Source organism: Streptococcus sp. OMI750 (assembly GCF_047463895.1).
GTDB lineage: Bacteria > Bacillota > Bacilli > Lactobacillales > Streptococcaceae > Streptococcus.
This window is the reverse complement of the sequence record NZ_JASHCZ010000001.1, coordinates 286,097-516,782: the sequence shown is the minus strand read 5'-3', so window position 1 is coordinate 516,782 and position 230,686 is coordinate 286,097. Positions and strand designations below refer to the sequence as shown.

Genomic DNA, 230,686 nt, shown 5'->3' with positions numbered 1-230,686 from the left:
TTAACGGTTAAAAGACCAGCTATTGCACCATTTTTCTCTGTAATATTGGCTGTCTTGATTCCTTTACCGCCACGGCCTTTAGTTGGGTATTCGCTCGCTATGGTGCGTTTTCCATAACCTTTTTCGGTAATAATCAATACTTCATCCTGATCGGTGACGACACTTGCGCCAACAACTTTGTCTCCTTCCCGGAGATTAACCCCACGTACCCCTGTGGCAGAACGTCCCATATTACGTACAACGGACTCGTTAAAGCGGACAGAATAACCATACTTGGTACCAATAATAACATCTGTATTTCCGTCTGTAAGGAAGACGTTGATCAATTCATCCTCGTCTCGTAGGTTTAAGGCTTTCAAGCCATTTTGACGGATATTAGAAAATTCTGCTACATTGGTCCGTTTCACCAAACCTTGTCGCGTCGTAAAGAAGAGATAGGCTTCATCACTTCGGTCTTGCTCGACATTGATAATGGTTTGTATGGACTCTCCATCGTCCAATTTCAACAGGTTAACAATCGGTAGACCCTTGGCTGTTCGACCATATTCGGGAATCTCATAGCCTTTTAGACGATAGACACGCCCTTTATTAGTAAAGAAGAGCAAGTGATCATGGGTGCTTGTAGAAACTAATTCACGAACAAAGTCATCATCCTTGACTCCTGTACCTTGAACCCCACGACCACCACGTTTTTGAGCAGTAAATTCAGCTTGATCCAAGCGTTTAATGTACCCTTTGTTGGACAGGGTAATCAAGACATCTGTTTCTTCAATCAAGTCCTCATCTTCAAGAGAAAGAACTTCTCCAACCATCAACTCTGTGCGACGAGCATCACCAAACTTGCGTTTGACTTCTTCCAATTCTTCCTTGATGATTGCAGCCACACGCTCTGGTTTTGCTAAAATATCCGTCAAATCAGCAATCAAGGCAACCAAATCATCGTATTCGCTTTGGATCTTGTCGCGTTCCAAACCAGTCAAACGACGAAGACGCATATCCAAAATAGCTTGGCTTTGGCGTTCAGAGAGCTTGAATTTAGACATCAATTCAGCTTGGGCTTCCGCGTCAGTCTGACTATTGCGGATAATCCGGATAACTTCATCGATGTGATCAAGAGCTATTAAGAGACCTTCCAAGATATGCGCACGAGCTTCCGCCTTCTCTTTATCAAAGATGGTCCTACGAGTCACTACTTCTTTTTGGTGCTCAATATAAGAACTCAAAATCTGGCGAAGAGAAAGAATTTTTGGAACACCATTTTGGATGGCCAACATATTGAAACCAAAGTTGGTCTGCATTTGCGTCATCTTGAAAAGATTGTTCAAAATAACGTTGGCAGAGGCATCCCGACGTACCTCAATGACAAAACGAACCCCTTCACGGTTGGATTCATCTCGTACAGCAGTAATCCCTTCAATCCGTTTTTCTTGCACCAAGCGCACGATATGTTCATGGACCTTGGTCTTATTGACCATATATGGAAATTCCGTTACGACAATGCGTTCACGGCCACTCTTCGTTTCCTCGATTTCCGTACGAGAGCGAAGAACAATTGAGCCTTTCCCTGTTTCATAGGCCTTATGAATACCTGATCTTCCCATGACCAAGGCTCCAGTTGGAAAATCTGGACCAGGCAGCACTTCCATGAGTTCACGAGTGGTCACTTCAGGATTATCCATCATCAATTTGACGGCATCTATCGTTTCACCGAGATTATGAGGAGGAATATTAGTAGCCATCCCTACAGCAATTCCTGTAGCGCCATTTACAAGAAGGTTAGGGAAGCGTGCTGGTAGCACTAAGGGCTCCCGCTCACTGGCATCATAGTTATCTGCAAAATCAACTGTATTCTTATTGATATCCCGCAACATCTCAAGTGCGATCTTGCTCATACGGGCTTCTGTATACCGTTGTGCAGCGGCCCCATCTCCGTCCATAGAACCAAAGTTCCCATGGCCGTCCACTAGCATATAGCGATAGCTCCACCATTGCGCCATCCGAACCATGGCTTCATAAATAGAGGAATCACCGTGTGGGTGGTATTTACCCATAACATCCCCTGTAATACGGGCTGATTTTTTATGTGGTTTGTCAGGAGTGACACCCAATTCATTCATTCCGTATAAAATACGACGGTGAACGGGTTTCAGGCCATCACAAACATCAGGGAGCGCACGAGCCACGATTACGCTCATGGCATAATCAATAAAACTCGTCTTCATTTCTGATGTTAAATTCACATCAATTAGATTATTATCCTGCATTCAAAAAATGCCTCTCTTTACTTAATTCACCTTACTATTATAACACATTTTAGCCTTTTTTTCTTCTAACGAACACAAGAGTAAAAACGTTTACATAAAGGATTGCCACTATATCAGATGACAAAGACTTGCAAAAGTGGTAAAATGAAAGCGTATGAGAATCTATCTCAAAAAAATAAGAAGGAGACGTTTAGACTCATGACTTTGACTAAACAACACAAAAAAGTTATCCTTGTCGGTGACGGTGCTGTAGGTTCATCTTACGCATTTGCACTTGTCAACCAAGGAATTGCACAAGAGCTTGGAATTATTGAAATTCCTCAATTGCACGAAAAAGCTGTTGGAGATGCGCTTGACCTTAGCCACGCCCTTGCCTTTACTTCACCTAAGAAGATCTATGCAGCTGAGTACGCTGACTGTGCAGACGCTGATCTTGTTGTAATTACTGCAGGTGCTCCTCAAAAACCAGGTGAAACTCGTCTTGATCTTGTTGGTAAAAACCTTGCCATTAACAAATCAATCGTAACACAAGTTGTTGAATCAGGATTTAACGGTATCTTCCTTGTCGCTGCTAACCCAGTTGACGTTTTGACATACTCTACATGGAAATTCTCTGGATTCCCTAAAGAACGCGTTATTGGTTCAGGTACTTCACTTGACTCAGCTCGTTTCCGTCAAGCTCTTGCTGAAAAATTGGATGTCGATGCTCGTTCAGTGCACGCCTACATCATGGGTGAACACGGAGACTCAGAATTCGCCGTATGGTCACACGCTAACATCGCCGGTGTAAACCTTGAAGAATTCCTTAAAGACACTCAAAACGTTAAAGAAACTGAATTGATCGAATTGTTCGAAGGTGTTCGTGATGCTGCTTACACTATCATCAACAAAAAAGGTGCTACATACTACGGTATCGCAGTTGCCCTTGCTCGTATCACTAAAGCAATCCTTGATGATGAAAATGCAGTGCTTCCACTTTCAGTATTCCAAGAAGGCCAATATGGTATCAGCGATGTCTTTATCGGTCAACCAGCTGTTGTGGGTGGACACGGTATCGTACGTCCAGTAAATATCCCATTGAATGATGCTGAACTTCAAAAAATGCACGCTTCTGCAAAAGAATTACAAGCCATCATTGATGAAGCATGGAAAAACCCTGAATTCCAAGAAGCATCTAAAAACTAATCAATTAGTGATAAGACTCTCTAATGATAGAGAGTCTTTTTTTACTCTGGAAAAACAAAAAAGGTTGAGAAACTCAACCTTTTTTTCTTTCCACCCTGAGGGAATCGAACCCCCATCTCAAGAACCGGAATCTTACGTGATATCCATTACACTAAGGGTGGCAACTGTTATAGTATATCAAATTTTTAAGTATATTACAAGTAAAAAAAGCTTACCAAAAGGTAAGCTTTAAAAATATTATAATTCGATATCACCAAACAAGTCAGCCATTGAGAATCCAGTTTGAGTTTCTGGAAGATCAAAATCACGTTTTTCTTGTTTTGGACGACGTGGACGTTGTTGACGTTTTTCTTGTTTTTCGCCTTCTTCTTGAGCTGGACGTTCTTCAAGAGCTTTGATAGAAAGTGATACACGTTCATCAGCAGCATTTACTTCAAGAACTTTAACAGTTACTTCTTGTCCAACTTTAAGAACATCTTTTGGATTTTCAACACGTTTGTGTGAAATTTGTGAGATGTGAACAAGTCCATCAATACCTGGCAATACTTCAACGAATGCACCGAAGTCAGTCAAACGTTTAACAGTACCTTCGATGACATCACCAGCAGCTAATTTTTGTTCTACACCATCCCATGGTCCAGGTGTTGTAGCTTTCAATGAAAGTGATACACGACCTTCTTCTTCGTTCAAGTCAAGAACTTTCACTTCGATTTCTTCACCTACAGTAACAACTGATTTAGGTGAAACGTTGCGTTCATGTGACAATTCAGTCAAGTGAACCAATCCATCAACACCACCAAGGTCGATGAAAGCACCGAAGCTAGTGATACGGGCAACTTTACCAGTTACAACATCACCAACATTCAATTTACCGAATACTTCTGCGCGAGCAGCAGCTGATGCAGCTTCAACAACTTCACGACGAGAAAGGATAAAGCGGTTTTCTTTTGGATCTACTTCTTTGATTTTTGCATCAAATTCTTGACCTACGAAACGTTCAGTGTTACGTACAAAACGAGTATCAAGCATTGAAGCTGGAATAAATCCACGAAGTCCTTCAAATTCAACTGAAAGGCCACCTTTAACAGCGCGAGTTCCTTTAACAGTCACAACTTCTTCTTCACGTCCGACCAATTTGTCCCATGCTTTGCGAGCTTCTAAACGTTTTTTAGATACAAGGTAAGTTACTGTATCAGTATCTTTACCAACTACTTGACGAAGAACAAGCAATTCAAGTGTTTCACCTGGTTTTACCAAGTCGTTGATGTCAGCATCACGATCGTTTGTCAATTCGCGAAGAGTCAAAACACCTTCGACACCAGTTCCAGAGATTGCAACGTTAGCTTGGTTAGCGTCAACTGTCAATACTTCAGCAGTAACAACGTCACCTGGTTCAACTTGGCTAACACTGTTTAGCAAATCTTCAAATTCATTCATCTAAAAAATCCTCCAACAATCAAGTTTTCTAAACTTGACATACTTATAATTATTTTTCCTAAGCAAGCACTCGCAACGTAATCAAAATGATCTACAACGACATCTTCATATAAAGAAATAAAATACCTGAGTAGATATTTTACCACCTTATCTGATATTACCTAGAACTGGGGTAGCTGGATTCGAACCAACGCATGAGGGAGTCAAAGTCCCTTGCCTTACCGCTTGGCTATACCCCAAGAATGAAATGGAGAGAGAGGGATTCGAACCCCCGAACCCGAAGGAGCGGATTTACAGTCCGCCGCGTTTAGCCTCTTCGCTATCTCTCCATATAAATCAACAGGATCTATTATACCATTGATTTATTATGATTGCAAGCCCTTATTTGTTCAAATTATAATTTTCTATTAAAATTTCAACGGCTTTTTCAAGTTTTTTGTAAAGGGAATCAACATTTCCATTCTTGATAATGGCAAACTGCTCTCCCATATCTGCAATTTCACCAACCGTTTTCTTTCCAATAGACAAGGTAAATCCATCGAAGGTATCTTTACCAACTGTCACTTTGCTATCCACGATTTGAATCTCAATTTTTTTATCTTTTTTACTCATTTCAAACCTCTTTTCACTTTTTCTATTTTACAAAAATTCTTATAATGACGCAAGAAAAAAGGGAATGGGTTAGAAAGGAATTCCTTCGTAATCCCACTCCCACAAGGGTATTTTGAACCCTTATGAGCTTGAATGAGAACCTTAGTAGCAGATTCCTAAATGTTAATCCACTTTGATAATCCATCCTTCAGGCGCTTCAACATCTCCGAATTGGATCCCTGTCAATTCATCATAAAGTTTCCGTGTGACAGGTCCTACTTCTGTTTCTGAATAGAAGACATGGAAATCATCTCCATGTTGGACACCACCGATTGGGGAGATGACAGCTGCGGTACCACAAGCTCCTGCCTCAACGAAGCGATCTAATTCATTGATATAAACATCCCCTTCTATCGGTGTCATACCAAGACGGTGCTCTGCTAGATAGAGCAAGGAATATTTGGTAATCGATGGTAGGATAGAAGGACTCAATGGGGTCACAAATTCATGGTTGGCTGTGATTCCAAAGAAATTGGCCGATCCGACTTCTTCAATCTTGGTGTGGGTTGCTGGATCCAAATAAATTACGTCTGAAAAATTCCGAGATTTAGCTAATTTACCAGGTAGAAGGCTAGCTGCATAGTTCCCTCCAACCTTGGCTGCACCTGTACCATGAGGAGCAGCACGGTCATATTCATCTTGAATCAAAAAATTAGTCGGCACCAAACCACCTTTAAAGTAGTTTCCAACTGGCATAGCAAAGATGGTAAAGATATACTCATCAGCAGGCTTGACTCCAATGATATCTCCAACCCCAATTAATAGCGGACGGAGGTAAAGAGTTCCTCCAGTACCATACGGTGGAACGTAATCTTCGTTGGCTTTCACAACTGCCTTACAAGCATCGACAAACATGTCCGTTGGAACTTGTGGCATCAGCAAACGATCGGATGTCCGTTGCAAACGTTTGGCATTTTCATCTGGACGGAACAATTGGATGCTTCCATCTTTTGTACGGTAGGCTTTCAACCCTTCAAAGGCTTGCTGACCGTAATGCAAGCTAGGAGACGACTCTGACAAATGCAAAGTCGCATCTTCAGTTAATCCGCCTTTTTCCCATGCTCCATTGCGGTAATGAGCTAAATAGCGAAAGGGTAATTTCATATATGAAAAGCCAAGGTTTTCCCAATCAAGTGATACTGTCATGATCGTACTCCTTAAATTCTTTCTATTCGACCTGGTTCAGGTCCATTTAATTTCTCAATCTATGTAGACTATTGTACACCATTTCATGAGAATTTCAAGTGATATTTTCAATTTTCAGAAAATTTATTTTTAAAGAAAGTCAGTCTTGTAACAGACCGACACTTTCTTTTATTTGATGGTGGCAGAAAAAACTTCATGATCCGAAATGGTGTCATTTATGAAGGATCCATTACTTGTTCTTTCTGAAAGACTTAATTGAGTCAGATCAACCTCTGTCACCTGACCTGTTGTGGAGGTAATCTGAAGGATTTGATCCTGCTCTCCCACTTCTTCCTGGCTCGTAAAGAGATCAAAATCTCCCTGATCTGTATAGACTGGTCCTGCCATGAAGACACGATGTGGCTTAGACTTCAGTTCACGTAAGACTTGAAGACCACGTTTTGCACGGCTGGTCACTGGAATATCATCTTGGGACATCCGTTTGAGACTGCCTCGCTGGGTCAGAATGTACATGCTTGGTGTTGTTGACTTAAAGACAGCTGCAACTTTATCCCCGTCTTTCAGGTTAATAGCTTTAACACCTGCTGCTTTGGCACCAACTACTGGCACCTCTTCAATATTGAAGCGCAACCCATAACCATTCTTAGTAATGATCATGATGTCCTCGAGGACAACTGGCGCTACTGCTACGATACGGTCGTCTTGGTCTTTTAGCTTAGCATACTTAGTCGATTTAGAACGATAAGTCCGCCATGGGCTCAATTCCTTGCGTTCAAAGCGTTTGATTTGACCTTGTTGGGTAGCTGCAAAGTAGGTCACGCCCTCAAACTGATCCACAATCTCCGCAAAGAGAATTTCTTCTTCCTGCTCGAAATTGGTCAAGGTCTGACTGAGGTGTTCTCCGATGTCCTTCCACTTGGTATCTGCCAATTCATGAATTGGTCGATAGATGGCATTCCCCAAGTTGGTAAAGAGTAAGAGATGCTGAGTGGTCTTAGCAGGCTCTACGAAAATCAACTCATCGTCGTCCCGCTTACCGACTTCTTCCAGTGTTGAGGCATTGAAAGAACGAGGCGAGGTCCGTTTGATATATCCAGCACGGGTTACGCTGACGAAGGTTTCCTCTTCGACAATGAGGCTGGCTGTGTCAATCTCAATTGTTTTAGCAGTGTCTTGCAACTCACTACGACGCGGATTGCCAAAGAGCTTCTTGACTTCACGTAATTCCTTCTTCATGAGATTGAACATGGTCCGTTCATCCCCAATGATAGCGGCCAAGGTCGCGATTTGCTCCTTGAGGTTAGCATGCTCTTCTTCCAAGGTGACAATATCTGTATTGGTCAAACGGTACAGTTGCAAGGTGACAATGGCTTCTGCTTGTTCTTCGGTGAAATCGTAACTGATCTTAAGGTTTTCCTTAGCATCTGCCTTGTTATCAGAAGCACGGATCAGAGCGATGACTTCATCAAGGATAGAAATGACGCGAATCAATCCCTCTACAATGTGGAGGCGTCGTTCGGCCTTTTCCTTGTCAAAGCGAGAGCGAGCGACAATGATATCTCGACGGTGAGCAATGTAGCTAGACAGAATCGGTAAAATCCCCACTTGACGTGGTGTGTAGTTATCAATCGCCACCATATTGAAGTTGTAGTTGACCTGCAAATCTGTATACTTGAACAAGTAGTTCAAGATCAAATCTGCATTGGCATCTTTCTTCAACTCAATGGCAATACGAAGACCATCCCGATCAGACTCATCTCGAACTTCTGCAATACCGGCCACCTTGTTATTGACACGAACATCGTCGATCTTCTTGACCAAGACGGCCTTGTTGATCTCATAAGGAATCTCAGTGACGACGATTTGCTGCTTGCCGCCTTTGAGTTGCTCGATCTCTGTTTTAGAACGGACAACCACCCGTCCCTTACCAGTTTCATAGGCTTTCTTGATCTCATCGCGACCTTGGATAATGGCACCGGTCGGGAAATCAGGTCCAGGAAGAAACTCCATGAGTTTGTCTACCTTAGCAGAAGGATGGTCGATCATGTAGACCACCGCATCAATGACTTCAGCAAGGTTATGGGGCGGAATATCTGTCGCATAACCAGCTGAAATCCCTGTAGCCCCATTGACCAAGAGGTTTGGAAAGGCTGCAGGCAAAACAGTTGGCTCTTTTTCTGTATCGTCAAAGTTCCAGGCAAATGGCACTGTGTTCTTTTCGATATCTTGAAGGAGATAACCAGCAATTTCAGATAGACGGGCTTCCGTATAACGCATGGCAGCAGGTGGATCACCGTCCATGGAACCATTGTTACCATGCATCTCAACAAGAATCTCACGATTCTTCCAGTCTTGAGACATGCGGACCATGGCATCATAGATCGAACTATCCCCGTGAGGATGGAAATTCCCCATGATATTTCCGACAGACTTGGCAGACTTGCGGTAGCCCTTGTCATGGGTATTGCCGTCCTTATTCATAGAATAAAGAATCCGCCGTTGAACAGGTTTCAAGCCATCCCGAATATCAGGAAGGGCCCGTTCTTGAATAATGTATTTGGAGTAGCGACCAAAGCGCTCTCCCATGATGTCCTCTAAGGACATATTTTGGATATTACTCATATAGGATACAAAGCCCGTAAAATACAAAGTGAAAATAGGAAATTCTTTCAGTGAGCCTTGCTCACAAGAGAATTTATCTTTTTCACACAGTATTTAGGGCGTGTTCAACTCCTTTCAAAGAATGTTGAGTAGATTTTTTAGAAAAAGGAATTCAGTTACTACAAGTAACCAAAGACTTCTTTCTGTAGTTTAAGATGTTTAAAATAGTTGATTGGATTAATGATTCGACAGTTTTTCCTCGGCATAAACCATCATCTTCTTAGCCACTTCCTTATCATAGTCAAAGCCCATCTTCTTGGCTAAATCTTGCGCTTCTCTATGAAAGAGACTCATAGTAGCTAATAAAGACTGAGTGATTTTCTCTATACTTGAAAAATCAAGGAGAGCAGAGAATTCCTTCTCCTTCTCAGCAGGCAAGTAGTTAAAAAGATACTTGTAGTTCTTTTCGATATCAACTGCTCCCCTATCACTTGTCACCTGCCAAGCCAAGATCTTCAAGAGTTCTTGCTGGCAAATGCCATAGAGGTGATCAGTCGCATAGATGAGCTGATTTCTTCGTATCCCTTTGACGACATAAGCCGATACCCACCAAAATTCATTGCAGGATGCTGCAAATTCCTCTTCGGAGGGCGGAGCGGTCCAGTAGCGCTTGGCATTAGGCTGATAGGCTTCAAACAAACCTTTTTCGTCTTTTAGCACTCTGAAACCTGCCTCGCTGTCCACCCACTCTTGGATGTGTTCCTTGGGACAGAGGGTCAAATCGATGCGATTGCCATCTTCAAAGAGCATGAGGTAAAGATGACGATGTCCTAGAATAACATTTTGCTCAATGATGCGTTTTCCAAACTGGTCCAGCCATGATAAATCAGAAATCAGGCCTTCTAGATTATCAACAATATAAACCACATCATAATCTTGAAACTCATCTTTTGGGGACTGAGGATTCGTTCGGGATCCGGATAAAGCCACTGCTTCCGCTTGCAAGTTCTCAGCTATCTGCAAGATCAGATCCATTATTTTATCATCGCAGTTACGATACACTCCATTTAGTTCTTTTTTTATCATATTATTGTTTTATAATTTCAATTATATTAATAACTAGCATCAAAATAATTCAACTTTACTTAATATTTTAAAAGCTTTATTACGTTTTTCACTGTCATCTATCCCCTTAACTTGTGTTAATAAATGGTTGGCATCTATAAGACTATCATACTGACTATATCTAAAGATTTTATTTTCAGAATCATAAACACTTTTTCTCTTTAATTTATCAATTAAATCAGGAGAAACAATTATATTTTCAGAACTATCAAAAATATAATACTTAATTATATTTTCAAATAAACTGTCATTTTCTCCGTTATTATAATTAACATATTCATCTTTAAGCAATTTTAACAATTTGTCATTTAAATAGTCATTTTCTTCATTTGGTACTACACAATAAAAATATGCTGAAAAAACTTTATTATTTGGAATTAAACCAAAACTACATCCCAAATGTTTCGTGACCAAAGAATCGTTATAAGAAATCTCTGTACAACCTGCACCACACCATTTTATTGGTTTATTTTTTAATTTAAATGCATATACTTTAAAATGTCTATCAATTTCAGTATCAGTTAATGGAATTTTCTTAATTACTTTATCAAATTTGGTTTTTAATACTTCTAAATTTGATATATTAGTTTTGGTGTTTGCTATTTTTATTGCATTATCATAAATAATATTCCTTTTTTGGGTTATAACTGAAGAAAGTGATTTCCCGACTCCTTTTTCTGAATCAAGTGTATCTTCATATGCTGCTTTCAGAGCGTAGTTTTCTTTTAAATAATGATATAAAAAGAAACGATAAGAATACAAAAACAAATACTGTTTGACAGAAGGAATCGGTTTTAAAATTTCTATTGGTGAAAAAATATGACTATCATGTTCTTTACAAAATAGTGGCATAGTACCTGCGTCATTTATATTGATTTCATAAAATAATTCATTATGCAAATCAGGATTTTGTAAATTACTAATAATACTTTTAATATCGGTAGAAAAAACAGAATATCCGTTATTAGTTCTTCCTGCAATCTGTTTTTCTAATAAATTCCTAGGAAAAGTATGAGATTTAATAGGTTTCCTATCGCAATTAGGAAATTGACATTTTTTTCCTTTAGATTCAAAAAAACGCTTCATATTATCTCGGTCGAAAGCTTGAAGTTTTTTTCTATCAGTTATAGAAATAGCATGAAGATTATTTCGTTCCATTTGCTTCTTTAGCTTCTCAATTACCAAATGACAATGTTTGTATTTTTTTCCTGAATTACATGGACATTTATCATTTCTTTTGATACACATACTTCAACTTCCTTTTTTTAAAGCATCTTTTATATTTTATTTTGGCTCCTTACTTAAAAAACAACTTCCCCACTCTCCTCAAGCGTAAACTTAACGTTATCTTCAATCCATTGGCGGCGTGGAGCTGCCTTATCGCCCATGAGGACTGAGACACGGCGTTCTGCACGCGCTAGATCATCAATGGTAACACGGATCAAGGTTCGAGTTTCTGGATTCATGGTGGTTTCCCAAAGCTGATCGGCATTCATTTCCCCCAACCCTTTGTAACGTTGGAGGGTTGCTCCACGGCCAAAGGTCCGACGTAGGTCTTCCAATTCGCTATCTGTCCAAGCATAAGCCACTTCTTCTTTCTTCCCTTTGCCTTTAGACATCTTGTAAAGAGGAGGCATGGCGATATAGACCCGTCCTGCTTCAACCAAGGGGCGCATATACCGGTAGAAGAATGTTAGAAGCAAGGTCTGAATGTGTGCTCCATCCGTATCCGCATCGGTCATAATGATAATCTTGTCATAGTTGGCATCTTCGATCGTAAAGTCAGCCCCAACTCCAGCACCGATGGTATAGATCATAGTGTTGATTTCCTCGTTTTTGAGGATATCGCTCATGTTGGCCTTTTCAGTATTGAGAACCTTCCCTCGAAGTGGAAGGATGGCCTGGAACTTGCGGTCCCGACCTTGCTTAGCCGATCCACCAGCTGAGTCTCCTTCGACTAGATAGAGTTCGTTCTTAGCAGCATTCTTGGACTGGGCCGGGGTCAATTTACCAGATAAAAGTCCCTTATCCTTCTTATTCTTCTTCCCATTACGACTCTCATCACGCGCCTTCCGAGCTGCTTCACGCGCATCCCGAGCCTTGATAGCCTTGCGAATCAGATTGGAAGCTAGTTCCCCATTTTCCATGAGGAAGAAGGTCAACTTGTCAGCGACAATGCCATCAACAACTGGACGAGCCAGTGGACTTCCTAGTTTGTCCTTGGTTTGTCCTTCAAACTGCAAATGGGCTTCTGGAACCAAGATCGAAAGAACAGCTGAAAGACCTTCCCGGTAGTCTGAGCCTTCTAAGTTCTTGTCTTTTTCTTTGAGAAGTCCTGTTTTTCTTGCGTAGTCGTTCATGGCCTTGGTAATGGCTGTCTTGAGTCCTGTCTCGTGGGTTCCCCCATCTTTGGTACGGACATTATTGACAAAGGACAAGATATTGTCAGAGTATCCATCATTGTATTGGAGAGCAACTTCTACTTGGAAGCCTTCTGATTCCCCATTAAAGTAGAGAACCGGCGTCAAGGTTTCCTTATCTTCGTTCAAGTACTCAACGAAATCCTGTACCCCATTCTCGTAATGGAAGGCTACATGGTTGTCTTCTTCCTTACGAAGATCGGTCAACGTCAGTGTTACATCCTTGAGCAAGAAAGCCGACTCCTTGATCCGTTCTGCAATAGTATTAAACTTGAAATCCGTCGTTGAGAAGATGGTGGCATCCGGCATGAAGGTAACCTTAGTTCCCGTCTTAGACTTAGGAGCCGTTCCTATCTTCTCAAGTGTGGTAACTGGTTTCCCACCATCCTCAAAGCGTTGTTTATAGACCGCTCCATCACGGGTAATCTCTACCTCAAGCCAGCTGGAGAGGGCGTTCACGACCGAAGATCCCACCCCGTGGAGACCACCAGAGGTCTTATAGCCCCCTTGACCAAACTTCCCTCCAGCGTGGAGGATCGTAAAGATGACCTCAACGGTTGGTTTACCCATGGCATGCATCCCGGTCGGCATCCCCCGACCTTGGTCCGCTACAGATAGGGAACCGTCTTTGTTAATCGTAACGTCAATTTGAGAACCAAAACCAGATAGGGCTTCATCGACCGCATTGTCGACAATTTCCCAGACCAAATGGTGGAGACCATTTCCATCTGTCGATCCGATATACATCCCTGGACGTTTGCGGACCGCATCCAACCCTTCTAGTACCTGAATGGCATCGTCATTATAATTATTAATGTTGATTTCCTTTTTAGACACAAGGAACCTCCTGTTTGTTCATCTTTTCTATATTACAGCTTTTTAGGAATTTTTGCAAAATTTTTCTTTCTTCTCTTCTCGCAAGTAGACGGTTTTATTGCTATTTATCAAAAAAGCTGTCCGGTGAGACATTTGGCTACAACATTTTCTTTTTCATTTAGAGCAATTTTGATATAATGAAACTATGATAAAAACAATTCTTTTACTCGTATTAGCATACCTATTAGGCTCCATTCCTTCTGGTTTGTGGATTGGGAAAGCCTTCTTTAACATCAATCTACGCGAACACGGTTCTGGAAATACAGGGACCACCAATACCTTCCGTATCTTAGGAACGAAGGCAGGTCTGGTCGTCTTTGCAGTTGATTTCCTTAAAGGAACCTTGGCTGTTTTATTGCCGACTATTTTTGGGGTTACAGGAATTTCGCCAATGGTCTTTGGCCTTCTAGCAGTCATCGGTCATACCTTCCCAATTTTTGCAGGCTTTAAAGGTGGCAAGGCAGTAGCGACCAGTGCTGGTGTCCTCATCGGCTTCTCACCTCTCTTTCTATTTATCTTAGCTATTTATTTCTTTAGCAGCCTCTATTTGACAAGTATGATTTCCTTTTCCAGTGTGACAGTCGCAATCTTGGCTAGTATCGGCGTCCTCATCCTTCCACTGACTGGATGGATCCTCCCAAGCTACGATATCATCTTTACCATTATCGTCCTCGCACTGGCGACCTTGATTATCATCCGCCACAAGGACAACATCAAACGAATCCTCAACAAGAAAGAAAATATCGTCACCTGGGGTAAAAACATCACCCATCAAAAACAAAAAAACTAGGGCTTTTGCTCTAGTTTTTTTATGTTCATCAATGGAAGGTCTCTGAAAGAAAGCAAATAGAAGTCTCCCCTCCACTTCCTCTATAAGGTCACTTTCAAGAGTCTCTCTATTTCTTGATAAAGAATCTCTGTTGGTTGATAAGCCTTGCTTTGTTGAGCGAGGACCTTTAGATGAGTCCAATCTTCCCTAGAAACCAATTCATTAAATAAGCGCAAGACTTCGGATTCCGTTTTTTTACGAGAGACCAAACCTATTTGGAATAACTCAGCCCGAACTGCATTGTCAAACTGGTCATAGTCCTGGGGCAAAATCAAACTTGGAATCCCAAGATCAATACAACCCATCATGATCCCTGCACCTGCATGATGAATGGCAAAGTCCATTTGATCTAAAACATCTGAATAAGGGAGGTAATCAAAGATCAGAAGATTTTCCGACAACATGCTAGGTGGATTCTCAATACCACTAGGGTCTCCTAGGGTTACGTAAAAGACATAGTCAGGATATTCTTGGCTCAAAAGCTTTGCATACTCCACCATCCGCTCTTTTTCCCATTTTAAATGAGTCCCGGAAGTGACGAAGACCCGCTTATTAGAGCTAGTGAAATACTGCTTCTGCTCTTGAGGAAGTCGGTCAAAAGATAGACAGCGATAACCAACCCATTTAAGCTGGGATGGAAAATCGTCTCGAAACTCCAACTCTTTCATGCCCAGAGCCAAGATTGAATAGGGAGAATAGATAGCTTCTGTCCCGTCTTCGCGATACAATTTGAAACCCTCTAGGGTATCGAGATTCTTCTTAACCAGAGCAAATCCAACCTTCTTTGCCAAACGAATGACTTGCCTGCCTAGTGCATCTCTCCACTTATAGAAGATGCCCTGATGCGGTTTCCAGCCTCCCAGATATGCAGGGGTTGTCGTGCGACTTTCAATCGCTACTGGACTTGGAATGGTCGTAATCCAGGGAATTTCCAAACGATCAGCTAACATACCTGCAGGAGCTGCTACAAAATCTGCAATAACCAAGTCTGGTCTTCCTTCAGCCTCCCAAATTCGATTTATTTCGTCGAAAACCTCAGGGACCAGCCTGCTATTGGCCATTAATTGTTGGTACATGATCAATAGATTTGCTTGCTTGGCTGTATTGGCTATATCTTCCATCACTGTCGGTCGGTCAGGAAACAAGGCAAGGCAGTCAAAACCAATCTGCTCAACCAATGCCTTTTTCTGAAAACCTGTAATGACACGGATCTGAAAACGAGGATCCTCCAGCAAGGGCTTCACTAGGGTCAAGGTGGGAAATAAATGGCCACTAAAGGGGACGCTAATTACATCGATTTTTATCACTTTTGCTAATCCAGTCATAGATGATTCCTTTCACATCTTCTCTGTATTTATAGCTATAATAATCCGTATCCACCTGAAAATCCGCTGAGTGGCGATCCAGAATACGTGAATAAGGATCTTTCTTTCCTTTGATGACCAGTAGCTCTAGTTCCTTTTGACGTAAGAGAAGCTGGGAAACCAGGCCAAGCGCTATCACGCGCAATCTTGGAAGGGTGACCTGATTCCCTAAACTTCTGAGCCACTGGGTCAGCATATTGACCCCTGAACTCTTACAAACAAGCACTACTTCCTGCGCTTCCAACAAGGGAGACAAGTGCTCCTGTAACAACTTTTGGAAACGAAAGTTCAAAATCGTATGCCAATAGTAGATAACATTGGATGTAGCAGCCAACAAGAGGGATACTTGCGGAGAATTTATATGTTCAAAATCTTGATTGAAGGGAAAATTGCTGGCTACTACTGAGTAACCGGAAGGACAAATAGCATGGAGGAGATCTAACTGCCCAGCTGTCAACCCGGCACAAGTAATATCACTGCTCCCACTAAGAAAGAGAACCAAGCGATCAGAGTCTAGCATGGTCTGATCAGGAGACAAAGCAGACAAACGGTCTAGATAGGACTTCATCTTACTCATAACGAATCTTTCCATCCGTCACTCGAATCTTCCGCCCCCGCCAATGAATCACAGGAGGAGTCATTAGAACACAGATAAACAGCCAAGGAAGCAGAAAATCATTCATCACTTCGTAGATGACTTCATCCAAGTGTAGGCGATTGGATAGAATGCTTTGTCGATAGAGGAGCATCCATACTGCCTTGAATCCCAGTAAGACAAAGACTAGAAGAAGATAAGGCCAACCTAAAAAAAGACTTAGGATTAACCCTGGAAGAGGCAGAAAACTCGGTAAACCTATGAGGAAAAAGACCTTCCAGTCCATGTGTTCTTTGAGATAGATAGAGCTAAAGAGAAGCCAACGCTTCATCTGGAGCAGATATTGCTTGGCATCCTTGATAGTGGTTCGAACATTACAGGTGACCCGTGTTTGGATAATGGATACTCCTTTACTCCTTAAAAAATCGGCCACGGCTAAATCATCACATAGATAATCCTTAATCGCTGTGAAAAGCCCCTGTTCTTTTGCAAGTTCTACCGGTAGGATATAAAACATCCCGTTGATGGAGTGATTTGCCTCAACTTCTGCCATAGTAAAATAGGTAATAAAAGAATTGCCATTAACGAATGCTGCGACCAGCTTGGACCAGAAATTGCTTCTCTCCTGGTTATAAGGAATACCTGTCAGAATGACCTCTTGACCCAAATAGGCAGTTAGCTCACCCATTTTAGAAAAATCAATCACACTATCATCGTCCAAAACAATCAGATAAGGCCGAGTTAGCTCCTCTACAACCTGCTCAATCTTGTAACTCTTGGGATTAATACCTTGAGGGACGTCTTCAATGAGAAAGATTCGAATGCGTTGGGCAAAGGAAGCCTCTTGGCAAATCTGATCTGCTACTCGTTGGGCTTCTATATCAGACTGGTCAATCAACCAGTAGAATTCCACTGCTTCTGTTTGCTGAAGATTAGCCCGCAAATCACTCTCTAAACGAGGATCACCAGAGAGAATTGGTTGGACCACTGTAAAAAGCTCTTCTGGGAAATCAGCAGAATGAGCCTGACCTTTTTTATAATAAGTAAAGGACAGCAACCAACGGACGAGAAATAAGAGAAGATAAGAAACGCCTAAAAATATAAATACAAATTTCATCTATTTAATCCCTTTCGTAAATACCTTGCAAGGAGGCGAATAATCCATCTTTGGGGAAGCAGACGACCTAGCAAAACGAGCAAGCGATAGCGAAGGCCGATAATCGCATAGGAAGTATCCCTTTCTATAAATCGGATCAACTGCTGAGCGACTTTCTTGGGCTTCATCTGTAAGCGACTGCCACCCAATGCTTCTACAAGTTTGGGAGGAAAAATAGCTGTTTGGACTGGTCCAAGAATATAGAGACCTAGCTGGACCGGGGAATCTGATTGCCTCAGTTCCTCCTGGAGAGCAAGAGTGTAGGTCTGCAAGGCAGCCTTACTGGCACTGTAGGCTGCTAGATAGGGATGAGGAAAAAGAGCAGCCAGAGATGACAGCTGCACCAAGTGGATCTTCTGATTCTTTTGCACTAACTGCTTAATTAGTTGGACCGGAGCGTGGTAATTGACTTGCCAGAGGTCTTGCTCATTGGCTGAATCAAGGTCACTTCCACGGGAAAAATAGGCTAATCCCGCACAATTGACAAGAAGATCTGCATCTAGGTTCTCTACAAAAGCTTCTAGTGCCATTTGATCTAGCATATCTAATGTTAGGATTGACAGTTTCGCCTTGCTCCCAGTTAGTTCTTTTTTGACTTGGGAGAGTTTATCAGCATCTCGACCCACTAAGACCAGATAATCCAGACTTCTTGCCAGTTCTTTCGCTAGCTGCCGGCCAATCCCTCCTGTAGCCCCTAAAATGATCGCTTTATTAATTGTATCTTCCATCTTCATAGCTCTAGTGTACCAAATTTCAACCAGTTAGAAAACTCCTACTACCATATTCTAACTTTACGGTTCAACCCCTACTTATAAAAAAAAGTCTCTATCGCAAAAATAGAGTCCTTTTACCTTTTGTCTATTTCCAAACCGTACTTCGATAACTACTAGCTGGTAGGCAATCAAATAGGAGAGGTCGGTTTGCGTCTAATAAAAGATGGAGAAGAAATGTTTAGCCCCTCTATCCTAGTCCTTGTTATAGAGACTCAAAGAAGGATGGAGAAGACCATCATCCACTGAAAATTGGAAGGATTGGTGTAAAAAATATGAAGATCCCTCTAAGAATGGTAACAAGTAAAACAAATCCCTCCTTGAAAGATTTATGACGAGTCACTAACGTTAAGGTTTGAACAAAGAGAAAGGCAGCTTTTTTTATGCTGCCTGGTTATCTAAGCTTTAGCCTCAGTAAAAATACTTTTTTTTATTCTTAAATCAATATCCACTATAAAGCATCGACTAAGTCCATCAGTATTTCCATAGGAGTTTTTTTCCTACGACCATTAACAGTTTCGATTATGTGATAAACTTTTAAACGATTGTCATTACTAAAGACAAACTCAAAGCGGAATTCGCGTCCATTCGGTGCCACTGTATCAAATTTTGTTTTATATTTATCATGAACAGGACTAACTGGAAATTTATTGAAGAGCAAGCGTCGTTTCTCTCCTGCTTCTTTCAGACAGTTTTCTAGTTCCTGACAATAGTTGTAAAACAGCTGATAGAGGTCTTCTTCTGAAATTCTTCTTCTCCGAACCAATGATTTAAAATCCGAAAAATTTCTGCGCGGGATTTCAATGCTAAATGAAAATCCCTCCCGATTCATTCTTTCTAAAAATTCATCTCTTGAAATCATAGAACCACTCTTTCTTTTATCAATCTGTAGTGAACCCTTATTGTTTCTATAAATCGTCAATCCATTATGTAATCAAGCAAATCCATCAAGGTTAGTTTCTTCCGACCATTGACTGTCTCAAATAGATTAAAAACTCTTAGTTGTTGATTCTTTTTGAATACAAACTCAAAGCGAAACTCGCGACCATTGCATGCAGCGACATAAAATCCAGTCTGATACTTCCTCTTATCCGCTACCGCTTGCATTCTCCGGTCTTCTATCTCCCTACAAAGTGAAAGAAATAGCTGATAGAGTTGCTCCTCAGAGAGCCTTTTTTTCCAAACCAATAACTTGAAGTCTTTATACCACCACCATGGGATTTGAATGTTGAATGAAAAACCTTCCTGATTTACTTTATCGATAAATGCTTTTCTGGAGATCATACCAATTCTCTTTCTATTGGAACATCGTTTGTCTCTATTATACCATCTTTTATCCTTTCACAAAAAGAGCATCCCAAAGTGGAATGCATTTTTCTGTTTCTTAATAGTATTCCCCTTGGCGGAAGTTCCAAGAGTTGAAATGATCGGATAAGTGCATCATGATCTTATCGATATCCAATCCTTTACGGATCACGACTGGACAAGTATTGACAGAACGGCTACCTGCTCCTTGTTCTGGGATGAGGTTTCCTTCTGCATCCACCATAGAGACCATCACACCTTGTTCATAGCGCGTTTCAATTGTTTTATCTGGTTGGATAGAAGCAACATAATCGTCGGCTTCGATAACCAAGTCCACAGCACCTTCGATGCGCTCACCGATTCCTTCGACTTTCCCGCGGTTTCCTTTACCTGAAGGGTTTGCGGATGAAGCATAAACCATCTTGCCTTCTTTTTCCCACATTTCTTTAGCGATTTGCTCCCCAGCTTTACCAAATTTGATGACAAAACAGCTAGTTCCACGAACGTCTGTCATGAGTTCTTCACGTCCATCTCCGAAAGCTTGCAATTTTGCATAAGCATCTTCGCGCCATGGAAGGATACAACCAAGCAAAATATCTTCATCCCAATGTTTTTGGTAGAATGCTTCGATTTCAGGATTCAATTGCGCAAGGGCACGAAGTTCTTCCATACTTCCACAAAGGACCACACCAGGTTTGTTACGGTTGCGTTCTTTGGCTTCGAACTTCCGTTCCAATCCAGCCTTGTCGCTGGTCATGATGATGTAGCCAACTTTTGTAGGGCAGACGATACAGCCACCCTCTCCTTTCAAAATATCAAATCCTTCTTGTGAAAGTTGTCCGTCCCATTGAATGTGTTTTGTCATAAGTCTCTTTCCTTTTCTATTCTTTTTAGTATTGTATCAAAAACTAGTCTCAATTTCAATATATTTTCAGAAAATTCGTAATTAAGTATACAATTTTTATCATTGCCAGTAAGCTGGCCGATTCTTCTCATATGCTGTGATCAAGTCTTCGTACTGAAGCGTAATCCCGATATCATCCAACCCGTTGAGCAATTTATGCTTCCAATCTTGATCGATCTCAAAGCAAAACTCTCCAACAGGTGAGATGATTTTCTGCTTTTCCAAATCCACCGTCACTGGATCTGTCGGCTTCAAGCTTACTAATTTTTGACGAACTTCTAGCGGTTGCACAATCGGAAGCATGCCATTATTGAGCTCATTATTGTAATGAATATCTCCGAAGGATCCAGCGATAACGACCTTAAAGCCATAATCTGCCAAAGCCCAGGCAGCGTGCTCCCGAGAGGAGCCAGCCCCAAAATTATCACCAGTGATCAAAATAGTTGCCTGGCGGTATTCTGCCATGTTAAAGATGAAATCTGGATCCTCGGTATACTGATCATCCAAGTAGCGCCAAGCATACATGAGGTATTTACCAAAACCCTTTTTATCAATCAACTTTAAGAATTGCTTGGGGAGGATTTGGTCGGTATCGATATTATCGTTCATCAAGGGAACCGTTGTCCCTGTATAAATGGTAAATTTCTCCATGATTCCTCCTTTTACTCGACTTCTGGCAATTGGCGCACATCGACAAAGCGACCAGCAATTGCTGCTGCAGCGGCCATAGCAGGGCTACAGAGATGGGTCTTGGCCCCAAACCCTTGGCGATCTTCAAAGTTTCGATTGCTAGTAGAGGCACAGTGGACTCCATCCGGCACCTTGTCTGGGTTCATCCCGAGACACATGGAGCACCCTGGATCACGCCATTCAAAGCCTGCATCCATAAAAATTTGATCCAAACCCAACTTTTCAGCAGCTTGCTTGACTGGACGAGAGCCAGGTACGACAATGGCTGTTAAGTTGGGCGCGATTTTTTTGCCTTTCACAAACTTGGCCGCTAACTCTAAATCACTGAGACGCGCATTGGTACAGGAACCGATAAAGATATAGCCCAATTCAATGTCTGCTGGTTTTTGACCAGGTTCTAAATCCATATAATGATAAGCCCGTTCATCATTCATGTCCCGAATCTCTGGGAACGGTGTCTCAAAGTCCACTCCCATAGAAGGATTGGTCCCCCAAGTCACCATCGGAGCTAATTCGGATACATCCATACGGATGACCTTGTCATAAACGGCATCGTCATCACTGACCAGAGTCTTCCAGTCAGCTACTGCGGCCTCAAAATCACTCGGCACACATTCGCGTCCCCGAAGATAGTCAAAGGTCGTCTCATCTGGATTCATGATCCCCATTTTGGATCCAAACTCGATCGACATATTGCAGATGGTCATCCGTTCTTCCATGGTCAAGCGATCAATCGCTTCTCCCCGATACTCTACGACATAACCAACTCCACACGCAACACCATAACGCGCTATCAAAGCTAAGATGTAATCTTTTGAATAGATCCCTTTTTGTGGGGTTCCGGTGAATTCGACCAACATCTTCTTTGGTTTGACTTGCCAGAGGGTTTGGGTGGCAAAGACATGTTCTACTTCACTGGTTCCAATCCCAAAGGCAATAGCACCGAAGGCTCCGTGGGTTGCGGTGTGACTGTCTCCACAGACAATAAATTTTCCTGGCTGGGTCCGACCAGTTTCAGGGCCTATCATATGCACGATTCCTTGCTTAGCAGAACCGTGACCTGCATGATCAATCCCAAATTCCACTACATTTTCAGCTAATTTATCAATTTGGGCCTTTGAAATGACATCCCGGATATCAAAAATATTGACCGTTGGAACATTGTGATCAAAGGTTCCAAAGGTTAAATCAGATCGTCGAACCTTGCGTCCTGCATCCCGTAATCCTTGAAAGGCTTGGGGACTCGTCACTTCGTGGATATAGTGTTGGTCCACATACATGAGTTGGGGTTGCCCTTCTACTCCTGTAATCACGTGGCGGTCCCAAAGTTTATCAAAGATAGATTTTCCACTCATCGTCTTTCTCCATTTATCTTCTTGTTAGGAAATCCATTGAAGGATTAGAAAGAGGACACCTGCTAAGAGAAGGCTACTCATCCACCAGGTGACTTGGAAATACCATTTTCGTACCTTGTGGTGAAAGAGATGCCCACCTATAAGAGCTCCAAATCCACCAAGTAGCCAGCTCTCGAGTAAGAGGACCTTTTCAGGAATCCGCCATCTGTTTTGAATGGCTTTTCGCTTATCTAAGCCATAGGTCAGAAAGACCATACCATTCCAAAGAGCAATGACCATTAAACAGCGATCTCTCCAAGTCATCTTAGAGATTCCCAATAATGGCTGCAGTCATCTCTGCAGTCGAAGCCTGACCACCGAGATCTCGGGTCAAAATCCCCTGATTCAAGGTTTGATTGACTGCTTCTTCAATCATTTCTGCACCTGCTGTTTCTCCAAAACTGTCTCGGAGCATCATGGCAACGGACAGGATCATAGAAATCGGATTAGCAATCCCTTGTCCAGCAATATCCGGAGCTGAACCATGAATCGGCTCGTACATGCTTGGCCCTTGGTCAGAATGACTGGCAGACGGCATCACGCCTAGTGTTCCCGGAAGGACGCTCGATTCATCAGATAAGATATCTCCGAAGAGGTTTTCCGTCACGATGACATCAAAGCGAGAAGGATTGGTAATCATCAGCATAGCTGCACTATCTACCAACTGATGCTCCAAGGTCACATCTGGAAATTCCTTAGCCACTTCTTCAGCCACTTGGCGCCACAATTTAGAAGTCGCAAGGACATTTTGCTTATCGATACTGGTGACTTTCTTGCCACGACCTTGCGCAATCTTGAAGGCTTGGCGCACGATCCGACGGATTTCTTCTCTACTGTAATCATTGATATCCCGTGCTTGATCTTCTTCTAAGATATGCTCTCCAAAGTAAATCCCACCCGTTAATTCACGCACAACCACAAAGTCAACACCTTCGATACGCTCTGGTTTCAAAGGAGACAGGTGTTTCAAGGCGTCAAAAATTCGTACAGGACGAATATTTGCAAAGAGGTTTAATTCTTTGCGAATAGCGAGCAGACCTTGTTCAGGCCGAACAGGAGCATTGTCATACTCAGGACTCCCAATTGCTGCAAGAAGAATGGCATCAGATTCCTTTGTAGCTTCTAGAGTAGAAGCTGGTAGAGGATGACCAGCCGCATCAATCCCTGCTCCACCAAATGGATGAGCTTGGACCGAATAGTCAAAATTTGTTTTTTCTGCCACTGCTTTCAGCACGGACAGACCAGCCTCCATGATCTCTGGTCCAATCCCGTCCCCAGCTAGGGCGACAATCTTCTTCGTCATAGTGTTCTCCTTTAGGCATCTGGTAGATCACGATAGGATACAATGTGACCGATCTCTCCAGCATTCTCTTTTTGCACCAAGGTATTGGCATTGATATAGGCAATCGCTGACGCCTTCAATACGTCAAAGTCTAAACCAGAAGCATTAAAGATGGTGTCCGTCGCTTCATTCTCAACAGTAACCAGCACACGCGCTTGGGCATCAATTCCATCCGTCACCGCATCAATAGTGTAGGAAGTCAGACGTACTTCTTGGTGGAAGAATTGATCAATAGCGTTAAAGATTGCTTCAACTGAACCCTGACCTTTTGCAAGGTATTCCAGAATTTCACCATCTTCATTTTTCAGACTGACTGCTGCAGTGATGCTTTCATCTTCATTGGTTGTGAGGCGAAGATCATCAAAGTGGAAGCCTTCTGGATTTTCCACTGCTGTACCGGCAACTAGGGCGCGGATATCGGCATCAGTGATCTCGTGTTTCTTGTCTGCCAGAGATTTGAACTTAGCAAACAACGGCTGGATGTCTTCTTCTGTGAATTCCAGTCCCAACTCATACAGTTTTTCAACAAAGGCATGGCGACCAGACAATTTTCCAAGAGGGAGGCTATTGCTCTTAACCCCCACCAACTCAGGCGTGATGATCTCATAGGTAAGGGGATTTTTAAGAACTCCATCTTGGTGAATCCCTGACTCATGTGAGAAGGCATTGCCACCAATAACCGCCTTGTTTTTAGGAATTGGAATACCAGAGTAACGAGAGACCAACTCAGAGGTATTGATGGTTTCATTAAGGACAATCGGACTCTCCACTTGGAAATAGTCTTCACGAATATTAAGAGCGACCGCTACTTCTTCAAGTGCCGCATTGCCTGCCCGTTCCCCGATGCCATTGATGGTTCCTTCGACACGACCAGCTCCATTCTTGACAGCGGCGAGGCTATTCGCCACTGCCATTCCCAGATCATCATGGCAATGAGGGGAATAGATAATCTCGCGGTCTGTCTTGACATGGTCGATCAAGTATTTGAAAATAGCTCCGTACTCTGCTGGTGTCGTGAAACCGACCGTATCAGGAATATTGATGTAGCTAGCACCTGCATCGACCGCAGTCTGGACGACTTGCAAGAGGAAATCCAACTCCGTCCGTGTCGCATCTTCGGGCGAGAATTCAACAACTTCAAACTTAGAACGCGCATAAGAAACATGCTCTTTGATAGCTTCAAGAATTTCTTCCTTGCTTTTGTTGAGTTTAAACTCCCGGTGAATGGGACTGGTTGCGATAAAGACGTGAACTTGCGGATACTTGGCATCCTTCAAGGCTTCGTAGCAGGCATCAATATCGGATTTAACGGAGCGAGCCAAACCTGTCACAGCAGTCTTGGTCAAGACCTTCGCAATCTCCTGCACAGCTGTGAAGGAATCCGGACTGGCTGCAGGAAAACCTGCTTCAATAGCAGAAATGCCCCATTTTTCCAATTGCTTGGCAATGGCAATCTTTTCTTTAATGGAGAAATTGACTCCTGGAGTCTGTTCACCGTCCCGAAGGCTGGTATCTAAAAATTCAACTTTACGCATAGGGTCTCCTCATTTCTATGTAGTGGATATAAAGAAAAACATCTCACTCGGTTAACCAAGCGAGATGTTGTTGCCCGCTTGGTAAGCCAAACAGGACTAATGCTTCTGCACTAGCCCTTATACCTCAACAACAAAGCAAATTGAATAAACTTAGCTGTTTTCATGTTTGACTTTCTCCTTTGTTCAATGTCTTGTTTAGTATTTTAGCATAGGAAAAAAGCAATGTCAAGAATTTTCTACAATATTCTGAATTTTTTGAATAGAAACAAAATAGAGCTTTCGCTCTACTTCTTCTGATACAAATCAAAAACGATCTTGTCATTATAGAGATCAATGGTATTGGCCTTGGCATAGAGTCCAAAGTCATTGTCAATTTCGGGTAGGACAATGGTGATGGTAGACTCCTTTGGCGAAATCTGGATAAAATCTGGGATATTTTTATTTTTGCTTAAAAGTCGCAAAACCATTTTTTGAGGAATTTGAAAGCTTCCTACCGAAAAATCCTTCACAGTTAAGAGAATATTCCCGTTTTCCAATTTGGATGGTTGGAAGTAAATGTACAAGGGGTAGGACTTGCCCAGAAGACTCAGCTGCCCTTCTAGCAAGATTTGTTGGTTGTCCGCATAGACCTTGTAATCGGATAAATGGTATTTTTTTAGCAGATGTTTAATGGTGTCATTGAACTGATCTCTGGTTGTGGTCATAGTTCCGACTTGGACGTCGCTAGTCTTTGCTGTCTGTTGGAGCTGACGAACAGTTTCTCTTGGGGCCGCCATGAGGCTTTGTACCACAAGACCCAGTGCTACAAGGAGACTCACCAAACCTAAAAAAAGCCATTTCCAAATATTTATTTTTTTAAACTGAGCTAGTTGGTCTTTCTTTGAAATACTGTTAGTTCCAAGTTTTCTTAGTTTCATTGATTTTCTCCAATATTGCTTGCTTCATCTTTTCATAGCCCGTATTATTAGGGTGAAAACGATCCTCTTCATACAAGGCATCGTTGGTAATCGTGGTCTTGCCATCACTGACTTCTGACACCCCCATTTTCCCGTCAATCCCTTTATACAGGGCATCATTGATAGGGACGAAATAGACCTGATCGAATGGCGCGATGGTTTCTTCAGTGGTCTGATTCCACTGATCAACAGCCTTCTGGATGGTGATCAATTCAGGAAAATTCAGGTAGAGAGGATTGTAGATTCCCACTACATAAATGGGTAGCTGAGGATTGTCCTTTCTAGCCCTTGTGATAATTTCTTTGAGGTTAGCTGTATAATTCTTGAGCGGTTTTTGGATATCTGAAAGAGAAAAATCACTCAGATGATCGACAACGATTTTTCGAAGATCATTTCCTCCAACCGTTAAGGTCATGACACGCGCCTTTTTGAGATCCTTTTGAAGGCCTCTTTCCTTTTTGAGCCGATCTAAAATCTGCGCACTCGTATTTCCAGCTACACCATAGTTGACAGCATGGTAGTGGCCGTCATTTTCATTGGACAAACTTTGAGCGAGGAGGGGCACAAAGCCCCCTTGATTGGTGCTATCTCCGATGCCTTTGGTCAAGGAATCTCCTAGAGCTACATAAGTATAGGTGATATCGTTCGCAGCCGTTTTGGACTTGGTCATGCGTGGCGATGCAGTTGGTAGCAAAGCACGAAATAAATAAACTAAGACAAGAAGGCTGGTTAAAAAGAAAACCAAGCCTTGCATCATTTTTTTAAAATTCATATGAATACGATCGCTTATCCTTGAAAAATCACTTGTCCATCACAGATAGTATAAGCAACTTTCCCTTTTAATGTTTCACCCACAAATGGGGAATTTCCAGCTTTTGACGCGAAATGATCCGATACCAGGCGATCTGCTTCCGGATCAAAGAGGGTCAAATCTGCTGGTCCATCCACAGCAATATAGCCGGCATCAAAATCATAGAGACGTGCTGGATTATAGGACATCTTTTCTAGCAATTGCATGAGGCTCAAATGTCCTGCATGGACCAAGTAGGTCAAACCAAGAGAAAGTGAGGTTTCAAGACCGGTCATTCCAGATGGTGCTTTGGTAATATCAGGAACATTCTTCTCATCCGCATGGTGAGGCGCGTGATCCGTCGCAATCACGGAGATGACGCCTGACTTCAAGCCTTCAATCACTGCTAGACGATCTGATTCCAAGCGAAGAGGTGGGTTCATCTTGGCATTGCTTCCCTTAGACAACAAGAGGTCTTCCGTCTTAGAAAAATGCTGAGGAGCTACTTCTGCCGTCACATGAGCTCCTAATCCTTGGGCAAATTCCACAACCTTGACACTTTCTTCCTTAGAAAGGTGTTGGATATGGAGGTGGGCACCTGTCGCATGGGCAATCATGGCATCCCGCGCTGCCATTGAGTATTCAGCTACACCTGTCGCTCCACAGACATGGAAGTGTTCCTTGGCAATGTTTTCATTCAACCCAAGAATACCATTCAACTCAGGGTCTTCTTCATGCAAACTAATAAAGGTTCCTAGACGCTTAGCTTCTTCCAAGGCTTGGCGGACAACCTTGGTGCTTTGAAGGGGAATTCCATCATCTGAAAAACCAGCCGCACCAGCCTTGAGCAGGCCTTCAAAATCTGTCAGGTGTTGACCGTCAAAATTCTTGGTCACTGTCGCAACCGTATGAATGTGGAGATTTTCCTTGGCTGCAGAAGCTAAGACTTCCTCTAAGGTAGCAATATCTGAAATGGTCGGATTGGTATTGGCCATCATAACCACTCGGGTAAAACCACCCGCAGCTGCTGCTAAGGCACCTGTATGGATATCTTCTTTATGGGTTTGGCCGGGTTCACGAAAATGTACGTGCACATCGATCAAACCAGGAGCTACCACTAGACCTGAGGCATCAAGCACCTCTTGTCCATCCGTTGGCAGGTTCTCAGCGATCTCTACAATTTTCTTTCCTTCGATGCGAAGGTCACAGACTTGATCCAAACCGGTCTTTGGATCCATGACACGACCATTTTTAATGACAACCATTGCATTCTCCTTTATTCATAAAAATCAACATGGGTCTCTAGCAAGCGATCCCCATCATAACGAAACATTGCTGAAAAGAAGGGTTTATCCTCTAACAACCACTCGACAAAGGTGTGGTCCCCTTCCCAGGTTGGTTTTGAGAGGACTTGATCGTAAGGTACCCATTCCAAGGTCCCTTCGTTACACTCGATGAGATCCCCTTCAAACTCAGTCACCTTGAAGACATATGTGTACCAGTCTAGATCTGGAGTAAACTCAGGAAAGGTAATGATCCCTTTCAAGACTGGCTTGGCTCTAAGGCCTGTCTCCTCAAAAATTTCACGGGCAGCACACTCCTGAGGGGTTTCTCCGCGTTCTAATTTTCCACCCACCCCGATCCATTTACCTTCATGGACATCATTGGGCTTTTTATTGCGATGCAACATGAGAAATTCTTTCCCATTGTCGATATAACAAATTGTTGCTAATTGTGGCATTTCTTTCTCCTATCTTAACCAATCAATTGGCTCGCGTCCTGCTTCTTTCAAAAATTGATTGGTTTTTGAAAAGGGATGGGTACCAAAGAATCCTCGGTAGGCTGATAAGGGACTTGGGTGAGCTGATTCAAGGACCAAATGTCGATCGTGGGTAATCAGAGGCTTTTTCTTACGGGCATAAGATCCCCAGAGGATAAAGACAACTGGCTCCTCCAACTCATTGACCACCTTGATCACAGCATCTGTGAACGGCTCCCAAATTTGTCCCGCATGGCCATTGGCCTGACCAGCAGGAACCGTCAAGCAGGCATTGAGCAAGAGCACCCCTTGCTCTGCCCAAGAGGTCAGATCATGCGACCGCTTCTCTCCAATATCTGAGCGCAATTCTTTGAGAATATTTTGCAAAGAAGGGGGGGCTGGGACATGATCCGGCACAGAAAAACTTAAGCCTTGCGCTTGGTCCGGTCCGTGGTAGGGATCTTGGCCTAAAATCAAGACCTTGACCTGATCCATCTCAGTCGTCTGCAAGGCCTTAAAGACCTTGTCACGCGGTGGATAGACCACTCCTTTGCTATAGACCTCATTCATAAAGTCATTGATCTGGTGAAAATACCCTTCTGGAAGATGGGATTTGATGGCTTCATGCCAAGGGGAATGTTGCATGGAAACTCTCCGCTATCCAATAAATTCTTACCTTTCATTATACCACATTTGACACAGATCCACTGGATAAAAAAGAGGCTGGACTATTTTATCCAACCTCTGGTTCTGCCTGTTAAACAAGCGAGAGTTTTTGTGTATTTTCTTTCTTGGTAAATCCTGCTAGACCGATCGAAGCCACTAGCAAAATTTGCGGCAAGAATTGGATGAGGTAACGGGTCTTCCCACCTTCAAAGATGGTTAAGAAGAGCAAGCCGCCAAAGACCGCTAAGGAAAGGAAGTTAAAGGCATCTGTATCTCGACGTTTGAGATAAGCCCCAACCAAGCCAGCTGATAGGACGATCCAGATCAACTGTTTCACAAATTCATAATACTTGTACTGTGGGCGATCCGTGCTAAGGAAATAGGTTCGCACCCATTTGGCCAGACCATTGTTTTTAGTCAGTGGCGCAAAGAGAGGATTAATATAAGGTGTCTTCTCATACTCTACATCTCGGTACAGCCAACCAAGGGTCCCTTCTGCTACCGTCAAAGACTGCTTGTAATAGATATGCCCCAGCAAACCCCAAGTACCATACTCCTTGAGACGGCGCTTGATTTCTTTGATAACATTTTCTTTCTTAAAGAGACCATTGTTATAGTCTGAGCGCTTGTCCTTATCAATATAAGCTAGCAAGCCTTCTTTCATATCTTCTTGGTTATGCCCCATATCTGTCAAGCCCAGATTGATAAACAAGAGTGGTCCTTTAGCCAAACCTTCTTGTTTCAAGATTGGTACAACTGTTTGATGATTGACCGCTGTATTCAATCCTGCAAAGACAAAGCCCGTCATCATCACGGTCACCGTAGCAATCTTGCCAAAGGCCTTCCAGTTTCCTCTAAAGAAGAGGACAGCCCAAAAGGCAATCATGATAATAATCGTCGTTGGACGGATCAACATGGTCACGCCAGATAAAATTCCTAAAGCAAACATCTTCTTCCAGGAGATCCCTGCTTGGTCTTCCTTCAAGAGATCCAAGGCCCACCACAATTGAAGAGCGATCAAAGGAAGCGGAGGAATATCCGTATACATGGAATAGAAATAAGGTGAGTAACAGATCAAGCTGACATAAAAGAGATAAACTAGATCAGCCGTTTTCTGATTGAAATGCTTCTGGGACAGTTTGTACAAGAGGACGGCACCCAGATTGACATAGAGTATATTGAGAGCCTGCATAACCCACAAGCCGCTAGAACCGAAGAAAACATAGAAAAACTTTTCATAGAGAAAGAGCGGAATGTTATTAGGATTGCGACTGAGGTAGTTGGTGATGGAAGATTGTTTAAGAAGATCAAATGCCCCTTTGAAAACAACTGCAGCATCCCGACGGATCAAAAGCTCCGCACAAATCATAAAGATTAACTGACAGATGATCGCGCCAAGCAAGAAGCCTGTTTTATGACGGGTCAACCAAGCAATGGCTCTTTTTACCCCACCGCGTTTCAACCAGGCTAGCAGAAATAGCAATCCAGCACCTAAAATGGCTAACCATGAAATCTCTCTCAGATAGGTCACACTGATCAAGAACCAGTGGACCATCACTAGCAACATGACAACATGAAGCATCCCAAATAGAATACGTTTACTTTTCGATAACATAGGTCCATTATATCAAAAAAACAGCATTTCTGCTGTTTTGGACTGATACGAAATCTTTTAGGTTGAGGAATTATCTTTGTTATTTACGATCTTCCTTGAAATCAAACTCTATTTCCCGAGACTCTGTGAATTCGAGTCCTCTAAAAAATAAGATCACAATTAAACATAAAATCAAGGCCAAAAACAAGCGCATTTGAACAAAATACGCTAAAAATAGGACGAGAGTACTTAAACAAATAAGGGCAAACAATTGACGTTTTCGCATTTTTCGCATTCACCACACCTCGGTTCCATTTGACGTTTTTTGAAGATACTCTACTGGTTTTATCTGACCAACTAATGCGAGTTCTGCTCCATTTTTTTCAACAAACCGTTTCAACTGTATATCTCTGGCAACAGAGACCAACCATAAAGTGACGATGACAGCAAGAAGAAATAGAAGAACGTTCACCACTCCTTCTCTAACATTCAAATCAAGATTCGGTTTTCCGAATAAAAGGTCCATGGGAAGGATCTTTCTTAATGTTCTTGCTAATAACAAACCTAGCGGGACACCAATGACGGTCGAAAGATTGTTTGGAGCTTTCTTTGTAAAGACTTTATCTTTAAATGAATAGGTAGTCTGATACACTTTTCGGTATCTGTCAAAAGGGATCTTACTATTTCGTTTGATGATGAATTCTTCCCCTTGATCTGTTACCAACAAAAAGAATCCCCATAGAGGCCTTTTCCCATTCAAACTGATAGTAAAACATGTTCCTTTTTTGAGCATTGAAAAACCTACTTATTTTCCGATTTATTTTTTGCGCGTGATCTTTCTCAATAATAAAAATTGTTTCAATAATCGACAGTGAATAATAGCCAAATAGAATCCACCAAAAGTAATCAATCCAATCCCATAGGAAGAATAATTTCCTGTATTCAAATAGTTTGTCAGCACAGTAACAGTAACAGGAACCATTGACAATCCTAAAAGAAGTTTCACACCAATATTTGTTTTTAGATGACCAATAAATAACTCTTTGAAAACTAATGTATTGATATCAAATTCTTTAAAGTCTTCCGTCTTTTTTTGATTTAACAACATTTCAAAAAGAAGAATCATCAAAATTAAGGCTAAAAGAATATAAATGATTCGACTTAAGCTACTACTATTTGGATGTAGATACGAGTTTAAATTTAATAAAAAGAGGCTCGCCATGGGAACAAAACTAGTAAAGTCAACTGCTTTTGAAGGAATAGCAGTTTGAACATATATATCGTTCGACCTCGTATCTAGATAGTAATCCCTTGCATCCAAAGAAACTAAATATACTAATGAATTTAACTTTATCAATTAAAATCTCCTATAAATCTGTCAAGTAAGTAAAGAAGAGGAATCCTTACTCTCCTCTTTTCAACCAATTCTGTTGCTGTGCCTTTTCAGCAAGGTCTTTTGCTTTGTTGATATCTAATGAGTTTGAATCTGATGGGGCATTGGATTCGATCTCTTCCTTCAATTCTTGTAAGGTTTGAACATCCTGTGGTGTTAAATTAGAGACCGTGCTAGACTCTTTATCTGTTGGACTTTCCGGAACAGACTGAATCTCTCGATAGGTTTTGATCATATCAGTTCCTGCATCTACTTTCGGAAGAGGACGATAGAACATGAAAAAACCAATAATGACAATCAGAAGAGCTGTAAAGGATACCAAAAACCCTTTCTGCAGATCTTCCACAGGTATTTTAGAATCTTTAGTGGATAATACCTTCCACTCTGGATGCTGCTCCTCAACTTCTTTTTTTGCATTAAAAGCAGGTACAATCAAGACTCGGTTCATGATTCCCACTGCCCCCAATGTCATAAGTAAAAATGGAATATGACGTGATTTACTAATGATTACTAAAATCCCTCCTGCAATCGCAATCAATCCAATGATGATATTGACAGTAAACCAGATGCGAACCTGCTTCTTCAATTGCAAATAATGTTCTTTTGTCATTTTTTCTCCCTTAAATTAGTTTTTATCTTCCTTTAATAAAAACAATTACTACTATCATACCGGATTTTACTTTGGGTTTCAAGTTAACCACCAACTAGTGAAAAGAGTATAAAAAAGAAGCGTTAGAAACGCTTCAGTTATATTATTTGTCTTGCCAAGTTTCTTGGTTTTCCTTAAAACGACGTAACAGATCCAAGCCTTCAGAGGTGATATAACCTTGTTCTTCAGCCAAATGAATCAATTCTGTGTAGTTTGACAAGGTTTCGAGTTGAACACCAGCTTCCGCAAATTTCTTATCAGCTTTTTCTAATTGGTAAGTAAAGATCGCTACTACACCAAGGACGTCTGCTCCTTCACGTTTCGCAGCTGCGACAGCATCCAAGACAGATCCACCAGTAGAAATCAAATCTTCAACCACCACCATCTTTTGACCTTGCGGTACACGGCCTTCGATTTGGTTTCCAGCACCATGATCTTTTGGTTTGCTACGGATGTAGGCAAAAGGAAGGTTCATCTTGTCCGCAATAATCGCTCCATGAGGAATCCCCGCAGTTGCTGTCCCTGCAATCACTTCTACTTCAGGGAAAGCTTCCTTGATTTTATCCACGAATCCATTCTCAATCAAGGTACGAGTTTCTGGATAAGCAAGGGTCACGCGGTTATCCGTATAAATAGGGGACTTGATCCCAGAAGCCCAAGTAAAAGGTTCTTCTGGTTTCAAATAAACGGCTTCAATTTTTAGAAGATGACTGGCAATATCTTTAGCTAATGACATGATAACTCCTTTTTACGATTTTAATCATATACGAATTAAATCTAAAACAGATTTAAAGAACAACTTTACAGGTTAGTGAGTAAGTTAGAGAAGGAACCATAGAACCTCCCGTAAAACTACAAAAAATCCACTTTTAGTAGCGACACGTATTCCGACACTTAGTTGAAAGAAACGATATTTTTCTTTCAACTAAGTTAGTGAATAGTTTAGGGAAGGCCTTATCGGGCTTCCCGTAGAACGTCTTGAAGCACAGCTTCTTAGACGTTCTTAACTATTCCACTGTCTCTTAATTTCATGGTAAGCGTCCCATGGATTTTCTGCTTGAATAATGGGGCGTCCAACAACAATATAGTCCGATCCAATTTTATGGGCTTCTTGTGGCGTCATAACCCGTTTTTGGTCGCCGATTTCAGCTCCAGCAGGACGAATCCCTGGTGTGACACAGACAAAGTCTGATGAAGTGGCATCTTTGATCAAGGCTACTTCATGGGCTGAACAGACCACGCCGTCCAAGCCAGCTTCTTGGGCCTTGCGAGCATAATTAACTACTGATTCTTGGACCGTTGTTTGAATGTTTTGGCAATCACGCATGTCTTCTTCACTGGTAGAAGTCAACTGGGTTACGGCTACCAACTTAGCTCCTTCACCAAGAGCTGCTTTGGCTTCGCGCATCATCTCTACACCGCCAGCTGCGTGAACCGTCACCATATCCACTCCGAAAGTGCCCAATACAGACATAGCTGATTTGACTGTATTTGGGATATCGTGCAATTTTAAATCAAGGAAGATACTGTGTCCAAGCCCTTTTAGGTAGTGTACAATTTCAGGACCAACTGCATAGAAAAATTCCATTCCGATTTTTACAAATAGTTTTTCATCTTCTGGAAAATGCTCTAAAAAGTGTTTGACATCCTCGAAAGCTGGGAAGTCAAGGGCAATAATAGGACGTTCTTCACGCATGGTTTTCTCCTTTTAATGGGTGACATTTTTTCCACAAAAAAACCTTGCCCGAGGCAAGGTTACACGAAAATTAGGTAGTATCTACCCTGATTCACCGTCTAGACCTTAGGAGCCTCTCTGGACTGCTTTAAAGGTTTTTATTTATTGTAGTACGATATTTGGGAAAAGTCAAGGATTTACAGTAGATTTTCCCGTACATGTTTCCGAAAATTCTCAAGCGTGTCAATGCCATTTCGATCCATGACCTGTGGCAGGTCTTCGATAATAGTTGGACAAGCATAAGGATCGGTAAAATTGGCCGTCCCGACCCCAATCGCTGAAGCACCAGCAATCATCATTTCAATCGCTGCTTCTGCTGAATTGACACCGCCCATTCCAATGATTGGCAGGTTAGTGGATTGGGCTACTTGGCGGATGAGTTTCAAGGCTACTGGGAAGATAGCTGGTCCTGACATCCCTCCCGTACCATTTGCAATGATCGGTTTGCCAGTCTTGAGGTCAAAGCGCATCCCGACCAAGGTATTGATCATGGTTAAGCCGGCGGCCCCTGCATCTTCTGCTGCTTTTGCGACCTGGGTGATGTCTGCCACACTTGGCGTTAACTTGACATAGACAGGGACGGAGGAAGCTTCTACCGCAGCTTTTACTGCATCATAGGCCAACTCGGGAACCTGACCGATTAAGAGACCATTATTGCCATGGTCCACATTGGGACAGGAGATGTTAAGTTCAATGGCTGTGACATTTGGTGCTTGCGAGATCTTCCGAGATACTGTCGCATATTCTTCGTTGGAAAACCCGGCAACATTGGCAATAATCGGTAAGTCCGGGTAATTCTCGGCCAACCAAGGGAGTTTCTCTGCTAAGACCGCGTCTACGCCTGGATTTTGGAGTCCAATGGCGTTGAGCATGCCTGCAGGGGTCTCAGCAACACGTGGTGTCGGATTTCCAAAGCGAGCCTCAGCTGTCGTCGCCTTGATCATGATGGATCCTAATAAGTCTAAGTCATAGTATTTGGCGTATTCTTGGCCAAACCCAAAACAGCCAGAAGCTGGAATAATGGGATTTTTCAAGTCTAATCCTGGTAAGGATACAGCTAATTGATTGCTTGTCATACTTTCCTCCCTACATCACAATTGTACCAGTTTCAAAGACCGGTCCGTCTTCACACACGCGCTTATTGGCAGCTTGGCTTGCATTTTCCAGATGCACCACGCAGGCATAACAAGCTCCCATCCCACAAGCCATGCGGGATTCCATGGAAATGTAGGCGCGGGGATGATCATGGAATTTTGCATTGACGTATTTGAGCATGCCAGGAGCCCCACAAGAATAAACTGCATCGATATCCTCATTGAGTGTCTCCACTACAGTTGACACATTCCCTTGGATTCCATAGGAGCCATCGTCAGTTGTAATAGTGACTTGCCCATACTGCTTCAATTCTTCCTCAAGGATAACTGCTTCTTTATTGGCAAATCCCAGGACAGAATGGACTTCTACTCCTTGCTCATGTAGTTGTTTAGCCACTTGAACCAAGGGAGGAACTCCAATCCCGCCACCGATGATCAAAGCACGCTCCCCTTGACCAAGCTCTTTTAGGTCAAAGCCATTTCCTTGAGGGCCCATGACACTGAGGAAGCTACTGACAGGCAAGTGAGAAAAGATGGCCGTTCCGCCTCCTTCGACCCGATAGATGAGGCGACAGGTCTGGCTGTCTAGATCAATTTCTGAGATAGAAATGGGACGACGGAGAAGCTTGGAGTCATCCGGTACGCGGATATGAAGAAACTGCCCCGGCAACATCTGTTCCACCATTTCCCCCTTCAAGACCATTGAAAATATCCGGGGCGCAATCTCTTCTTGAGCGATTAACTCCATGTCTTCCATCATGATTTTTCCAAACCGTTTCTTACAGCTGTCACTGACCATTGGTTTCCTCTTCTTTCTTTCAGCAAAAAAGACCTCGCAAAAGCAAGGTCCCACAAATGATCAGCTAGACTCCGTCTGCTGAACTTTTTTCTGTCTTTCCTTGCAGGCCTCTCTGGACCTCTTAAAGGTTAATTTTTCTCATTATATCGCGCTACTAGATGCTTGTCAAGTAGAAATCAGTGACTTAAGAAGCTTTCTTGGGATCAAAATCTTCTGGAATCGGTTTGATGTATTGCATGGCGATTCGGTTTTCAGGCTTGCGATCGACTAGATAGAGAACCAGTAAAAAGAGCCATTCCAAAGGTTTCATCAGGTAATAAATCAGGTCCATAGCCCATTTCTTCTTGATATGTTTGGCAAAGGGATAGCCATAGCGGTCATAATTGCGACGCAAGAAGCGATGGAATCGCGGCGTCTTTTCTTCTAGTAGCTGTTCAAAGGCATTGGCAATACAGAGCTGGCGATTGACAACGACTGGATGACCGTGACGGACCCCCATCCGCTGGGGCTTGACCACCTTTTCATGACCACCAGCCGCAACCGTACAGAGATAGTGCTCATCAATGATGAGATTCTGAGGAGGGATCTTTTGCGAGAAGGCCCAGTCTGCTGTATTGGTCCAGGCCTTGATCATGGAATCTGGTTGTTGCCCAAAGAGCATGAGAATGAGGACGACTAGAGCAAGGGTTGGTAAAGCGACAAGGGCTGCTAGCCATGGCCAGTTACGTGATTTATTTAAGAGCTTATGGAAGAATTGAAGCAAGCGATTCTCATAGGTGACTTCTGTTCGATCTTCTTGCCACTCCTTAATACGAACCCACAAGAGATTTATGGAATAGATCAGTAAGAAAAAGGTGTGAAAACTTGCTGCCTGCAGCTGATTATCAAAAACTAAGAGGAGAACCACTCCTCCCAGAATGCCACTAATACAGAAGATATTAGCCAATGGAGAGAGGGAATTCGCATCTCGGTAAGAATAGATAATCAAGGCAAGTAAAGTAAGAGCTGCCAGTGTGAAGAAGGTTGGATAAGCGCCCGACCAGATCAGGGCGTGCTTCTGCGAATTAATCAGGGGTTCACTCCAATCGTAAAAGGTCATATCTTTCACGATGAAAATGAAAATCGCTTCTAGAAAGCAACCAAAGAGCCCAAACCAAAGAACGATTGTTGGCTGTTTCTTTTTCTTTTTGACAGGCCCAGGACTCGGTGATTCAGTTGTGAATGTGTCTTCTTCTATCAGCTCTTCTCCCTTCTCTGGTCCTCTCTCTTCAAACAGATCCGGATCTTTGAGAGTTTCCTCCTCTGCTTCCTTAAACTGGATGCTGGACCACCGCCCGATCCCATAAATGATGACAAAAATATTGGGGACAAAGAGTGCCAGAGTTAAACCGTAAGGAAAGATCTCCATCGTGAAGGCAATGATATCCCAAACACTAAATCGAATGAATGGATCCGATATTGCATAGAGCGACTCACGAATGACAAAATAGATGTAAAAGGCCAATAGAATCAGGGCATTGGTCACAAAATTGATCTGTAAGAGTCCAGCTGTAAAATGCGTCTCTAATTCTTTATCCTTTTTCTTATACCAGGAAACGAGTTTTTTCATAAGATCTCCTCAATGAATTTTTTACCATTTTATCAATCAGCTCACCCCTTAAGCAAGGCAAAACTGTATTTTTCCATCAAAATCAGTCCCCAGATGGAGATTTTGTTCCTAATTTTCCATTTTTTTCATATTTGATCTAGCCTACTTCCTAGTACCTATCTTAGCCTGTCTTATTCTCTGATACAGTCCTTGAAAAACCATATTTTACGGGAAAAACGTGCTTTTTTATGTTAAAATAAAAGCATGAGAATACAACAATTACAATACATTATCAAAATCGTCGAAACCGGCTCTATGAATGAGGCCGCAAAACAACTCTTCATCACGCAACCTAGCCTTTCCAATGCCGTTAAGGACTTGGAAAATGAGATGGGGATTGAAATCTTTATCCGGAATCCTAAAGGGATCACTTTGACTCGCGATGGGATGGAGTTTCTCTCTTATGCCCGCCAGGTGGTGGAGCAGATTGACCTCTTGTCCGAGCGCTATAAAAATCCTGTAGGTTCTCGTGAGCTTTTCAGCGTCTCTTCACAGCACTACGCCTTCGTCGTTGAGGCCTTCGTTTCTCTCCTCAAGAAAAGTGATATGGAAAAATACGAGCTTTTCTTACGGGAGACGCGGACTTGGGAGATCATAGATGACGTCAAGAATTTCCGAAGCGAGGTTGGTGTGCTCTTTTTGAATAGCTACAACCGGGATGTCCTCTCTAAGATGCTGGATGATAATCACCTGATTGCCACCCACCTCTTTACAGCGCAGCCTCATATCTTTGTCAGCAAGACCAATCCCCTGGCCAAGAAGGAGATCGTCCACCTGTCAGATCTGGAAGATTTCCCATACCTTAGCTATGACCAAGGGACTCACAACTCCTTCTACTTCTCAGAAGAGATCCTCTCTCAAGAGCATCATAAAAAATCCATCGTCGTCAGTGACCGAGCAACTCTATTTAATCTCTTGATTGGTTTGGATGGCTACACCATTGCGACCGGGATCCTCAACAGCAATCTCAACGGCGATAACATCGTCTCTATTCCTCTTGATATCGAAGACCCGATCGAGCTGGTCTACATCAAACATGAGAAAACAGCTCTCTCAAAAATGGGAGAAAAATTCATCGAGTACTTGCTTGAGGAAGTGAAGTTTGATAAGTAAAAAAATATCTGAGTGATCCATGTTCACTCAGATATTTTTTATTGTCTTAATTGTGAAAATACTTCCCCAATCTTTCCTTCGATAACCAGGTCTGCTTGCTTGTCTTGTGGGATACTGGTCTTATTGATGACAACCAGCTTCTTTCCTTGGAAATACTGGATCAGGCTGGCTGCTGGGTAGACCACAAGGGAGGTCCCGCCGATAATGAGAAGATCAGCCGCCTGGATGGCTTGGGCTGCTTGGCTAAAGACCTCCATATCGAGAGGCTCCTCGTAAAGAGTCACATCTGGTTTGACCACCTTACCACAGTCCAAACAGTGTGGAACCGGGCCTTCTAAAGCTAGAAAGGCCTCTAAATCATAGAAACGACGGCAACCGGTACAGTAATTACGGTCAGCACTACCATGGAGTTTCAAGACTTTCTTAGACCCCGCCATTTCATGGAGACTATCGATATTTTGTGTCACCACTGCCTTTAGCTTACCAGCTTCTTCAAGACGAGCCAGATACCGATGGGCTGCATTGGGCTTGGCATCGGGATAGAGCAGGTATTTCTTATAGAAGTCGAAAAAGTCCTCTGGATAGCGCTCAAACATGGTATGTGAGACCAATTGCTCGGCTGTCAAATGCCGTCCTACCTGAACACTATAGACACCATCTGAGCTTCGAAAATCCGGAATATTTGACTCCGTGGAAACTCCTGCCCCACCGAAAAAAACGATCCGTTGACTCTGATCAATCATCTCCTGTAGTTGAGCAATCTTATCCATCTACTTCTCCTTTAGTAGCTCTTCCATGACAGCATTGGCCTGATCAAAATAAAAGTTAACTTGATCATAATGAATGCCTGTGTAGCTCGCAAGGTCAATCAAATTCTTCATAAAATCCTGAGAAGAGAAACCCGTCGTCCGATGGAGCTCTTCCTCATCAAAGGGCTTGATCAAGTGGGCCAAGGGATTGCGAACGGATTTTTCTAACTCCCGCAATTGTTGGGCTGCAACTTTGACACCATCTGGCAAGTCCAACTGCACAATCAACTCCGTTAAACTGGATGAATTGACCACACTTTCGCTGTGGAATTGCTGCAGGATAGGGTTGTCTGACGCGTGCAGACTCTCAAATTTCCAACGGTCATAACTGGATTCTTTGGAGTTATGGATATAGTTGGTAATATCAGAAATTTTCAACTGAATCAATCGCATAAAAATCCGATAGATGGCTGGGCTAACGGCACGAACAAAGTCAATAATCTGTTCATTTCGCAACTTCGCTTCGAGATCATAAAGGTAGTTGGCCAACTGTTCATCTTCTGGATCTTCATGCCAAAAAAGCTGAAAACCAGTCGCTTCTAGCAACTCGGTTCTCAACTTTTGATTCATGACGGGTTGGATATTGAGCTCTCGACGCTCCGCCATTAACTGCAGTAAGTTCACCAACAAATCCGGTACTTCTTCCTGCTGCTTGATAGAGCGCAGAGCCCGGCTGTAGTGATAAGTTTGGAGATCGTAGAGCCACTCATCATGAAGGTATTCTGTCATTAGTCTGCAATCAAGGTCTCAAGACCAACTTTCATCATGTCTGTGAACGTATTTTGACGTTCTTCAGCGGTTGTATCCTCATCTGGATTAACCAAACTGTCTGAAATCGTCATGATAGCTAGCGCATCGACATGGTGTTGGGCAGCAAGATAGTAAAGAGCCGCTGCTTCCATTTCTACAGCTTTCACACCCCATTTACCAAGCTCGATGTTCTTTTCACCATAGTTTGAATAGAAAACGTCTGATGACAAGACATTTCCGACGTGGGTTGTCATACCGAGGTCTTTGGCAATGTGGTAAGCCTTGTCCAAAAGATCAAAGCTAGCGATTTGAGGGAAATCAAATTGAGGCCAGTCATTACGAATGATGTTGGAGTTGGTTGCAGCAGCTTGTGCCAAGACCAATTCACGGACGTGAACATCCTCATTCAAAGATCCAGCCGTTCCCACACGGATCAATTTCTTCACGCCGTAGTCGACAATCAACTCACGCGCATAAATAGAGATCGATGGCATCCCCATCCCAGTTCCCATAACAGATACACGATGACCTTTGTAAGTCCCTGTGTAACCAAACATGTTACGCACTTCGTTAAAACAAACAGCGTCTTCAAGGAAATTCTCAGCAATAAATTTCGCACGAAGAGGATCCCCAGGAAGAAGAATTTTATCAGCAATTTCGCCATGCTTAGCAGCAATATGGATAGACATAATTTATGATACAAAGAGCGACCAGAAAGCGACTGAAAATTAGGAATCTGACGAGAAATCCTGATTTCTCAGTCAGATTATCTATTTTCCGAGCTTTCCGCTCGTGTTCAAATCTGAACACATGCTCTACCTTTCTTTCTTAATTTTGATGATTTAGAGGAGAGTAACCCGTATTCAGTTCAGCGAATACGGTAAACCCATCCTTTCTTTTTTTATTGAGTAATTAGAAAAGCTTTCCGCTCGTGTTCAAATCAGAACACACGCTCTACCTTTCTATAAGATACCAAGCCCATAAAAAGCAAAGTGACAATAGGGGATTGTCGCAGCAAGTACTGGACTTGCAAGCCAATCGATCTTTTTCACACAGCTTTTAGGGCGGTTTCAATTAAATATTGTTTTGAAAGTCATGGCTTGCCCAGGTTCAATTTAAACCCGGACTCCCCTTCCTTTCATTTTTTATTTTGTTAATGAATCCAAAAATGCATAGAGTTTGGCATTCATTTCTCGATAATCGTAAGCACGAATGGCTTCAGTTTTTTGAACAAAGGTCAGTTTTTGACTTTGTTCTTCCAAAACATCTTCACCGTCTGCAGCAATCAAGAGATCGACTGCTTCTGGATCAAATTCCAAGTGGGCTTGGAAGGCATAGTGTTTAGAACTGAAGCGAATAATCTGACGTGGACAACCTTGACTGGTCGCAAGAACGACAGCATCCTCTGTCAATCCTGGCATATCGCCATGCCAATGACCGGTTTCAAGAGTTTCTCCCAACAAGCGGACATGCGGATCTGTTAGACCATCTGGTGTCAAGGTCACAGGATAAACGCCGATCTCGCGCTCAGGACTGTGTTCATACTCTGCGCCATAAGCAACAGACAGGAGCTGCGCCCCCAGACAGACCCCAACAATGTACCGATCTGCCTTCATGGCTTTTTGAATCAACTCGATCTCTGCCTGAGGATCGTAGTATGGAAAAGCTTCCCGATCTTCATCTGGCGATTGAGGTCCTCCCATGACGATCAAAAAGTCGATCTCATCTACAGTCTCAGGTAGGGCTTCATTCTCATAGACTTTGGTCGTAGTCACCTGATGACCACGCTCCTGCGCCCATTTTAGATAAGCGCCCGGCACTTCAAATGTTTCATGCAGTACAAAATGTACCTTCATCATCTCTTCTCCCATCTCATTCGAATCACGTAAGACACACCTGTTGCAAGTACAAGCGGGATTGTTAAACTTAAAGACTGCCCTGTAAATCCTAGGCTCAGGGCAATAGCTGTCAAAGGAGCTTGTAGGGTCGTCCCTAAAAAGACGGTCGCACCAAGTAGCATCCCGAGAGCAGGATCTAAATGAATTCCAACGACTGTCATCAATAAAGTCACTAAGTAGCCATTTCCAATCCCCAAGGCAAATGATGGCGTCAAGGTTCCTCCATAGGCACCATTACGCAAGAGGAGATAGACTAAAAGCCCCTTCACTGCAAGAGTCAATGGAAGATAGTGAATCGACTGACTAGACAACAAGGCCTGGGCTAGTACCTGACCATTTCCCATAAAGATGGGGTAAAAGGCTACTAGGCTCCCCAGCACAAGAAAGGCTAGAGGAAGAACCCAAAGAATTGTTCCATCCTTCCGTCGTTTGCGACCTGCGCGTTTAGCTAAAGATCGAAAGCCTAGCGCAAATGGAGTAACCAATAAAGCAATCAGAATCGCCTGCAAGAAACTGCTGGTCGACCAATGGACTAGCGACATATGATAAATAGAACCGTGCCCAACGATTGGCTGGGCCACCCAAGTCGCCAGATAAGTACTGGACAAAACCAGCAGAAGGTTCTGCCAACTGTAGGCAAGTCCTAAGGTCTCAAAGACGAACAAGCTACTAGCAAAGGGAACCTGATAGACTGCAGCCAACCCAGCTCCCGCACCACAGGCGATTAAAACTTTTCGCTCTTTGATTGCCAAGGAGAAGGCTTTGCCCAATCGACCAGCTAGAAGAGCCCCGACCTCTCGTGGGGCTCCTTCTTTTCCGACCGATGCACCTGCTCCAACAATCGCAACCTGCATCCCTGCATGAAGAAGGTGGGCTAAGAACGCTGGCTCACTATCTCCAGCTAGGTCAATTTGCCTACGAATGGAGAGAATTTTATAGCGCCGTTGCAGAATATACCAGAAACCTGCTGCCAAGACCCCTGTCACACCTAGGACAAGGAATCTACGGAAACCTCCAGCGTGATTAAATTGCTGAAGCAAGTCCCCCTTATCTTGGTCAAAGGCCAGTCCTTGCACACCTTCTAGTAGATAATGACAGGCAATTCCGACCAGACCCGTCCCTATTCCTAATGATAGAGTGGATAGAAGCAACCTCAGTCCGTAAGGCAGGCTTTGGAGTCTTGCTTTCATAGGATTAGAGTTCAGCAAGAATCGATTTAAGCAAGCCTTTGAAGTCGTCTTTGACGCGCTCCGTCACTTCCACTACTTCTTCGTGGTTAAGCTCTTCTTGGAAACCAGCCGCAAAGTTGGTAATACATGAAATACCAAGAACTTTCAAACCAGAGTGAGCCGCAATGATGACTTCAGGAACAGTTGACATACCGACAGCATCTGCACCAAGAGTCTTATAGGCACGGATTTCAGCTGGAGTTTCATAAGTTGGACCTGTCACACCGATATAAACCCCATCATCCAATTTAATGCCCAATTTGTCTGCTACTTGATGAGCAGTCTCACGGTATTCTGGAGTGTAAGCTTTCGACATATCAGGGAAACGTGGACCAAAGTCATCCAAGTTTTCACCGATCAATGGGTTTTGACCAGTCATATTGATGTGGTCAGTAATAGCCATCAAGGTACCAGGTCCAAAGCCGATACCTCCAGCAGCGTTGGTAACAAGCACTCCTTCACATCCCAACACTTTCATGATACGAACTGGGAAAGTCACCACTTCCAATGGGTTTCCTTCGTAGAAGTGGAAACGACCTTGAAGAGCCAAGACTTTACGTCCAGCAAGATCACCATAAACCAATTTACCAGCGTGTCCGACTACTGTGGATTGAACCCAGTTTGGAATGTCAGCGTAGTCTACTACGACTGCATTTTCGATTTCTTCAGCCAATTCTCCAAGACCTGATCCAAGGATCAAACCGAACTCAGGAGCTTCGATTCCTTTGCCCTTCAAAAATGCTGCTGTTTCATTGATTTTTGCTACTAATGTCATTGTGTTCTCCTTTTATTTCTTAAGTAATGTACCAATTTTGTCAAAGGTGTTAGCGTTGCGAATAGTGATCTGACGATAGAAAGGCATCTTCATCAGATGTTTGTGGTAGGCAGTTTTAGAGTAGCTTTCTTCTAAGAATTTGCCCCAGAAAACCGCTGTTTTGCCAAAGTGAAGCACTTCATCTCCTAGCTTCAAAGTAAGCAACTTCTCTTCTACAGATTCCCTATCCAAGCCCTCCGTATAAAAGAGTACATCCTTGCGAGCCATCTCGTCTGTCCACCAATCCGGTAGGTTTGCACAGTCCGCTTCGTAGTCTTCTCGACTCAAAAGAGAAAAGCGCTCAATAAAGGGATAGTGCTTCTCAAAGAAAGTCGACAGGCAGTCCACTAACTGAGAGCGAGAAAGATCCGTCGTAAAGAAGATGTTGCCACTGTTGATGTAGGTTTCCACTTGGCCCAGCCCTAAATCGGTCAATTCCTGACGGAGTTGAGCCATGACCACCTTGTTCTTGCCGCCAACATTGATTCCTCTTACGAGGAGAGCAAAGCGCATCATCTTAAACCAATTTATCTAAGAAGCTTTCACCAATCATAGCTTTCTCAACACCGAAGTTCTCTGCAATGGTTGCAGAGATATCAGAGAAATGGCCAACTGGGATCAAGCCGCTACCTTTGAAGGATGGGCTGTATGCCAAGAATGGGATGTATTCACGCGTATGATCAGTACCAGCGTATGTTGGGTCATTACCATGGTCTGCAGTGATCATCAAAAGATCGTCTACTTTCATTGCAGCGATGATTTCTGGCAAGCGCTCATCGAACTCATGCAAGCAATCACGGTAACCGTGTGGATTACGACGGTGGCCGTAAAGAGCATCGAAGTCAACCAAGTTGGTGAATGAGAAGCCTTTTTCAAACTCAGGAAGTCCCATCGTTTTAATCAAGGTATCCATACCGTGGCTGTTTGATTTGTTATGACCCATATCGTGGTTAATACCAGCTCCGTTGAAAATATCGTTAATCTTACCAACTGCATAGGTATCGATACCTGCCTCGTTCAATTTGTCCAAAACAGTTGGAGCAAATGGTGAAACAGCCAAGTCGCGACGGTTGGCCGTACGAGTGAAGTTTCCAGGCTCACCAACATAAGGACGCGCAATGATCCGACCAAGAAGAGCAGGACGTTCCAAAGTGATGGAACGAGCGTATTCACAGATACGGTAGAGTTCATCCAAAGGAATGATGTCTTCGTGAGCCGCGATTTGAAGAACTGGGTCAGCAGATGTATAGATGATCAACTCACCAGTTTCCATTTGGCGTGGTCCGAAGTCATCGATAACAGCTGTACCAGAATATGGTTTGTTAGCTTCGCGAATGACCTTACGACCTGAGAATTCTTCGATTTTTGTCAAGATTTCTTCTGGGAATCCATTCCAGAAAGTATCAAACGGTTCTGTAATATTAAGACCCATGATTTCCCAGTGACCTGTCATGGTATCTTTTCCAAGAGAGACTTCTTCTAACTTGGTTGCGTAACCAGTTGGATTGCTCTCAGCAGGAACAGTCTTCAACGGTTGTTCACGAGGAATATTCCCGAGACCAAGTTTTGCCATGTTTGGCACATTCAAACCAACTGATTTTGAGATGTGACCAAGTGTGTCTGATGCGCCATCAGGTACACCAGCATTGACAAAGTTATTGGCATCTGGTGCAGCACCGATCCCAACTGAATCCAGCACAACTAAATGCATGCGTTTAAATTTTGACATATCCTGCCTCTTTCCTTTATTAAACTAGCTATATTATACCATATCCCTATAAGAAGAGAGCCGTTGTTTGATCCGGCTCCTCTTTAGAGGAACCTATTTTTCGATGATGACAGGACCATCTGGTGTCCCAACGATTACTTTTGAAATCATGTTCAAGAACAAACCGTGCTCTACAACTCCTACAGTGTGATCCAGTTCATTGGCCAGAGCTTCCGCATCCTCAATCACTTTGAGATCCAAATCAATGATAAAGTTGCCTTGGTCGGTTACAAAGCGCTGATCCTCCACAAGACGGAAAGCAGGATGGTAGCCCTTTTGCTCAAAATGACGGAAGAGATTTTCAGCCCCGTATTGCACTACTTCCACTGGAAGTTTAAAAGCCCCAAGGGTTGCGACTTGTTTGGATTCGTCCACGATCCAAATGCAGTCTTTAGAATTGGTTGCGACGATCTTTTCCATGAGGAGAGCCCCGCCGCCACCTTTGATCCCGTTTAATTGAGGATCCACTTCATCTGCGCCATCTACTGTGACATCGACCACTTCGACATCGTCGATGGCCTTGAGCGGGATGCCTAAACTTTCAGCCTGATCATAGGTCACACTTGACGTCGTGACAGCTGTGATCTTCAAGCCTTCTTCTTTGATGCGACGACCCAATTCAGCCACAAAATAATAAGCAGTTGAACCTGTACCGAGACCGACAATCATGCCGTCTGTGACAAACTCAGCCGCTTTAATTCCTACCTGTTCTTTTAGGTTTACCATCATAGACCTCCTTTTATATTCTATTACAGTATAGCATATTCTGAAAGAGATTTCACTAATTATGTGAAAACCTTTCCATCTTTTAGTTCTAAAAGCAAAACCTTGCCCGTCTGCTGACTTTACGATAGAATAGAGATGAATCTACAGGAAAAGAGAATTGACATGATTACTAAAGAATTTGATACCATCGCTGCCATCTCGACTCCTCTCGGTGAGGGGGCGATCGGGATCGTCCGCTTAAGCGGGACAGACAGCTTTGCCATTGCGCAAAAGATCTTCAAAGGAAAAGATTTAAGCAAAGTGGCTAGCCATACCCTCAATTACGGTCACATCGTGGATCCGGATAAGAATGAGATTCTCGATGAAGTTATGGTCGGAGCCATGCGCTCTCCTAAGACTTTCACGCGAGAAGACATCATAGAAATCAACACGCACGGTGGGATTGCAGTGACCAATGAAATCCTGCAATTGGTCATCCGTGAGGGAGCTCGTTTGGCCGAACCTGGTGAATTTACCAAGCGGGCCTTTCTCAACGGTCGGGTCGATTTGACCCAGGCTGAGGCGGTCATGGATATTATCCGCGCCAAGACCGATAAGGCTATGAATATCGCCGTCAAACAGTTGGACGGCTCCCTATCTGATCTGATTAACAACACCCGCCAAGAGCTCCTCAATACTCTGGCTCAAGTCGAAGTCAATATCGACTACCCTGAGTACGATGATGTCGAGGAAGCTACCACCGAGATCATTCGTGAAAAGACCACCGAGTTTGAAGCCCTCTTAACCAATCTCCTCAAGACAGCTCGCCGTGGAAAGATCTTGCGTGAAGGGATCTCTACTGCTATCATCGGTCGACCAAACGTCGGCAAGTCTAGTCTTCTGAACAACCTTCTGCGCGAAGAAAAAGCCATCGTGACCGATATCGAAGGAACCACCCGTGACGTCATAGAAGAATACGTCAACATCAACGGGGTTCCCCTCAAACTGGTCGATACGGCTGGGATCCGGGAAACCGAAGACATCGTCGAGCAAATTGGTGTCGAACGTTCGAAAAAAGCCCTCAAGGAAGCGGATCTAGTCCTCCTCGTCCTCAATGCTAGCGAGCCTTTAACGGATCAAGATCGCCAGCTCCTTGAGATCTCTCAAGATAGTAACCGCATCATCCTCCTCAACAAGGTCGATCTCCCGCAACAAATCGAGTTGGACGAGATCCCTGCAGATCACATCAAGATTTCTGTCCTTAAAAATCAAAACATTGACCAAATCGAAGACCGCATCAACGCCCTCTTCTTTGAAAATGCTGGCTTAGTCGAGCAAGACGCGACCTATCTCTCAAATGCCCGTCACATCTCTCTGATCGAGAAAGCTGTTGAAGCCCTGCAAGCTGTCAACGAAGGCTTGGCTCTAGGTATGCCGGTTGATTTGCTTCAAGTCGACCTCACCCGCACCTGGGAAATCCTCGGAGAAATCACAGGAGACGCCGCTCCAGATGAACTTATTACCCAACTCTTCAGCCAGTTCTGTCTTGGTAAATAAATCTATTTTAAGATCATATCCTCTTAGAGACTTTCCTTAGTTGAGTACGGACGTCAGCGAACTTCGAAGAAGTTCCATAACTTAGTTTTGAATCTAACGTTTCAAAACTCCCGAGTGCTTGAAACAAAAATGTTTCAAGCACTTTTCTCACGGCAGAAAGTCTCAAATATTTCTTTCAAAGTAGAATTTAGTTTACAGCTATCGTATCACCCAGTTTATACAAAAGTAGAAAAACAATGTGTCTAAAATAAGAAAAATGCGTATGTGTGCAAACATACGCATCTTTTTTTGGTTTATTTTCCTTGTTCTAATCGCTCGATAGTTTGATAAGCTTGGTAGATCAAGAAGAGACCAGTAGCATTCAAGACTGGAATCGCAATCGGCAACTCGGTCACGATTTGTGAGAAGGGTGAATTTCCAACAAAATGGAGTCCAAACCCAGCTACTAAATAGCCCCAGCCTGCTAGAGCTAGATCCTTGCGTCCTCTGCTAGCTTGGACAATCAAGTAGAAACCAAGCATGACAAGGCCTGTGTAGACCCAGTGAGACATGGGCGCATTGGCTACACGACCGAGAATCCCTGACACCGTGTAAGAGAATCCTTCCGGCAGATCCTGACGGATATAGGCAAAGTCCTCTACGATCTGGAAGCCAAGCCCAGACGCAATAGCTAAAAGGAAGATCGACTTGATCCGACGGACATTAAACAGATAGAGAACAAAGAAGATGGGAATCAACTTAAAGGGTTCCTCAAAGAGGGGCGCAGCGATGGCACTCTCGTACTGGTTCCAAAATTCGCTATTTGGAGCGATGACTTGAATCAGGTCATGGAAATAGGTATTGGCAAAGCTAGATAACCAACCAGCAACAAAGCCCCCACCTAGTAGAGAAAAGAGCACAGGTACCCAAGACAACTTCCACTTCTTGGCGAAATGAAAGAGGGCCCAGACAGCAGGAATCGCATAGACCAGGAGGATCAGGGTAGAAAGTCCCACAATCCCGTACTGGCTACCAGACATCCAGCCTTCCGTCAGTGACTGGGTCTCATAGGCCAGCCCAATCGCTAGCAAGAGTAAATAGAGAAACAAAATCGATTTGCGTTTCATAAAAGACCTTTCTATGGTGAAATGAAAAAGGCTGGAAGACCAGTCTTTTCCGTGTAGTATCATTGTAACAGGATCAGCTTAAAAAAACAATAAACTCATCCAGCAATTTACTTCAGTACCGCAAGAATTTGACGAATCAAATCAGGATCCCCGTCTGGCAAGGTCACCGTCTCCGCATGATCCAATATGCCTTGGGTAAATTGCGTCATAAACTCCTCACTCTTGAGCTCGTCTGGAGACTGATGCCAGTGACTCGGCACAGGATAGATGGTCACCGTCCCATCTCCGTTAGATGCGTAAGTGATATTTCCTTCTGCTGAGTAAGAACCAAAAAGGTGATGGACCGTCTTCGGATAGGTCACCCCCATCCCTTCTTGATAAATATAGGTACCAGCAGCACTTTCGTTGATATTCAATTCCTTAGGAACAGATTGAATCACATAAGCCCAGACACGAGCAGCTTCAACCTGAGCAGCGGTGTAGCCTGGATAATCATTCTGGTCTGCCTTCTTCGAAGACTTGACCTCACCATCCGAGCGAGTATTCCACTTCTTGGCCTTACTCGTCTTAGACGTACTACTGCTATCGTCTGTATCAGCTTGCTCCCGAACTTTCGGTTGCTCTTTCTTGCGATAGTAGAAATTGTCATCATCGCCATAAGCCGGTGACTGACCAGCCCAGATCCGATCCTTAGACTTATCTGAAGCATCGTCTTTGCCAGCTTTCTGACCTTTTGGAAGGAGCAAAAGACCGTAGCCTCCAACACCCGACTTGGCACTAACCGTCATCTCAGCGATCTGGTCCTTCTGCTTAAAGCTCGATGCATCAAGCTCAACATCTTCGCTGACCAAGCCCTTGTCATCAAAGACCAGCTCATTGCCACGACCATCGACCCAAGTTCCCTTAATACTCGAGTAGTCCTTAGCCTTGATGGCTTTTAAGTCCATACCAGACTGTTTCTTTTCTGACGTGCTGGTCTGCATGGTCTCCGAATTCTTAGGCGACACCGTCCTCTGAGGACGTCCACACGAAGCCAAGACCAAAGCAGAAAGCACAATCACAAAACCTTTTTTCATATCAATCTCCCTTCACACACCTACTATTTTAGAAAAATAAGAAAGGAGAGTCAAAGAAAAAGCGGAGTGGGAAAATAAATTAATGACATAAAAGTCTGTAAAATTATTATTTGAATTTCTAAAGAAAAAGAAGCTCTATGTATCGAGCTCCTAGCCATCATTTTTTGTTTTTCTTGTTTTGGGACCATTCGAAACAACACGGCTCTAAAACAAGGTAACATTGATACTATCAACTCCACACATCCTACATAGACAGTTTCCCTTATTTTTTTAATATGCTTCAAAACTATATCTTGTACAAATTATTTAATCTTTCTAACTCTAATACATTCATACATACTTCTACTCCAGTAACTACCCCCTTACTATAAATAATTCCACAAGAAAACACAATCCTCTTCTGACTCAAAATATTTGACAATATTACAAATGATTCCAAAACATAATCCTCTATAGTAATAAAACAATTATTTTCATCTTTGAAAAACTCTATAAATCCAATATCCTTACACCTATCACGTAAATGAAACTTAAGTGATTTTAAAAAATAATCAAAAAACACATCATTTTCCATAGAAAACCCTTTCATTTTTTAAAAACATTCTGATATAATCATACAAAAAATAAAGGAGGACTACAATGAAAAAAAATAATTATTTTTATCTTGTTAATCCTCTTAATCTTTTCTGTTGTTTCAATTTTTATATACAACATGTTATAAAAAATAAATGACCAGCCTCCTGTAGAGTACAGAAAACTGGTCGCATAAGAGGGTTTTCTCTTGTTCCATTATTGGGGTTCAGTTCCTAAACATGCTAAGTTTTTTGTGTGAAGATATATCAAAACTTTTTAAACCAATTCTTGATATACTCTAAGCATATATCCAGTAAGAATTTGATAAATAATAATACAATTCCAATCTTCACAAACATGTAATATTTAAATGTGTCATCAAATGAATGCACACGGATCGGAAAGGTGAAGATATTAGACGGATTGATAAGAAAATAAAGTGAGATACAAATAGATAAAACCAACGCCACTATAAAAATTTTTTTATGTAATTGCATTTTTTACCTTACCCTTTCTTGTTTTACAACATTAAATACCAATCACCAATTTTATATAGCCTGATTAATTCTTTCATTCCCCTTTCTAATAGGCTATTTTATAGTTCTTACACCTTAATCATATACAAATTTCAAAATAATACAAGTCTGTTTTTCTAATTATTTTTATGATATAATAATAAAGTTTGAATGTTAAATAAAAAACTCAGTAACTATCCCAACAAACTCTCTAAATTAGATACGATAAAAAAATTCTATTCTGGTTTTTTTAACTATTCGGTAAAATTCTAGAAATTTTACCGAATAGTTATTTTTTGCATAAAATGTTAAAAAATCATGCTGAGATACCCATTCTGAGCTGATTTCAGTTTAGAGGGCGGACAATCTATCGCTAAAATTCCTTACAGCCCCAACGGTTTATGCTGTTTTTTAGTTCATTCAACATCTTTTCGGGAAAAGATAAATTTTTCGGAAAAATAAAAATTTTTCAATTGTACATTCATATAAAAACACGGCTATGAATCATAGCCGTGTTATATTTTACTTAAGCTAGTTCTCTTAGTTAATATTTATTTATCTTTTATTTGCTTTAAGTCATTTATCTCTTTTAGAATACTAAAAATATAGACACTAAATAGAACTACACCAAAAAAAGATAAAACAAAGAAACCTAACGTAAGTATTTCGCCTCTAACAGCTAGTACTCCAAGGGAAAAAATACCGATAGCCATTATGGAAATTATGAGGATAAACCACAAGTAAATCATGTAAAACTTATAAAGATAGCAAAAGGACTTATTTTTTTGTTTAGGCTTATCCTTCCAATTTAAATAAAAGAAATAAGGTATAGAAATAATTAAAATAAATAAAAATTTCATCTCTAGCACAACCTCTCATCTTATCACCCTTAATCAAATACATGATTTATAGCATATTAAAACTTTTTATTTAGGCAAATTAATAGCAAAATCTAAATGTCAAATCATTCATTAATCAATTCCTCAATTTCCTTTACCCCTTCAAACTCTCCAACACTTTCGAAAAATTCTATAGCTCGTTTGAAATGTCTATTGGATAATTCCGTATCTTCCAAGGCTAAATAGATTTCACCTAACCCTCTATAGCTACAAGCTTGAGAAATCACATCATCAGTCTCTAAAGATTGTTCCAATGACAGATTCATGAATGTAAGTGCTTCATCAAGATTGTTTAATTTCAATCTCACATAGCCTTGTTCGTAGTTATTCACAGCTTTCTTTAGATTATCGTTTGGAAAATACTCTTCAACTATCTTCTCTTCATCTTCAATGAGTTTTAAAGCCTTATGAAAATCACCCTGATCTCTGTAGATCATCGCTAATTGATGTAAGCCAATATGTTCATGTTCTTTATCTTCATTTTGTTGAGCTAATAAAATGTATTTCTCAAAGATATGGGTACACGAGGCATAGTCTTTTTCTGCTAACAATAAATATCCCATCAGATTTAAAAGACTAAAATCTGTACAGGTATCAATGGAAAAATCTTGTTCAACCAACTTTTTAGCTTCTGATGTTTTTCCCTCCAGAAACAAGTCCCATGCTGTATCAAGTTTAGATACCATCTATTTTCCCCTTTCAACTATAAACAACCTTCATAAAATAAAATCACTCAACAAGAAGATGCTCAACACTACCTTTATAAATTTAATCTACTAGGCTAAAGTATAGCAAAAGCCCAAATAACTACTATTTGGGCAAAATGTTACTTAGTTTCTTTTTAAATGAGCAATGAGTAACTTAATAAGATAAGCTAGAACTACAAGTGATAATAGAAAGAAAATAGAATAAATAAAATAGATTTGCATATCTGACACCTCCTAAATAAAAGAGATTAACCAACTTGTCCTCAATATTATTGTACTCTCGTTTGAAAACGGTGTCAAATGTTATGATAAATAGTATCAACAACTGGAATAAATGTAAAGCCTATAAAAAGCAAAATAAATCAATCTGTTTCATTTTGAAATACTTTAACGATTATAAAATATATCCTATATTAGAAGAGGTACGTATGAAGTTATCAATTTAGATAATGTCAAAGCAAGAGAGAAATATAATTAGTAAACATAAATATAATATTTTTTACATTATTTATTATACTTTTGTTAGAATAATTGATAAAATCTTAATTAACAAAAATTATGGTCTATCTAATATTCCGAATACCTTACAATACATGGAATAGGATTAGATAACCGAATCAATGTTGAAACGAATGGAGGGGTTAATATTAAAAATTTAATAAGTGATCAAATGTCTAATAGACAAATCGTTAAAGACTTTATCAGTAGTTTTATTAGCTCCTTAAGTGGAAAAGCTTTTAATTTTGCTTTAGGATTAATGTTACTGGACCAAACAAAATCGGCAATGAGTTTTGGAATCAATATGATCATCTATCCTTTAGTCAGTTTGATTTTCTTGCTTCCAATCGGTAATTTAGTAGACCGATACCGTCATAAAAAGATCTTAATTTATAATTTCATCTTTAGGCTTATAATTTTTCTTCTGTTTTATGCTTTTTATTTTTTAACGAATTCATCTACTATCTTATATCTAGTAATCCCGTTTGTCATACTCCACTCTATTACAGTTAACATAAATGATACTTGTTACTCAGCTTCTATCCACGAGTTAGTAAATGATACAAAAATTCAACGTCTAAGCTCTGTTACACAAACCGCCATCGCTATCGCAACCATGCTTTCCCCAGCTATTGGAGTTGTTTTTTACAATTGGTTAGGCTTCTCAGACTTTATTCTCATAGAAATCATTGCAAACCTCCTTTCTTTAGGTGTCTTACTTACCATGAAATTCTTCTATGAACACGAAGAGCAAGAAGTCAAGATTAAACAGAATGAAAAGCATCAACACGTGGTCAAAGAAATTATCCAATTCTTAAAAGAAAATCAGATTGTCAAATATATTATTCTTGTTAGTGTTGTACTGAATTTTTTCTATACTTCCATTAGCATTGGAGTACCATTTGTAGTCAAAAAGCAACTCTTATTAGATAATGCAACAGTAGGTATCCTAGAAACTATGTCTGCGGTTGGAATGCTATTGGCCAGTGTGTCTATGTCACTATTGCCAGACAAAAAAGAAAATAATACACCTCTCTCTAATAGAATTCGCATTCCACTTTTTCTTCTAACCATCGCTATCGTTGGTTTGGGTATTACATTTGCAACTAGTAACACCCAAGTGATTATTTCTTCCATTGGCGGTTTATTTATGGGAATTATCGCATTCACTCTTGTTATTCTAAATATTGTCGTCATGACCTATCTTCAAAGTAGTATTGAAACAAATTATTTAGGAAGAGTAATGAGTACTTTGTTCACACTAAATACGTCTATCATGCCGATAGGTACCATTGTATTTACTTATCTATTTCAAAAGGACATAAACGGAGGTCTGATATTCATATTTGGAGGTGTTTCTCTCCTGATCTATACCATGATAATGTTACCTAGAATATATAGAATACTCCAAAAAGAACACATTTATTGACATTGAAACCTAAATAATACTAAAACGAAAAGACAAGGATAAAAAACCTTGTCTTTTTTTTAATACTAACAACTTAGACTAACAATGGGACTTTTTTCATAATTTAGCACCTTTTTAGTAACCTGTTCAAGATACGGATGTATAGTCCAGATAAAGACAATTCAAATTAGATTACGTCTATCTATTTACTTACCTTTTATTTGCTTTAATTCCTTTATCTCTTTTAGAATACTAAAAATATAGAAACTAAATAGAACTACACCTAAAACAGATAAAACAAAGAAACCAAACGGAAGTTTTCTTCCCATACCAGCTACTACTCCAAGGGATAAAATACCGCTAGCCATTATGGAAATTATAAGGATAAACCACAAGTAAATCATGTAAAACTTATAAAGATAACAAAAGGACTTATTTTTTTGTTTAGGCTTATCCTTCCATTTTAAATAAAAGAAATAAGGTGTATTAATAATTAAAATAAATAAAAATCTCATCTCTAGCACAACTTTTTACTTTCTATTTTGGATTTCCCACAAGATCTCCCAACTTCCAAATACCAAGCCAAAAAGAAATTGTTAGAATAATAAAGAATGTAAGGAACATATTATCGACTAGATTTTTACTCATCAAGCATAGTTCTCTAGCTATATAAGGAGACACAGGAAACAAAATGCACTGTATTATAGTAATTATTTTTTTCATGATTCATTAATAATACTGTCACATATGATACAGTATACTCCTTTCTAGGAAGATTTCTTTTTATCCCTATCTTTATTATAGGCCTAGAGCAATTTAGATTCAATTTTATATATGTGAAAGTAGTTTCAGAATTTGAACTTTAAATTTTTTATTATACATTGATTATCATTGAAAATAATGTACAAATTAATTTCTCAGATTAGAGGATATTATGTACTAGAAAACATACAAAATACCACTCCAGAATAATGTACAAAACAAAAATAAAGTACACTCCTTAAAGAATGTACTTTATGCTTCTAATTCAGTTGTATCAATTGTTTAGCTCATGTTAAGTCAATTGTACATAAACTTTTAGTTTTAGTTCGCTGACGTCCGTCCTCACCTAAGGAAAGTCTAGAAAGAGGAATTTTTTCTACTCAATTAGAAAATTGTTCTTCGTCATAAATTCATGTCCCCTGCCGGAATCGAACCAGCAACTACTCCTTAGGAGGGAGTTGTTATATCCATTGAACTAAGGGGACAGATAAAAAAAGAAGCGAGATCACTCCCGCCTCCTTGTTCGTCTTAACGACGGATTTCTTTAATACGAGCTGCTTTACCTTGCAATGCACGAAGGTAGTACAATTTCGCACGACGTACTTTACCGTAACGTACAACTTCAATCTTGTCTACACGTGGAGTGTGTACTGGGAATGTACGTTCAACACCGACACCGTTAGAGATTTTACGAACAGTATACATTTCAGTGTGTCCTTGACCTTTACGAGCGATAACAACGCCTTCAAAGATCTGGATACGTTCACGAGATCCTTCGACAACTTTCGCGTGTACACGAACAGTGTCACCAGGACGGAATGCAGGGATATCAGTACGAAGTTGACCTTCAGTCAAGCTTTGGATTAATGGATTCATTTTATTCTCCTATCTTCGTCAATCTTGAGGGACTTCCCTCAGCGGATAAACTGTATTTTTGTGCTTCCATTACGCACAAAAACTATCATATCAGATATTCTAAGGTTTGTAAAGCTCTTTTCTCTACTTTTTTGCAACTTTTTGACCGGAATAAATGCTCCACTCTTTTGGTAGGCAATAGGCGATGGCGCAGGCGATCACAAAGAAAGGAAGGTTGGCATAGCCAAAGACTTCTCCTCCAATCAAGATCGGTGCGAGCAAGGTCGTTGTCGCACTGCCAAAGACACTGGCATAACCGATAGCGGCCACAACTAAGACGGGTAAGCCCAGCAGAGGAGCGAGAAAGACGCCAAGTGTAGCTCCGATCGCAAAGAGCGGTGTCACTTCTCCTCCTTGGTATCCAGCCGAAATGGTCACCACGGTAAAGAGGAGCTTGAGGATCCAGTCATAACTCTGTGCACTTCCTTGATGAAATGCCATATCAATCAGATTGGTTCCGAGTCCGCTATAAGAGCCGACCTTGGTCAGCTGGAGGGTCAAGAGGACCAAGCTGAGTCCAGCCCCAATGACCGCGATTCGAATATACGGATTAGGCAGTACTTTCGCGACTGTTTTTTTCAACCAAGAAAGGCTAACTGCAAAGAGCTTCCCAGCGAGGCCAAACGCCAAGCCAAGAAGGGCGGCTTTGATCAAGGTCTCTGGTGTCCAGCTCAGCGTTTCCTTAAGTGGCACAGCAAATTTCTCCAAGCCAAGAGCATGAGAGGTAAAGCTCGCCACGATCGAGGCGATGAGGGCTGGATAGAGGGCAATCAACTGCAACTCCCCAACTGTCAAGACTTCAAGGGCAAAGAAGGTTGCTGCCAGTGGCGTCTGAAAGAGCCCCGCAAAACCAGCGGCCATTCCCGTCATGAGAAAGATACGCGAAGCATCCGGAAACTGGAAATAACGGGCAAAACGATGCGAAAGGGTTGCTCCGATCTGGACCGCTACGCCTTCCCGACCAACCGAACCACCGAAGAGGTGGCTCATCCAGGTCGTCAGCATGATCAAAGGCACCAAGACCAAGGGGATTTCCTCCTCACGCGCATGCCCGACATCAAAGATCAATCCCATCCCTTTTGAAGCCTTCCCACCAAAACGTTTATAAAGATAAACGATGACAAGACCCGCTATGGCTAGAAAAAGAATCAAAGGCCAGTGCTGGCTTCGGAAATCTCCGATCAGGAGCAATCCTTGACCAAAAATCATATCAATAGCACCTACCAAGAGACCAATGAAAAGCGCCATCCCTGTTAGGACCACATACTGCTGTGCTTTTTGCTTGATGGACAGACTAGTCACGCGCCCTCACCTCCTCTTGGTAGTTTCTAGAACGCGCCATTAAATCTTGAAACTGGCTTTGAATAGTTGTGCGATACTGCTCATCCATCACAAGAGAGCCGACTTTCTCTAGCACCTCTCTTTCCCTTCCTTGATCGAGCACAGGTAGGCCCTGCTGCTCCTTGTATTCTATAATCTGACCGACACAAACCATCCGTTTTTCCAACAAGGCTACAAGCTCTTGATCAATCTGGTCAATGTCCTTACGAATCTGATCTAAATCCATGTGTCTCCTCTTTATTTTGGATATAAATCGAGGCTGTAATCCATCGATCCAGCCTCTTTGTCATTAATTTGCTTTTGCTACGAGTTCTTCTGCAAAGGCCTCTAATTTTTCGATGTCTTCGTCTTCTGCAGACAAATCAACTTTAACACAGTCAGAGCCTTTTTCAGCACCAGTCGCAGCGAAGCAACGGTCGAAATCATCAACTGCTTTACAGAATTCATCGTAGAAGGTATCACCTGATCCTACAACACCGTAAAGTTTGCCTTTAAGATCAAGGCCAGCCAAATCTTCGTAGAAATCTTGGATCTCATCTGGAAGCTCTCCATCGCCGTAGGTATAAGTCGCTACCACCGCGATATCTGCTTCAAGGAAGTCCTCCGCATCCACAGTTGTACACTCATCCACATCTACTTCGACACCAAGATCACGGAATTTATCCGCTACGATATCGGCGATTTCTTCAGTATTTCCAGTCATACTAGCAAAAACAATTTTCGCTACAGTCATAATTTCCTCCCAAAATCTATTTTCCGTATTATACCACTTTTTCAAGCATTTTGCACGAAACCTTTCCCGAGAAGATGAAAGTCATGGCTTGTTCATAGAAAAAGGTCCGATGGAACCTAATCACCCTCGTTTTCTTCTATTGATAGGTTTCTTCTATCCATCCCTTCCTTCCGCTTCGTGTTCCTCTTCAATATCTTTGATCAGCTGGATTTGCTCGTCTAATTTCTTGTCAAATTCGGTTTTGTTTTTGAATGGATATGAATAAGTACGCCATGTGTACCATTTGAGGCCTTCTTTATCCTTATAATACCACTCAATTTTAGTGGGCAAGAATTCTTTGTTGTATGTGATTCGGATTTTGGAGAATTGACTTTCCTTTTGATATTTGTATAAAAGCTCAAATTCTGGTGGATATTCTTCTTTGAGCAATTTTTTATCGATCAAAGATTCTGGTGAGCGCGTGATTTTGTAGTTGGAATCCCGAATTTCCTTTCTTGAGAATTTCCCCTTTAAGAGTGCCGATGAAAGTTGATTTTTAACCACATCTTCATAGATTCTCGAGGCACTATCATCGCTATAGCTTCCATATTTTTCACTTCCCCTAACAGCTGTATTAAAAGGAATATATAGATTCTTTGCTTCTAGATCGATACCTGTACCAAAATCATCTCCCCTTATTTTCGTCCATTCCGGGTTTTGCACAAATATAAATCGTTGTTCCTGCAAAATAGCATAAGCATCCTTTGATAGTTTTTGAACATGGTTGACTATTTGGATACTAAAAACAGCAGCTATTATTATACCTACCACGATTAAGAGAAGATGGTTCTTCGATAGAGATTTTAACTTTAATAAATTTTTTAATACTTTCATATCACTCTATATCCTAATCTCCTTCTTTCTCACTTTCAATTTCTTTAATCAACTGGATTTGCTCGTCTAATTTCTTATCGAAGTCAGATTTGTTTTTAAATGGGTAAGAGTAAGTGCGAATCGTATTCCAACTCATTTCACCATTTTTTTCATAATATCCTTCCAGTTTTATGGGGAGAAACTCTTTGTTATAGGTAACACGAACTTTACTCATCTTATCGTGCACATAATAATTTTCTATATACCCTTTCTTTAAATCAGAAAGATAATTTTGATTGATAAATTTACTTGCTTTAAATTCCAACGTATACTGATGATTCAAAATATCCCTTTTTGCAATTGGAATATTCATAATACCATATGTTACCATGTCCTCCAATTTACTTTTATACAGAACAGTTGGCGTGTATACGCTATTCACATAAATCTTTCCATTTTTTATAGCATTAGTAGAACAATAAAACTCATGAGTTTTCAAGTTAAAACTAACCTCATCTTCGGGATATCTACTATCCTGAACTGTAACAAATTGACGGGCTTGCATTCTTTCATAGCTCGTTTGTTTTCTATCCATATCCACGTTTGAAATCACGAAAAACCCTACGATACACATGAAAAGTATGCTAATCGATAAAATACTTACAACTCTTATTTTTTCCCACATTTACTATTTAACCTTTTTTGATCCTTAACCATCCTCTTCTTCCACCTCGTGTTCCTTTTCAATGTCTTTGATCCTCTGGATTTCTTCATCAAGTTTTTTATTAAATTCAGATTCAGTATTATAGGGATAAGAAAAACGACTCCAGGTATACCACTTAAGCCCCTCATCACCTTTAAAATACCATTCAAGCTTGACTGGCAAGTAATCCTGATTATAAGTAATCCGCACTTTGGAAAATTGGTCAGTTTTATCTAAAACTCTAGCCTCAAATTCAGGTGTCTTTTCCTCTTTCACTCGTGATTTAGTAATTAGAGATTTCGGATCTCGCTCAATGATATAGTTTGATTTCTCGATCTCATCTTTTGAAACCTTTAAATTCAGAATTGCGGAGGTAACTTCCTCATAAAGAATACCGTTATAACTATCAGACGAAGAAACGGACGCATATTCTCCAAATTTTTTCCCATTTTTAACTGCTGCTTGAGTAGAATTATAATAATTCTTATTTTTCAGATCAATTCCAATTTCAAAGTTATGATTATATTGATCTTTGTCAATGGAATCAGCAACTACAATAAACCTTTGTTGTTCTAATATTGACTTTGAATCTTTAGTGGTCTTTAGCATATTGTTTACTATGGATATACTTAGAATAACCGTTATTATTAGACTTAGCACTATCAGCAAAATTCTTAAATTTATTATACTCTTCCACTTTTTCTTCTTCTGACATATCTTTTGTATTTCGTTGCCATGCTTCATAATCCTCATGTCCTTCTCCTTTTACAATATCCGAAAATTGACCAACATGTCCAGTATTTTCATCCTTTTTGCCCAAATCTTTTTCATAACGGAATAACTCTTTAGCTTTAACTCGGGTAGCTGGCTCTGGTGCATTCATATCCAGCATATCGTGTTTACCTACATAAATCCCTTCAACATCTGTATTTTGACCTATTGAGGGACCATAATTAAAGGATTCCGTATTGGCAATTTCTCTTAATTCATCTTCAGAATATTCGCTTGGATCGGAGTTATAGCGACCATTTGGAAGTTTGTGCTTGTCATAAGCATCCCATTGGGTATCAAACTCGCCGGTATCCAAATTTACAATAAACTCCACCATCCGCGCGTTGTTCAAATCTTTTCCTTTAGCTGAATTGCCCTGAGGGACTTGAACCTTCATATTATATGGACGTTGGAAACCATCTTTTGGATTAAAGCGGTTATGGAAGTTAGAGCCAGTTGTGTAATCAAATTCAATATTGTTTTCTTTGCCATATGCTAACAGTTTTTCGTAATCATTTGCTCCTTCGTAATGACTGCGAATATAGTAAATCGCTTGACGATCCAGATAATAGCGGAAGAAATGGACTTGTTGCCGCAGTTTAAGTTCTTTTTTACTAAATTTCGCACGTTCTTCAGGAGTAAGGTTATCATCACTCAATGGATCAAGATGGTAATCTCCGAATGCCTTTACCACATCCCGCCTAAAATACATGTTGAAATCACCGTGTGGTGGTAGGTTATCTGAAATCTTATGCGTTTTGCTTGTCAAATGCATAAACTGATTTTCATCCGTTTCTGCCCCCAATTGCTTAAGGACAAGTTCTACTTTCGCTTTTGAATCTAGTTTGCTATCCGCATACATAATTGTATAAACATCAGAGCCAATTTCTTTCGTCTGTGCAAACAATTCATCTCTTTTAGCAATTAACCCACTACCTGTATGGATATCAGAAGACCCTTCTTTAACTTGATGGACATAGCTATCCACCGCAGCTTGATCCCATCCATCTACTTCTTTTAGTTGATTGTTTTGGTCGCGTAGGCCAGTGATGTACTCATTATATTCTTTCCAGGTTATATTCTGAGGTCTTTCAATCTCATATTTCTTAGCAAAAGCTCTATTCTCAACGTTCTCTTTTACATCAGTAATCCAAGATAGATCTGTTGGAACAGTATAAGTACTAGTATTTGGATCCCAGGCTAGATTAATTTGACTGATGCCTGTTTGAATAGCATTGCTTAAAACATCTATATCACCAAATATTTCAGGAGAACTTGTATTAAATGCTCTTAGTTTATTTAATTTTTCTTGTAGTTCATTTCTAGCAGATTGAAAAATACTATCTAATATATTTAATCTTTGAATCCTCTGTAATCTCTGTATTCGTTGGAAATCACCAGCACTCGTAGATTGACTATCCCCTATTTCATTAAGCTCTCTTTGAATTTCAGACATCATTTGATCATAACGTTCAATATCAGCAACCAACTTATCTTCCTTTAAGTCCTCATCAGCCACCTCTGTGCGATAGGATGTTGGAAGTTTCTTGACACTCTCTTGTGTAGCTTCTGCTAAAGCTATTCCTGCCTCTTTCAATGGCTGGACAACACTCGTAATAAAAGTACGGAAAGAATCGTATGCTGTCCCAGATAAAAGAGAGGCAGAGTTTTCTATCTGTGATAGTGATTTTCCAAGAGCCTCATAGGCTTTCAATTGCTGCTCAACCATCGTCCCTGTGCTAGTAGCTTGACTATACAAACTACCTCGATAAACTTCGATTCCCATTGTCACTCTCCTGTTCTAAATATATTTTTTTTCGTTCATGATAAATATCATTTAAATCATCTTCAATTTTTCTTTTTTGACGGTCTAATTCTTCTAATTCTTCCAAATAACTATTTGACATTTTGCGGGATTCATGAAGAACTTCCTCTTGTAGTTGATCAAAGAGATTTCTAGAGGAAGGATAGGATTCAAATGAATTCCATAATAATCGGTGCGCTTCAAAACTATAGCCCTCAAAGCGATTCATCTCATCTTCCAAGCTTCTTTTTTCTTTTAGAATAGCCCTTTCTTTTTGATAAAGAAAGTCTTCTTTTCTTATTAATTCTGATAGTTGTTGATCGTGATTCATTATCCTGCTCTCTCAACTTAGTAAATACGAGCAGAATTTGCTTCATCAACAATTGTAAATCCAGTTGCAACACTTTGAAGATTGGTCCCAATCGCCTCAATCGCTGCTGCAATTTCTCCTGCTTTGGTGCTAGCAGTATCAATGGCTTGAAGGGCTGCATCATTTCCAGCAAGAATCGTTTTCTCATCTTTTGTAGCTGCTGCAACTCCCGAAAGTGTATCCCCACTTGCTGTTAATGTAGCCGCTAACTCTTGTGCTGTCTCAGCATTACTTTTAATTTCAATCATCCTAGTCCCTCCCATACTAAATCTATTCATCCATTCTACCAAAATAATGAAGTTCTGTAAAACCGCTTCCACTGCCCCTACATAGTGATAAACGCTTGCTGGATGGGCCTTTCTTATGTTAAAATTGACTAAGAAAACGAGGTATTGTATGAACGTAATGAAAGACATTCTTGAAAAGATTCAAGCTTATGACACGATTATTATCCACCGTCACCAGAATCCGGATCCGGATGCGATTGGTAGCCAAGTGGGCTTGCGGGATCTCCTGCGTGCGCACTTCCCTCAAAAGCGGGTATTGGCAACTGGCTATGATGAGCCGACCTTGACTTGGCTTGCTGAAATGGATGAGGTCAAGGACGAGGATTTTGAGGGAGCTTTGGTGATTGTCTGTGATACGGCCAATACTCCCCGCATCGATGACAAGCGCTATACGACCGGGGATTTCCTGATCAAGATCGACCACCATCCAAATGACGATGCATATGGTGATCTGCTCTGGGTTGAAACAGACTCAAGCTCTACCAGTGAGCTGATTGCACTTTTTGCTAAGGAATTAGATCTCGAACTTCCCGTTAGTGCTGCGCGTCTCCTCTATGCTGGGATTGTCGGCGATACGGGTCGCTTCCTTTATCCTGCTACTTCGACTCGGACCTTTGAGATCGCTGCCTACCTTCGAAGCATTCCTTTTGATTTTACAGCCCTTGCTCGTCAAATGGATACGATCAATCTTAAAACCGCTAAACTGCAAGGCTATGTCTATGACCACCTTGAGATCGATGAGCATGGCGCTGCGCGTGTGACCCTGACACAAGAGCTCTTGAAGAAATTTGATCTACGTGATTCTGAGACTGCTGCAATTGTCGGAGCTCCTGGACGCATCGATACCGTATCTGTTTGGGCTATCTTTGTTGAGCAACCCGACGGTCACTTCCGTGTCCGGATGCGCAGCAAACGAAAAGTGATTAACGAAATTGCTAAACGCCATAACGGTGGTGGCCATCCACTAGCGAGTGGGGCGAACTCTTACTCTCTTGAAGAGAATGACCAAATCTACCAAGAACTACAAGAAGTGGCTCGTACGAACGAAGGCTGAGAACGATTTCTCAGCCTTTTTATCGCTTTTGTGGGGTTTTCAATTCAAGAACCTTATGGTAAAATAAATCTATTAAAATTTTTAAGGAGTCTTTTTATGGAAAAAAATCGTTTGTTTATCGTTATCTCTTCTGCAGCGGCGATTCTTGGATCATTCTTACCTTGGGGTACCTATTCGATGGGAATAATTGGATCAGGTAGTTTTAGTGGTCTTGAAGTACATTCTTGGATTGTTATCATTCTTGCAATTGGCTCCATCATTCTTGCTTGCTTGAACAACGTAAACACACCAATGTCTAAAGATTTCGCAATGGGTGTTATTGTAGCGGGAGCTTTCTCAACTATCTTTACACTATATCGCACTATTAATTTTGGTAATGTTACTATAAGAATTGGTGATTATGGCTTTTCAATCGGATTTGGTTTGATCCTCACTTTAATCGCAAGCATCGCTATTGTTGTGACTGGTCTCTTGGCGATGTCAGGTGGTAAAATCACTAAAGGAACATTCGAAGAACTTGCTGAATCAGGTAAAGGATTTGCTCAATCAGTAGGACGCGTCACATCTTCTACTGTAAAAACTGCTGTAAATGAGATTAAAAAAGAGTCTCACGAACATACAGAAGGACAAGCTGAGCAAGCAGCTCAAGCACCAAAAGATCCTAATCAATCCGAACAATAAGAAGATCGTCATCACCTTGGCTTAGCCAGGGTGATTTTTTAATGATTAATTTAAATAAAATTAGTGAAAATACTTGTCAAGATCCTAGAAATTTGGTACACTAGCTAGGTAACAATCTATGGCTCGGAAAGAGACCATGGCAGAAAGGAAATATTGCAAAATGAAAAAAGATATCCATCCAGAATATCGCCCTGTTGTCTTCATGGACACTACTACTGGTTACAAGTTCCTTAGTGGTTCAACTAAGTACTCTAGCGAGACTGTTGAATTCGAAGGTGAAACTTACCCATTGATCCGTGTTGAAATTTCATCAGACTCACACCCATTCTACACTGGACGTCAAAAGTTCACTCAAGCAGATGGACGTGTGGATCGTTTCAACAAAAAATACGGTCTCAAATAAGAACCAACACAGAACCACTTCCCTTTTGGGAGTGGTTTTTTTGAGTTCTTCCTTTCTTATGTTACAATAGAAAAATGCATTATATCACAGAAACATTGGGGACTTATCTTTCCTTAAAACCCTACCACCATTATTCTTCTATTCCGTTGGTTCGTTTTGAGAAGGAAACAGCGGATACTTTCATTCTCCTCTTTAAAAGAGAGATGCAACTGTTTGTGATTGATCTAGAACAAGATTCTGGGCAGAGCCTTTTATTTGCCCATGCCAGTCTCATCGACCGTCAGGAGCTCTTAGAGGGCATCGCTGCTGTCCCTCTTGAAGCTCTGCATACTCTCTACGTTTTGGCTTTTCCTCGAGAACTGTACGAATTTTCTGAGGAAGCGAGGTTAAAAAACATCGTTGCTCTCTATCAGGCTCACGAGGACGTCCTCCATTTTTTAAAAACAACGCGAAATATTGGAGACCAAGTCACAGCTTATGAACTCGAATGGAAAAGAACAGCAAAAGGCCTGGCAGACTTTGATCCTTTTCGTTATACGAGCCGTTCTGAGGTGGGAACTCCTGATGCTCTATCGGTTGTCTCCAGTAAAGACTATGACTTCATTCCCGATTTTCATCCCTTCTTATATAGTAAACGTGGGGGCAAGGTCTTCAGCATCCCAGCTGACTATCTGGATCCTAAAACTAGACAAAGGGCCAACCTTGAGATCATGGGTTGGTACTTGCGAGATCAGCAGCTAAAACTTCGATGGAAACCCAAACACACGCGCAAGAGACGCTGGCGTTCTTCGCAACTCTCTATCGACATTGTCAGCAAGCACTACTTCTTTCAAGGAGAAATCTATAAAGGGACCAGTGCTCCTGTCTTTCTGGATCAGTTGGAATTTAAGGTCCCACAAGGATACCAAGCTGACCTAGAAAAAGCCTACCAAGAGTTTCTAAGCATGGTAGAGGAACGAAAACGCAAAGCCCTTCTTCGAAAGGTGGCGCTTGGAAAGTAAAAAGGCTAAGGGGTCCCCTAGCCTTTTTCTGCTATTCTTCATTTTCTCTGATTTTCTTGATGATGCTTCCCATTGGAACACCACCATCTTTATAGTTTCTATAATATCGGCCAGCTCCATCTCCAATATAGCTGATCGGTGAGAAAGTATCGCTCTTGAAGGTTCCGTCTTCATCGATCAAGTCTTCTTCTACTTCACGACGGGTTACACGAGCGATAATATTGGTCAATGCTCCACATTCTACAAATTCAACAACTTGGCATTCAATGGAAACTGGACAAGCCGTTACCATTGGAGCGTCTACTGTTTCCCCAATTGTATAGTCTAGACCTGTAAGAGCAAACTTGTCCTTGCGGCTATTGAAACCAGCTATTTCAACCTCTGTTAAGAGCTCCTCTGTAGGGATATTCACGGTGAACGATCCGTGTTTTTTAATTTCTGTGACGGCATTTCCTTTGGTTCTCATAGCGACCACCATCATACTACCGAGAGTATAGGCTGAACTAGAGGTCGAAATATTATATCCATGCGCATCATCCTTGTATCCTAAGAAAAATACAGGAAATCCAAAATATAATTTACGTGTTTCAAATGTTTGTTTCACACTTTTCTCCTTTTTATTGCTTCTTGTTCCCTTGGAAGTTCAGGTCGCTTCCGCTAGATCCTGAATTTCACGGGTAAATTGGCCATTTTCTAAGATCAGGATGCGATCACAAATGGCCCGGCACAATTGCTCATCGTGAGCGATGAAGATAAAGGTATTCTGATACTTACCATGAATCTTATAAAGCAATTGTAAAATCTGTACCTGGGTTTTGGGATCCAAACCACTGAGAGATTCATCAAAAATAATGACATCTGGGTTTAGGAGCAAGGTTCTGGCAATGCAAACTCTTTGCAACTGGCCACCACTTAATTCTCTTGCTCTTTTTTCTAGTACTTCTGATGGTAAACCTACCTCTTTTAAAACAGTGTCGACCTGGTCCATCGGAAAATCTTTGGAAAGAGCTTCTAGCAAGATTTCTTTCACAGTAAATCGTGGATTGACTGCGTGAAAGGAATCTTGGAAAACGACTAAGATGCGAACGCCATCCTCTTTGATGGAATAGGTTTTGCCATCTAAGAGAACCTGTCCTTGAGTTGGCTTTTCAATTCCTAAGATGACTCTTGCCAGCGTGGACTTGCCACTCCCACTTTCTCCCATAATTCCGACAATTTCACCTTTTTTGATGGATAGATTGCAATGGTCTAATACAGTTTTACCTTGATAGTTGACCGTAATATCTTTACATTCCAGCATTATTTCTGATCACCTGCTTCAAATCTTGTTCTAAGAATAATTCCTTGGTATAGCTTTCTTTTGGAGCTGTCAAAAGATCCTCGGTTTTTCCAAATTCAACGACTTTTCCCTTCTCCAAGACCAACATATTGCCCCCGAGTTCCCTCGCCAAATAATAGTCATGGGTAACGGTAATAACCGTCTTATGCTGAACCAGTAGGTCTTTGATCAAGCTTAGGATCATCTCACGGTTCACACGATCGACCGCTGAGGTTGGTTCGTCCAGTATAATCGTTTCTGGATCTAGACATAAGATAATGCCTAACATAATCCGTTGGAGCATGCCTCCACTTAGTTCAAAGGAGTATTGCTGGAGAACCGATTCTGGATTTGCGATTCGAACCTTTTCTAGAACGTCAAGAGCTTTCTTGCGGCATTCACTTTTGGAGAGAGTTGAATGACTTTTTATAGTCTCATAGAAATGCGTCCAAATCGTTTGAAAGGGATTAAACATGGACATGGGATTTTGAACCAAGTAGGCGATCTTCTGCCCTCTAAAGGCGTTCCAGTCTTTGTCTGAAAAAGAATCTAGATGGAGATCCCCATAATGAATCGATCCGGTCTGTTTCATGTTCCGAGGAATAATCCCTATTAAAGCCTTCGTTAAGAGCGTTTTTCCAGATCCACTTTCTCCCACCACTAGCAGGGATTGGCCTAAGGGATGGGTGAAGGAAACCCGATCCAGACGAGACTCCTCCTGATCGACAAGAGAAAGATCTTTAATGATGAATGATTCCATTCTTCTCTCCTTTCTCTTCAATATATTCACCAAATAGGTTAAAGGAAATAACGGTTAAAAAGATAGCTAAGCCTGGTGCAATCATCATCCAAGGCGCCACTCGGAAGTAAGCCCGCGCATCATGCAACATTAAGCCCCACTCCGAAACATTGGGTTGGACTCCAATTCCTAAGAAAGAAAAACCAGAAATCATCAGAATGATATTCCCGATGTTCATGAGAAGAATCACCAGTACTGGTTTGTAGATAAAAGGCAAAATATGGTTTTTGAGGATATGAAAGGACCCCATTCCCATGATCTGGGAACTGATCACATAGGGCTCTTGTTTGGTAGAAATGACCAGATTTGTCACAATTCTTGCATAGTAGATCCATTCGATAATGACTATGGCAATGATCATATTGCTCATCCCTTGTCCCAAGATGCCAACAGTAGCTAGGGAGAGAAGAAAACTTGGAAAAGCCATCAAGACATTGGTAAACCAAAGAAAGGCTCCTTCCATTTTCCCCTGATACCAACCTACAACCAAGCCTACGATAAACCCGGTCACGACTTCCAAAATACTAATCGCGACGGCTAAGAATAAGGAATAGCGTGCCCCGTATAAGAGTCTCGAGAAAACATCCCTTCCCAATTGATCTGTTCCTAAAAGATGTTGGGAACTCGGACTTAGGAGTTTATTGGAAACATCCACATACTGGGGATCATAAGGCGCTATAAAGGATGCAAACAAAGCAAGGAAAACCAAGAGACCTAATATGAAAATGGAAAACATCACACTTTTTTTCATGATTCATTTCCTCTCTTCCTTACTCGTGGATCAATCCAGTGGTTGACAGCTTGTGTCATGCCATTGTTCAATAAAAATAGCAAGCCAAATAACATCATACATCCCTGAATTAAGGGAGTATCGATCGATCGAATCGCCTCTACAAACAAACTGCCTAATCCATTCCAGGAGAAGACTTCTTCAACAATCAAGGAACCCGTCATCAAATAGACAAAGGTTAGGCTTAAACCAGTCGCAATAGATGGCAAAGCATTCCGAAGAACATGATTGGGTAAAAGATAGCGTAGTTTAACCCCTCTCATGCGCGCATTTTCAACATGTGGACTCTCCAACTGGGTCGATACAGCCTTTCTCACCAAGGCAATATATTGGCCAATCAGCGAAAAGCTTAAGGTGATGCTTGGTAAGACGATACTGAGAGTTTCATTTTTACCAGATACAGGCAATAAGCCTAATTTCACAGAAAAAATAAAAATCAACATGTAACCCAACCAGAAGGCAGGCATGGATACCGAGCTAAAGCCAAGGAAGCGCACGCATTTGTCAAAGAAGGAATTGGTCTTCAAGCCACTGATAACCCCAATTGGAATAGAGACAACAATAATGAGGATAAAAGAAGTGACTCCTAAATAAAAAGTAGACAGGAAACGGCTAGCAATTAAACTGACAACTGATTCCTTCAGTAAATAAGACGTTCCAAAGTCCAAGTGAAGAACCTTTATCAACCAAGAAAGATACTGTTCAATCCAGGATTTATCCAAGCCCAAATAGGTTCTAGCATTTTCAAGAGCCGCTGGAGTTATCGGCAAATGCCGGATTCGAAGATAGTTCTCTGCTGGATCCTGCGACGTAAATTTGGTCAGGATAAAGGTGATAATGGAGATAACAAGTAAACCACTTATAAAACTCAGAATTTTTTTAAAAATAGCTTTCATATCATATAATAGTTAGATCCTAAAAACAATGTGAGCCGGTTTAAAAGATCCTCAGAGATCCTTTAAACCGGGAATCCTCTAACAAAATGAAAGGATGTTCACTTTGAGCGAGGCCACATTGTTTCCTTCATCAAGATCTTGTCCTTATTTGTTCACTTTTTCAATGTAGCGAACTGGAAGGGCATTTTCTTCTGGAGCGAAACGAACATTTTTCAACTCACCTGTACGATAAACAGAGATAACTGATTGATAAGTCAATGGGATATAAACCGCTTCATCATGGAGCAAGGTCAAGGCCTTCTTATAGCCTGCATCTACTTTTTCTTCGTCAGCTTCTGTCAAGGTTTGTTTAATGGTTTCATCCAATTCCTTCTTGATTGGAAGAGCTTCAAGGGAAACATTTTCTGGGTGACCATGAGCAGACTCAGCTGTCAAAGCTGTCATCCATGCGTGAGGATCCCATGGTGCTCCCCAAGAGAAGGTGAGCATCATATCAAAGTTTCCTGTTTTTGCATTTTCCCAATAATCGTCTTCTTCCATAGCAGTCAATTTGACTTCGACACCAATTTTTTTCAATTCGCCTTGGAAATATTCAGCTAGGTCTTTATCCGTTGCTTTTGTAGAAATGTAAGGGAAATTCAATTCCATCTTCTTGCCATCTTTGGCACGAATTCCATCAGAACCTTTCTTCCAACCAGCAGCATCCAACATTTGTTCTGCTTCTTTGTTATCAAATTTATATGGTGTTATGCCAGCATCTGAGTGAGGAGTTGATTTAGAGAAGATGGTGTCGGCAGGAGTTTCTGCCCCCATGAACAATTTCTCTGCGATTTCTTTTTTATTAACCGCGTGGTTGATCGCCTTGCGAACATTCTTATCTTGGAAGACTTCTTGTTTGGCATTTAAGAGCAACAAGCGAGAGGACATCGGCTGAGAAACATCCGTTGTATATTTCTTATCCTTTTTGTATTGAGCAAAGGTATCTAAGCCAATCACACCATTTCCATAAAGCAAATCTACTTTACCAGATTCGAATTCTAGGGCACGCGTTTGAGCATCAGGAATAATCTTGATGGTAACTTCTTTTAGTTTTGGTTTTTCACCCCAGTAGTTTTCGTTCCGTGCAAAAGTGATGTATTCGTTGGATTTCTTTTCTTTGACCACCCATTGACCGGTACCGATAGAAGATTTAATTTTATTTTTAGTTGTATCGTCACCATCTGGGAAGCTGGCATCTGCTAAGAAACGAATTGGACGAATCATAGATAGATCATAAAGTGTGGCACTGTATGGTTCTTTAAGGGTAATTTCAAAGGTATGATCATCAACAACTTTGTAACTATCCAAAACATTGGTAAAGTTAAACCATTCATGATTTCCTCTGTTTTCTTTTGAGAAGATCGTATCGAAATTCCGCTTCACATTGGCTGCGTTGAAATCAGAGCCATCTGAGAATTTCGCTTTTCTCAAATTGAAGGTATAGGTTTTCCCATCTTCACTTACTTTCCAGCTCTCAGCTAAGGCTGGCTCAATTTTTCCATTGTCTCCGTAACGAACAAGACCTTCATAAACCAAATCTTGAATAACAAATTGATCTGGATTATATACGTGAGGATTGACATCTCCGAAGTCTTCTCCCCAAGCAAGCGTGATTTTATCTTTTTCACCACTACTGTCTGCAGACTTGCCATTCTGCTGGCAGGCAGCTAAACACAAAACTGCTAAACTAGTAACAGCTAATTTCCAAAATTTCTTCATTATAAAAACCTCATGATTGATTATTTTTATTAACACTAGTATGTAAGGCATCTCCAAATTTTGTAATCAATAAAATGACCCCGATTAAGAAGATGCAAGGAAAAGCGACGATCCAGGGAGCCTCCTGGATATAGGTGCGACCATCATTCATCATGGCTCCCCATTCTGGAGACGGTGCTTGCGCGCCTAGTCCAACAAAACTGAGGCCGGCAATCTCCATGATGATCGTTGAAACATTAAAGATCATGGTGGTGACAATTTGTGGAAATAGACTAGGAACATAGTAATGTTTGATGGTCTTCCAAAAACTATTTCCATACATTTTTGCTGACTGAATATAGAATTCATTTTTTAAACGCAAGGTCAGCGACCGCGTGATATAGGCATACTTGGTCCAAGCCGTTAAGCCAATGGCTATGACCGTTTGTTGCAAGCCCACTCCTAACAGGCTCACAATAGCAATCACTAAGACGATGGATGGCAAGGACTGAAAAGCCGTAATGAACAAGAAAATAGCACGATCCAACTTCCCGCCTATCAAGGCACTGGTCACCCCAATCAAGGAACCAACAAGGGTAACCAAGAGGAGGATCCCGACTGCAGGTACAATGGTTTGTACTCCACCACTCAGAGTTCGAGCAAATACAGAGCGGCCCACGGCATCTGTACCAAACCATTCTTGACTATTGGGTGCTTGGAGGGCATTTTCTAAATGGACCTTAGTGATGCTGTCTCCTAAAAAGAAGGGAGACAGACAAGAAACCACTAGAACCAAGAGAAGGCAGCCAGCCAAGAGATAGAGGTTGCGGTGACTAACTTTTTTCATCACTTAGCCCCTCCATTTCCTTTAGGAATGACCTCTTTTTTAAAAAGAAAGAAGGGGGTTGGTTGCGATAGACGGGCCTTCGGATTTAGCCATGTGATCAAGGCTTGGGTGGTAAAATTGACAAGCAATACCCCAAGTGTAATCACCAGAACAGCACCTTGGACCAGAGGATAATCCCGATTGACCACAACTGCAATCAGCATTTTTCCAATTCCTGGCCAAGAGAATAAATACTCTATGATAGCAACACCTCCTAACAGAGAACCCAGTGACAAACTCACCAATGTCAACAAAAAGGGAAGGGTATTATACAAGACATCCTTATATAGAATGCGACCTTCCGGTATGCCACGTCCTCTGGCACCTTCTACTGCTGGTGACTGCAGCTCATCTATGATAGCCGTTCTTAATTGAGGAATATAGCGCGTAGACATGGTCAGGGCCATGGTAGAAATCGGTAAAATTAAGCCCCATTCATTTGCGGTTGACTGAATAGGAAACCAGCCAAGCTTGACCGAAAAGACAAGCATTAAGAGAATTCCAATGACAAAACTAGGAATGGCATTTAAAAATGCGCAAACCGTCATTATACATCGATCCAGTCGACTACCGATATGATAGGCTGCATATATCGCGAGAGGAAGGGAAATGGCAAGCGTTGCTAACAAGATATAGATCCCTAGATAGATCGTATTTGGAAAGTAAAAGACCAATTGATCCCAAACTGGGGCTCCTGTACGATAGCTGATCCCGAAATTCCCTTGGAGGATGTTTCCTAACCATCTCAGATATTGCAAAATAAAACTATCATTTAAGCCCATCTCAGCCCTTTTTATCTCTAGTAGTTCTTTGGTATAAGGAATTCCTTGCGCATTTAGGATACTTTCTGCAGGATCCCCTTTTGCCAAATAAACGAGTAAAAATGAAAGAAAGCTGACACAGAGCAGAATCAAAACCATTTGAAACAGTAATTTGATGAAATATCTTATCATGGCTCCCTTCCTTCTTCCTGATATGGTTTCATCAACATTTTGGTGTAGTCCGATTGAGGATTTCGCAAAACGTCTGACATCACCCCTTTCTCTTGAATTTTTCCATCTTTTAGTACCATGATTTCATCACAAAATTGGCTGACTAGAGCAATATCGTGTGAAATAAAGAGAAAAGATGTTTGGGAGCTATTCTGAATCTCTTGTAGAAGGTCCATCACTCCCTCTTGGACAGTCACGTCTAAGGCACTGGTGATCTCATCACAAATCAATAAGTCAGGCTGGACCAAGAGAGCTCTGGCTATAGCCATCCGTTGACATTCTCCGCCACTTAATTGGTGGGGAAACTGCTGCGCCAGATCCGGATGCAAGCCAACCCTTTCCAAGAGTTGGTGAATCTGCTCTTCCATCTCCTTCTTAGTCTTACAAATCTTAAAATTCTGACAAACTTCTTCTAAACTTGCTTGTAAGGTCCTTTTGGGATGAAAGGCTTCTTGGGGCTGTTGAGAAATGTATTGCACTCTTTTGTAAAACTCAAAGTCTGTATAAGTCGTCAGCGATTGTCCCAAGAACTGAATATTTCCCTCTTGCACATTCAGGAGTCGACTCAGAATTTTGGCAATGGTGCTTTTACCCGAACCGGATTCTCCAACCAAACCAAGCCGATGTCCTTTTTCTAGCGTAAAGGAGACATCAAAAACACCAGCCTGATGATGAAGCAGATCATTATAATGATGAGTGAGATCTTTACATTCGAGTAAATTGGTCATTTGGTAACTCCTGCTACAATTTTAATTTTGGAATAGCCCTTAGTAACTTCTGGGTGTAGGGATGTTGCGGATTTTGGAAAATATGGTCGCGACTTCCTTCTTCCACAATCTTCCCCTCCTTCATAACCAAGATCCTATCTGCCAACTTTTTGGCGACACTCATATCATGAGTGACAAATAAGAGGCTAGATTCTTCGGTCCTTAGCAATTCAATCAAGGTTTGAATAAACGATTCCTTGGAGAGAACATCAAGGGCACTGGTCGGCTCATCTGCCAAGAGCAATTTAGGATGACTGGCTAAGGCCAAAGCAATGGCCACTCGTTGCATCATACCTCCACTAAGTTCAAAAGGGTACTTTGATGGAACCTGTGCTGGATCTAAGCCAACCATCTGGAGGCATTCCTCTAACGTTCTCATCTTTTCTACTTGAGAGCCATGACTCTTGACGAGATCCTCGTAATGGTGCTTGATTTTACGGTTGTTGTTAAAACCGAGACTGGACTGTTGGGTAATCCAGGCCAGTTCTGTCCCCACAAAGGGGTAAGAAACCCGCTTCTTTTGTGGGCTGATGGCCTGATCCCTATAAGAAATCCTGCCTTGGGTAAAGACTAAGTCATTCAAGGGAAGACCCAAAAGCAGCTTTAAAACCGTTGTTTTGCCACTTCCGCTTTCTCCGACGATTCCGACTGCTTCACCTGCCGAAACGGTTAGAGAAAGTTGATCTAAAATAACCTTTGACGGGGAAGAAACCGTGACATTCGTCAGTTGCAACATAGCTTTACTCCTTCGAGAGTTTGTTGGTTACATGATAATAATCTGTTGGATGGGATTCCAAATGAGAAATAGATTTGTCCATGACGATGGCAACTTTATAAAATCCAATGATCGTATACCCATGATCCTTATCCATAAGGGCTTGAATGTCCTTGCTCAATTGGATCCGTTTTTTCTGATCGGTCTCAGTTGCTAGGGCTTCGATCTTCTGATCAGCTTCTGCATTGCTATAATGACCGATATTTCCTACTCCCCCAGTTTTGACAGCTGAGTTAAAGTAAGCATATGGATCGCCAATCGGAGCAGCTACGACGGCATAAGGCGTGAAGGCGTAATCTATCTCCTTTGCGACAGCACTCACTTCCACCTTACGAATCTTCGCTTCAATTCCAACCTCTTTTAATTGTTGTTGAGAGGCTTCAACGGCTAAGGGCATTTCTGGTAAACGAGTAAAGGAGAGCAATTCAATCGTGACTTTCTTTCCATCTTTTTCACGGTAGCCATCTCCATCGGTATCCTTATAGCCGGCCTCATCCAACAATTTCTTAGCTTTTTCTACATTAAACTCATGAACACTTTTATCTAAGGCAAAATCGGAGCTAGAAGGGAGCGGTCCAGTAGCTGGAACAGCCGCACCTTTAAAGAGGGATTCTGTGAAAGTTTTCTTGTCGACCAAGGTATCCAAAGCTTGACGGAACTGATCATCAGCTACATAGGGATTTTCAAAGTTGTAGACATAGCTTAAGTAACGGCCACCTTCTTTTTCAGAAATTTTATACTGGCTGTCCTTCTTATAGCTTGCTAAATTAGCATATGGGAGCCCATAAACAGCATCGACTTCTTTGGATTGAAGGGCAGCAGAAATAGCTGTCGGATCAGAGAAATATTTAATCTGAACCTGTGCCACCTTCGCTTTACCACCCCAATAGTTTTCATAGGCCTCTAAAGTAGCTCCTGTTTCTGGAGTATAGGTCTTGATAAGAAACGGACCTGTCCCTACTGGAGATTTGTCAGAGGCAGCCTTCCCATCTACGTCTACAATAACAGAATAAGGCTCTGCTAATAGATTCTTCATGATCGGCTGTTCTATTTTTGTTTTAATGGTGACGGTTTGACCATCTGAATGAATGCTCTCAATTCCAAGGTCATCCGCTGCACGTTTACTCTTTTCAATGAGTCGTTTTAGAGAGGCCTCTACCTTCGCACCTGTCATTTTTTCCCCATTTTGGAAAGTGACATCATTGCGAAGGGTAATTTTCCACTCCAATTGAGAGGGTTGTTCGATTTTTTCAGCTAGCCAAGGTTGTGGTTCTAACTGATCATCCATTTTAAATAAAGTTTCACCAACTCCGTAACGAACAGTAAACCAGCCATTGTACTCATCTGCCGGATCAATATTGGTAGGAAACTGGGTGTACCCAATGGTGACTGTTTGAGCTTTTTTTGCTTCCTCAGGTGAGGAAGGTTGATTCGTTTTTGCACAACCAAGAAGAGCGACGCTCACTAAAGCTGTTCCTAAAAATAATTTCCATTTTTTCATTTGTATCTTCATCCTGTTAATATAGTTTAATTGGCAAGAAAATAAAACGAAGAGATGACCTATCCCAATAACCACCGTCTTACTTTCTATATCATTTTGTGTTTTGATCACTTGTCCTGTGAATGCTTCAAGTCATCTTCTTGGTTGATGAGCCTTTCTTCCCAAGGATCATTGTCCTCTAATAGCAAGACCGTTCCTTGTGGGATATCGATCGACCAGAAATCAGCTTCCATATTAACTAAAAACTGGTAAATCAGGCGTAAGACTCCTAAATGTCCTACAATCACGATTTCGGGATCTTCTGTTTCGCGAATCTCCTTGACAATCGACCAGACCCGTTCTTTAAATTTTTCAAAGGGTTCAGCCTTAGACGGCGTCACCTCAAAGGGGCTTTCCAGCCATTCTTCCCAAACCAAGGGAAAGGCCGCTTGAATTTCGTTGGCTGTCCTTCCCTCCCATAAGCCGAAATCTCTTTCGTTCAAGGCTTTATAAGCTGTGGGATTCTGATCTGGGAAAATGATGGTAGCTGTTTCTTGCGTTCTTTTGAGCTGACTAGTATAAACTCGAGAAATGCTTCTTCCTTTCATCAATTGATGAAGGAGGGCAGCTTGTTCTTTTCCCGTCTCATTAATTGAGACATCCGCTTTTCCATAGAAAAACCGTTTTTTATTAAAGTCTGTTTCTCCATGGCGAATCAGGTACCACTTTTTTACTGTCATATGATCATTCCTATCAAAAATAATATCTGGGCTACTTCTACTGATGCTCCTAAGGTATCCCCTGTCTCCCCGTCAATCTTTTGATAAACGAACCAGCGAAAGGCTAGAGTTCCAAGAATGACCAAACTATAAGCAAGGAGCCCTTTGAGCCAAAAGCCAGCCATAAGAACAGCCAGTGGGACAATCTGAGCTAAGAGGATGGAACTGGTCTTGGTTCCGGAAAAGAAGTTTCCAGAGCCACCAGATTCTCTAGCATAGCGCATCTTGTAGAGCTGAATGGTCAAACCAACCTTTCCAATCATTGATAAAGAAGCGACAATCAGCCACTTGGGCTGGGGAAGATAAGGTCCCATGGCGATCATGAGGCCGTAATAGAAAATTAAGGCCAAGACACCGTTACTACCGATACGGCTGTCTTTCATGATTTCCAACATCCGTTCCTTGGAACGAGAAGAGAATAAGCCATCAGCTGTATCAGCAAGGCCGTCTAAATGGAAGCCTCCCGTTAAAAGAACATCAAAGAACAAGGTCAAAATCCAGGCAATGGTGTCAGGAAGTACCAAAGATGTCAAAACAAAAAATAAGGAGGAAATGAGCCCTAATAAGAGACCAAAGAGCGTTAAAATGGGAACTCCTTTTCGAACATAGGAGAGATCAACCGCTTTTGGAATCACAATCCGACTAAAAAATTGTGTATAGATAATCAGTGCTGAAATCATTTTAACTGCTGTGCCAGTCCACAAATAACTAAGTAGACTTCACTTGCCTCCTTTGCAATCATTTGATTGACCCGACCTTGAAGATCTCTAAAGTAACGTCCTAGACGCGTGTCTGGAACAATACCCAGACCCACTTCATTGGTGACAATCCAAAAAGTAGCTTGGCGCTCTTTCATGGCAGAAAGTATCTGAGACCACTCGGCTTCCATGGCTTCCAAAATTCGGGCTTGTTCGGCTTTACTTAAAAACTGCTCGTCTGATAAGTAGCCTTTCTCGGGATACCACTCATTGACCAAATCAAAAAGTCGATTGGTGGTTAACATGGTCGCACAATCTACTAAGTAATCACCATGATCATCTTGTTCAATCCAAGTCGCTAAGTCCCGGTATTGCTCGAGCGTATCCCAGCTTTGTGGTCGTCTTTCTTGATGCAGCTTGACCCGCTCCTGCCATTCTGGATCCTCTTTCATCACGAGACCAGTTGCTATGTAACAAACCCCTTCCTTCTGCAAAAGTTTGGATTCAGCGAAGGAGGATTTGCCACTACGAGCACCACCCGTGACTAAAACAATCTTCCCCATAATCTTCCTTTCATGACAAGTGGCTAAAGACTTTGTCAAAAGCAGCTAAAGTACGGTCCAGATCTTCAAAGGAATGAGCACTTGATAAGAAGTTGCTTTCATACTGAGATGGTGCAATATAAACACCTTCTTCTAAAAGCAAGCCATGGACCTTGGCAAAAAGCTGATGATCTGCTTCTTTGGAATCTTCAAAATTCAAAACTGGTTTTTCTGAGAAGAAAAATCCAAACATGGTTCCAACAGAGACTACTTGAAGGGCTACGCCATGCTTTTCTGCCAACTGGCGAAGCCCCTGACAGAGATAGTCTGTCTTTTCAACTGTTTGATCAAAGACTTCCTTGGTTAATAGGCGCAAGTTTTCATAGCCCGCTGCCATGGCAATTGGATTCCCTGATAGAGTTCCTGCTTGATAAATATCTCCTAAAGGAGCAATTTGATTCATGTATTGAGCTTTCCCACCAAAAGCAGCAACTGGGAAACCACCACCGATGACTTTTCCTAGACAGATCAAATCTGGATCGACTTGATACAAGCCCACTGCCCCTTGGTAATGAGCCCGAAAACCAGTCATGACTTCATCCATGATGAAGAGTGAACCTGCTTCTGTCGTGAGGCGGCGAATCTCCTCAATAAATTCTTTGTGGCCTGGAATCAAGCCCATGTTGCCGGCAACAGCTTCTACGATGACACAGGCAATTTCTGCCCCGTGTTCTTCAAAGCAGGTCCGTAAAGCTTCTAGATCGTTATAAGGAAGAGCAATGGTCTCACGCGCTACCTCAGGAATTACACCTGCTGAATCTGCAATCCCAAAGCTTGCTACACCAGAGCCAGCTTGTACCAAGAAAGAATCACTATGTCCATGGTAGCAACCAATAAATTTCACTACTTTTGGTCGTTTGGTAATCCCACGCGCTAAACGAATGGCACTCATAGTTGCCTCTGTTCCTGAATTGACCATACGGATTCTCTCAACGAAAGGCAAGCGTTCTTTAATCAGTTTGCCTAATTTGATCTCACGTGGACTTGGAGCACCGTAACTGGTTCCTTCCCATAGAGCCTCTTGCACTTCCTCAAGCACTTCTTTTCGAGCATGTCCTAAAATCATAGGTCCCCAAGAGAGCACATAATCCACAAATTGATTACCATCCACATCATAGAGGTAAGCTCCTTGAGAATGGTCAATGAAAAGAGGATTGCCACCTACTGCCTTAAAAGCTCGTACAGGGCTATTGACACCTCCTGGGAAAATAGATTCTGCTTCCTTGAAGTAATCATTTGATTGTGTTCGTTTCATCTTTCATCCTAGCCTTTCAAATATCCTGCTACATCCTTGGCAAAATAAGATATGATTAAATCCGCTCCTGCTCGCTTCATTCCGATAAGACTTTCCATGACAACGGCACGCTCATCAATCCAACCTTGGGCAGCAGCAGCCTTGACCATACTGTATTCCCCACTGACATTATAAGCGACTAGAGGAAGATCACTTTGCCTTCTTAGATCTCTCAAGACATCTAAGAAGGCAAGAGCGGGTTTCACCATGAGGAAATCTGCTCCTTCTTCTTCATCACTTTGAGCTTCTCGAAGAGCTTCTAAACGGTTTGCTGGATCCATCTGGTAAGTCTTTCTGTCTCCAAAAGCTGGTGCACTTTCACCGGCATCCCGAAATGGTCCATAAAAACTAGAGGCAAACTTAACCGAATAAGACATAATGGGTACCATGTCAAAGCCAGACTTATCTAAGCCTTCACGAATCGCCGCTACGTAACCATCCATGGCATTCGAAGGAGCAATAATGTCTGCTCCGGCTTCTGCTTGGCTTATGGCTACTTGAACTAAGCGGTCCAAAGAAAGATCATTGACAACCGTTTCACCATCTAGGATGCCACAATGTCCATGACTAGTAAATTCACAGAGGCAGGTATCTGCAATTAGTATGAGATCTGGATAGTGTTGTTTGATCAAGCGAAGGGCTTTTTGAACGATCCCGTCTGGGCTAGAAGCCTGTGAACCAACTTCGTCTTTTTCTGCAGGGATTCCAAACAGAATAAAGGCTTTAATCCCAAGTTGCACACAAGATTCCACCTCTTCTAAAAGATCCGTCAAAGCAAATTGAAAGACACCTGGCATGGAAGTCACTTCTTCTTTTTGCTCTAGATTTTCTTTTATAAAAAGCGGTTGAATAAAGTCATTGACGCTTACAGTCGTTTCTCTGACCAAATCTCTCATGAGAGAATTTTTTCTAAGTCTACGATGTCTTTTAAAATTCATGATCTTGTATCTCCTTTATAATCACCTCTACCAATTGTAGCATGGATGGACTAGAAGGCATATAGTTTACCGAGACACCACAATCTAAAACAGCTTTTGCTGTGGTCTCTCCAATCACCCCAATTTGGTGATACTCTGGTAAAGAAAGCCCCTCTTGATAAAAAAAATCCCAGGCTGACGGACTGGCAAAGGTCCAAACGCATGTTTCCTTTAAGGACAAGATGTCTCTTATTTTAGCGATTCCCTCTTGATTGGCGACCGTTTGATAAAGAGGCCAAGCGTAAACGTCATGTCCCAATTCCTGTAACATCTTTGGATAGGTCGGATTGGCCAAATCACTATGAGGGAAGAGAATGTTTTGCGGATCCCCATATTGACTAGCCCACTCCTTGATAAAATCCACTCCATACTGACTACTGGACTCAAAGGTGACATCTAGTTGATGCTCTCTCAATAACTTACTGGTCTGACTTCCGATCGAGGCAATCTTTAAATCAGGTCTCAAATAGGGAAGAAATAACTGAACTGTATTGGCACTCGTAAAGAAGACCCAATCAGCTTTGGCCAGTTTTTCTTCAAAAATGAGTGGAAGGGGATTGCCTTGGGTGCAAATGAGGGGCGCATGCAACCATTTGACTTGGTTCCGGTCTAGTAAAGTCTGTAATTCGACAGAGGGCTCTTGTTCTCTTGTAAAAATAATTAAGCTTCCCACCATTTGTCCGTTAAGGCTCCTTTTTCCATTAGTTGCTCCAAAGCCAGTTTGGGAAGATCGCTCCCATTCTCAGAAGTGAGAGACACATACAAGCAACGATCCTTACCATCTGCCAACATGGTCTTCAACTGGTATTGCCCCTCGATATATTGAGCATGGGCTCCGACCGGGAAGGTACAATCCGCATTCATCAAGCTTAGAAAGCTTCTTTCCAATTGGATGCAGTTTTCTACTTCCTGATCATGAATCGCAGCCAATAGATGCAGGACTTCCTCATCATCTTCCCGGCATTCGACGGCTAAGGCCCCTTGTGAAACAGCAGGAATAAATGTATAAGGATCTAAAAATTCTAAATTCAAAGAAGGTGACTGATCTAAATACCCGATCCGTTTTAGGCCAGCAGCAGCTAGCACGATAGCATCGCATTCGCCTTCTTGTAACTTGCGGATGCGCGAATCAATATTTCCACGTAAAGGTTTGAATTGGAGATCACTTCTTAGACTCTGAAGTTGGACCTGGCGTCGAATACTACTGGTCCCTACAACTGCCCCTTGCGGAAGAGTTTCAAGAGTCATGCCTTCTTCTCTAAAGATCAGACAGTCTCTGACATCTTCTCGCTCCGGAATGGCACCAATGGTACATCCGTCCACAAGGATAGAAGGAACATCTTTTAAACTATGGATGGCGATATCGATGTCTTGATTTAAGAGCGCCTGCTCAATTTCCTTGACAAAGACCCCTTTTCCACCAATGGTTTGCAGAGAAACATGAACCAACCGATCTCCTTGGGTTTTATAGGGGACCAATTCAAACTCCACATCAGGATGGCATTCTTTTAAGCGCTCTACCACCATTTTGGTCTGGGTCATGGCCAACTGACTTTTCCTGGTTCCGACTTTAATGCTTCTCATGGTTCACTCCCTTTCCACTATGAAGATCGAAAATTTTAGCAATTAGGGCAATATCATATTCCGAATTTTCACCCACAGACATTTCTTTCAATTGCAACAAAGGCTCCTTTAAGATCTGATTGATGATGCTCTTCATATGCTTCGAAATTTGTTTCTTTTCTCGATCAGTAAGATCTGGAAGTTTGCGTAATAAGCTTTCCATAGCTGACTGCTGAGCCTGGATGGCTTTTTCTCGAATCTCTTGAATCAGGGGAATAATGCCTAACTGCTGCTTCCACTCTTCAAAACTCACCAGTTCACTGGAAATCTCTGCTTCGATACTCTTAGCAATCTCATTTCTTTCCTCAAAAAATGCTTGCAATTCGCTGGTGATATTTTCGATATTGTGAATGGTAATGGACGAATTTGGATGACAGGTCCGTGGCAAGCATAAGTCGAAAACAATCGCACCTGCTTTCACCATATGCGGATAGAGAATATAGCCTTCAGACTTGATAGCAGTGAAAATGATATCCGCATCTTTCACGGCTTCTTCTAAATCATCCCAAGAATAAGCCTGAATACGATCTTCTGTTAAATAAGGATTGGCCTTGGAAAGGGTACGATTCACCAAGCGGATAGACTGAAAGGGACGTTGTAGAACGTACTTGGTTACCAATTGCCCGATTTCCCCTAATCCGATGACCACGATTTTTGTATTCTCATAATCAAGGTCTTCCTTATCCAACATTTGTAAAGAGGTCAAACCGATGGACATAGGCCGGGCATTGATCCGGTAGACATCGTGCATTCTTTTAGCAAAGGTCACGGCTTGCCTAAAAGCTTGATTGAGGACGATTCCTGTCGTACCAGTTTCTTGGGCGCTCAAAAAGGCCTGCTTTAATTGACCGAGAACTTGTGTTTCACCTACAATCTTGGAATCTAAGCCAATGGATACTCTAAATAAATGTTCTAAAGCCTCATTGCCTTCTTTAAAGGTAAGATAAGGCTCAAGTTCCTCGATGTCAATCTGAAACCAATCTGCCAAAAAATGCTTGGAATAATAGCGACCGGTATGCAGTTGGTCAACAACCAGATACAACTCTGTCCGGTTACAGGTTGAAAGGATGACATCTTCCAGAATACTCTTTTCCTCTTTTAATTTGAGTAGAGCTTCTTTTTTTTCTTCATCAGAAAAATGAACCCGCTCTAAAATGGATAATGGTGCTACACGATGAGTGACACCAACATATAATAAATACATTCTGTCCGCCCCGTTCTTACAATTGATCTAAAAGTTGTTCGATCTTTTTTCTGACTTCTTTTGAGCGCGATGGCGATAAGCCGTTTGTAGAGATCATGACGGAAAGTTCCTTATTTGAAGCAATAGCCACATTATAAAAATCGGAATTTTTCTTATCCCCAGTATTATTGACGAACTGACTAGGGTGCGCCTCTTCCATCACTTTTTTATTGACTTCCTGGTTATCTGTGCAGGCAAATACCAATTTTGCCCCTTCCAAATCCCCAGTTTGGTAGCTTCTTTGAATCCATTCAACCTGCGATTTAGGAATCACTTCATTGATTTCAGGACTAATGACTGTAACCTTGGCCCCTTCTGACAACAAAGTCTTAATCTTGCGGGCTGCTACTTTTCCCCCACCAATAATAACGACTGGTTTATTTTGGATATTCATCATGACAGGATACATGACTATTCTCCCTCTTTTCTTTCTCTAAAAATCTTAGCACTTCGTTTATAGACTGTATCTTTGACTTCTAGGCGATGGTTGACCAAGCGAGCTATGACAAAGAAGTAATCTGACAAGCGATTGATATAGATCAAGCCGACTTCATTGACCATTTCATCTGCTTCAATGACAGCGACCATTTTTCGCTCCAATCGACGGGTCATAGTACGAGCAACATGACAGAGACTGGCGATCCGATGGCCGCCAGGAATAATGAAGCGATCAATCTTTTCTGGAATGTGCATATAAGCATCCATTTTTTCTTCTAGGAAGGTAATATCTGACTCCTTTTGTTTATAAGGTCTCAATTCTCTAGGAGTAGCAAGATCGCTTCCACAGTCAAATAAATGTTGCTGAATCTCCTCACATTCTTCTCTGATATCATCTAATTCTTTGTATTCCTTCATTTCAGATACCAGGTAGCCAACTTGAGAACACAATTCATCCATGGTCCCGTATGCCTCCACACGAATATGTGTTTTAGACACACGATCCCCACCATATAGTCGGGTAAACCCTTTATCCCCATACTTTGTGTAAATTCTCATTAAAGCTCTTCTCCGTTCATAATCTGGTAAATCTTTTTCATATCGACTGCATCACGAATAACTGCTGCCAGTTTATCATATTGCAAATCCTTAAATTCTTTGAGATCAATCGCCTGATCTGTGATAGGTTCCAAGCCCTTTTCCAGGCGGATTTGGTTCAAATAATCGCGCGTCCATTGAGAATTATCAAAAACTCCGTGAAGATAGGTTCCTTGGATTCGTTTATCTGGTGAAACGGCACCATCATACCTACTAGTCTCTTCGCCATTCTGAAGAACAATGCGAGAAAAAGGCGATACCTGATCTGAAATTTCAGTTTCTCCCATATGGATTTCGTAACCTTCCAAGAGTTGCCCCTCATGTTCTGCTTGAACTTGAGTGGTGCGTTTGGTTCCTTGCATCTGGGTTTCAACATCAAGAAGTCCCAATCCTTCAATTTCATCCAATTCTGATTCGACATGGTTTGGATCTGAAATTTTCTTTCCTAAAAGTTGGAAGCCCCCACAAATTCCAAAAATGCGAATACCCTGATCAGCGCACTGACGGATTTGATCAACAATCCCTGAATCTTGGAGAACTTGCATATCTTCGATAGTATTTTTGCTTCCAGGTAGAATCAAGAGATCCGGATTTCCAATGGCATCCCCTGGCATGACATAACGAACTGAAACGTCCGGTTGAATTTCCAAACTATGAAAATCTGTGAAGTTGGAGATGCGTTTTAGGGTGATAATGGCCACATCCAGGTCTTTTTCATGATTAAAGCTGCGTCCTTTACTACCTAAAGCGACACTATCCTCACTATCAATATCGATATCTGCATAAGGGACCACACCTAGGACAGGCACGTGGGTAAGCTCTTCGATCATATCGATTCCAGATTGAAGGAGGGCAACATCTCCCCTAAATTTATTAATCAGAACCCCTTTGATCCGTTTTCGGTCCTCTTCTGGCATTAATTCGATTGTACCATAAATAGAGGCAAATACTCCTCCCTTGTCAATATCAGCAACTAAGATGACCGGAGCATCAACCAGACGCGCCATTCCCATATTGACGATATCGCGTTCGTTTAAGTTGATTTCTGCTGGACTACCCGCACCTTCTAGGATAATGGCGTCGTATTCCTGGTCTAGTTCTTGATAGACTTCTTTGATTTTAGGCAGTAACTCCTGCTTAAATTCATGGTAATCCACCGCATCCATATCTTTAAGGACTTTGCCCATAAAAACAACTTGGGATTTACGATCCGAAGTTGGTTTCAGTAGGACAGGATTCATGCGAACATCTGGATCGATACCTGCGGCTTCTGCTTGTACGACCTGAGCTCTCCCCATCTCAAATCCTTTTTTGGTGATAAAAGAATTTAAAGCCATATTTTGGGATTTAAAGGGAACAACTGTGTAACCATCTTGTTTTAAAATACGACACAAACCCGCGGCAATTAAACTTTTACCTGCATCGGAAGCCGTCCCCTGAATCATTAACGATTTTGCCATAGATATCCTTCTTTCAACTGTTCAAACAGAATTTCTTCATTTTCGACTAAAGGTGTTTGGATGGCCTGATGGAGTTTGACAATCCATGGGACCGAAAGGCCTGCATCCAGTAGAATCTCTTCTTTTTGAAATACTTCGTATTTCGTCCCTTGGGTCATGATTTTTCCTTTTTTAATCAGGTAAGCATAATCACAACAATCATACATAAGATCCATGTCGTGGCTGGTAACAATAATGCTCGTTCCGTTAGAAACTAGTTTTTTCATAATCATGGCCATTTGGTCCCGCCCTTTAGGATCCAATCCAGCGGTCGGCTCATCTAAGAGCAAAAATCGAGGTTTGAGGGCCAACATTCCTGCAATAGCAACTTTTTTCTTTTGGCCATAACTCAAGTATTGTACCGGACGGTCCTGCAACTCTTTGATATCCATTAACTCAATGGCTTCTCGCACTCGTTTTTCGCACTCTTCTTCCGGATACCCCAAATTCTCTAATGCCATGCCGATGTCATCTTTGGCAATGGTATAAAACAGTTGTTGTTCCGGATTTTGAAAGACCATATTGACTTCTTGTCGATAGGAAAATAAATCTTTCTTTTTGTCTTGAATGAGCTGCTGATCCAAATAAACACTACCTTCTTGGGGTTTAAGCAGTTTGGTCATCACCTTCATCAAGGTAGATTTCCCTGAACCATTGGTACCAATGATCCCGGTAATTTTACCTTCCATGAACTCCATATTCACATGTTCTAAGGCTTTTAAATCATCAAACAAAACCGTAATATTCTCTAATTTCAACATATTTTTATTCCTCCTCATCGAGTTCTTTAGCTTGCGCAAATTTTAAGCTTAAGACCTCATTTAACCGTTGATTGTCAGCCAATAATTTCACAAACAAGGTATTGGCTAATCTTCCCCAGCCAAGATAACTTTTTTTCTTATTGACAAATGAAAACTTCAAATCTAAGGTATCTCGAATGGTTAAAAATTCGATTAATACTAGAAAGATAAAGCGATACATAAGAACGATTAATTCCATTAAGATAGCCGGCAAATGAAGGGTTTTACAAAGCTTCATCATCTGGTTAAAGGGAATGGTTAAAGCCATAAAATAGGTTGAAATTAAAGAACAGTAAATTCTCATAACAATTGGTCCAACTTGTTTAGCAGAAGAATGAAAAACTCCTAAATAGCCATGACTTCCAACTGGAATGGCCATTAAAAACTGATGACTATTTTCACCATAGCTAATGACAAAAGTCGCCATACTTAATAAAATGAAAATAGATGGATAGCGAAACCAGCTCAAGTATTTTAAAATAGGAAGTCTAGCAATATAACACGTCAAGGGGACCATGATAGCAATTAGTAGAATTTGTAAGGGGAGGAAACCAGAGAAAGAAATGACCATTAACAAAATATACAAACTGAACTTATGCAGTTCTGGAACTGCAGTCCAACGGTTGTTATACGCATAGCGATCAATTACAAACATAGTTTCCTCCCATACAAATACTTAATAAACTAAATTATTTTTCTTGATGTTTTTTTCCTCTTTGGTAACCGATGACATAAAAGATAATCCCCGCACCGATACTACCTTGAAGGGTAAAGAGCAAGCTTTCAACTTCTGATCCTGGTGGTTCAAACAAGGGTGAGAACCATGGTTCATAATCTTTCTGGATAGTAGAAATCGCATTTTCTGCAGCATCATCCGTACCACTATATTCTACTCCCTTAGGAGCAAATAAGAAAGCACCGACAATAATCACAACAATGGCAGCTAATAACAAAAGATTTTTTTGTTTTTTCATAGGAAGAGCCCCTCTCTTTCTGTCGCATTTTCAGAAATCAAGTTATAGAAGATAACTGTAAGTAGTCCTTCTACAATGGCAATTGGAATTTGCGTAATTAGAAAGACTCCTAAGAACTTAATGGTTGACCCTACAAATCCAGTGGTTGGATCCGGGAAGACCAATCCAAGTTGAAGGGAAGTTGTTGCGTATGTTGCTAAGTCAGCAATCATCGCACACAAGAAGAGTGAGACAGGTTTAGATAGTTTCAAAGAACGACTGAATTTATAAACTGAAAATCCAACAAAAGGACCTACAACTGCCATTGAAAAGGCATTGGCTCCAAGTGTTGTCAAACCACCATGGGCTAAAAGAAGAGCTTGGAACAACAAACAAATGGTTCCTAGTACACTAATAACAGATGGTCCAAACATAGCAGTTCCCAAACCAACACCGGTTGGGTGAGAGCTTGACCCTGTTACAGAAGGGATTTTCAATGAGGATAAGATAAAGATAAAGGCACCTGACAAGGCCAACATAGTTTTAGAATTTGGATCTTTTGAAACAATCTTCTTAATCTTGATCAAACCTAAAATGAAAAATGGTAAAAATAACAAGAACCAAACAATACACCATACTAATGGGAGATAGCCTTCCATAATGTGCATAGCAGATACAGGTTGAGGTCTAAAGATAAGTAGCAATACCAAAAGAGCAATTGCTATCATTTTTTTACGTTGTTTCATAATATCACTCCTTTTTCATTACCCTAATGGATGTTTCTTAACCAATAGGGTTGTAAAATAATCCAATTTGTCATCGACTGTTAAGTCCGACACTCCGTACAAAATTCTTTGCTTTTCAGTAGAGGCACGACTGACTAAAAAAGTTTTTTCAATATGGAACGACCGTGTAGCCATCTTGCTTTAAAATACGGCAAAGCCCTCGGCAATTAAACTTTTACCAGCATCTGAAGCTGTTCCCTGAATCATTAACGATTTTGCCATAGGTATCCTTCTTTCAACTGCTCAAATAGAATCTCTTCATTTTCAACAAGGGGTGTCTGGATTGCCTGATGAAGTTTGACAATCCATGGGACAGAAAGTCCAGCATCCAACAACAACTTTTCCTCCTGGAACACTTCATATTTTGTCCCTTGAGTCATAATCTTGCCTTTCTTGATGAGGTAGGCATAGTCACAACAGTCATACATGAGATCCATGTCGTGGCTGGTAACAATAATGCTGGTTCCATTGGAAACTAGTTTTTTCATAATTATGGCCATTTGGTCCCGCCCTTTAGGATCCAATCCAGCAGTCGGCTCGTCTAACAATAGAAAACGTGGTTTGAGAGCTAACATCCCCGCAATGGCTACTTTTTTCTTTTGGCCGTAACTCAAATATTGCACCGGTCGATCCTGCAACTCTTCGATATCCATCAGTTCAATGGCTTCTTGAACCCGTTTCTCACACTCCTCTTTGGAGTATCCTAAATTCTCTAATGCCATGCCAATATCATCTTTTGCAATGGTATAAAACAATTGTTGCTCCGGATTTTGAAAGACCATATTGACTTCTTGCCGGTAAGCAAACAAAGCTTTCTTCTTATCTTGAATGACCTGATTATCCAAACTCACACTGCCTTCTTGGGGCTTGAGCAGTTTGGTCATCACCTTCATCAGGGTAGATTTCCCTGAACCATTGGTTCCAATAATTCCAGTGATCTTTCCTTCCATGAATTCCATATTCACATGGTCCACAGCTTTCAAATCATCAAATAAAACTGTAATATTCTCTAATTTTAACATTTTTTATTCCTCTTCATCAATTTCTTTAGCTTGAGCAAATTTCAGGGTTAAGACATCATTTAACCGTTGATTGTCAGCCAATAATTTCACAAACAAGGTATTGGCTAATCTTCCCCAGCCAAGATAACTTTTTTTCTTATTGACAAATGAAAATTTCAAATCTAAGGTATCGCGAATGGTCAAAAATTCGATTAAGACTAAAAAGATAAAGCGATACATGAGGACGATTAATTCCATTAGAATATCTGGCAAATGGAGACTCTTAAAAAGCTTCATCATCTGGTTAAAGGGAATGGTTAAAGCCATAAAATAGCTTGAAATTAAAGAACAGTATATTCTCATCATAATAGGAAGCACTTGTTTTGCCGAAGCATGGAAAATACCAAAATAGCCATTGCTTCCTACAGGGATGGCCATTAAAAACTGATGACTATTTTCACCATAGCTGAAAACAAAGGTTGCCATACTCAATAAGATAAAAATCGATGGGTAACGAAACCAGCCTAAGTATTTAAAAACTGGAATTTTGGCAATATAGCAAGTCAGAGGTACCATTACAACTATTAACAAAATTTGTAAAGGAAGGAAACCAGAGAACGAGATAACCATCAATAAAACATATAAAATAAATTTATGCAGCACTGGAACTGCAGTCCAACGGTTGTTATAAGCATAGCGATCAATCACAAACATAGTTTCCTCCCCTACAAATACTTAATACAATGACTTATTTATCTTGGTGTTTTTTCCCTCGTTGGTAACCGATGACATAAAAGATAATTCCAGCACCGATACTACCTTGGAGCGTAAAGAGTAGGCTTTCAACTTCTGATCCTGGTGGTTCAAACAAGGGTGAAAACCATGGTTCATAATCTTTCTGGATAGTAGAAATCGCATTTTCTGCAGCATCATCCGTACCACTATATTCTACTCCTTTAGGAGCAAATAAGAAAGCACCGACAATAATCACAACAATGGCAGCTAATAACAAAAGATTCTTGTGTTTTTTCATAGGAAGAGCCCCTCTCTTTCTGTCGCATTTTCAGAAATCAAGTTATAGAAGATAACTGTAAGTAGTCCTTCTACAATGGCAATTGGAATTTGCGTAATCAGAAAGACTCCTAAGAACTTAATGGTTGAACCCACAAATCCAGTGGTTGGATCCGGGAAGACCAATCCAAGTTGAAGAGAAGTTGTTGCATAAGTCGCTAAATCTGCAATCATCGCACACAAGAAGAGTGAGACTGGTTTAGATAGTTTCAAAGAACGACTGAATTTATAAACTGCAAATCCGACAAAAGGACCAACTACAGCCATTGAAAAAGCATTGGCACCAAGGGTTGTCAAACCACCATGGGCTAAAAGAAGAGCTTGGAACAACAAACAAATGGTTCCTAGTACACTAATAACAGATGGCCCAAACATAGCAGTTCCCAAACCAACACCGGTTGGGTGAGAGCTAGATCCTGTTACTGAAGGGATCTTCAATGAGGATAAGATAAAGATAAAGGCACCGGATAAGGCCAACATGGTTTTTGAATTTGGATCTTTTGAAACAATCTTCTTAATTTTTATCAAACCTAAAATGAAAAATGGTAAAAATAGTAAGAACCAGACAATACACCATACCAAAGGGAGATACCCTTCCATAATGTGCATAGCAGATACAGGTTGAGGTCTAAAGATGATCAGCAATACTAAAAGAGCAATTGCTATCATTTTTTTTCTTTGTTTCATAATATCACTCCTTTTCATTACCCTAATGGATGTTTCTTAACCAATAGGGTTGTAAAATAATCCAATTTATCATCGACTGTTAAGTCCGATACTCCGTACAAAATCCTTTGCTTTTCAGTAGAGGCATGACTGACTAAAAACGTTTTTTCAATCAGGTCATACTTCTCCAACAAGGGAAGAATCACATCCAAATGATTGGCCACTTTCATAATCACAACTGTATCATGGATCGCTAGTGCTTGGTCAATCTTATCCGCATCTGCTGTAGCAGGAACAACTGCAAAGGACTCTTCATCCATGGTTAAGGGTTGCCCTAAGACAGAAGCCATGCTACCAAATGAGGTAATCCCAGGAATGGTTTGGGTATCAATGCTATTCCCTATTAGCCTCAAGAGGTAACTATAGGTACTATAGACCATCGGATCCCCTAAAGTGATAAAGCCAACATTCCTCCCAGCTTTTACATCTTCTACAATTTCAGCAGCAATTTGTTCCCATTGAGGTTCCTTCTTTTCTAAGGAACGAACCATTGGAAAGTGGCGTTGTTTAATCTCTAGATGATCACTGACATAGGGACTCGCAATCGTCAATGCCACACTCTTAGAACCGCGTTTGGCTTCAGGAGTGTACAAAATATCCAATGTTTGCAGAATATTTTTGGCTTTAACGGTTACGAGTTCACTGTCTCCTGGACCAATCCCAATACCGTAAAATGTTGCCATTTTAGACCTCCTATTTAATAATCTTTTCTAAGTGTTGAACATAGAGTTCTTGAACACTTGGGTATTCACCAAGTCCAATCAAGTGTGTCTCTACTTGGTAGCCTTTTTCTGTAAAGAAGTGTTTCCATGATCCTTCTTCATCCGAACACAAATCATTGGTAGCATGATCCCCAGCCACTAACATAAAGGGAGCAAGATGAACTTTTTTAACGCCTTTAGCTTCCAGACGCTTTTCGAGTAACTCTACCGGAGGATAAGACTCGACACAGCCGATATAGACAGCTTCATCCGTCAACATATGATCCAAAGCGGCGTAGGCAGTAAAGGCATAATGCTGACTACCATGTCCCATTAGGATGGTTGCTTCCTCTACATCATTATTATTGTATTCTTTTACAAGGATATTTGCAACATTTTCATAATCTTTTTCACTAAAAAGAAGAGGTTTCCCGATTTTTAGAAGTTCAAAATCTTCTTTAAACTGGTTGGCTTGGTGAACCACTTTTTCATATTCACTTCCCAAGATAATGTGGAGTGGTTGAATATAAACTTCCTTGACACCATCCTTTTTCAATTGTTCCAATAATTGATTCACAGTTGGAACTGAGATTCCTTCATTTTCTTTAATACGCTTAATGACAACATTCGAAGTGAAGGCACGGTGGACCTGAAAATCTGGGAACCGCTGTTGGATCGTCTCTTCACAGGCTTGAATGGTTTTCTTTCGTGTATCAGGATAGGTAGTACCGAAACTGACAACAATAATCGCTTTAGTCATTTTCACTTTCCCTTCTAAAAAAAGTTTGGCAAGCTTCACAAACCGATTTTAAGGTTCTCTCTTCTGTTTCAATCAACTGATGATAGCCAGCTTTTTCCAATACAGACCTAGTATTGTCTCCCATAATGACAATCGGTTTCTCTTTCCAATTCTCTTGGGTTTTCTCTGCCATCAACACAAAGTGGTAAGCTGCGGCAGAGTTTGGCAAACAGATCAGCTGGATATCCTCTGCATGGTAAGCAAAAGATTCACTTTCAAAGGCCACAGAATGAGTGGTGTGGATCGGGAAGTTCAAAACTTCTGCTACTGCTTTTTGCTTAATATCAGAAGTGAGAATGATCCAGTTTCCTTCTTGCTCCCTCATCCGTTTCACAAAATTCTCTTCTGCAACATCATTGATTTGATCATAGAGGCGAATACCTGCTTCTTTAATGGTCTTGATGGTATGATGACCACTTGCTACAATCTTCAAATGACTGAGACTCCGAATATCCAGATCTTCTTGTTGCAAATAGGCAACAAAGAAGTTCCAAGAGCTTGGGTCTGTCACTACTAAACCGTCGATGCTAGAAAGTTGAGGAAGTTGCAGTTCTTTTGCAAGTAATTTACTTGGTGACTGAAAAGCATACACCGTCGCCCCAGCATCCTTCAATAGTTTAGGAAGCTTGGCATTAGGAGTTTCTTGCACCAAAACGGTTCGACCGAACAAAGGCAGTTTTTCATGGTAGTTCAATTCCTCACGAAAAGCAACAACGTCCCCAATCACAATCAAACTCGGTGCTTTCATCTGGTGTTTTTCAGCCAGTTCAACAATGGTCTCTAATTTTCCATCGATCGAGCGTTGTTGAGGGTGAGTAGCCCATTCGATAATCGCAACCGGAGTTTCCTTATCATAACCACGAACCATCAATTCCTCACAAATGGTCTGCAAGTTTTTCATTCCCATAAGGAAGACTAGAGTTCCTTTTAAGTGGGAAATCGCATCCCAATTCAGTGCTTCACTGGCATCTTGTAGATGGCCAGTGAAGACATGAAAGCTAGTTGCGATATTTCTAAAAGTCATGGGAATACCAGCATAAGCAAGGCCAGCAATCGCAGAGGTGATTCCAGGAACTACTTCAAATGGAATTCCTTCCTGGATGAGAGTTTGTGCTTCCTCTCCTCCTCGGCCAAAAATATAGGGATCGCCACTTTTTAGGCGAACAACTTTTTTCCCTGCTTTGGCTTTTTCAACTAGGACTTCCTCAATTTCTTCTTGGGAGACACAGGGTTGATTAGGAATCTTACCAACATAAATCTTTTCACAGTCCGATTTTGTGTAAGACAGAAGCATAGGATTCACTAAGCGGTCATAGATGAGAACATCCGCCTCTTCTAGTCTCCGTGCTCCTTTAATAGAGATTAATTCTTCATCCCCTGGACCTGCACCAACTAGACTAACAAAGCCACTCATTCTGCCACCTCTTTCTTCAAATAGGCTTCCAATTCTTCAATAGTTGAAACCACTTTAGGATAATGAACGATTGGCCGTGAAATAATCACACAATCAATCCCTAGTTCTTGGCAACCTTCAATCTTTTCTCGAATCCCACCAATATTTCCACTTTCTTTAGAAACAAATACTTCTGCTTTCGAGCGTGCTAATAATTCTTTATTGCATTCTTTAGAGAAAGGAGCTTTGATGGCATCAATTTGATCCGGAACAAGTCCCAACTCTTCACAACCTTTTAGAACTTCCGAAGTTGGAAGAACACGAACCACAATACGCGACTCTGGTAAACCATGAACAAAAAGTGGCAAGGTTTTGCTTCCAGTTCCTAAATAGACTGTTTTATACTCTTTCTCTTTGATGTATGCAATGGCTTCTTCTGTCGAATGAACAACGGTAGCACCCGATAAGTCGATGGTAGCTTGTCGTTCAAAGCGCACATATGGAATTCCAGCCTGATTCGCTGCTTTCATCGCTTCTTGAGAGACAATATCCGCAAAGGGATGCGAAGCATCAATAATTTCATCAACGTCATTCTCTTTGATGAAAGCAACCATTTGGTCAGCTGTCATTCTTCCTTGGACCACGTTCTGCCCAAATTTAGAAGCTAAATGGCGGCCATAATCCGACACAACAGAGGTAGTCACCGGGATATTCTGTTGCGAGAGGAATTCAAGAATCTCTGTACTTTCAGCTGTTCCACCGAAAAGTAGTTTCATCATAGTGTATATCCTCGAGGTGTGATCATGCGTCCATTTTTCACATAAGTCTCTTTGTTTCCAACAATGACAATTGTGGTCATGTCTACAAGAGTTTCATCCAAGTCTTCAATCGTAGTAAGCACAATTTGTTCTTCCTTACGTCCGATATCCTTACCGATACCGACAATCGTATCTTTCGATTTGTATTGAGACATAATTTCAAGCGCTCTTGCTAAGTGCTCTGGACGACCTTTACTTCTTGGATTGTACAGACAAACAACAAAGTCACCTTGTGCTGCTGCATGAAGACGTTTTTCAATCATTTCCCATGGAGTCATCAAGTCACTAAGTGAAATATGACAGAAGTCGTTCATGAGAGGTGCTCCCATCACTGCAGCTGCTCCAAGGCTTGCTGTAATTCCTGGCACAACCTTCACTTCAAGCGTATCGTTTTCTTCTAATAACTCGAGGATCAAACCAGCCATCCCATAGACACCGGCATCCCCACTCGAAACGACCCCAACATTTTTTCCAGTTTCGTGAGCTAGATCAATGGCTTTTTGACAGCGTTCAATTTCATGACGCATCCCAGTCGCAACCATTTCTTTATCTTTTACAAGATCTTTGATCAAACGCATGTAGGTAGAATACCCTACAATAATTTCACAATCCTTGATTGCTTCCAATGCCTCTTGAGACATCAATTCTTCTTTACCTGGGCCAAGTCCAATAACGTATAACATATTTATTTCTCCTTAATTTAAATATTTAATAATTGTTAACTAATTTACCAAGTGCAAATGTTGCACCATTTTGTGCAAATCGTTGGGTTAGCACATTCCCTTTACTTGCAAGATCAGCGCTAGCAAGCGCAACACTTCCAACCCCAACAGTCTTCTTAACAAATTCCGATTGCGGATATTTATCCGCCACCACTAGCAGTTCCTCCTTGGAGTAAGTGTGGAAAGGACAGTCAAGGTGTTGGGCTAATTCTAGTATCGCCTGTTCATTTTTTTTGACATCAATACTAGCAATTTTTGCGATTTCTGAACCGGAGATTCCCTCTTGTTCACAAAATGCATGAAAAGATTCCATAAAAGTGGAAGGTGGAAGATCCTTCTTTGCCCCAACTCCTAAAACATAGGGTTTTGGATGAATCAGGGCTACCACTTCTTCGTCAACCTCAACTGCTTGAGAGGTCAACCAAATAAATGGGCTCTTATTGGCAAGGACTTCCTGAATCTGATTTTCTTCAATTACTGTTAGCCCTCTCAGGTCAGAAACCCAAGGCTTTTCTTGATAAAAATAGACACAGTCCTTATTCGCTAAATAAGAATTGATTACTTTCACTAAGTGGCGCAATTCTTCCCGCCACCCATTTACTTCTTTCGCAATATTATCCAAGGCTACAACATTTTGTGTATCGGTTGCGGTCGTGATCACTGGATTTGAATCTAATAATTCAGCGATTTTAAGTGTAACTTGATTGGCCCCACCTAAGTGACCACTCAATAAACTAATCACATGATTGGCTTTTTCATCCATAACGATCACAGCAGGATCAGTTGTTTTGTCTTTAATAACAGGGGCAATGCCTCTGACAACCGCACCAATCGCCATGATACAAATTAAGACATCCACCTCTTGGAATACCGTCCGAAGTCCTTCAATGACACGTCCTTCAATCGGTACCGTCCGAGAGTCAGCGATTTTCACAGTAGTATAGACCGGACAATCAATCCCAAGTTTTTCCTTGAGCTCTAGTCCGAGATTTTTTGCGTTGTTAGTAACCGCCACAATGGCGTAACGAGGGGAATCATTTAGCATGCGAACTCAATCCTTTACGGAATTCATGGTGGAATTCTTTGTGATAGAGTTTAGAGTAGTAAAACTCTTCACCTAAGAAATCTCCAACTAAAATCAAGGCAGTTTTTCTAATTTTAGCTTCTTTGACCTTCTCAGCAATGGTCTCCAACGTCCCAAAGACCTTGCGTTCATCTGGCCAAGTTGCCTTATAGATTACTGCGACAGGTGTTTCTATTGGATAGCCACCCTCAACCAATTCAGCCACCACTTTTTCAATCCCCTGTACAGATAAGAAAATGGCCATAGAAGTTCTGTGCTGAGCATAGCTTCGGAGGGATTCTCGTTCAGGAACAGGGGTCCGTCCGGCCATGCGAGTGATAATCACACTTTGAGAAACTTCAGGGACTGTATATTCTGTTCCAATACTTGAGGCAGCTCCTAGGAAAGAGCTCACCCCAGGAATACAGTCAAATTCAATTCCTCTCTTCTTCATCTCTTCTGTTTGCTCACGAATAGAACCATAAATAGAGAAATCGCCTGTTTGTAAGCGAACGACGTCTTTTCCAGCTTTCACTGCTTCTTCCATGACATCAATAATTTCCATCAAATGCATAGACGCGCTGTCATGAATCTCCGCACCTTCCTTACAATATTGAAGAAGATCTGGATTCACGAGAGAACCCGCATAAATGACCACGTCCGCTTGGGATAATTTTCGATAACCTTTTAGGGTAATGAGTTCCACATCACCAGGTCCTGCGCCTACAAAATGTACAATTGACATACCTTTATTTCCTTTCTGGTTTTACAGCTGAAACAATAATAGTTGGGTTTTGCTGTTTGAAATAATGCCCTTTTCCTAGGGCAGACCATCTGCTCGCTTGGATGGATACGACGTCTAAGTCTTGCCATTCCATCTCTTCAGCAAGCTGAATCGCTTCCATAGCATTTTCCAAGAGGATAAAGTTTAAAACAAAGCGTCCTCCCGGAACTAACAGATGTTCACACCACTCAAAGATTTCAGCCATATTGCCCCCGGTTCCACCGACAAATATCGCATCGAATTGACCTTTTAGCTCAACAGGAGCTTTGCCTTTTATTAGAGTAATATTCTGACAGCCAAAGTAGTCAATATTCTCCTTTGTCAAGGCAACAGCATCTTCATTTTGTTCAATTGCTACGACTTCCAAATTTGGAAAGGAAACAGCTGCTTGAATCGTTACACTACCGGTACCAGAGCCAACATCCAACATTCTCTTAGCTTTATGCAAGTCTAATTTATCAATACTGATAGCTCTGACTTCTTCTTTAGTCATTGGGACCTTTGCTCTAATAAATGCCGAATCCTTCATTTAGTATCACCACCACATTCATTTCATATTGTCGATCGATAACTTGATCTTCCGCTAAAATTTCAATTTTTTCATCTTCATAGCTAAGATTTTCACCAATGACTAAGACTTTTTTCAATCCCCGTTTCATAACTTCTTGTGCTATTTCATAGGGACCAATTTTCTTATCCGTCACCATAAATACCTTTGGTAAAGAAAGCAAGAAATCAAAATCTGGAATTTTTGCATGGCTACTTGTTAAGTAGGCATCGTTCATAGGGAGAAAGACTTTGCTCGCGAGATACTGGAAGGAAGAAATCCCTGGCTGAACCACCACGCGCCCTTTAAATTTCTCAGACAACCATTTCCCCAAACCATAGATTAGGGGATCGCCCGATGCTAGATAAAGAATGGTTGCATCTTCTGGATAAGACTCGATTAATTGAGCTAACTCCGCAAGTTTCTTTGGAGGTACAACTCCTTTTTCTTGATAGGCAGCTGGAAGGATTTCTAAATGTCGCTCACTTCCAAGAATATAGTCTGCCTTCTGATAGATCTCTTCACTTCCCAAAAGTCCATAGGAAGGGGCTCCTGGCCCTATTCCAATTACATAGATCACGTCCATTCCTCCGCTATTTCTTCTAATGTTTGGGTTGAGGCTAGGTACCCAGCTTCTGTCCCAAAGGTTACTACATCAATGCTGACTTCCGGCTTCCGATTCCGCAGCAACCGCTCCGAACGGAATTTCATCTTGTCCACCAGCACTTGATAAACTTCTTCGTAGTGATACTCCTCAATCAAGGTCCCAGCTGCATCTGTTGTAATGCACTGATCCACTTTCTCAAGAAGTTCAACTGGAGCACCCAGCAAGGCTAGATTGGCCATAATGATTTCCATTCGCGCATCTGAGTCTTTACTGTGAGTTGAGAAAATCCCACCAGCGACCTTGACAAATTTACCCATGTGACCAACCATCAGGACGCGAGTAAAGCCAATCCGCTGGACTTCTTTAAGGACATGCCCAACAAAGTTACTCATGTTCACAATTCGATGAGGTGGAATCCCCAGCACATTGGTCGCAAAGTCCTCACCATAATTTCCGGGAGCTAACACAACAGACCGATAGCCTTGATTGTATAACATGGTTAATTCAATCGTAATAGAGGCTTTCCAACTCTCTTCCGACATAGGATTGACAATTCCTGTCGTCCCCAAAATGGAGATCCCTCCTACAATTCCTAAGCGTGAATTATAGGTCAACTTGGCTGTTTCTTCCCCACCCGGTACCGAAATAATAATTTTCGCTCCGCAGTTTGGACCCAGTAATTGTCGGGCTGTTTTTTCAATCATAGCCCGAGGAGTTGGGTTGATTGCGGCCATTCCAACATCGCATTTCAGCCCTTTTTGTGTAACACGACCAACACCTTCTCCTCCATCGATCTCAATGTCATTTGAATCTGGTAAGAGAGTCACTGTCGAATAAATCAGGAGTCCGTGCGTCGCATCTGCATCATCACCACCATCTTTTTCGACAGCGGCACTAGCAGTCAGTTCAGCAAAAGAAGGATCTTTGATATCCATTGTTACTTCGACTCCATTCGCCGTAGAAACTGTAACTTTTTCTTCGATATCTTGATTCAAAATCATGCTAATCGCTGCGGCTGTAGCAGCTGTCGCACAAGTTCCAGTAGTGAACCCTTTTCTTAGTTTTTTTCCATTGACATATGCGTAATCATCCATATAGTTCCATTTCCTTCACGACTTAATTATTTGGGACTACGAAGCGTTGGTAATCATCCATTTCTTGTTTGTACTGGTACAGAATGGCATTGACCACTGCTGCTGCAATCGTACTTCCACCCTTACTTCCCAATGCAACAATAGAAGGAATTGGGCTCTCATGAAGCTTCTGTTTTGATTCAGCTGCACCGACAAAGCCAACCGGAACACCAATAACAGCATCAGGAACTAGTGTTCCTTCTTCTACCATATCCAAGACTTTAAAGATAGAAGTTGGAGCGTTTCCGAATACAAACAATTTAGGACCCAATTCATTGGCCGCATGTTCTACCGCTGCCATAGAACGAGTGATCCCTTTTGCCTTAGCTTCTTCAAAGATTGCTGGTTCATTTACCAAACATCTGTAGGCCACCCCTAGTTCATCCAAGATTCTTTTATTAAATCCACCTAGAACCATGGTCGTATCTGTAAAAATGGTTCCCTTATTTTTGATAACATCTAGAATATGGTCGATAGCATCATTTGAAAATTTGATATTGTAGAGGTAATCAAAATCTGCACTCGCAAAAACAACTCGTTTCCAAACTGCTTCATGAAATGGATTATCAAAAACAATATCTGGATGTTCCTGATCAATGATTTCTTGAATCTTTTTAAAGCTAGCTTCTTCAATCTGATTTGATACTTTTATATAACTCATGAATACCTTATCCTTTTTTATCATTTAAAGCTGTTGAATAACGAACATAGTCTTCTGTTACGATCGTTTGCATTTGATAGATAATCGCATTAATAATAGCCACGACAAGGGTACTTCCCCCTTTACGTCCTTCATTGACCATGACAGGCAAGTCAGTCGCTAATAAAGCTTCCTTAGACTCTAAGACATTGATAAATCCAACGGGCACACCGATAATCGCGTCTACCTCAACTTTTTTCTCTTTGATCAAATCAAGGAGATGGAACAAAGCAGTCGGAGCACCACCAAAAGCAAATACTTTAGGTCCTTCGATCTCTGTTGCTTTTTCAATAGCAGCCATTGCTCGAGTAATGTTTTTTTCCTTAGCAAGCTGGATGACATCTTCATCATTAATCAAGCAACGGTAGGAAACGCCCATTTGGTCCAACACCCGTTTATTGATCCCATTTAAGGAAATGCTAGAATCCACAATGATGGTCCCTTTATTTTGAATCACATCAACGATTCGTTCATTAACATGATTGATAAATTTCATGGTATAGAGATAGTCAAAATCACCCGTGGTATGAATGGCGCGTTTAATAATCGCCTCTTCCATGTCTTCATGGAATTCATAGCCAGGATGATCCTGGTCGATCACCGATTGAATGATCTGAAAACTTTTTTCCTCAATGGAGGACGGGTTTTTAATATAGGACATACATACTCCTCTTTTAATAAATTACAAAAACAAAATAAATTATTGACAAAACGAAAGTTGAAACCGTCGTTGTCATATAAAGCATAGAAATAGAGGTTAAAATATCCTCTGCTTCTACATTTCTCATTGAGTCTCCAATGGTTGGTTTTGAAATCAACTCGCCATGATAAACATGAGCTCCCCCTAATTGAATTCCTAAGGCTCCTGCAACAACAGATTCAGGGAAAGCACTATTCGGACTCGCATGTTGGTAGCGATCTCTCCAGCCAATTTTTATGGCATTTCTGAAATCCAATTGCAAAATCCGAGCACTTGCCAACATAAAGAACCAGGTGAAACGAGCAGGGATGAGATTGACCAAATCATCCATTTTAGCTGAAACAAATCCAATCTTACGATATTTGGCTGTTTTATAGCCTACCATTGAATCTAGCGTATTAATAGCCTTGTAGCCCATTGCTAGAACTGGACCACCAAGAAATAGGCAGAATAAGGGACCGATTACGCCATCACTAGCATTTTCTGCTACCGTTTCAATGGTCGCATTACAAATTTCAGGAATGGAAAGTTGATCTGTTTCTCTCCCAACAATCATGCCAACCTGATATCTAGCCTTTTCAATGGAGCCAGACTGAATAGCTTTGTAGACCTTAAGAGCTTCAAAAGCAAGAGAACGAGTCGCCAAACAAGTGTAAGCTAGATAAATCCAAATCACCCAATAGAGAATAGGGTGAAGCTGACTTGCGCCCCACAAAATGCCATAAGTAAGGGAAACTGTTAAGGCGACAGTAGACAACCACAGAAACATTCCAAACAGAAAAGGAAATTTTGTTTTTAGGTTCTCTAGTTTCAAACAAGCATAAATAAAATTTCCAATCAGTTTGACCGGGTGGGGCCAAGAATAAGGATCTCCGATTAACCAATCCAGAAGAAGAGCCATAAAAATTGCAATAACTATCATTTCTTAGACTCCAAGATATAATCAATCCAACTCATAAGGAGTTGTTCCTTTTGATAAAAATGAACATGGAGGTAACTTGCAAAAGTTTTCCCTTTCTGGTAGCCCCCTGTCCAATTGGAAACCACTTCTCCATCTCTTTCTTTTCTGAGCTCTAAAACCGTTTTTTCAGAAGTATTAAAGATGGAATGATGAAACTCGTGACCTCGAACTTCCGTACCAGACGGACCAAATAAAGATTCTTCATTGGTAGTTGCAAAACAGTAACCAAACCGTTTTAGGCCATTGGTCATCACACTCGTGCCATCAAATATTCCAACCATTTCATAGGATTGATCTTCCATCTCAAGAGTTTTCCCAAGATACATCAAGCCTCCACATTCAGCATAGATGGGAATTCCTTTTTGATGAGCGTCTAGAACGGACTCTCTAAAGGAGCGATTGTCAGACAATTCTTTTGCAAACAACTCCGGATATCCCCCACCAAAATAATAGGCATCAGCTTCCGGTAACCGTTCATCTTTTAAGGGACTAAATGGAATGAGCTCAACATTAGCACTTCTTAACAAATCCAGATTGTCTTCGTAATAAAAATGAAAGGCGTCATCCAGTGCATAAGCAATGGTTAACGGGGTAGAATTCTCAAGTTTGAATGGAGAAGAAAGTTCAATTGACTCTCTATCAACCTTCTCCAATAGACGCTCAAACTGAATGGTTTTTTTAGCCTGCTCTCCAAGAATAGAAAACTTTTCTTCTAGATCATCCATCTCCACATCCGGAATCAATCCCAAATGCCTAGAAGGCAGTTCAACTTGAACATTCTTTGGAAAATAACCCAGGACTTCTATATCAGTGTAGCGCTCAATCGCCCCCTTAATCAGCTGATAATGGGTTTCCGAAGCCACACGATTGACAATGACACCAACAATATTTACCGCTGGATCAAATGAAGAAAAGCCATGGACAATTGCTGCCGCTGAAGTCGAGGTTGATTTCCCATCAATAATTAAAACAACAGGTAGATTCAGCTGTTTAGCAACAGATGAAGAAGAGGCACAATCTTTATCTGTTCCTAATCCATCATAGAGTCCCATCACGCCTTCTACCACTGCGACATCGGAATTTTGATGCCAACGATAATAAGACCACTTCAAATAATCTGTATCGGGAATTAAAAAATTATCTAGATTACGAGATGAGTTCTTCGTAATACGACTATGGTAAGAAGTATCAATATAATCAGGACCAATTTTATACGGCTGAACATTGTAACCCATATCTGTTAAAGCTCTTAATACAGCTAGTGTTACGGTAGTTTTTCCAACACCACTAGATACACCAGCTAACATAAACTGCTTCATCCTAAAAACCCCTATTTCTTGAAAAAATAGAGCTACAAAAAATACACTATTTTTTGTAGCTCCGTTGCTTTATTAAATTACTTAGCACCTCGTTGTGCTCTACTTCATTCTTAAACACTAAAGATGTCTTTATTTTAATATAAATTATAGTTTTTGTCAATGAAAAAAATGAAAACGCAATCAAAAAGAGCACGTATCGTGCTCCTTATAAATTATTCGATATGAAAGTTCTTTATCCTTGCCAATCTGCTGGATAAGTTACATAAATGAAGCGTGCCTTATCCTTAACAGAGAATTGAATATCGCTTCCCTTTGGAATAAAGATGATTTCACCTGGACCGGCACTCATCACTTCATCACCAGAGATAACATCCAAACGACCTTCGATCACGTAATCAACTTCATCATAGTCTAAATGCCAAGGGAATGTTGTCTTATCCATTGTCATCAAACCTAAGCCAAGTCGAGGACTTTCTTCAAGAGTCAAAAGATCACGTGTATAGACTTGATGTTCAGGATTTCCTGTGTCCAAACGATCTTCAGGACGAACATCTAAGCTAGGTAGTGAAATAGAGGCTACACCAGCTTTACTAACACGTTTAGCAGAGCCTTTACCTGCCAATTCTTCTAGAAGAATTTTGCGAACTAAAGATTCAATATCTGTACGATTATAATCCATTTACCAATACCTCCGATTAGGCTTCTTTCTTAGTCAAGAAGTAGGCAAGTAATACGGCAGTAACCCCACCAACAAACTTACCAATCATCATTGGAACAATCATCTTAGGAGCTTGTCCAGCTGTAAATCCTAAGTGGTCCCCAATCACGAATGAAGCAGATACAGCAAAGGCAATATTCAAGATCTTACCACGTTTGTCCATATCTTTTAACATTTGGAACATAGCAATGTTGTTTGCCAAAGAAGCAACCAAACCAGCAGCTCCTACTTCGTTCATTCCCAATGATTTACCGATTGCTGAAAGCGGTTTGTTGGCTACTTTGGTAAAGACAGCCACTAAACCAAAAGCACCAGCCAAGGTTACCGCGATTGAACCAACAACAACAAACGCTTCTTGAAGAGTTTCTGCACCTTTTGGATAAAGTTCAAGCAACCATTTATTACCAGTCAAGAGTTGAGCTGCACCGAATGCCAAACCTAAAGTTGCGATCACAACAATGATTTGACCAAAGATTTCAAAACCTTTGATCATGCCGTTTGGAATAAGAAGCAATCCTAGGAAAATAAGGGCAGATACAATGACAATAGGGATCAAGTTGATTAACAAAGTACCAAATGACAAACCTGGAACCAGCAATCCACCAACAAAACATCCGACAGGAACAGTTACCAAACCGTACAAAATACCACGAGCCAAGAAAGGACGATCTGATTTTTCGATAATACCTAAGGCAACAGGGATCGTGAACACGATCGTTGGTCCCATCATAGAACCTAAAACGTAGGCAGCAAAATCACCAACAGCTTTATCTTGTGCTAAGCTCAAGGCTAAAGGTGCTCCTCCCATATCATTCGCGATAAATGTTGTTGCAAAAATCGAAGGATCGGCACCAACCAAACCATAAAGAGGAACAATGATAGGTTTTAATAAATCAGCTAACAATGGAGCTACAACCATAATCCCAGCCATAGAAAGCGCAAGCGCTCCCATAGCCATAATTCCTTCTTCAAACTGCTCACTAAGGCCCAATTTCCCGCCGATACATTTATCAATTGCACCAACAAGCATAAAGAGAACCATAATGTAAATGATAATTTCATTTATACTCATAAATTCTTCCCTACTTTCAATAATCATCCAGTTGATATTCAACTTTATCTATGATCCCAACAATGACCATATCTACTGGAACATCCTGTCTATTCAAACTCACTCGAGCTGAACTTCCTGTAGTAACCAATACTTGATCACCTTCACCAGCACCAATACAGTCCGCAGCAATCACTAAAGCAGGATCTGTTTGATGGTCATTCAGTTGTCGCTCGACCACTAAAAACTTTAATCCATTAAGTTTTTCATCTTTTCTTGTAGCCCACAGACTCCCTTTCACTTTCCCAACAAACATCTCGATGCTCCTTATTCTTCAATATTAATATTGTGACGTTTTAAATAATCTTTTGCAAGCGCTGTCACAATCATTCCTTTTTTAAGACGAATGCTATCATTATCAGATAGATTCATTTCAATTAATTTTTTTTCAGTTAGCAAGCCAACCTTCTCAACAGTTTTAGGTGTTGAGCTGTTTTTTGTCACTTCTTGGACAGGCTTATTGTTTTCTCCACCAGTAGTTTCTTCAAGGATAGATACCAATTCTTCTTTTTTATAGAATTGAACACCATATCTGATCAGTTTTTCGTACTGTTCTTGAAGATCTTGGAACAATAGTGCTTTAGAGGTCTGTTTATATTGATGGAAATCAAATGATTCATTTAAAACCAAAACTTTCTTTCCTTTTAAGAGACTCTTAATCACTACTGCCTCATCTGCTGTAAGTGGACACAATGAAGCGATCCGAAGCATTGCATCAAAACCAATTGATTCTACTAGAATGATGTCAGCACTACTTGAATTTTTTACAACTTGATAGCCTTCTCTATCCAAGATATCCGGTGTATCAAATCCTCCAATAACAAATACTGAAGACTTGTATGATTCAACCTGTAATTTATCCATTAAACGGTCTGTGATCAAATCTACGATTTTATCTAGATTTTCCATTTTTGACCTACCTCCAACAAGCACTACTAGTCTTTAATAATACGACCACGGATTCCTTTGCTAAAACCACAAGCATTGGCTTCATCGTAATCAATATGCATATAAGTTGCAAATTTTGGGCTAACACGAATCACAACATCATCAAAAATTAAAGGTCTTGCCCCTTCAACTTTAACTTTTACAATATCATGATTTTTCACACCAATTTTTTCTGCATCTTCAGGTGTCATATGAACATGGCGTTTTGCTACAATCAACCCTTTATCCAAAGAAACTGATTTATCTCCATTCACCAATACAATACCTGGAGTACCTTCAATATCACCGCTTTCACGAATAGGAGCTTTTACTCCTAATTGTAAGCAGTCTGTAAGTGATACCTCTACTTGAGACTCTTTTCTAACAGGTCCCAAAATAACGACATTATGAAAAGCTCCTTTTGGACCCACTACAGTCAAACGTTCTTTTGAAGCATACTGACCAGGTTGAGATAAATCTTTCGCCTTGGTCAATTCATAACCAGTTCCGAACAAAGCATCTAATTCTTTGCGACTTAAATGCACATGTCGACCACTAGCTTCTACTTCAAAGGAGCTGTCTAGTTCATTTTGAATCCTATCAATAACTTTATCAATTAAATTTTCAAATGACATTGTTATTCTCCACATTCTATTCTAAAATAAGCCACACTAAAACTTCAATTGATTTCAATAATGTGATTAGTTTATCCGCATAAACATCATGATTGTTAGACGATACTAAGGTCAATTCCTTTCGGATATTGACAATTTCAAGATATAACTCATAGCAAGAAAGTTTCCAATCCTCACATTTGTAATCAACTCTTACACTTCCTTGATCCAACTGTTTAATGACTCGAATTGACTGTAAATCTTCATTTGTCCCAAAATTTGGGTTATAAAATGAGATATCCTCTTCAATATAACAGCCGACCATCTTTTCTACTATTTGTAGTAGATTTCCCAATTGATCAACTTTTTCATCTAAATAAGCAAGATGGAGTTCTTTTTGGCATCTTAGAAAATATGTATATAGTTTCGTTAGCTTGAAAAGTAGTGGATACACAGCAGACTCTTCTAGAGACGAAACAGTCATATGAAATGGTTTACTAATCTCTGTTTGAGTTTTATTCGGCGAATCAGAATAAGCTACTTGAATATGGCGATCATGCAAGAAACCTCTTGCAGCTGGAGTCAATTTGTCCTCACTAGAAAGTTTTAGAACATTTTGCTCACTGACCTGACCATTTTTGATGAGCTTCCTAATTCGTGATTCAGTATAAACTGTCATGCATTCACATCCTTCTACCACAAATTAAACACAGGGATACAACGAGGTTGAGATGTAACTTCCCAACCTCGCTCAGCTATTAACATGAATGAATATTCTTTACATCAAAATGCTTATTCCTATCAAAACATTAATTGCTGATTACCTGCATGAGAAATTTTGAAAATCTACTCTTTATGAGGTAGGATTACTTCTACTTCTGAATGTGGACGTGGGATGACATGTACAGAAATCAATTCACCTACATTTTCAGCTGCTGCTGCACCTGCATCTGTTGCAGCTTTAACAGCACCTACGTCACCACGAACCATTACAGTTACCAAACCAGCTCCGACTTGTTGTTTACCAATCAATGTAACGTTTGCTGCTTTTACCATAGCATCTGCTGCTTCGATAGCACCTACTAAACCTTTTGTTTCAACCATTCCTAATGCATTTGCGTTTGACATATTCTTTTCCTCCTATTATTGACTTAAACTTAATTATTCAGCTGATGGATGTGGTAAAATTACTTCTACTTCTGAATGTGGACGTGGGATGACATGAACTGAAACCAATTCACCTACGTTTTCAGCTGCTGCTGCACCTGCATCTGTTGCAGCTTTAACAGCACCTACGTCACCACGAACCATTACAGTTACCAAACCAGCTCCGACTTGTTGTTTACCAATCAATGTAACGTTCGCTGCTTTTACCATAGCATCTGCTGCTTCGATAGCACCTACTAAACCTTTTGTTTCAACCATACCTAATGCATTTGCGTTTGCCATTTTAATTTCCTCCAATTATGAAATAAGTAAATTATTTAGTTAATTTTGATAACACACGTTGAACAAGTAGATCGACCAATTGTTCCTCATCAACTTGTTTTTCAACTTGACAGTCAAGACACTCTTGATTTTCAGTCTTTCTCAAATCTGCTAATTCTGATGTACCATATGCAACACGGCGAATATTAATCAGATTCAATGGGCTAACATTATCAGAAGTAGCACTTCCACCAACAGCTCCACAACCTAAGGTAAAGGCTGGGAACAAGCCTGTTGTAGCACCAACTCCTCCAAGTGCTGCAGGAGTGTTGACCAAAAGTCTTGAAACAGGTTTTCTTAAAGCAAATTCACGAACGATGTTTTCATTTTGTGTATGGATTGCTAAAGTATGACCTGCTCCTTCATGGTGAAGAATACGAATACTCAATTCACAGGCTTCTTCCCATGTTTTAACAGTGTAGAAACCTAGAACTGGAGCAAGTTTTTCCATTGAGTAAGGATATTGTTTACCAACACCTTCTCCATCAGCAATCAAGACACGCGCATCATCAGGAACAGAGATTCCAGCTAGTTTTGCAATGACTTGAGGAGTCTTACCTACCATTTTTGGATTCATTGCTCCACTTGGTAAAATGATGAAGGCTCCTAATTTCTTAGCATCTTCTTTTGGAAGGAAGTAAGCACCTTGACGTTTAAACTCTTCAACAACCTTTTCTTTCATTTCTTCTTCGACAATGATTGATTGTTCTGAAGCACAGATCACACCATTATCGAATGTTTTTGAATCAAGAATTTGACGAACAGCTTTAGGAACATCTGCAGTTTTTTCAATAAATGCTGGTCCATTACCAGGTCCTACACCAATTGCAGGAGTTCCTGAAGAATAGGCTGCTTTTACCATCGCATTCCCACCAGTTGCTAAAATCAGATTTGTATCCTTGTGTTTCATCAACTCATTAGTTGCTTCAATAGAAACACGTTGAATCACACTGACAGCACCTTCTGGGCACCCAGCTGAAACTGCTGCCTTTTTAATAATTTCAACTGTTTCATTGATAGATTTTGCAGCATGTGGGTGTGGAGAGAAGACAATACTGTTTCCACCTTTTAATGCGATAAGCGCTTTGTACATAACTGTTGAAGTTGGATTGGTTGAAGGAATTAACCCAGCAACGACACCAACTGGAACACCTACTTCAATAACTTTATTTTCTTTATCTTCACGCAAAATACCAACTGTGCGCATATCCTTGATTTCTTCAAGGATGCCTTTTGAAGCAAGGGCATTCTTAAGAACTTTATCTTGCCACTTACCAAATCCAGTTTCTTCTGCGGCCATTTTGGCTAAACGTTCTCTTTGATCATAACAAGCTTTAGCTACAACTTTTACAATGGTATCGATTTGTTCTTGACTCATCAATGCTAGTTTTTGTTGAGCAACTTTAGCTCGTTGAATCAAATGGCGAACTTCCTGAATAGATAAAAGATCTTTATCTTCAATATACATTCAACTTTCTCCTATGATTTCAATTTCAGTAAAGCTTGAATAAGTAGTTGTTTGTTCGCAAATTTAATATCTTTCTTAGACAGATCGACTTTATCTTCCCGATAAGCAATACTTCTTAATTCAACAACTTTGAATTTTTTTAATTCTTCCTCAGAATATTTCGGCTGTCCTTCTGTTGGAATTTCCTCTTCAACCACAATATCAGAAACAATATCGGAAACAATTTCTTCAACGCTAGTTTCTTCAACTTCTGACACTAAAGGTTCTGGAATTACCTCAGTTATTTCTAATGAATCAAGATCATTTGATTCACTCTCTTCAACAGATGAGGTAGTTTCAACTTTTGACACTTCTTTACTCTCTTCCTTACGAATTGGAATGAGGATTGAATCTGTTTGTGAGTCTAGTCGTGCAATCACATGACTATGAAGATAGTAAGGTTGATCCTGTGCAATCTCAACTGCAGCTTCTACAGCTGATCTTACTGCACTAACGTCGCCTACTAACTGAACTGTGTTCAAACCTGACTTAACAGTTTCTACATTTAATAGTGAGACATTTGCAGCTTTCAAAGCAGCATCTGCTACAACAATTGCTCCAAGAAAACCTCGCACTTCAATTAATCCAAGTGCCTTTTCTACCATGAGCATACCTCATCTTAATAATTCTGTGGATTGTCTGCAATACTAATAACAGTTCGTGCAAATGCATCACACGCAGCACGACAAGCAGATTGAGATCCAGTCAATAAACCACCGGCAAAGTTTGTTTCACTTGGTGGACCATAGAATGCTCCAACCGTCACATCAGCAGCTTTCAAAGCAGCATCCAAACCGACCATAGCTTCAGCAGGAGGGGCAATCAAGTAAGCAATTGCTGTTCCTTCTTGTGCGTTAGCACCTTCTGACAAATAAGTACCCGCTCTTGAAATACAATGAGCAAAATATGGGATACTATCATCATCATTTGCGCTATAGAAGCTAGCTCCGTTTTCAATTTCATAGACCACAACATCCAGGCCACTACGAACTTCTTCTGGGTTTGGTCCTGCAAGGATACCGATAACTTCACCAGCTAGTTTAGTTGAAGCATTTCCAGCTCCAGCATACATACTGCGAGCGTAAACAACTTCAACATCGGCTGCCTTTGTTGCTTCATCCAAAGCAACATAGGTTACATCATCGCAGTCAGAGGTAACAATACCCAAACTTCTGTGATGTGGTTTCAATTCCAATGATGCTGCTAACCCTGCATCTACATTAGAAATCAATAATGCACTCAATACGTTAGCGCCAAGTCTATCATTTCTCAAAATCTAAACCCCATTTCTATTTTAATTCTACACCTGACTTCTTATTATCAAGAATCTTCTTAATAATTTCAGCCACGTAGGCACCAGCTTCAACCGCTGGAGTTCCACCTTTATGGATATTTGATACTACTGTACGACGAGATTCTGGCATACCAACTGTAGGTTTATAAGCCATGTAAGCACTCATAGATTCAGCTGTTACCAAACCAGGACGTTCACCTACAAGCATACAGATAACTTCAGCACCTGTAAGTTCAGCAATTTGGTCCATTGCTGCAACACGAGCATGTTTGATGAAAAGAACTTCATTAAACTCAAGACCAAACATTTTCAAACCTTGTTTCAAAGCTGGCAAGAAATCTTTTACGTTTGCTTCAATGGCCGATGAACTCAATCCATCCCCAACAACGATCTGTACTTTTGGATTTGATTTGCAAGATTCTTTAATAATTTTTTGTTGATCTTCCGGGAATACACGACCATAGTCTGGACGAGTTAAGTATTCATCTTTAGTTGCCGCTTTGGTTTGAACAGGAATGAATCCCATTTCTTTAACAAAATCATCTGATACATAAGAGAATACTGCATCTTGTGCTGCCGCATGGTCCGCACGGAAACGAAGAACTGTTTCAGTCTTGTAACGGTTACCAGCTCTCCACAATCCCAAACGAGCTGGTGTGAATTTTTTAATCTTACGATAAGCTTCTTCGTTAATGGCATTCGGAATTAAAAATTGTTCCTGAATATCCACTTCTGTGATATCTGGAATAATTCCATCCTCAATGTGGCTTTCTTCTTTATCAGGTTGAACACGATTACTCACAGGAACCTTCAAATCAGAGTTAACTGTTTGCACCTCTTTTTCAGGTTCTGTTATAGCCTTCGTATCTAATTCACTTAACAAAGAACGAATCATTTCTTTTAAATCTTGTTCATTCACTGTCAGTACCTCCTCACTAATTTTGTCTCATAAAGATAGATCCATCTCCACCAATTTCAGTAAGATGTCCATCTTTCATCAATCCCATGTTTTCCATCCATTCTTCAAATTCTTTGATTGGACGTTTGTTCAAGAGATCACGCATTGTTGCAGTTTCGTGGTAACCAGTAGTTTGGTAGTTCAACATGATATCATCTCCATGAGGAATTGCCATGATGTAGTTAACGTTTGCTGCACCAAGTAGAACCAATAGATTTTCAGCATCATTTTGATCGGCTTTCATGTGGTTCGTGTAACAGATATCACAACCCATAGAAATACCAGTCAGTTTACCCATGAAGTGGTCTTCTAAACCTGCACGAATAACTTGTTTTGAATCGTACAAATATTCAGGTCCGATGAATCCAACTACAGTATTTACCAAGAATGGATCAAAGCGTTTTGCAAAACCATAACAACGTGCTTCCATTGTTACCTGGTCAGCACCATGGTGAGCATCTGAAGACAATTCAGAACCTTGACCAGTTTCAAAGTACATCACGTTTGGACCAGCTGAAGTACCAACTTTTTGAGCCGTATCTTTAGCTTCTTGAATCACTTTCGCATCAAAACCAAAGGCTTCATTTCCTTTTTCAGAACCTGCGATAGATTGGAAGACCAATCCTGTTGGAGCGCCTTGGTTCATTGCTTCAATTTGAGTTGTAACGTGAGCTAGTACACAGTGTTGTGTTGGGATCTTGTACTCTTCGATAAAGTCGTTAAATTTATGAAGAATGCGTTTTGTACTTTCTACAGAGTCATCAACTGGGTTCAACCCTAGAAGAGCATCCCCACATCCATAAGCAAAACCTTCCATTGTAGAAGCCATGATACCATCCGGATCATCTGTAGTGTGGTTTGGTTGCAAACGAGATGAGAAGGTTCCAGGCATACCAATAGTTGTATTAGCGCGTTTAGTGATGATGATCTTATTCGCTGCGACAATCAAGTCAAGGTTGGTCATCAACTTAGCAACCGCTGCGACCATTTCTGAAGTCAAGCCACGAGATAGCCATTGAATGTCTACATTTTGGTGTTTGTTATCCAAAATCCACTCACGGAGTTCAGAAACTGTCCAGTTCTTAATTTTTTCATAAGTTCGAAGGTTTACATCATCGATAATAATGCGTGTTACTTCGTCTTCTTCGTATGGTACAACTGGGTTGTTAAACAAATCGGAAAGTTTTAATTGTGATAAAACCACCTTAGCTGCCACACGTTCTTCAGAAGATTCAGCAGCTACGCCCGCAAGTTGGTCACCCGACTTGTATTCATTGGCTTTAGCTAGAACTTCTTTTACTGATTTGAATTCATAGACTCTTCCAAATAATTTTGTCTTTAAAATCATTTAAAGTCTCCTCCTTTAATAATTTCCTAATTAAAAACTAACGTTTTAACGACGACCGGTAAAACCGATCCCTCTATCACTGGATTACCAATATCTATATAGTCTCCATTTTGAACATCAACGGAATCTATACATACGAAAGGATAATCCTTCGGCAAGATAGCAAATAAACATTGTCCCAAAACTTTAGCCATATCTTCTCTCACGACCACCAGTAAGGGAATATTTTTTCGAATCGTTTCTCCCATTCCTTGGACGATGGCTGTAGCATATTCTTGTACTCTTACAAAACTTGGACTTTTTTCTCCATTAAGTGCTAAAGCAACCTGTTGGACCTCATTTTCCAAAGTAAACCATTCTAATTTATCACGAATGATTTTGGTTAATTTTTCGCAACTTTCTAGTTCATCGTCCTTGGCTAATTTCAAAACAGGAATGTTTCGAATCGGTAATGTTTTGGAAATATAAGTAATGGTACTTCCACTAACTTCTGTTGTATGGCTACCAGCCCCCACAACTGTTGCCCGAATCGTTTCGGCCGATTCAATGACTTTCTTTTGTTCGAAAATTTTTGATTGACGAATGGCGCGTCCAAGTATGATACCAATGTCCCCGTATGCGAAATCATTCGCTACAGCTTCTTCAGTGATAGCATCTGCTACTCCACCAGAAAATGAAACACAATTAATTTCATAATCTAGCCTCAAACCATGATTGGTTTGTAAGAATTCATAATATGGAGCATCAACATCTAGGCCAACAGCCTTTTCTAATACACGGACCATGATTTGAATGAGTTTATTTAACTCATCTTTATTGACAATATCATTTAAGAACAATCTTAAATTTTCTTGTTTAATAATTTCTTGTAATTTTGGTGCAATGTATTGGATTTTATAGGTCGTGGGATCAATCTTGATCAAGCGTCCACCAATATCTAGACATCCAGTATCTATGACGTCCCCTTCGCGAAACGCTGCGAAGTTTGAAGTTCCACCTCCAATATCAATATTTACTACTGACGTATGGTGTTCCTGAGAATATTGATGAGCACAGGCACCCTTGCCTGCGATGATACTCTCAAGGTCTGGTCCAGCAGTAGCAACTACGAAATCACCTGCGTAACCACTCAAGGCTTGTAAAACCTGACTAGCATTTTCCTTTCTAGCCGTTTCACCGGTAATGATCACAGCGCCCATTTGAATATTTTGCTTTTCAATTCCTGCTTTTTTATATTCTTGAATAACAAAGTCTTTTATCTTATCAACTTCTATCAAAGATTGATGTGAGATGGGTGTAAAAATAATTTCACTCTTATAAAGAACTTTTTTATCCGTTATATAAACTCGCGGGATTGTAAATACTGAAGCAATATTTTCAATGGTAAGTTCAGATAGGACTAGTTGAGTCGTTGCAGTTCCTAGGTCTAACCCAACACTCAAAATTTTATCCGACATAGGAAACCTCCAAAAAAGACGCCTAAAGAATGCACTGAAACATCGTTTCTGCATTCTTTAAGCGTCATTGCTTTTCGACTGACTTCATTGTTAGTCTTTTATTATTTACACTTTAAAAATTATCTTAACTTGTGTTCCCTCATGATTTGAAGTTGTCACAAGTCTTCCGGATAATTTGCTATCTACAAATCGTTGAACAAGGATTAAACCAAGATGCTCTTGGCCCACGGTTTCGACATTGTAACCGCTACCATTATCAATTACTTGTATACGTATTATATCATCATTTTTCGTCATTTGCAAACGAATACATTGATTTTTTTTATTTTTTTGATATTTTTTATTGGAAAAAGCATGCTCATAAGCATTTTGTAATAATTCATTAATAACCAGCGCTAATGATGATGCTCTATTATGATCTAGATAGATTTGATCACATAATTCCAATTTTAATTGAATAAAAGGTCTTTCTGCAAAACAGCGTTGAAGATTCGATGAAACAATTTCAATTAGGGACTTCAGATCGATTTGCTCATGTTCTTGACTAGAAAGAAGCTCATAGGTAGCAGCAATCGAGAAAATCCGGTTAATACAATCTTCGAAAGCAACCTTTGTGCCCGATTCTTTAACCTGTGCTCCTTGCAATCGCAATAAAGAAATAATGGTTTGCAGATGATTTTTAACACGGTGATTAATTTCTCGAGACGCTATCACACTCTCTTGAATCTCTTTGTCTTTTTCTTTAAGGTCACTGATATCCCTTATGGTAAGAACAGTTTGATGATTGCGAGCATTGGGGTAACACTTGACTTGAAAATAGTGCTTCCCATACTTAACGGTTTTATTACTATCTGAAAAATGATCTTCTACTAATTCAGAAAAGATGGTTCCATCCAAGGAAAGATTATCATAATGCATTCCTTGAACACTATCCAAGTAGCCCAACTTCGTTCGATATAAAAGAACAGCAGACTGATTGCAATGGAGTAGAAATCCTCCCTGATCAAACACTAATACTGCATCTTCTACATAATCCAGTAAGGAAACTTCGTCTTCTCGACTTGATTCTGAAGGAGCTTGAAAAATGTAAGAATTGTCACCTTTAGAAGGCTTGAGAGAGAAGCTAGACGAAAAGCTATTTGAAAAATCACTTTCAACAATTAAAGTAGCAATGACTTTTTCTCCTCTAGTAATCGGAAAAACAGTCTGTTCAATTGCAACTCCTTCTTGCGATTGTCCACGGAGTCCAACAGAAGGAACCCCTGTCTGGAGAGTTCGTAGCACCCCTGGTTCGTTTTCCAAAAATGCTGATTGCCCTACCACTGTCTTTTCATATAAGCTTTCCTTTGTATGAGGCTTTCTATGGAAAACGACAATTGCATGGTCAGAATAAATATTTTTGACATCAATGAAGACGTCCTTATCCATAAACTCTTTGCTAGATAAAACCGCCTCTGATTGCCGAATCAAGTAATCAATATCCGCCTCATTTAAATCCGTTTTATCTTCACAAAATTTCTTTATTTGATTATTGTGCTTCATTATTTAATAACAGCAATTTTGCAATTTCAATCATTGGAACGCGTTTTTGCATACTAATGGTCCGAATCTGTTTAAAAGCTTCAGGTTCTGAAAGATTATCTCTTGTCATCAAGAGCCCTTTTGCCTTTTCTAAGAGAATTCGATCGTCGAGCTTTTTACTAATTTTGATTAATTCCTTTGAAAGTAATTGCTGTTGCCGCCCTTTCTCTATACAAACTGCTATTGTAGGAATTAACGATTTTGCATCCAACGGTTTTACTAAATAGGCACTAGCACCCGTTAAACTCGCTTTTTGAACATAATGGTCATCGCTAAATGCAGAGAGAATAATCACCCCGTACGCCAATCCATCATCTAGTATTTTTTTCCCCGCGGATAATCCGTCCAGTAATGGTAATTTAATATCCATAATGACTAGATCGAAAAAGTGTTTTTGGCAAAGTTCGATAGCTTCAAAACCATCACTTGCTTCTGCAGCCACTTCATAATCTGACTGTTCTAAAATTTGTTTGATATCTAAGCGAATAATTGGATCATCATCACAAATTAGTATTCTGCCCTTCATGAAATCCTTCCCTCGTTTGAAATTATGTTCTTGTTACAATGGTACTTGAAAAGCCTAGTATTTCCTCTAAGCCATTTAGAACTGCATGGAGTGAAGCATCTACTGATGCAACATCTCCAGTCATGACAACCGATCCACTAAAGCGATCGACAAAACCAATCTGTACTCCCGCTGCTTTCGTAGCAATATCCACAGCAATAATAGCTGCCTCACTTGGAGTGATGGTTAATATTCCAATAGCATCTTGAAAATCAGTCTGTAACCCCAATTTTTCAAAAATTACTGGATCAGGACTCGCAATCAAATGAGCTAATGTGACTTGTTTCCCAGGAACATATTCCTGAATCATTCTTTGTTTTTCTGACATATATTACCACCTCTGGATTGGTTTTACAATAAATATAGTTCCAAATAATATGATTATACTATAATTGGTATCCGCTTTCAACTCTAAATTTTCACAATCTTTGTTTCAAACGTCTATCTGTCTTTTAGCTATACGCTTAAACGATAAGTTTCTCTAGCAATCATCAATTCTTCATTCGTTTGAACGACAAGGATCTTACAATTGGAATTGGAATCTTGGATATACAAACTGCCATTTTCATTTAGCTCTTTGTTCACAGACATTCCGAACACCTGTAATTTATCAACGATCAAGGAACGGATTAGGGCTGCATTCTCTCCAATTCCTCCAGTAAATACTAAGGCATCAAGTCCATCAAGATCTACTATATAGGATGCGATCGTATGGGCCACACGATTCACAAACATCTCAATAGCTAATGCTGCTTTTTGATTCGCTTCCGTCGCAGCTTGAATCAAATCACGCATATCATTGCTCATTTCAGAAATTCCAAGGAGACCTGAAGCTTCATTCAGTAGTTTCTTGACTTCATGGATTGGCATCTGCTGTCTTTCAACCAAGTAAGGGATGATCATTGGGTCAATACTTCCACATCGCGACCCCATCATTAATCCATCAATAGGGGTGAAGCCCATACTCGTATTTACTGACTGCTGCTCTTTGATCGCACAAATACTGGCACCATTTCCTAAATGACAACTAATGATTTTAACATTTTCCTTAGCATGCTCTTCTTGCTGAAAGATCTTTTCTACCGTTTCTGCAATATAGGCGTGGCTGATACCATGAAAACCATATTTTCGAACATGAAACTTTTCGTACAAACTATAAGGCAAGGGATAAAGGTAGTGAACCGGGTCCATGGTCTGATGGAAAGAAGTGTCAAAAACAGCGACATTTTTGATGCTAGGAAAATGAGTTTTAAATGACTTGATAACAGAAAGACTGACCGGATTATGACTCGGTGCCAAATCTCCTAAATCTGAAATGATCTCCTCATTTTTTTCATCTACCAATACAGATCCTTTAAAACTCTCTCCACCATGGGCAACCCGATGACCAACTCCAACAATCTCTTCTATTGAATGAATTTCTCCACTCTCTACAAGAGTCCCTAGCAAAACTTGAACTGCAAATTCATGGCTAGGTATACAAACACTTTTTTGAACTTGGTTTCTTTTGGTTTGATACTTTACTTTACCATCTTTAAAACCGATACGATCAAAGATCCCTTTAGCTATAACTGCTTCACTTGGCATTTCTAGTAACTGAAATTTCAAAGATGAGCTTCCTGCATTGATTGCTAATATTTTATCCGACATTTTTTCACCTTCTAAATAAAGAAGTAGGACAGACCTTATTTCAATAGCTTCTGTCCTACAATCTATTATGTACAACTTTTTAAACAATCATGCTTGTTCTCATCAAGTTGTATATTTTTCTGCTTTTTTCCGTATTCAACGATTACATGATATTGACAAGTAGGACTGCTAAAATCGCTCCAATAGTAGGACCTACGATTGGAATCCAGGCATAAGACCAATTTGCATCCCCTTTATTTGGAATCGGTAAAATAGCATACGCTAAGCGAGGACCGAAATCACGGGCTGGATTGAGGGCAAATCCTGTAGTTGAACCCAAAGATAGACCCACTGCCATGATTAATAAACCAACTAGTACAGGTGTTAATCCAGGTGTTATTTCACCGTGAGTAATCATCAGCAAAGCAAAGATAAAGAAGAAAGTCGCAATAATTTCACTGAGTAAATTATAGAAAGGATTTGGAATCGCTGGACCCGTTGCAAAAATGCCCACTGAATTTCCTTCTTCTTGACTTGTTTCCTTAAAGTGTGTATGGTACATCACTGTTATAATCGCAGCACCAACGAAAGCTCCTGCTACTTGCGCAATGATGTAACCAAACACTTGATCCCAAGGGAATGATCCGCCAATCGCAAATGCAATAGTAACTGATGGATTTAAATGACCACCTGAATTATAAAATCCTGCCGTATAAATGCCTAGAGTAACTGCTAAGCCCCAAGCAAAGACTGCTGTGAACCAGCTAGGAGCAAAATTTTTAGCGATTGCCTTGTTCAAATTGAGAGATGCTCCAAGACCATTACCAAAGACTATCAGGACCATTGTCCCTAAGAATTCACCTAAATATTTTTCCATTATGATACCTCTACTTATTATCTATCGATGGCATATAACGCTATTTCTTGGTCTTGTATAGAATTTCCACCACTGACTCCAATGGACCCCAGTAGATGTTCTCCCTCAAAAATTGGAACCCCACCAGAAAGACTGACAATTTTATTGTCCAACATCATTTCCAATTGATATAACCATTGCCCCGGTTGAGTTAATGGTTTTAAATCTTTTGATTCCATTTTCATTCCTACAGCAGTATATGCTTTTTTATAAGCCATCTCATCGCTAACTAATAACGCATGTTCCATTCTATAAGTCATGATGACGCGAGCACTTGAATCAAGAACTGTAATGACCACATCAACTTGTAAGTCTTTTGCTTTTTTTACTGCTCTTTGTACAATATCCCACGCCTTTTGATAGAGTGGATTGGAATAATTCGAATGATTTGATTCAACAGGATAACGATTCAAAATTTCTTTAAGGATCTTTAAAGTCATTTTTTCAATTTTATCCTCATTCATCGTCACTTTAAGCACCTCCTGCTAATCTTGAACTAAAACGTAACATCAAAAATCGAACTTGTATTAAAGGGTACCCCTTTAACTAACCGAGCGGCATTCGTACCTAACAAACGTAACTCCCGATTTCCTACACTGTCATATTGTTTAATTCTATAAACATATTTTTCTTTGGGTAAATTTCTATAATGAAGTACGATATCCTGTTTATTGGCCGCTATGCCGACCAGTAAGGACGATTCATGAGAAGCACGATGGGCTGTTAAAACAACATCTTCAACTGTTTCTGCCTGAATATATTCAAACGGTATCCCTTCTTCTTCAATACCAAAACCAACTTGATCAAAAACAGCTGTTTCACTATCCTTTGGGATATAGAAAATGATCTTTGGTTTATTAGATAATTGAATAGTCATAACGGCCACCCTCTGCCTCTCTAGCATACGTCAAGATTAACCCAGTGGCTACAGCATTCCTTGGCCCTTCATTTCCTCGTACATTTCCGCGACCAGCTACGATGGCATGTTGTGACAAGGCTTCTGTCACTAGCTGCGGAATTTCAAAGTCTAATGCAGAACCACCAACAATGACGACGAAAGGAATATCACGAATATTTTCCGTAGGACTCACCCGTTTCAGAGCACGAATCGCATTGGTGACAAATACACGCTCTTTAGCAGATTGCCGAACCAAGCGAATCTTCTCAATGGAAAAGTCCTGGTTGTTCAACGGAACAAACTCTTGTTCACCTTTTACTATAACCACACGTGCAAATAAATCACTCGATAAGGGTTGATCAAAGAATTGAACAGTTCCGTCTTCATGACGGATATGGAAAAGACTCTCAACTTTAGCTAAGGGATATTTTTTGATATCTTCCGCCAAATGACGATTCTCAAGGCCAAGCTCTGAGTTAATCAGCATGGTCACCATATCCCCTGCTCCTGCCAAGTGAATGGCATGAATCTCACCCTGCTTATTAATGATGGAAGCATCTGTAGAACCGGCACCCAAATCCAAAATAGCAAGTGGGGTGTCTGATCCTGGAGTCGTTAAAGCCCCTAAAATAGCGGATTCTGCTTCAGAACCTCCTATTTCAACTGGGATGTCCAACTCATGCTCAATTTCTTTAGCTATGATAGACATTTGAAGTTTATCAGAATTAACCATAGAAGCAATACCAACCGCTTGTTCCATAGAAAATTCACCAGCCAAGCCACCCTGAACGGAGATCGGAACAAAGGTATTCACTGCTAATAAATCTTGAATAGCTATCTGATCTTGACTTTTATCTGTCAGTTTGGCCATGGTTTGCCGTACTTTTTCAAGCATGCCACCGACGTTTGTCCCAGCTTCTCCAATTACATTTTGGATATTTTTAGCAAGGACCACCTGCTCCATGATCGCTTCAGATCCCTTAGAAACATCCACACGTAAGATTTGATTTTCACCAATAATTTGTATGGTCCCTGCTGGAATTTTACGGGCTTTGACATCACCTTTTGGCGTTTTAATCACAACCGCTGAACGATTTCCAATCAGGGCACGCGCGATTGGCACAATGCTCTTTGTTTCATCCGGATTCAGTTCAAAAACAGTCGCAATCCCATAAGGATTAGATAACTGTGTAATGACTTTACCCTGCTCTACAACTTCTACCGCCGCTAACATGCCCAAGGGCACCTTATCAATGTATAGAATCTCATCTACGATCGGGATTTTAGATCTTAAACGATTATTGACCAAGACACCATCATCTGCTTGGAGCACAGCTCCTTGAATGTTGTAGCCGTTTTCAAAATAAGCATTGATCAACTTCGCTACTAAATCAAAATCAATATCCTTTGGAACAACTACAATATAAGGCTCCGTTTTCACTTGATTAATTAAGTCAAGAATATGAACCGTTTTCCCGACACCTAAACCAAGTCCGCCTGGGGTCCGAGGATTATGACCAATCATTGTGGATTCTGTAATCACAGTTTCCGTAATGGTTTCCATAGCTACGTCCCCGATAACTGGCGTTGCTTCGTTAATGCGAATCAAACTAATATCTTTTAAATCAAGTGACGTCTTGGCCATTAATTTGCGAAGAGAGTCATAGATTCCGTGAACATTTTCTTTTGTTCCCTTAATACCAGTCGTATCAGAAATAGCAGATGAAAGGAAGTGAAGTTTATTTTGTGCAGTATCAAATGCTGCTAACGCACTTTCTGTTGAGGAATTCCCAATATCAACACCAATGATATATTTCACTATTTTCCTCCAATTCTATCTCGCTGCTAGTTATCACCTTTCAATTTTTTACGACGTTCATAATGTTCAGCAGCTTCTCTAATAAATCCTGCACAAATCTTTGCTTGATATTGTGTTTCCAATTCTTCTGCAATGGATAAGAGTTCCTCTTTAGAAGAACGATAAGGACGTAAAGCATTGTAAATTTCTAGAACACGTTTATCTGGAACACGAGTCAATTCAGCAGCCCGAGAAAAGTTATATTGAATAGCTTCACGACCAGAATTTTTGGCGATTTCACCTTGTTTAATTAGAATCTCTGGTTTAATCCGTAAGTCCTGAGATGAAATTTGACCTGAAAGAATGCTTTCCAATGTAACATCTTCAAATTTTTTGTTATCTCCAATTTTAATCCAGTCTGGATGTTTTTTAGAAATTGGATAATCATTAGCTGTTGCTTCGTCTTGATTGCTACTAGAAAAGCTTGTAGCACTTGTCTCAGAACGATTCATTTGTTCCAAGATTTGTTTTACTAATAATTCAACTGATTCTGCCATTTTGGACCTCCTACTTTAAATTAACACACACTCATCTGCAGGCTTACCTTTTACGACCAATTTTGTTTCTTTAATGTGAAGCAAAGCTGAGTAAGCCTGATATTTAGGACGTGCCATTTGATCATTCAAGGTAGGAACAGGATTTGGTGTTTCACCTTTTGCATATTTGGCAGCATTTTTACCGATTAAACGATAGGTTTCAGGAGTCAAGAGTGGGGCTTGAGGGAAGAGTTCTAGATTACTCAATGGTGGTAAATCACGTTGGTGAATCACAGTTGTTCCTTTGGACTGTACACCAATAGAAATTCCAGAACCAGAAAGGTGGTCCCCTTCAACAGCCACGAAAGCCACGTCAGATGAACGATATACTTTCACAATCCGAGCTTTCAAGCCTTCTTCTTCAATTCCTGCAACTAATTGTCTCAGTACTTCAGTGTGCGGTATGTCAACCATTGTTTTAACTTGTTGTTCCCCAAAAGCTGGACCAACTGCAATCACAACTTCATCAACAGATTGACTTGGCTGAGCAACCCCAACTTTTCGAATAACTGTTCCCTCATTGACGGATGCCGTAGTTGTAGCATCTACATGATGAGTCGGTTCAACATGACCGTTCGATTCCGCTTTTACTTCTTTTAATACACTCTCGATGATCGAGCGCAACAACGTTTCATTTATTTCTGTCATCGTTAGGTCCTCCTAAATATCACGAGGGTCGATCGCACGTGGAATATCTTTAACCTTTTCCCATTCTTCTCCCACTAAGCGATGTCCAGTACCGACACCAACATAATCGTTCGGAGAGTTAATAGCTGATATAACATTCCAATCTTTATCGAAAATAGCAGACGTTTGTAAAAAGTCACCTGCGGCACGTTGTTTAAACAAATTCAAGAGTTCATTGGCAATTTCTGGGAAGCCATTGTTTGCCAAAGCCTTAATAAGATCCACACCTTGAACACCACGTTCAAGGATACCTTGAGCCGCTTTGATATCTTCAACCTTATCACGATCAGGCATATCTTTTGAACCATGTGCATAAGTTGCTGCTTCCACTTCTTCATCTGTGATAGCTGGCAATCCCAAACCTTTAAATAGAGCTTGCATTACGCGGGCAGCTTTATTCCGTACTTTGATAACTTCTTCTTCACGAACTGGGCGCAACCCACCGTCTACACGCAAATCACGTTGAATTACATTGTAGTCATCATAGTCATCTGCATCCCAGTTAGACCCCGCAAACATATTGTCATAGTTAGGAGTCGCAGAATAACCAGAGTTAATAAAGTCTGTACCTGGAGCCAACTGCATTAAGGTACGTACAGAACGACGCAAATCTGAGTGAGTAAATGTTTGGTCATTTGAAGACGCACATTCAAGGTCCAGCATCGTCGCAATTAAGTTTTCAGCAACGACTGCACGAATACCACTTGGAACAGCTGCTGGAATACCAATACAGCTAACAGATCCATTTTGTGTTCCTTGAACACCCGCAGCTTTTGTAATATATAGACAGCGAGCTTCCAAGTAAAGCATGGACTTGCCTTCGGCTTGTCCCATTTGAACTTCTGAACCAGTTCCTGAAGTAAAACGCATCTTCAATCCACGAGAAGCATAGGCAGACGCTAAAAAGGCTTTTGACCAAGGAGTATCATCACCATCTGTAAATACATCTTCTGTACCATAAACGGAGATAGTTTCAGCATAAGCCGTGAAGCCACGCATACCAAATTCAAGTTCTGTTGCTTCTTCCAATGAACACTGAGTGAGAACTCCAGGACGACCAACTTGCGAACCGATCATAAGAGACAAGGCATTGAAAGGTGCATAACGAACAACGGCTACTGTGGTTTCTTGTTCAGCAAATCCACGTAGAGCCCCTTCTGCAGCATCCGCAGCGATCTGCACCGGATTATCATTTACGTTTGTTACGTGCGCTTGTGTTGCTGTTTGTTTCCGTGTCCGCATTTTTTGCAAACACATCATGATTTCAACAACATTCATGTGATTCACAACTTCACAAATTTTTGCAGGAGTCATTGCTTTGGTCAAGCGAACAATTTCAGAACGTGGTACATTCGGAGTTAAAATTTTGTTAGCGATCTCTTTAGAATCCATTCGAACAACTTCTTCTGCATGTTTCAAATCAATTCCATAAGTAGCGATAAACTGATCGATTAAATCAAATTCTTCTCTTGCTTTTCCATCTAATTCAACTACGATGCCATTTTCAATACGAATACTAGGCTTTGGATCATTAGGGCTATCCATAGCCACTAAACCTTCTTCAACCCACTCTGTTACGAATCCATCCTGATTAATTGGTCGTTTACTGAGCACTTCAAAACGTTTTGATTTTGTCATGTTTCATTCCCCCATTCTCTAAATGTAGGATGGCTGACCATTCACTGGTGTGTCACCGAGACTTCCAAGCAATTGAAGCCCGATTTCTCTTGCAGAAACGACAGCTTGTCTCACTGCTCCAGAATCACCACTGATAAACAAAATGACCTCATTTGAATGGCTTGTTCCACCATTACCTGGTGAAGCATAACCAACAACATCAACTGTAGCTGATTTAACTGCAGTATCCGCCATAACAACTCCGATGGCTGCAGGCGCACCTACAATGAGACCAAAGGCACGACCAACTTCAGCACCAAAAGCTGTTTCGATGGCATGGCTTGCTCTCGCAGTGTATTGCAATTCGATATGGCCTGCCTCATTGGCATAGACATCTCCAAATGTACGATTGACTTCACCTAAAGTTACTTCTACTGCACGGCGTACATCTGATACATCTTCTCCACCAAAGATAATTAAGTTACCATGTCCTGCTCCACCTTTTGTATCACGAGGTAATTCGATGCTAACGATCTCTGTATTTGTAGCTTTTACAGCTTCATCTGCAGCCATAATATGAGGTCCAGCTCCTGTACGAGCACCTATAATACCAATGGACCGATAGTATTTTTTCAACTTCATAGCATCCAACAACTGTTGATCGACATTGGCAATCACGAGACCAATGGTATCTCCTGTTGGATTTGAACCAACAAATTCAGTAACATTACAATTATTAGCCATTTTATTACTCCTTTATGTATGATAAAAACGACTGTAATATTTTTAAAAAGCCTGTTCTACAACTTTCAACAATTCTTCAACTGTAGGAACTCTTGGATTTGTAATCGTACACTTATCCACTAAGGCCGCTTCTGCAATCTCACGCTTATTTGCATTAAAATCTTCAAGTCCTACTCCATAAGCGCTCAATGAAGTTGGATGATCTAATTTCTTCTGAAGTTTCCGAACAGCATCGACTAGTTGTCTTACACCAAGAACAGGTGTAGAAGCACTCAAGCCTAATAAACGAGCAATCTGTTGATAGCGTTCAGCAGTTTCTTTATTCAAATTACCTGTGCGGGCACCATTAGTTGTCACATTGGCATTATACTGGATAATATGTGGCATTAAGATGCTGTTGAGACGTCCATGTGGGATATGGAATTTTGCTCCTGCAGCATGGGCGATACTATGATTGATCCCCAATGAAGCTGAGTTGAAGGCCATTCCTGCCAAGGTAGAGGCCACATGCATTTTTTCACGCGCTTCTAAATCATGCCCGTCTTTGTATGCACGAGGTAAGTATTCAAAAACTAATTTGATAGCTTTTTCAGCCAAAGCGTCGGAAAAATCAGTCGCTTTATTAGAAACATAAGCCTCGATCGCATGCGTCAACACATCCATACCAGTGTCAGCTGTGATATTAGCTGGTAAAGTTTCCACCAAATTCGAATCCAAAATTGCGACCTCTGGTAAAATATCCCAATCAACAATCGGATACTTTTGTTCTTTCTCAGCATCAGTAATTACTGCAAAACTCGTCACTTCAGAGCCTGTACCACTAGTCGTCGGTATAGAGATTAGTTTCACATCTTTAAAGACACCTTGTTTCTTAGCAAAGTAATACATGGCTTTAGAAGCATCGATTGCAGATCCTCCACCAACTGATAAGACAATATCGATTGATTTTCCTTCAGTAGCTTTAATCCCTGCCACGATGACATCAATAGGCGGATCTGGAACGATATCCGTAAAGATCACAAGATCGTTACTTGCATCTAAGAATTCAAGAATGCGATCCAACTGTCCAGATTCTTTTAAAAATGGATCAGCAACAACCAATATCGATTGGTTGTGATAATCGCCCAAGTGAGCCAAGGCACCCTTACCGACAAAAATTTGTGTTTTGTAGTAAATGTTATACATTCGTTCTCCTTTCTTTCTTGAGTTTCATTATTTTACCTCCTTTACTAGATGAAACTCTTCAGAATACATAAAAAGAAGCCACATGAAATACAGCCAAACCACACAAAGTTTTGGCATATTTCATATAGCTTCGTCGCTTAAATTTGTACTCCTTTGTACTTTACAAAGAGTATACCATAAAAACGTTTTCAACGCAAAAGAAAAAGCATATATTTTTATATTTTTTAAGCATAATACTTGCGGTTTCTTCCAGATCGTGATATTATGTAGTTACTAGAAATGATTTTGGTACTTTTAAGGGTATGGAAGTTTGGTGAAAATCCAACACGGTCCCGCCACTGTGATAAGCTTTGCTTTCAGTCAGGTCTTTATTCTTAAATTTTAGTAGATTTCACGCCTCGATGTAAGGTGGTGATGTCAGTTAGGAAATACACCAAAATAGTGCTTTCCCCTATTGACTCTACGTTTAAGTACGTATCATTTTCTAAGGATGGTTTTTCCATCATCTGCGATGAAGCAGAGTCAATATTTGGAGAGCTACTGTTAACCAACGATGCTTAACATGAAGTTTGTACACTGATGTACATATGGCTTTCGAATGTGAACCTTGCCTTTCCCTCTGGGGAGGTAAGGTTTTTTTATTTTCTCCTAAAGGATGCTCTATTCCAAAACTTTAGTCTCGATATCAATAGAAAAGCACTACCCCAATTTTAGTTTGGGTAGTGCTTTTTCTATTAGCTATTATTCTTCTGTGCCCAACGCTCCACATCTGCTTTTGTAATATTGTGGAACACCTTTGCTCCTCTTTCATAAGGAATATCTTGGCAGTGTTTACGATAGTTAATGACACGGGCAAGCGCAAAGAAATAATCAGATAAACGGTTGATAAAAATCAAGACTTGGTTATTGATTTCATTCGTCCACATGGTTGCTACCACAAGGCGCTCCGCACGCCGAGCGATCGTTCTTGCCACATGAATCATAGAAGCAATTTCATCGCCACCAGGTAAAATAAATCTTTCCAGAGCTGGTGGGATATCCGCATAAGTATCAATTCGTTCTTCAATCCATTTAACGAGGCTTTCATCTACTTTATATGGGTATACACCCTGAGGAGTAGACAAATCAGAACCACAATCAAACAGGTAATTCTGTAACTGATACAATTCGTCTCTCAATTCATCATCTGGATCCATTTTACTAATCGTATAACCGATCCAAGTGTTTAATTCATCTACGGTACCATAAGCATTGACACGCTCTGAATCTTTTGCAATGCTTTGGCCACCTACTAATTTTGTAAGACCTTTATCTCCAGTCTTTGTATATAGTTGCATAGTTTTCCTCCTTTATTAGCCTTTATCTAATGTCGACGTAGTCATCCCGGTCCAGTTTTCCCTCCTCAAAAGTCGGCATACGCTCTATCGTGTACACGGAACTTTCTATTAAAAAGAAAGCTAAAGGACAACCAGATCCTTCCCCTAAGCGCATATCCATTTGAAGCATCGGGGATAAGCCTAAATAATCCGAAACAATTTGATAGCCCGGTTCTGTAGAACAATGGGATGGGAAGCAATAGTCAACCACTTCTTTCTTTAACTGTGAAGCAATTAAGAGTCCTGTCAAAGAAATCAACCCATCAATGACACAAGGAAGTTGGTACTGGGCACAAGCTAAATAGGTGCCAACCATCCCCAACATGTCTAGGCCACCAACTTTAGAGACGAGATCGATAATATCACTATAGGGAGCGTGTTTGGTTACCGCTTCTTGAATGACAGCTGTTTTATGAGCCTTCATATCTTCCGTCACTCCCGCTCCGTATCCTGTTACCTTTTGGGCAGGAATTCCCAAAGTGGCAGCAATGACTGCTGCGGAAGTTGTGGTATTTCCAACCCCCATCTCTCCTGTTCCAAATAAGGTATAGTCCTGATTGATCTTTTCAACTGTTCTTCTATACCCAACTAAAATGGCTTCAATGGCTTGCTCTCGAGTCATGGCAGCTTCTTTAAGCATATTGCGAGTTCCATGTAACACATGGTCCGGGTTATCGGAATAAATTTGACTCTTACAACCAATATCAATGACACAAATATCAGACCCAGCATGTTCTGCAATATTACAAACCCCTGCTTTACCATTTCTGATATTATTGGCTACAATAAAGGTTGTTTCGATAGGATTTGAGGAGATTCCTTCTTCACAAATTCCATTATCCGCTACATAGATCATAACGATTTTTTTTGATAGCTGGATTTTGTTAGGAAACATCGCATATAGCTTGGCATAATTTTTTTCCATTTTACCTAATGCACCAAGAGGTTTTGCTAAGCGATCACACACCTTTACCCCCTCTTCTAATGCTGAAGCATTAATAGGTACAATTTTATCTAGGATTTGATTTAATTCTTCTTGCCTATTCAAGGATCTCCTCCACATTCTTTACCTGGAGCCCGTCGTATAAAATCTTGCTTAGATTTCTGAGAGAATAATAGCTTGCTAAAGGATGATGAGACAGTCGTTCTTCTAACTCAGTCATGTGCATCAGTTGCTCTTCTGTCAGCAGAATACCAACAATACTACCACTATGGGCAATATTAACTCCTAGTAAACCTAATTCATTTACTAGGTCGATAATATCGTTTAAATAGGGTTTGGGTAGTCGTTTGTTATTCAATAAAGCACTTCTAGTCGCAACGGCGCCTAATAGCTCTACATTTTGCTTGTCACAGGCTATTTTAAAATCAGTCAACAATGTTTTTGATTGCTCTGCAGGATATAAGGGACTGTCCGTCATTCTTATAAAACTCGTCGTATCAACCATTTGATCTGGCTCTAGAATGTACACATAAAGCTTTGGTTTCCACCTGGTCTGCCATTGAATCTCACCATTAAGAGGATTCATCACGGTCCAGTCTGAAAATCCTACGGAGTCACTTGGTTCAATCTTTGAACAAAGACTGGTTAATAAGGGAACCGATACTTTTCCATGTTTATAGGCAGAATAAGCTCCTAAGATCGAAAGCATGTCCGCTGTACTACTAGAATAACCCTTCCCAACAGAAATATCTGTTTGAAAAGTATAGTCGAAATCTATTTGATCTGTTAGTTCATTGATGACTTGCAGCATTTTAGGCCGCAGCCCTTCTTCCATGACACCTGTTTGAGGGCCAATCACTACTTGACTTTTCTTTTCAATGCCATAAGACATCAAAAACTCTTCACCATCTACCACACATTGAAACAATTCTCCGCAAGAGCCTGGACAAGATGCTTTTATCGCCCCCATCACTCTTCTTTTCCTCCAAGAATCGCTTCCAAGGCAGCTAATAAACAGCTATTCTCCTCTCTACTACGAACCGCAATGCGGTAGTAATCATTCGTCAAATTGCGATAGTTCGCACAAGAGCGGATAAAAATGTTATGGCGCCATAATTCTTCACGTAAATCCTTAGAGCCCGTATACTGAAAGAAAATATAATTGACACTTGGTTTTAGAACCCTTAATGCAGAAAAAGATTTCAAGGATTGATAAAGGAAGTCTTTCTCCTTCTGTAGCCATTTTAAAGTTTGAGTTTGATAATCTCGATCCTTTAAAATCACCGGCAAGGCTTGAAGAGCCAATGCATTGATCGTCCATGGAGCCCGTCGTTCATTAATTTTTGCTAAACAAGGATGAATCCCCAGAGCGTAGCCTAAGCGTAAGCCTGGTATAGCGTAAAATTTCGTTAGAGAGCGAACGACAATCGCATTTGCAAAATCACTCAAGTACGGAACAAAACTATATGCTTCCTCGTCTTCTAAAAAGTCAATAAAAGCTTCATCTAGAATAAAATGAATATTCTGTTCCAGCAATTTTTTTCCGATTTCTAGCAAGTGACCAACTGGAGCAAGGGAGCCAGTTGGATTGTTAGGATTGCACAATAGGACAACATCTCCAGCTTCCAATTGGTCTATATCGGATAATAGACCTTCCACAGTCCAAGTAAAATGAGGAGCTGTTAAATGATGGTACAGAATTTCTGTCCCTTCTTGATGAAAAGCTTTTTCATATTCCATGAAGGTGGGACTTAAAATCAATAATCTCTTCGGCTTTAAGGTTTGAGCTAGTTCGTAAAATAACCCAACTGCACCATTTGACAAAAGGATTTCGAGATCTTGATTTCCATGATGCTCCCTCAGCAAATCCTTTTCATATTGGTTGGTGATATCCGGATATTCCGTAATTCTATCAATACTGTCCACTAAGACTTGGCGGAGGCTTGTAGAAACTCCAAGCGGATTGATATTGGCACTAAAATCAATCCACTTTTCAGAAGAGTTCCCATTTTTTTCAGCTAATAGACGTCCATTTCCTCCGTGTTCAACAATCATACACATCTCCTTCTTGAAAGATAAAGTAGTCCTTTTAGATTATATCATGTTTACTCACTCTCAAGAAAGTCCTTTAAAGCATCGATTCCAGTATTCTCTGTTGAAGAAATTTCAAAAATCCGTTTCACACCTGCATCTGACAACTGCTTGCGCGCGAATTCTAATTGCTCCTCAGAGTCTACCAAATCAATTTTGCTAATGATTCCGATCACATCTTGGTTGAATAATGAAGAAAATCCTTGAGGAAAAGTTTGCATGGTCGAATTTCCTGCGATTAAGAGTCCAATGATTTCAGCTTCTGCTGCAGTCACTGTTAACGCATTGTAATACCGTCTATGCTGTAAAAATTCCCCTGGCGTATCAATAATACTATCATGGAATTGAACAGCCTGCGTTTTAAAATACTCAATATCCAATCCTTTTAACCGTTGGGTTAGCGTTGTTTTACCCACTCCAACAGAACCAACAAACATGATTTTCTTCATATATGTCCCCTATTTTTTAATTAACTGTGCCTTATCCGTTCCTAACTTAATTGTTTCACGGCTCTTGACTAAAACACCCTTGTTTTCATCACGACCTTGTAGGAAGTATTTAGCATCCTTACTATCATATGTATCGACGGCAGTCTGTGATAACAAACCAATTCCCTTAGAAGGATCACGCAAAAGATTGAAGAGAATACCAATTTGTAAACCATCGAAGTCTTTCAACATTGCATAGTCCCCGTTACTATCTCCAGCGATTAAGATAGGATCTTGGTTGCCATGTTTATCTGCAATAAATTTCTTGATTGTTTTTGTTTTTCCTTCACCTTGTGTTTGGAAGTAGTCGTTATTGTATTCTGATTGAATCACACCAGAATCATTTTTAACAAGTTCCATTCCATACACATGGTCTTCCGTAATATTATAACCGAATTTATCCAGAGTAGCAAAAGGAACAATGACATCACGGAAGGAAGCAGAGACAACATAAACATCAATGCCGTTATCTTGAAGAGTCTTATAAAGATTTTGCATCTCTTTTACAGCACGGACACCACGTTTAAATTTGATTTCCACTTGACCAGCTTCGCCTTTCAAGCTTTCTGGACTTTCCCATGTTTCAAAAACCAAATCTTCTTTCAAAGCACGTTCAATTGATTTTTCAGATACCGCTTGAACTTCTTCAGATGTCATACCAGTAAACAAGTAAGTTACCCATGGATAAGAAATGTCTGAGCTGAAGGTTCCACCGATGGCTTCGTAAAGATAACGTAATTTAGCACTGAAATCTTTATATTCGTCTAATTTTTTTACTTCTTCGAGGCTCTTAGAACCCTTGAATCCTTTGTACTCATTATAAATCACAGTGTAATCAGAAACAATATCTTTGGCGATCTTATCAATATTAACAGGGTTTCCTTCCTTGTTGTTGTGATCTTCTGTGAAGTTGTCTTCTGGAATATTTGTACGAATCGCCTTATCCAACTCTTCTGGCGTCATCTTAAATTCCAAGTTTTCGATCTGATAAGTGAAGGTTGCTTCACCGATATCATTGATGACGGTTGTGTTATCCCAGTCAAAGACAGCATATGGTTTTGCTGATTCATCATATTTTGAACTAGATTTGCCATTTTCTTTAATGACATTACTTAATTTCTTATATAGTTTGTCCTCCCACTGACCACGTTCAAGGACTTGATCTTCTTTCTTCACGCTTGTTTCCTGACTAGCTTTACTAGACTCAGTTGTTTTAGACGACTGAGAAGCCTGACAACCAACCATAAATAAGGCTAGACCACAAACTAAAAAGAGACGATGTTTCTTCATGAGAAAACCTCCAAAAAAAATTTTAATTAGAAAAAAGGCAACAAAGAACCTATGATTTGAAACGGTTGCGCCATTGCAATCATAGGCCTCATTGCCTTTTATATTATTCCACACCCATTATACTAATTAGCTGATAGAATGTCAACCGAAAACGGTTACATTTTTCATTTGTTTGTAAAATTCTTTCATTTTTTTGAAAGAAATATAAGAAACTATTTAACGATGATTACTAATATAATATAGCCCCTTTTGAATCCTACTTTCCTATCTTTCAGAAAAGACATTTTCATTGTCTTCGCCTTTAAGCTCTGTTATACTTGGGGTAACAAAGAAAGGAGACAAGCCAATGACATTGTCCAAAAAACTCACACTTTCTCTTGCCTCAATGGCAGTTCTTGGTCTTTTAGCAGCCTGCTCGAACCAGACAGCTCAAACACCTGCAAGCTCTGCTAGTTCCCAAAAGGTTTCTTCGAATACTTCAAGCTCTAAAGGTTCACAAACGGCTAGCCAAACTGAAAATCTAGACGGTACATACAAAGGGACTGATGAAAATGATCAGATCACTCTGACCCTGTCTGGTACGACGGGCACATGGGAAGAGGTTGAAAGAGATGGCGAGAAAGAAAGCAAGCCTGTAACCGTTCACGCCGATAATCATACTCTCACTGTGGGGAATGATCTCAAATATTACAAACTAGAAGGTAACCAACTCACTATTGAAGATGACGATCGCGATCCTTCTGATACTATTGTATTAACGAAATAGCATAAAAAATCAGAGGTTAGGATGTAGATCCCAACCTCTATTTATTATCTTAATGGAATTGCATCCCACCATCCACGATGATGGTTTGTCCTGTAATGTAGTTTGAATCAGGACCAGCAAGGAAGCTAACCGCTGAAGCGACATCTTCGGGTTCTGACAAACGTTTGAGGGTAATATCTTTAGCGAAAGTTTGCATACCCCATTCGTCATCTTTACCAGCGTTCTTACCAACTTCATGAGCGATATCATACATCATTGGAGTCTTAACGATGCCAGGTGCATACGCATTGACAGTAATACCTGAATCAGCCAAGTCACGTGCCAAAGTTTGAGTGATACCACGAACTGCAAATTTAGTACCACCATAGACAGTCAAGTTAGGGTTACCTACAACACCTGCTTGTGAAGTTGCATTGATGATTTTTCCGCCATGGCCAAGCGCTTTGAATTGAGCTTGTGCAGCTTGAGCACCCCAGATGACACCACCAACGTTGATGGCAAAAGTACGTTCAAATTGTTCTTCTGTAATCGTATCAAGTGGTGTAGTTGGTGCAACACCAGCGTTGTTAACGACGACGTTTAAGTCTCCGAAATGATCCACAACTTTTTGGAAAGCTGCAGCCACTTCAGCTTGTTTAGAGACATCCGCAACAACCGCAAAAGCATTTTCTGCTGATAACTCAGCTACTGCTTTTTCAGCTGTTTCAGCATTGTAGTCTAAGACTCCGACCTTGAAGCCATCTTGTACCAATCGTTTTGCAATCGCAAAACCGATCCCTTGACCTGCACCTGTGACAATAGCTACTTTAGACATATGATTCCTCCTTGGTATCCCCGATACCAGCAAACGTTCATAAAAGAACAGCATAGGTTGACAGTCAGTTTTGTATGAATCTATCATAAGTTCCTTCCAAAACTATGCTAACAGTATACTCCTTTGTGAAAAAAGTGTCAAACTCTGGCCTGTTATTTTCTAAAGTATTTTACAATCTATCTTATCTTTATTTAGTAATAGATTAACTGATCAAGATAATTTTGAAAAGGGTTTTATATCTTGACAAAAACACTCATATTGCCTTTGTTTTGCGACTTATTTCATGCTACACTAATTATAAGAAAATCAAACAATAAGGAGGTCAAACAATGAAAGAATTCATGGATAAATTGAATAACCTACCTAAGCCAGTTCAATACATTATTGCGATCATTATTTTCTTTATTGCGTTTTACATTTCTTATAGCTTGTTTTAAGTTAGAACGTACAAAGCTCTCTTTAGCTAATACAGTGTTTTAAAAGAGAATGGGACAGAAATCGGTCATTCGTTAGAATTCGATTTCGTCGTCCCACCTCCGCACAGTTGAGTAGGGCTGTAAAAGCTGATGAAATCAGCGTAGTAGAGCCCACTCAACCACTGCGTCTTACTCGACAATCCAAAGACAATTGAGAGGCTAGGACTTTTGTCCCAGCCTCTTTCATTTTTTAAAACATTTTAAAAACTGCTACTGCAAGTACTGCACCGATGATTGGACCAACTACTGGGATCCAAGCGTAACCCCAGTCACCATCTCCTTTGTTAGGAATAGGAAGGAGGCTGTGCATGATACGAGGTCCTAGGTCACGAGCTGGGTTGAGAGCGTAGCCTGTAGTTCCACCAAGAGACAAACCAATCCCTACAATCAAGGTACCAACAGCAAAAGTACCAAGTCCTGCTTGAAGGTCATAAAGACCAAGTGCAAAGATAGTCAGTAGCAAGACAAAGGTTCCAAGGATTTCACTGATGACGTTTGAAGTAGTATCCTTAATAGCTGGACCTGTACTGAAGGTTGCAAGGATATTTCCAGGATTTTCTTCTGCTAAGTAATGCGGTTTGAACTGTAACCAGACAAGGACTTGCCCGACCATGGCTCCAGCGAATTGAGCGATGATATAAGGAATCACAGATGCCCAAGCTAGTCCACCATTAAGAGCAACCCCAATTGTCACCGCTGGATTCAAATGTGCCGGACTTAACTTACCAGAGATAAAGGCTGCCACTGCAACTGCAATCCCCCAACCAAGGGTAATGACAATCCAACCGGAGTTGTGGCTTTTTGTTTTTGGAAGAACCACTCCTGCTACGACCCCATTCCCTAATAGAATCAGGATTAGAGTACCTAAAAATTCACCAAATATTTCTTTCATATACGTTATTTCTCCATCAAAAAGAGGGGCCGGTTAGATATTCTTCTTTCCAACCCCTTTTTTGTTTTTCTTAATTTTTTAATGCTGCCAAGTCATTGTTTTCCAAAGCAACTTGCAAATCTTTTCGGTAGCCAGCTTTTTCTTCTTCTGACCATTCATAGAAGCGGCCCATTTCATCCAAAACAGGTTCGATCATCGCATCTAAACTATCGCGCATGAAGAGCATGTGGTTCGTACGACGAAGAAGGAAGTCAACAGGGCTAAGAGCCAATTCATTGCGCATTGCATAGTGAAGTGACAAGGTATCTGCTAGGCTCAATCCAGGTGCTTGTTCCACGCTATGAGCAAGGGCGAAGACCTTAGGTGCATTAGAACCGTATAGGTTAGCTAGGTAGTGAGCTTCCTTGCTGTCCAATCCACGAGACACGCCAAGTTGAGCAAAGGCTTCAATTTCAGAATCCACGTTGGTTGGGTTAATTTCTCCACCTGATACTGGATAGGTCTTAGAGTTGATCAATTTGAACTGACGGTCGAACTCTTCCTTGAGAATGGTCAAGACACGCTCCATAGCTCCTTCAGCCATCTTGCGGTAGTCTGTAATCTTTCCACCAGCCAGGGTCAAAAGACCATTGTCATCGCGATCAAGGCTTGATCCACGAGAAACAGCAGATGGATCCAAATGTTTTTCAGAAGTGCTACCTTCCAAATGGCTGATTGCTGATTCAACATCTTCACGCGATTTTTCTTTAGAAAGATAGCCTTCAACTGTTGCAATCAAAGCATTAAAGCTCTCATCACTGATAGTGCCGTTGTTCCCACCATTGTAGTCAGAAGCACTGTTTCCTGAGATCAACGGACGAAGACCAGCCCAGCTACTTTCAATGTCATCAATAGTGATGTGAGCTTCTGGGAAGCGGTTATTCACGATTCCCAACAAGTAGTCGACATCTTCTTGAGTTACTTTTGGATGCTCTAAGTCACCAGTGTAGTCTGTGTCGGTTGTTCCGAAGTAAGTTTTATTTTCACGCGGCAAGACGAAGACCATCCGACCGTCTCCAAGACCAGTATCAAAGTAGACTGGTTGAGAAACTTTGATCTTGCTTGAATCTACGACCAAGTGCACCCCCTTGGTTGGACGCATTTGAGAATGCTGCTCTCCATTATTTGAGAGATTACGCACTTTATCGCTCCAAGGACCAGTTGTATTAATCACCAAACGAGCCTTGATTTCAAAGACTTCATCAGTCAAGAGATCACGCGCCACTACACCTGTAATCTTGCCAGATTCATCAAAGAGGAATCCTTCTGCTTTTACGTGGTTGGCGATGAGAGCCCCATCTTGGTTGGCACGTTTGATATTTTCAATCACCAAACGAGCATCGTTGTTACGGAAGTCTAGGTATACCCCACCACCGACAAGACCTTCTTGTTTCAACTCAGGCTCACGAGCCAACACTTCTTCCTTGGTTAAGACCTTGTTGGCAGCTGGTGTATTGCTGACACCTGCCAAGAGATCATAGAGGTCCATGGCTACCTTGAGACGGAAGAGGCTAAAAGTTGCCCCATCTTCATCATAGACTGGTAAGAGCATTGGGTCTGGTTTTGGAATATGAGGAGCAATTTGTTGCACTACTGCACGTTCTGATACCGTATCTGATACCACTTCTACGTCAAATTGTTTGAGGTAACGAAGTCCACCGTGGACTAATTTTGTTGAACGGCTTGATGTCCCTTCCGCAAAGTCCTGCATTTCAATCAAACCTGTTTCAAGACCACTTGCTGCTGCCTGCAAGGCTACCCCAGCACCTGTGATCCCACCCCCGATAATCAAAAGATCCAGGGTGCGTTCTTGCATTTTCTTAATCGATAATTCACGAGTTTTCTTTGAAAATTCCATCATTCTTCACTTTCTATCCTACTGAAGTCTTGACTAGTCTTCAATTTCTGCAAAGAGTTGGGTAGCTTTAACAGCTTTCTTCCATCCCTTGTAGAGTTGTTCTTTACGAGATTCGTTCATAGAAGGCTCGAAGAGTTCACCAGTTGCATTGAGTTCTTTCAATTCATCTAGGTCTTTCCAATAGCCTACTGACAATCCTGCTAAGAAAGCTGCCCCCAAAGCTGTTGTTTCCAAGTTTTTGGCACGAGCGATATCAATACCGAGAATATCCGCTTGGAACTGCATCAAGAAGTTGTTCATAGCTGCACCACCGTCCACTTTAAGGACTTGAATAGCCGTCTTAGAATCAACTTGCATGGTATCAATGATATCCCGTACTTGATAAGCAATGGATTGAAGAGTCGCCTTGATAAAGTCTTCTTTGGTTGTTCCACGAGTCAAGCCAAAGACCGAACCACGAGCATTTTGATTCCAGTATGGTGCTCCTAGACCTGTAAAGGCTGGTACTACATAGACTTCATCGTTGTTGTGAGAATCACGCGCATATTGTTCAGATTCAGGTGAGTTTTCCACCATACGAAGACCATCACGAAGCCATTGAATGGCACTACCCGCGATAAAGATAGATCCTTCTAAGGCATAGTATACTTTCCCGTTAATTCCATATCCAATGGTAGTTAGCAAGTTATTTTCAGATAGCTGCATCTCTTCACCTGTATTCATGATGATGAAAGATCCAGTACCATAAGTATTTTTGACCATACCTGGTTCAAAGGCCAACTGTCCAAAGAGGGCTGCTTGTTGGTCACCCGCCATACCTGAGATAGGAACTTCTCCACCGTAGAAATGGAAAGGAGCTGTTTTCCCATAGATTTCAGAGTTTGAACGCACTTCTGGAAGCATAGCCTTAGGGATATTGAGGATTTCCAAGATCTCATCGTCCCATTTTAGGTCTTTGATATTGTAGAGCATGGTACGAGCAGCGTTTGAATAGTCTGTTACGTGAGAAGCTCCGTCTGTCAACTTCCAAACCAACCAAGTATCGATGGTTCCAAAGAGCAATTCTCCTTTTTCAGCACGTTCTTGTGCTCCTTCAACATGGTCCAAGATCCAGCGAATCTTAGTTGCTGAGAAGTAGGCATCAATGACCAAACCTGTTTTTTGGTGGAATTTTTCGATATAACCTTGGCTCTTAAGCTGTTCAGCTAAAGGAGCTGTTTGGCGAGACTGCCAAACAATGGCATTGTAGATTGGAAGTCCAGTATTCTTATCCCAAACAACGGTTGTTTCCCGTTGGTTGGTAATTCCGATAGCTTCGATTTGTCCTGGCTTGATGCCACTTTCGATAAAGGCACCAGCGATAACAGACTGAACAGAGTTCCAGATTTCATTTGGATTGTGTTCAACCCAACCAGCTTGAGGGAAAATTTGCGTGAACTCCTTTTGACTTGAGCTTACTTTTTCTCCTTTTTTATTGAAAATGATGGCTCTTGAACTTGTTGTTCCTTGGTCAATGGCCATAATGTATTTTTCTTGTGACATGAACTGTCCTCCTGGGAAAAGAAATATTCTTTAGGAGACGTACTCCTTACAATCTCTAGTATACAAAATAAATCGCTTTCATGATCATCAATTTTTTTAAAAATTTAAAAAAATATGAGGAGCGTCTCTTGAATCGCTAGAGCCAGAAGAGATTTCCACACTTCTGTTATATTAAATTTTCAGACAAATCTAAGCAATTTCCAGCAAAAAAAGAGAGTGGGACAGAAATCGGTCATTCGTTAGAATTCGATTTCGTCGTCCCACCTCCGCACAGTTGAGTAGGGCTGTAAAAGCTGATGAAATCAGCATAGTAGAGCCCACTCAACCACTGCGTCTTGCTCGACAATTCAAAGACAATTGAGAGGCTAGGACTTTTATCCCAGCCTCTCTTCTGACATACTAAGTATTGGTATCCCCATAGATCATCTGGCGAATATTGGCTAGATCAATTAGGTCTAGGTCATATTTCAAATAATAGACAGGGATCCGCTGGGTATGGCTAATAGGATTGTTGGTCACAATCAAATCGTAATCTGAAGCTGGATCAAAGGCTTCAATGGTAATAAAACGATTGTACTCTAAGTAGCGCTTGAGGACTTCTGTCATCCGTGTATAGCCTAAATAGCCCACTGTTAAGTCTAAGCCGATCTTAATTTGTCTCCCACTATTTTCTGCGATATAATCCATTAACTGGAGCCACTCCCACTTGATTTTTTTATCCAGAGTTGTCCCTTGGCAAAAGATCGGAAGTTTGCTAAAGATAGTGTCTGCTACTTCCCTATAATCATGACTACTAAAGACATAAGGATTGTGGCTTTCAAGTTGGTACTTATACTTGTCTTGAAGAAGGTAGCCTGTAAAAAGATAGACCTGTCCACAAATTTGGCTTAATTCATAGGTCACAGGGCCTTCGATATAATCCCCTAATAACTTCTGCATTTTCATCTCTTGAATGAGTTGCGTCGTCAAATTACCAATCTCTCCCCCAAAGCCTAAGATGTACTCCATAGTATGAAGCGGGAGGATTCGATGGGTGACAAGGAAAGCAAAGAGGACTAACATCTCTCCATCTTCATAGCTAAGAGCGATGTGTTTCCCAGAAAAGAACTGGTTTACCCGACGAAACAAGCGTTGGTAAAAAATGTTGTCGGTATAGCCCTTCATCTTCTGTTCGATTTCTTGAAACTGACAGGCATTGACCTTGAGTCGTTGCTGGGTAATATGGGACCAGAGAACCATGTCTAAGCGTTGGCCTTGAGACAACTGGGCACCACAGAGCTCTTCTAAGGTTTCAATTTCGGTTTGTCTTTCTTTCTTGGCAAGTTCTTGTTTCCAGTCTTCACTAGCCCAAACCTTTCGTAGCAAACCAAAATAAAAATAACGAATTTTATGTTCAGGACCCTTGAGGCGCCCATTGTGGATGGAAAATTGAAACTCAACTAATAATTTGTTTAAGCTCGAAATATGTCGCCCTAATGTCGCTTCACTAATCAAGAGTTCCTGAGCCAGTTTCTGGGCTTGAAATTGACCATGATAAAGCAAATAGATCAATAGTTGGTACTTGATAGCATTGTCCAAAAAAGCCCGTCGAATGTCACGCCCCTTTGTATCCGAACCCACAAGAAGGCGAAGATTTTCATCTTCTAGTTCAATGGAAAGGGCCAGTTGATTCTCTTTGGCCTTGTCATTGATCAGTGCAAGATATTTGTTCAAGGTTGCTTTGGAAAAATCTGTCTCCGCCATCACTTCTGACAGACTGCTTGGAGAATGTTGCTGCAGATGAGACAGGATTAAAAACTGCCCACCCTCACTTTTTTCCATTAAATCAGCTAAATGCATTTTCAGAAAACCCTTCCATTATTCTATCTTTAGAGTACCATAATTTGGCCAAAAGAAAAAACAATCTGTTTCTATCCTCGTCAGCAATTGAAAAAAGAGCCTAAGGCTCTTCCTAGTATTTCAAATGCTTATCAATATCTGCTCTAATCTAACCGATTTAAGAATTCCATGGTCGGACTGTCCTGGTAAAGTTCTTTGAGAGGAATCTTATGATAGGCAGAAATCTCTTCCGATGTCACACCGTAACGAATCAAGAGATCATAAATACGATTTAAATCATGACGTAATTCATCCGTAATGAGGACATTATCGCTCGTTTCTTTTGTTTTCCAATAATAAGAGGGTAGAACTTCCTTGGTTTCTATTAAAATAGTTTGCAATAAAGTTCCGCCATGACTATCCTTCTGAGAGATATCTGCTCCAAGTTCTAACATTTTTTTAAAAACCTTGAAGGATTGGTCAGCCTTTTCCTTAGACGAATACAACTGATATTGACCATTCCAACGTTTGATCATGCGCCTGCAGTCAAATACAGCTCTTCCGCCGGCCGTTTGGATGACCGGTTGACAAAATGGATTAAGCTCTGTCGGTTCTTCGATAAAGTTAAGATCTGCCCCTCTATCAATGAGTAAGTCCGCAATATCTAAATGTCCCGATTTAATAGCGACTTGAAGAAGGGATTGGCCTTAATCTCTTTTAGGTTTGTCACCCGAAACAGCATTGACTTCTTCAGGCTTTCTATCCAATATCTGACGGACAGCCTCTATATCACCTCTTCTCAATAACTGAAAAGTTTTTTGCATGGCCTTTTCTCCTTAAATGATTGATAATCCTATCTCTGAGTTCTTCGTTAAACTAATTATATCATTTTACAGACTCCTATATGATGGAATGTGTCATTAGCTAAAAAGGTTTGATTTTATCACCAAATAAAAAACCTCTCACCGAAATTGGATGAGAGATTGAAGGCTTTTTTATGATTTTCGTATAGCCACTAACCAAGAGGATACTAGGATTTCGAAAATAACCAGAAGGATAATCTGAGTAATAGAACTCTGAACCAGCATGAGAACAGCTAGACTATCGATCAACATATGAGAGAGGATACAAGGAACAGCTCCTTTCGAGTACTCCTTGAGAGCTCCAAATAGGAAGGTATTCCCTAAAATCATCAGGTAAAAGATGAGATAGTTGGACGAACCTGCTGTAATCCAAGGAAGTTGATAGATAGGGATGTGCCAGAGGAACCAGACAAGGGAAAGAACCATCATTTTAGATATAAAGTGCTTGCTAAAGGAAAGATGCTCTTGTAAAAACCAACGCCAACCTACTTCTTCCAGACCTCCATATAAAAAGGTCCAGGGGAAATAGAGGAAGAAGGCCAAGAGGGAGTTCCCAGTAAAGCGGACATTCATGAGCAGGATGGAGATCCCATAATAAATGATGGGGATGAAGAAGGCTAGCATCCAGGACAGGTTACTTTCTTTTTGAAGAAAGATCTTTTTGAAAAATTCTCCCAGGGATTTAGTTTCACCTAAGACGATGGAAAAGCAAAGAGCCGTTATCATGGGAATCAAATTCATTAGGATAAAAAGAAGTGAGGCCCCCATACTACTCCTATCTGGGAAAAACCAAAGGATAACTTGCCCCACTAAAAAAGTAGCAAGGAGGGCAGTCAGTGCATACCAGATAGCGACTGATTGTTTTGAAATAAATTTGCTCATTTTTCCTCCTTTAGAGTTACAGACTTCTTTCTTGCAATCATGATTGCTAAACTAATAATAAGAAATTTACTGACTAGAGATAGCCATCCATCTTCATTCACTAGAATCTGAGACAAGGAATTGATACAGGCATGGGTCATGACACAGATCCATAAATTTTGCGTTTTATGATACAAGGCCGATAAGATAAAACAGTTAGTTAGCAGACCTACTAGAAACGGAAGCAACTGAATGACACCTAAAGAACCATCAATGTAAAAGTAAAAAAGATGCCAGCTAGACCAGGCTAAAAAGCTGATCACAGTAGCTGAAAGATAAGGTATTCTTTCCTCCAAAGTGGGTTGAAAGAAATAACGCCAGCCAATTTCTTCAATTCCACCAAAAAGAAGAGCCTTGAAAAAGAGCACCACTGGCAACACCAACGATTGAGTGGTGATCTTACCACCTAAGATAAATGGGAAAAAGTCGAGTATCAAGAAAACAAGCACCAAACAATAATTTGCTAAACTGTCTTTGACTTGAAAAAAATCTTTGAGAACTTGTTTAAAACTAGATTGATGGTAACTAATGCTTGCAAGACTGCCCCACAAAGCTGATGACAAACCACCTACAATAACAGCGATGATCCCCATTGGTGATGTAAAATCAACCTTTACTCCTCCTATTCTTAAAAAGCAAACCAAAAGGCTGACACCTAATACTTGACCAAAGGTTCCTAACAAATACATAGATAGGGCTTGCTTTCTACTCATTCGTGATTCCTTTTCTATTCTTTCATCTAGTTCATGACTCTATTAGATTTGGAGCATCCCCCTAATCCGCATCGACCCAAAGATGGTATTGTTCACAGTGTAGACATCGAAAGAGATAGCCACACATAGAACCATCCTTGACTAAGTATTCAGCTACATCCTGAAATTCATCACGCGCCTCATATTCTTCCAAAACTTGCTCAGCAATGCCCATTTCTTCCAGTTCACGAGTGCCAACTGTCCCCAGATAGGCACAGTAGTCTTGGCAACAAGAGAGCCAATATTCGCCCTGCCAGCTAATATAGCCTGGAGTTTGACTGAAGAGGACCTGGTCTTTTTCCTTATCCATGACCCCTTGCCAATCAGCATCTTGGATAAACTCTGCTTCAAACTTTTGGGCAGCACGACCAGTAGAAATACAAGTTGGACAGAGATGTCTTAACTCTTCTACACAATAAGGTCTCAGAGCATAATAGATGGTGTGGTCTTCTCCACACGAAGGGCAGGTCTTAGGCTCCCCTTCCTTAAAGGAACCCGTCGCTAGTGGATCCGGATGATAGCGGAAGGTTGGCAATTCACTGACTTTCTCCTTATGAGCCTCTTTTTCTTTTTCGGTCAAGGGACGAGAAAGAGCAAAGCGATCTCCATGACTGAGACTCATCTTTTCTAAGGTGAAAAGTTTCTTAACTTGCTTGCGATCAGACTTGTCTACTAGCTCTGAGAAGAGAGCATAGGCACTGGCATATAATCCCAACTCTTGGTAAACATCCACCAAGACCTGCTTAGCTTCTGGAGTTTCCAGTAAAGCTAGCCGATCCGCAAATTCATAGAGAGCCAGCACGCTGGATGAACCCTTATCTTGCGCTTGGAACTGCTTTTTAAGATGGATATACTCTTTCATAGAATCATTCATAGGACTACTCGCTTTCATTTTTAAAGGAATCAAATCGTAGATTCAACTCTTACAGATGATTGTATTCTAACCTGGATCATGTACTTTAAACCCATACCTGCCAGCATTTCGCTTGAGTTTCGAAACTAACACTTCATTGCGCTTGCTTTTCCCAAAAAAGAAAGGAATAGTCTTCCCATTTCTGAGTTCGATATAGAAAGCATAGCGACTCCCACCACCAGCGCGACCACGGAGAAAAAAGTAGGTTATCTGCTTCATCTCTTTCAGTGGGATCATTCGCCGACTGAAGCACAAAGACACATGAATGTAGAAGATGCCACGGTTAATATGGAAGGGAGCAAAGAAGGGACCACCACTACGCCTCGCGATTGCTCTTCTTCTCAAGATAAGGAGAACAGTGAAAAAAAGCAAGAAAACTAGCACAAATAGACTCGGAGCATATAGGTGCATTCCTTTAAACTCTATCACATGACTAGCCATTCTCGCTCTCCTTCCTGTTTTTACTTGGTAGTGTCAGTTCTTAAATAGTAGCTGTCCCCACTTTTTTTGCCTTAAAGATTTTTTGCATGATCAATACGCTGATCGATGCGATTGCTCCATTCTCTTAATTCTTTTAACGTCTCCACTTTACAAATAAATAGGACGTAACTATCGCTATCAATGTCTATTCCCCCTACACAGAAACCTTCTGTTTCCCATCTCCTATCGAGAATAGAGCACCAATTCGTAATAGTGTCCTCTTCATCAAACCAATCATCTTCCATCTGAAGATTCTTCTTATCAGCCAGAGATTTCATGAAGTAGCTAAAATCTTCTAATTCAGGATTCCAGTCTAATTCAACAGCTTCATTCGCATCGAGCAGTTCATCTGCAATACCAAGCCAAATAATGGTTTCCTCTGTTTCATCCTCGTCAATTCCACGCTCGTCATAGCGATCAATATTTTCCTCAAAATAAGACCAAGGTGATTCTAAGCAATTTTCAATAGCATCATGGATAGAGCCGTCCTCAGTCAGTAACTGAACGATACGAGTATACACTTCTTTCGTTGTTTGATTCATTATTTGTTATCCTCACTTTTCTAAAGTTTCCTTTGTTACTAAAATTCTAATTTTTATGCTTAAGTTTGCTCTTTAATCAGTATTCTTTTTAGTCTTTGTTAATAAGATGATGACACCCACTAAGAGAAGAATTCCAAATTCGAAAGCAACTAGTTCTAAATCTTTTAATCCTTCAATGTAGGGTAGGACATACATACTTGATTCTACTAATAGAAAACCGATAAGAATAAGGGCTAGAGCAAAGTAGCTTCGTTTTTTATTCATCTTTAGATCCTTTCCTTAGCTGAAGTTCACTCCAACCTCAAATAGCTGGAAATTCTATTTGGTTTCAACCCATTTTTCATTGTCCATGATAAAGGGCTTAGCTAGACCTTCACCAGTGTAATCTTGGTATTTGGTCTCCAAGTATTTGTAGACATCTTCCTTGGTCGCAAACTTGATCGCTTGATAGGGCTCTTCAAAAGTCAGCTTTTCGACAAAGAGATAGCCATCCTTGGCAGGAACTAAGACACCGACGTGCCCGACAAAAAGCGTGTTGCCATCTAGGTTATCATGAACGATGACAGAAAGCATGCGGGCATTTTCATTAAATTTGAAATTAGAAAAATACTCTTCCATCTTCTTAGCATGGACCTTGACATCCGTTGTAGCCTCTGTCGGAACTCGTGAATAGAGAATGTTAAAGGCTTCCTTGTCTGCCTCATCGAAGACCTTTCCTTTGTCAATAGCATCATTGTCCACGAATAAGAGTTCACTATCCGCCTGTTGATTAGGAATCTCGATGCGGTTCTTCAGCAAGGTATAACTATTGATCCGGCAGTTGGTCCCGACGAAATCGCCCTTCTGCTTGGTCCACAAGTCACTGATCTTCTCGACATTGTAGTCTGTTTTCTTGAACTTGCTGAAGTCACCCGTCAAGCCAACAGATCCAACGATGTTATCATAGTCCGTTACTAGACCCATAAACTTGTCTACACTTTCCTGATCCAAATAAGCAGACAAGAGCGTCCGCACTTCTTCGACACTAGCCTTGCTATTGAGGTTACTGTAAGTTCCCTTGTAGTGCTCCTTGTCTGAACTGGCCTTTTTGACAGTGGAGCTCTCCTGCTTTTCCTTGGATTGCTTTTGGTTGGTCCCACAAGCCGCTAAAGCAAAGATCGCCAAGGCACAGCTAGTAAGGAGCATGATTTTTTTAGATGGTTTCATAAAGTGGTTCCTTTTCTATATACTAAGATGTTTTGTAACATGATACCTTTCTTTTTCCTATCGAATCTCCTTATCCTATATTATAGTTTAAAACTAGCTTTGCTCCAACTATTTTTCACGAAATGAGGAAACTTTATAAGTAGCAAAAAAAGAGCTGGCAGACTATCCAGCTCTTCAATATGTTACATTGGACTTATTTTATAGTCATCACTGTTCAACTAGCAATTAAAGATAGAAAATGTGTTTGATAAACACTATGCCTCTTTTCATCATTTTCTATCGTAGCTTTTGTTGGGTTCAGTTGCCTCTTTTAAGGTCTTCAGATCAACACTAGAACGATTGTTTAATCCGGCCTATCTATTTTGGCATGTTCTATTGCGTACTCAGCTTCCTCTTGAGTAAATTTTCTTATATCAACAAGTTTTTCTAATAATCTTTCTTTCGAATAGTTGCCACCGCTTCCAAAAGATTCCACTTCTTTCACAGCGTTCTCCTTCCAATCGAAATGACCTTGTTCTATGGCATAGTCAGCCTCTTCTTGAGTAAATAGATCAACATTTATTAGTCTCCCGAGTAAATATTCTTTTGAAAAATGAAACGTTTGATATGATTTTGCTTTTAAAAGTGCTTGCTCTTTCCAGTCTATATTAAGCTTATTGATAGCATACAGGGAAGCATCTTCTGAATACCTGTCATTCTTAGTAAGATCATTTTTAATTTGCTGCATCGATAAAGGAGATTTCTTTAAAAATTCTTTAGCTGTTGCATATGCACTTGTATATTCTGCATCTAGTAAAGGTAAAGGATAAACTCTTTTCTTAAACATATTCATTAATGATTCTAAATCTTCCTTATTTTTTCTATCACTTGAAGAAGCGTAGTTTTCTACAGGATAAGTTACTTTTGATCCTGAACGTGAATTTTTCCATTCATTATAACTTCTTTCATAACTATATACCATAAAAGCTATCCATACTACTATCATTCCAACCATCGCAAAAATAAATGTAAAAAATTTTCTCATAATGACTACCTTTACTTGTTTTTCTCCAATGGAATCTTTCATTCCTCTGGAACTACATTCATTAGTATTATACCATGAAAAATTGTTCATTTTTATTTACTAGTGTAAAAGTCTTCATACTAGTAAACAAAAAAGCGACCGCAATATTTCAACTGCAATCACTCGTTCAATGTGAGATAAAATAACAAAGTACTATAAAGGATTATTTAATCTTGTGTTTGTTCATCTTTTCTTCAAAGACTTCCGTTTCTATCCTAGCTATTTTGGATGCAGTAGACTCTTTTAAGGGCTTCAGAACCGCACTAGAATGATTGTTTAATTCGACCAATCTATTTTGGCATGTTCTATTGCGTACTCGGCTTCCTCTTGAGTAAATTTTTTGTTTTCAACAAGTACTTCTAACATCTTTTCTTTCGTAATCTTGCCACCGTTTGCATAAGATTCCGCTTCTTTCACAGCGTCCTCCTTCCAATCGAAATTAACATGTTCTACAGCATAATCAGCCTCTTCTTGAGTAAATAGTTCAACATTTATAAGTTGCTCAACTAACTTTTCTTTTGAATAACGATACTTTTGAAGTGATTTTGCTTTTAAAAGTGCTTGCTCTTTCCAGTCTATATTAAGCTTATATACAGCGTACTGGTTAGCGCCTTCTGAATAATTATAGATCTTTATTTTATTTTTGATAGCCTGCATCGAAATAGGAGAATCCGCTGACAGATTTTTAGCTGTTTCATATGCCCTTTTAAATTCTTTTTCTACTAAAGTTGGAGAAAAAAGTTTTTCAACAAGCAAATTAAATAATAATTCGAAATTATCATTATATTCATCAATTGGACTAGAGTATTTTTTATAATCATAATTCTTCGTACTAGAACTTGAAGTAGCGTATTCTTGTTTTGATGATTCAAAATCATCCTTATTTCCATCACTTGAAGTAGAGTATTTTTCTTCAGAATTAGTTACTATTTTTCCCGTATATGAACTTTTCCATTTATTATAACTTATTTGATACTCAATTGCCATCAAAGCTAACATTCCTACCATCAATCCAAAAATCGAAAAAATAACTATCAAAAATTTTTTCATCATGAATACCTTTACTTGTTTTTCTCCAATGGAATCTTTCATTCCTCTGGAACTACATTCATTAGTATTATACCATGAAAAATTGTTCATTTTTATTTACTAGTGTAAAAGTCTTCATACTAGTAAACAAAAAAGCGACCGCAATATTTCAACTGCAATCACTCGTTCAATGTGAGATAAAATAATAAAGTATTATTTTATCTTATGTTTGTTCATCTTTTCTTCAAAGACTTCTGTCATGATGACACGCAATTCCTCCCGTTCTTTTTCAGGAAGGTCTCCTTGGCGCTTGGCCACGGCATAGAGTTCAGGATAGCGCATAGCCACACGTTCGATCGTCTTTGTTGTCGCATGCCCCCTGACAAAAAAAGGAATACGCTTGATCCATTCTTGCGGTACAAGAGCGAGCAACTTCTTCGCCGCTTCTTTATCAGAAATCTCAGCTGTACTCAAACCTTGGTTGATCTGTTCTTGTTCTTTTTCTGTAAAATCTTTTAATTCCATAGTAAACTCCTCATTTGTTTATCTAAGGACACATTATACACCTATGGAGAGGAATGTACAACTAAAGAAACTGAAAACAGAGCAAGGGCAAGTCAATACCTATTTGTACTTTTCTATCTCCGTTTTTAATAGACTGAGCATGCTAGCATGGTGAGATCTAACACAGTTATTATCCCAATTCCAATCATATTTTTTGACTAAGTCACTCATCACTTTTAATTTGGGACTTTGCTCTATTACATTTGGATCAGGTTATTTTTTTCAGAATCAGCGTTCAATTTTACTTTAAATCGTACTTCCAGTCTTCTCCATCTTGGTAGTAAAAAAATTCAGACAGTTCTTCTTCAAGAAAGATACGAAGCATATCCTCCATATCTAGAGAGAGGTCTAGATTTGGCAATTCTTTCAGGTCCTCCCACCAGACTTCCCCCTCTTCAGAGGATATTAAGTCTCCTTCAAACTTTTCTGTCTTATAAAAGAGAACTACATAACGAATGCCGTCTTCTACCCAATCTTTCATTCCACAGATCTGGGGAGAAGCAATCTTTAAGCCAGTTTCTTCCTTCACTTCACGGATTACTGCTTCCGTAAATGATTCTCCCGCTTCGACATGACCACCAGGAAAGGTTATGCCTGGCCAGTCCTCTTTTTTACGATCAATAACAAGAACTCTATCGCCGTCTCTTACCATACAAAGATTTGTAAACTCAACAGTCTCATTCATAAAGATACTTCCTAACTATGTTTGTCTTTTTCTTTAAGGATAGGATAAACAATCTCTACCCTATTCTTCTTTTAGTTGCACTTGCGTATGGGCTAGCAGGTCACCTAGGTGCCTCTTATCTTTCCTAAACATCGTCATTACCAGTAGCAAAACTGCGAGGAGAGTCGCTGAAATAGAGAGGATAATGGATAATCCATCAAAATTACTATAGAAGCCATGAATTGTGCCCATATGACCGAGTTGCCAAGGTAAAAATTTAATGGTGTTTCTAATTAAGCTAGCTTGCACTGTTTTTTTCTGGTAGACCAGTTCAAGTCCTGCTTTTACCTTCCCAAAACTCCCATTTTTTGCATAATCCAAGAATGTGAACAGGAGCGTGATTGGCAAAATAGATGTTAAAAATACAAGCCACTGCGACTGAATTTCTGTAAACTTTGGGACACCATTAAAAAAAATGATGTAAATAAGCATCGAAACTATAAACAGAAGAACTAAATAAGCTAGAATGAAAAGATAATCGAATAGAAATTCTATCATTCTTTTTTTAACCGAAATAGGATTGATTGCTAACATCTTCATCACCGTCTCCCCCTTTCTCATCTCCTATTATAATATAAGGGTACGAATAAAGAAACCATTTATAAAAAAAGACTGAAATACCTCAATTTCAGTCTTCTTTCTTACTAATTTTCCCCATAAATAACTAAGCCATTTGGTTGAATGATCAATCGACCATCGGATATATTCCCAAGACTGATCAGACCTACTTGTTCTCTTTCTAGGACAACGTCTTTCTTGGAGTGGTTAAAGTAGGCTTTGAGAATCTGACCCTCATATTGCCATTCTACTACCACTACATCCGGCTCTACTTCTTCCAAGCTAACCTTTCCATGCTGAATCATGCCTGCTACTTCTTTTCGGAGCTGGATCAAGTCCTTCATAAAGTTCAGCATATCGTTGTCCGCTGACACGCGCTCCCATGGCATGACACGGCGGCAATCTGGATCTGGACCACCGATGAGGGCTAGCTCCGTTCCATAATAAATACAGGGCGTACCCCGTTGCAGATAGAGGAAGGCGAGGGCAGACTTAACGGACTGGAGATCGCCTTTAGCCGTCGTCAGGATGCGCTCTGTATCATGCGAGTCCAAGAGGTTGAACATGACCTCAGAAATCTGCTGCCTGTAGTACATAGACTGGCTATTGATCTCCCAAATGAAGCGTTGCGTCTCCTTATGCCCCCTCAGGAAATAATCCTTGATACTTTCAGAGAGAGGATAATTCATCACCGCATGGAACTCATCGCCATTGAGCCAAGGTTGGGACGAATGCCAGATTTCTCCGAGGATATAGAGGTTTGGTTTCTTGGCTAAGACCGCCTTACGGAAATCTCGCCAGAATTGATGGTCGATCTCATTGGCCACATCCAGTCGCCAAGCATCAATATCAAACTCTTCAATCCAGTAAGTCGCAACCTTCAAAAGATAGGCCTTCACCTCAGGATTAGCCGTATTGAGCTTAGGCATATAGCCTGCAAAGGCAAAAGCATGGTAAGACAAGTCGCGACTATTCCACAGATTTTCTGAGGAGACAGGGAACTCTTTAATATGGAACCAATCCTTGTAAATCGAATTCTCCCCGTGTTTGACCACATCCTGCCATTGGGGTGAATCATAGCCAATATGGTTGAAGACAGCATCCAGCATAATCTTCATCCCACGCGCATGGGCCTCTTTCACTAACTGGCGGAAGGTCTCCTTATCACCAAAATGGCGATCAATTTCAAAATAGTCAATGGTATCGTACTTGTGGTTACTCGGAGATTCAAAAATCGGGCAAAGGTAGAGCCCTGTAATCCCTAACTCCTGCAAGTAATCTAGATGATCGATGATTCCTTGTAAATCTCCACCAAAGAAATCCAATACTTGAGGAGCAATAGAGGCATCCCAAGGACGAACGCCTTTTGGCGAAATAGTAGGATTCCCATTGGCAAAGCGCTCAGGGAAGATTTGGTACCAAACCGTCTGCGCCACCCAATCCGGAACATCACACCCATCAATCTCATGGATAAAAGGAAGCTTAAAGCCGTTCATAACAAAGTCTAAATTCTCCTTGTTGTAGGCTGCCACACCCCGATCTCCGTACAAGACCTTATCTCCTTTTGTATCTTCTAATTCAAAGAGGTACTGGATCCGTGCATGGTGGACAGATACCGACACTTGCCAATAATCAAAGAGGTCGTCTGTCGTCACCTTGTCCATTTCCTTAGTTGCCTCATAAAGATCCTCTATAAAAATAAAGGGATCCCCATAGTGCAAGACAATCCGTTTGATATCTTCTTTCTTGGTCCGGATGCGAATGTGAAGCTGGCCGTCCTTATAAAGATAGGCGTACTCCGATTCAGGCCGGTGATAAATCGCTGTTGCTTCCATCTGTCTCGTCTCCTACTATACTCTCTTTTCATCATTTACCAATTTATGCAAACGATTACATAAAATCATTTATTAGTATACAACTTTATGAAAAGGTTTGCAATATGTTGAGAGAGATAATTTTAGACTACTAACTTTATAAGATTGTAATTCACACAAAAAGCCCAGCGATTGGGCTTAAAGATTTTTGTTGAAGCAATGACTTTACCTTATAAGCATCACTTTATACTGTTTCCTACTAAAATATACTACAGATCTATATTTCTGTTAATAGTTTATTGAACAGTTGTTCGAGCTTACTAGTATCTCCATAAACTGTTCCATCCATATATAAGTGATAGATATCATCATCTAAACCAATTGAAATTTCACATTCATAGCCTTTCATCAAAGCTAAAGAACGGATAACTTCTCGTTGAGTACGACCATTTCCTTCTCGAAATGGGTGAAAATAATTTAGATTATCTAATATCTCAGCTAAACTTTTACAAATCTCAATTTTATTATTTGCGTTAAGTAAATAGTTTGAAAGCAAAGTATTTAAAAATTTTTCTGCCATATCAAAAGATTGAACTGGCATAAAAGCATTTCCACTTTTAGAGATATTTACTTGACGGTATTGACCTGCCCAAGTATACATTCCTTCAAAAAGAAACTTATGAATCTTTAAAATATCTGAAACAGTATTTACTTCAATTGGATTAATAAACAGTTTTAAACTTTGGCTTGCTACTAAACGATATTCTAATTCTCGTGCTTTATTATCATTTTTCTCATTAAATTTATTTATGAGAACAGATGAATGGGGATAGGTGTATAAATTATCAGGGTCTATATAATCATACCCATCATATATTTTTCTGACCATTATCCAACTCCTAATGCAACTGCCTCTTCTCTCAGTCGCTCCACGTCTTCTACCGTGGGATGCCATCCTTCAATCATATTGGTGCTCAGAGCAAACCAGACGCTCTTAAAAACCTTTTTGTTGTCAAAAATCACACCCATAATCATCATTTTTTCTTTATCTACATCTAATGTCATATTCTACCTCCGTCCTATTATTATAGCATATTTTCAATCATTTTAGTTCTCCTATTTAGTACTTACCCTACACAAAAAGCCCAACAATTGGGCTTTCTCATTATCAAAATAACTTTTACTCATTCCTTACTTGTATGCCGCTTTCCAAGATTTAGCGCTTGCTCTTCTGACATTTGAACAACCTTAGAAAAATTAGTATTGCGAGGCATACTGTCCAAAGAATACCAATAAACATCCGCACTCCCATTTCTGGCCACATAAACAACTGGCGCTAGTTGAGGAGTTGGTTCTGCAGGCTCGACAGGTTGGACTGCCTGAACTGGCTCTACAGGTTGAACTGGCTGTGCAGGCACTGCTGGCTGACTCGGTTGAGGGGCTTGACTTGGTTGCGTCTCTACAGAAGGACTAGCAGGTTGAGGTTGACTACTAGGTTCTGTCGGCACTAAAGATGGCTTGACAGTCCCCTTCAGATAGTCAATGGTTGCATTCTTAGAGTAGTTGTCCAAGGTAACAGTGGTAATCCCATAAGCATCTACTGACTCTTTGGGACTACTTAAATTGATGGGTAGAAGGTTGCCATCTCGATCAATTCCTACATATTGCAAGGTCACCTGCCGAGGAATTAATTCATCTCCAGTATAGACCGGAGTCACCTTATAGTCTAACCAGTAATTTGGGTGGGTAGCCAGCCAGCTATCGAGTCGTTTCTCGTAGTATAGCATGCCCTCCACATTGCTATCCGCTGTTCCTTTATAATTCCCCGTATTGGTCCAGGCAGTTAGAGGAACCAGATTTTTCCCTTCATTGGTCAGACCGCTAAACTGATAGCCAATCAAATGCCCTCTGTGGAACAACCAGGCCTTCTTTCCCTTGTTTCCATAAGCGATCTTATAATTGTGCCAGCCAACCGGATTATAGCTGAGCCGTGGTTCTCTTTTTTTCTTTGGCTCATCCTTGTCCTGCAGCTGAATATGAGCCGAAGTCGCCCGACCCAAATGATCAAAATCCCCCAGTACAAGCTGCTTATTGCTATTAAAAGGCAGTAGATGAAGACTTTGGTAATCGAGTCCAGTTTGCTGAGCTTGAGCCCCTTGAACAACGACCAAGGACATAAAAACCGAGACTATCGCAACAATAACATTTTTCAAAAACCGTTTTGTAACCATGATTGAAACTCCCACATTTCTATCTAGTGATATTATAGCAGAAAAAAGCGGTTACAAAAAATTTATTTTTTCAAAAACTCTTGTTCATGACCTTACGTAACGATGTATAATAAGTATGAGGAGGTGGGTAATGATGACTAAATACAGAGCAATTCCGGAAGGATTTATGACGGTTGGGGAACTTGCTAAGAAAATGAACGTTACTGTCCGTACTCTACAATATTATGATAAAGAAGGGGTGCTTTCCCCATCGGCAGAAAGTGAGGGTGGTCGCAGGCTCTATACCGATAAAGACTTAGTGTTACTCCATCAGATATTGTCTTTAAAATCATTAGGTTTTTCTCTCAAGGATATAAAGGGGCGTTTGATCTCTTTGAAAACACCTGATGATGTTGCCAATGCTCTTACAGAGCAAGCAGATACTATTCGTAAAAATATTGAACAACTTAAGGATTCTTTAGTCGCAATAGAGCAGCTAAAGGTAGAAGTTTTACAAATACAGACGGTCAATTTTAAGAAGTATGCAGACATCATCGTCAATCTACAGATGAAGAATGACTCCTACTCTCTTATCAAGCGCTTTGATGATGATACGCTCGACCAGATACGCAGTCGATTTGACAAGAAAAGCGGACTAGACTTTATGGACAGATTGAACCGCCTAAGTAATCAAATCGTAGAGCTTCAAAAAGAAAACATACCAGCCGAAAGCGAACAAAGCCAACAGGTTGTGAAAGAATACTGGGGCTTGATTATGGAGTTTACAAATGGTGATATGAGCATGCTTCCTAAGTTGATGGAAGTTGGTACTATTGATACCGCCTCAAACGCTTGGGAAGAAAAGCAAAAAATCGTCAATGATTATATAGGACCCGCCCTACAAGTCTATTTTTCAAGGCTTGGAACAAATCCTTTTGAGGAGGTAGAACCATGAAAAACGCAATAGAGGTTTCTGGATTAAAGAAAAGTTATGGTAGCAATATGGTTCTTAGTGGTCTCGATTTTCAAATCAAACAAGGAGAAATCTTTGCTCTGCTCGGAGTGAACGGAGCTGGTAAAACAACAACGCTTGAATGTATCGAAGGTCTGAGAAAATATGACGAAGGCACTATAGTTGTAAATGGGAAAACCGGAATTCAACTACAGTTCTCCTCTCTACCCGTCCACATCAAACCAATGGAAGCCATAAAGCTCTTTGCAAAATGGAATCATACATACATTGATGATGCTATGCTAAAGGCCCTTGGAATAAAAGAAATTGAACAGTCGCAATACATAGAATTATCCACCGGTCAAAAAAGGAGATTACATCTTGCTCTTGCACTTATCAGTAACCCGGATATTATTTTTCTCGATGAACCGACAGCGGGACTTGATGTTGAAGGACGACTATCTCTCCATGAACAAATCCGAAAGCTCAAATCACAGGAAAAGACAATCGTCTTGGCAAGCCACGATATGGCCGAAGTTGAAACCCTATGTGACCGCATTGCTATTTTGAATAGTGGAAAGATTGTCTTTTGTGGTACTCCTTCAGAACTGACAGACAGGTTGGGAAGAAAATATTTCATCCATTTAAAGACCCGGGACGGAGAGGAATCTTTTGAAACAGATACGATCGAGGATAGCTTAATTTCATTATTGGAAGAATGCAAACAGAAAAATATCCAGATATTGGATATCAAGGTTGATCGTGGCACACTGGAGCAGCATTTCATTGAAATGGCAAGGAGGGGTTTGGAATGAATGGTTTTTTATATAGCCTAACATTACAGTGGAAATTGGACATACGAAGTAAGTCTCTCTTGGTTACTTACTATATTGTACCGATTATTTTCTTTCTTCTCATGGGTGGTATTTTTACTTCCGTTATGCCTGAAATGGGTAGCACACTTATACAGTCAATGATTGTCATGAGTGTTTCAATGGGAGCCTTTCTCGGTTTACCGCCTTCCTTGATTGAAACATACGGAAGCGACATAAAAAAGATTTATAAAGCAAATGGTGTGCCTATTCATTTAGGATTGGTGACCATAGTTCTCTCTGCCTTTGTTCATTTGATAATGACTTGCATAGTGATCCTACTACTTGCTCCAATTTTATTTAAAGCAAGTCTACCAAGTCAATTTCCCTTATTCTTTCTCGCGCTTGCCATCTACATTTTTGTATCGTTGAGTATCGGAAGTATACTGGGCCTTACTGTTAATAATCAAGCAAAGCTGACTATGATAGCACAACTTATCTTTTTACCATCAATTATGCTCTCAGGAATCATGTTTCGTAGCAACTTACTACCTGATTTTCTTCAAGCAATCGGGCGTCTTTTCCCCGCTTCTTGGGGATACCGCTTGATGCTAGATCATGGTTTTGGTCTTGAAAATCTTTGGTATCTGATTCTTGTATCCTGTATCTCAGTAATGACTTGTATCCTCCTCTTGAATCAGCAAAAATCTAACTAGGTGCCTGAATAAATCAATAGCAACATTAACTTTTAAGCAAAAGCGACGAGATTGTTACTTATCCCGTCGCTTTGCTGTTTTTCAGTAGTTTTTATCTAGTTTACTCTATGTCATTTTTTCATGCAGGACAGTACAATGGTCCTAGTGGTTGCAGTAAGAATATCACTATCGCTGCCTAAAATGTTAGAGTCAATTATGGCATATCAGATTCATTACACATTTCCTGCTTCAACCGTATAAGCTAAGGACCAACCATGCTTATCACAAGCAACTTGAGCAGAATAGGCAAATAACTCCTTATGTTCGGCCTTGTGAAACCAACCACACTCGGGATCCGTCGTTGAGATTTTCTTTTCCTTAGCCTCACTTTCTTTTGCGGGCTTTAAGGACTTTTTTTCGTGTTTTTTCCTATCTAAATCAATCTCAACTTCCAATTGTTCACTCATAAATTTAGCTTGTTGGTCTACCATTTCCTTACGATACTTGTGACTATTAGCTGCCGCTTTGACATGGGTACCATCCACAAATATTTCAGAAGGATCAATTAAGCCAGCATACAAAGCATGGTTGAGAACTTGGGAAAAAATCTCAGAAATGAGTTCTTTATCTTGAAAACGACGGTTGTAATTCTTTCCATAGGTAGTAAAATGAGGGACCTTATCATCTAAAGTTAGTCCAAGAAACCAGCGATAGGCCACGTTTACTTCAATCTCTTTCATGGTTTGGCGCATGGAACGAATACCATAAAAACATTTGATTAAAGGAATTTTGACTAACATGACGGGATCAAGACTAGGACGACCGTTATTTGGACTATAGGTATCTTCTACCAAGTCATAAATAAAGTCAAAATCAACCTTTGAATCTACTTGTCGAAGAAAGTGATCTTTTGGGACCAATTCGTCTATTGTATAGAAACCATATTGCTTGCGATTATAATCAGGTTTTTCTTAGTGAAACATAGGGAACACCTCACAACTCTTCTTACCTCTATTATACGACTTTCCAAAAAGAAAAGCCTACGATAGGCTTTTTCATCTGACAATATCTTTATACATATCTGGTCTTCTGTCTCTAAAGAGACCCCAATTCAGGCGCTCATTCGCTCCCTTGCTAAGGTCATAAGTAGTTAACAAGATAGCTTCGCCTTGTCGTTCTGCTTGACTTAAAATAGCTCCTGTTTCATCAGTCATAAAGGATGAACCGTAGAAATTAAGACTAGAACTTTGCCCCCCATTTTCCTCACAAGGAGTGACTTCTTCTAAACCATAACGATTGGCTGCAATAACTGGCACAATATTTGCTGCTGCGTGTCCTTGCATGGTACGTTGCCAATGACCACAACTATCTGTATCCAAAATAGGCTCTGAACCAATGGCTGTTGGATAAAAGAGCAATTCTGCGCCATTTAGTGCCAGGCAACGGGCTGTTTCTGGGAACCACTGATCCCAACAAATGCCAATACCAATCTTGGCATAGCGAGTATCCCAGACCTTGAAACCTGTGTTTCCAGGAGTAAAGAAGAATTTTTCTTGATAATAATGGTCATCTGGTATGTGTGTCTTCCGATAAACGCCTAGTACTTCTCCATCTGCATCAATGACAGCAATGGAATTGTATAATACATTACCATCTTTTTCATAGAAACTGATCGGTAAAACGACCTTTAGTTCCTTGGCAATCACTTTAAAATGCTGAATAGCCGTATTTTCTGTCACCGACTGGGCATACTGGTAGTAGTCATACTGACGTTCCTGACAGAAATAGGGACGTTCAAATAATTCAGGCAAGAGAATAATTTGGGCTCCTTTGTCTGCAGCTTGTCGAACTAAGCGTTCAGCTGTTTGGATATTGGTTTCCACATCCTTAGCGCATTGCATCTGAATAGCTGCAACCGTTACATTTCTCATCTTTTTCTCCTATTCTGGAATTTGTTGGGTAATACAGTGGATATTTCCACCACCTAAAAGAATATCTCTTGCAGGAATTCCGACAACTTCACGGTCTGGGAAACACTGGCTCAGGATATTCAAGGCTACTTGGTCGTTTACATCCTGAAATTGTGGCACTAATACAGACTTATTAGCAATGTAAAAATTCACATAGGAAGCTGCTAAACGTTCACCTGCATAGCGTTCTTCTTCACCTTCTTCATAAGTATAGCCCGGCAAATCATCTTCCGTCACTACTTGATGAATAGCTGGGATTGGAAGTTTATGAATAGTGAAACTTCGACCTTTTGCATCGGTTTCCTTCTCTAAAAGAGCTAGATCTGCTGCAGACATGGCATACTGAGGATCATCTTGGTCGTCTGTCCAAGCTAAAACAACCTCAGCAGGACCAACAAAGGCAGCAACATTATCGACGTGTTCATTTGTCTCGTCTTGATAAATACCGTAAGACAACCAAATAACTTTTTCGGCACCAAGGCTCTCTAGTAAGATCTTTTCAATCTCCTCTTTAGTCAGGTGAGGATTACGACCAGGACTAAGCAAGCAACTTTCAGTTACGAGAATAGTTCCTTGACCGTCACTATGTATAGCTCCACCTTCCAGTACAAAAGGTTTGGCATCGTAAACAGGTATTTCCAACTCCTCAGCAAAACGACTAGCTACTTGGTCATCTGCTTCATAGTCTTGGTAGAGACCATCAACAGCACCACCCCAGGCATTGAAAGACCAATCTACCACCATCTTTTCCCTTTTATCATTAAGAAGAATGGTCGGACCTGTATCACGAGCCCAGGCATCATTTGTCGGAATATCTAAATAAACAACCTGGTCTCCTAGATAGGATTGCGCTTCAGATAGATAGTCCTCCTCAACCAAAAGGTAGACTGTTTCCCCCTGAGCAATAGTTTTGATAATCTGGCTAAAAGCTTTTTTTGCAGCCTTTCCTTGAAAAGGCCAAGACCCTGGTCGAGTAGGCCATATCATGAGAGTCCCATGATGGGGTTCATACTCTGCAGGCATCCGATAACCTAATTTCTTTGGGCTGTCCATCATGATAATCTCTCCTTAAAGTCTTGGTAGCCAAATGCTTTGACTAGACTGCACTCACCCTCTTTATCCATGAGATACAAACTTGGAAGCCCAATGCCGTTAAAGGTATTATTTTTGACAAAGGAGTAAATAGCCATGTCTTCAAAATAGAGGCGATCACCGATTTCAATCGGTTTTTCAAAGCTGTAATCCCCAATGATATCCCCTGTAAGACAAGTATTTGAAGAGAGTCTATAAGTATAAGGTTTTTCTTGCGCTTCAAAACCATCTCTCAATGGAGGCCGATAAGGCATCTCAAGAACATCTGGCATATGGCAGCTTGCTGAAGCATCTAACACCAAGGTCTCAATCCCGTTTTCAACAATATCTAAGACTTCTGTCGCTAGATAGCCCGCATTAAGGGCAATAGCTTCTCCTGGCTCGATATAGATGTCAAGGTTATAAGTTTCTCGAATGCGTTTAATCTCAGAAATCAGTAAGTCCACATCATAGTCATCTCTCGTAATATGATGACCACCCCCCATATTGAGCCATTTAACTTGATGCAAATAGGCTCCAAACTGCTCTTCTACTGCTTTCAAGGTTGTCTCTAAATCATCTGCCCCCTGCTCACAAAGAGTATGAAAATGAAGCCCGTCAACCAAGTCCAGCAAATCACTAGGTATCTTGTCTGAAGTCACTCCAAAACGAGAGCCAGGAGCACAAGGATCATAAAGCGCGTGGTCACCCTGTGTTGAACATTGAGGATTGAGGCGTAGACCGACACTGATACCAGCTTCACGACAACGTTGACCATATTTTCGTAATTGTCTCTCTGAGTTAAAGACAATATGATCAGATATTTTAAGCAACTCTTCCATATCTGATTCCTTGAAAGCTGGCGCAAAAACATGGACTTCCCCAGGGAACTCTTCTCTAGCTAACTTAGCCTCATAGAGTCCACTAGCCGTCGTACCTGACAGATACTGACTAATCAAAGGATAGGTTTTATAGAGGGAATAAGCCTTTTGAGCCAGTAGAACCTTACAGCCAGTTTTTTCTTGAACCTCTTGTAAAATGCGGCAATTCTCTTCTAATTTTCCTAAGTCAATGATATAAGAAGGCGTTGGTACTTGTTCTAATTTCATTAGTCCACCATTTGTGGATTTTCAAGCACAACCCATGGTAAACCGAATTTATTCAAAGCTTCCATGAATGGGTCTGGATCCAATTCTTCAAGGTTATAAACTCCTGGTTGTTTCCAAGTACCATCCATCACTAATTTTGTCCCAATCATGGCTGGAACACCTGTTGTGTAAGAAATGGCTTGTGAACCAACTTCTGCGTAACATTCTTGATGGTCGCAAACATTGTAGATGTAGATGGTCTTTTCAACGCCATCTTTGACACCTGTAAAGATACATCCAATATTAGTTTTACCAACAGTACGTGGGCCAAGGCTGGCAGGATCTGGAAGCAAGGCTTTCAAGAATTGGATTGGTACGATTTCTTGTCCGTTAAAATTAATTGCATCTGTACGAAGGAGACCAACGTTTTCCAAGCATTTCATGTGAGTTAGATAAGATTGACCAAAAGTCATAAAGAAGCGAATTCGTTTAACACCTGGAATGTTCTTTGCTAATGATTCGATTTCTTCATGGTGGAGGAGATACATGTCTTTTTGACCAACTTGAGGGAAATCATACTCACGTTTGATAGACATGGCTTCGACTTCTACCCATTTTCCATCTTCCCAGTAAGAACCTGGTGCAGAAACCTCACGTAGATTGATTTCTGGGTTAAAGTTTGTCGCAAATGGATAACCGTGGTCACCACCATTACAGTCTAAAATATCGATATAGTGGATTTCGTCAAAGTAATGTTTGAGTGCATAAGCTGAAAAGACGCTGGTTACCCCTGGATCAAAACCAGATCCAAGCAAGGCAGTCAGACCTGCTTCCTTGAATTTCTCTTGGTAAGCCCATTGCCATGAGTAGTCAAAGTAAGCTGTAAAACCAAGTTCCTTACAACGTTTCTCATAAATAGCACGCCATTCAGGGTCTTCTGTGTCCTCAGCCTCATAGTTGGCAGTATCGATATAGTGGACACCTGTTGCCAAACAAGCATCCATAATAGTCAAATCTTGGTATGGTAGAGCTACGTTCAAAACAGCTTGTGGTTTGTAGCTTTCAATCAAGGCAATCACTTCTTCTACCTTGTCAGCATCAAGAGCAGCTGTCTCAATCTTAGTATTTGTTTTGCCTTCTAATTTAGCCTTCAAGTCATCACATTTTGACTTGGTACGGCTTGCAATCATAATCTCTTTAAAAGTTTCGCTGTCTTGACAAATCTTTGAAATAGCAACCTGGGCAACGCCCCCACATCCGATAACTAATAAACGACTCATTTTCTTCCTTCCTCTTCTTCTAAAATGTCTTCTACATACTTAGGCAACATAAAGGCACCAATATGTAGGTTTGCAGTGTAGTATTCTGTGAAAAGCTGGCGTTTTTTCCAACCTTCCTTGTCAAAATCTTTGACAGGGTGGTATTTTTTAGATGCAAACCCAAATAACCAATAGCCTGCAGGACTGGTAGGGATATGTGCCTGATAAACTCGACTGATTGGAAAGGCTTGATTAACCTTACGGTGCATGCTTCGACAAGCTGACTCATCTTCGTCAAAGAAGGGACTACCATGCTGATAAATCATGATTCCGTCCTCTTTCAAGGCTCTGTAACTATTGCCGTAAAATTCCTTGGTAAAGAGCCCTTCCGTATGGCCAAATGGATCGGTCGCATCGTTAATGATAATGTCGTAATCATTTTCACAGTTTCTCAAAAACCTTAGTCCATTTTGGTAGTAAATAGTAACACGAGGATCATCTAGCCCAGCAGCAAAATCTGGAAAATATTCTCGACAAACCTCAACCAGCATCTCATCTGGTTCCACGATATCGATTTGTTCCAATTCTGGATAGAGTGTTAATACTTGGGCAACACCACCGTCACCGCCCCCAATAACCAAGACTTTCTTTGGATTGGGATGAACAGCCATAGGAACGTGGACGGTCATTTCGTTGTAGACAAAATCATCTGCATCCGAGAACAAGACGTGCCCATTTAAAATCAGTATTTTCCCAAAAGCTGGTGTATCTAATACTTCTATATCCTGCCATTCACTTTTTCCAGCGTAGAGTTGTTTGGCAGTTCTCAATGATAATTTCACATCTGGAGTATGAACTTCAGAAAACCATAAATCCATCTAGTTCTCCTTTCTCTTAATAACGTTGATATGATTGACCTCTGGATCTTCCGTTCCTTGGAGCGAACAACCACGTTCTTTTGCGAATTGGATATAATCGACAAGACCTTGTGTAATTCGTTCACCAGGTGCTAGGATAGGAATCCCAGGAGGGTAACACATGACAAATTCCCCACAGACTTGTCCAACGGACTCGTCCAAGGTTAAGCTTCTTCTCTCTGAGTAGAAGGCTTCCTGTGGAGATAGCACCAACTCTGGTTGGATATATTCGCCAGCGATCAAGTCCTTCCCATCTCGTGAGTAGAGTCTCTTGATATCAGCCAAAGCACCTACCAAGCGTTCAATGTCTTGAATGCGGTCACCAATTGAAATGTAGGCCAAGATATTGCCGATATCACCAAACTCAATTTGAATGTCATATTCATCCCGTAAGAGATCATAAACTTCAATCCCTGTTAGACCAATACCCTGAGTGTAAACTGACAGCTTGGTTACATCAAAATCACAAACCGATACACCATCTACTAGCTCTTTTGAGTAGGCATAGTAGCCACCGATGGCATTGATTTCACGACGAGCGTACTCAGATAGCTCAATGACCTTCTCAAATGACTCTTTACCACGAAGGGCCAAATTGCGGCGTGAAATATCCAAACTAGACATTAACAAATAGGATGCTGATGTTGATTGGGTCAGGTTAATGATTTGACGCACGTACTCAGGATTCATCTGATCGCCAACTAAAAGAAGCGAACTTTGAGTCAAGCTGCCACCAGACTTATGCATAGATACGGCTGACATATCTGCTCCAGCGTCCATAGCAGATAGAGGAAGTTTATCTGTAAAGTGGAGATGAGCACCATGTGCCTCGTCTACTAAGACTTTCATTCCTGCAGCGTGGGCCATCTCTGTTAGCCCCTTTAAGTCTGAACAAATCCCATAGTAGGTAGGATTGTTGATTAAGATAGCCTTGGCATCCGGATGGTCCTTAATAGCTTGTGCCACACGATCATTTTCAAGCCCCAAAGCAATACCGATTTTGGGATCCACACTCATCTCGATATAGATGGGAATAGCTCCACATAAAACGAGTGCATTGATGGCTGATTTATGGACATTTCGTGGTAGGATGATTTTATCACCTGCTTTACAGGTGGAAAGAATCATGGTTTGCACGGATGAGGTTGTCCCGCCAATCATTAAAAAGGCATGGGCAGCTCCAAAAGCCTCTGCTGCTAGCTCTTCTGCATCTCTGATAATCGAAATAGGATGCCCAAGATTATCCAAGGGCTTCATAGAATTGACATCAATACCAACGCATTTTTCCCCTAAAAGTTCAACTAACTCTGGATTCCCACGGCCACGCTTATGACCTGGTACATCGAAAGGAACAATCCTTTTCTTTCGTAACTTAACTAACCCCTCATAAATGGGAGCTTGGTTCTGATTTAACATTATGAAGACATACTCCTTTACTTTATTTTCTACACCTGAGCTAAAATCAGGTGTTATAGGAAACTTATGAAAAAAGAGCAGGTTGGCACCTGCTCTACAATCTACTGACGTGTTTATGCTTGTTTCTTTTGAGTATGTCTGTTCCTGATGTTTCCTAACTCTCTAGTAGCAAATATTACGTACTTTATTGATCGTTTCACAAGATGACGTGTGCTTTCACCACACTAACAAATGTATACGAATTAGAACTAATGTCCTAACATCAACTTATAAAAGTAGGCTTTTAACCCTATCAATAATGTGGCTTTTCAACCACGCTTCGGCATTCAACCCTGCCTGTCCGTAGGCATTTTTTACTCGGGTTTATATTTGCTAGAAAACATCATCTCATTTTCTAAGCTTCATCAATATATCATGTTTTCAGAGACTTGTAAAGTATTTTTCGAACTTTTTTTAAAACCATTTAATATTTAGTTCGTGTAATTTATTCAACCCAGAAATAGAAATCGTTTTAAATTTAAATCAAAAACAAAAAAACGAACTAAATAAATTAATTCCTTTAGATAGGCTTAAGCAAATTCAACTATTCAAAATCGTATTTACTCATCACGCGCTACTTTGGCAGCTAGTTTAAAATCAGTCATCAAATAATTTTCATCTAGACGGATAAGACTATAATACTCATTCCAAAATAGAGAGTCACTGTTACTTGACCACTGTAATCCATACCATAATTGAGTGACATCACTTGTATTTGATGGTGGGATTGACCATAGATGCTTTTTGAAAGTTTCTTGAACACGTGGAACATCAAGTCGACTAGTCAAGTCGAGTTCATCCGATTTCAAAGTGATAGCCGGTAGATTTTTTGGATTAAAATACTCCACATCAAAACTATCTTCTTTTTCTAAAGTATATTCCGGGATTTGCGCTACAAAGGCTCTTCCCTCTTCTAAAGAATCAAACACGACTAAATCTTTTTTATAATCACCTTGATACAATTCCAATATAACCATCGATAACCCTCCGTCATTCAGTATCGGTCCGCATAACGCCTATCTATTATTTTATTACAACCGTTTCTTCCCATCGTCTGAGCACATCTTTCAAAGGCTCATCGAGATAGCTATAGGCCTTGTCTTTTATCCAATCAGGGATTCCATAAGCTGCTTCGGCGATACTTCCTGTGATAGCAGCAAGAGTATCACTATCCCCACCAAGAGAAATCGCATTTCGAATAGCATCTTCAAAATCTGTACTTTCAAGAAAGGCAATGATGGCCTGAGGTACCGTATTCTGGCAAGTTTCATTAAAACGATAAGTAGGACGAATTTCATCTAGTGTTTGAGAAAGATTATATCCATACTCTTGTTCTATGTGTTCCTTGATGAGTCTCTTCACTCTGTAGGATTATCGTTGATCGGTTTTCCATAGTCGCCACTGTAACCTCCAAAGTAATAACGACACATAAAGATAGCATCAGACGTCGCCATAGCTCCTTTGACCCCCTCTGGATGGTTATGAGTCACCTCTGCAGAAAGTCGTGCAACTGCTCTTCTGGACGGCCAGGCTCCCGTTCGTGCACAGAAACTACAATCCATGGTCCAGGCACATGGAGAAACACGCATTGCTAAGCCATTGCCAAAGCTATTATAAGGTTCTCGATCGTCGCCATCAACCCAATTCCCAAATCTTGCACCGTAACCTGCATCGGGATACATCCTACCATATTTTTTCATGGCATCAATAAAGTCATCCTTCTGACCACCGTTCATGATGGCTTCAGCAACAGCACAGGTCATAACCGTATCATCAGTGAAAAAACAATCCTCACGAAATAATAGAAAGTCTTTCGTTTTAATGTTGTCCCATTCATAAACAGAACCAACGATATCTCCAACTATTGCTCCTAGCATCAGATTCCTCCTTATGATATATCAGATTCATTACACATTTCCAATGAATCACTCTTTAAAAAAGGCTCAATCAAATCAATCCACTCTTGAGGCAGATAAGCTGATAAATAGCCGTGGTTATAGCCTTTCGCTTCATACAGGATCGTATTGGGATGGAGCTGCTGAAATAATTTAGCCGATGCTTTCACACAGTTTAATTCTTTTTCACCGTAGATATACAGAACCTGCGCCTTGCTAGCAGAAATCGTGTCCTTCAGCTTGTAACGCCCCATATAGGTTTTGTAAATAGTCACTAATGTTTTGATAGGCGTCCTTGGCAGATCCTCCAAATAATAAGCTTTTATCTCCTCTGGATAAGCCAGTTTAGGATAGAGCTTGTTCATCATGCTTAACTGGAGTTTACAAGAGAATTTACTGAACATCAGTTTACCAAATAGGGATACTAGAAAGATGCTGAGTTTAGCTAACCCTGGTTGAGGAATACAGAGGCTTCCGTCTATAATGGCCTTCTCAGCTATCTCGCTGTCTAAGGACAAAAGCTCCATAGCAATTTGACCGCCAAGCGAAACGCCACCGATCGCAAACACCTTTCCACCACAGTTTGCTTTGATATAGTCTAGGATCTCCAAAGCGGAATCTTCCGTAGAAACATAATCGAGTGGATATTCTTCGCCGTGGCCATTCAAAGTAGGTAAAATAACACGGTATTCTTCTGATAAGATCCTTGCTTGACGAAGATAATTCCACCAAGAACTGCCACCACCGTGTATGAGCAAGATAGGAGGTGAATTCTTATCCCCAAATTCATGGAATTTCATGTTTAAACTCCTTACTGTAGGACTTTAACTCGTAGTGATAAAAATCATCTGTTTTAAAGATAGTTAGACATATTTGAAATTGAGCAAATAATCCCGACATTTCTTCAAATTGATATTCCAACGTTTACATTATTCAGTCTTCTTCTTGTTCGAATACCAACTAGGAATGATTTGCTTCATATCATCATACCATTCTAAAATCTCCTTAGCTTGATGTTGCATTACTGCTATTTCTTCAACTCCGTATGGTACAGACCATGACAGAGCACCAACTATGTTATTTAGAATATAGATAGCGAGAAGCTTCCAAAATAAATCCGGAACCTTATGATCAAAATATCCATCTATCATACCAGACGCAAAAAAGGGAGAGACTTGAGCAGACCATACAATACGATTGAATTCCTCCCAAGGATCTCCAAGATCAAATCGATCAAAGTCAATGACATAAATTTTACGATCTACACCAATCATGAAATTTCCTATATGATAATCTCCATGTTGGAAAACCTGAGGTCTATCTTTTAACAATTCTCGATTTGCATTTAAAAAATCAATAAAGATCTGACCATTTTCATATTGAACGGGACATTCTTTGTATTTGGAGATTTTGTCATCAATTTTTCGATTATAAAAGACCTCCCAATCTTCACGAACTTCTGTAACAGGAAGTGAATGAATTTTTCGAAGTATACTTCCTGCTTCTACTCCATAAGTATATTGTTGTTCTTTCGAAACAGTTAAAATGGTTTCTCGAGCATCTTTCCCGTCTATCCATTCGTGTAAAGAATGTACTTCGTCATCGCAGAGTTCTATGCTAATTGGCTTACACATCGGAATTCCAAGAGAAGCCACTTTCTCCATCATATCAAATTCAAATTTTTTAGAATCTAACTTCTCCTTATCAGAAACACGCAAGAAATATTTTTGCTGATTTTGATCTGTCACACAATATTTTTTATCATCTGACCAGCCTTTATTTATGGCTATCTTACTACTAAAATTCATCACGCACTCTCCGATTCACTTTCCAACACTTCTTGCAGTTTTCACTAGTAACCCATCCAGTTTGTCTACACTTTAGTTACCTAGATCAAGATTTAGATAATGAAAACTAGTCAATTTTCTCAATAATGTTTCCAAGTTTATCCAATACAAGACATGAATGATCATTTAGTGGAATTATGGGAACATGAACGAGTTCTTCAGCTCTATCCTTATTAGCTTTATCATTCCAGGAATCATAATGGACACTAATTAAAAACTGACTAAAGAGTCCTAATCCATTTTTTATCTTTATCTGATGATCTGAATGATCATTAGGTGAAACATAGACTTTTTCTCCTAATAATAGGGCTCCTGCAGAAAATCCCATAACTTTCGCCCCTTTATTCAGCATATGAACGATATAATTTTTGAACTCCTGATTGACATAAGTAGCTAGATACTTTTCCGTATTTCCACCACCGATGATGATGACATCAGCATCTAGATAGCTATCAAAATCAATCTGCTCAGTGTCCAAGAGTAAGTAATCAGTGTTTAGGTTAGAAAAATGGCTTCGGAAAACTTCCGTGTACTTTTTCATATACGGTTCCCAATTTTCTCGATAAACTGTAAAAATGACAATTCTTTCGATCTTCCTTGATGACACAATTCTATTAACAATCGTATGGTTCTTTATCGGTGGATTTCCACCCATCAAAAAAATTTGTGCTTCCATTTTTTCTTTGTCCTTTCTCAAAAACGAGGCAAAGATGGTACTCCAACTTTTAATCTGTCCATACAAGTTTTGCCGATAGCTCTCAGAAACTCTTCGCATCTACCGAATTTCAGAACAAAGGCAGCTCATTCTGATTTCTTATCAGCCTCTCGTAATAGCCTATCTTCTATTTGCTTTTACCTATCTTTTTCCTCTGCTAGACACTCTAGTTCCTCGATAGAATGACGATGCCTGTGCTTCTCTTCTGTTAGATAATGCTTGTGGACATGCGAATGCCTTACCGTATGCGTGTGGGTACTTCCGCCATGGCTATGCGTGAATGCATGCTGGTGTTCATGGTCATGTTGGCGAATAAACGTATCGACTACCACTAAAGCAGAACCAATGACCATAACGATCAAGGCGATCACATACATCCAGGATAAGGATTCACTTAAAAATACAAAAGCAAGGAGAGCTCCGATCAAGGGATTGACAGCATAATAGGCACTGGTTTTAGCTGCTCCAAGAACATTCTGGGCTCTCACATACATGAAAATGCTGAGTCCGTAGGCTACAAAACCTAAAGCCAAGGCAATGGCGATATAACCGATTCCTGGAAAGGACTCTCTTTTTATCAGAGCAATGACCAGAGCGCCAAGACCTGAGCATAGGCCTTTTAGCATGACAATTTGATAGGTGCTCTTTGATGATAGTTCTCTAGTGCAGTTATTTTCAAGTCCCCAGCAAACGGTAGCCATGATCACCAGCAAAGAACCATAAGAGAAATGAAAGCTGTCTGTTCCTTCAAACGACAGCAAGATGCTTGACAGGGTGATTAGCCCAATAGCTACCCATAATCTTTTGGTTACAGCTTCTTTAAAGAGAATCAGTGCAATGACCGTCGTCGCCACAATTTCAAAATTGCCGAGAAGCGAAGCATTGGCAGAGGAACCATAGCTGATTCCAAGCATCAGAAAAATCGGTGCAGCAATATCGAGAACAATCATTCCGACAATATAGGGAAGTTCCGCTTTTGTCAGGCTCTCAGCTTTCTCCCTGTCCTTCTTATTAAAGAGTGACATCATCCCAATACCAATCCCAGCACCAAGATACAACAATGCTGCCATTGTAGTCGGGCCCACATGCTGCAAAAGAACCTTTGATATCGGTACATTTATGGCATAAAAAACAGCTGCCAGAAAGGCAAACATAATTGCTTTGAGCTTATTTTGCTCCATCAATTTTACTCCTCTATTTCATTAATTCTGGTCATGGCATCTATATCACAGCCCAGATCCAAACCAAAGTATCACTCCATCCAAACAGGAATTCGCTTAGAACTCAAAAGGTTTGGGGAGTTCAAAGCTCCAGTGGAGCTTTGAAGCCTCTCGCCTTGAAATGTCAAAGCGAGTGGTTTAACTGCGTTTTATTAACAAACTTACACACTCAACATGCGCAGTCATCGAGAACATATTCACATACTTTTTAACGATCGCATAAGGTTATCGTTAAATGGTATTACCTAGATAAACTGAGATTTTATTATTTCTTTTTCTTTGGTTTTGGTGCAGGTAACTCATCATACATTGAATTAAATAAGCCGGTTAAATATTCTTTGTTGTCAACATCATCTACCAATAGCATTTCCTTTGCACCTTCATAAGGCAATTCGTATTCTACATTCGGCATATACGCTATTACAGATTTGACAGGCTTCACTAAAAATCTATCATCATAAATTCCACCCATGATTTTCCCTCGATAATAAATTATATACTCACCCATCATTGCTCTATATGATATTTCTTCCAACTCGGACAATTGTTCTAAAATGAAATCTAAATATTCTTTACTTGAAGCCATTTTTGCTATCTCCCTTAATTACTAAAATTTCAATAGTCCATTTTCATCAAATTGAAAATTGGGTCCCCAAGAAACTTCCCAATAATATCCATCTAAATCCGAAAAATATGCGTGATATCCACCCCAGAAAAGTACCTGTGGCTCTTTTACAGTTTTTCCACCTGCTTTTCATTACTAATTCTATTACTAGCCAATATAGTATAAATTAAATGACCAATAAAAATGAAGATAAAAATAACATAGCAGCCAGTATTACAACTTACTACTTTTCATATGATAATTTACAAATGTTTTTCCAGCCACTCGATCTTTTTAAAATCCTTATTGTTATTTTGTTCATTTCGATAGGAGTCTTGAGAAGAAGCTTTGTAAATACTTAGATACTGCTTCAGACTTGGAAGACGAAAAGTGATGCCTTCAATGTGAATAAGCTCTGTATCCGATTCCGAAACTCCTGCAAAATCAGGTAAGGAATCGATACTTCCAAATTCAACACTCACTCGATCCTTTTTGAATTCATGCTCATGAATATCTATTAAGACGTAGCCTAAGTCTTTCATCACTTTCATTATCTTGTCCCAGTCATAAATTCTGAGATGATCAGGTGCTTCCCAACCTCTAGGGTCACCAGGTACATGAATGTCAATGTCAGACGGCCCCCAATTTTCTTTCGTTCTAAACTCCAATCCCAAAGAACCCATCAGTGTCGGTGTAATTCCGACTCGATTTAAATGGAAACAAATGGTTTTAAATTCTTCAAATAAGAGACTCATATTTACTCTAAACCTTTCATCTAAATGTTCGTTATTTCTACTTTATTCCCTTGAACAAAATCATCTTCATTTTCTAGAGTATATCCAGTTATTTTGGATACAAACTCTTTTCCTTACTAATTCTATTACTAGCCAATATAGTATAAATTAAATAAGCAATAAAAATGATAATAAAAATAACATTAATTTTTAACACAAAATAGAGATTTAACAAATTTGCAAACGCATGAAATAATAGACAGTACCCTACAGATTTCGTTTGACGGTAAAGGAGCCCTAAAACAAAACTTAAAAATAACGTATATACAAAAAATAAAATAAAAGGAAATCCTTGATGACTTTCTCCAACTATAAACCATAAAGGAAGATGCCAAATCCCCCAAATAGATCCTACAATCAAATTAGATTGCCAATATGTATATTTTTTATCAAGTAATGGTTGTAATATTCCTCTCCATCCTAATTCTTCATGTCCACCACCAAAAAAAATTAGTTGTATAAAGAATAATGGCATCAGATAAATTGATACTCCGTTTAATTCTAAGGAAGATACAGAAAATAGTATCAAAATTGCTAACAAATGAATAATGAAATAAATACTACCATTTTCTTTCTTACTAAATAAAAAATGTTTAAATTTTATATTATTCCTTTTCAAATAAAAGCCACTTGCAATAGCTGGTCCAAGTGCACCTACTATATGTAATGTTCTTCCTATAATTGTTTCTAATCCAAAAATATGAGATTGCGTAAAGATGGCAAGAAGCCCCCAAGCTATATAAGTAATTCCAAATGTACAATAAAGATAATTTTTTAAATTCTTTTTGTCAATTTCTGTCATTTTATCGCCCTTATCTTGATTATTTTTATGAATAATATTTTTACTGCTTCTTAGTTGCTGTCGATTATAACTACCTATATTCTATCACAAAAACACAAAAGAAGCCTTACAATCAAGGCTTTTCATCATTCGTTTCGTCAATACTTTAGTTTCGTAGATTCAGATTCGCATGATTAAAACTAGTCAATTTTCTCTATGATATTTCCAAGTTTATCTAATACAAGACAGGAATGATCATTTAGTGGAATTATGGGAACATTAACGAGTTCTTCAGCTCTATCCTTATTAGCTTTATCATTCCATGAATCATAATGGACACTAATTAAAAACTGACTAAAGAGTCCTAATCCATTTTTTATCTTTATCTGATGATCTGAATTATCATTAGGTGAGATATAGACCTTTTCTCCTAATAATAAGGCGCCTGCAGAAAATCCTATAACTTTCACCCCTTTTTTCAGCATACGATCGATATAATTTTTGAACTGCTGATTGACGTAAGTAGCTAAATACTTTTCCGTATTTCCACCACCGATAATAATTAGATCAGCATCTAGATAGCTATCAAAATTAATCTGCTCAGTGTCCAAAAGTAAGTAATCAGTGTTTAAATTAGGAAATTGACTTTGGAAAACTTCCGTGTACTTTTTCATATAGGGTTGCCAATTTTCTCGATAAACTGTAAAAATGACAATTCTTTCGATCTTCCTTGATGACACAATTTTATTAACAATCGTATGGTTCTTTATCGGCGGATTTCCACCCATCAAAAAAATTTGTTCGTCCAATCTTTCACACTTTCTAAAGATACATAAATTTTGACCACGTTCTGAAATTATAATTTCTTCTTAAAATGAATAATTCTATTTGCCTCCTGAAATCCAATATTGAGATGAAATCTTATAGAATCCGTATTCGTTAAAGTACAGTCACTTGCAAATTCCTTACATCCTTTATTTTTCGCCCATTCCTCACATTTTGTACAGAGATTTTTAGCAATATCCTTTAAACGATATTCCTCGTTGACAATAATCCCTTCTAAGAATCCAACAGGACTATATTTACAACCTTCAACATAATCAAATCTGAGTGAACATAGTGCTAGACCTACAATTGTGTCACCTTCAACTTCAGTAAAGATTGCAGTATTTTTGCCATTCGTATATCTTTTTACTTCATCAATAGCTTCTTTATCGGTCAATTGGGGCCATAATTGTTTCATTAGTTTAGCTGTTTTTATAGAATCTTTTGCTATTCCATCCATATTGATGTTCCTCCGCAAATTACAGGCAAATGTTTCGAATCGTGCTGTTACTTTGTTACTTATTGATTGATACCAATACCATCACCTTCTACTTTTCGACTATCTCAGATCGGAAGAGTATTGCAACGCACCTAGGGGTTCAGACTTGCCGTATCATTTCGTCGGTTTCCCTCCTCATTCTACGAGTCCTATCCCATGGGCGTAGCATCTACTTCTACTTCGCTGATACCTCAGCTCGTACAAGCAGTGATACCGCCTCAACATAGTTCGTTTGTGGGACTCAAAAGGTTCAGTGAACCTTTTGAGGTTTAGCTGCGTTTCACTAACAAGCTTACACATTCTACGTGATGCGTCTGCGGAAAAAGATCAACCGGCTGTACTTTCTTCAATTCATAACCCAACTCTTGATAGAGTTTGATATCACGCGCCATGGTTGCAACATTGCAGGAGATATAAGCGATGCGATCAGCTCCTGTTTGAGCGCTTGCTTTGATAAAGCTTTCCGTCAAGCCCTTGCGTGGTGGGTCTACTAGGATAACAGTTGGTTGGATGCCTTCCTTAAGCCAATTTTTCATAGCATTTTCTGCTGTATCACAGACATAGTGGGCATTGGTGATGCCATTTAGACTAGCATTCTTCTGGCTATTCTCCACGGCTTCAGGGATGACTTCGACCCCATAGACTTCCTTAACATGCTTGGCAACGGACAAGCCAATGGTCCCAATTCCGGAATAGGCGTCAATCACGACATCTTCTGCTCTTAACTCCGCAAAGTCAATGGCTGTCTGATAGAGCTTCTCTGCCATTTCGGTATTGACCTGGTAAAAGGCTGGTCCTGAGATTTGGAAGCTATTGCCCAACATTTGATCGGTAATATAGTCTTGACCATAGAGAACTCGCCACTCTTTCCCAAAAATGGCATTGGTATTCTGGTCGTTGATATTTTGCATAACGGATTCGATGGCCGGGAATTGCTTGATCAACTGCTCGATCAACTGGTCCACACGGAAAATCTTAGGACGGGTAGTGACCAAAATGACCATGATTTCTCCTGAATGGTGACCTCGGCGGACTACAAGATTGCGAATCAAGCCAGATTGTTCCCTCTCATCATAAGGCTTGAGGTCAAACCGACGAATCAAATCTCGAAGAGCCAAGACCACTTGGTCAATGACTGGATCTTGGATGTAGAAATCTTCGATCGGCATCAAATCATGAGAGTTCTTCCGAAAGAATCCTGTCTCTACCTGACCATTGACACGACGGACAGGCACCTGGGCCTTGTTGCGATACTGGACGGGATGGTCCATCCCCAAGGTCAGGGGCACTTCGATATCAGAGATTCCTGCCATCTTGTAAAGGCTATCCTTAACCTGCTTGGCCTTGAATTTCAGCTGCTCCGGATAAGCTAGGTGGCCCAAGTCAGCAATGCCGCTTCGCAAGTAAGCCAGGTCTAGCTCTTCATTGCGGTGAGGGGATTTTTCCAAGTACTCCTCTACTTTTCCGTAGCCGATCTTCTTATTGACCTTGAGCACGCGCATGCGGATGACTTCTCCTGGCAGGGCATTTTCCACAAAAAAGACCAGGCCATCGACCTTAGCCACTCCTGCTCCTTCATGAGTCAAATCAACAATCTCAACGTCTACAATTTCATTTTTCTTTAACATGGTGTTCAATCTTTCTACAAATTAAAAGGGATGGAGTTTTCAAAACTCCTATCCCTTAATTATATCATCTTAAGCCCATTTGGGACAATTTCTTTTTATAAGCATCGAAATCGACCAGCAAGCCTTGACCACCATACATATCGTAGGCATCGACCCAATCCCCATTTTCTGGGATGGTGATGCGTTCAATCCCCTTGCTGGCGCTTCCGACTAAGCCAATCCCATTGGTCAATAGGAAAGAGAAAGGAACATTCGTAGACGTCATGGCAAAGACTTTTCCAAGTGCTTCTGAACCTGTAAAGAGTTTGGTTGGGTCCTTGATCTGATGCATAATAGCTGACATCACCTCTTGTTGGCGTCTTGTCCGTCCAAAGTCGCCCTCATCATCTTTACGGAAACGAGCATAGTTGAGGAGGGTCCGGCCGTCCATCCGTTGTTTTCCGACCTTGATGGTCTGATTCGGAACGACCCCATCTTTCATATTCAAGTCGTCAGGAACTTCCACTTCAGAAACAGTTTCACCGTCAATAGTAGAGAACTGAGCATTCATCTCCACCCCATTAGGGAAGAGGGTATCGATGGCTGTCGCAAAGGTTTGGAAATCGACCATGGCATAGTATTGGATATCAATGTCAAAGTTATCCTTGAGCATTTGACGGACCAATTCTGCCCCCTGATTGTTGTTTTGCTCTCCTACAGTAAAGGCAGCATTGAGTTTTTGATCATAGTAGTCTGGATAGTCTGGATCCGTCTGCTGGCTAACGCCGTCAATATGGACAAGGGTGTCCCGCATAAAGCTGACCATCTTGATCTTGCCATCTTTATTGTTAACATTGACCACTATGATGGAGTCTGTTCGCGTCTCATCCGATTTTTCACCGATGCGACCATCCGTTCCTAAAATCAGGATATTGACCCCATCTCGCGCCTTCTTACCATTAAACTCTTCAACAACGGCAGGCTTAGCATCTGGACCAGTCGGCTTGCTGTTGAGGCCTTTGATAAACATAAAGACCATACCCCCAAGGATCAGTAAGAAAAAGAGGACAATCCACTTGAGAACCCGCTTGAAACGGATTTTTCTCCGCGGTTTCTTAGGTGTATCGCTAGTCGCAGCAACGGTCTTTTTCTTAGACTTTTGGGAGCGAGATTGGTAGACAGGGAGATCACCAATAGGTTCTCTAACCTCTCTTTGCACTTCTTCTGAAGCGACCACTTCAGGTTGTAGATGTTCTGCATCCACATAAGCACCTTGGCTTTTTTGGATCAGATAGTTGTATTCTAGTTGTTCTCGTTCATTCAAATAATGAAAATTTGAGTATAAGTACTCTAATCGCTTTCGCTCATGGTGAGATAGAAAGTTGGATTCCTTACTCATCTTTTCTTCCTTCCATTTTCTTTTAAGGTATAGACTTGATACTGACCTAAAACTTTGGTCTGAATGCCCAAACTGTCTAATTCTTGATAGGCAAACTGCACAAGATCAGGCGCTTCATTTAAGAGGTCAATAATGAAAAAGTATTCTCCTAAAGCTGTTTTTAGGGGACGACTTTCAATTTTAGTTAAATTAATTCCCCGCCAAGCAAAGGTGGACAAACCCTTATAGAGGGCTCCTGCCAGATTACTTGGCAAAGTTAAAGCCAAGCTAACTTTTTGAAGGATCGGACTTAAAGTTTCTGAAATCAAGGGCTCTTTTGTCCCTAAAACCCAAAAACGTGTGTAGTTGTCCTCGATTTCTTGGATATCTTTGGCCTGGACTTCTAAATCGTACTCACTTGCTGCTGCCAGAGGCGCTATCGCGGCAATTTCCAAGTCTGGATGTTCTGCTACATAGTGGGCTGCATAAGCTGTTGAAGCCGTCATTTCCATGGCCACATCCGGATAATGGGCTCTTAGAAAAGCTTTCCCTTGGGCCAAGGCTTGTGGATGCGAATAGACCGTTCGAATGGGCCGATCTTTTCTAGCCACCAAGAGCTGTTGCTTGATGGGATAGACCACTTCTGCAACGGCCTGAATGGTCCCTTGGTGAAAGAGGTAATCGATGGTCTCGTGGACACTGCCTTCGATAGAGTTTTCAACTGGGACGACTGCAAAATCAATTTCTTGATTCTCATAGGCCTTAATGACATCTGTGATCGTACGATAAGCGACGCGTTCAGAAGTTGGAAAACTATGAGTCACCACATCGTGGGTAAAAGATCCCTTGGGACCTAGATAGCCTACAAGCATCGAATAATCTCCGCAATTTCGTCAGGTGTTTTGTCCTTAACATCCACAATATGGGTAGCAATATCCTCATACAAAGGCAAACGGCCATCAAAAATCTTCTTGAATTCTTCTTTGGTATTGTTTAAAAAGAGAGGGCGTTGCATGGCTTTGTCATTTTGAATCCGTCTGTACAAGGTTTCAAAATCTACCCGCAGATAAATGTTGTGAGGATTTTTTTCCAAGAGCGCACGGTTATGAGGATTGACGACAATCCCGCCACCAGGGGAAATAATGGCTGCCTCGTTTTCCAATAAACGTTCCAGCATTTCAGCCTCACGGCGACGAAAGGCGGCTTCCCCTTCCACTGCGAAATAGTCATTGATCGACATGCCGATCTCTTCAACAATTAATTCATCCATATCATGGAATTTTGGATCAAGAATCCGACCAACGGTCGTTTTTCCAGCTCCCATAAAACCAAGTAAAATTTTAGCCATGCAGTAAGGTCTCCAAATCTTCAAAAAAACTAGGGTAACTGGTGTTGATGGCTTCTGCTCGATCCAGCACCACATTTCCATCTCTCACCAATAAGGCAGCAATGGCAGCCATCATCCCAATCCGGTGATCTCCAAAGGTCTCTAAGTCAGCTCCATACAGGGGAGTCGGACCAGTGATGATCATGCCGTCTTCCGTTGGCACGACATTGGCTCCCATAGCATTGAGACTATCTGCTACGACCTGGATGCGGTCCGTTTCTTTCACACGAAGCTCTTCAGCATCCGCAATCACAGTCTGACCATTTGCTTGTGTCGCTAGTAAAGCAATAATCGGCAATTCATCAATCAAGCGTGGAATCAACTCCCCATCAATCCGAATCCCTTTTAAGGACGAAGTCTTGACAGTGAGACTCGCAGAGACCGCTTTTTCATCGCGATCGTCAATGGTGAGATCTCCCCCCATTCCCTGGATGACATCGAGAATCCCTGTCCGCGTTTGGTTGATGCCAACATGTTCAATCTTGATCACACTATTTGGCAGAATGAGGCCAGCCACTAACCAAAAGGCTGCACTGGAAATATCTCCAGGAACGATGACTGTTTGACCCTGGAACTCTTGTCCACCCTGGATGCGGATGGTTTTTCCATCCACCTGGATCTCTCCACCAAATTGGCGAATCATATCCTCTGTATGGTCACGTGTCTTTTCCTTCTCGATAATCGTCGATTCACCCTCAGCCTGTAGAGCAGCAAAGATGAGAGCCGACTTGACTTGAGCCGATGCGACTGGCAAACGGTAATGAATGGCTTGAAGCTGATGGGTTCCTTTTTCATGCAAAGGCGGGCAATCACGCTCTCCCTGACCAGCAATTTCTACTCCCATTTGACGCAGTGGAATCGCTACACGATCCATAGGACGTTTGGATAAACTATCGTCTCCGACCATGGTCACTGAAAAATCCTGGCCCGCTAGGACACCTGATATCAAACGAATAGAAGTTCCTGAATTGCCCATATCAAGGGGTGCGGTCGGAGCTTGAAGGCCCTGAAAACCTACCCCTTGAATCCGAATCACATCCCCATCATCCTGGATGGAAACTCCTAAATCTCGAAACACCTGAATTGTAGAAAGCACATCTTCGCCTCGCAAGATATCATAAACCTTGGTTTCGCCTTTTGCGAGACTTCCAAAAATAATGGATCGGTGACTAATGGATTTGTCACCCGGTACACGAATGGTTCCTCGTAGGCCCTTGCTATTGGTTCTTAATTTCATACCGTTCTCCAGAGTGCTTTTCCACATATTCTATCATAAATAGGGCATGAATTCAATTTTTGATCAAAAACTTGGAACAAAAAACGAATGTTTCCTAGCATTTTTTGAGCTTCTTTTGATCTAGTGGCGAACGAAAATACCAGAGTCGAAATTACAACTCTGGTAGTCTTTTTATTTGTATAAATCTTGAATCGGCTCAAAAATAATCTTTTCGAGATCCGCAAGATAAATAGATAATTGTTGTTGTTTGGTGAAAAATTCATTCACAATTGGACTTGCTTGGATCTTCTCCATATAGTCTTTCATTTCTTGTTGCACAGCTTCTGTTGGAAGTTGACCGGATTGCATCAAACCTTGCAGTTGATTTTGAAAAGCGACGTATTCGTCAAACAAGGTTTTCGCTTCTGGATTTGCTTCGATCGCTTGCTTGCTTTCTACGACAGCCTTGTATTCAGGAAGGTCTCGAAGAGTCCGAGAAAGTTCATTTGCGACATCATAAATATTTGCCATGAGATAGGCTCCTTTACTGATAAGATACTTCTATTATACTGCTTTTTCCTATAAATTCCTAAAATGAAGCAGGTACTTTGACGCAAATCCTACTTTAGACCTAGCGAGCAAGGACGGTATAAGAGGTCGCTTGGCTGATCAATGCTTGGGCCCGCTCCTGATCTTCTGCATTTTTGAAGGTCAGCTGCAAAATCCCGTGGATATCTTCACGATTCTCTTCATTGATGTGAATATTAACCAAGGAAATTCCTTGTAGGATTTGCAGGATCTCAAGAATGACACCTTCCTGATCGGGGACATCGATAAAGAGATCATAGGCACTATCGCGTCCAGCACTCTGATGGATCTGCATTTCTTGTCGGTGCTTACGTCCCTCATGGAAAAAGGACCAAATGGCCTCTTCGTTATCTGCTTGAATGGTCTCGGCTACCTGATCCAAACGTTCTTTGAAATCTGCAATCCGCTCTAATATAGCTTGAGGATTGGACAAGAGAATAGAGGTCCACATGCCTGGCTCACTTTCTGCAATCCTTGTCATATCACGAAAACCACCAGCCGCAAAACGACGGGTCATTTCATGCTCTTCCCCATAAGCTACGGCCTGCTCGACCAGAGTCGATGCTAAAATATGGGGGAAATGACTGATCTGGGAGGTTACCCGATCGTGTTCCTCGGCATCGATTTCAATGAAGCGGGATCCCAATCCACTCAAAAGCTCTTTCAACTCTTCCATGGCACCTCGTCTAGTCAAGCTGGAAGGGGTAAAAATATAATAAGCGTTCTCAAATAAGGTGGCATCCGCTGAAGCTGCACCTGTCTTATGACTCCCCGCCATGGGATGTCCCCCCACAAAGCGTACGGCCTTGTCTTTAAACACCTTTTCAGCTTGTGCGACAATTTTTGCCTTGGTAGAGCCTGCATCTGTCACTAGTACCTGGTCTTTCAAATTCAGGCCAGCTAAGGTTTCTAAGTAAGACTTGGTTTGCTTAATCGGAAGCGCCAAAATAATGATATCTGCTAAAGGGGCAAAGGCAGCGAAATCATCCGTTACTTTGTCCACCATTCCTCTTTCAAGGGCGATGGTTCGAGAGGCTTCACTACGATTGTAACCAAGAACAGTCACATTTGGGTGAGCCCTTTTAATCCCTAGTGCGAGGGAAGCACCAATCAAGCCCAACCCTGCAATATATACAACTTTCTTCTCCAAAGGAAAACTCTTTCTCTCAAAAATTCTTAGTAAAGTCCCGGTGCTTGGCAACGGCCTCTTTCAATTCTTCCAAGTTATCGGATGAGAATTTTTCAAGCACTTCTGTAGCAAGGACCGTTGCGACCACTGCTTCCATCACGACACCTGCAGCCGGTAGAGCCGTTGGATCACTACGCTCAACTGTTGCCTTATAAGGCTCATGGGTTTCGATATCCACACTCATCAAGGGTTTGTAAAGCGTTGGAATAGGCTTCATGACGCCACGAACCAGAATGGGCTCTCCGTTGGTCATGCCCCCTTCAAAACCACCAAGATTATTAGTACGACGGGTATAGCCAGCTTCTTCAGACCAGATGATTTCATCCATGACTTGACTACCTTTTAGGCGACCTGCTTCAAAACCAAGACCGAACTCAATTCCCTTAAAAGCATTGATAGAGACCACTCCTTGAGCGATTTTGGCATCCAATTTCTTGTCCCATTGCACGTAGGATCCTAGTCCAACAGGCACACCGCCAACCAAGGTCTCCACAATTCCCCCGATGGTATCACCATCTTTTTTCACCTGGTCAATGTAAGCCTTAACGGCTTCTTCTTGTTCTGGGACAACAATCGAAACTTCCGACTTCGCTGCCTTTTCCTTGATTTCTGAAACGGTTAGATTCTCGGGAATTGCAATCTCGATTCCCCCAAAATTAACAATGTGGCTGGCCACTTCCACGTCAATCTCTTCTAAAATTCGTTTAGCAACTGCACCAACGGCTACGCGCATGGTCGTCTCACGGGCAGAAGAACGTTCGAGCGAATTACGGAGATCGTCAAAACGGTATTTGATCCCTCCAACTAGATCAGCATGGCCAGGACGTGGCTTGGTGATCTTGCGCAGATCTTTCTTTTTCTCTTCGACCGGTGCTACATTCATGATCTCCAGCCATTTTTGGTGATCCAGATTGGTCACGTTCAGAGTAATCGGACTTCCCATGGTCAAGCCATGACGAACCCCTGATGTGATCTCAACACGGTCACTCTCGATTTTCATCCGTGCCCCACGACCATAGCCACCTTGTCGACGTTTGAGCTCTTCGTTAATATCCTCTTCTGATAAAGGAAGGCCGGCCGGAACCCCCTCGATAATGGCTGTTAATCGAGGACCATGGGATTCCCCTGCTGTTAAATATCTCATACGACCTTATTCCTTTCTTTCTAAAAAGTCCTTCATTTCTTGAAGAGGGATTTGATGAATCGCAGCTTGCCCCAACTCTGGAACAATCACTAATTTCAAGCTAGTTCCACGTGCTTTTTTGTCATGGGTCAAGGCTTGATAAAGGGCTTCTTTATCCCAGTTCTCATAGGCCACCGGAAGTCCAAATTTCCGACACATTTCTTCGATTTTTCGAGTGATTCCCTTTGGCATCAAGCCCTTTTCTTCTGCAACTCGGGAGACCTGCGCCATGCCCATACTGACGGCTTCTCCATGCATGACCCGTCCATATCCCGCTGTCGCTTCAATGGCATGACCAATAGTATGTCCAAAATTGAGATACAGTCGAATCCCATTGTCCAGCTCATCTGCTACCACATGGTCACGCTTCACTAGACAAGAATGAGAAATAATGCTCTCTGCATGCTCTAATATACTTTCGACAGAGCCATCCATAGCTTCCAACTCTTGCCAAAGTTCCGTATCTTGGATGAGACCGTACTTGATGACCTCCCCCATTCCTTCGATTAATTCACGGTGTCCCAAAGTGCTCAACACTTCAGGATCAATGAACACACCGTCCGGTTGGGCAAAGGTGCCCACCATGTTTTTGGCAAATGCTGTGTTGACTCCAGTCTTTCCACCGATAGAAGAGTCCACCTGGGCGGTTAAGCTAGTCGGAATCTGAACAAAGGAAATTCCCCGCATATAAGTCGAGGCCGTAAAACCAGCCAAATCACCGACTACGCCACCACCAAGGGCAACGATCCCATCACTGCGCGTCATGCCCTGGGTAGCTAGAAATTCATAGACTTTCGAAACAGTGGTCAAATTCTTACTGGCTTCGCCTTCAAGAAACTCAAAGCGCACCACTTGAAAACCAGCTTTCTGCAAGCTTTTCTCTACGATAGATGCATACAACTTAGCCACCCGGTTATCGGAAATGATCGCGACTTTTTTCTCAGGCCAAAGAGAGTGTAACCAGTCTCCAACCTGGTTGAGCCCACCTCTTTCAATCACAATATCATAGGAATGTCCTGGAATAGGTACCGATAGGTTCATAGGAATCTCCTTCGTGTTATTCTTTCATTCTATCTTATCATGAAATAGGGCACATGTCTCAATCGAAACGAAAAAGAGACTAGAGCAAGACTGATTTTTTAAAAATCAGTTCCTACTCTAATCTCATAAGGCTTATTCAATAGTGATAAGGTAACAAACTCTCTTAATCACATACAAATTGGTGGTATTCTGTTGTCAATGCTTTCCATACAGACTCCGTAGGAAATGGTTTCCCAGTCATCAATTCAAAGGCTGCCTCAGCTTGATAAAAGAGCATTCCTAACCCATTTACCCTTTGGTTTCCTTGATTCACCGCTAATTGCAGAAAGGGGGTCACTGCTGGATAGTAGGCCATCTCTACGATTAAGGCATGTGGGGGAAAGGTCAAGTGACTCGCTATCGGAAGAGACTGACCATCCATCCCTACACCAGTGGCATTTAAGATAAGATCAGCTTGATGAAAAGAGTTTTGAACATCTTCATTTTTCTCAATCGCATACAATTCTATCAAAAAATCAAAGCCATCTTCAATCAACTGAACAATTGAACGATAATGAACCAATCTCTCCTCTCTCACAAAGACAAGGATACGTTTCACACCTAGATGAATGGCCTGCGCAATAATCGCTAGAGCTGCACCACCTGCCCCTAAGAGAACCATTGTTTTTCCCTTAATAGAGAAAGCAGGAGGTAAACTACGAAAGAAACCAATCCCATCCGTATTATAGCCCTTAAGCTTGCCATCACGGTGAACGATGGTATTGACAGAGCCGATCTTTAGAGCCATCTCATCCACTTCATCTAAGTAAGGAAAGACCTTTTGCTTAAAAGGCATGGAAATATTGGCCCCAATCATCTCTAACTTACGAATTTGGCTGACAGTGCTTTCTAAATCTTCTTCAGCAATATCCCAAGCCAGGTAAGCAGCATTGGTCGCTGTTAATTCATAGGCTAGATTATGGATGAAAGGAGAGATACTATGACGAATCGGATGGGCAATGACTGCTGCCATCCGAGTATAGCCATCAATCTTCATTTAATAATTCCCGAATTCTTCGCATATTTTCAAGAGGGATTTGACCAGGTGCACTTCCTTCTCCGACTCTAGCATAAGACCAAGAAGAGCCTGTCAAATCAGCTGTCAAGCGCGAAATTTTCCCGACCTTACCCATGGAAATCGTTACATATTCTTGCTCAGGATTCAGCGTCTTGAAACCACGCGTATAATTCATCAAGTCAAGGACATCTTGTTCATTGTGGGCCATGACCGATACCTTGACCAATTTTGGAGAAAAGCTAGTTAATTCCGATAAGATCTCCATCATATTTTCCGGTGTCTCTTGGAAATTATGGTAGCTAAGCACAAGATTTGAAAATTCCAACATCTCTTCAAAGACGTCACGATGGCTATAAAACTCGAAATCGATATAATCCGGATGATAGATAGATTGAATATCTTTCAGGATCCCAACATATTCCTCGTTGGTCAATTCCATCTCCCCACCTTCTGCCTTGGTCCGCAAGGTGAATAAAATCTCACGACCAGCAAATTTTTCAAATACTGCTGGAGCAACGGTTAAGATCTCGTTTTTTTCTAAAAAGTCCGCACGCCACTCAATGACATCCGCATCATCGTAACGCGAACCATCTAGTTGTTGCGCCTCTTCTAAGGAGCGAGGCATAATCGATACAACTAACTTCATACATCCACCCTAATCGTAAATACTTTTAAGTAATTACTACTTTCTTCTTTCTTGTTCCATCGAAAATCTCCCGGAAGGCCGTATTCCGCTACATAGCGATGCTTACGTCCTTGAAATCCTTTTTCGATTTGTTTTTTAAATTTTTCTTTGGTCACATTTGCCGCATTGGTACTGAGAATCAAGGTCCCACCTGGATTTAAAATCTCGAGGGCCTCGCTCACCAACCGATGGTAATCTTTAGCGACTGAAAAGGTCCGTTTTTTATTCCGCGCAAAGCTAGGCGGATCGAGTACGATCACATCATAGCTTAGCTCATGGCGTTTGGCATATTTGTAAAAATCAAAGACATCCATCACGACAAAACGATGGGCATCTAGTGCCAAGCCATTTGCCACAAAATGGGCCTCTGACAATTCCCTACTTCTCTTAGCCAGATCGACCGAAGTCGTCTCTACTGCTCCGCCCATTGCAGCTGCAACAGAAAAAGCAGCTGTATAAGAGAACATATTGAGCAAGGACTGTCCAGCAGCGAGTCCCTCCACTAAACTTCCTCGAACCTCATGCTGGTCCAAAAAGATTCCCGTCATCAAGCCATCATTGAGAAAGACCTGATAAGAGACGCCATTTTCCAGAATCAAAAATTCTTGCGGAGCTTCTTCACCATACACATGAGCCGACTCATAATCCAAGCCCTTAAAACGAATTTTTTCATAGCCTCCCCTCACCTCAGGAAAGACTTCTTGAAAAGCAGTTAGAATCGTTTCCTTGATCTGGAATACGAAAGGGTTGTACCAAGAAAAAACAGCAAACTCACCATACAAGTCAATCGTGAAACCGCCAAAACCATCTCCCTCTTGGTTAAAGAGACGAAAGGCTGTCGTTGTCGCATCGGCATAATAAGAACGTCGGTATTGCTTGGCCTTCATAAATCGTTCCTGAAAAAAGGCTTGATCAAAAACGACCAACTCTTGTGAAACAAACCAACCGATCCCTTTATTTTGTTCAGAAAGGTATCCGACGCCTAGAGATTGTCCATCTCCTGACAGGATTTGAACCGCTTGATCCAAGGCAGGAAGCGAGTCAAAATCTTGTTTTTCAAGAATGGATTGTCCCTGTTTGATTTTTGTTGCGACTTGTCGACTGACTGTAAGTTTTTTCATACCACCTATTATAGCAAAAGTCTGCTATTTTCACAAAGGGATGATCTATTTGTCAGACTTTTTTAACAATTTTATTTCAGCTCTGTTTCTTTTCACCCAAGTGTTTGAGAATCCCAGCTTTCCTCTTATTCTTTCGTCTGGTTCACAGTCATTCTTTTCTTTCTCCTTAAAAATGTGGTATACTTGTATATGAAAATTTTTAGGAAATAAGACAAGGAAGTTACATTTTGTGAAAAAAATTACGAATTCGATACTCAATTTCATGAGTACCAGACTAGGATTTGTCTTGACCCTTCTGTTGCTCTACTGGTTTAAAACCATGTGGGCCTACACAGTTGATTTTAACTTAGATATTCAGGGACCTTATCAGATTTTTCTGGCAGTCATCAACCCATTCCCAATCAGCCTGCTCTTTATTGGTCTAGCTCTCTATATCAAACGGACCAAGCTCTTTTATAGTTTGGCCTTTGGGATCTATCTCCTCTTATTTGTTTGGTTGATCTCCAACTCCATCTATTATAGAGAATTTACAGACTTCGTAACGGTCAATACCATGTTGGCTTCCAGTAAGGTTTCTGCTGGCCTCGGAGCTGCAGCTCTAGAATTGTTCCGTCCATGGGATGTGATATACATTCTGGATTTCCCAATTCTAGCCTTCTTCTTTTTTAAGAAATGGATTCGAATGGACAAGCGTCCCTTCAATAAACGAGCTAGTTTTGCGGTCACATCCTTATCTGCTATGCTCTTTTCGGCCAACCTTTTCCTTGCAGAAATTGACCGACCTGAGCTTTTGACTCGTGGGTTCTCGAACTACTATGTCGTTCGTGCCTTAGGTTTACCGGCCTTTCTAGGATACAGTGCCAATCAGACCTACGCTGCCAACAAAGAACGTTCCAAAGCTTCTGAAGCTGATCTAACACCGGTTGAAGAATATGTCCAGCAACATTATGCCAAGGCTAATCCGGAATACTTCGGAATGGCAAAAGGTCGAAATGTCATCTACATTCACTTGGAAAGTTTCCAACAATTCCTTATCGACTACAAGTTGAAAGTGGACGATAAAGAATATGAAGTGACGCCTTTCTTAAACTCACTCTACCATTCAAAGGAAACCTTTGCATTTTCAAATGTGTTTAACCAAGTCAAGGCAGGGAAAACATCTGATGCTGAGACTATGATTGAAACTGGACTCTTTGGACTCAACCAAGGTTCCTTTATGGTCAACTATGGTGGAACTAATACCCAACAGGCTGCTCCATTTATTCTCTCTAAAAACGGCTACAATTCGAGCGCTGTTTTCCACGGGAATGCTGGAAGTTTCTGGAACCGAAATACAGCCTATAAACAATGGGGCTACAATTATTTCTTTGATGCCAGCTACTTCACCAAACAAGACAGTAGTAATTCCTTCCAGTATGGTCTCAATGACAAATACATGCTCAAGGATTCCATCAAATACTTGGAACGAATGCAACAGCCTTTCTATACCAAGTTCATTACCGTTTCCAACCACTACCCTTATACAACGAGTTTATCAGGAGATGATCTTGGCTTCCCACTGGCTAAGACACAGGACGAAACCATCAATGGCTATTTTGCGACCGCTAACTACCTAGATTCTTCGATCAAGGCCTTCTTTGATTACCTAAAAGAATCTGGTCTTTACAAAAATTCAATCATCGTTCTATACGGTGACCACTACGGAATTTCCAACTCCCGCAACCCAGCTCTCGCCCCACTACTTGGCAAGAACTCTGAGACCTGGTCTAGTTATGACAATGCCATGTTGCAACGAGTCCCGTATATGGTAGTCATTCCAGGTATGGATAAGGGAGGCATCATCGATACCTATGGAGGTGAAATAGATATGCTCCCAACCTTGGAACACTTGCTAGGTATTGAAGCCAACAAGTTCCTCCAAGTTGGTCAGGATATGCTCTCACCAGATCATGATCAAATTGTAGCTTTCCGCTCGGCGAACTACTTTGTGACTCCTGAGTACACGAGCTACAGCGGTCGGACCTATTACACCAAAACAGGAGAGGAGATCACCAACCCGGATGAAAAAACCAAGGAGCAGCTAGATAAGATCCGAGAAGCTGCCAACCTCCAATTGAAGATTAGCGATAGCATCCAGACGGGTGATCTCCTTCGTTTCTTCAAGGGCAATGACCTTGGTAAAGTCAATCCAGATGATTATTCCTACACCAATTCCTTCAAGGCATTGAAGAAGATTGAAAAGGAAAAAGGCGATAAATCAACCAGCCTTTACAACCAACGTGGAAATGAATCCACTGTGGATCTCTTCAAAGCACCAAGCTATAAAGAATTGCACCCAGAAGAGACTAGCTCTTCTTCAACCGAAACCAGTAGCAGTTCTTCAAAATAAAAAGAATCCCTGAGTTTTTAACTCAGGGATTTTACATTGTCATCAAAAGGAAGATGATCTTCATTGGTCTAGAACTTCAAAAACAGAAGCTGTTAAGTTCTCCACATAGAATGGTCGTTTATGACGGCTATTGCCAACTATCAATTCTAATTGATTTGAATTTTGGAGGTAATAAGGAAGTCCGCTAGCATTAAAGATGACTTGGTACTTCTTGTCTCCTGTTAATTCATAGATAACCAAGCCACTGGTATCTGTTGCAGATTGGATAAAGACTTGTTGGTAAATCTTATCATAGCCTTCAAGCGATAAGATAGGTAGACTGGTCTTCAAGGCAATCAGACTGCGAATATAGTCAATTGATTCCTTGTGTTCACTCACCAAATTCCAATCGACCTGATTGACAAAATCTGGAGCATTATAGGAATTCATGGCCCGTTCACGATCCAAAGGAGTGATCTCTCCTTCTGGGCCCGTAGGAACCATTTTTGTCCGCATAAACTCTTGTCCCACCTGCATAAAAGTCATTCCTTGGAAAAGTAGATTCATGGCTGTAGCCAATTCTGAGCGCTTGACCAGTCCTGCTACTTCTTCATTTGGATGGAGGGTCTGAAGCAAGTCATAGAGATTATAGTTGTCATGAGCTTCCACATAATTTAAGACCTGGCTAGGCGTCAAATAATTTCCAAGTTCCGCACTACCTAAAACAGCACGCGCAACGATATTCTCTGTTGATTTTCGGCTGACAAAGCCACGTTTGATGGAACCATAAACCTCAGCCCCTTTAATAGCATCGCGCTCCGTGTCGTTAAAGAATCCAATACGTGGCAATTGCGCCGCATTGTCTTTCTTGGCTTTATCCTCTGGCGCGAGACCGGTTCCCATATCCCAACCTTCTCCATAAAGGAGAATCCGAGGATCCAGAGCATCCATAGCTTCCCGAATCGCATTCATAGTCGTCACATCGTGAATGCCCATCAAATCAAAGCGAAAACCATCGATCTGGTACTCTTTGACCCAGTGCGTAAGGGAATCAATCATGTACTTGCGGTACATTTCATGCTCACTCGCCGTCTCATTACCGACACCTGTCCCATTTTGGAAGCGCCCATCTGGCTCCATCCGGTAATAATAATCCGGAACTGTATTTTGGAAAGGACCATTCTCAGTTGAGTAGATATGATTGTAGATCACATCTATGACTACAGAAATCCCAGCGTCATGATAAGCCCGGATCATGGTTTTAAGCTCTTTCATGGTTTGTTTGGGATTGGATGGATCCGTTGAAAAACTGGTTTCTGGTGCAGAATAATTCTGAACGTCGTAACCCCAATTGTAGGTCACACGACCTTCTTCATCGTACTGTTTATAGCGATCAGATATCGGCTGTAATTGCACGACATTGACCCCTAACTGACGGATATAATCAAAAGCAGTCGCATCGCCATGGCTATTGACGGTTCCTTCTTGGCAAGCCCCTAGATAGGTCCCACGCAAAGACTCGTCCACACCTGATGTCGGTGACTTGGTTAAATCCCGAAGGTGCATCTCATAGATCACTGCTTGACAAGGATTGTCCAGGCGCCAGGGAGTCGCATCGGCGCCTTTTTTAGTGCCCCAATCAAACTGACGATCTGCTCTTGAGAGAATGGCTGAGCGCATTCCATCGGCTGTCGTTGCAATGCTATAAGGATCGCGCGTCACTTGAGTCTGGTGTTCAAAATGCACACGATATTGATAAGCCATGCCACTTAAATTTCCTAGAAAATCTAGAATCCAAACACCTTGGGTGTTTTCTGGATGGTAGCTAGACTCTTGTTTGCCTCGAGTCATCGGAATGGTTTTCCAAACTGGGGCATCCGGTTCAGTTGACTGATAGAGCACCAATTCAACTTTCTTAGCCGTAGGAGCCCATAACTTAAAGCAATACTCACCATCTTCATCTCGACAGCCGAGCCAACCTTGATAAGCCCACTTAGCATCAAAGTTCTTTGCATGGGTAGCCATATCATAGGCATGAGGCTGACGATGACTGTAGGCATGACTAGTCAAAGCAGCTTGTAGAGAATAGTAGACTGTATCATCTCCATCGAGAATCCAGACTTCTCTTACAAATCCCTCTGGTAAGAGTTCGATTTCAAAATCTCGGGTCTTGGTAAGCCAATCCCCTTCTTTGACCAAGACATGTCCTCGGTTTAGCGGTCCTTCGCTCTCATAAACCAGATTCCCCTCTACTCCAAAATAATCCAACTTGGAGAAAGAGACTGATTTTCCTTCTACTTGGTCTTGCCACTGCCACATATCATAGGCAAAATAATTTCCTTTTTGCTTATGAAAATGAAGCTTTACATGGTATTGTCGCATAACATTTTCCTATTTCCAATTTGATACTGACGGAACCATTCGCCCATCCATCAGGCGAATAACCCCATTGTTTGTCTTTATTCCTCAAAGGTGTGTACTAAAGCATCGGTGTTGATTTCATCTATATTTGCAAAGAATTCTAAGTGATTATGGAAGACTTCCAATTCAACCGGAGTATCTCCACCATATTCCCCATCTAGATTAATGCGGAATGGTTGATCATTCTTGCCAATCATATCAATCGTCAGCTTCTTAGTTTTTAGATATTCTACATTGTCATCATGCACATGCTTGCCCCCGTTAATCGCCTGAATCATCAAGGATAACATGTTAAAAAGCTTAGCAGTTTTTACAATAATCAAGGTAAAATTTCCATCATCAAGCTTGGCATCAGGCGCCACACTTTCAAAACCAGCGATTGAGTTGGTCAAGGCCACAAAAATCATAGAGGCTGGTCCTTCAAAAACACCATTGTCATGCTCGATTCGCACCTTACGAGCCTTATTACGTGGCAACATTTTCGCTGCTTCTGCGACATAGGCAAAGTAACCCAAACGTGATTTGACACTACTTGGAACACTGAAAGTCAACTCTGTCAGGGTCCCTGCAGCAGCAATATTGATAAAGTATTTGCTGCCATAAGCACGACCAATATCCATTTGAATGATTTGATTCTTTTCAATAATGCGAGCCGCTGCCACCGGATCTCCCATCGGGATCTTCAAGGCACGCGCATAATCATTGGTTGTCCCTGTTGGAATAAAGGCCATCTGGGGACGATGTTCTAGTCCAGCAACCCCATTAACTACTTCGTTAATCGTACCATCACCACCAGCGGCAATGATCAAATCAAAGCCAGCTTTGGCCGCTCTTTCTGCTTCATTTTGAGCAGAAAATGGTTCGGGAGTGGTTTGATAAGCACTGGTCTCATAGCCCACGTCTTCCAGTACGTCCAAAACTTCCGCAATGTTTTTCTTGATAATTTCTTGCCCAGAGGTAGGATTATAAATTAAACGGGCTTTTTTGATTCGTTCTACCATAAACATCCTCTACAAACTTTCAAGCCAGGACTCATCTTCTACCTGGATTCCTAATTCTTGTGCTTTGGATAACTTGCTACCTGCGTCTGCCCCAGCAACGACCAAATCTGTTTTCTTAGAAACAGAACCAGTTACCTTAGCACCCAGACTCTCTAATTTGGCCTTTGCTTCTGAACGTGTGAGCCGTTCCAGCTTACCAGTCAAAACAACCGTCATCCCTGAAAGGGCTGCATCGGCAGCAACTTTTTCACCAAGATAGGTCAGATTGACTCCTGCTTCTTTCAATTCCTGCAGGAGACGCTTGGATCCCTCTTGTGCGAAATAAGACTTGAGGCTTTCAGCCACAACCATACCGAGACTGTCAATACCTGCAATCCGCTCTGGATCAGCGGTAGCCAATTGATCGAGGTCATGGAATTCTTGAAGCAAGATTTGACTAACCTTGCTTCCGACATGTCGGATTCCCAAACCAAAGAGTAACTTTTCAGCTGAATTCTCTTTTGAAGCTTGAATGGCTTCATAAAGTTTTTCAGCAGATTTTTCTTTGAAGCCTTCTAAGGTCAATAGATCCTCTACAGTGAGCCGGTAGATCCCCGCTACATCCTCTACCAACTGAGCTGCGAAGAGTTTCTCTACAACAGCTGGACCCAAGCCTGTGATATTCATAGCATCCCGACTTGCAAAGTGGTTCAATCCTTCCTTAATCTGAGCTGGACAGAGCGGATTGATACAGCGAAGGGCCACCTCATCCTCAAAATGAAGCAACTCACTCTGGCAGCTCGGACAATGAGTTGGAATGGCTAATGCTTGATCAGATACCCGTTTATCTTTGACAACACGCAAGACCGCAGGAATGATATCACCCGCCTTGTAGACGATGACCGTATCTTCTTGATGAATGTCTTTTTCAGCAATATAGTCCACATTGTGCAGGGTTGCGCGACTAACGGTGGTTCCTGCTAGTTGGACTGGAGTTAGATTGGCAGTTGGGGTCACCACACCGGTCCGTCCAACCGTCCAATCCACCGATAGGATTTTCGCTTCTTTTTCTTCAGCTGGAAACTTATAGGCGACAGCCCATTTAGGAGCTTTTACGGTAAAGCCTAGTTCTTCTTGAACAGCTAGGTCATTGACCTTGATGACGATCCCATCGATATCGTAGGGAAGGTCCTCTCGAAGCTGAGCTACTTTTTGGATAAAGTTCCAGATTTGATCCATATCCTCAGCCAGCACTCGCTCCTGGTTTACAACAAATCCTAACCGGGCCAATTTTTCAAGCACGCCTTCCTGACTGCTCTGGTCGGTTGGACTCACTTCTTGGTACAAGAAGGTGGAAAGATTCCGCTTAGCCACAATTTTCGTATCCAATTGGCGGAGCGTTCCTGCCGCAGCATTTCGTGGATTGGCAAATTCCGGTTCACCATTTTCCTGACGGATCTGATTGACCCGATCAAAAGAAGCCCGTGGCATATAGCACTCGCCTCTTACCGTGATGTTAATTGGCTCTGGTAGAACCAAAGGAATGTCCTTGACCCGTTTTAGGTTCTCGGTGATATCCTCACCGACAGAACCATCCCCACGTGTTGCTCCTGTTACAAGGACACCATTTTCATAGGTAAGGGAAATGGACAAGCCATCGATCTTCAACTCGCATACATAGCTGACAGAAGGAAATTCTTTGCGGACCCGTTGGTCAAAAGCCTCTAGTTCTTCCCGCGAAAACGCATCCTGCAAACTATAAAGGGGATACTGGTGCTGGTATTTAGTAAAGCCTTTTAAAACCACACCTCCCACACGGTGGGTTGGGCTCTCTGGCAAGACTTCATCTGGATGAGCGGTTTCTAGTTCCACCAACTCCCGATATAATTGATCGTATTCACTATCAGAGACTGATGGAGCGTCTTTTGTATAATATTCATAGGCATAGCGGTTAAGTAATTCCACTAGTTCTTTCATTCTGGTTTTCATGTTCTTATTTTATCATAAAATCTTAATTTAGCCTTGAATTTACTGCATTCTTAGCATGAAAAAAAGGAGCTCAGGCTCCTTTTTTTATTTTGTAAAATCGATCCGTTTGGATAGTTGATTGATCACAATCGCTCCAAAAATCAAGGATGCAAATTCACCCAATCCCATGGTCAACCAATTGTAGAAGAATGGTTGGCCTTGCAGGTAATAAAGCTCCAAGGCAATCGTAAACATAGAGATGGAAAAGAAAATCGCAAACAAGAAATGGTCTAACCGAATAAGACCGTCGAATAAGAACTTGTTTTTGAAACGTCCAAATAGAATAAGTCCAAGCCCTAGGAAGACAAAGGTTGAACCTCCACCGACAAAGACATCGATCCATCCAAAACTAAATAAATTGGCAATCATACAACCGATGGTTACCCCAATCAAGTATTTCTTATTGTAAAAGGCTAAGAAATTCATCATTTCCGAAACACGGAATTGATAGCCATAGTAGGCCATAGCATTGAGAGGGGGGGTAATGGTCAATACGATATAAATCGCGGCAACGATGGCAATTTGTGCCATATCACGAGCAGTTAACTGTTTCATCTATTCTCCTTTAGCGGTATTCCCGCGTCTAATATGCTTGGCGAAAGGATCTTAAGCACCAAGGGTTGAAGTCTTGATTTCTTCAACCTTTCAAGTATAGCATATTTTCAGGTTTTATGGTAGACTGATTTTATGAAAAAACTGATTAAAAAATTTTTTGATAATGAAATTTTATCCTATCTCTTTTTTGGAGTAGCCACAACCCTTGTCTCTGTCTGTACCCGTCTTTTCATCTACCAAATCACTAGCGATGAACGATTGGCGACAGCGATTGGAAACATTGCTGGGATCCTCTTTGCCTTTGTCACCAACGATACCATCGTCTTTAAGCAAGAAAGAAAGGGCTGGTTCCAGCGCTTGATTCGTTTTGCGATTGCACGCTCGGGTACCTTTATGCTAGATATGGCCTTGACTGAGATTTTCGTCAAGCAATTCCCAGGAATTATCGGGCAATTTGTCCACAACAACAAGAGTCAAATCAATCTAATTGAAACCCTCTTTGCTCAGGTGGCTATTATCGTCCTCAATTATCTCTTTAGTAAACTCTTTGTCTTTAAAAATAAAAACAAGGCTTGAAACGATTGTTTCAGCCTTATTTTTTTATACTTCTATACTTGCTTCCTCTGCACTTAATTGATAGATCGTTCCTTCGACCCCAAAATAATCCTTGGCTAGGTCTTTCAATTCCTGCATAGCTGTTTGTGCACGTTCGGCCTGCTCCTCATCAATGGCTTCAATGACTAGGATAGCATCTTTAGTCTCTTCCGTCAGCATGGTTCTTTGAGCTTCCCGCCAATTCAAACAACGACATACTGCACCTTCTTGGTCGTAGTAAATGATCTCCCCTTCCAAAGCTGGAGCATCCTCTTCAGCCCCTAGTGGAAAGAACGGTTCGCCTCCTTTTGCTTGTCCCAGAGAGAGTCCTCCAACCAATTTGCTCATATCTTCACCTCCACAAGGAAGGGCGTAAGCCATCGACACACTATTGTAAAGATCCACCAAAGGATTAATCGGGTAGAATTTACGTCCTTGGTGTACTCTTTTTAAGAGGGCTTCGATCGAAGATCTAGCTCCTTTTTTTGTTTTAAACTTGCTAAAAGCCTGGCGCCACTCTTGGACAAATTCACTCTGGGTATAGTTGTCTTCATCAATAAAGTCCCAAGCTCGCTTAGCACCCTTGTCTAACAATTCTTTGAAATAAGGATCCTTGGCTTCATCTACTGTATTATCAATGCCATACAAAGACATAACCGTAATCCGAGCTGTTGGAAATAAATCCCAAAACGCTTGATCGACTGTTACTTTCATTGTTTTACCTCACTATAATTTCTTTTTTGACCTTTTTTGACCAGCTCCCAATCCAAGGTAATATTCTCACGTACTCGGATGAGATATTCCTCTAACTGTGCGACTTCTTCTTTTGAAAAGCCTTTTAAGGCGGTTTTCTCAGAGTAAAGATGCTCCCCTAAAATGAAGGGGTATATCTCCTGACCTTTTTCAGTTAATTCCCATTCCTTGATTTTGAGGTTTTCCCCCAGGGGACGTTGCTGAATCAGACCACGCTCTTCTAGTTTTTTTACGGATCTAGCAACCGTAGACCGATCGACTTTTAAGAGATCAGAGAGTTCTTCCTGGATGATCCCTGGTTGTTCTGCAATTCGCACCAGGTAGAGATATTGACCACGTGCCAAGTCAATATCACGAAATTCGATATTCGCAATGGAATCAAGAGCACGCGCGATGATGCCAATCTCGCGTAAAATACTCATCCTACTCCTCCTTTTTTGATAATCCTATCCTAACACATTTTTATTGCAAATGCAATAAAAATAAATCAAAAAAAGAAACCAGATCAAATCTGATTTCCTTTATTTAGTTTTATGAGTATGTTTGAGACGCAAACGCTGCTTTAATTTGAGAGATGCTTCCCTGTGTCGGAAAGCCACTTGTTCCGTTTTTAATTTGGAGACAATTTCTCCACTACGCGTTTGAAACTTGGCTTCTCTCGCAAATTGGATACTGGCGTTTAAAATACAACCAATAATCATGATTTTCGCTACTAAGACAAACCAGAACATAATAACGGCAAGGACGACCGAACCAAAGAAGCGGGCATCCAAGAAATGACTCACATAGCGGTCTACGTATTTCCAAAAGATATTCAAAATAGCATACAAGACAATGACTACAAAGAAGGCCCCTGGAAAGACATATCTAAATTTAGGAATCTTTACATTTGGTAGAGTGTAATAGAGCAGGACCAGACTGACAAAGAGCAAAAGGTAAATGGTCGGTTCCGTCAAATTCAACAAGCGGATATAGATGGTTCTGTCAAATGAAAAAGTTTGATAGAGATAGCGGACGATCATCTTGCCAAACATCGAGAGGATGAGCGAGAGGCCAAATAAGCCCTGCAAGGCAAAACTGATCAGAAAGCTAAAGAGTCGTCCCCAGATAATGCCACGTTCCTTCTCAACCCCATAACTTTTATTATAGGCCTTTTGAAGGTAGGCAATGCTCTGAGAGAAAATCCACAAGGCGGAAATAATCGAGAAACTCAGTAAGCCCGTAGAAGGCTTGGTCAATACACTCGAGATCATCTGGGCCACTGTCCGATACAAGGTAGTTGGCAAGACCTTTTCTAAGCTCAACAAAATCTGAGTGGGACGAATATGAAAGTAGGGCAGAATATTGGCCGCAATCAGCATCAAAGGGAAAATCGAAATCAGCAAATAATAAGCCACTGCAATGCTCGTGATATCCGATTCTGAACTTTGATAAAACCTCACAAATCCCTTTATAAATGGCTGATCAAACATTTTTTGTAGGACCTTTTTCATCCGTCACCTCCCCGTTTTACTAAAAAAGAGCAAAGAGCGAAACCAGACACTTGCCTTCAGCTCCATTCTTCCCTCTTCATCTTTTAGTAAGTTCCTTCTTCACCTTGACTAGTTAAAATCACTGGACCATCTTTTGTAATGACAAATTGATGCTCATATTGACAAGACAGACCACCATCAAGGGTCTTATGAGCCCATCCAGTTTTCAAATCTGTATCAATTTCCCAGGTACCTGTATTAATCATTGGTTCAATCGTCAAGACCATTCCCTCACGCAAGCGAAGACCACGTCCAGCACGTCCATAATGCGGTACCATTGGTTCTTCGTGCATCGTTGGACCTACTCCGTGCCCAACCAAATCGCGCACGACGCCATAACCTTTGCTTTCAGCATATTCTTGAATCGCTGCACCAATATCTCCTAAACGATTGCCAACGACCGCTTTCTCAATCCCTTTATAGAGACATTCTTTGGTCACATCCATCAAATCTTTGACTTCTTGAGAAACATTTCCGACAGCATAGGCCCAGCATGAATCAGCTAAACCACCAGTGTAAGACTCTGTGTATTTTTTGACTTGCGCAACATTATCAAAATCTAATTTTGATACATCCAAAACAGATTTATCAAGCGGTTCAGATAAAACCATATCCACCTTGAGGAGATCGCCATCTTTTAGGATGACATGACGGGGAAAAGCATGGGCTACTTCATCATTCAAGCCACAACAAGTCGCATATGGGTAATCCATAAGACTACCTTCTACACCGATCTGAAGCGGCAAGACATTGGCTTCTTTACAGCGACGACGGACATATTCTTCTACTTCCCATAGGTCAAGCCCTGGCTTGATCAAGTCACGTAATCCAATATGGATGCTTGCAAGGAAATCTCCTGCACGATCCATGGCTTCAATTTCACGTTGTGATTTTAATGTAATCATTGTCTCCTCATTTCTTTTGTTTAATTAATCTTAATCGTAATGGTTGCTTTCGCGACTAGCTGCAGATCTAAATACAAGCTAAAATCAACCAAGGCCGAACGTCTGGTTCGTCGAACTAGTTGTGGTTCAATGCGGATCACATCATCCACCTGCACAGCCTGTAAAAAATTGATGATCAACTGTTCGACAATCAAGCTACGCCCACTGTGTTGCATCATCTTGCGTACAACCTTCATCAGCACTTCGATCATAACCCCATTGGCCAAAACACCGCTTTTCTCCAGCATACTCGGTTCCACTGTAAATTGGTAATGGTCGTTCTCCGTTTGAATCTTTTGACCAATTTGCTCACTAAAGGTTGGTAAGCTCGAAAACTGCACCTTGCTAATCCGATCCATGACATCCCGACGCGTGATCACACCAAGCAAGGTCTGGTTATTGCGAACAACAGGAATCATTTCATAGTCTTCAGCGATCATCCGTTGGCTAATCGTTGCAATACTAGTGGACAAATTAGTGGTAAAAATGGTCCGTGACATCACCTTATCGAGGGTCGTCTGAGGCGCTTTATCTCCAGCATCTCTCATGGTCACAACCCCAACCACCATCTGGTGTTGATTGACAACTGGAAAGCGGCTAAAGCGATTTTTCCGGACTAAATCCAAATAATCCCTTACCGTATCGGTTTCAGAAAGATAACCATACTCATGAAAAGGCCGATAAACCTGCTCCACTGTCAAGATATCCGTCTTGATTTGCATATTGGACAAGGCCTTATTGATCATGGTAGCGACGGTATAGGTATCATGAGCCGTCCGAATCACTGGGATCTGCACCCGATTCGCAAGCGAAATCACATCCTCGTCAACTTCAAAACCTCCCGTGACCAAGACTGCATTGTCGTGTTTTAAGGCGAGACGTTGGATATTGGTTCTGTCTCCAACAATTAGGAGTCCTCCCTCAGACACATAGTCTAAGACATGCTCTTCCGTCATGGCCCCAATGTAAAATTTATTAAATTCTTTTTCGAGACCCGCTTCCCCAGCTAAAATCTCCGAAGCGGTGATCTCTAAAATTTCCCGATAGGTCAGATGCTCTAGTACAGACTTTTGCGATTTGACACGGATGGTCCCACTTCTAGGCCTTGTTTCTACAATCCCTTGATTTTCAGCCTCTTTAATGGCCCGATAGGCCGTCCCATCACTGACATTCAAAAAATTTGAGATGCTCCGAACACTGACCCGTTTCCCAATCGGTAATTTTTCGAGATAATCTAAAATCTCTTGGTGTTTACTCATAAAAGTCCCCTCTACCTATGCGGAAATCATAATAATCGCGCATTTTACGCGTATATCGGTCGCTCCCTTTAAATTGACGAAAGAGACGAAATCCAGCCTTTAGAGCGACTCTTTGACTCCCTGTATTTTCAACATGAGTGATGACCCTGATTTCTTTTAGTTGAAATTTCTCAAATGATAGATAAACCAACTCTTTGACCGCTTCTGTCATCAGGCCCTTTCCCCAAAAATCTTTGCGTAAAAAGTAGCCTAACTCAGCTTCTCCCTTGATTTCATCCAACTTTTCAAACTTGATGGAACCGATCATTTGATTTGTTTTCTTATCACAGATGGCCCACACTCCTAAAGGATTTTTCATGAAATAGTTAGCCAGAACATACTGGGTCTCGGTAAGATCTGCTTGAACAGGAAAGATAAACTGTAGATTTTCAGGATTCGAAGCAATCTTATAAAAATCTTCGGCATCCCCAAAGAGAAAAGGTCGTAAATACAACCTTTTTGTTTCAATCAGTGAATAGGCAGCTAAGTGCGTCCAAATATTCATTTTCAACTCCAATGCTCTGTTATCCTGGTCGCTCTTACCAGATCCCCACCACTGTCGCTAATCCTCTACTAATTGGATCTCTGCTCCAAGTTGGGTCAACTTATCAATAATATCTGAATATCCGCGAAGGATGTATTCCACATTTGTAATCTCTGTTGTTCCAGAAGCCATAAGACCCGCAATCACCAAGGCAGCACCAGCTCGAAGATCCGTCGCTTTCACACTGGATCCAGTTAATTGATTTGGTCCTTCATAGATAATGTGGTCGTTCAAGGTCGAAATAGTAGCACCCATTTTAGCCAATTCTGGCACATGGTTGACCCGTTTTTCATAAATCGTATCGACAATTCGTCCACGTCCTGTAGCAGTTAAAAGCAAAGGCGTGATCGGTTGTTGTAAATCAGTCGCAAAACCAGGATAAGGAGACGTTTTGATCTGAATGGTCTTCAAGCCTGTTTGCTTTTCTACAAAGATGCTATCTTCAGAAATGGTCATGCGCACACCCATCTCCTCCAACTTAGCAATAAAGCTCTCCAAATGCTCATACAAGACATTATTGATCTGAATACCTTCGCCAATAGCAGCTGCAAGCGCAATATAAGTTCCTGCCTCGATCCGATCCGGTATGACCTGGTGTCTCGTCCCATGTAAATGGGCAACACCGTCAATGATAATCATATCTGTTCCTGCTCCACGAATACGGGCTCCCATGTTGTTGAGCAAGGTTACTACATCAATAATTTCAGGTTCCCGAGCAGCATTCTCAATCACTGTACGACCTTCAGCCTTGACGGCCGCCAAAATCGTATTGATTGTTGCACCGACACTAACAGTGTCCATGTAGATGTTGGCTCCTTGGAGAGGCCTGCCATCAGTCGCAAGCTTCATACTTGAACCATCCATGGTCATGGCTGCTCCCATCGCTTCAAAGGCCTTCAAATGCAAATCAATGGGACGTGGACCAAGGTCACATCCACCAGGTAATCCAACAGTTGCTTGACCATAGCGGCCTAGTAAGCTTCCATAGAAATAATAGGAAGCGCGCAGACTATTGATCTTACCAAATGGCATCGGCATGTCCTTGACCCCACGCGGATCAATGATCAAACTGTCCTCATTACGCTCAATCTTAGCCCCCATGATGGTCATGATCTCAATCAAACTTGCGACATCTGAGATATCCGGTACTCCGTCCAGGGTTACCACATCATCTGCCAGAATAGTCGCAGGAATAAGGGCTACTACACTATTTTTTGCACCACTAATGGTCACCTCTCCTTTTAGGGGGCGACCACCATTTATTACAATTTTTTTCATTTTAATAATTCATTAGCTCTTTCAAGTCTTTTTCCTTTTACTATCGTTTTTTGCAACGGAAATAAAAGGGACAACGTATTTAAAATACTGCATCTATTATACCACAGATTGACCTATTTTTCCATCTGTAGAAATTTTCAAAACGAAAAAAAGCTAGGATCATAGGAACCCTAACTTTCTCTTTTAACTTAGTTATTTAACTGCTTCTTTCAAGGCATCTACCTTGTCCAAACGTTCCCATGGTAGATCGATATCAGTACGTCCCATATGTCCATAAGCCGCTGTTTGACGATAGATTGGACGTTTGAGATCCAACATTTGGATGATTCCTGCTGGACGAAGGTCAAAGATTTGACGAGCTGCTTGTTCCAGCTTACTTTCGGCTACGGTTCCAGTCCCAAAGGTATCGATCCGAACAGAGACAGGTTGAGCTACCCCGATCGCGTAAGCCAATTGAACTTCTGCTTTCTTAGCAAGCCCTGCTGCCACAATGTTTTTGGCAATGTAGCGAGCTGCATAAGAAGCGGAACGGTCTACCTTAGTGGCATCCTTACCTGAGAAGGCACCACCCCCGTGACGGGAGTAACCACCATAGGTATCTACGATAATCTTCCGACCCGTCAAACCTGAGTCACCTTGAGGTCCACCGATAACGAAACGACCAGTTGGATTGATGAAGAATTTTGTCTCATCATCTAGGTAAGAAGCTGGAATCACTTCTTTGATGACCTTGTTAATCACATCTTGGTGGATTTGTTCATTGCTCACTTCTGGATCGTGTTGAGTTGAAATAACAACCGTATCCACGCGCACTGGCTGGTCATTTTCATCATACTCAACAGTGACTTGAGATTTGGCATCTGGACGAAGATAGCTGATTTCACCAGACTTACGTAGCTCTGCCAAACGACGAACCAACTTGTGGCTGAGTGAAATTGGCAATGGCATGAGTTCTTCTGTTTCATCCACCGCAAAACCAAACATGAGACCTTGGTCTCCTGCACCGATCAAATCGAGTGGATCTTGATCCGCATTCCCACGTACTTCTAGGGCTTCGTTTACCCCTTGAGCGATATCAGGAGATTGTTCCACCAATGATGGGTGAACTCCCACCGTCTCCGCAGAAAAACCGTACTCTGTATTGGTATAACCAATCTCTGCAATAGTATCCCGAACCACACGGTTAATATCGACATAAGCATTGGTTGAAATTTCACCAAAAACATGCACTGAACCAGTATAAACAGCTGTTTCAGCCGCAACGTGTGCTTCTGGATCTTGCTCTAAAATAGCATCCAAAATAGCATCTGAAATTTGGTCTGCAATCTTATCTGGATGCCCCTCAGATACCGATTCAGACGTGAATAATTTACGTTCTGACATAAAAAATGTCCCCCCTTAAAAAATTAGTGTTATAGAGTTACAAAGTACTGATAGAAAAACTATAGCAATAAATTTCTATCACCTTATCGGGACCATATAACACTTCATTATAACATAATTTCTCTGATAGCTTCTTTGTTTCTAAAAAGAAAAAGTTATAGTTTAAAACTATAACTTTTATCTTGCACTTTCTTCTTCACTATCCCTAGAACCAATCCAGATAAGGATTACTAACAGAATCGATACAGGACTACGGGATCCAAAAACGGAAAGCCCAAAAAATACCATCGCTGCGCTTAAAAATCCAGTTCTCCCCCGCTTCATTCCTAACCAAAGTAAAATCGTCGCAATAAGATAAAGGCCATGGAAAAGAAACGTAAAAGCTAGATATAGGATCGCATAGCTTCCTGCACTCATTAGGGCAAGAAAAAGAAAACTGAGGCTTAACACAGCTATAGCCAAGGATGTCCATAGCCAAGGGGAATTTAGCGAGAGCCCTTTTGGATCATTGTCCGAATCAGCTTGACATTCACTTTGCTCAGGACTTTCTGTTATCACTTCATCCCCTGTATCATCTGATTTCAATCGTTTAATTTCAGAAGTTTCACTGACTTCCTCCGATCCATTCTCAGCTAGTCCTTCTATAGCATATTTATCAAAAACACCGTTAACACGACATACTTGGTAAATAGATAAAACAAGATAAAATATTACTACAGACGATAAATCATAAGGTTGCACCAAATAACCAATTATTTTAACCGAGCACAGCAGCAATAAGATCGTCGAATATAATTTTAAGGATCTTAAATCCTCTTTTGTCATTAGGAGCAGAAAAAGTAAAACGACAGCAACATTAAAGGCAAAGGCAAGAAAATACTGGATGATTACATAAGAAGGAACTGCAAAATATAGACTATTAGTAGACAGTTCAAAAGTTGCTAATGCTAGGCCAAGAAAACAAGTCCCTGTTTGCCAACTACGTCTACTCTTCCACGAAACCAAGAGCGGTTTCAGCTCCACCTTCCTTAATAGCATGGAAGTTGACAGGAAACAAATACCAAATAAACTTGCTAGTATAATTGACTTGCTTTGACTAAGGTAAAACAATAGGAGAGAATGGATAAATTGACTAAATGATAAAATCGCAAGTCCTACCAATCCTTCAACATTTAGTTTTCTCTCCTGAATTTTCCATAAAAACCAGCAGATAAACCCATACTTCGGTATGTCAAATAGAAGAGAGAGCGGCTTTAAAGAACCCGCTCCATTTTCACTACCTGCTATCCAAACAGTCGAAATATAAAGAAACACTACTAAATATATTAGGCCCTGATACCATGTTTTTCGAGACATTTATTCCCCCCACTTTCAAAGCATTGTATTCATTACTTGTAATTATACCATATTTTGTAATCGCTTTCTTTGGTTGTAATTGGTATTTAGAAAAAAAGATAGGACTTTTCACCCTATCTTCTATAATCATTGTTCATTTGGAAGCAATAAAGTTCCGATAAAAACCATTCCAGCCATTAAAAGTGATATAAACTGATTAAAATGCCAATACGGATCATTTGCCGCAATTACAGAAATAAAATAACAAATTGTCGCTGCATATAGAGTTGTTTTATCTCCCTTCTTTTTCCCATTCCGTAGTAGGACGGTTGCAAGAATAAAACAGACCATATGAGGCAATATGTTAAGTAGGTACAAAATTACCCATGGTCCTACTGCGATAGCACCACATAAAATAAAGCCAAGATAGCCGAGAGCTAGGTAATATGCAAGAGTTAGAATAGCTGAAGTAGGGACAGATTTTTGTTGATCTTGCTCAACAATTGGTTGCTGAACAGGATTTTCTTGGCCTTGTTCCGCCATTGGTGGCTGAACATATTCTTCTGGCATTCCCTCTTTTTCTTGGTTTGTTTCAGAATGTAGATGTTTATCTGTCATAACTTTCTCCTAACATTTTTAGTTATTTTTTCAAATAATAGCGCTTAAAATAGAGCGGAAGAACTGATTTAACTATCTCTTTGATCGACCCGAATACTTTTTATTGAGTAGAGTTGAGCATACCTACCTTTTCATTAAGAGTTTTTCTCTTCTTCAACTAAGAGTGTTCCAATTAAAACCAGAATACCTAGCAGTAACGGAGCGATTCGAAAAATTTCCCAATCTAGATCATAACCCAAGATGATAGACAGCAAATAAAGTCCGAAACTCGTATAGACAAGGCTTTTATTCCCCTTCTTCATCCCTAGTCCAAGTAAAATGGTCCCAATAGCAACACCTAAGAAGTTTGGTGTTAGAAACATCAACAACATGAAAAATCCCAAAATATTAAAGAAAAAGAAAGATAATACAAGATAGATAATGGATAAGTAAAAGGCCACTGAAAGAAGAATAGAATGTAAGCTATTTTCTTTTAGAGGATTCTGAACAAACATAGAATTGGGATGATCTTCACTTCTCTTACTAAGTTCTTTATTTTCTTCAAAATGTTTCTGTTGATCTGCCATAGCTTTCTCCTATCCTTTTCTTATTATTTTATTTATGGTTTCTTTTAACACCATTATACATGATTCCATCATTCTTTTCATGATTCCATCTATTCAATGCTATTTCTTAGAAATTAATTTGGTCGGATTTCCAATTAGATTGCTGACATATCATAAAATAGACGGGAAAACTTCCTTAAATAAAATCTGCCTCTGCAATAGCTGCTTTGACCACTGCCAATGGGAGGTGGACTAGTTCTACTTCTTTTTCACGGTAGAGGTACTGCGCATAGTCATCGATGCGGTATTGATGGATATAAACCACCCGCTTGCAGCCAACTTGAAGCAGCTGCTTGGTACAGTTGAGGCAAGGGAAATGGGTCACATAGGCTGTGAAACCTTTGGGAATCCCCCGTTCGGCTCCCTGTAAAATGGCATTGACTTCCGCATGGAGGGTTCGGACACAGTGCCCTTCCACCATGAGACAGTCATGATCCAAGCAATGCTCTGTACCAGAGACAGAGCCATTGTAGCCCGTCGCAACCACCTTATGATCCTTGACCAATACAGCACCCACTTTAGCTCGATTACAGGTTGCTCGATTCGATATTAACAAAGCCTGTGCAGCAAAATATTCATCCCAGGCTAATCGTTTATGTCCCACAGTCTTTTCCTCCTTCTAAAAACTTCTAATTTTTTTCATTATAGCACGAAATTGGGTGAAATAAAAGAAGTCTTTGTCACAGCCGATTCCCTCACTAAAAAAAGAGACCCAAATGGATCTCCTTATCAATTATTTACCAAGTTTTGCTTTTGCTGCGTCTGCAAGAGCTGTGAAAGCTGCTGCATCGTTAACAGCCAAGTCAGCAAGCATTTTACGGTTAACTTCGATCTCAGCCAATTTCAAACCATGCATCAATTGTGAGTATGAAAGTCCGTTCATACGAGCTGCCGCATTGATACGTGTGATCCACAATTTGCGGAAGTCACGTTTCTTTTGACGACGGTCACGGTATGCATAGTAGTAAGAGTTCATTACTTGTTCTTTTGCAGTACGGAACAAGATGTGTTTAGCTCCATAGTAACCTTTAGCTAATTTAAGAATACGTTTACGACGTTTGCGTGATACAACGCCACCTTTAACACGTGCCATTTATATTTCCTCCAATATTTCCTAGAATTCTTTACTTACAAATACGCGATTATTTCAAGCGAGTAAGCATTGCTTTGATACGTTTGAAATCTCCTGAATGCACCATAGATGCTTTACGAAGATGACGACGTTGTTTCTTAGTTTTTCCGTGGAAACGGTGAGAAGTGTAAGCACGGAAACGTTTAAGTCCACCAGAACCTGTACGTTTGAAACGTTTAGCTGATGCGCGGTGTGTTTTTTGTTTTGGCATGATATTTTCTCCTTTTTTTAACTTTCTGACAGACTATTTCTTGTCAGTTGCTGGTGCCAACTGCATGAACATTTGACGACCATCCATTTTAGCACGTTGTTCGATGATAGCAATATCTTGAGTTGCTTCAGCGAAGTCGGCTAAAACTTTTGCCCCAATCTCTTTATGGGTGATCATACGACCCTTAAAGCGAATGGAAACCTTCACTTTGTTCCCTTTTTCAAGGAACTTGCGAGCATTGCGAAGTTTTGTATCGAAATCACCCTTATCAATAACTGGGCTCAATCGAACTTCTTTCACGGTCACAACGCTTTGTTTTTTGCGTTGTTCTTTTTGTTTCTTCTGGTACTCAAATTTGAACTTACCGTAGTCCATAATTTTCGCAACAGGAGGTTTAGCTTGAGGTTGAATGAGAACCAAGTCCACATTAGCGTCGTCCGCAAGTGCTTGCGCTTCACCAAGTGGTTTGATACCCAATTGTTCGCCCTCAAGACCGATTAAGCGAACTTCACGTACACGAATTTCATCATTGATGAATAAGTCTTGCTTTGCTATGGTTTTCACCTCTTTTTTTATTTTAGAGAAAAACAAGAGCGGACTTGCTAACGCAAACCCGCACTACATGATTATAGTTCATTTCTGAAACTTGATCCGTAGGGGCCAGACAACGTTAGTCGCAAGGCGAGAAGTTCTCACTTCTGCTTTTCTCAACTTTTATATGATATCAAGTTTATGATGGATTGTCAAGGATTTTTTTTGCTTTTTCTTCAATAAATGCAACCACGTCTGCAATTCCGACACCCGTAGTGTCAAAATGAATAGCATCGTCTGCTGGTTTCAATGGGGAAACGGCACGGTGACTGTCTTTGTAATCACGCTCAGCAATTTCTTTCTTCAGCAATTCAAGATCTGCTGTGATCCCCTTCTCCAGATTTTCCTTGTAGCGACGTTCTGCACGTTCTTCCACGGATGCCACTAAGAAGATCTTCAACTCGGCACTTGGCAAGACAACCGTTCCAATATCGCGCCCATCCATGACAATCCCACCTTGGGACGCAATCTGTTGTTGCTGGGCCACCAAGCGCTCACGCACAGGAGCCAAGGCAGATACCCAAGAGACATTATTGGTCACTTCATTGTCACGAATTGGATGAGTCACATCGACATCAGCTACGAAGACTAATTGCTGGCCGTCTTCAGAGCGTCCAAAACTGACAGGGTATTGGTTCAGTAGATCAACCAACTGGTCAACATCAGCTTCAGTCAGTTCATTCCGAAGAGCCAGATAGGTCGCTGCACGGTACATAGCCCCTGTATCCAAATAGGTATAATCCAGATCTTTGGCAATGATCTTTGCAACTGTTGATTTTCCGCTAGAAGCCGGCCCATCAATGGCAATTTGAATCTGTTTCATGCTGCGCTCAACTCCTACTGAATCTTAACGACATCACCAGGATTGGCATACCATGATCCTGTAGACATGTGAGATGGATTTAATTGTTCCAATTGTGCAATGGAAATACCAGCACGCGCAGCGATAGCTGCTTCGCCTTCACCTGCTTGAACAGTGATCGTACCTTCCTCAGATTCTTCGTCTGTTGAACTTTCTTCTTCTGTTTTTGCAGTTTGTGCAGGTGCTGATGATTTCTGTTCGACCTTGGTTTCTCCATTGTAGAAGCCAGACATTTGTTTGGTTTTGTTGCTACCCCCTGTCGAAAGGAAAATCAACAAGCAGACCATCGCCACTACTACTACAAAGAAAATAATCGCTAAAATCGTCAACAGACGATCTGCCTTAATGCCGTTTAACTTACTTGTACGTTTCAATGTTTCTTCTCCATCATCATAAATATCTTCTTCCCATGGTTCTTTTGCCATGACTTCCTCCTTGTTTTTTCTCGTAAAAATCATTACAATAGAAGTATGAAAGTTACGTTAATTCCAGATCGTTGCATCGCCTGCGGTCTCTGTCAGACCTATTCTGAATTATTCGATTACCATGACAATGGCATCGTCAAATTTGCTGAAGAGGACGACCTCCTTGAAAAGGAAGTTCCTGTCACAAACGATGTTCTCGAGGCCATCAAAGAATGCCCCACTCATGCTCTCTTAAAAGATTAAGAGAGCTTTTTTATTTATCTGCATAATACATCTCGTAATAATCCACATGGATAAAGTTGTCCGTCAAGACCACTTCTCCTTTGAAAGATGAATTTAAGGCAAGTGCATTGATAAAGTATTTTTTCGGCCATTTGCGCATGCAGAAAGTCCGACTACGCGAACCATCATTAAAAATGAGCTTGATCGACTTCTTATTCACTTCTATCTTTTCAATCGAGTCAATCTTCACCCTGATTGGAGTAAAAGGATTGGCTGTAATAATCCGTAAGATCCCATCCTCATAGATCGTGAAGTAGCGATGGACCCCAATCGCAAGCAAGACCATAAATAAAAAGAAGGAAAACAAAACTAGCGTTGGCACACTAGAGCTCTCATACATCAAAGCCAGTCCAATAAAGACCGGAATCACTGCAATGGACCAATAGGTCACAAGAATTGATAGGTCCGGCTGCCAATGATAATGGACCTTTCCAAATATCTTAATCATGAGCATACCCCCATCTAATAGTTTAGCATAAAAAACAAAAAAAAGGGAGCCAGACAGCCAAAATCACAAAGATTTTTAACTGCTAGCGCTCCTTTTATTTGGATTTATTGGTTGGGACTTTAAAGAAGTCTTTAGAAAGGTAACCTTTCCCACTAATCAGGTCATATTCAACCATTTTTAAATCATCCGCAATCTCTAAGGCTTCTCCTTCTAAAGCCTTTTTATCGACACTTGCTTTTTTCAAAACTTCAGTCAACAAAGCATAATAAGGTGAAACTTTTGAATTAGTCTGTTCAAAGACCATAGCAGAGAAATCGCTTGAATTAACCAAAGGATAATTTAACTTCGGTGCATCAAAATTACTCCAAATGAAATAGTCTGTCTGGTACTGACCTTCTGGGTTGTTCTTAAAGGCTGACTCCGGATAGAGCCCCGGCAAGTGATCTCCATAGAATACCACTGTAATTTTCTTATCTATTTTAGAAAGACTTTCCAGGAAGGATTGGGTAGCGGTGTCTGTTTGAGCAAGCAAACGACTATAGAAAGTCAGTTTTGAATTTTCTTCGTCACTAAATCCTTTACCTTTTGCATCCAGAGTTTCTGGATTGGCTTCTAACCACGGGGTGTGGTTTTGCATGGTCATCACTGAAAAGAATTGTCCGGTTTTATCATTTAAGTTGTCTAAAACAATATTATAGGTGGATTCGTCACTCGGACTAATCCCTTCTATTCTATATTTGATTCCTTTTGTATCGGTCGTAATGAAATCTTTGAAATCCAAGCGGGAATAGACGATATCCCGTGAATAATTCGATTTACCTGCCAAGTGAACAGCAATCTTATTCTGTTTTGAGTAGGTATTACTGATAGAAGGAACATCATGAATTTTAGGAAGGACTTCCGTATACAAGACCGAAACTGTTTGGGATAAATTGTAGAAAGGTAATCCAGTCAGAGTCTGGAACTCCATATTTGCAGTTCCGCCCCCATAACCATCCGATTGCATTTGCCCACTCGTATGTGTCTTCATGATGTTCTCAATATTGGGGATCGGATTCTGCGTCAGTTCTACTCCCTCGACTTTTCTAGGGTCAGAAAAACTCTCACTCAGAATATAGATGACCGTTTGATCGTTTAAGTAGTTGCTTCTCTCCTTATTCAACACATTTGACAAGTTGGTATATTTTTGAGCTATTTTTTCAAGACGTTCTTTTGAGTAGCCTTCCGGTTTTGGAACCACCTCCGTCGTTAATTGATTCATCCAAACATAGGACAAGCCCTTATAACGAGCATTGGTCGTATTTCCTAACCAGTTAATATCTTGGTAATTGTTGAGTATACTAATAATTGGTACTTGGGCCTTGATCTTCCCGTTTTCTTTATCACTAAATACCCCATTGACACCCTTAAAACAAAAGAGCATCAAGACAATCCCTCCAACTTGAATTTTCCAGGAGGAAATAATTCGTCCCTTAAAGAGGTATTTCTTCCCAACAATCAGGATACAAAGAAGAAAAACCACTAATAAAAAGATATAAAATAGTTGCGCCTTGTCAATAAAGCTTAAAAGCGTCATTGGTTTGGTCAACCAGGTTAAATCACTCGGTAAAACAGGTTCATTCCGCATTCCAAACTTAATAGAATTTGCGACCACAAAAGCTATGGAAACAATGGAAATGAGACAGGTAGCGATCCAATATTGATTTATACACAGATAAACAAGGATGAGGCTCGCTGTCAGGATCAGGATCTGAAATAAGATGGCATCGGGAATTGTGAAATGAACTCCTAAGAATGGTTCTGTTCGCCCTAAACTGAATTGAATGAAGTAATTCAATACAATTGCAATGGTGGTACTAGTGAAGAACACCAAAGAAAAGCTCGGTTTGTTCTTGACTAAATCTCGTTGGCCTTTGGTATATAAAAATCCAAACAAGGAAATCAACGGGAATAGAATGTATAAGAATTCGTTGGTTAACCAGAATTGCTGAGCTGAGTATTTACCGATTTCTAAGGACTTATACAAAAAATTATCTGTCCTATAAATAAGGGTGGAAAAATTTTTGTCTGTTACAATAAAGGTAATTAAAAGTTGTGACAAGACTAGATACTGGTAGTTCTCTCCAATCTCTTCTTCTCCTTTTTTCCTAGTAGGTAACTTATCATAATGCTGGCGTAATAAAACCAGGCCACCTGTTAGAACAAAGAGGAGGAAAATAACAAGAAAGGAGTCTGTTCTAAAAAATGGATTCTTAGCAAAATTCCAAACCTTGTATTTGGGATTATTCAGGTAGATCGTTATTTCCGTCAAATAAGACAGTGTATTGTATACCAAATAACTGACAATCAGTTTTAAAGGGAACCACTTTTTAAAATTAAACTGAGACAATATGGGAATCAGTAGCAGAAAACTAATTCCAAATAGAAGTCCTAAAGAATTAACATACTGAAGAACCGTTCCAGTCGCTTTATTGTGGACCGCAAGATTATTTTGGGCCAGATAAAAATTAAAAAGGGAAAACAGAACGAAAGTAACCCCATAATACCACTGGGTTTTCGAAACTTTTGATAAAGCTGAAAAAATAAATTCTTTAAAATTAAACTCTTTTTTCCGTTTCATTATTTCACTTTCTTAATGATTCTTTTCACAATATATTTCACAGCTCTGGCTGGCCCAATCACGATATACTTCAAGGCTCCTTTAATTCCACCGATTTGATTAAAGTCCACGAAGGTATGTGGTTGGAGATCCTCCCGATTGTTCAACTGCTTATTATCGATAAATGGTGTGAGAACATGTGGGTTTTGGGAGATCCTAAAGTCATACTTTTGATCCCAAGCAATATAGACCAACAAACGTTCGATCGCATGAAGAATTGAATTCTGTGGTAAGGGTTCAGATGGTACATCTGCTGCTGTCAAATTCAAATCAAAGAGTGGTTTCAAAGCATCGTATTTAAACCAAACAAAGGTCCCATAACTCATAACAAAAGTATTGAGATTTTTGAAATCAATTGTCTTGGTCGCTCCCATTCGTTGCCAGAGTTTGTTCATCTCTGGTGAAATGAGGGCTTCATTCCAGGCAACCACTATTCGATTGTATCGGAAGAAGGTTGGAATATCTGCGATGGTGATTCCAACTTTTGGATTGGCCTCCATATTGGCAAGGATTTGATCCGCTGGCTTCACCAGCATCTCAATCAATTCTTTGCGCCAAGATTCACCCGCCCAGAAATCTGCTTCTTTGGATTTCTTGGTATGGAAATGACCTACATAATCATAGTGAGAGAGTTCCTCCTTTAAGAGGAGCATTGGTAACACATCTCGTCCAATGTTTCCAGTCACCACTACCGTCGCATCTTGTGCTCGATTGGAAAGAATTTGCTCAATAGCCTGCTTCTTTTCTTCTACATCCGTCGTGATCCACAAATCGTAAGAGAACTGAAAGGCTTGAAAAGCATCTAGAAATTCTTCCAAGAGGTCCACATAAAAGACATGGAGATGAACCGCAACTTTTTTACCGAAATCTCCAGCCAATTCTTGGTTTTTCAAGTACTTACGCGATAACAAATACGGATAGTCCGGACGATCAATCATAGACATGTGGTTGAGAATCAAATCTAATGGATAGTCTGATATACGTTCTAATTCGTCAAAAATGTAAGGCATGATTCCTTCATTGTTGGCAATGGTTTTGACTTTGATAAAAGGAAGCTTATGATTGAGAATCGCTGTAGGATTGTAGTAAGAAAAATCCGGATAGAGCATCCCTGTGGTGTCTTCATGGATGGTATCAAAAACAGTTTTATAGCGAAAACCAGCATCCAAGAAATTCGTTGTGACCTTGGTTTCATAGTTATCAATCACATCTTGAACATTGGTGAATTCTTGAACACCCTGCCAAAATTCATGGAAGGCACTTGATTCTACAACCCGTTTCTTAAAACTGAGATAATAACTTTGAACATGCTCATTAAAATCCTTGTCTTTCCGGTAATTGGTCATCCCCCAGAAATCCACTTCAGCATCATTTTCGAACTGTTGATAAATGGGTTCTAAATCCCAAAGCGGTCCAAAGCAGGTATCATTCATGAGGGTAACAGAATCAAAGTGAGACAGTTGATCAAAGCCGACTGTCTTCATTCCATCCCGCCAAGCAGCGAAGTCAAAGCCACTATTCTGACGTTCTAGAATATCATCCACCAACTGTTGGGAAGACAAATGATCCTTCACATCGTCTGGTAGCTGACTATTAGAGATAAAGACCACCCGCGAATACAAGGGGCGAATTTTTTCTAATTGGTAGAGTACATGCCCACTGATAAAATTAAACTTATTGTAGTGAACATATAAAAGTAAACGTTGCATATTATTTCCTTATTCTTAAGAATTTCAAGATCTTTGTTGGAATGGTCCAACGTCTGGATGTGATAACGGAGTTATATGCTGCTTTCGTAGCTTCTAAATCCGCCTCAAGATTTTTGATTCTATTGCGACTATCCAAGATCTCAGCTTCAAAGACTTTCCCTAAATAATCAGGTGCAGCTATATCATTAACTGAGATCATCTTATAGCTCAATTGATATACTCCCTCTTCCTCAACATCATAGATCAGTTGTGGATCCGGTTCGCTAAAGAGATAATAACCATCTACGATAACTCCATTAGTGTAAACCGGTGAGCAAACATCGCCTCTTGCATCTTTCAATTGAACATCAGAATAATAACTTGGACGTTCCGAAAGATCCACTCGAATGACTGATGTTCCTTTCGGAATTTCGATTGTCAGGCAATCTTCTTTTTGAAGCAGTTTGGTCAGGGTACGATCTTCCGAATAGGTATTTTCCTCATCACCATAATAAATCGTGACAGATTCCATACCAATAGGTGAAAGGGAATCGGTCGGTTTGGATAGATGAATCTCATAGGTATTATTACGTTCTAAGAGAATCTTCGTCATCTCTTTAAAATCGGCATTTGGATACCTATCGAGATAGTCCAGCTGTGTTTGCAACAACTTATGGAAACGTCGTTCCAATTGTCTGAAATCACGAGGACGAGAATCGGACCCTTGGTTAATGGTATAAGCAACTGTTGCTTCATCCAGATAGGCTAATGAAGTTCGTTGAAAGAGCTCCAGTTGTAGATTGAAGGTATCGTCTGATGTCGTTAGATCTAACTCTTGATTGACTTCTAGCATCAGATCTCTATCTACTAGCCATGTAGAGGCCATGGTAAAGCCTCTAGTCGCAAGCATTTTTTCGTAGGTATCTGCTAATGGAATCGTATGATTAGCAAAGCCAGCCTTAGAAACAAAATTGCCATGCTCATCATAGATATCAAAATCAGTATTGGACCATTTGCAGTCTGGCTTACTGGCCAATAAGTTTACTTGCTTCTGAAGTTTTAAAGGATCTATCCAAAAATCATCTCCGTCACAGCGAGCAATGTAGTACCCACGCGCTTCTTTACAGATAGCTACCCAGGTTTTGGCGATTCCCTGATTTTCATCCTGATAAAAAGCACGAATCAGATTAGGGTAGTTTTCTTGATAGTCCTGAATAATAGAGCGAGATCCATCGCTTGAGGCGTCGTCCACCAAGATAATCTCAATAGCAAACTCTGTTTGTTGCGCTAGGAAGCTATCGATTGTCTTCTTAAGCCAGGGTTCTTTATTAAAAACTGTACAAATAATCGAAACAAAAGGCGTCGTTTCCATATCTCCCTCAGTCTAGTCAGTCATTGACCATGTTCCATTACGTTGGATTAAGCCACTTGCCGCATCCATTGCTGATTTATCATCCAAAGCTATATCATCTCGATTGATAAAGATTAGTGGGGTTTGCGTAGCATCTGAAAAGGCCAGCATCTGTCCTTCGGCATCCCGTACTGTCACTTCTAATTTCATTTTCAAGTCATTCACTGCTGGAAGGGAACAAGTGTAGTGAACCGTTTTATGTCCAGCCCCACTCATCAGCTGATCCATCGAATTATCATTGTAGATCCAAATATTCCGATCGATATCTGTTAAAGACAGTGCGATATAGGTCTGGATATCTTCAAGTACATCAAAATCAATTTGGAAGTGAATCGGATCTTGGGGGCGTAACTTGTTCGAACTTAACAACTGAAGCTGAAAATTTTCAACCAAGACATTTTCTTCCTGGTTGGAATTACCTACTCCATTAGCCTCTCCTCCCTGTTGCAAAGGAGATGTATTATCAAAACTGTACTGATTGGCAACATTTTCTGGACTTCCTAAAGCCTTCACCAAGCCATTTTCAATCAAAACAGCCTTGTTACAATATTTCTTGACGGCTCCCATATCATGGGTAACCAAGATAGTGGTTTTTCCTGATTTCTTGCGTTCTTGGAAGTAATCATTACACTTACGCTGGAAGGCCTCATCTCCTACTGCTAGGACCTCGTCCAAAATCAAGATATCGCCTTGGGCCTTAATGGCAACCGAAAAGGCTAGACGAACCTGCATCCCTGATGAGTAGTTCTTGAGCTTCTGGTTCATGAAGTCATGCAACTCGGCAAAGTCTACGATGTCATCATACATGGCATCAATTTCAGCTGTTGAGAAGCCCAGCATAGCTCCATTCATGTAGACATTTTCACGACCTGTCAATTCTGGGTTAAAGCCCACTCCAAGCTCAATAAAGGAGACCAGTTTCCCATCGATAGTGACGGTGCCTTTTTCTGGCACATAGATTTCAGAAATGATTTTCAAGAGAGTAGATTTTCCAGAACCATTTCTTCCGAGGATCCCGAAAAAGTCACCTTTTTCTACCTCAAAAGAAATATCCTTGAGAACGTGTTGTTCTTTATAGCCTTTGATTCCTTTGAAGCGATTGACCAGGGCAGTTCGAAGACTATTGGTTGCCTCTGTTGGCAACTTAAAGTACTTGCTGACATGGTCTACTTTTACTGCAATTTCTTTATCTGTCATTAGAGAATCTCCGCAAATTTCTTAGCATGTTTGTTAAAGTAAGCAAAGCCAGCGATAAAAATAAGAATTGGCAAGACATAAGGAATCAGTACCAAGAACTTATTCTCCACCAAAAGCCAGACTGGGGTGTTGGCCTTATCAATCAAGAAATAACGCATGTCTTGAATAATTTGAGCCAAGGGATTCATCATGACCAACTTAGCAGCCCATGGATTGCGATCTGCAATAAAGGTAATCGGGTAGATAATTGGCGTTGCATACAATCCGGCTTGCAAGAGCACTTCCCAGACTTGTCCAAGATCGCGGAAACGAACAAAAAATGTCGCTAAGATCAAAGCGCATCCTGTCGCCATCAAGAATAACTCAAAGAATAGCGGAATGACCATCAAGGCTGTCCAAGAAAATGTCACCCCATTAAAGAATGAAAAAATCAAGACCACAACCAGGTTAATGACAAAGTTAATCGCTGCTCCTGAAATTGCGGACAAGACAATGATGTGTTTGGAGAAGTTCAACTTCCGCAACAAGTCGCCTCGACTAACAATCGACACCATCCCCATGGAAGTTGCTTCTGAGAAGAAGCCCCAAATTACATTGGCCAACAAGAGGGCAACTGGGAAATGGGGCACATCTCCACCCAAGCGTAAAAATCGGATGAAGACAATATACATAATACTAAAGGTCATCAAGGGCTTTAAAATCGACCAAAGATAACCAATTGCTGATCCTTGGTAGCGTAATTTAAAGTCTGTTTTAATTAACTCTCGTAATAAAATTCGATTTTTCTGACTTAAAACGTCAAACATTATTTTTTACCTCGATATGCAAACTTTGTCAGAATCAAGCTAGTAAACACAAAGGTGTGAAAGGCTCGGTTCTTACGGTAACCATACTGACGAATCCGTCTCAAACGTTCTCTTAGCGGTACGTCCATGATGGTCACAAAGTTTTCAATGATTTCTTTATTTTGGGGGCTGACTGGCAGATCCAATAGATTTTTTGCTTGTTCTTGACTGGATTCAATAAGCTTCCAATATTTAGCAAAAAGAATATGAGGGCGAACCCAGTTTTTAACCCGTTTTCTAAGGGTACGAGCCCCAAGAACGTTGCTACTGTGCTGACGGTACAATTCTGTCGGCTGATCAATATAAATGAGCTTTCCAAAGCTAGCTACCAACAATGCTAGGTACCAATCATGCATGAGAAGCGCATGCTTTTCTTGACCTGTCCATAAGTCAGCCAGGGCATGATTAATCATGGCTACTCCGCCAGTTACTGTATTTTCTGTCAATTCTTGAATCAGTTCCGTATTGGCATGATCAGACTGGGTGCGAATCATACTTTCGTGCTGCACATTCAAGTTTTCATCAACCACTTTTAAATCCGTGTAGACCAGCAAAGGCACTTCCTGAGGATGCTTGGATGCTGCTTCCACTTGTAGGGCAATCTTTTCAGGAAGCCAGACATCATCTTGGTCACTAAAACAATAAAGATCAGCCTTTTCATATTTTAAGAGTGTGTGAAAACTATTGATAACACCGAGATTTTCGATAGCTTCTTGGTTGATAAAGCGAATGCGCTCATCCTGGGCTACCAACTCTTGAATGATCTCCACCGTACCATCTGTCGACCCATCATCTCGGATCAAGAGTTGCCAATCCTGATAAGTCTGGTCTTGGATACTTTTGACCTGCTCTTTTAGATACTGTTCACCATTATAGGTGGACAACAAGATATTTACTTTCATGATAAGAATAATTCCTCGTATTCACCTACAATTTTTTCCCAGGTAAAGTTTTGCTTCATATTGTCCTTGGCACGTTGACCCCATTCAGATACATCTTCTAAAGGATCTATCTGGTCAATCAAATACGCCAAATTTCCAGTTTCTTTGGTCCAATATTGGGCTGTGTCCTTGGCAACCGTTTGGTTAAAGGAAACACCTAAAACCAAATTGAGATCCGTCTGCGCAAGAGCCTCTAGGAGACCTGGATTGGTTCCGCCCACTTCATGACCATGGATATAGGCAAAGGCTTCTTTACGGATATACTTCAAGAGGTCTTGGTCATAAACCGTTCCTACAAACTTAATACGAGGATCCTGATCAAATCCAGTTCGAGCTCGGAGTTCCTCAAAATAAGGATTGCCTTCATGGTTACAAATAATCACTAAATCCCGTTTGGTGGAAGAGGCCATAAATTCACGAATGGCAGTCTCATAATTATTTTCTGGGACAAAGCGACCCAAGATCAAATAATAGTTCTTCTCTTGTGTCTGCCACTTGTGATAGAGTTCTCTGACCTTCCTATCCTGACTGGTCAGGTTGGTCGAAGACAAGTCAGTCCCATAGGCAATATAGGTCGTCTTGGACCAAGGGTAGGCTTCCTTGATATAGGACTCAATACCAGGGTTGTCAGAAATTACCAAATCCGCATGGCGCGTCATGATCCTTTCAGAATACTTGAGGTAGGCTTGAATCGGTTTGGCCCACTTGGCCCGCTTCCACTCCAGTCCATCTGGATTGATATAGAATTTCCCACCCATCTTTTGAATCTTACGCGCAAAGGGTGCTACGAAGGCTCCAATCGTATTTCCCAAAACATAAAAAATAGGTTTTTCAATTCCCTGCATTTTAATGAACTTCAAGGCATAGTTGATGGCCATCATATCATAGGCGATGACACGCGCAGGCCCAAGCTTGGGGGCTTTAATCGTAAAACAATCGACACCCTTATAATCAAAATGATGATAGGCTTGATCATTAGAAAGGCAAGCAACATGGTACTGAATATCTGGAGACACTTGATGCGACACCAATTGGTCCACAAAAGTCTCAAAACCGCCGTATTGAGCCGGAAGCCCACGACTTCCGATAATAAAAACGTGTTGCATAATATTCCCTTTCTAACAATTTACAGTCTACTCAATTATACCATTTTCTAGGCTTTTTGCCTAATGCAAACAGAAAAGCGACCCTTGAGGTCGCTTCAAATTTCTCTTATTTCACTTCTTGTTTGTAAAACTCTTTCAAGGCATCTTGCCAAGTTGGAATAACGAATCCTGTAGCTTTCGCTTTTGCCAAGCTCATCGTTGAGTTAAGCGGACGTTTTGCCTTAGCAGGGAATTGGCTGGAATCAACTGGCTTCACTTCTACGTCCGTATCTTTGAGGATCTCAACTGCAAAGTCATACCAAGTTGTATCTTCTTTTGCATCGTTAGACAAGTGGTAATAACCATATTCTTTACGATTTTCAGCCAAATAAGTCATGAACTCAGCAAGAGTACGTGTCCAGGTTGGACGACCATGTTGGTCGTTGACGACTGTAAGTGTTTTATGAGTCTTGGCAAGGTTTTGCATGGTGAAGACAAAGTTCTTGCCGTAGTTCCCGAAGACCCAAGCTGTACGGATGATGTAGAAGTTCGAAACATGCTTCTCAACCAATTCTTCTCCCATACGTTTTGTACGGCCGTACTCTGTTTGGGGATCTGGTTGATCGTCTACTTCCCATTCTTGCCCCACTGGTTTTTTCCCATCAAAAACGTAGTCGGTTGAGATATAAACCAAAGTTGCACCATGTTTTTCAGACGCTTTTGCTACATTTTCCGTACCGGTCACGTTGATGGCATAGTCCAACTCTTTTCCTTCATCTTCAGCAGCATCAACAGCTGTGTAAGCAGCACAGTGATATACCAAGATTGGTTTTACTTCCGCAAATACCTCGTCAACTTTCTCTGCATTTGTGATGTCCATTTCAGCTACATCGACAGCTACATATTCTTCATTTCGTTCATCTAACAAATGGCGAAGCTCTGTTCCAAGTTGCCCATTTGCTCCTGTAATTAAAATCATGATACTTTCCTTTCAATTGCTTTATCCCTATCATTATAGCAAAAAAAGCAGAAGTTTTCTGCTTTTTAGGATGGGAAGTGCTCCTTATTTTTTGAATACTTCTGTTTAAAAATGAAGAACACTAGTATCCAAGAGATCCATTCTATTATAAAACCAAGATACTGTATAAATGTCTTGTGATAAGAAACTTTTACATGACCAGAATTTCTAATAGATAAATAAATTTTACCATCATTTAAAACTTTTTCTGAAACAGTTGGTCTCCGAGCTTTTTTATTTTCTTTTAATTCCGATTCGGTAAAAACACGCTGTTTCAGCACAGGTTGAGATCCTTCAGCCCCCCTAGAATATTCTGCGCGATATCCTTTGTACCATATCATTGGTATAGAAATAGTTGTTTCCTTTTTATCATCAGGAACCTTTATATCAAATTCTAAAAGATTGTATCTCTTTTTAATAGTTGATATTTTTACACCCTTAGCTGTTTGAAATTCTGTAAATTGTGGTAAGCGTATCTCTTGGTTATTAATATCAAGATTATAATATTCATCACCTACAGGATCGATATATTTTGATTTATCACCTTTATAAACCGATTTTAGTAATTTTTCATTCTTTTTATTATCCTCACGCATCTGTTTGTAATTTTTTGAAGAGGAATTAAATTGAGGAACTACATGATTGAAATAAAAAGATAAACTCAAGATACATAAGACGATCGAGAAAAAACCATTTCTATTTGTAACAGCAAGAAAGAATAGGAACAACAGGGGAATGAAAAACAATAGGCGCCCTGAATACTGCATACTCCCTAAAAAACTGTATTTCAATATGGAATTCCAAGGCAGCAGACTCGTTGCAGAAAAATATAAGATCCAACAAGTCCAAAATATAGTTTTACTTAAACTTCCTAGATGGCGATAAAATAAGATTACCATCATACTCGCATAGAATAGGCCGTCTCGTACGAATTGATGGATCGGCCACTCTAATGGTGTGAAAGGTTTATAAAAACCATATCGATCTGCTTGAAATGGAAAAGGAACTAAAAAAGTATCTTTCACATTGACAGGAAAATTTCTCGCTGTCCATGTAAAGAAAAATTTTTGTGATGAAACCTGTTCCAGATATTGAAAAATGTATCCTGCTGACAAACATAAGGCAAACAAGATTGAAAATACAAAAGAGATAATCTTTTCAAGTGTGAGCCTTTTATAATTTAATAACAATAATACCGCAGAAAAAATTGCTAATATAATAGTTGATAAAATATGGGTTTGAATTAAAAGTGCTACTACGATCCCCAAATAGAGAGGGTTCTTTTTATTTAAGTAGAGCACACGATAAATAGAATATATAAGAATTGGGACTAGCGGCACTACCATGGTCATTCCAAAACCAAATAAAGTATAATAACACGGTATTGTCAATGCCACTACTAAGCCAGTCATCTTATTATTTACTATTTTCGAAACAACAATATAACTTGTTAGGCTTGTACAAAGAGTGATCAGGAAGGCAAAAATACTATAAGCAAAATTTCCATCGTTCGTCATCATATAAACGATGGCTGACGGATAAAACTGCCAATTGCCATAAAACATGGGAGAAGCATATCCTGTACCAAATGCAAATAAAAAATTCAGATTGGGAAGGATATCCCAATGTTCAATAGACTCCGCTAAGCCGACAATGCGTGATAAATGAAACACATAGTCATATGAGCGACTTTGAAAATTGATCAGATTGAAAGATACAAATGTAAAAATGAGCGCATAGGAAGTTAAAAATAAATAGATCAACTTATTACTAATTTGGTTGAAAACCTCTATAAGCCGGTCAATATGACTACGGATCCCTTTTACCATATCCAACTGATTGATTTTATCAAGGAGACGATCAATTTCCTTGTAAAATCTATCTATCTTTTGCTTAACAGCAAGAATCATACTTAGGATATTGTTCATTCTTCACTTTTCTCTTTGATGACATAAATTGGACGTTTCTTGGTTTCCATGAAGATCTTACCGATATATTTACCTAAAATGCCGATGGTTAGTAATTGGAACCCTCCTAGGAAAAGAATCACTGTCATGAGGGATGGCCATCCAGAAGTAGGATCTCCAAACACTAAGGTCCGGATTACGATCAGAATCACCATGATAAAGGCCAAGATCCAAGATAAAAGTCCACCAATAAAGGCAATATTTAGTGGGGCATCCGAGAAATTAACAATCCCTTCAATCGAGTATTTAAAGAGGGACCAAAAATTCCAAGACGTCTCTCCTGCCACGCGCTCTACATTTTTATATTCGAGGTATTCTGTCTCAAATCCAACCCAGGCGAAAATTCCCTTAGAAAATCGATTGTACTCAGATAGTTCAAGTATAGCATTGACCATAGGACGGCGCATCAAACGGAAATCACGCGCCCCGTCGACCATTTCCACTTGGCTAATATGATTGATCAATTTATAAAACATCCGTGCAAAGAAAGAGCGAATCGGTGGTTCCCCATCACGGGTTACGCGTCTCGTTCCGACACAGTCTAAATCCGGCTCTTCCTCCAACTTCTGCTTCATTTCGATCAATAGTTCTGGAGGATCCTGTAGATCCACGTCCATGACTGTTACATAATGACCTGTGGCATGTTGGAGACCAGCATAAAGAGCTGCTTCCTTCCCAAAGTTCCGTGAAAAGGAAAGATAGTGCACATTCGAATCTGTAACATGTAGCTTACGTAGAACAGATAGCGTCCTGTCTGACGAACCATCATTTATAAAAATATATTCAAACTTTTCTCCCATCTCTATCCGAACACGTTCCATTTCCCTATAAAATAACGGAATTGATTCTTCTTCATTAAAACATGGGACTACAACTGATAGTGTCATATCTTACTCCTTGACTTATTCACTCTCTATTGTAACAAAAAACTAGGGTTTCCCCTAGTAATAACTTATTTTAGTCTTTCAATTATACAACAGCATATAAAACAGAGATTGTTTGTAGTATAGTTAAACCTATAATAATGAGACTACTTTCTACTACAAAATGATCCGTGAACTTTTGTTCATCTGAAATTCTTTGCTTAAACAAACTGCAAATAACTGGTAGAGACAGAGCGACAACTCCTAAATAGTATCTACCTTGAACTCCTAAAACTTCAAAATTTCCAACTGGTGTCCAGGTTAAATACAAGGTTAAAGAGATTAACCCAACAATCGCAAAAGAAACCAAACTTGCTCCTACTACTGATACTTTTGGAAGTTTGATCTTCCCAAAATTTGAAAAAGTAATCAAGCTATATAGAGCATAAATTGGAATAAGAACCTCTGACATGGATAAATCCAACCAACCAAAGGTATAGAGCTGATTTAAATGACTGACTGATAATAACATCTCCTTCAAAATCACTGGAAGATACCAATGAGGTTTTGAAATGATGCTACTAATTTGGCCTTTTACATCTGCGCCCTCCAGTTTAAAGTTCTCAATTCGAACTTGCTGGGTAAGAACGTACCAAAAAATCGTAAAGACAAAGACTGCGATAATCAAGGCGAGAGAGATGAGATAGTATTTTTTACACTTCGTTTTCTTTCTCGGTATAAAGAGCAATAGTCCTACTAGCAAGACATAAGGAAGTTTCATTGTAACAAGGATGATACAAAGCAAAGCATACAGCAATAAATCCTTGATGCTAACAACTTTTTCATCATCTGTTACATAGTTCAAGAACAATCCAATAATGAGGTAGGTAAACCCTAATGCTACACTATCTTGATTGTATGAAGCAGCAAGTACAAGATTCATTGGAAACATCGCAACCATTGTCATCAACTGCTTCGCTTTTCCACTTAATTTAATGGCAATAAGAGCTAAAATACAGTAAGCGATCACATTAAAAATTCGACCTAAGTAATAGGAGACTCCTACACTCAAGTTCAAAAATTTTCCAATCCCGAATCCAAGAGCCTGAGGAATGTAACCAATAAACCAATATGAGTTTGTTGCCCTGTAATCAGTTTCTTTACCAAACTTCACTTGTTTGGTCGTCTGTTTTTCTTCAAACAAAGAAGATTTGGTAAACGGCTTTTTGAAGTTCTTATATACATCAAAGTAATCTTCCGTAATATGGATATTTTTATTTCCCATATTGACGTCACCTTCAACAATATGAATGGTTCTTGATAGGTGAACTTGTTCATCGGGCGTATTCAAAACAGGTGTAATGAAAGCAAAGGAAAGACCGCCAATAAGCATAGCAATGAAGGTCCCAACATTTCTCTTGGGTAAAAGAAAAATGAAAACAGCAAATGCAACAAATACCACTATACCAATTTTAGGAAAGTCCACTAAGCGCTTTGTATAAATGACTGTCATACAAAAGGCTAGAACCGCGAAAGCTACTACATACTTCTTATTCCGCTCATAACTATCAACAAAATATCCCATTAGTTTCTCCTACTTATTTGAAAGTTGACTCTTCACATATTGTCTCATTAGCAACTTGGCCATCCATTTAGGCCAAAAGAGTTCGTACATGTATAGATCTTCTTTACTTCGAGTGTTGTCTGCAATCGTTTTTGACGTTTCAGACTCTCCATGGATACGGTGGCACATAAGCTTATCAGATACATAAGCAAAACGACCTCTATACTCACTGATCTTATACCATGCGTACCAATCCAAACTCACTCTCATTCCTTCATCAAAAAAGAAATTCTTCAGATTTTCAACATGATAGGTTACAGCTGGACAACAAATCGGATTTCCAAAAGCCATCACACGGTTGCGCCAGAAATGACTTGCTGGAAAAAGATTCATGGTTTTTAACATCAAGGTTTTGATCTTCAGATTCGTATTCGCAGGAATTTTATAGCCGTCTTTTTCTTCAAAATAATCAGAATAGGCAATTAACACATCTGGATGTTTCTCCATCTTAGCCAATACTTTCTCAGCATATTCCGGCTCATAATAATCATCCTGATGGGCAATGGTTACATATTTTGTCTCTACAAAAGACAGGGCATTGTTCCAATCCTTGCCAATTCCCCCACCTTGCTTCGTATAAAATGGAATATCATAACGCTGGCAAAGTTCTTTGATCGAATCCAATGGTGTTGAACTATAACAAATAATCTGCGATCGGAGAGTTTGTTTTTTCAAGGATTGAATACAATCATCTAAATATTCACTCTCTCCATAAGCACAAATCACCCAGGTGTGTTGTTGATTAACGAGCATAGCTCATCCTTTCTACTTTTCTTGCAACAAAATAAACAAGTAAACTTCCACTAAAATAAACGAACATCACGATTAAAAAGCTTAAAGAAGCTCCCAAAAGCCCTAATCTATGTACAAAATAGTCATTTGTCAGTTTGGAAGTTATGAACATGAACAAATATACAGGCAATAAATAAGTTTGTTTACGAATAACTGTCATGACATCGCCAAAAACGATCCCAAGAGAATACAAGATACCAGAGAAAACAAGGATAGCTAGCGTACTGCTATGTTGATATAAAGGTAAGCCAAAAACAAGACTTAAAATTGGAGTCCCAATCAAATAGGCTAGTACAGTCAAAATCAAGCCAACTCCCAAGACAATCACAAACAATTTCTTAATAATGGCATTGAATTTTTTCAAGTCTTTATTCTTCCATAAGATCGCTAACTGAGTTGTTAAGGGTCTAAGGATTAAAATAAAGAGACTCATAAAAAAGACAGGCATAAACAAAATATTATAATCCCGTTGTGTACCTGCAATAAAATGTCCCAGTCTGATTTCAGAGTCAATGGCGATTCTAGGTTCATTGAAAATATAAGCAAGTAAAAATCCACTAATAAAGAGAGGAATACAATTTTTTAAAATAGCAATCGCATCGAACAAGTTCCTTTTGAGATTGTTTACTGAAATATCAATGGATTCAAATTCTTTTGATTTTACGTAATCATAAGAGAATACAAAAATAAAATTTAAAAGGACTAAATAAAGCAAGGACTGGGTCAAGGATTTTGTGACAAGTAAAAATACCAATAAAAGGATTGTGCTAATAGAATAACGAATCGTCATTGATTTGCCAGCAATATCCAATCGTTCATGACGCTGAAACATCCCTTGGAAAAGATCAGAAATTGCCTCACACATTCGAAAGAGAACATATAAGGCGATAATGGTAATTTTTGAACTCTCATGAAGATCAATCCCCGAAATAAATAAATAAGGAAAGAAGATAGCCACCATAAGTAGGAGAGAGAGACCTCTGGCAATACTATAGCTTGTAAAGGAATGTCTATAATGGACATCTGTCCCCTGGTAGCTTCGAACCTGAAACATTCCTACCACCACAAGAATCGCAGCAATTCCATAAGCCAGACTAAAGGAATCTGCTTCCATTGGAGAGGTCATTCGTGTAACGATTAATGTAAATAGCACAGATGATCCAGCGAATGCCAAGTTTCCTAACAGATTCCAAAAATATACCTTCTCAGTTGAAATAGGCTGATTATTCTTCATGCTCTTTAACCTGTAATGCAATTTTCTGAGACAACTGTCGGATTTGAACGGATTGTTTTGAGGTAATCCGAGTCAAAGAGAAGTTTAAATAAACAAGTAAACAGAAACCTAAGAAGAAGACTAGATTGCTTGGAACTTGAATTCCTAACATCTTTGAAAGTTGTCCAATCAAATTAGGAAACCAAATGACTGGCAACGAGACGATACAAAGAATAAGCCAAGAGATGACATTTCTCATTTCAACAACTTTCTTTGCAACTAGTCGCAGAATATAAACCATAAAAATAATTACAATAAGGGTTAACCAAATATTTAACATCTTATTTCTTATATCCTCCACCTATTCTAGCCACTAACATAGCCATTGTCACCTTAATCATATAATAGACTGATTTACTTAAGGTAATAGACGATTCACCATGTTCTCGTTCATTCATCAAGACAGGTACTTCTGCAACGGAATAACCCGAGGTCAAGAGGGATACAATCGTCTCTGGTTCTGGATAATCACTTGGATATTGCTTGGCGAATTCCTCAATCACTTTTCGGTCAGCAACTCGTAAACCAGAAGTTGGATCTGTTACCTTTTGACCCGTCAAAACCTTGATTAATTTTTCAAAAAATGAGATTCCAATCCGCCGCGCGAATGAGGATTGGAAACCTTGATTTTCAATGAAACGAGAGCCAATCACCATATTCACATCTTTCTCTTGTAGAACTTGAAGCATCATTCTAATAAATTCAGGATTATGTTGGCCATCTCCATCCACTTGAACCGCATACTGGTATCCTTCTTTAACTGCGTATTGATATCCTGTTTGCACAGCACCACCAATACCTAAATTGATGGGTAAATCAATGACGTTATAGCGATGATTGCGACAAATTTCAAGTGTATGATCTGTAGAACAATCATTGATAATGACATAATCAAATTCGGGCGTATGATCTTCAATCATCTTGATTGTTTTTTCAATATTTCCACTTTCATTATAAGCTGGAATAATGATCAGTAATTCTGAATTTCTCACTCCTATTGTTTTCCCTTCTATGCATATCACTTCATTATACAATAATCAGTGCATATTTTCTACTTTATACTGCCCC

General features: G+C 40.6%; 237 protein-coding genes, 4 tRNA genes, 6 pseudogenes, 2 riboswitches and 1 other annotated feature (1 of these 250 only partly in view). Of the genes and pseudogenes, 16 read left to right on the top strand and 231 right to left on the bottom strand.

The annotated features are described in order from the left end of the window. Positions 1–2,264 carry the 5' portion of a DNA gyrase subunit A gene (gene gyrA / locus QM830_RS02725; RefSeq protein ID WP_414325524.1) on the bottom strand. It extends 193 nt beyond the left edge of the window, so 2,264 of the gene's 2,457 nt are visible here — the first part of the coding sequence; its start codon is at positions 2,262–2,264; its stop codon lies off the left edge, out of view. A 198-nt stretch (positions 2,265–2,462) separates the two neighbouring features. On the opposite strand from gyrA, the gene QM830_RS02720 reads away from it, so the two are divergent. After that, positions 2,463–3,449, top strand: coding sequence for an L-lactate dehydrogenase (locus QM830_RS02720; RefSeq protein ID WP_414325523.1), 987 nt, complete (start codon positions 2,463–2,465; stop codon positions 3,447–3,449). 89 nt (positions 3,450–3,538) lie between these two features. On the opposite strand, the gene QM830_RS02715 is transcribed toward QM830_RS02720, so the two are convergent. From QM830_RS02715 to parE, 10 genes are all read right to left on the bottom strand, one after another. Then, positions 3,539–3,610, bottom strand: a tRNA-Arg gene (locus QM830_RS02715). Between the two features lie 76 nt (positions 3,611–3,686). Beyond that, on the bottom strand, positions 3,687–4,886 hold the full coding sequence (rpsA, locus tag QM830_RS02710; RefSeq protein WP_009730966.1) for a 30S ribosomal protein S1: 1,200 nt from the start codon (positions 4,884–4,886) through the stop codon (positions 3,687–3,689). Between the two features lie 167 nt (positions 4,887–5,053). Further along, positions 5,054–5,125 (bottom strand) — tRNA-Gln (locus QM830_RS02705). Between the two features lie 9 nt (positions 5,126–5,134). Next, a tRNA-Tyr gene (locus QM830_RS02700) sits at positions 5,135–5,215 on the bottom strand. Between the two features lie 52 nt (positions 5,216–5,267). After that, the gene (locus QM830_RS02695; protein WP_414325521.1) at positions 5,268–5,498 is read right to left on the bottom strand and encodes a DUF2969 domain-containing protein; all 231 of its coding nucleotides are present in this window, start codon (positions 5,496–5,498) and stop codon (positions 5,268–5,270) included. Between the two features lie 162 nt (positions 5,499–5,660). Further along, on the bottom strand, positions 5,661–6,686 hold the full coding sequence (locus QM830_RS02690) for a branched-chain amino acid aminotransferase (protein WP_332251623.1): 1,026 nt from the start codon (positions 6,684–6,686) through the stop codon (positions 5,661–5,663). Between the two features lie 165 nt (positions 6,687–6,851). Beyond that, on the bottom strand, positions 6,852–9,305 hold the full coding sequence (parC, locus tag QM830_RS02685; protein ID WP_414325520.1) for a DNA topoisomerase IV subunit A: 2,454 nt from the start codon (positions 9,303–9,305) through the stop codon (positions 6,852–6,854). 216 nt (positions 9,306–9,521) lie between these two features. Further along, a complete protein-coding gene (locus tag QM830_RS02680; protein WP_009730962.1) occupies positions 9,522–10,370 on the bottom strand; it encodes an aminoglycoside 6-adenylyltransferase in 849 nt (282 codons plus the stop codon). Positions 10,371–10,409: 39 nt separating this feature from the next. Then, entirely contained in the window at positions 10,410–11,657 is a 1,248-nt protein-coding gene (locus QM830_RS02675) for an SEC-C domain-containing protein (RefSeq protein ID WP_009730961.1), read from the bottom strand. Between the two features lie 53 nt (positions 11,658–11,710). Continuing rightward, on the bottom strand, positions 11,711–13,666 hold the full coding sequence (gene parE, locus QM830_RS02670) for a DNA topoisomerase IV subunit B (RefSeq protein WP_414325518.1): 1,956 nt from the start codon (positions 13,664–13,666) through the stop codon (positions 11,711–11,713). Between the two features lie 184 nt (positions 13,667–13,850). Here parE and plsY point away from each other — a divergent pair, with 184 nt between their 5' ends. Then, positions 13,851–14,495 carry a glycerol-3-phosphate 1-O-acyltransferase PlsY gene (plsY, locus tag QM830_RS02665; RefSeq protein WP_414325517.1) on the top strand — a complete coding sequence of 215 codons (645 nt, stop codon included), beginning with the start codon at positions 13,851–13,853 and terminating at the stop codon, positions 14,493–14,495. Positions 14,496–14,575: 80 nt separating this feature from the next. Here plsY and QM830_RS02660 read toward each other — a convergent pair whose 3' ends face one another. The 26 genes from QM830_RS02660 to QM830_RS02535 form a co-directional block, all read right to left on the bottom strand. Beyond that, positions 14,576–15,859 (bottom strand): glycosyltransferase, encoded by a 1,284-nt coding sequence (locus QM830_RS02660; protein WP_414325515.1) that lies wholly within the window; start codon positions 15,857–15,859, stop codon positions 14,576–14,578. Continuing rightward, entirely contained in the window at positions 15,819–16,475 is a 657-nt protein-coding gene (locus QM830_RS02655; RefSeq protein ID WP_009730957.1) for a hypothetical protein, read from the bottom strand. The genes QM830_RS02660 and QM830_RS02655 overlap by 41 nt, the downstream gene beginning before the upstream one ends. Continuing rightward, positions 16,468–17,610 carry a glycosyltransferase gene (locus QM830_RS02650; protein WP_414325513.1) on the bottom strand — a complete coding sequence of 381 codons (1,143 nt, stop codon included), beginning with the start codon at positions 17,608–17,610 and terminating at the stop codon, positions 16,468–16,470. The genes QM830_RS02655 and QM830_RS02650 overlap by 8 nt, the downstream gene beginning before the upstream one ends. Continuing rightward, the gene (locus tag QM830_RS02645; protein ID WP_037613842.1) at positions 17,607–18,383 is read right to left on the bottom strand and encodes an SDR family NAD(P)-dependent oxidoreductase; all 777 of its coding nucleotides are present in this window, start codon (positions 18,381–18,383) and stop codon (positions 17,607–17,609) included. Before QM830_RS02645 ends, QM830_RS02650 begins: the two co-directional genes overlap by 4 nt. A 487-nt stretch (positions 18,384–18,870) precedes the next feature. Next, positions 18,871–19,281 (bottom strand): hypothetical protein, encoded by a 411-nt coding sequence (locus QM830_RS02640; protein ID WP_009730954.1) that lies wholly within the window; start codon positions 19,279–19,281, stop codon positions 18,871–18,873. A gap of 56 nt (positions 19,282–19,337) precedes the next feature. Next, positions 19,338–19,703 (bottom strand): hypothetical protein, encoded by a 366-nt coding sequence (locus tag QM830_RS02635; protein WP_009730953.1) that lies wholly within the window; start codon positions 19,701–19,703, stop codon positions 19,338–19,340. Between the two features lie 100 nt (positions 19,704–19,803). Then, a complete protein-coding gene (locus QM830_RS02630; RefSeq protein WP_414325510.1) occupies positions 19,804–20,589 on the bottom strand; it encodes an L-threonylcarbamoyladenylate synthase in 786 nt (261 codons plus the stop codon). A gap of 99 nt (positions 20,590–20,688) precedes the next feature. Further along, a complete protein-coding gene (leuD, locus tag QM830_RS02625; RefSeq protein ID WP_414325509.1) occupies positions 20,689–21,279 on the bottom strand; it encodes a 3-isopropylmalate dehydratase small subunit in 591 nt (196 codons plus the stop codon). An 11-nt stretch (positions 21,280–21,290) separates the two neighbouring features. After that, on the bottom strand, positions 21,291–22,673 hold the full coding sequence (gene leuC, locus QM830_RS02620; RefSeq protein ID WP_414325507.1) for a 3-isopropylmalate dehydratase large subunit: 1,383 nt from the start codon (positions 22,671–22,673) through the stop codon (positions 21,291–21,293). Between the two features lie 24 nt (positions 22,674–22,697). Next, complete coding sequence (locus QM830_RS02615; protein ID WP_414325505.1) at positions 22,698–22,976, bottom strand: DUF1294 domain-containing protein; 279 nt, start codon at positions 22,974–22,976, stop codon at positions 22,698–22,700. A 1-nt stretch (position 22,977) separates the two neighbouring features. Next, positions 22,978–24,015 carry a 3-isopropylmalate dehydrogenase gene (gene leuB, locus QM830_RS02610; protein WP_414325504.1) on the bottom strand — a complete coding sequence of 346 codons (1,038 nt, stop codon included), beginning with the start codon at positions 24,013–24,015 and terminating at the stop codon, positions 22,978–22,980. Positions 24,016–24,026: 11 nt separating this feature from the next. Continuing rightward, positions 24,027–25,589, bottom strand: a complete 1,563-nt coding sequence (locus QM830_RS02605; RefSeq protein ID WP_414325503.1) for a 2-isopropylmalate synthase — start codon at positions 25,587–25,589, stop codon at positions 24,027–24,029. Between the two features lie 284 nt (positions 25,590–25,873). Next, complete coding sequence (locus tag QM830_RS02600; protein ID WP_414325502.1) at positions 25,874–26,506, bottom strand: YpmS family protein; 633 nt, start codon at positions 26,504–26,506, stop codon at positions 25,874–25,876. Further along, positions 26,481–27,317 carry an SGNH/GDSL hydrolase family protein gene (locus QM830_RS02595; RefSeq protein ID WP_414325500.1) on the bottom strand — a complete coding sequence of 279 codons (837 nt, stop codon included), beginning with the start codon at positions 27,315–27,317 and terminating at the stop codon, positions 26,481–26,483. The genes QM830_RS02600 and QM830_RS02595 overlap by 26 nt, the downstream gene beginning before the upstream one ends. 14 nt (positions 27,318–27,331) lie before the next feature. Next, a complete protein-coding gene (locus QM830_RS02590) occupies positions 27,332–28,600 on the bottom strand; it encodes a dihydroorotase (protein WP_414325498.1) in 1,269 nt (422 codons plus the stop codon). A gap of 11 nt (positions 28,601–28,611) precedes the next feature. Beyond that, a complete protein-coding gene (locus tag QM830_RS02585) occupies positions 28,612–29,076 on the bottom strand; it encodes an NUDIX hydrolase (RefSeq protein WP_298620210.1) in 465 nt (154 codons plus the stop codon). A gap of 9 nt (positions 29,077–29,085) precedes the next feature. After that, a complete protein-coding gene (locus tag QM830_RS02580) occupies positions 29,086–29,739 on the bottom strand; it encodes a uracil-DNA glycosylase (protein ID WP_414325496.1) in 654 nt (217 codons plus the stop codon). Between the two features lie 112 nt (positions 29,740–29,851). Continuing rightward, the gene (locus tag QM830_RS02575) at positions 29,852–31,375 is read right to left on the bottom strand and encodes a glycosyltransferase family 39 protein (protein ID WP_009730941.1); all 1,524 of its coding nucleotides are present in this window, start codon (positions 31,373–31,375) and stop codon (positions 29,852–29,854) included. A 274-nt stretch (positions 31,376–31,649) separates the two neighbouring features. Beyond that, on the bottom strand, positions 31,650–32,147 hold the full coding sequence (locus tag QM830_RS02570; protein WP_009730939.1) for a hypothetical protein: 498 nt from the start codon (positions 32,145–32,147) through the stop codon (positions 31,650–31,652). A 24-nt stretch (positions 32,148–32,171) separates the two neighbouring features. Beyond that, positions 32,172–32,711, bottom strand: a complete 540-nt coding sequence (locus QM830_RS02565; RefSeq protein WP_009730938.1) for a hypothetical protein — start codon at positions 32,709–32,711, stop codon at positions 32,172–32,174. Positions 32,712–32,757: 46 nt separating this feature from the next. Next, a complete protein-coding gene (locus tag QM830_RS02560; protein WP_009730937.1) occupies positions 32,758–33,357 on the bottom strand; it encodes a hypothetical protein in 600 nt (199 codons plus the stop codon). 142 nt (positions 33,358–33,499) lie between these two features. Beyond that, a complete protein-coding gene (pyrE, locus tag QM830_RS02555; protein ID WP_003007111.1) occupies positions 33,500–34,132 on the bottom strand; it encodes an orotate phosphoribosyltransferase in 633 nt (210 codons plus the stop codon). A gap of 267 nt (positions 34,133–34,399) precedes the next feature. Then, entirely contained in the window at positions 34,400–35,092 is a 693-nt protein-coding gene (gene pyrF / locus QM830_RS02550) for an orotidine-5'-phosphate decarboxylase (RefSeq protein ID WP_003011715.1), read from the bottom strand. Between the two features lie 176 nt (positions 35,093–35,268). Beyond that, entirely contained in the window at positions 35,269–36,207 is a 939-nt protein-coding gene (locus QM830_RS02545) for a dihydroorotate dehydrogenase (protein ID WP_414325494.1), read from the bottom strand. A 10-nt stretch (positions 36,208–36,217) separates the two neighbouring features. Further along, the gene (locus QM830_RS02540; protein WP_414325493.1) at positions 36,218–37,024 is read right to left on the bottom strand and encodes a dihydroorotate dehydrogenase electron transfer subunit; all 807 of its coding nucleotides are present in this window, start codon (positions 37,022–37,024) and stop codon (positions 36,218–36,220) included. Positions 37,025–37,208: 184 nt separating this feature from the next. After that, complete coding sequence (locus tag QM830_RS02535; protein ID WP_414325492.1) at positions 37,209–38,633, bottom strand: DUF6688 family protein; 1,425 nt, start codon at positions 38,631–38,633, stop codon at positions 37,209–37,211. 243 nt (positions 38,634–38,876) lie between these two features. Here QM830_RS02535 and QM830_RS02530 point away from each other — a divergent pair, with 243 nt between their 5' ends. Then, a complete protein-coding gene (locus tag QM830_RS02530; protein WP_003007102.1) occupies positions 38,877–39,785 on the top strand; it encodes a LysR family transcriptional regulator in 909 nt (302 codons plus the stop codon). 38 nt (positions 39,786–39,823) lie between these two features. Here QM830_RS02530 and QM830_RS02525 read toward each other — a convergent pair whose 3' ends face one another. The 9 genes from QM830_RS02525 to rpiA all read right to left on the bottom strand — a co-directional run bounded on the left by QM830_RS02525 (position 39,824) and on the right by rpiA (position 47,779). Then, a complete protein-coding gene (locus tag QM830_RS02525; protein WP_414325491.1) occupies positions 39,824–40,555 on the bottom strand; it encodes an NAD-dependent protein deacylase in 732 nt (243 codons plus the stop codon). Continuing rightward, complete coding sequence (locus tag QM830_RS02520) at positions 40,556–41,323, bottom strand: hypothetical protein (RefSeq protein ID WP_414325490.1); 768 nt, start codon at positions 41,321–41,323, stop codon at positions 40,556–40,558. Next, the gene (gene deoD, locus QM830_RS02515) at positions 41,323–42,033 is read right to left on the bottom strand and encodes a purine-nucleoside phosphorylase (RefSeq protein WP_134974493.1); all 711 of its coding nucleotides are present in this window, start codon (positions 42,031–42,033) and stop codon (positions 41,323–41,325) included. The genes QM830_RS02520 and deoD overlap by 1 nt, the downstream gene beginning before the upstream one ends. A gap of 456 nt (positions 42,034–42,489) precedes the next feature. Further along, on the bottom strand, positions 42,490–43,203 hold the full coding sequence (locus QM830_RS02510) for a type 1 glutamine amidotransferase (RefSeq protein WP_414325489.1): 714 nt from the start codon (positions 43,201–43,203) through the stop codon (positions 42,490–42,492). Next, positions 43,200–44,432 carry a chloride channel protein gene (locus tag QM830_RS02505; RefSeq protein WP_414325488.1) on the bottom strand — a complete coding sequence of 411 codons (1,233 nt, stop codon included), beginning with the start codon at positions 44,430–44,432 and terminating at the stop codon, positions 43,200–43,202. Before QM830_RS02505 ends, QM830_RS02510 begins: the two co-directional genes overlap by 4 nt. Positions 44,433–44,436: 4 nt before the next feature. Next, a complete protein-coding gene (locus QM830_RS02500; RefSeq protein WP_414325486.1) occupies positions 44,437–45,246 on the bottom strand; it encodes a purine-nucleoside phosphorylase in 810 nt (269 codons plus the stop codon). Positions 45,247–45,258: 12 nt separating this feature from the next. Further along, positions 45,259–45,801 carry a DUF1697 domain-containing protein gene (locus QM830_RS02495; protein ID WP_414325485.1) on the bottom strand — a complete coding sequence of 181 codons (543 nt, stop codon included), beginning with the start codon at positions 45,799–45,801 and terminating at the stop codon, positions 45,259–45,261. A 1-nt stretch (position 45,802) separates the two neighbouring features. After that, positions 45,803–47,014 (bottom strand): phosphopentomutase, encoded by a 1,212-nt coding sequence (locus QM830_RS02490; RefSeq protein WP_414325483.1) that lies wholly within the window; start codon positions 47,012–47,014, stop codon positions 45,803–45,805. A gap of 93 nt (positions 47,015–47,107) precedes the next feature. After that, a complete protein-coding gene (gene rpiA / locus QM830_RS02485) occupies positions 47,108–47,779 on the bottom strand; it encodes a ribose-5-phosphate isomerase RpiA (protein WP_414325482.1) in 672 nt (223 codons plus the stop codon). A 162-nt stretch (positions 47,780–47,941) separates the two neighbouring features. Here rpiA and mnmE point away from each other — a divergent pair, with 162 nt between their 5' ends. Then, entirely contained in the window at positions 47,942–49,315 is a 1,374-nt protein-coding gene (mnmE, locus tag QM830_RS02480; RefSeq protein ID WP_414325480.1) for a tRNA uridine-5-carboxymethylaminomethyl(34) synthesis GTPase MnmE, read from the top strand. 293 nt (positions 49,316–49,608) lie between these two features. Here the strand turns inward: mnmE and QM830_RS02475 are convergent, their stop codons facing one another. The 4 genes from QM830_RS02475 to QM830_RS02460 form a co-directional block, all read right to left on the bottom strand. Then, positions 49,609–50,421: a PrsW family glutamic-type intramembrane protease gene (locus tag QM830_RS02475; protein ID WP_414325478.1), complete on the bottom strand. Its 813-nt coding sequence runs from the start codon at positions 50,419–50,421 to the stop codon at positions 49,609–49,611. A gap of 107 nt (positions 50,422–50,528) precedes the next feature. Continuing rightward, entirely contained in the window at positions 50,529–51,497 is a 969-nt protein-coding gene (locus tag QM830_RS02470) for a DUF6287 domain-containing protein (protein ID WP_414325476.1), read from the bottom strand. Positions 51,498–51,783: 286 nt separating this feature from the next. Beyond that, positions 51,784–52,071: a hypothetical protein gene (locus tag QM830_RS02465; RefSeq protein ID WP_368385362.1), complete on the bottom strand. Its 288-nt coding sequence runs from the start codon at positions 52,069–52,071 to the stop codon at positions 51,784–51,786. Positions 52,072–53,549: 1,478 nt separating this feature from the next. Beyond that, the gene (locus QM830_RS02460; protein WP_414325474.1) at positions 53,550–54,170 is read right to left on the bottom strand and encodes a tetratricopeptide repeat protein; all 621 of its coding nucleotides are present in this window, start codon (positions 54,168–54,170) and stop codon (positions 53,550–53,552) included. Positions 54,171–54,861: 691 nt separating this feature from the next. Between QM830_RS02460 and QM830_RS02455 the strand changes: the two genes are divergently transcribed. After that, the gene (locus QM830_RS02455) at positions 54,862–56,118 is read left to right on the top strand and encodes an MFS transporter (protein ID WP_414325473.1); all 1,257 of its coding nucleotides are present in this window, start codon (positions 54,862–54,864) and stop codon (positions 56,116–56,118) included. 185 nt (positions 56,119–56,303) lie between these two features. Here the strand turns inward: QM830_RS02455 and QM830_RS02450 are convergent, their stop codons facing one another. The 12 genes from QM830_RS02450 to QM830_RS02395 all read right to left on the bottom strand — a co-directional run bounded on the left by QM830_RS02450 (position 56,304) and on the right by QM830_RS02395 (position 64,596). Further along, the gene (locus QM830_RS02450) at positions 56,304–56,612 is read right to left on the bottom strand and encodes a hypothetical protein (protein ID WP_009730915.1); all 309 of its coding nucleotides are present in this window, start codon (positions 56,610–56,612) and stop codon (positions 56,304–56,306) included. 660 nt (positions 56,613–57,272) lie between these two features. Further along, a tRNA-Arg gene (locus QM830_RS02445) sits at positions 57,273–57,344 on the bottom strand. A 43-nt stretch (positions 57,345–57,387) separates the two neighbouring features. After that, positions 57,388–57,735: a 50S ribosomal protein L19 gene (gene rplS / locus QM830_RS02440; protein ID WP_021153086.1), complete on the bottom strand. Its 348-nt coding sequence runs from the start codon at positions 57,733–57,735 to the stop codon at positions 57,388–57,390. Between the two features lie 123 nt (positions 57,736–57,858). Continuing rightward, complete coding sequence (locus QM830_RS02435) at positions 57,859–59,022, bottom strand: chloride channel protein (protein WP_414325781.1); 1,164 nt, start codon at positions 59,020–59,022, stop codon at positions 57,859–57,861. A 46-nt stretch (positions 59,023–59,068) separates the two neighbouring features. Next, positions 59,069–59,341 carry a chorismate mutase gene (locus QM830_RS02430; RefSeq protein WP_414325471.1) on the bottom strand — a complete coding sequence of 91 codons (273 nt, stop codon included), beginning with the start codon at positions 59,339–59,341 and terminating at the stop codon, positions 59,069–59,071. A 63-nt stretch (positions 59,342–59,404) separates the two neighbouring features. After that, a complete protein-coding gene (locus QM830_RS02425) occupies positions 59,405–59,848 on the bottom strand; it encodes a flavodoxin (RefSeq protein ID WP_414325469.1) in 444 nt (147 codons plus the stop codon). A gap of 153 nt (positions 59,849–60,001) precedes the next feature. Further along, positions 60,002–60,721 (bottom strand): hypothetical protein, encoded by a 720-nt coding sequence (locus QM830_RS02420; RefSeq protein WP_009730911.1) that lies wholly within the window; start codon positions 60,719–60,721, stop codon positions 60,002–60,004. 13 nt (positions 60,722–60,734) lie between these two features. Further along, positions 60,735–61,313: a hypothetical protein gene (locus QM830_RS02415; protein WP_414325467.1), complete on the bottom strand. Its 579-nt coding sequence runs from the start codon at positions 61,311–61,313 to the stop codon at positions 60,735–60,737. 96 nt (positions 61,314–61,409) lie between these two features. Next, positions 61,410–62,012, bottom strand: coding sequence for a hypothetical protein (locus QM830_RS02410; RefSeq protein ID WP_414325465.1), 603 nt, complete (start codon positions 62,010–62,012; stop codon positions 61,410–61,412). After that, complete coding sequence (locus tag QM830_RS02405) at positions 61,996–63,960, bottom strand: DUF3114 domain-containing protein (protein WP_414325463.1); 1,965 nt, start codon at positions 63,958–63,960, stop codon at positions 61,996–61,998. Before QM830_RS02405 ends, QM830_RS02410 begins: the two co-directional genes overlap by 17 nt. Beyond that, positions 63,935–64,309 carry a DUF3958 family protein gene (locus tag QM830_RS02400; RefSeq protein WP_009730906.1) on the bottom strand — a complete coding sequence of 125 codons (375 nt, stop codon included), beginning with the start codon at positions 64,307–64,309 and terminating at the stop codon, positions 63,935–63,937. The genes QM830_RS02405 and QM830_RS02400 overlap by 26 nt, the downstream gene beginning before the upstream one ends. 17 nt (positions 64,310–64,326) lie before the next feature. Next, positions 64,327–64,596, bottom strand: coding sequence for a TIGR04197 family type VII secretion effector (locus tag QM830_RS02395; RefSeq protein ID WP_414325462.1), 270 nt, complete (start codon positions 64,594–64,596; stop codon positions 64,327–64,329). 148 nt (positions 64,597–64,744) lie between these two features. On the opposite strand from QM830_RS02395, the gene QM830_RS02390 reads away from it, so the two are divergent. The 4 genes from QM830_RS02390 to QM830_RS02375 all read left to right on the top strand — a co-directional run bounded on the left by QM830_RS02390 (position 64,745) and on the right by QM830_RS02375 (position 67,774). Further along, complete coding sequence (locus tag QM830_RS02390; RefSeq protein ID WP_414325460.1) at positions 64,745–65,689, top strand: DHH family phosphoesterase; 945 nt, start codon at positions 64,745–64,747, stop codon at positions 65,687–65,689. Between the two features lie 96 nt (positions 65,690–65,785). Next, the gene (locus tag QM830_RS02385) at positions 65,786–66,370 is read left to right on the top strand and encodes a lantibiotic ABC transporter permease (RefSeq protein WP_414325458.1); all 585 of its coding nucleotides are present in this window, start codon (positions 65,786–65,788) and stop codon (positions 66,368–66,370) included. A gap of 160 nt (positions 66,371–66,530) precedes the next feature. Then, positions 66,531–66,773, top strand: a complete 243-nt coding sequence (locus tag QM830_RS02380) for a type B 50S ribosomal protein L31 (protein ID WP_003016441.1) — start codon at positions 66,531–66,533, stop codon at positions 66,771–66,773. Between the two features lie 74 nt (positions 66,774–66,847). Next, a complete protein-coding gene (locus tag QM830_RS02375; protein ID WP_414325455.1) occupies positions 66,848–67,774 on the top strand; it encodes a hypothetical protein in 927 nt (308 codons plus the stop codon). 31 nt (positions 67,775–67,805) lie between these two features. Here the strand turns inward: QM830_RS02375 and QM830_RS02370 are convergent, their stop codons facing one another. The 77 genes from QM830_RS02370 to QM830_RS01990 form a co-directional block, all read right to left on the bottom strand. Further along, a complete protein-coding gene (locus tag QM830_RS02370; RefSeq protein WP_049515092.1) occupies positions 67,806–68,378 on the bottom strand; it encodes a flavin reductase family protein in 573 nt (190 codons plus the stop codon). Between the two features lie 39 nt (positions 68,379–68,417). Then, on the bottom strand, positions 68,418–69,074 hold the full coding sequence (locus QM830_RS02365; protein ID WP_009730900.1) for an ABC transporter ATP-binding protein: 657 nt from the start codon (positions 69,072–69,074) through the stop codon (positions 68,418–68,420). Beyond that, positions 69,061–69,852 carry an ABC transporter ATP-binding protein gene (locus QM830_RS02360; RefSeq protein ID WP_009730899.1) on the bottom strand — a complete coding sequence of 264 codons (792 nt, stop codon included), beginning with the start codon at positions 69,850–69,852 and terminating at the stop codon, positions 69,061–69,063. The genes QM830_RS02365 and QM830_RS02360 overlap by 14 nt, the downstream gene beginning before the upstream one ends. After that, positions 69,833–70,642, bottom strand: coding sequence for an ABC transporter permease (locus QM830_RS02355; protein ID WP_009730898.1), 810 nt, complete (start codon positions 70,640–70,642; stop codon positions 69,833–69,835). The genes QM830_RS02360 and QM830_RS02355 overlap by 20 nt, the downstream gene beginning before the upstream one ends. After that, positions 70,639–71,577, bottom strand: coding sequence for an ABC transporter permease (locus QM830_RS02350; protein WP_009730897.1), 939 nt, complete (start codon positions 71,575–71,577; stop codon positions 70,639–70,641). The genes QM830_RS02355 and QM830_RS02350 overlap by 4 nt, the downstream gene beginning before the upstream one ends. A 144-nt stretch (positions 71,578–71,721) precedes the next feature. Then, on the bottom strand, positions 71,722–73,335 hold the full coding sequence (gene nikA / locus QM830_RS02345) for a nickel ABC transporter substrate-binding protein (protein WP_009730896.1): 1,614 nt from the start codon (positions 73,333–73,335) through the stop codon (positions 71,722–71,724). A 10-nt stretch (positions 73,336–73,345) separates the two neighbouring features. Beyond that, positions 73,346–74,161: an ABC transporter permease gene (locus QM830_RS02340; RefSeq protein ID WP_009730895.1), complete on the bottom strand. Its 816-nt coding sequence runs from the start codon at positions 74,159–74,161 to the stop codon at positions 73,346–73,348. After that, positions 74,161–75,153, bottom strand: coding sequence for an ABC transporter permease (locus tag QM830_RS02335; protein WP_009730894.1), 993 nt, complete (start codon positions 75,151–75,153; stop codon positions 74,161–74,163). The genes QM830_RS02340 and QM830_RS02335 overlap by 1 nt, the downstream gene beginning before the upstream one ends. Further along, positions 75,150–75,920, bottom strand: a complete 771-nt coding sequence (locus tag QM830_RS02330) for an ABC transporter ATP-binding protein (RefSeq protein ID WP_414325452.1) — start codon at positions 75,918–75,920, stop codon at positions 75,150–75,152. Before QM830_RS02330 ends, QM830_RS02335 begins: the two co-directional genes overlap by 4 nt. 13 nt (positions 75,921–75,933) lie before the next feature. Continuing rightward, positions 75,934–76,695 carry an oligopeptide/dipeptide ABC transporter ATP-binding protein gene (locus QM830_RS02325; protein ID WP_414325450.1) on the bottom strand — a complete coding sequence of 254 codons (762 nt, stop codon included), beginning with the start codon at positions 76,693–76,695 and terminating at the stop codon, positions 75,934–75,936. 4 nt (positions 76,696–76,699) lie between these two features. After that, positions 76,700–78,235, bottom strand: a complete 1,536-nt coding sequence (locus QM830_RS02320; RefSeq protein ID WP_195347873.1) for an ABC transporter substrate-binding protein — start codon at positions 78,233–78,235, stop codon at positions 76,700–76,702. Between the two features lie 107 nt (positions 78,236–78,342). Continuing rightward, complete coding sequence (locus QM830_RS02315) at positions 78,343–78,954, bottom strand: histidine phosphatase family protein (RefSeq protein WP_009730890.1); 612 nt, start codon at positions 78,952–78,954, stop codon at positions 78,343–78,345. Beyond that, positions 78,951–79,673, bottom strand: coding sequence for an adenosylcobinamide-GDP ribazoletransferase (cobS, locus tag QM830_RS02310; RefSeq protein ID WP_009730889.1), 723 nt, complete (start codon positions 79,671–79,673; stop codon positions 78,951–78,953). Before cobS ends, QM830_RS02315 begins: the two co-directional genes overlap by 4 nt. After that, a complete protein-coding gene (gene cobU / locus QM830_RS02305) occupies positions 79,670–80,254 on the bottom strand; it encodes a bifunctional adenosylcobinamide kinase/adenosylcobinamide-phosphate guanylyltransferase (protein ID WP_009730888.1) in 585 nt (194 codons plus the stop codon). The genes cobS and cobU overlap by 4 nt, the downstream gene beginning before the upstream one ends. A gap of 10 nt (positions 80,255–80,264) precedes the next feature. Continuing rightward, the gene (hemL, locus tag QM830_RS02300; protein ID WP_009730887.1) at positions 80,265–81,548 is read right to left on the bottom strand and encodes a glutamate-1-semialdehyde 2,1-aminomutase; all 1,284 of its coding nucleotides are present in this window, start codon (positions 81,546–81,548) and stop codon (positions 80,265–80,267) included. A gap of 8 nt (positions 81,549–81,556) precedes the next feature. Next, positions 81,557–82,525 carry a porphobilinogen synthase gene (hemB, locus tag QM830_RS02295; protein WP_414325448.1) on the bottom strand — a complete coding sequence of 323 codons (969 nt, stop codon included), beginning with the start codon at positions 82,523–82,525 and terminating at the stop codon, positions 81,557–81,559. Beyond that, the gene (locus tag QM830_RS02290) at positions 82,515–83,240 is read right to left on the bottom strand and encodes a uroporphyrinogen-III synthase (protein WP_195347875.1); all 726 of its coding nucleotides are present in this window, start codon (positions 83,238–83,240) and stop codon (positions 82,515–82,517) included. The genes hemB and QM830_RS02290 overlap by 11 nt, the downstream gene beginning before the upstream one ends. Then, positions 83,225–84,148, bottom strand: coding sequence for a hydroxymethylbilane synthase (gene hemC, locus QM830_RS02285; protein WP_195347876.1), 924 nt, complete (start codon positions 84,146–84,148; stop codon positions 83,225–83,227). Before hemC ends, QM830_RS02290 begins: the two co-directional genes overlap by 16 nt. Then, complete coding sequence (gene hemA, locus QM830_RS02280) at positions 84,135–85,391, bottom strand: glutamyl-tRNA reductase (RefSeq protein ID WP_009730883.1); 1,257 nt, start codon at positions 85,389–85,391, stop codon at positions 84,135–84,137. The genes hemC and hemA overlap by 14 nt, the downstream gene beginning before the upstream one ends. Before the next feature lie 16 nt (positions 85,392–85,407). Continuing rightward, positions 85,408–85,839: a bifunctional precorrin-2 dehydrogenase/sirohydrochlorin ferrochelatase gene (locus tag QM830_RS02275; RefSeq protein ID WP_009730882.1), complete on the bottom strand. Its 432-nt coding sequence runs from the start codon at positions 85,837–85,839 to the stop codon at positions 85,408–85,410. Between the two features lie 2 nt (positions 85,840–85,841). After that, the gene (locus tag QM830_RS02270; RefSeq protein WP_006596220.1) at positions 85,842–86,426 is read right to left on the bottom strand and encodes a cob(I)yrinic acid a,c-diamide adenosyltransferase; all 585 of its coding nucleotides are present in this window, start codon (positions 86,424–86,426) and stop codon (positions 85,842–85,844) included. Then, positions 86,426–87,925 carry a cobyric acid synthase gene (locus QM830_RS02265; RefSeq protein ID WP_195347877.1) on the bottom strand — a complete coding sequence of 500 codons (1,500 nt, stop codon included), beginning with the start codon at positions 87,923–87,925 and terminating at the stop codon, positions 86,426–86,428. Before QM830_RS02265 ends, QM830_RS02270 begins: the two co-directional genes overlap by 1 nt. After that, a complete protein-coding gene (locus tag QM830_RS02260; protein ID WP_414325446.1) occupies positions 87,910–88,725 on the bottom strand; it encodes an energy-coupling factor ABC transporter ATP-binding protein in 816 nt (271 codons plus the stop codon). The genes QM830_RS02265 and QM830_RS02260 overlap by 16 nt, the downstream gene beginning before the upstream one ends. A 4-nt stretch (positions 88,726–88,729) precedes the next feature. Beyond that, positions 88,730–89,419 (bottom strand): CbiQ family ECF transporter T component, encoded by a 690-nt coding sequence (locus QM830_RS02255; protein ID WP_414325445.1) that lies wholly within the window; start codon positions 89,417–89,419, stop codon positions 88,730–88,732. 34 nt (positions 89,420–89,453) lie between these two features. Next, a complete protein-coding gene (locus QM830_RS02250) occupies positions 89,454–89,738 on the bottom strand; it encodes an energy-coupling factor ABC transporter substrate-binding protein (protein ID WP_006596212.1) in 285 nt (94 codons plus the stop codon). Further along, complete coding sequence (locus tag QM830_RS02245) at positions 89,735–90,463, bottom strand: energy-coupling factor ABC transporter permease (RefSeq protein ID WP_414325444.1); 729 nt, start codon at positions 90,461–90,463, stop codon at positions 89,735–89,737. The genes QM830_RS02250 and QM830_RS02245 overlap by 4 nt, the downstream gene beginning before the upstream one ends. Positions 90,464–90,708: 245 nt before the next feature. Further along, complete coding sequence (locus QM830_RS02240) at positions 90,709–91,524, bottom strand: energy-coupling factor ABC transporter ATP-binding protein (RefSeq protein ID WP_006596214.1); 816 nt, start codon at positions 91,522–91,524, stop codon at positions 90,709–90,711. Between the two features lie 3 nt (positions 91,525–91,527). Beyond that, a complete protein-coding gene (locus tag QM830_RS02235) occupies positions 91,528–92,217 on the bottom strand; it encodes a CbiQ family ECF transporter T component (protein ID WP_006596213.1) in 690 nt (229 codons plus the stop codon). A gap of 34 nt (positions 92,218–92,251) precedes the next feature. Further along, positions 92,252–92,536: an energy-coupling factor ABC transporter substrate-binding protein gene (locus QM830_RS02230; protein WP_414325442.1), complete on the bottom strand. Its 285-nt coding sequence runs from the start codon at positions 92,534–92,536 to the stop codon at positions 92,252–92,254. Continuing rightward, positions 92,533–93,261: an energy-coupling factor ABC transporter permease gene (locus tag QM830_RS02225; protein WP_414325440.1), complete on the bottom strand. Its 729-nt coding sequence runs from the start codon at positions 93,259–93,261 to the stop codon at positions 92,533–92,535. The genes QM830_RS02230 and QM830_RS02225 overlap by 4 nt, the downstream gene beginning before the upstream one ends. 17 nt (positions 93,262–93,278) lie before the next feature. Next, positions 93,279–93,983, bottom strand: coding sequence for a cobalt-factor II C(20)-methyltransferase (locus tag QM830_RS02220; protein ID WP_414325438.1), 705 nt, complete (start codon positions 93,981–93,983; stop codon positions 93,279–93,281). A 10-nt stretch (positions 93,984–93,993) separates the two neighbouring features. Continuing rightward, entirely contained in the window at positions 93,994–94,761 is a 768-nt protein-coding gene (locus tag QM830_RS02215) for a sirohydrochlorin cobaltochelatase (RefSeq protein WP_414325436.1), read from the bottom strand. Beyond that, positions 94,754–96,214, bottom strand: coding sequence for a uroporphyrinogen-III C-methyltransferase (gene cobA, locus QM830_RS02210; protein ID WP_155169099.1), 1,461 nt, complete (start codon positions 96,212–96,214; stop codon positions 94,754–94,756). Before cobA ends, QM830_RS02215 begins: the two co-directional genes overlap by 8 nt. Continuing rightward, a complete protein-coding gene (gene cobK / locus QM830_RS02205; RefSeq protein ID WP_414325435.1) occupies positions 96,211–96,972 on the bottom strand; it encodes a precorrin-6A reductase in 762 nt (253 codons plus the stop codon). The genes cobA and cobK overlap by 4 nt, the downstream gene beginning before the upstream one ends. After that, positions 96,969–97,694: a precorrin-3B C(17)-methyltransferase gene (gene cobJ, locus QM830_RS02200; protein ID WP_414325434.1), complete on the bottom strand. Its 726-nt coding sequence runs from the start codon at positions 97,692–97,694 to the stop codon at positions 96,969–96,971. Before cobJ ends, cobK begins: the two co-directional genes overlap by 4 nt. Positions 97,695–97,719: 25 nt before the next feature. Continuing rightward, on the bottom strand, positions 97,720–98,778 hold the full coding sequence (locus QM830_RS02195; protein WP_414325432.1) for a cobalt-precorrin 5A hydrolase: 1,059 nt from the start codon (positions 98,776–98,778) through the stop codon (positions 97,720–97,722). Further along, positions 98,768–99,541: a cobalt-precorrin-4 methyltransferase gene (locus QM830_RS02190; RefSeq protein ID WP_049516003.1), complete on the bottom strand. Its 774-nt coding sequence runs from the start codon at positions 99,539–99,541 to the stop codon at positions 98,768–98,770. Before QM830_RS02190 ends, QM830_RS02195 begins: the two co-directional genes overlap by 11 nt. Positions 99,542–99,545: 4 nt before the next feature. Further along, positions 99,546–100,109 (bottom strand): decarboxylating cobalt-precorrin-6B (C(15))-methyltransferase, encoded by a 564-nt coding sequence (locus QM830_RS02185; RefSeq protein WP_414325430.1) that lies wholly within the window; start codon positions 100,107–100,109, stop codon positions 99,546–99,548. Continuing rightward, positions 100,087–100,713, bottom strand: a complete 627-nt coding sequence (locus QM830_RS02180) for a cobalt-precorrin-7 (C(5))-methyltransferase (RefSeq protein ID WP_003006921.1) — start codon at positions 100,711–100,713, stop codon at positions 100,087–100,089. Before QM830_RS02180 ends, QM830_RS02185 begins: the two co-directional genes overlap by 23 nt. Then, positions 100,704–101,828, bottom strand: a complete 1,125-nt coding sequence (gene cbiD / locus QM830_RS02175) for a cobalt-precorrin-5B (C(1))-methyltransferase CbiD (RefSeq protein ID WP_414325428.1) — start codon at positions 101,826–101,828, stop codon at positions 100,704–100,706. Before cbiD ends, QM830_RS02180 begins: the two co-directional genes overlap by 10 nt. 22 nt (positions 101,829–101,850) lie before the next feature. Then, positions 101,851–102,528, bottom strand: coding sequence for a cobalt-precorrin-8 methylmutase (locus QM830_RS02170; protein WP_155169087.1), 678 nt, complete (start codon positions 102,526–102,528; stop codon positions 101,851–101,853). A gap of 7 nt (positions 102,529–102,535) precedes the next feature. After that, entirely contained in the window at positions 102,536–103,228 is a 693-nt protein-coding gene (locus QM830_RS02165) for a cobalt-precorrin-8 methylmutase (RefSeq protein WP_009730866.1), read from the bottom strand. Between the two features lie 13 nt (positions 103,229–103,241). Further along, entirely contained in the window at positions 103,242–104,189 is a 948-nt protein-coding gene (cbiB, locus tag QM830_RS02160; protein WP_414325426.1) for an adenosylcobinamide-phosphate synthase CbiB, read from the bottom strand. Beyond that, complete coding sequence (locus QM830_RS02155) at positions 104,186–105,547, bottom strand: cobyrinate a,c-diamide synthase (RefSeq protein WP_037613821.1); 1,362 nt, start codon at positions 105,545–105,547, stop codon at positions 104,186–104,188. The genes cbiB and QM830_RS02155 overlap by 4 nt, the downstream gene beginning before the upstream one ends. 232 nt (positions 105,548–105,779) lie before the next feature. Continuing rightward, the gene (locus QM830_RS02150; protein WP_003006908.1) at positions 105,780–106,226 is read right to left on the bottom strand and encodes a cupin domain-containing protein; all 447 of its coding nucleotides are present in this window, start codon (positions 106,224–106,226) and stop codon (positions 105,780–105,782) included. A 16-nt stretch (positions 106,227–106,242) separates the two neighbouring features. Beyond that, a complete protein-coding gene (locus tag QM830_RS02145; protein ID WP_009730863.1) occupies positions 106,243–107,337 on the bottom strand; it encodes an ethanolamine utilization protein EutH in 1,095 nt (364 codons plus the stop codon). A 16-nt stretch (positions 107,338–107,353) separates the two neighbouring features. Beyond that, the gene (locus QM830_RS02140; RefSeq protein ID WP_006596194.1) at positions 107,354–107,632 is read right to left on the bottom strand and encodes a EutN/CcmL family microcompartment protein; all 279 of its coding nucleotides are present in this window, start codon (positions 107,630–107,632) and stop codon (positions 107,354–107,356) included. An 11-nt stretch (positions 107,633–107,643) separates the two neighbouring features. Next, on the bottom strand, positions 107,644–108,285 hold the full coding sequence (locus tag QM830_RS02135; protein WP_414325423.1) for an ethanolamine utilization protein: 642 nt from the start codon (positions 108,283–108,285) through the stop codon (positions 107,644–107,646). A 26-nt stretch (positions 108,286–108,311) separates the two neighbouring features. Beyond that, a complete protein-coding gene (eutD, locus tag QM830_RS02130) occupies positions 108,312–108,938 on the bottom strand; it encodes an ethanolamine utilization phosphate acetyltransferase EutD (protein ID WP_006597204.1) in 627 nt (208 codons plus the stop codon). Between the two features lie 16 nt (positions 108,939–108,954). Continuing rightward, positions 108,955–109,596 (bottom strand): hypothetical protein, encoded by a 642-nt coding sequence (locus QM830_RS02125; RefSeq protein WP_414325421.1) that lies wholly within the window; start codon positions 109,594–109,596, stop codon positions 108,955–108,957. Positions 109,597–109,763: 167 nt separating this feature from the next. Next, complete coding sequence (locus QM830_RS02120) at positions 109,764–110,045, bottom strand: BMC domain-containing protein (protein ID WP_006596190.1); 282 nt, start codon at positions 110,043–110,045, stop codon at positions 109,764–109,766. A 33-nt stretch (positions 110,046–110,078) separates the two neighbouring features. Further along, positions 110,079–110,366 carry a BMC domain-containing protein gene (locus QM830_RS02115; protein WP_009730859.1) on the bottom strand — a complete coding sequence of 96 codons (288 nt, stop codon included), beginning with the start codon at positions 110,364–110,366 and terminating at the stop codon, positions 110,079–110,081. 31 nt (positions 110,367–110,397) lie between these two features. Further along, positions 110,398–111,873, bottom strand: coding sequence for an acetaldehyde dehydrogenase (acetylating) (locus tag QM830_RS02110; RefSeq protein WP_414325419.1), 1,476 nt, complete (start codon positions 111,871–111,873; stop codon positions 110,398–110,400). A gap of 11 nt (positions 111,874–111,884) precedes the next feature. Next, positions 111,885–112,517, bottom strand: a complete 633-nt coding sequence (locus QM830_RS02105) for a BMC domain-containing protein (RefSeq protein ID WP_009730857.1) — start codon at positions 112,515–112,517, stop codon at positions 111,885–111,887. A 14-nt stretch (positions 112,518–112,531) separates the two neighbouring features. After that, positions 112,532–113,185 carry an ethanolamine utilization microcompartment protein EutL gene (eutL, locus tag QM830_RS02100; RefSeq protein ID WP_009730856.1) on the bottom strand — a complete coding sequence of 218 codons (654 nt, stop codon included), beginning with the start codon at positions 113,183–113,185 and terminating at the stop codon, positions 112,532–112,534. Between the two features lie 16 nt (positions 113,186–113,201). Further along, a complete protein-coding gene (eutC, locus tag QM830_RS02095) occupies positions 113,202–114,125 on the bottom strand; it encodes an ethanolamine ammonia-lyase subunit EutC (RefSeq protein ID WP_414325417.1) in 924 nt (307 codons plus the stop codon). A gap of 16 nt (positions 114,126–114,141) precedes the next feature. Beyond that, entirely contained in the window at positions 114,142–115,512 is a 1,371-nt protein-coding gene (locus QM830_RS02090; RefSeq protein ID WP_009730854.1) for an ethanolamine ammonia-lyase subunit EutB, read from the bottom strand. Between the two features lie 26 nt (positions 115,513–115,538). Continuing rightward, on the bottom strand, positions 115,539–116,969 hold the full coding sequence (gene eutA, locus QM830_RS02085) for an ethanolamine ammonia-lyase reactivating factor EutA (RefSeq protein ID WP_009730853.1): 1,431 nt from the start codon (positions 116,967–116,969) through the stop codon (positions 115,539–115,541). A gap of 105 nt (positions 116,970–117,074) precedes the next feature. Next, positions 117,075–118,511, bottom strand: coding sequence for a histidine kinase N-terminal domain-containing protein (locus QM830_RS02080; RefSeq protein ID WP_414325415.1), 1,437 nt, complete (start codon positions 118,509–118,511; stop codon positions 117,075–117,077). After that, entirely contained in the window at positions 118,498–119,076 is a 579-nt protein-coding gene (locus tag QM830_RS02075; protein ID WP_009730851.1) for an ANTAR domain-containing response regulator, read from the bottom strand. Before QM830_RS02075 ends, QM830_RS02080 begins: the two co-directional genes overlap by 14 nt. A 22-nt stretch (positions 119,077–119,098) precedes the next feature. Beyond that, positions 119,099–119,443, bottom strand: coding sequence for a BMC domain-containing protein (locus tag QM830_RS02070; RefSeq protein ID WP_006596180.1), 345 nt, complete (start codon positions 119,441–119,443; stop codon positions 119,099–119,101). A gap of 128 nt (positions 119,444–119,571) precedes the next feature. Further along, the gene (locus QM830_RS02065) at positions 119,572–120,765 is read right to left on the bottom strand and encodes an acetate/propionate family kinase (RefSeq protein WP_414325412.1); all 1,194 of its coding nucleotides are present in this window, start codon (positions 120,763–120,765) and stop codon (positions 119,572–119,574) included. 142 nt (positions 120,766–120,907) lie between these two features. After that, positions 120,908–121,621: an MIP/aquaporin family protein gene (locus tag QM830_RS02060; protein ID WP_414325410.1), complete on the bottom strand. Its 714-nt coding sequence runs from the start codon at positions 121,619–121,621 to the stop codon at positions 120,908–120,910. Between the two features lie 17 nt (positions 121,622–121,638). After that, positions 121,639–122,124: a GlcG/HbpS family heme-binding protein gene (locus QM830_RS02055; RefSeq protein WP_009730849.1), complete on the bottom strand. Its 486-nt coding sequence runs from the start codon at positions 122,122–122,124 to the stop codon at positions 121,639–121,641. Between the two features lie 32 nt (positions 122,125–122,156). Then, complete coding sequence (locus tag QM830_RS02050; RefSeq protein ID WP_414325408.1) at positions 122,157–122,537, bottom strand: glycerol dehydratase reactivase beta/small subunit family protein; 381 nt, start codon at positions 122,535–122,537, stop codon at positions 122,157–122,159. Further along, positions 122,518–124,377, bottom strand: coding sequence for a diol dehydratase reactivase subunit alpha (locus QM830_RS02045; RefSeq protein ID WP_414325406.1), 1,860 nt, complete (start codon positions 124,375–124,377; stop codon positions 122,518–122,520). Before QM830_RS02045 ends, QM830_RS02050 begins: the two co-directional genes overlap by 20 nt. A gap of 26 nt (positions 124,378–124,403) precedes the next feature. Beyond that, the gene (locus QM830_RS02040; protein WP_414325405.1) at positions 124,404–124,913 is read right to left on the bottom strand and encodes a diol dehydratase small subunit; all 510 of its coding nucleotides are present in this window, start codon (positions 124,911–124,913) and stop codon (positions 124,404–124,406) included. A 15-nt stretch (positions 124,914–124,928) separates the two neighbouring features. Continuing rightward, positions 124,929–125,600: a propanediol/glycerol family dehydratase medium subunit gene (locus tag QM830_RS02035; protein ID WP_414325403.1), complete on the bottom strand. Its 672-nt coding sequence runs from the start codon at positions 125,598–125,600 to the stop codon at positions 124,929–124,931. Positions 125,601–125,612: 12 nt separating this feature from the next. Then, on the bottom strand, positions 125,613–127,277 hold the full coding sequence (locus QM830_RS02030) for a propanediol/glycerol family dehydratase large subunit (protein ID WP_414325401.1): 1,665 nt from the start codon (positions 127,275–127,277) through the stop codon (positions 125,613–125,615). An 18-nt stretch (positions 127,278–127,295) separates the two neighbouring features. Further along, positions 127,296–128,000, bottom strand: coding sequence for a propanediol utilization microcompartment protein PduB (gene pduB / locus QM830_RS02025; protein WP_009730843.1), 705 nt, complete (start codon positions 127,998–128,000; stop codon positions 127,296–127,298). Positions 128,001–128,042: 42 nt separating this feature from the next. Beyond that, complete coding sequence (locus tag QM830_RS02020) at positions 128,043–129,185, bottom strand: 1-propanol dehydrogenase PduQ (RefSeq protein WP_414325400.1); 1,143 nt, start codon at positions 129,183–129,185, stop codon at positions 128,043–128,045. Between the two features lie 277 nt (positions 129,186–129,462). After that, a riboswitch (adenosylcobalamin (AdoCbl) riboswitch) is annotated at positions 129,463–129,608 on the top strand. 311 nt (positions 129,609–129,919) lie between these two features. Continuing rightward, positions 129,920–130,522, bottom strand: coding sequence for a cob(I)yrinic acid a,c-diamide adenosyltransferase (locus tag QM830_RS02015; RefSeq protein ID WP_414325399.1), 603 nt, complete (start codon positions 130,520–130,522; stop codon positions 129,920–129,922). 22 nt (positions 130,523–130,544) lie between these two features. Beyond that, positions 130,545–131,624 carry a nicotinate-nucleotide--dimethylbenzimidazole phosphoribosyltransferase gene (cobT, locus tag QM830_RS02010; protein WP_414325398.1) on the bottom strand — a complete coding sequence of 360 codons (1,080 nt, stop codon included), beginning with the start codon at positions 131,622–131,624 and terminating at the stop codon, positions 130,545–130,547. Further along, complete coding sequence (locus QM830_RS02005) at positions 131,602–132,474, bottom strand: kinase (RefSeq protein WP_414325397.1); 873 nt, start codon at positions 132,472–132,474, stop codon at positions 131,602–131,604. Before QM830_RS02005 ends, cobT begins: the two co-directional genes overlap by 23 nt. Beyond that, positions 132,474–133,559, bottom strand: coding sequence for a threonine-phosphate decarboxylase CobD (cobD, locus tag QM830_RS02000; RefSeq protein WP_414325395.1), 1,086 nt, complete (start codon positions 133,557–133,559; stop codon positions 132,474–132,476). Before cobD ends, QM830_RS02005 begins: the two co-directional genes overlap by 1 nt. 50 nt (positions 133,560–133,609) lie before the next feature. Then, positions 133,610–134,044, bottom strand: coding sequence for a EutP/PduV family microcompartment system protein (locus QM830_RS01995; protein WP_368385330.1), 435 nt, complete (start codon positions 134,042–134,044; stop codon positions 133,610–133,612). 9 nt (positions 134,045–134,053) lie between these two features. Further along, complete coding sequence (locus QM830_RS01990; protein ID WP_414325393.1) at positions 134,054–135,373, bottom strand: haloacid dehalogenase-like hydrolase; 1,320 nt, start codon at positions 135,371–135,373, stop codon at positions 134,054–134,056. A 346-nt stretch (positions 135,374–135,719) separates the two neighbouring features. On the opposite strand from QM830_RS01990, the gene QM830_RS01985 reads away from it, so the two are divergent. Further along, positions 135,720–136,139 (top strand): SP_0198 family lipoprotein, encoded by a 420-nt coding sequence (locus QM830_RS01985; protein ID WP_414325392.1) that lies wholly within the window; start codon positions 135,720–135,722, stop codon positions 136,137–136,139. Positions 136,140–136,188: 49 nt separating this feature from the next. Here the strand turns inward: QM830_RS01985 and QM830_RS01980 are convergent, their stop codons facing one another. The 23 genes and pseudogenes from QM830_RS01980 to QM830_RS01870 all read right to left on the bottom strand — a co-directional run bounded on the left by QM830_RS01980 (position 136,189) and on the right by QM830_RS01870 (position 157,238). Beyond that, on the bottom strand, positions 136,189–136,953 hold the full coding sequence (locus QM830_RS01980; RefSeq protein WP_414325391.1) for a (S)-acetoin forming diacetyl reductase: 765 nt from the start codon (positions 136,951–136,953) through the stop codon (positions 136,189–136,191). 666 nt (positions 136,954–137,619) lie between these two features. Further along, on the bottom strand, positions 137,620–138,321 hold the full coding sequence (locus QM830_RS01975; protein ID WP_125826309.1) for an MIP/aquaporin family protein: 702 nt from the start codon (positions 138,319–138,321) through the stop codon (positions 137,620–137,622). Positions 138,322–138,391: 70 nt separating this feature from the next. Continuing rightward, complete coding sequence (gene glpO, locus QM830_RS01970) at positions 138,392–140,218, bottom strand: type 1 glycerol-3-phosphate oxidase (RefSeq protein WP_049485923.1); 1,827 nt, start codon at positions 140,216–140,218, stop codon at positions 138,392–138,394. 33 nt (positions 140,219–140,251) lie between these two features. Then, entirely contained in the window at positions 140,252–141,760 is a 1,509-nt protein-coding gene (gene glpK, locus QM830_RS01965; RefSeq protein ID WP_154857945.1) for a glycerol kinase GlpK, read from the bottom strand. Between the two features lie 399 nt (positions 141,761–142,159). Beyond that, entirely contained in the window at positions 142,160–143,599 is a 1,440-nt protein-coding gene (locus tag QM830_RS01960; protein WP_414325389.1) for a helix-turn-helix domain-containing protein, read from the bottom strand. Between the two features lie 143 nt (positions 143,600–143,742). Further along, positions 143,743–144,114 carry a hypothetical protein gene (locus tag QM830_RS01955; protein WP_414325387.1) on the bottom strand — a complete coding sequence of 124 codons (372 nt, stop codon included), beginning with the start codon at positions 144,112–144,114 and terminating at the stop codon, positions 143,743–143,745. Positions 144,115–144,213: 99 nt separating this feature from the next. Then, a pseudogene (locus QM830_RS01950) lies at positions 144,214–144,273 on the bottom strand (hypothetical protein); the annotation flags it as partial. A 300-nt stretch (positions 144,274–144,573) separates the two neighbouring features. Then, the gene (locus QM830_RS01945) at positions 144,574–145,323 is read right to left on the bottom strand and encodes a type II CAAX prenyl endopeptidase Rce1 family protein (RefSeq protein WP_414325386.1); all 750 of its coding nucleotides are present in this window, start codon (positions 145,321–145,323) and stop codon (positions 144,574–144,576) included. Continuing rightward, a complete protein-coding gene (locus tag QM830_RS01940) occupies positions 145,320–146,075 on the bottom strand; it encodes a lysostaphin resistance A-like protein (protein ID WP_414325384.1) in 756 nt (251 codons plus the stop codon). Before QM830_RS01940 ends, QM830_RS01945 begins: the two co-directional genes overlap by 4 nt. Positions 146,076–146,136: 61 nt before the next feature. Next, positions 146,137–146,988, bottom strand: coding sequence for a CbrC family protein (locus tag QM830_RS01935; protein ID WP_414325382.1), 852 nt, complete (start codon positions 146,986–146,988; stop codon positions 146,137–146,139). Between the two features lie 66 nt (positions 146,989–147,054). Further along, on the bottom strand, positions 147,055–147,468 hold the full coding sequence (locus QM830_RS01930) for a hypothetical protein (protein WP_414325380.1): 414 nt from the start codon (positions 147,466–147,468) through the stop codon (positions 147,055–147,057). Positions 147,469–147,539: 71 nt separating this feature from the next. Further along, the gene (locus tag QM830_RS01925; protein WP_414325378.1) at positions 147,540–148,049 is read right to left on the bottom strand and encodes a DUF6630 family protein; all 510 of its coding nucleotides are present in this window, start codon (positions 148,047–148,049) and stop codon (positions 147,540–147,542) included. Positions 148,050–148,121: 72 nt separating this feature from the next. After that, positions 148,122–148,313: a hypothetical protein gene (locus QM830_RS01920; protein ID WP_414285866.1), complete on the bottom strand. Its 192-nt coding sequence runs from the start codon at positions 148,311–148,313 to the stop codon at positions 148,122–148,124. Positions 148,314–148,367: 54 nt separating this feature from the next. Further along, complete coding sequence (locus QM830_RS01915; RefSeq protein WP_414325376.1) at positions 148,368–149,255, bottom strand: DUF4300 family protein; 888 nt, start codon at positions 149,253–149,255, stop codon at positions 148,368–148,370. A gap of 343 nt (positions 149,256–149,598) precedes the next feature. Beyond that, positions 149,599–150,321 carry an Ltp family lipoprotein gene (locus QM830_RS01910; protein WP_414325374.1) on the bottom strand — a complete coding sequence of 241 codons (723 nt, stop codon included), beginning with the start codon at positions 150,319–150,321 and terminating at the stop codon, positions 149,599–149,601. Between the two features lie 273 nt (positions 150,322–150,594). Continuing rightward, complete coding sequence (locus tag QM830_RS01905) at positions 150,595–151,410, bottom strand: Ltp family lipoprotein (protein ID WP_414325372.1); 816 nt, start codon at positions 151,408–151,410, stop codon at positions 150,595–150,597. 150 nt (positions 151,411–151,560) lie between these two features. Then, positions 151,561–151,872, bottom strand: a complete 312-nt coding sequence (locus tag QM830_RS01900) for a hypothetical protein (protein WP_006597213.1) — start codon at positions 151,870–151,872, stop codon at positions 151,561–151,563. A 280-nt stretch (positions 151,873–152,152) separates the two neighbouring features. Then, positions 152,153–152,596: an 8-oxo-dGTP diphosphatase gene (locus QM830_RS01895; protein ID WP_414285863.1), complete on the bottom strand. Its 444-nt coding sequence runs from the start codon at positions 152,594–152,596 to the stop codon at positions 152,153–152,155. Positions 152,597–152,656: 60 nt separating this feature from the next. Continuing rightward, complete coding sequence (locus tag QM830_RS01890) at positions 152,657–153,196, bottom strand: RDD family protein (RefSeq protein WP_414285862.1); 540 nt, start codon at positions 153,194–153,196, stop codon at positions 152,657–152,659. Between the two features lie 83 nt (positions 153,197–153,279). Continuing rightward, positions 153,280–155,028, bottom strand: coding sequence for a glycoside hydrolase family 13 protein (locus tag QM830_RS01885; RefSeq protein WP_414325369.1), 1,749 nt, complete (start codon positions 155,026–155,028; stop codon positions 153,280–153,282). A 256-nt stretch (positions 155,029–155,284) separates the two neighbouring features. After that, a complete protein-coding gene (locus QM830_RS01880) occupies positions 155,285–155,896 on the bottom strand; it encodes a Fic/DOC family protein (RefSeq protein ID WP_023023568.1) in 612 nt (203 codons plus the stop codon). After that, positions 155,896–156,072 carry a hypothetical protein gene (locus tag QM830_RS01875; protein ID WP_003017298.1) on the bottom strand — a complete coding sequence of 59 codons (177 nt, stop codon included), beginning with the start codon at positions 156,070–156,072 and terminating at the stop codon, positions 155,896–155,898. Before QM830_RS01875 ends, QM830_RS01880 begins: the two co-directional genes overlap by 1 nt. A 119-nt stretch (positions 156,073–156,191) precedes the next feature. Then, the gene (locus QM830_RS01870; RefSeq protein ID WP_314369642.1) at positions 156,192–157,238 is read right to left on the bottom strand and encodes a DNA/RNA non-specific endonuclease; all 1,047 of its coding nucleotides are present in this window, start codon (positions 157,236–157,238) and stop codon (positions 156,192–156,194) included. Between the two features lie 130 nt (positions 157,239–157,368). Between QM830_RS01870 and QM830_RS01865 the strand changes: the two genes are divergently transcribed. From QM830_RS01865 to QM830_RS01855, 3 genes are read left to right on the top strand one after another with little or no spacing between them, the layout of a single operon-like run. Further along, positions 157,369–158,172, top strand: coding sequence for a MerR family transcriptional regulator (locus QM830_RS01865; protein WP_414325367.1), 804 nt, complete (start codon positions 157,369–157,371; stop codon positions 158,170–158,172). Then, on the top strand, positions 158,169–158,984 hold the full coding sequence (locus QM830_RS01860; RefSeq protein WP_023917889.1) for an ABC transporter ATP-binding protein: 816 nt from the start codon (positions 158,169–158,171) through the stop codon (positions 158,982–158,984). The genes QM830_RS01865 and QM830_RS01860 overlap by 4 nt, the downstream gene beginning before the upstream one ends. Beyond that, entirely contained in the window at positions 158,981–159,697 is a 717-nt protein-coding gene (locus tag QM830_RS01855; protein ID WP_414325365.1) for an ABC transporter permease, read from the top strand. Before QM830_RS01860 ends, QM830_RS01855 begins: the two co-directional genes overlap by 4 nt. Before the next feature lie 215 nt (positions 159,698–159,912). On the opposite strand, the pseudogene QM830_RS01850 reads toward QM830_RS01855, so the two are convergent. The 32 genes and pseudogenes from QM830_RS01850 to QM830_RS01695 all read right to left on the bottom strand — a co-directional run. After that, a pseudogene (locus QM830_RS01850) lies at positions 159,913–160,605 on the bottom strand (transposase); the annotation flags it as partial. Positions 160,606–160,731: 126 nt separating this feature from the next. Beyond that, positions 160,732–161,607 (bottom strand): N-carbamoylputrescine amidase, encoded by an 876-nt coding sequence (gene aguB, locus QM830_RS01845; RefSeq protein WP_049490742.1) that lies wholly within the window; start codon positions 161,605–161,607, stop codon positions 160,732–160,734. A 9-nt stretch (positions 161,608–161,616) separates the two neighbouring features. Then, positions 161,617–162,702 (bottom strand): agmatine deiminase, encoded by a 1,086-nt coding sequence (aguA, locus tag QM830_RS01840; RefSeq protein ID WP_195563093.1) that lies wholly within the window; start codon positions 162,700–162,702, stop codon positions 161,617–161,619. After that, entirely contained in the window at positions 162,699–163,826 is a 1,128-nt protein-coding gene (gene nspC / locus QM830_RS01835; RefSeq protein WP_414325363.1) for a carboxynorspermidine decarboxylase, read from the bottom strand. The genes aguA and nspC overlap by 4 nt, the downstream gene beginning before the upstream one ends. Then, on the bottom strand, positions 163,826–165,085 hold the full coding sequence (locus tag QM830_RS01830; RefSeq protein WP_414325362.1) for a saccharopine dehydrogenase family protein: 1,260 nt from the start codon (positions 165,083–165,085) through the stop codon (positions 163,826–163,828). Before QM830_RS01830 ends, nspC begins: the two co-directional genes overlap by 1 nt. Next, positions 165,082–165,942: a polyamine aminopropyltransferase gene (speE, locus tag QM830_RS01825; RefSeq protein WP_006596119.1), complete on the bottom strand. Its 861-nt coding sequence runs from the start codon at positions 165,940–165,942 to the stop codon at positions 165,082–165,084. The genes QM830_RS01830 and speE overlap by 4 nt, the downstream gene beginning before the upstream one ends. Further along, positions 165,943–167,397 (bottom strand): aminotransferase class I/II-fold pyridoxal phosphate-dependent enzyme, encoded by a 1,455-nt coding sequence (locus QM830_RS01820; RefSeq protein ID WP_009730806.1) that lies wholly within the window; start codon positions 167,395–167,397, stop codon positions 165,943–165,945. A 599-nt stretch (positions 167,398–167,996) separates the two neighbouring features. After that, a pseudogene (locus tag QM830_RS01815) lies at positions 167,997–168,251 on the bottom strand (hypothetical protein); the annotation flags it as partial. Between the two features lie 208 nt (positions 168,252–168,459). Next, positions 168,460–169,313, bottom strand: a pseudogene (locus tag QM830_RS01810) (ADP-ribosylglycohydrolase family protein). Between the two features lie 11 nt (positions 169,314–169,324). After that, on the bottom strand, positions 169,325–170,131 hold the full coding sequence (locus QM830_RS01805; protein WP_414325361.1) for an alpha/beta fold hydrolase: 807 nt from the start codon (positions 170,129–170,131) through the stop codon (positions 169,325–169,327). A gap of 129 nt (positions 170,132–170,260) precedes the next feature. Further along, positions 170,261–171,139 (bottom strand): aminoglycoside phosphotransferase family protein, encoded by an 879-nt coding sequence (locus QM830_RS01800; protein ID WP_227038549.1) that lies wholly within the window; start codon positions 171,137–171,139, stop codon positions 170,261–170,263. A gap of 106 nt (positions 171,140–171,245) precedes the next feature. Then, positions 171,246–171,854 carry a Type 1 glutamine amidotransferase-like domain-containing protein gene (locus tag QM830_RS01795; RefSeq protein WP_414325358.1) on the bottom strand — a complete coding sequence of 203 codons (609 nt, stop codon included), beginning with the start codon at positions 171,852–171,854 and terminating at the stop codon, positions 171,246–171,248. Between the two features lie 176 nt (positions 171,855–172,030). Further along, complete coding sequence (locus QM830_RS01790; protein WP_009730800.1) at positions 172,031–173,074, bottom strand: DMT family transporter; 1,044 nt, start codon at positions 173,072–173,074, stop codon at positions 172,031–172,033. 304 nt (positions 173,075–173,378) lie between these two features. Further along, entirely contained in the window at positions 173,379–173,699 is a 321-nt protein-coding gene (locus QM830_RS01785) for a TfoX/Sxy family protein (RefSeq protein ID WP_414325356.1), read from the bottom strand. 21 nt (positions 173,700–173,720) lie between these two features. Next, positions 173,721–173,861 (bottom strand): annotated as a pseudogene (locus tag QM830_RS01780) (VOC family protein); the annotation flags it as partial. Continuing rightward, positions 173,846–173,938, bottom strand: a pseudogene (locus QM830_RS01775) (CPBP family intramembrane glutamate endopeptidase); the annotation flags it as partial. The pseudogenes QM830_RS01780 and QM830_RS01775, both read right to left, overlap by 16 nt. Positions 173,939–173,980: 42 nt before the next feature. Then, positions 173,981–174,472, bottom strand: a complete 492-nt coding sequence (locus QM830_RS01770; RefSeq protein WP_214260048.1) for a phosphoribosylanthranilate isomerase — start codon at positions 174,470–174,472, stop codon at positions 173,981–173,983. A gap of 88 nt (positions 174,473–174,560) precedes the next feature. Further along, positions 174,561–175,313 (bottom strand): lysostaphin resistance A-like protein, encoded by a 753-nt coding sequence (locus QM830_RS01765; RefSeq protein WP_414325354.1) that lies wholly within the window; start codon positions 175,311–175,313, stop codon positions 174,561–174,563. Positions 175,314–175,492: 179 nt separating this feature from the next. Further along, positions 175,493–176,101 carry a Type 1 glutamine amidotransferase-like domain-containing protein gene (locus QM830_RS01760; RefSeq protein ID WP_414325352.1) on the bottom strand — a complete coding sequence of 203 codons (609 nt, stop codon included), beginning with the start codon at positions 176,099–176,101 and terminating at the stop codon, positions 175,493–175,495. A 47-nt stretch (positions 176,102–176,148) separates the two neighbouring features. Continuing rightward, positions 176,149–176,577, bottom strand: coding sequence for an aminoglycoside 6'-N-acetyltransferase (gene aac(6') / locus QM830_RS01755; RefSeq protein ID WP_414325350.1), 429 nt, complete (start codon positions 176,575–176,577; stop codon positions 176,149–176,151). 308 nt (positions 176,578–176,885) lie between these two features. Next, positions 176,886–178,244 (bottom strand): 23S rRNA (uracil(1939)-C(5))-methyltransferase RlmD, encoded by a 1,359-nt coding sequence (rlmD, locus tag QM830_RS01750; RefSeq protein ID WP_414325349.1) that lies wholly within the window; start codon positions 178,242–178,244, stop codon positions 176,886–176,888. A 64-nt stretch (positions 178,245–178,308) separates the two neighbouring features. Continuing rightward, positions 178,309–179,622 carry an LCP family protein gene (locus QM830_RS01745; RefSeq protein WP_414325347.1) on the bottom strand — a complete coding sequence of 438 codons (1,314 nt, stop codon included), beginning with the start codon at positions 179,620–179,622 and terminating at the stop codon, positions 178,309–178,311. Then, positions 179,619–180,473: a prephenate dehydratase gene (gene pheA / locus QM830_RS01740; protein ID WP_414325345.1), complete on the bottom strand. Its 855-nt coding sequence runs from the start codon at positions 180,471–180,473 to the stop codon at positions 179,619–179,621. Before pheA ends, QM830_RS01745 begins: the two co-directional genes overlap by 4 nt. Beyond that, positions 180,464–180,949, bottom strand: coding sequence for a shikimate kinase (locus tag QM830_RS01735; protein WP_414325344.1), 486 nt, complete (start codon positions 180,947–180,949; stop codon positions 180,464–180,466). The genes pheA and QM830_RS01735 overlap by 10 nt, the downstream gene beginning before the upstream one ends. Continuing rightward, complete coding sequence (gene aroA, locus QM830_RS01730; RefSeq protein WP_414325342.1) at positions 180,942–182,225, bottom strand: 3-phosphoshikimate 1-carboxyvinyltransferase; 1,284 nt, start codon at positions 182,223–182,225, stop codon at positions 180,942–180,944. The genes QM830_RS01735 and aroA overlap by 8 nt, the downstream gene beginning before the upstream one ends. Positions 182,226–182,396: 171 nt before the next feature. Next, positions 182,397–182,735 carry a YlbF/YmcA family competence regulator gene (locus QM830_RS01725; RefSeq protein WP_003014453.1) on the bottom strand — a complete coding sequence of 113 codons (339 nt, stop codon included), beginning with the start codon at positions 182,733–182,735 and terminating at the stop codon, positions 182,397–182,399. Positions 182,736–182,835: 100 nt separating this feature from the next. Continuing rightward, positions 182,836–183,942, bottom strand: coding sequence for a prephenate dehydrogenase (locus QM830_RS01720; protein WP_414325341.1), 1,107 nt, complete (start codon positions 183,940–183,942; stop codon positions 182,836–182,838). Between the two features lie 16 nt (positions 183,943–183,958). Continuing rightward, positions 183,959–185,125: a chorismate synthase gene (gene aroC / locus QM830_RS01715; RefSeq protein WP_414325339.1), complete on the bottom strand. Its 1,167-nt coding sequence runs from the start codon at positions 185,123–185,125 to the stop codon at positions 183,959–183,961. Between the two features lie 6 nt (positions 185,126–185,131). Beyond that, the gene (aroB, locus tag QM830_RS01710; RefSeq protein ID WP_414325337.1) at positions 185,132–186,205 is read right to left on the bottom strand and encodes a 3-dehydroquinate synthase; all 1,074 of its coding nucleotides are present in this window, start codon (positions 186,203–186,205) and stop codon (positions 185,132–185,134) included. 163 nt (positions 186,206–186,368) lie between these two features. Then, on the bottom strand, positions 186,369–187,241 hold the full coding sequence (gene aroE, locus QM830_RS01705) for a shikimate dehydrogenase (RefSeq protein WP_414325336.1): 873 nt from the start codon (positions 187,239–187,241) through the stop codon (positions 186,369–186,371). After that, positions 187,231–187,908 (bottom strand): type I 3-dehydroquinate dehydratase, encoded by a 678-nt coding sequence (gene aroD, locus QM830_RS01700; protein ID WP_414325335.1) that lies wholly within the window; start codon positions 187,906–187,908, stop codon positions 187,231–187,233. The genes aroE and aroD overlap by 11 nt, the downstream gene beginning before the upstream one ends. Continuing rightward, positions 187,905–189,068, bottom strand: a complete 1,164-nt coding sequence (locus QM830_RS01695; RefSeq protein WP_414325334.1) for a class I SAM-dependent methyltransferase — start codon at positions 189,066–189,068, stop codon at positions 187,905–187,907. Before QM830_RS01695 ends, aroD begins: the two co-directional genes overlap by 4 nt. Positions 189,069–189,297: 229 nt before the next feature. Between QM830_RS01695 and QM830_RS01690 the strand changes: the two genes are divergently transcribed. Then, the gene (locus QM830_RS01690; protein ID WP_414325332.1) at positions 189,298–191,457 is read left to right on the top strand and encodes an LTA synthase family protein; all 2,160 of its coding nucleotides are present in this window, start codon (positions 189,298–189,300) and stop codon (positions 191,455–191,457) included. A gap of 60 nt (positions 191,458–191,517) precedes the next feature. Here QM830_RS01690 and pulA read toward each other — a convergent pair whose 3' ends face one another. The 4 genes from pulA to QM830_RS01670 form a co-directional block, all read right to left on the bottom strand. Beyond that, positions 191,518–193,818, bottom strand: a complete 2,301-nt coding sequence (pulA, locus tag QM830_RS01685) for a type I pullulanase (protein WP_414325330.1) — start codon at positions 193,816–193,818, stop codon at positions 191,518–191,520. Positions 193,819–193,895: 77 nt separating this feature from the next. Continuing rightward, positions 193,896–194,858, bottom strand: a complete 963-nt coding sequence (locus QM830_RS01680; protein ID WP_414325329.1) for a diacylglycerol kinase family lipid kinase — start codon at positions 194,856–194,858, stop codon at positions 193,896–193,898. Between the two features lie 9 nt (positions 194,859–194,867). After that, positions 194,868–196,826 carry an NAD-dependent DNA ligase LigA gene (gene ligA / locus QM830_RS01675; protein ID WP_414325328.1) on the bottom strand — a complete coding sequence of 653 codons (1,959 nt, stop codon included), beginning with the start codon at positions 196,824–196,826 and terminating at the stop codon, positions 194,868–194,870. A gap of 84 nt (positions 196,827–196,910) precedes the next feature. Next, complete coding sequence (locus QM830_RS01670; RefSeq protein ID WP_414325327.1) at positions 196,911–197,420, bottom strand: QueT transporter family protein; 510 nt, start codon at positions 197,418–197,420, stop codon at positions 196,911–196,913. Continuing rightward, positions 197,418–197,524, bottom strand: a riboswitch (PreQ1 riboswitch). Its footprint overlaps the gene before it by 3 nt. A gap of 28 nt (positions 197,525–197,552) precedes the next feature. Between QM830_RS01670 and QM830_RS01665 the strand changes: the two genes are divergently transcribed. Continuing rightward, complete coding sequence (locus QM830_RS01665; protein WP_414325326.1) at positions 197,553–197,996, top strand: GtrA family protein; 444 nt, start codon at positions 197,553–197,555, stop codon at positions 197,994–197,996. Positions 197,997–198,020: 24 nt separating this feature from the next. Here the strand turns inward: QM830_RS01665 and QM830_RS01660 are convergent, their stop codons facing one another. The 17 genes from QM830_RS01660 to QM830_RS01580 form a co-directional block, all read right to left on the bottom strand. After that, the gene (locus QM830_RS01660; protein ID WP_414325325.1) at positions 198,021–198,728 is read right to left on the bottom strand and encodes a B3/4 domain-containing protein; all 708 of its coding nucleotides are present in this window, start codon (positions 198,726–198,728) and stop codon (positions 198,021–198,023) included. Then, complete coding sequence (locus QM830_RS01655) at positions 198,725–199,189, bottom strand: MarR family winged helix-turn-helix transcriptional regulator (protein ID WP_009732704.1); 465 nt, start codon at positions 199,187–199,189, stop codon at positions 198,725–198,727. Before QM830_RS01655 ends, QM830_RS01660 begins: the two co-directional genes overlap by 4 nt. Positions 199,190–199,288: 99 nt before the next feature. Continuing rightward, positions 199,289–200,260 (bottom strand): YihY/virulence factor BrkB family protein, encoded by a 972-nt coding sequence (locus QM830_RS01650; protein ID WP_414325324.1) that lies wholly within the window; start codon positions 200,258–200,260, stop codon positions 199,289–199,291. 83 nt (positions 200,261–200,343) lie between these two features. Continuing rightward, the gene (locus tag QM830_RS01645; RefSeq protein WP_009732702.1) at positions 200,344–201,204 is read right to left on the bottom strand and encodes a methionyl aminopeptidase; all 861 of its coding nucleotides are present in this window, start codon (positions 201,202–201,204) and stop codon (positions 200,344–200,346) included. Positions 201,205–201,224: 20 nt separating this feature from the next. Further along, positions 201,225–202,502 (bottom strand): CBS-HotDog domain-containing transcription factor SpxR, encoded by a 1,278-nt coding sequence (spxR, locus tag QM830_RS01640; protein ID WP_009732701.1) that lies wholly within the window; start codon positions 202,500–202,502, stop codon positions 201,225–201,227. Beyond that, positions 202,495–203,046: a GNAT family N-acetyltransferase gene (locus QM830_RS01635; protein WP_414325322.1), complete on the bottom strand. Its 552-nt coding sequence runs from the start codon at positions 203,044–203,046 to the stop codon at positions 202,495–202,497. The genes spxR and QM830_RS01635 overlap by 8 nt, the downstream gene beginning before the upstream one ends. 57 nt (positions 203,047–203,103) lie before the next feature. Then, entirely contained in the window at positions 203,104–204,363 is a 1,260-nt protein-coding gene (locus QM830_RS01630) for a UDP-N-acetylglucosamine 1-carboxyvinyltransferase (protein ID WP_414325320.1), read from the bottom strand. A 192-nt stretch (positions 204,364–204,555) separates the two neighbouring features. Further along, a complete protein-coding gene (gene metK, locus QM830_RS01625; RefSeq protein WP_414325319.1) occupies positions 204,556–205,746 on the bottom strand; it encodes a methionine adenosyltransferase in 1,191 nt (396 codons plus the stop codon). Between the two features lie 177 nt (positions 205,747–205,923). Further along, positions 205,924–207,102 (bottom strand): hypothetical protein, encoded by a 1,179-nt coding sequence (locus tag QM830_RS01620; RefSeq protein WP_414325318.1) that lies wholly within the window; start codon positions 207,100–207,102, stop codon positions 205,924–205,926. A gap of 126 nt (positions 207,103–207,228) precedes the next feature. Further along, on the bottom strand, positions 207,229–207,699 hold the full coding sequence (locus QM830_RS01615; protein WP_414325316.1) for a hypothetical protein: 471 nt from the start codon (positions 207,697–207,699) through the stop codon (positions 207,229–207,231). A 134-nt stretch (positions 207,700–207,833) separates the two neighbouring features. Continuing rightward, positions 207,834–208,265: a hypothetical protein gene (locus QM830_RS01610; RefSeq protein WP_414325314.1), complete on the bottom strand. Its 432-nt coding sequence runs from the start codon at positions 208,263–208,265 to the stop codon at positions 207,834–207,836. Positions 208,266–208,440: 175 nt separating this feature from the next. Next, entirely contained in the window at positions 208,441–208,908 is a 468-nt protein-coding gene (locus QM830_RS01605; protein ID WP_414325312.1) for a deoxycytidylate deaminase, read from the bottom strand. A gap of 129 nt (positions 208,909–209,037) precedes the next feature. Next, entirely contained in the window at positions 209,038–209,397 is a 360-nt protein-coding gene (rplT, locus tag QM830_RS01600) for a 50S ribosomal protein L20 (RefSeq protein ID WP_000124834.1), read from the bottom strand. Positions 209,398–209,446: 49 nt separating this feature from the next. After that, positions 209,447–209,647 (bottom strand): 50S ribosomal protein L35, encoded by a 201-nt coding sequence (rpmI, locus tag QM830_RS01595; RefSeq protein ID WP_001125942.1) that lies wholly within the window; start codon positions 209,645–209,647, stop codon positions 209,447–209,449. A 33-nt stretch (positions 209,648–209,680) separates the two neighbouring features. Then, positions 209,681–210,211 (bottom strand): translation initiation factor IF-3, encoded by a 531-nt coding sequence (gene infC / locus QM830_RS01590; RefSeq protein WP_006597373.1) that lies wholly within the window; start codon positions 210,209–210,211, stop codon positions 209,681–209,683. 15 nt (positions 210,212–210,226) lie between these two features. Continuing rightward, positions 210,227–210,357, bottom strand: a sequence feature (ribosomal protein L20 leader region). Between the two features lie 20 nt (positions 210,358–210,377). Beyond that, positions 210,378–211,061, bottom strand: a complete 684-nt coding sequence (gene cmk, locus QM830_RS01585) for a (d)CMP kinase (protein WP_414325309.1) — start codon at positions 211,059–211,061, stop codon at positions 210,378–210,380. A 14-nt stretch (positions 211,062–211,075) separates the two neighbouring features. Next, positions 211,076–211,525, bottom strand: a complete 450-nt coding sequence (locus tag QM830_RS01580; protein ID WP_414325307.1) for an SAG1386/EF1546 family surface-associated protein — start codon at positions 211,523–211,525, stop codon at positions 211,076–211,078. Between the two features lie 45 nt (positions 211,526–211,570). On the opposite strand from QM830_RS01580, the gene QM830_RS01575 reads away from it, so the two are divergent. Beyond that, a complete protein-coding gene (locus QM830_RS01575) occupies positions 211,571–211,768 on the top strand; it encodes a ferredoxin (protein WP_037614222.1) in 198 nt (65 codons plus the stop codon). Positions 211,769–211,778: 10 nt separating this feature from the next. On the opposite strand, the gene QM830_RS01570 is transcribed toward QM830_RS01575, so the two are convergent. The 16 genes from QM830_RS01570 to QM830_RS01495 form a co-directional block, all read right to left on the bottom strand. Further along, positions 211,779–212,255, bottom strand: coding sequence for an EbsA family protein (locus QM830_RS01570; protein ID WP_009732691.1), 477 nt, complete (start codon positions 212,253–212,255; stop codon positions 211,779–211,781). 94 nt (positions 212,256–212,349) lie between these two features. Beyond that, positions 212,350–214,875 (bottom strand): LTA synthase family protein, encoded by a 2,526-nt coding sequence (locus QM830_RS01565; RefSeq protein WP_414325305.1) that lies wholly within the window; start codon positions 214,873–214,875, stop codon positions 212,350–212,352. After that, complete coding sequence (locus tag QM830_RS01560; protein ID WP_414325304.1) at positions 214,875–216,623, bottom strand: rhamnan synthesis F family protein; 1,749 nt, start codon at positions 216,621–216,623, stop codon at positions 214,875–214,877. The genes QM830_RS01565 and QM830_RS01560 overlap by 1 nt, the downstream gene beginning before the upstream one ends. A 1-nt stretch (position 216,624) precedes the next feature. Continuing rightward, positions 216,625–217,974 carry a glycosyltransferase family 2 protein gene (locus QM830_RS01555; protein ID WP_414325302.1) on the bottom strand — a complete coding sequence of 450 codons (1,350 nt, stop codon included), beginning with the start codon at positions 217,972–217,974 and terminating at the stop codon, positions 216,625–216,627. A 12-nt stretch (positions 217,975–217,986) separates the two neighbouring features. Continuing rightward, positions 217,987–219,210 (bottom strand): ABC transporter ATP-binding protein, encoded by a 1,224-nt coding sequence (locus tag QM830_RS01550; RefSeq protein ID WP_009732687.1) that lies wholly within the window; start codon positions 219,208–219,210, stop codon positions 217,987–217,989. Next, a complete protein-coding gene (locus tag QM830_RS01545) occupies positions 219,210–220,016 on the bottom strand; it encodes an ABC transporter permease (protein WP_414325299.1) in 807 nt (268 codons plus the stop codon). Before QM830_RS01545 ends, QM830_RS01550 begins: the two co-directional genes overlap by 1 nt. Continuing rightward, a complete protein-coding gene (locus tag QM830_RS01540; RefSeq protein WP_414325298.1) occupies positions 220,016–220,957 on the bottom strand; it encodes a glycosyltransferase family 2 protein in 942 nt (313 codons plus the stop codon). Before QM830_RS01540 ends, QM830_RS01545 begins: the two co-directional genes overlap by 1 nt. Continuing rightward, the gene (gene cps2T / locus QM830_RS01535; RefSeq protein WP_414325296.1) at positions 220,954–222,102 is read right to left on the bottom strand and encodes a beta 1-4 rhamnosyltransferase Cps2T; all 1,149 of its coding nucleotides are present in this window, start codon (positions 222,100–222,102) and stop codon (positions 220,954–220,956) included. Before cps2T ends, QM830_RS01540 begins: the two co-directional genes overlap by 4 nt. Positions 222,103–222,208: 106 nt before the next feature. Then, entirely contained in the window at positions 222,209–223,060 is an 852-nt protein-coding gene (gene rfbD / locus QM830_RS01530) for a dTDP-4-dehydrorhamnose reductase (RefSeq protein WP_414325294.1), read from the bottom strand. A gap of 65 nt (positions 223,061–223,125) precedes the next feature. Further along, on the bottom strand, positions 223,126–225,027 hold the full coding sequence (locus tag QM830_RS01525) for a hypothetical protein (protein WP_414325293.1): 1,902 nt from the start codon (positions 225,025–225,027) through the stop codon (positions 223,126–223,128). Continuing rightward, positions 225,024–225,953 (bottom strand): glycosyltransferase family 2 protein, encoded by a 930-nt coding sequence (locus tag QM830_RS01520; protein ID WP_009732680.1) that lies wholly within the window; start codon positions 225,951–225,953, stop codon positions 225,024–225,026. Before QM830_RS01520 ends, QM830_RS01525 begins: the two co-directional genes overlap by 4 nt. A gap of 82 nt (positions 225,954–226,035) precedes the next feature. Further along, complete coding sequence (locus QM830_RS01515) at positions 226,036–227,514, bottom strand: DUF2142 domain-containing protein (protein ID WP_414325291.1); 1,479 nt, start codon at positions 227,512–227,514, stop codon at positions 226,036–226,038. 9 nt (positions 227,515–227,523) lie between these two features. Then, complete coding sequence (locus tag QM830_RS01510) at positions 227,524–228,306, bottom strand: glycosyltransferase family 2 protein (protein ID WP_414325289.1); 783 nt, start codon at positions 228,304–228,306, stop codon at positions 227,524–227,526. Then, positions 228,296–229,579, bottom strand: coding sequence for a lipopolysaccharide biosynthesis protein (locus tag QM830_RS01505; RefSeq protein WP_414325288.1), 1,284 nt, complete (start codon positions 229,577–229,579; stop codon positions 228,296–228,298). Before QM830_RS01505 ends, QM830_RS01510 begins: the two co-directional genes overlap by 11 nt. Continuing rightward, positions 229,569–229,898: a DUF2304 domain-containing protein gene (locus tag QM830_RS01500; RefSeq protein WP_009732676.1), complete on the bottom strand. Its 330-nt coding sequence runs from the start codon at positions 229,896–229,898 to the stop codon at positions 229,569–229,571. The genes QM830_RS01505 and QM830_RS01500 overlap by 11 nt, the downstream gene beginning before the upstream one ends. Position 229,899: 1 nt before the next feature. After that, entirely contained in the window at positions 229,900–230,610 is a 711-nt protein-coding gene (locus tag QM830_RS01495; RefSeq protein ID WP_414325286.1) for a glycosyltransferase family 2 protein, read from the bottom strand. Positions 230,611–230,686 lie beyond the last annotated feature (76 nt).

Excerpts from the sequence above, each read along its gene's own strand:
- QM830_RS02460 (WP_414325474.1), bottom strand. The coding sequence starts at position 54,170 with ATGGTATCTAAACTTGATACAGCATGGGACTTGTTTCTGGAGGGAAAA.
- QM830_RS02015 (WP_414325399.1), bottom strand. The coding sequence starts at position 130,522 with ATGCAACTATATACAAAGACTGGAGATAAAGGTCTTACAAAATTAGTA.
- QM830_RS01515 (WP_414325291.1), bottom strand. The coding sequence starts at position 227,514 with ATGGGATATTTTGTTGATAGTTATGAGCGGAATAAGAAGTATGTAGTA.
- QM830_RS01735 (WP_414325344.1), bottom strand. The coding sequence starts at position 180,949 with ATGGCTAAAATTTTACTTGGTTTTATGGGAGCTGGAAAAACGACCGTT.
- QM830_RS01505 (WP_414325288.1), bottom strand. The coding sequence starts at position 229,579 with ATGAAGAATAATCAGCCTATTTCAACTGAGAAGGTATATTTTTGGAAT.
- QM830_RS01725 (WP_003014453.1), bottom strand. The coding sequence starts at position 182,735 with ATGGCAAATATTTATGATGTCGCAAATGAACTTTCTCGGACTCTTCGA.
- QM830_RS02630 (WP_414325510.1), bottom strand. The coding sequence starts at position 20,589 with ATGACAAAACACATTCAATGGGACGGACAACTTTCACAAGAAGGATTT.
- QM830_RS02220 (WP_414325438.1), bottom strand. The coding sequence starts at position 93,983 with ATGGCAACATTTTACGGTATTGGGATTGGTCCAGGAGACAGTGAACTC.
- QM830_RS02150 (WP_003006908.1), bottom strand. The coding sequence starts at position 106,226 with ATGGATTATAATCGTACAGATATTGAATCTTTAGTTCGCAAAATTCTT.
- QM830_RS02535 (WP_414325492.1), bottom strand. The coding sequence starts at position 38,633 with ATGAAAAAACTCGTTTCCTGGTATAAGAAAAAGGATAAAGAATTAGAG.
- rplT (WP_000124834.1), bottom strand. The coding sequence starts at position 209,397 with ATGGCACGTGTTAAAGGTGGCGTTGTATCACGCAAACGTCGTAAACGT.
- nspC (WP_414325363.1), bottom strand. The coding sequence starts at position 163,826 with ATGAAATTAGAACAAGTACCAACGCCTTCTTATATCATTGACTTAGGA.
- QM830_RS02510 (WP_414325489.1), bottom strand. The coding sequence starts at position 43,203 with ATGATGAAGGTACATTTTGTACTGCATGAAACATTTGAAGTGCCGGGC.
- QM830_RS02240 (WP_006596214.1), bottom strand. The coding sequence starts at position 91,524 with ATGTTAAAATTAGAGAATATTACAGTTTTATTTGATGATTTGAAAGCT.
- cbiD (WP_414325428.1), bottom strand. The coding sequence starts at position 101,828 with ATGGATGATTACGCATATGTCAATGGAAAAAAACTAAGAAAAGGGTTC.
- QM830_RS01895 (WP_414285863.1), bottom strand. The coding sequence starts at position 152,596 with ATGAATGAGACTGTTGAGTTTACAAATCTTTGTATGGTAAGAGACGGC.
- QM830_RS01510 (WP_414325289.1), bottom strand. The coding sequence starts at position 228,306 with ATGCTCGTTAATCAACAACACACCTGGGTGATTTGTGCTTATGGAGAG.
- QM830_RS01765 (WP_414325354.1), bottom strand. The coding sequence starts at position 175,313 with ATGACAGAAATTGACAAAAAGAATTTAAAAAATTATCTTTATTGTACA.
- rpsA (WP_009730966.1), bottom strand. The coding sequence starts at position 4,886 with ATGAATGAATTTGAAGATTTGCTAAACAGTGTTAGCCAAGTTGAACCA.
- eutD (WP_006597204.1), bottom strand. The coding sequence starts at position 108,938 with ATGTCATTTGAAAATTTAATTGATAAAGTTATTGATAGGATTCAAAAT.
- cobS (WP_009730889.1), bottom strand. The coding sequence starts at position 79,673 with ATGATTTCAGCACTGATTATCTATACACAATTTTTTAGTCGGATTGTG.
- QM830_RS02165 (WP_009730866.1), bottom strand. The coding sequence starts at position 103,228 with ATGTCCTATATTAAAAACCCGTCCTCCATTGAGGAAAAAAGTTTTCAG.
- rlmD (WP_414325349.1), bottom strand. The coding sequence starts at position 178,244 with ATGTTAAAGAAAAATGAAATTGTAGACGTTGAGATTGTTGATTTGACT.
- QM830_RS01560 (WP_414325304.1), bottom strand. The coding sequence starts at position 216,623 with ATGCAACGTTTACTTTTATATGTTCACTACAATAAGTTTAATTTTATC.
- rpmI (WP_001125942.1), bottom strand. The coding sequence starts at position 209,647 with ATGCCAAAACAAAAAACACACCGCGCATCAGCTAAACGTTTCAAACGT.
- rplS (WP_021153086.1), bottom strand. The coding sequence starts at position 57,735 with ATGAATCCATTAATCCAAAGCTTGACTGAAGGTCAACTTCGTACTGAT.
- QM830_RS02520 (WP_414325490.1), bottom strand. The coding sequence starts at position 41,323 with ATGACAGAATACCTTCATGATGAGTGGCTCTACGATCTCCAAACTTAT.
- QM830_RS02265 (WP_195347877.1), bottom strand. The coding sequence starts at position 87,925 with ATGGCAAAATCGTTAATGATTCAGGGGACGGCTTCCGATGCAGGTAAA.
- speE (WP_006596119.1), bottom strand. The coding sequence starts at position 165,942 with ATGGATTTATGGTTTTCTGAAGTTCATACTCCAGATGTGAAATTATCA.
- aroC (WP_414325339.1), bottom strand. The coding sequence starts at position 185,125 with ATGAGATATTTAACAGCAGGGGAATCCCATGGTCCTCGATTAACAGCC.
- QM830_RS02545 (WP_414325494.1), bottom strand. The coding sequence starts at position 36,207 with ATGACAAGCAATCAATTAGCTGTATCCTTACCAGGATTAGACTTGAAA.
- QM830_RS02125 (WP_414325421.1), bottom strand. The coding sequence starts at position 109,596 with ATGACAGTTTATACTGAATCACGAATTAGGAAGCTCATCAAAAATGGT.
- QM830_RS01860 (WP_023917889.1), top strand. The coding sequence starts at position 158,169 with ATGAAAAACGCAATAGAGGTTTCTGGATTAAAGAAAAGTTATGGTAGC.
- QM830_RS02375 (WP_414325455.1), top strand. The coding sequence starts at position 66,848 with ATGCATTATATCACAGAAACATTGGGGACTTATCTTTCCTTAAAACCC.
- QM830_RS02140 (WP_006596194.1), bottom strand. The coding sequence starts at position 107,632 with ATGTTTGTTGGGAAAGTGAAAGGGAGTCTGTGGGCTACAAGAAAAGAT.
- QM830_RS02645 (WP_037613842.1), bottom strand. The coding sequence starts at position 18,383 with ATGAAGATGGAAGATACAATTAATAAAGCGATCATTTTAGGGGCTACA.
- QM830_RS01610 (WP_414325314.1), bottom strand. The coding sequence starts at position 208,265 with ATGGCAGATCAACAGAAACATTTTGAAGAAAATAAAGAACTTAGTAAG.
- QM830_RS02455 (WP_414325473.1), top strand. The coding sequence starts at position 54,862 with ATGTCTAATAGACAAATCGTTAAAGACTTTATCAGTAGTTTTATTAGC.
- QM830_RS01940 (WP_414325384.1), bottom strand. The coding sequence starts at position 146,075 with ATGAGTAGAAAGCAAGCCCTATCTATGTATTTGTTAGGAACCTTTGGT.
- hemC (WP_195347876.1), bottom strand. The coding sequence starts at position 84,148 with ATGAGAAGCATTAAAGTCGGAACCAGGAAAAGTCAGTTGGCCATGACC.
- QM830_RS01680 (WP_414325329.1), bottom strand. The coding sequence starts at position 194,858 with ATGGTAGAACGAATCAAAAAAGCCCGTTTAATTTATAATCCTACCTCT.
- QM830_RS02260 (WP_414325446.1), bottom strand. The coding sequence starts at position 88,725 with ATGTTGAAATTAGAGAATATTACGGTTTTGTTTGATGATTTAAAAGCC.
- cobA (WP_155169099.1), bottom strand. The coding sequence starts at position 96,214 with ATGAGTGGCTTTGTTAGTCTAGTTGGTGCAGGTCCAGGGGATGAAGAA.
- QM830_RS02155 (WP_037613821.1), bottom strand. The coding sequence starts at position 105,547 with ATGAAGCAGTTTATGTTAGCTGGTGTATCTAGTGGTGTTGGAAAAACT.
- QM830_RS02030 (WP_414325401.1), bottom strand. The coding sequence starts at position 127,277 with ATGACAAAATCAAAACGTTTTGAAGTGCTCAGTAAACGACCAATTAAT.
- QM830_RS01500 (WP_009732676.1), bottom strand. The coding sequence starts at position 229,898 with ATGTTAAATATTTGGTTAACCCTTATTGTAATTATTTTTATGGTTTAT.
- QM830_RS02215 (WP_414325436.1), bottom strand. The coding sequence starts at position 94,761 with ATGACTAAAGCGATTATTGTTGTCAGTTTCGGTACTACCTATCCTGAT.
- QM830_RS02390 (WP_414325460.1), top strand. The coding sequence starts at position 64,745 with ATGAACGTAATGAAAGACATTCTTGAAAAGATTCAAGCTTATGACACG.
- QM830_RS01805 (WP_414325361.1), bottom strand. The coding sequence starts at position 170,131 with ATGAAATTCCATGAATTTGGGGATAAGAATTCACCTCCTATCTTGCTC.
- QM830_RS02585 (WP_298620210.1), bottom strand. The coding sequence starts at position 29,076 with ATGCCACAATTAGCAACAATTTGTTATATCGACAATGGGAAAGAATTT.
- QM830_RS01790 (WP_009730800.1), bottom strand. The coding sequence starts at position 173,074 with ATGGAGCAAAATAAGCTCAAAGCAATTATGTTTGCCTTTCTGGCAGCT.
- QM830_RS02060 (WP_414325410.1), bottom strand. The coding sequence starts at position 121,621 with ATGGAAAAATATTTAGGTGAATTCTTAGGGACAATGGTCCTGATAGTC.
- QM830_RS01520 (WP_009732680.1), bottom strand. The coding sequence starts at position 225,953 with ATGACACTATCAGTTGTAGTCCCATGTTTTAATGAAGAAGAATCAATT.
- QM830_RS02350 (WP_009730897.1), bottom strand. The coding sequence starts at position 71,577 with ATGAAAGCTATTTTTAAAAAAATTCTGAGTTTTATAAGTGGTTTACTT.
- QM830_RS02435 (WP_414325781.1), bottom strand. The coding sequence starts at position 59,022 with ATGGCGCTTTTCATTGGTCTCTTGGTAGGTGCTATTGATATGATTTTT.
- QM830_RS01945 (WP_414325386.1), bottom strand. The coding sequence starts at position 145,323 with ATGAGCAAATTTATTTCAAAACAATCAGTCGCTATCTGGTATGCACTG.
- QM830_RS02490 (WP_414325483.1), bottom strand. The coding sequence starts at position 47,014 with ATGTCAAAATTTAAACGCATGCATTTAGTTGTGCTGGATTCAGTTGGG.
- QM830_RS02570 (WP_009730939.1), bottom strand. The coding sequence starts at position 32,147 with ATGCTCAAAAAAGGAACATGTTTTACTATCAGTTTGAATGGGAAAAGG.
- QM830_RS01545 (WP_414325299.1), bottom strand. The coding sequence starts at position 220,016 with ATGTTTGACGTTTTAAGTCAGAAAAATCGAATTTTATTACGAGAGTTA.
- hemL (WP_009730887.1), bottom strand. The coding sequence starts at position 81,548 with ATGAAACGAACACAATCAAATGATTACTTCAAGGAAGCAGAATCTATT.
- ligA (WP_414325328.1), bottom strand. The coding sequence starts at position 196,826 with ATGAAAACCAGAATGAAAGAACTAGTGGAATTACTTAACCGCTATGCC.
- QM830_RS01565 (WP_414325305.1), bottom strand. The coding sequence starts at position 214,875 with ATGAAACGGAAAAAAGAGTTTAATTTTAAAGAATTTATTTTTTCAGCT.
- aguB (WP_049490742.1), bottom strand. The coding sequence starts at position 161,607 with ATGAGAAATGTAACGGTTGCAGCTATTCAGATGCAATGCGCTAAGGAT.
- QM830_RS01930 (WP_414325380.1), bottom strand. The coding sequence starts at position 147,468 with ATGGCTAGTCATGTGATAGAGTTTAAAGGAATGCACCTATATGCTCCG.
- QM830_RS02680 (WP_009730962.1), bottom strand. The coding sequence starts at position 10,370 with ATGATAAAAAAAGAACTAAATGGAGTGTATCGTAACTGCGATGATAAA.
- pulA (WP_414325330.1), bottom strand. The coding sequence starts at position 193,818 with ATGCGACAATACCATGTAAAGCTTCATTTTCATAAGCAAAAAGGAAAT.
- cobK (WP_414325435.1), bottom strand. The coding sequence starts at position 96,972 with ATGATGAAACTACTTTTCGGTGGAACAGCTGAAAGTACAGAGATTCTT.
- QM830_RS02145 (WP_009730863.1), bottom strand. The coding sequence starts at position 107,337 with ATGAGTATAAATGAAATTATCATTTACATTATGGTTCTCTTTATGCTT.
- QM830_RS01655 (WP_009732704.1), bottom strand. The coding sequence starts at position 199,189 with ATGAGTATTTTACGCGAGATTGGCATCATCGCGCGTGCTCTTGATTCC.
- QM830_RS01695 (WP_414325334.1), bottom strand. The coding sequence starts at position 189,068 with ATGAAAAAACTTACAGTCAGTCGACAAGTCGCAACAAAAATCAAACAG.
- QM830_RS01770 (WP_214260048.1), bottom strand. The coding sequence starts at position 174,472 with ATGAGTCTCTTATTTGAAGAATTTAAAACCATTTGTTTCCATTTAAAT.
- aroA (WP_414325342.1), bottom strand. The coding sequence starts at position 182,225 with ATGAAATTAAGAACCAATAGCAAGGGCCTACGAGGAACCATTCGTGTA.
- QM830_RS02190 (WP_049516003.1), bottom strand. The coding sequence starts at position 99,541 with ATGTCAATTGTACATTTTGTAGGCGCAGGACCTGGTGATGTGGAACTC.
- QM830_RS02360 (WP_009730899.1), bottom strand. The coding sequence starts at position 69,852 with ATGGAATCATTCATCATTAAAGATCTTTCTCTTGTCGATCAGGAGGAG.
- QM830_RS01905 (WP_414325372.1), bottom strand. The coding sequence starts at position 151,410 with ATGAAAGATTCCATTGGAGAAAAACAAGTAAAGGTATTCATGATGAAA.
- QM830_RS02395 (WP_414325462.1), bottom strand. The coding sequence starts at position 64,596 with ATGATTGAAATTAAAAGTAATGCTGAGACAGCACAAGAGTTAGCGGCT.
- cobT (WP_414325398.1), bottom strand. The coding sequence starts at position 131,624 with ATGTGGAGGAGATCCTTGAATAGGCAAGAAGAATTAAATCAAATCCTA.
- QM830_RS02020 (WP_414325400.1), bottom strand. The coding sequence starts at position 129,185 with ATGTATAACATTTACTACAAAACACAAATTTTTGTCGGTAAGGGTGCC.
- nikA (WP_009730896.1), bottom strand. The coding sequence starts at position 73,335 with ATGAAGAAATTTTGGAAATTAGCTGTTACTAGTTTAGCAGTTTTGTGT.
- QM830_RS02340 (WP_009730895.1), bottom strand. The coding sequence starts at position 74,161 with ATGAAAAAAGTTAGTCACCGCAACCTCTATCTCTTGGCTGGCTGCCTT.
- QM830_RS02335 (WP_009730894.1), bottom strand. The coding sequence starts at position 75,153 with ATGATAAGATATTTCATCAAATTACTGTTTCAAATGGTTTTGATTCTG.
- glpO (WP_049485923.1), bottom strand. The coding sequence starts at position 140,218 with ATGGAATTTTCAAAGAAAACTCGTGAATTATCGATTAAGAAAATGCAA.
- QM830_RS02180 (WP_003006921.1), bottom strand. The coding sequence starts at position 100,713 with ATGGACGTGATCTATGTAATTGGAATAGGGCCAGGAGCCCCTTCCTAT.
- QM830_RS01665 (WP_414325326.1), top strand. The coding sequence starts at position 197,553 with ATGAAAAAACTGATTAAAAAATTTTTTGATAATGAAATTTTATCCTAT.
- QM830_RS01555 (WP_414325302.1), bottom strand. The coding sequence starts at position 217,974 with ATGGAAACGACGCCTTTTGTTTCGATTATTTGTACAGTTTTTAATAAA.
- QM830_RS01620 (WP_414325318.1), bottom strand. The coding sequence starts at position 207,102 with ATGTCTCGAAAAACATGGTATCAGGGCCTAATATATTTAGTAGTGTTT.
- QM830_RS01550 (WP_009732687.1), bottom strand. The coding sequence starts at position 219,210 with ATGACAGATAAAGAAATTGCAGTAAAAGTAGACCATGTCAGCAAGTAC.
- QM830_RS02055 (WP_009730849.1), bottom strand. The coding sequence starts at position 122,124 with ATGAATGAGGATAAAATTGAAAAAATGACTTTAAAGATCCTTAAAGAA.
- QM830_RS02090 (WP_009730854.1), bottom strand. The coding sequence starts at position 115,512 with ATGATTTTAAAGACAAAATTATTTGGAAGAGTCTATGAATTCAAATCA.
- QM830_RS02530 (WP_003007102.1), top strand. The coding sequence starts at position 38,877 with ATGAGAATACAACAATTACAATACATTATCAAAATCGTCGAAACCGGC.
- QM830_RS01915 (WP_414325376.1), bottom strand. The coding sequence starts at position 149,255 with ATGAAACCATCTAAAAAAATCATGCTCCTTACTAGCTGTGCCTTGGCG.
- QM830_RS01795 (WP_414325358.1), bottom strand. The coding sequence starts at position 171,854 with ATGGAAGCACAAATTTTTTTGATGGGTGGAAATCCACCGATAAAGAAC.
- QM830_RS02500 (WP_414325486.1), bottom strand. The coding sequence starts at position 45,246 with ATGACATTAGTAGCAAAAATCAATGAAACAGCAGCATTTTTGAAGGGC.
- cobU (WP_009730888.1), bottom strand. The coding sequence starts at position 80,254 with ATGGGGAAGATTGTTTTAGTCACGGGTGGTGCTCGTAGTGGCAAATCC.
- cbiB (WP_414325426.1), bottom strand. The coding sequence starts at position 104,189 with ATGATAGTTATTGCAATTTTTATGGCTCTTCTTCTGGATTGGTTAATC.
- QM830_RS02605 (WP_414325503.1), bottom strand. The coding sequence starts at position 25,589 with ATGCGTAAAGTTGAATTTTTAGATACCAGCCTTCGGGACGGTGAACAG.
- aroE (WP_414325336.1), bottom strand. The coding sequence starts at position 187,241 with ATGAAGATTGATGGCTATACTCGGATGGCAGCAGTCATTGCCCATCCG.
- QM830_RS02580 (WP_414325496.1), bottom strand. The coding sequence starts at position 29,739 with ATGCAACATTCCCCTTGGCATGAAGCCATCAAATCCCATCTTCCAGAA.
- QM830_RS02410 (WP_414325465.1), bottom strand. The coding sequence starts at position 62,012 with ATGCTAAAGACCACTAAAGATTCAAAGTCAATATTAGAACAACAAAGG.
- spxR (WP_009732701.1), bottom strand. The coding sequence starts at position 202,502 with ATGAGTAAACACCAAGAGATTTTAGATTATCTCGAAAAATTACCGATT.
- QM830_RS02325 (WP_414325450.1), bottom strand. The coding sequence starts at position 76,695 with ATGTTGCAACTGACGAATGTCACGGTTTCTTCCCCGTCAAAGGTTATT.
- parC (WP_414325520.1), bottom strand. The coding sequence starts at position 9,305 with ATGAGTAATATCCAAAATATGTCCTTAGAGGACATCATGGGAGAGCGC.
- QM830_RS02290 (WP_195347875.1), bottom strand. The coding sequence starts at position 83,240 with ATGGTGGGAAGCTTAATTATTTTTACAAGAGAACAAGAGCCCTCTGTC.
- QM830_RS02170 (WP_155169087.1), bottom strand. The coding sequence starts at position 102,528 with ATGAGTTATATAAAAGTATCAAATCAGATTGAAGAAGCTAGCTTTAAA.
- QM830_RS02250 (WP_006596212.1), bottom strand. The coding sequence starts at position 89,738 with ATGAAAAAACAAAAAAATCTTTTGTTATTAGCTGCCATTGTTGTGATT.
- QM830_RS01800 (WP_227038549.1), bottom strand. The coding sequence starts at position 171,139 with ATGAATTTTAGTAGTAAGATAGCCATAAATAAAGGCTGGTCAGATGAT.
- cobD (WP_414325395.1), bottom strand. The coding sequence starts at position 133,559 with ATGATTGTTGAACACGGAGGAAATGGACGTCTATTAGCTGAAAAAAAT.
- QM830_RS02695 (WP_414325521.1), bottom strand. The coding sequence starts at position 5,498 with ATGAGTAAAAAAGATAAAAAAATTGAGATTCAAATCGTGGATAGCAAA.
- leuC (WP_414325507.1), bottom strand. The coding sequence starts at position 22,673 with ATGAGTGGAAAATCTATCTTTGATAAACTTTGGGACCGCCACGTGATT.
- QM830_RS01635 (WP_414325322.1), bottom strand. The coding sequence starts at position 203,046 with ATGAATATTTGGACGCACTTAGCTGCCTATTCACTGATTGAAACAAAA.
- QM830_RS01880 (WP_023023568.1), bottom strand. The coding sequence starts at position 155,896 with ATGGTCAGAAAAATATATGATGGGTATGATTATATAGACCCTGATAAT.
- cmk (WP_414325309.1), bottom strand. The coding sequence starts at position 211,061 with ATGAAACAGATTCAAATTGCCATTGATGGGCCGGCTTCTAGCGGAAAA.
- QM830_RS01865 (WP_414325367.1), top strand. The coding sequence starts at position 157,369 with ATGATGACTAAATACAGAGCAATTCCGGAAGGATTTATGACGGTTGGG.
- QM830_RS02615 (WP_414325505.1), bottom strand. The coding sequence starts at position 22,976 with ATGACTTGGAGAGATCGCTGTTTAATGGTCATTGCTCTTTGGAATGGT.
- QM830_RS02650 (WP_414325513.1), bottom strand. The coding sequence starts at position 17,610 with ATGAAATTTGTATTTATATTTTTAGGCGTTTCTTATCTTCTCTTATTT.
- QM830_RS01920 (WP_414285866.1), bottom strand. The coding sequence starts at position 148,313 with ATGAATAAAAAACGAAGCTACTTTGCTCTAGCCCTTATTCTTATCGGT.
- QM830_RS01830 (WP_414325362.1), bottom strand. The coding sequence starts at position 165,085 with ATGAGTCGTTTATTAGTTATCGGATGTGGGGGCGTTGCCCAGGTTGCT.
- QM830_RS02225 (WP_414325440.1), bottom strand. The coding sequence starts at position 93,261 with ATGAAACAAAGAAAAAAAATGATAGCAATTGCTCTTTTAGTATTGCTG.
- mnmE (WP_414325480.1), top strand. The coding sequence starts at position 47,942 with ATGATTACTAAAGAATTTGATACCATCGCTGCCATCTCGACTCCTCTC.
- QM830_RS02660 (WP_414325515.1), bottom strand. The coding sequence starts at position 15,859 with ATGACTGGATTAGCAAAAGTGATAAAAATCGATGTAATTAGCGTCCCC.
- QM830_RS02720 (WP_414325523.1), top strand. The coding sequence starts at position 2,463 with ATGACTTTGACTAAACAACACAAAAAAGTTATCCTTGTCGGTGACGGT.
- QM830_RS02655 (WP_009730957.1), bottom strand. The coding sequence starts at position 16,475 with ATGAGTAAGATGAAGTCCTATCTAGACCGTTTGTCTGCTTTGTCTCCT.
- QM830_RS02475 (WP_414325478.1), bottom strand. The coding sequence starts at position 50,421 with ATGAAACGCAAATCGATTTTGTTTCTCTATTTACTCTTGCTAGCGATT.
- QM830_RS02540 (WP_414325493.1), bottom strand. The coding sequence starts at position 37,024 with ATGGTCAGTGACAGCTGTAAGAAACGGTTTGGAAAAATCATGATGGAA.
- QM830_RS01900 (WP_006597213.1), bottom strand. The coding sequence starts at position 151,872 with ATGGAATTAAAAGATTTTACAGAAAAAGAACAAGAACAGATCAACCAA.
- QM830_RS02470 (WP_414325476.1), bottom strand. The coding sequence starts at position 51,497 with ATGAAAAAAGGTTTTGTGATTGTGCTTTCTGCTTTGGTCTTGGCTTCG.
- QM830_RS01885 (WP_414325369.1), bottom strand. The coding sequence starts at position 155,028 with ATGGAAGCAACAGCGATTTATCACCGGCCTGAATCGGAGTACGCCTAT.
- QM830_RS02640 (WP_009730954.1), bottom strand. The coding sequence starts at position 19,281 with ATGATTTCAAGAGATGAATTTTTAGAAAGAATGAATCGGGAGGGATTT.
- QM830_RS01960 (WP_414325389.1), bottom strand. The coding sequence starts at position 143,599 with ATGCATTTAGCTGATTTAATGGAAAAAAGTGAGGGTGGGCAGTTTTTA.
- QM830_RS02330 (WP_414325452.1), bottom strand. The coding sequence starts at position 75,920 with ATGACCAATTTACTCGAATGTAAAGATCTCACTCATCATTATAATGAT.
- QM830_RS02590 (WP_414325498.1), bottom strand. The coding sequence starts at position 28,600 with ATGGTTGTCATTAAAAATGGTCGTGTCATGGATCCAAAGACCGGTTTG.
- cobJ (WP_414325434.1), bottom strand. The coding sequence starts at position 97,694 with ATGTTATACGTTATTGGACTTGGCCCAGGTAAAGAAGAATTGATGTCT.
- QM830_RS02255 (WP_414325445.1), bottom strand. The coding sequence starts at position 89,419 with ATGTTTGTAATTGATCGCTATGCGTATAACAACCGTTGGACTGCAGTT.
- QM830_RS01570 (WP_009732691.1), bottom strand. The coding sequence starts at position 212,255 with ATGATTAAGATATTTGGAAAGGTCCATTATCATTGGCAGCCGGACCTA.
- hemA (WP_009730883.1), bottom strand. The coding sequence starts at position 85,391 with ATGTATTTATTATATGTTGGTGTCACTCATCGTGTAGCACCATTATCC.
- QM830_RS02035 (WP_414325403.1), bottom strand. The coding sequence starts at position 125,600 with ATGACAGAAATAAATGAAACGTTGTTGCGCTCGATCATCGAGAGTGTA.
- pyrE (WP_003007111.1), bottom strand. The coding sequence starts at position 34,132 with ATGTCATTAGCTAAAGATATTGCCAGTCATCTTCTAAAAATTGAAGCC.
- QM830_RS01580 (WP_414325307.1), bottom strand. The coding sequence starts at position 211,525 with ATGGCAAAAGAACCATGGGAAGAAGATATTTATGATGATGGAGAAGAA.
- QM830_RS01985 (WP_414325392.1), top strand. The coding sequence starts at position 135,720 with ATGACATTGTCCAAAAAACTCACACTTTCTCTTGCCTCAATGGCAGTT.
- QM830_RS02430 (WP_414325471.1), bottom strand. The coding sequence starts at position 59,341 with ATGGATTTAGATCAGATTCGTAAGGACATTGACCAGATTGATCAAGAG.
- QM830_RS01925 (WP_414325378.1), bottom strand. The coding sequence starts at position 148,049 with ATGAATCAAACAACGAAAGAAGTGTATACTCGTATCGTTCAGTTACTG.
- QM830_RS02070 (WP_006596180.1), bottom strand. The coding sequence starts at position 119,443 with ATGTCAGAAAAACAAAGAATGATTCAGGAATATGTTCCTGGGAAACAA.
- QM830_RS02465 (WP_368385362.1), bottom strand. The coding sequence starts at position 52,071 with ATGGAAAATGATGTGTTTTTTGATTATTTTTTAAAATCACTTAAGTTT.
- QM830_RS01980 (WP_414325391.1), bottom strand. The coding sequence starts at position 136,953 with ATGTCTAAAGTAGCTATTGTCACAGGTGCAGGTCAAGGGATCGGTTTT.
- QM830_RS02235 (WP_006596213.1), bottom strand. The coding sequence starts at position 92,217 with ATGTTTGTGATTGATCGCTATGCTTATAACAACCGTTGGACTGCAGTT.
- metK (WP_414325319.1), bottom strand. The coding sequence starts at position 205,746 with ATGTCAGAACGTAAATTATTCACGTCTGAATCGGTATCTGAGGGGCAT.
- QM830_RS01630 (WP_414325320.1), bottom strand. The coding sequence starts at position 204,363 with ATGAAAAAAATTGTAATAAATGGTGGTCGCCCCCTAAAAGGAGAGGTG.
- QM830_RS02385 (WP_414325458.1), top strand. The coding sequence starts at position 65,786 with ATGGAAAAAAATCGTTTGTTTATCGTTATCTCTTCTGCAGCGGCGATT.
- pduB (WP_009730843.1), bottom strand. The coding sequence starts at position 128,000 with ATGGCTAATAATTGTAATGTTACTGAATTTGTTGGTTCAAATCCAACA.
- QM830_RS02320 (WP_195347873.1), bottom strand. The coding sequence starts at position 78,235 with ATGAAAAAATGGAAATTATTTTTAGGAACAGCTTTAGTGAGCGTCGCT.
- QM830_RS02600 (WP_414325502.1), bottom strand. The coding sequence starts at position 26,506 with ATGAAACTAAGAAAACTTGGAACTAACAGTATTTCAAAGAAAGACCAA.
- rfbD (WP_414325294.1), bottom strand. The coding sequence starts at position 223,060 with ATGATTTTAATTACAGGAGCAAATGGGCAACTTGGAACAGAGCTTCGC.
- QM830_RS01650 (WP_414325324.1), bottom strand. The coding sequence starts at position 200,260 with ATGAAAAAGGTCCTACAAAAAATGTTTGATCAGCCATTTATAAAGGGA.
- QM830_RS01540 (WP_414325298.1), bottom strand. The coding sequence starts at position 220,957 with ATGAAAGTAAATATCTTGTTGTCCACCTATAATGGTGAACAGTATCTA.
- aroD (WP_414325335.1), bottom strand. The coding sequence starts at position 187,908 with ATGAAGTTAGTTGTATCGATTATGCCTCGCTCCTTAGAAGAGGCGCAA.
- rpiA (WP_414325482.1), bottom strand. The coding sequence starts at position 47,779 with ATGGTAAACCTAAAAGAACAGGTAGGAATTAAAGCGGCTGAGTTTGTC.
- QM830_RS02560 (WP_009730937.1), bottom strand. The coding sequence starts at position 33,357 with ATGACAAAAGAACATTATTTGCAATTGAAGAAGCAGGTTCGCATCTGG.
- QM830_RS02270 (WP_006596220.1), bottom strand. The coding sequence starts at position 86,426 with ATGAGAATTTACACAAAGTATGGGGATAAAGGGTTTACCCGACTATAT.
- QM830_RS02195 (WP_414325432.1), bottom strand. The coding sequence starts at position 98,778 with ATGCTAAATGATTCCCCTCGTTACGCCATTGTGGCGGTTACTAACAAC.
- QM830_RS01890 (WP_414285862.1), bottom strand. The coding sequence starts at position 153,196 with ATGAGAAAGGGGGAGACGGTGATGAAGATGTTAGCAATCAATCCTATT.
- pyrF (WP_003011715.1), bottom strand. The coding sequence starts at position 35,092 with ATGCGTGAAGAACGTCCTATTATTGCCCTTGACTTCCCAGCTTTCGAG.
- glpK (WP_154857945.1), bottom strand. The coding sequence starts at position 141,760 with ATGTCACAAGAAAAATACATTATGGCCATTGACCAAGGAACAACAAGT.
- QM830_RS01745 (WP_414325347.1), bottom strand. The coding sequence starts at position 179,622 with ATGAGTAAGGAATCCAACTTTCTATCTCACCATGAGCGAAAGCGATTA.
- QM830_RS02120 (WP_006596190.1), bottom strand. The coding sequence starts at position 110,045 with ATGTCAAACGCAAATGCATTAGGAATGGTTGAAACAAAAGGTTTAGTA.
- QM830_RS02105 (WP_009730857.1), bottom strand. The coding sequence starts at position 112,517 with ATGGTAGAAAAGGCACTTGGATTAATTGAAGTGCGAGGTTTTCTTGGA.
- QM830_RS02450 (WP_009730915.1), bottom strand. The coding sequence starts at position 56,612 with ATGAGATTTTTATTTATTTTAATTATTAATACACCTTATTTCTTTTAT.
- QM830_RS01870 (WP_314369642.1), bottom strand. The coding sequence starts at position 157,238 with ATGGTTACAAAACGGTTTTTGAAAAATGTTATTGTTGCGATAGTCTCG.
- QM830_RS02675 (WP_009730961.1), bottom strand. The coding sequence starts at position 11,657 with ATGTGTATCAAAAGAAATGATAAATGTCCATGTAATTCAGGAAAAAAA.
- QM830_RS02005 (WP_414325397.1), bottom strand. The coding sequence starts at position 132,474 with ATGGGGGCGATAAAAGCATCTTGTCCAGGCTCTTGCGGAGAATTGTTT.
- QM830_RS02355 (WP_009730898.1), bottom strand. The coding sequence starts at position 70,642 with ATGAAAAAAAGTGTGATGTTTTCCATTTTCATATTAGGTCTCTTGGTT.
- QM830_RS02275 (WP_009730882.1), bottom strand. The coding sequence starts at position 85,839 with ATGTATCCTGTCATGATGAATATCCAAAATAAACCAGTCGTTATTATT.
- QM830_RS02635 (WP_009730953.1), bottom strand. The coding sequence starts at position 19,703 with ATGATCTCCAGAAAAGCATTTATCGATAAAGTAAATCAGGAAGGTTTT.
- QM830_RS02425 (WP_414325469.1), bottom strand. The coding sequence starts at position 59,848 with ATGACTGTAGCGAAAATTGTTTTTGCTAGTATGACTGGAAATACTGAA.
- QM830_RS01575 (WP_037614222.1), top strand. The coding sequence starts at position 211,571 with ATGAAAGTTACGTTAATTCCAGATCGTTGCATCGCCTGCGGTCTCTGT.
- QM830_RS02400 (WP_009730906.1), bottom strand. The coding sequence starts at position 64,309 with ATGAATCACGATCAACAACTATCAGAATTAATAAGAAAAGAAGACTTT.
- QM830_RS02075 (WP_009730851.1), bottom strand. The coding sequence starts at position 119,076 with ATGAAGGGCAGAATACTAATTTGTGATGATGATCCAATTATTCGCTTA.
- QM830_RS02050 (WP_414325408.1), bottom strand. The coding sequence starts at position 122,537 with ATGACTATTCAATTATCTAATAAACCAAAGATCATTTTCTATATCCCA.
- cps2T (WP_414325296.1), bottom strand. The coding sequence starts at position 222,102 with ATGCAACACGTTTTTATTATCGGAAGTCGTGGGCTTCCGGCTCAATAC.
- QM830_RS02575 (WP_009730941.1), bottom strand. The coding sequence starts at position 31,375 with ATGTTATCGAAAAGTAAACGTATTCTATTTGGGATGCTTCATGTTGTC.
- aroB (WP_414325337.1), bottom strand. The coding sequence starts at position 186,205 with ATGAACCTATCGGTACCTATTCCAGGACATTCCTATGATATTGTGATT.
- QM830_RS01525 (WP_414325293.1), bottom strand. The coding sequence starts at position 225,027 with ATGAACAATATCCTAAGTATGATTCTTGCTGTTAAGCAAAAGATAGAT.
- QM830_RS02245 (WP_414325444.1), bottom strand. The coding sequence starts at position 90,463 with ATGAAACAACGTAAAAAAATGATAGCAATTGCTCTTTTGGTATTGCTA.
- QM830_RS01645 (WP_009732702.1), bottom strand. The coding sequence starts at position 201,204 with ATGATTACATTAAAATCACAACGTGAAATTGAAGCCATGGATCGTGCA.
- QM830_RS02185 (WP_414325430.1), bottom strand. The coding sequence starts at position 100,109 with ATGAAGGATTCGGCATTTATTAGAGCAAAGGTCCCAATGACTAAAGAA.
- QM830_RS02135 (WP_414325423.1), bottom strand. The coding sequence starts at position 108,285 with ATGGAAAATCTAGATAAAATCGTAGATTTGATCACAGACCGTTTAATG.
- QM830_RS02420 (WP_009730911.1), bottom strand. The coding sequence starts at position 60,721 with ATGAAAGTATTAAAAAATTTATTAAAGTTAAAATCTCTATCGAAGAAC.
- QM830_RS01955 (WP_414325387.1), bottom strand. The coding sequence starts at position 144,114 with ATGATCAAACGTTGGAATGGTCAATATCAGTTGTATTCGTCTAAGGAA.
- leuB (WP_414325504.1), bottom strand. The coding sequence starts at position 24,015 with ATGACGAAGAAGATTGTCGCCCTAGCTGGGGACGGGATTGGACCAGAG.
- QM830_RS02595 (WP_414325500.1), bottom strand. The coding sequence starts at position 27,317 with ATGAATTTTAAAAAAATGATGCAAGGCTTGGTTTTCTTTTTAACCAGC.
- QM830_RS02065 (WP_414325412.1), bottom strand. The coding sequence starts at position 120,765 with ATGTCGGATAAAATATTAGCAATCAATGCAGGAAGCTCATCTTTGAAA.
- QM830_RS01935 (WP_414325382.1), bottom strand. The coding sequence starts at position 146,988 with ATGAATGATTCTATGAAAGAGTATATCCATCTTAAAAAGCAGTTCCAA.
- QM830_RS02405 (WP_414325463.1), bottom strand. The coding sequence starts at position 63,960 with ATGGGAATCGAAGTTTATCGAGGTAGTTTGTATAGTCAAGCTACTAGC.
- QM830_RS01910 (WP_414325374.1), bottom strand. The coding sequence starts at position 150,321 with ATGAAAGATTCCATTGGAGAAAAACAAGTAAAGGTAGTCATTATGAGA.
- QM830_RS01615 (WP_414325316.1), bottom strand. The coding sequence starts at position 207,699 with ATGACAGATAAACATCTACATTCTGAAACAAACCAAGAAAAAGAGGGA.
- QM830_RS01670 (WP_414325327.1), bottom strand. The coding sequence starts at position 197,420 with ATGAAACAGTTAACTGCTCGTGATATGGCACAAATTGCCATCGTTGCC.
- QM830_RS01975 (WP_125826309.1), bottom strand. The coding sequence starts at position 138,321 with ATGAAAGAAATATTTGGTGAATTTTTAGGTACTCTAATCCTGATTCTA.
- QM830_RS02380 (WP_003016441.1), top strand. The coding sequence starts at position 66,531 with ATGAAAAAAGATATCCATCCAGAATATCGCCCTGTTGTCTTCATGGAC.
- QM830_RS02495 (WP_414325485.1), bottom strand. The coding sequence starts at position 45,801 with ATGATGCGCTTTGCTCTCCTCGTAAGAGGAATCAATGTTGGCGGCAAG.
- QM830_RS02315 (WP_009730890.1), bottom strand. The coding sequence starts at position 78,954 with ATGACAGTAAAAAAGTGGTACCTGATTCGCCATGGAGAAACAGACTTT.
- aguA (WP_195563093.1), bottom strand. The coding sequence starts at position 162,702 with ATGATGGACAGCCCAAAGAAATTAGGTTATCGGATGCCTGCAGAGTAT.
- QM830_RS02525 (WP_414325491.1), bottom strand. The coding sequence starts at position 40,555 with ATGGATAAGATTGCTCAACTACAGGAGATGATTGATCAGAGTCAACGG.
- QM830_RS02080 (WP_414325415.1), bottom strand. The coding sequence starts at position 118,511 with ATGAAGCACAATAATCAAATAAAGAAATTTTGTGAAGATAAAACGGAT.
- deoD (WP_134974493.1), bottom strand. The coding sequence starts at position 42,033 with ATGTCTATCCATATTGCTGCTAAGCATGGCGAAATTGCTGATAAAATT.
- plsY (WP_414325517.1), top strand. The coding sequence starts at position 13,851 with ATGATAAAAACAATTCTTTTACTCGTATTAGCATACCTATTAGGCTCC.
- QM830_RS02115 (WP_009730859.1), bottom strand. The coding sequence starts at position 110,366 with ATGGCAAACGCAAATGCATTAGGTATGGTTGAAACAAAAGGTTTAGTA.
- pheA (WP_414325345.1), bottom strand. The coding sequence starts at position 180,473 with ATGCTTGTAGGCTATCTAGGTCCCAAGGGATCTTTTACCCACGATGTG.
- hemB (WP_414325448.1), bottom strand. The coding sequence starts at position 82,525 with ATGAATTTTAAAAGACATCGTAGACTTAGAAAAAATTCTCTCATGAGA.
- QM830_RS01990 (WP_414325393.1), bottom strand. The coding sequence starts at position 135,373 with ATGAAGAAACATCGTCTCTTTTTAGTTTGTGGTCTAGCCTTATTTATG.
- QM830_RS01855 (WP_414325365.1), top strand. The coding sequence starts at position 158,981 with ATGAATGGTTTTTTATATAGCCTAACATTACAGTGGAAATTGGACATA.
- QM830_RS02230 (WP_414325442.1), bottom strand. The coding sequence starts at position 92,536 with ATGAAAAAACACAAGAATCTTTTGTTATTAGCTGCCATTGTTGTGATT.
- QM830_RS01660 (WP_414325325.1), bottom strand. The coding sequence starts at position 198,728 with ATGAAAGTAACAGTCGATCAAGCGTTTTGGGATTTATTTCCAACAGCT.
- QM830_RS02365 (WP_009730900.1), bottom strand. The coding sequence starts at position 69,074 with ATGCTGGAATGTAAAGATATTACGGTCAACTATCAAGGTAAAACTGTA.
- eutA (WP_009730853.1), bottom strand. The coding sequence starts at position 116,969 with ATGTCGGATAAAATTTTGAGTGTTGGGTTAGACCTAGGAACTGCAACG.
- leuD (WP_414325509.1), bottom strand. The coding sequence starts at position 21,279 with ATGGAGAAATTTACCATTTATACAGGGACAACGGTTCCCTTGATGAAC.
- QM830_RS01995 (WP_368385330.1), bottom strand. The coding sequence starts at position 134,044 with ATGAAGAAAATCATGTTTGTTGGTTCTGTTGGAGTGGGTAAAACAACG.
- QM830_RS02505 (WP_414325488.1), bottom strand. The coding sequence starts at position 44,432 with ATGAAAGCAAGACTCCAAAGCCTGCCTTACGGACTGAGGTTGCTTCTA.
- QM830_RS02040 (WP_414325405.1), bottom strand. The coding sequence starts at position 124,913 with ATGGCAGAATCAGTTGAATTATTAGTAAAACAAATCTTGGAACAAATG.
- QM830_RS01820 (WP_009730806.1), bottom strand. The coding sequence starts at position 167,397 with ATGTTAAATCAGAACCAAGCTCCCATTTATGAGGGGTTAGTTAAGTTA.
- QM830_RS01785 (WP_414325356.1), bottom strand. The coding sequence starts at position 173,699 with ATGGCTTCAAGTAAAGAATATTTAGATTTCATTTTAGAACAATTGTCC.
- QM830_RS02110 (WP_414325419.1), bottom strand. The coding sequence starts at position 111,873 with ATGTATATTGAAGATAAAGATCTTTTATCTATTCAGGAAGTTCGCCAT.
- QM830_RS01875 (WP_003017298.1), bottom strand. The coding sequence starts at position 156,072 with ATGACATTAGATGTAGATAAAGAAAAAATGATGATTATGGGTGTGATT.